The organism is Blastomonas sp. CCH9-A1, assembly GCF_001557175.1.
GTDB lineage: Bacteria > Pseudomonadota > Alphaproteobacteria > Sphingomonadales > Sphingomonadaceae > Blastomonas > Blastomonas delafieldii_A.
This window is the reverse complement of the sequence record NZ_LSHM01000012.1, coordinates 55,079-279,217: the sequence shown is the minus strand read 5'-3', so window position 1 is coordinate 279,217 and position 224,139 is coordinate 55,079. Positions and strand designations below refer to the sequence as shown.

Genomic DNA, 224,139 nt, shown 5'->3' with positions numbered 1-224,139 from the left:
TGAGGTCGACCTGATCGGAAAGCTGCGCCATGGCCGGGGTGGCCAGCGCAAGGCTGAACAGGGCCATCAGTTCTTTTGCCATAGCGCCGGTTCCGCATAGTCGTTGTGCCAGGTGCGCAGCAGGCTGCCGCGTGCCGGCTTTTCGGCGCCGACCAGAATGGCGAGCTCAGCGTTGCGCTCAGCCTGTGGCAAGGCCTTCCACGCCCGGCCTTCCTCGCGCGTCATCGCATAGAGGTTCCAGCCGCGGATCAGCATGCAGTTTTCCGTGTTGATCCGCTTCTGGTCGCCATCGGCAAGCGCACCGCCAAAGACTGCGGCAAGGCCCCCGGCCAGGACATCGATGGTGTTGATCTGTGATTCGGCGCCGCTCGCAAGCTTCCGACAGCTTTCGGTCTCGCGCGTCGCAAGTTCGGCAGTTGCTCCGGGCTTGTTGAAGAAAAAGCCGTTGCCGCGATCGACTTTGGGCGATGCCCAACCCGATGTCGGCACACACACGACCAAAAGGGATGCAAATATAAAGAGCTTGTTGGCCATCCTCATCATTCCAGCATGATCGCATTGCACCGATCATCGGACCGGCTCGCGATTCCTTGTTGTTCCGAGGCCGCAGCGCGCTCTTTTAATCTTTCGCTTCAGCACCTTCAAGCGCCAGGCCATGCTTCATCAGCATCGGGATCTGGCTCATCGCGAACAGGAAGGACAAGGCGGTGACGCCCCAGACCTTGACCGTTAGCCAGGTCTCGAAGGTCAGGAACTGGCGCAGGCCCTCGTTGATCAGCGCCATGACGACGAAGAACAGCCCCCAGTTGCGCGAGAGCTTGAGCCAGCCGGTCTCGTCCAGCCCGTCATAGGCGGCTTGCAGCAGGTAGCGCAGCAGCGGCTTGCCCATCATCCAGCCGCCGAGCAGCAGCGCGGCAAAGCCCGAATAGATGATCGTCGGCTTGATCTGGATGAAGCGTTCGTCGTTGAAATAGACCGTCAGCGCGCCGAAGCCGACGACCAGCACCGCGCTCAGCCACAGCATCGGCGACACGCGGCCCAGCCGCCATTTCGACACCGCCACCGCGACCAGGATCGCGAGCATGAACGCGAGCGTCCCATTGATCGCCGCACGGGTGCTGGCGAGCGCCGCGCCGTCGCTCTGGGTCAGCTTGAACACCGCGAAGAACACCAGCAGCGGGCCGAAATCGAGCAGCAGCGGCAGCAGGCTGCCCTCGGACTTTTTCTTCGGCACGGCCACGGCTTCGGCGGCGGCAGTCTGCGGCATTTCCTCGCTCACTTGGTGCCTCCGGCGATGACATGCGCGAGATATTCGGGATCGAAGGGCCTGAGGTCGTCGATCGTCTCGCCCACGCCGATCGCGTGGATGGGCAGGCCGAATTTCTCGGCCGCTGCCACCAATATGCCGCCGCGCGCGGTGCCATCGAGTTTCGTCATCACGAGCCCTGTAACGCCCGCCACCTCCTTGAACGTTTCGATCTGCGACAGGGCGTTCTGCCCGTTGGTCGCATCGAGCACCAGCACCACGTCATGCGGGGCTTCGGGGTTGAGACGGCCGAGCACGCGGCGGATCTTGGCGAGCTCGTCCATCAACTCGCGCTTGTTCTGCAACCGGCCTGCGGTGTCGACGATCAGCACGTCGATGCCGGTGGCGGTCGCCTGCTTGACCGCATCGAACACGATGCCCGCCGCGTCGCCGCCTTCCTTGCCGCTGACGATGGGGATGCCCAGCCGCTCGGCCCACACTTTGAGCTGGCCGATCGCGGCGGCGCGGAAAGTATCGCCCGCCGCCAGCATCACGCCATAATCCTGTTCCTGGAACAGATGCGCCAGCTTGGCGATGGTCGTGGTCTTGCCCGATCCGTTGACGCCGATCACCAATATCACCTGCGGGCGCGGAAAGGCGATGATGTCGAGCGGCTCGGCCACCGTGCGCAGCGACTTGGCGATTTCCTCGCCGACAATCTCGCGCAAGCCATCCTCGTCGAGCCCGCGCTCGAACCGGCCTTCGGAAAGCCGCGCGCGCACCTTGCCCGCCATCTGTGGCCCCAGATCGCTGACGATCAGCGCTTCCTCGATCTCGTCGAGCTGGTCCTCGTCGAGCCGCGACTTGGTGACCAGCCCCGTCAGGTTCTGGGTCAGCTTGTCGGACGTCTTGCGAAAGCCGCCCAGCAGGCGCTCGCTCCAGCTGCCCTCGCTCATGTTTCAATCTCCGCTGTCAGCATGTCGCCGCTCTGTCCCGTGATCGCCACTGGCACGATCCGCCCGATATGGGAAGGATCGGGTGCGGGCAAAGCGATGCGCACGAAATTCTCGCCATGGCCGGTGCGCCCGTCGCGCTCGACCAGCAGGTTCTGCCGGGTGCCGACCAGCGAGGCGCGCCAGCGCGCGGCCCGCGCTTGGGCAGCAGCGCGCATCTTTGCGGCGCGCGCCTTGACCAGCGCACGATCGAGCTGCGGCATCCGTGCGGCAGGCGTTCCCGCGCGCGGCGAAAAGGGGAAGATATGGCCGTGTACGACATCGCAGGCGTCGAGGATCGAGAGGTTGTTGGCGTGCATCGCCGCATCTTCGGTGGGGAAGCCCGCGATCAGGTCCGCGCCGATGGCGATCTCGGGGCGCTTCGCCTTCATCCGCTCGACCAATGCGATCGCCTGCGCGCGGCTATGGCGGCGCTTCATGCGCTTGAGGATCATGTCGTCGCCCGATTGCAGCGAGAGGTGGACGTGCGGCATGATACGCGGCTCGCCGGTGATCAGGTCGAACAGCCGGTCGTCCACCTCCACCCCGTCGAGCGACGAGAGGCGCAGGCGCTTCAGGTTGGGCACGAGCTTGAGCACGCGTTCGATCAGGAGCCCAAGGCTCGGCGATCCGGGCAGGTCGGGGCCATAGCTGGTTACGTCTACCCCGGTCAGCACCACTTCCGCATAGCCGGTATCGACCAGCGCGCGCACCGCATCGACAACGGCCCCTGCGGGCACCGAGCGGCTGTTCCCCCGGCCATAGGGGATTATGCAGAAGGTGCAGCGATGGTCGCACCCGTTCTGCACCTCGACGAACGCGCGGGCATGTTCGGCAAAGCTGGTGACCATGTGCGGCGCGGTCTGGCGCACGGCCATGATGTCGGAGACACGGGCCTTGGCATTGGCGCGCGGATCGAAGCTCGTAGCATCGAGCTTGTCGATATTCCCAAGCACCCGGTCCACCTCGGGCATCGCGGCGAACATCGCGGGGTCGGTCTGCGCCGCGCACCCCGTCACCACGAGCTGCGCATCGGGCCGTGCCTTGCGCGCCTTGCGGATCGCCTGGCGGGTCTGGCGCACCGCCTCGTTGGTGACGGCACAGCTGTTGATCACGACCACGTCGTCGCGCCCCGCCAGCAGCGCGCGCATCGCCTCGCCCTCGGCAATGTTGAGGCGGCAGCCCATCGAGATGATCTCGGGACCGGCACGGGCAGGGGCGGCGGTATCGGCCATGATCGTCAGAGGTCGATCTCGCCGGTAAAGACATGGGTGGTGGGGCCGGTCATCTGCACACGGCCGCCAGGCTGCCAGTCGATGATCAGCGTGCCGCCGGGCAGGTGGACGGGCACCGGTCCGGTCACCAGCTTGCGGCGAATCGCGGCGACGGCGGTAGCGCACGCGCCCGTTCCGCAGGCCTGGGTCAGCCCTGCGCCGCGCTCCCAGACCCGCAGGTGCAGGCCATCGTCTGCGAGATGCGCGACGTTGACGTTGACGCGTGCGGGAAAGAGCGGGTCATGCTCGATGATCGGGCCCAGCCGGTCGAGCTCGACGGCATGGGCATCGGGCACGAAGAAGATGACGTGCGGATTGCCCATGCTGACCGCGACAGGATCGGCCAGCTCTTCCCAGCCCACCGGCATGGTCAGCGTGTCCATGGCATAGGCCAGCGGAATGGCGTTCCAGTCGAGGCCCGGCGGACCCATGTCGATGGTCACGGCACCATCGGCCATCGTCCCGCCGAGCAGACCCGCAGCGGTCTCGATCGTGACATCGCGCCCCGCCAGCGCGACGACGCAGCGCGTGGCATTGCCGCAGGCTGCGGCCTCGCTGCCGTCCTGGTTGAAGATCTGCATGAAGAAATCGGCGCGCTGCGAGGGTCGCATCACGATCAGCTGGTCGCAGCCGATGCCGCGATGCCGGTCGGACAGCGCGCGCGCCTGCTCGCCGCTCAGCGCGAGATCGTGGCTCCGCGCATCGAAAATGACGAAGTCATTGCCGAGCCCGTGCATCTTGTGGAAGCGGTGTTTCGCCATGGCGGCGCTTTAACGCGGGTGCGCCCGCGAGGGAAGCGCGATCACTCGCCGCGCGCGGCGCGCAGCTGCGGTTCGGTGAACTGTTCGGGCTCCGCGCTGACCGTCGGCTGGGGTGTCCAGCCCAGGCCGAGCAGGTTGCGCTCGGCCAGCAGGCGACGTGCCTGTTCGACCGACAGCGGCTGGCCGAAATGGAAACCCTGGCCCTTGGCGCAGCCGATCTCGGCAAGATGCGCGATCAAGTCGCCATCCTCGATGCCTTCGGCGGTGATCGGCAGGCCCATGGACTCGCCGAGCAGCGCGATGGTCTGGACGATCGCGCGGCTTTCCTTGCTCTCGTTCATCGAGGTGACGAAGCTGCGGTCGATCTTGATCCGGTCGAACGGCAGCGCGCGCAGATGCGCCAGCGAGCTGTAGCCGGTGCCGAAATCGTCGAGCGCGACGCGCACGCCCTGGTTCTTGAGGCTGCCGATGATCGACTGCGCCAGGCCCATATTCTCGAACAGGCAGCTTTCGGTGATTTCGATCTCGAGCCTGCTGGCCGGAAAGCCGGTCTCGACCAGCAGCTTGACGATCTTCTGCGCCAGCCACGGATCGCGCAGCTGCACGGGCGAGATATTGACCGAGATCGACAGGCTCTGGTCCCAGCCGCGTGCATCTTCCATCGCCTGGCGGATGACGCAGGCGGAAAGGTCGCCGATCATGCCGGTATCCTCGGCGATCGGGATGAAGATGTCGGGCGAGACCTGGCCGAGCTCGGGCGAATTCCAGCGTGCCAGCACCTCGAACCCGATCAACGTGCCGGTGTTGAGATCGATCTGCTGCTCGTAATAGGGCACGAACTCGCCGCGGCCGATGCCGACGCGCATGCCCGATTCGATCTTGTTGCGGAACTGGACCTCGTTCTCCATGCGCGGATCGAACCAGCAATAGCGGTTCCGTCCGTGCTTCTTGCTGGCGTACATCGCGATGTCGGCGCGGCGCATCAGAACGTCGAGGCTGTTGTCGCACTGGTCGGCGCGGGCGATGCCGATCGAGGCGGTAACGGTGAGTTCGGCGGTGCCGCTGCTGGCAGGGCCCGTGATCGGCTTGCTGACCTGTTCGATCAGGTCTTCGGCCACACGTTGCACGGTCTCGGGGAAGTCCGCGTCGAAGATGAAGGTGCAGGCGAACTCGTCGCCGCCCAGTCGTGCGACATGGCTGTTGGGGGGCATCGTCGCCTTGAGCCGCCGTGCCACCTCGACCAGGACCTTGTCGCCCGCATCATGGCCTTGGATGTCGTTGATATTCTTGAAATTGTCGAGATCGAGCATCAGGTAGGCGACGGTCATGTCGCGCCGCGTCGCCTGTGCGATCAGGCTGGCCGTGGCCTCGCCGATCGCGCGACGGTTGAGGCAGCCGGTCAGCGGATCGGTGACGGCGAGCGTCTTGGCCTGTTCCTCGGCATTCTTGTGGTGGGCGATCTCGCGGTGCAGTTCGCTATAGCGTCGCCAGCCGAAGATGATCAGCGCGATGTTGAGCAGCAAGGCGCTGACTGCAATGCTGTTGGGCGAGACTGCGGCGCCGTTATAGTGCCGGATCGCATCGGGCATGATGCTGCCGGCCGTGCCGATGAACATGACGATGGCCGCCGTCATGATGCCGCCGGCGACGAAATCGCGGCTGCGCGTGACGCGCCCGCTCAGGTCGTCGGTGCGGCTGCTGCCGGGATTGGCGATGGTCTCATGCGGCACAATCATTCCCCTCAACCGAGACGTGGAGTCCGGTCGAATGGTGGCAGCCTAAGCAAGGATCGTTAAAAGAGTGTTTATGCGAATACCGCCAATATGGGGGTGAGGCGCGGAAATCTGCGGGATGTGGTGGTAAACCGCCGGTTAACGTTGGCTTCGGCGCGGCAGGGTTGCTCGGCGCTCGGCAGTCGGGGCTTGCCAAATGCGGCAAGCTGCTCTAGGGGCGCGTCAGCCTTGCGCGCAGGTTCTGCGTTCATGGCACCCAGTTCAGCCGCTTATACCGCATTGTCGGTTCATGCGCGCGCCGGTCGGCGAGGTTTCGCCCACCGGCGATTTTTGCGTTTGGCGTGCGGCGGTTCGGGGTGTCCTTGATCGGGCCGGTGCGGGCAGCCATCTGGGCGGACAGAAGGAGACGCGGATATGTTCGATAATCTGACTGATCGCCTTGGCGGCGTGTTCGACCGGCTGCGCGGGCGCGGCGCGCTGAAGGAAGAGGATGTCCGCGCCGCGATGCGCGAGGTGCGCATCGCGCTGCTCGAGGCCGATGTCGCGCTCCCGGTCGTCCGCGATTTCATCAACACCGTCACCGAACAGGCCGTCGGCCAGACGGTGCTCAAGTCGGTCGCGCCCGGCCAGCAGGTCGTCAAGATCGTCAACGATGCGCTGACCGAGATGCTGGGCTCCGAAGCCAGCGATCTCGACCTCGCTGTCGCGCCGCCCGCCGTGATCATGATGGTCGGCCTGCAGGGTTCGGGCAAGACCACCAGCACCGCCAAGATCGCCAAGCTGCTGAAGGAAAAGCACGGCAAGAAGGTGATGATGGCCTCGCTCGACGTGCAGCGTCCGGCGGCGCAGGAGCAGCTCAAGGTGCTGGGCGAGCAGGTCAATGTCGCTACGCTGCCGATCGTCGCGGGCCAGATGCCGGTCGATATCGCGCGGCGTGCGCTGCAATCGGCCAAGCTTCAGTCGTTCGACGTGGTGATGCTCGATACCGCAGGCCGTCTGCATGTCGATCAGCAGCTGATGGACGAGATGAAGGCGGTGGCCGCCGAGGCGACCCCCAAGGAAATCCTGCTCGTTGTCGACTCGCTGACCGGTCAGGACGCGGTCAACGTTGCGCAGAACTTCTCTGATCAGGTGCCGCTGACCGGCGTCGTGCTGACCCGCATGGACGGCGATGCACGCGGCGGTGCGGCGCTATCGATGCGCGCTGTCACCGGCCGCCCGATCAAGTTCGTCGGCATGGGCGAGAAGATGGACGCGATCGAGCCGTTCCATCCGGGCCGGGTCGCAGGCCGCATCCTGGGCATGGGCGATGTCGTCAGCCTGGTCGAGAAGGCGGCGGCGACGGTCGAGAAGGAAGACGCGGACAAGCTTGCGGCCAAGATGGCCAAGGGTCAGTTCGACATGAACGACCTGCGCACCCAGCTGCGGCAGATGACCAAGATGGGCGGGCTGGGCGCGCTGGCTGGCATGATGCCGGGCATGAAGAAGGCCAAGGCAGCGATGCAGGCGAGCGGCATCGAGGACAAGGTGCTGGTGCACATGGATGCGATCATCGGATCGATGACGCCCAAGGAGCGCGAGAAGCCCGGCCTTCTGAATGCCAAGCGCAAGATCCGCATCGCCAAGGGATCGGGCACCACCGTGCAGGACGTCAACCGGGTGATCAAGATGCACCAGGAGATGGAAGGCGCGATGAAGAAGATCCGCAAGATGGGCGGATTGAAGGGCCTTGCTGCCATGTTCGGCGGCGGCGGCGGTGGAGACGGCGGCATGGGCGGCCTTGGCGGCGGCAAGATGCCGACCGAGGACGACATTGCCGGGCTGCTCGGCGGCGGTGGCGGCAAGGGCATTGCCGGCGGGCTTCCGGGTCTTCCGGGCGGACTTCCCCCCGGTTTTCAGAATTTCAACAAGAAGAAGTGATTTCGTTTTTCAAATTCATCAGAAAGGTAAGGTCTACAATGTCGATTTCCATGCGTCTGTCGCGCGGCGGTTCCAAGAAGCGCCCCTATTACAAGATCGTCGTCGCCAACAGCCGCGCGCCCCGCGACGGCAAGTATCTTGAGCAGATCGGCACCTACAACCCGCTGCTCGCCAAGGATTCGGGCGAGCGCGTGAAGATCAACGAAGAGCGCGCCAAGCACTGGCTGTCGGTCGGCGCGCAGCCCACCGATCGCGTGGCCCGTTTCCTCGATGCCGCCGGCCTCAAGGAGCGCAAGGCTACCGTGAACCCCAAGAAGGGCGAGCCGGGCGAAAAGGCCAAGGAACGCGCCGAGGAAAAGGCCGCCAAGCTGGCTGAGGCCGAAGAAGCCGCCAAGGCCGCTGCCGAAGCTCCGGCTGCTGAAGAAGCTCCGGCTGAAGAAGCCGCTGCCGAACAGGCCGAAGGCTGATCGACTGAGCCGGAGTGGTCCTGTCCGGCCACTCCGGTTCCGGTTCTGCAATGTCTGATCGCCCCATCACCCTGGCCGTGATCGTCGGCGCGCATGGCGTGACCGGCGAGGTGCGCGTGAAGCTCTTCGGCTCGGGGATCGATGCGCTGAAGGCGCACAAGAGCTTCAACAACGGCGCGCTGACGCTCAAGTCGCTGCGCCCGCAAAAGGATCTCGGCATCGCGCGCTTTGCCGAGATCGCCGACCGCAATGCGGCAGAGGCCGCACGCGGCACCGAACTCACCGTTCCCCGTTCCGCGCTCCCGCCGCTGGGCGAGGGCGAATATTATCATGCCGACCTGATCGGATTGCCCGTGGTGTCTGAAATCGGCGCCGCGCTCGGCACCGTGCGCGCGGTCGAGAATTTCGGCGCGGGCGATGTGCTCGACATCGTGGGCGAAGACGGCAAGAGTTTCATGGTGCCGGTGACCGCGGGGGAAATCGACGAAACCCGCGTCGTCATTGACCCGGTCTGGGCCGAATAGTATATACAGCACGTATATACAGGAGGCTCTGATGGGCAAGGAATATCGCGCAAAGAGCTTCAAGTCGGGCAACTCCGTCGCCATCCGCATGCCCGCCGCGCTGGGCATCGAGCCGGATCGTGAGTGGACCATCGTCGAAAAGGATGGTGCGCTTGTGATCGGGCCAGCCCCCGAGCAGGCCAAGAAAATCGATGTCAGCGGTTTCTGGGGCAAGGCACCGGGCCTGCATGTTCCTGTTCGCGAGGATTTCGAAGAGCGGCCAAGCTCCATCGATGCTAGGTCGAAATTGGGCCGGTGAGCGTTCATTATCTGATCGATTCGGACTGTGCCGTCTATGCCATGACAGCAACGTTCGAGCCGTTGCGGCATCGTCTTGAGCAATGCGAACCCGGCGAGGTCGCGCTTTCGGCCGTTACCTTTGCGGAGATTTTTCTGGGGTCAAAGCAGGGTAAACCGCCGCCTGTCGAGGTGGTCGAGGCGTTTCTGCTGCAGATACCTCTGCTGCCATTTGATGAGGCCGCGGCAAGAGCCTATGCTGAATTGCCCTTCAAGCGAGCCCGTTTCGACCGACTGCTGGCTGCGCATGCGCTGAGCATCGGGGCGACCATCGTAACGAACAACGAAGGCGATTTTGCCGATATCCCTGGCCTGAAGGTCGAGAACTGGACGCTATGACCTTCGCTGCCCAAGTTCTCACGCTCTACCCGGAAATGTTCCCCGGGCCGCTGGGTCATAGCCTCGCCGGGCGGGCGCTTGCCGAGAGGCGGTGGTCGCTCGATGCCATCCAGATCCGCGATTTTGCGACCGACAAGCACCGGAGCGTCGATGATACGCCGGCGGGCGGCGGGGCAGGGATGGTGCTGCGCGCCGATGTGCTTGCGAGCGCGGTCGATCATGCGCTGGAACGCTCTCCCCATGCCCCAGTCATCGCGATGACGCCGCGCGGCGCGCCGCTGACGCAAGCCCGCGTGCGACAGCTGGCGGCGGGGCCGGGGGTCACCATCTTGTGCGGGCGATTCGAGGGATTCGACCAGCGTCTGTTCGACGCGCGGCCGATCGAGGAGATTTCGATCGGCGATTACGTGCTTTCGGGCGGAGAAACCGGGGCTTTGGTGCTGCTTGACGCTTGCGTTCGGCTATTGCCCGATGTAATGGGCGCGTCTTCCAGCGGAGACGAAGAATCGTTCGAGAACGGTTTGCTCGAATATCCGCACTACACCCGACCTCAAATCTGGGAAGGGCGTGCGATCCCCGAAGTGCTGCGATCGGGGGATCACGCGAAAATCCGGGCCTGGCGCGAAGCGCAGGCTGCGGAGATCACACGGCTAAGGCGGCCGGATCTTTGGGAGCGCCATGGGGGCACTCCGGATCGGTCGCCCTCTGGTGCGCGGCGAAAGACATGAGGACAGGTCGATGAACCTTATCCAGACGCTCGAAGCGGAAGCTATCGAGGAATTCAAGTCGAAGAAGTCCATCCCCGATTTCCGGGCTGGCGATACCGTTCGCGTCGGCGTGCGCGTGGTCGAAGGCGACCGCACCCGCGTCCAGAATTACGAAGGCGTGTGCATTGCACGTTCGAACCGGGGCCTGGGCTCCAACTTCACCGTGCGCAAGATCTCGTTCGGTGAGGGCGTCGAGCGCGTGTTCCCGCTCTATTCGCCGAACATCGATTCGATCACCGTCGTCCGTCGCGGTGTCGTGCGTCGTGCGAAGCTCTATTATCTGCGTGGCCTGACCGGCAAGCGCGCTCGTATCGCCGAGCGCCGCGACAACCGTCCGGCAAAGGAAAATGCCGAGGGCTGAACCCTTTTCGGCATAGCCTGAGACAAGCAAGAGGGCGGTCCGCAAGGGCCGCCCTTTTTCGTTGCGCTCGGGCGCAGCTTTGCGCAGGGATGCGCGATGGCATTACCTCCCGGACCCGCACAGCAGATCATTCCTCGCGCGATGGCGCAGCTCAAGGCGGGTGATGCCGCCGCTGCCCGGCTGACCTTTTACGGCCTGCCGCCCGCTGACCAGGCGCATCCCGACTGCCTGTTCGTGCGGGCGCTGATCGATCGCGCGCTCGGAAGGCTCGACGATGCCCGCCAGGCGCTGGCGAGCGCGATCGAGGCAGACGCGATGATCCCGCAGCTGTGGAAGCTCTATGCCGAAGTGCTGGACGCTCTGGGCAACCCTGCCGAGGCGCTGCGCGCGGTTGACCGCGCCGCAGCCATTGCCCCGGGTTATGTCGACGCGTGGCATGACATGGCGGCGCTGGCGATGCGGATGAGCGAACTCGATCTCGCCGAGCAGGCGCTGGTCAACCTTGGCAGGGTCAAGCCGGACGATGCCCGGCTGCCTGCACTCCGCGCCGCTCTGGCCCAGGCGCGCGGCGACCATGATGCGGCGATCGAAGGATTTCGCGCGGTGCTCGGCGCCAAGTCGAACGACCGGCGCGCGTTGCACAATCTGGCGGTGTCCTTGCGCGAGACCGATCGGCACGAGGAGGCGCTGGCGGCGGTGGATGAGGCCCTGCGGCACCGGATCGACCTGCCGGAAACCCATACGTTGCGCGCGCATCTGCTGGCCGAGCTGGGTCGTTACGACGCGGCGATCGACCAGTATCGCGATGTCATCGCCCGCTTTCCCGAGTTTCTCGATGCGCACGAGACCTTCGCCCGGCTTCTGCCGCAGCTGACAGGGGGCAGTGCGCTGGCGTTGAACGGCTATCGGGCGTCGCTGGGTGACCGGCCCGGGTCCAGGCCGCTATGGCTGTCGGCGATCGCGACGGCCAAGGCGCTGGGCGAAATCGATCAGATGCGCGCCTGGGCCGACGAGGCGCTGGCGCGGTTTGGGGATACGCCCGACATGCTGTTCCTGCGCGCCACCGCCGATATTGCCGCGCGCGACTGGCACGCGGCACGGCCCCGGCTGGAAGCGCTGGTTGCCGCGCATCCGGACAGCCATAGCGCGCAGCTCAACCTGGCGCATGTGCTGCTTGCGCAGGGCGATGCGAAGGGCGCCGAGACGCATGCCCTGGAAGCGTCGCGGCTGAATCGCGACGACCAGTCCGCCTGGTCGCTGCTGACGATCATCTGGCGGCTGCTGGACGATCCGCGCGAGGCCTGGCTGGCCGATTACGATCGGTTCGTGATGCCGGTCGATCTTGCTGCTCCCGAGGGCTGGAGCGACATGCCGAGCTTCCTCGCCGAACTGAAACCCGTGCTCGAGGCGCTGCACACGACGCAGTTGCACCCGGCCGAACAGACGCTGCGCGGCGGCACCCAGACGCGTGGCCTGCTGTTCCAGAAGCGCCATCCCGCGATCCAGGGGCTCAAGGCTTCCATCCATCATGCGATCGCCAGCCAGCTCGCCGGGCTGACTTTCGACATGGATCATCCGTTCCTTGGACGGATGGGCGACGATATCCGATTTGCCGGCTCCTGGTCGGTGCGGCTGGCGAGCGAGGGTTTTCATGTCAGCCATATCCATCCGGCGGGCTGGCTGAGCTCGGCCTGCTATATCAGCCTGCCGCCCGAAGTCGCGCATGGCGATGACAATGCGGGGGCGCTGCAGTTCGGCGTGCCCGACAGCGTGTTCGGGCTGGACCTTGCACCCCGCAGGATAGTTGCCCCTGCCGAAGGACGGCTGGTGATCTTCCCCAGCTATATGTGGCACGGAACGCTGCCGTTCGAGAGCGCCGCCCATCGCATGACCGTAGCATTTGATGCGATGCCCCAAGCGGTGCTTTCGATGAACAATATTCTGGTGTGAATTCGCGTTTTGTGGGTCATTTAGTTGCACCGGTAACCGGCGGTTTGAAATAGTCAGCCACAGACTGTCGCATTGGGGTTACTCGCGGCTTGTATTGCCGGGGGTAAAGGGCTAGGCGCGCCGGTGCATTTGCACTGGAGGTTAGATCAAGTGGGTTATCGTGTTGCCGTTGTCGGCGCGACCGGAAATGTCGGTCGCGAAATGCTCGCCATCCTGGCGGAGCGCGAGTTTCCGATTGCCGAGATTGCGGCGGTCGCCTCGCCGCGCTCGACGGGATCGATGATCGAGTTCGGCGAAACCGGCAAAATGCTCAAAGTCCAGAATATCGAGCATTTCGATTTCACCGGCTGGGACATCGCGCTGTTCGCCGCAGGCTCGGCCGCAACCAAGATCTATGCGCCCAAGGCTGCCTCGCAAGGCTGTGTGGTGATCGACAACTCGTCGCTCTATCGCATGGAGCCGGACGTGCCGCTGATCGTGCCGGAAGTGAACCCCGATGCGATCGACGGCTATACGCAGCGCAACATCATCGCCAACCCCAATTGCTCGACTGCGCAGCTGGTCGTCGCGCTGAAGCCGCTGCACGATGCCGCGACGATCAAGCGCGTCGTCGTCGCCACCTATCAGTCGGTGTCGGGCGCGGGCAAGGAAGGCATGGACGAGCTGTTCGAGCAGTCGCGCAACATCTTTGTCGGTGACAGCGCCGAGCCGAAGAAGTTCACCAAGCAGATCGCGTTCAACATCATTCCGCATATCGACGTGTTCCTGGACGATGGATCGACCAAGGAAGAGTGGAAGATGGTGGTCGAGACCAAGAAGATCCTCGACCCCAAGATCAAGCTGACCGCGACCTGCGTGCGTGTGCCCGTGTTCGTCGGCCATTCGGAAGCGGTGAACATCGAGTTCGAGAACGAGCTGAGCGCCGAAGACGCACAGAAGATCCTCCGCGAAGCCCCCGGCATCATGCTGGTCGACAAGCGCGAAGACGGCGGATACGTGACCCCGGTCGAATGCGTCGGCGATGGCGCGACCTATATCAGCCGCGTGCGCGACGACAGCACGGTCGAAAACGGCATTTCGCTGTGGTGCGTGTCGGACAACCTGCGCAAGGGCGCCGCACTCAACGCGGTGCAGATCGCCGAACTGCTCGGTCGCCGCCACCTCAAAAAGGGCTGATCTTGCCGCGATGATAGCGTTTTGCTATCATCGCGCGCATGGGACAGGCCTTGATCCGCAAGATCAGCGATGAAACGCTGGAAAGCTATCGTGCCCTCGCGCGTGAGCGGGGCACATCGCTTGAGGCGGAACTGCGCGATCTGATCGAGGCGCACCGTCCGCTGGTGAAAAAGCCTGCTGCGCAGTTGCGGCAACTTTCGGACAAAGCGCTGGCTTTGACAGCGCCGGATGCGCCGCTGGGTAGCGACAGTACGATGATGGTCCGTGAAGATCGCGACACCCAGCACGGCAAATGGACCGATGACGCTGGTCGTTGACGCCAGCGTAGCTGTCAAATGGCTGGTCCGCGAGCACGATACTGATGCGGCGCGTCAGCTCTTCGCTTTGCCCGACCCACTGATTGCGCCTGACTGGTTGATCGTCGAGGCCGCCAACACCTTTTGGCGCAAGGTCAAGGCGGCGGAGCTGGCAGAAGGCAATGCCAAGCAGAATCTCAATGATCTGCCTGAGTTCTTCAGCCGTCTATATCCGTCGCCCGGACTGGTCAGCGGTGCTCTTGCCATCGCCTTTCACGTTCGACACCCGGTTTATGACTGCCTCTATATCGAGCTGGCCCGGCAAATGGGATGCAGGATGGTCACGGCGGACAAGGAATTGCTGAAACGGGTGGCCGGTTCGGAATATGCCGATCTGGTTGTCGATCTTGGCATCTATGCGATGCCCGAAAGTCCCACCTGACCCGCTCATTCCCCGATATGCACCGGCGCTCCGCCCATGTTTGCGGGTCGCTTGAGCAGCAGCAGCAGCGGGATGGCGCACAGGTTGACGATCATCATCGCGTGGAAATCGTCGATATAGGCGACCATCGCTGCCTGGCGGTTCACCTCGCCGTTGATCGCCATCATCGCCGCATCGCCCAGCGCGCCGAACCTTTCTATCGTGCCGGAATCGATCGCGGAGAGCGAGCTGTCGGTGATATGCGAGGCAAGGTCGCCATGGCTGACCTGGATGTTGCGGCCGAGCAGCGCGGTCATGGCCGAGATGCCGACCGATGCGCCGATGCTACGCGACAGGTTGAGCAGGCTGGCCCCATCGGTGCGATGGCGCGGCTGCAGGGTGGCGAACGCGGTCATGTTGAGCGGGATGAACACCAGCCCCATGCCCAGGCCCTGGACCAGGCCGGCCACGACCATCGGCTGCCAGCTCATTTCGAGTGACCAGCCGGTCATCATGTACAGCGAATAGGTCGAGATCGAGGCACCGGTGACCATCAGATAGCGCGGGTCGATTTTCGTCACCAGGCGGCCGGCTATCGCCATCGATACGAGAATGCCGAAACCGCGCGGGGCGAGCAGCAGGCCGGTGTCGAGCACGGTATAGCCGAACAGCTGCTGCAGCATCGGTGGCAGCAGCGCCATGCTGGCGAACATGACCATGCCGACGACGAGCATGAACAGCAGGGCGGCGGACATGTTGGGATTGCCCAGCAGCGAACGGTCGAACAGCGGTTGCCTGCCCCAGGTCATATGGACCGCGAACATCCACAGACAGCCGATGGCAATGGCGCCTTCGATCAGGATTTCGGTGCTGTCCAGCCAGTCGAGCTGGGTGCCGCGGTCGAGCATCACCTGCATGCTGGCGAGCCCGAGCGCGAGCATCGAAAAGCCGAACAGGTCGAATCGCCGGTCGGTCTTCGGACGGCTGGGCAGCAGCCACAGCATCAGGATGACCGTGACGATGCCGAGCGGCACGTTGATCAGGAACACCCAGCGCCAGTTGTAATTTTCGGTGAGCCATCCACCGATCACCGGTCCCATGATCGGCCCTACCATGATGCCCATGCCCCAAAGCGCCATGGCCTTGGCCTGCTTGCTCGGCGGGTTGATGTCCATCAGCACGGTCTGCGACAACGGGCCGATGAACGCGGCGCTGATCCCCTGAAAGGCGCGGAACAGCACCATCTCGCCCAGCCCCGTCGCCGCGCCGCAAAGCAGCGAGGACGCGGTGAAGGCGATTACCGCCCAGATGAACAGGTTGCGTGATCCGATCCGCTCGGCCAGCCAGCCGGTGATCGGGATCGCGATCGCCGAGGCGACGAGATAGCTGGTCAGCGCCCAGGTCACCGTTTCCGACGTCGCGCCCAGGCTCGATTCCATGTGCGGCAGCGCGACATTGGCGATGGTGGTGTCGAGAATCTGCATGATCGACGCCATCATCACCGCCAGTGTCAGCAAACCGTGGTGTTTGACCGGCAGCGTCGCAAAATCGCCCTGCGCAGCGGACGGCGGTGCGGCATGGCGTGCGGGGGCAGGGGCGGCGCGGCTGGCCATTGCCGGTTACTTGCGCTCGCCGGTGTCGATCGTGACCTCGGCAGAGAGCCCCGCGATCAGGCGGCGGTCAGTTGGCTTGTCGAGCCGGATCCGCACCGGCACGCGCTGCGTCACCTTCACCCAGTTGCCAGTCGCATTCTGCGCGGGCAGCACCGAGAATTCCGCGCCGGTGCCTGCGCCGATGCTCTCGACCCGTCCGGACAGCTTGAGATCGGGATAGGCGTCGAGCGTCACCTCGGCGGGCTGGCCCACGCGCATATGGTCGAGATCGGTTTCCTTGAAATTGGCCTCGATCCAGCTGCGGTCATCGACCACCAGCGTCAGCGCGGGGAGGCCGACGACCATGGCTTGCCCCTTTTGCAGCCGGTCCGCCTGCACGACGCGGCCGCTGACCGGCGCGCGGATGACGGTGCGGGCGAGGTTGAGCGCAGCGGTCTCGCGGCGCACGCGCGCCTGGGCGATCGCGGGATTGACCCCGGGCACCGCGCTGCCGGTGGCGAGCTTGGCGCGCGCATCGGCGGCATCGGCCTGCGCGGCCCGAAGCTGTTCGCGCGCCATCTGCACGCGACGTTCGGCCTCGTCGAGCCGCGCCTTGGTGGTGAAACCGCGCGCCATCAGCGCCTGCTGCCGCTCGAGATCGATCCTGGCATAATCGATCGCGTCCTGTGCGGCAGCGATGCCCACGCCGGTCGAGCGCGCCTCGCTGGCGAGCGTTGCGACCGAGACTTCGGCCCCGGCAATATCCGCATCCGCCTGGCGCACCGCGAGTTCATAGGGCTGCGGATCGATGCGGAACAGCACGTCGCCCGCCTTGACCGCCATGTTCTCGCGCACCCGCACGTCGATGATCGGGCCGCCGACCTCGGATGTCACCGCAACCTTGTCCTGCTGCACATAGGCATTGTCGGTCGAGACATAGCGGCCGCCTGACATCCAGTAATAGCCGCCCGCAACCGCCAGCGCGAGCGGGACCGAGACCATCACCACCCGCTTCAGCCACTTGCGCGGGGCCTTTTCCGCTGGCTGCGGCGGCACGGGAGAAGGGGAGGGTGCGCCCTGAGGCGATTCGACTTCCATCATGTCCTCGCCCACCGATATGCGCTCGTCGCGGTCAAGCATCGACGGCCTCCTTGCGCGAGAGATTGGCGCGAACGCGCTCGACCAGCCCGGCGAGCACCTGGCGCTCGTCTTCGCTGAGCCCGGCAAAGGCATGATCCTCGACCCGCCTGGCTTCGACTTCCAGCTGGCGGATCAGCCCGTCCGCCTTGTCGGTGAGATACAGGTTCCAGGCGCGCCGGTCATTGGGGTCGGGCTTGCGACAGACCATGCCGCTATCGGCCAGCCGGTCGATCATCCGCGACAGTGTGATCGGCTCGACCTCGAGCAGATCGGCCAGCTCGCTCTGCCGCATGCCCGGTTCGCGCTTCAACCGGGCAACGGTGCGCCATTGCAGGCTGGTCATGCCCAGATCGCGCAACATGCCATCAAGGGTGCGGCGATAGAGCCGCGCGGTGTCGTTGAGAAGAAAACCTACCGAGTCTGTCATGGCATGCGATATAATAGCATATGACATTATATGGAAGTGCAGTCAGCACAATTCCGTTTGCGCTAAACGCAATCTTTTGGCAGTCTGTGTGACATGACACTCACAGCCGATATCTTCTGGTCGTTCCGCTCGCCCTACAGCTATCTCGCGATGCGCCGCTATCGTGCAATGGAACAGCAATATGACCTCACGCTCAACCTTCGTCCGGTCTATCCGCTGGCGGTGCGCGAGCCGACCTTCTTCGAGCGCAACCATCCCGGTTGGCTGCGCTACACGCTGACCGACGTGTTCCGCCTGTCGCAATATCTCGGCATTCCGTTCTTCCCGCCCAATCCCGATCCGATCGTGCAGAACATGGCCACGCGGACGATCGCGGCGGATCAGCCCTATATCTATCGCATTACCCGCATGGGCCAGGCCGCAGCACGCATGGGCATGAGCCTTGCCTTCTGCGATGAGGTATCGCAGCTCATCTGGGGCGGGACCGCAAACTGGCACGAGGGCGATCACCTCAAGCATGCCGCCGAACGCGCGGGGCTCGACCTCGCCGAACTCGACGCTATCGCGGTTGCCGACGCCGAAGCGCTCGATGCCGAGCTCGCTGCGAACCAGGAAGCGCTCGAAATGGCCGGCCATTGGGGCGTTCCGACCCTGGTCTTCCAGGGCGAACCCTTTTTCGGCCAGGACCGCATCGGACTTGCCATCTGGCGCATGGAGCAGGCAGGCCTTAAAGAGCGGGGATGACCGCTTCAGCCAACAGCATCACCACCACCCGCATTCGCTCCTTCGACGGCACTGAACTTGCCTTGCACGAGACGGGGGAGGGCAGGCCGCTGCTGTTGCTGCATGGGCTGTTTTCCAGCGCGGAGACCAACTGGATCAAGTTCGGGCACGCGGCGAAGCTCGCGGCGGCGGGTTTTCGCGTCATCATGCCCGATCTGCGCGCGCATGGGCAGAGCGGCGCGCCGCATGATCCGGCGGCCTATCCGCGCGACGTACTGGTCGATGATGCGCTGTCGCTGATCGACACGCTCGGGCTCGACGATTTCGATCTCGGCGGATTTTCACTCGGCGCGCGAACGACGGCCAAGCTGCTGGCGGCGGGCGTGACGCCGGGCAAGGCGATCCTCGCGGGCATGGGCTGGGAAGGGCTGACCGGCTGGACGCGTCGGCGCGATTTCTTTGTCACCGCGATCGATCGGCGCGACGAGGTGAAGCGCGGAGACCCGCATTTCATGGCGGTCGCCTTCATGAAGACGCAGGGGATCGATCCGGTAGCGGCGCGGCTGCTGCTCGACAGTTTCGGTGTGGTCGATACCGATGCACTGGTGGCGCGCGACGTCCCGGTGCTGGTGGTCTGCGGGGCGGATGACCAGGACAACGGTTCCGCACCCGAGCTGGCGCGCCAGCTGAAACATGCGACCTATCGCGAGATCAAGGGTACGCACATGTCGAGCGTGCTCGAACCGGCGCTGGCCGAAGAAATGGTTTCATTTCTGACCACTTGACGCTGCATCGCTGCGGTTCCATCGTCCCGCGCGAATTGCCGTTCGCACAAGGACCAGCCGCATGAAATCGCTCAAATCGCTTGCTTCCGTGATCGCGCTGTCGGTCGCGACTGTCGCCGCCCCGGCCTTTGCCGAAGAGGCCGCCCCGCAAACCGCTGCCGCCAAGCCGACCGCCGACGATGCCGAGGCCTTTATCGCGGCGGCGGAGAAGGAGGGCTTCGATTACACGGTCTCGGCCAGCCGGGTGTTCTGGATCAATTCGACCTATCTGACCGACGATACCAACGCGCTCGCCGCCGAGGTCGGGGCCAAGGGCACCGAGATGCAGGTGCGCTTCGCGCTCGAAGCGGCGAAGTATAACGACGTCCCGGGCCTGAGCGCGGAAACGCGGCGCAAGCTCGACAAGCTGCGCGGCGGCATCGTCCTGCCCGCGCCGACCACCGAAGGCGCTGCGGCCGAGCTCAACACCATCGCCACCGAGCTTCAGTCGATCTACGGCAAGGGCAAGGGCACGCTCGATGGCAAGTCGGTCAGCGGTTCGGACATCGAAGCCGCGATGGGCGATGTCCGCGATCCGGCGAAGCTCAAGGAAATGTGGGTCAGCTGGCACGACAATGTCGGCGCGCCGATGAAGGACGATTACGCCCGCATGGTCGAGATCGCCAACCAGGGCGCGCGCGAGCTTGGCTTCAAGAATGTCGGCGCGATGTGGCGCGGCCAGTATGACATGAGCGCGGACGAGTTCGCGGCGCTCACCGAGAAGCTGTGGCAGCAGGTCAAGCCGCTCTATGACGATCTGCACTGCTACACCCGCACCAAGCTCAACGAGAAATATGGCGATGCGGTGCAGCCCAAGACCGGCCCGATCCGCGCCGATCTGCTCGGCAACATGTGGGCGCAGGAATGGGGCAACATCTACGACGTTGTGGCCCCCGCAGGCGCGGGCGATATCGGCTATGACGTGACCGAATTGCTCAAGGCGAAGAATTACGATCCGCTCAAGATGGTGAAGGGTGGCGAGGGCTTCTTCTCGTCATTGGGCTTCGCGCCGCTGCCCGAGACCTTCTGGCAGCGCTCGCAATTCGTGAAGCCGCAGGACCGCGAGGTGGTGTGCCATGCCTCGGCCTGGGACATCGACAACAAGGACGATATCCGCATCAAGATGTGCATCAAGGTGAATGCCGACGACTTCACCACGATCCATCACGAGCTGGGGCACAATTATTATCAACGGGCCTATAACAAGCAGGATCCGCTGCATCTCGACGGCGCGAATGACGGCTTTCACGAGGCGATCGGCGACATGGTGGCGCTTTCCATCACGCCCGATTATCTCGTCGAGATCGGCCTGCTCGACAAAGCCAAGGTGCCCGGTGCGGACAAGGATCTGGGCCTGTTGCTGCGCCAGGGCATGGACAAGCTGGCGTTCCTGCCCTTCGGCCTGCTGGTCGATCGTTGGCGCTGGGGCGTGTTCGACGGCTCGATCAAGCCCGCCGATTACAACGATGCGTGGACTGCGCTGCGCCTGCAATATCAGGGCATCGTGCCTCCGGCGGAGCGTCCGGACAATGCGTTCGATCCGGGCGCGAAATACCATATCCCCGGCAACACGCCCTATACGCGCTATTTCCTTGCGCGCATCCTGCAGTTCCAGTTCTACAAGGCGGCCTGCGACATCGCCGGCTGGAAGGGACCGCTCCATCGTTGCAGCTTCTATGGCAACAAGGAAGTGGGCAACCGGCTGAACGCGATGCTGGAAATGGGGGCATCCAAGCCCTGGCCCGATGCGCTCGAAGCCTTTACCGGTTCGCGCGAGATGGATGGCAGCGCGCTGGTCGAATATTTTGCGCCGCTGCAGACCTGGCTCAAGGACCAGAACAAGGGCAAGCAGTGCGGCTGGTGAGCCGCGCCTTTCAGAACCCCATCATCTAGCAACAAGGGCAAGCGACGCGGCTGGAAGGCCGTTTCGCTTGCCCTTGCTGGTTGATGGAGTGGAAAATTTGGGGCCTGTCTTCCTGAAGCGGGGGGCGCCTCTATCTGGAAAACAGGCCCCGAGACACCGCGCGTGAGGGAATCGCGCGCTGCGCCTGACGGTCCGTCAATCAATGAACGTTATAGGGCGCCCCTGCGGCGCTCGTGGTCGAGGGAACAACGTTCTGATCGACATAATCGCTATTTTCATCTGCAGCGGTGGCAGCTGCCTGCTTGCCGCGGCGCGACAGGGCGATCGCCGCTGCAATCAGCGCGATACCACCTGCTGCCAGACCGAGCGTCAGCGCCGGATGCGCCCTGGCCTGCTGGGCGGCATAGCGGCTGTTTTCGCTGACCTTTTCGGACAGCTCGCGGGCCACGACGGAGAGCCGTTCGCTGGCGTTCTGTGCCAGTTCGTCGGCCTTGTCGCGCAAGGGTCCCATTTCGGTGGTCAACGACTTGGCATTGTCGCTGATGATGGCAGCGGCTGCCGAGGCATTGCGCTTGGCGAGATCGGAAGCGATGCGCGCATTTTCCGCGATCACTTCACCCGCCAGCCGGGCGGTTTCGGTCGCCTTGGCGCGAAGCTCGTCACGGTTCTGATTGACCGAGGCAAAGGCGCTGGCAGCTTCGGAGCGCGCACGCTCGGCCAGGTTCAATGCGTCGGTCTTGATCCGCTCGGCGGCGGTCTTGATGGCATCACTCATGGTGATCTCCTTGTACAATAAGGTAATTGGGTCCCCTGCACCGGATTGATTACGCCGATACAGGCAGAATGTTCCCTCGCGATCCGACCCGGGTGCGATTTCTTTCGACGACTGGATATGCATACGACCACCGGATTGCTCCGGCGGCCGCTGCATCTGTTCCTGCTGGGGTAAGACCCGGTATCAGGCCGCCGGCTCAAGCACCGGCCTGGCTTTTTTTGGCCCGTCTCCCGGGCCGGTACCGGGGCTGTCCGCGGCATCCTGCATCTTCTGATAGGGCGAGGCATAGCGGTCGTGCAGATCCTGCCACTCCATCACCATGCTGCCGCCGGTTGCCTTGTGCTGCTTCTCCCACGCACCCAGCATGTCGAGACAGGCATGGTCGATATGGTCGAGATGCTCGACATGGACATGCACCTCGCGGCCGGGCTTCACGGTCTCCAGCACGCTGGCGAGGCGCGGGATCGAGAAGAAGGTCGCCGATCCGTGCAGGAACACGTCGGTGCGGCCCGCCATCTCGTCATCCTCCAGATCGACCCGGACATGCGTGAAGGTATAGACCACCTTGGCCGTCGCCAGCACGAAGCCGATGATCACGCCGGTGAGCAGATCGAACACCACGATGCCGCCCAGCGTGGCGAAATAGATCGCCAGTTCGACACGGCCATAGGAAGCGATCTTCTTGATCTGCGCGATGTTGACCAGCTTGTAGCCGGTATAGACGAGGATCGCGGCGAGCGCTGCGGTCGGGATCAGCGCCAGCAGCCAGGGCAGGGCGACGACGGTCGCCAGAATCCACCCGCCATGCATGATCGCCGAGATGCGCGACTTTGCGCCCGCCTGCACATTGGCCGAGGAGCGGACGATCACGCCCGTCATCGGCAGCGCGCCGACCGCGCCGCAGAGCATGTTGCCGATGCCCTGCGCGCGCAGTTCCTTGTCGTACTTGGTCCGTGGGCCGGTGTGCATCTGATCGACCGCCGTGGCGCACAGCAGCGTTTCGGCACTGGCGACAAAGGCGAAGACCACGCCGAGCAGCAGGATTTCCATGGTCAGGCCGCGCTGCAGCGCTTCCATGGTCGGGATGTTGAGCGAGGCGATGATATTGTCGGGTACGGTGACGCGCTTGATGTCGAACCCGGCAAAGGCCGCGACCATCGTGCCGACGATCACCGCGATCAGCGGCGCGGGGACCACGGCCAGCTGCTTGGGCTTGAACTGGTTCCACAGCAGGATCGCGGCGATGGTCGCTACGCCCGTGATCGCAGCCAGATGATGGCTGTCCATCGCCATCGGGAAGATGGCCTTGTAGATCGCCTCGGGGATCGAGATCAGGTTCTGGATGCCGCTGCCGCGCGGGCTGTCATCGATCATCACGTGGAACTGCGAGCCCAGGATGAGCACGCCGATCCCGGCGAGCATGCCGTGGATGACCGATGGCGAGATAGCGCGGAACCACTGGCCGAGCCGGGCGATGCCCGCGATCAGCTGGAGCGCGCCGGCGATCAGGCCGACGACACCCATCATGATCAGGCCCTGTTCCTGGACCAGTTGATAGCAGAGCACTGCCAGGCCTGCGGCAGGGCCGCTGACCTGCAGCGGCGAGCCCGCCAGAGTGCCGACGACCAGGCCGCCGATAATGCCGGTGATCAGACCGAGCGCGGGGGGCGCGCCCGATGCGATGGCGACGCCAAGGCAGAGCGGAAGCGCCACCAGAAAGACGACGACCGAGGCGAGCAGGTCCTGTGGCCAGCTCCGCTTCATCGTCTCGAATTCACCCATCTGGGCGGTTGCTGCAGTCATGACCAGTGTCCTTGCATGAGGCGATTCTCAGGTTCCGATCAGGCGGCGCACTGATGCTTTTCGAGCGCCAGCGCGGCCATTTCGCTCGCATAATGCTCGTGCACCGGATTGAACTTGCCCGTGGCCTCGTCATAGGCGGTCACGTCACCGGTGCGGATGTCGTAAACCCAACCGTGCAGCTGCAGCTCGCCTGCGGCCAGCCGCACCGCGACGGAAGGGTGCGTCTTCAGATGGTTGAGCTGCAGAATGACGTTCTGTTCGAGCAGCATCTTCATCTTCGCATCATCGTCCAGATCGGCGCCCAGATGCTTGACCACCTCGACTGCCGCACGCGAATAGCCCAACCATTCGCGGACGTGCGGCAGGCTGTCGAGACCTTCGGGGTTCATCGCGCCCTTCATCGCGCCGCATTCGGTATGGCCGCAGACCACGATATGAGGGACCTTGAGTGCGGCGACCGCGAACTCGATCGACGCGGTCATGCCGCCGGTCTGCTGGGTGTGCGGGGGGACGATATTGCCCGCGTTGCGGCAGATGAACAGTTCACCCGGATCGGTCTGGGTGATCATCGCGGTTTCGATGCGCGAGTCCGAGCAGGTGATGAACAGCGCTTCGGGCGACTGGCCCTTGGCCAGGCTTTCGAACAGCTCCTGCTTCTCGGGAAAGACTTCGGTCTGGAAGCGGACGACGCCGGCGGCGAAATGGGGCATGGGGAGGCTCCTTGTTGAGGCTTAAGGGGTGGTTTGATCAGGACCAGAGTTCACGCACCTCGCGCTAATCTCCGGCCAAGGCCGCAGGGGCACGGGCTTCGACAAAGGCGAGCCCGTCGGTGATCCAGCCGGCAATCTGCGGCTGGGCCAGGCGATAGAGATGCTGACGGCCATTGCGCCGTTCCTCGACCATGCGTGCGGTGCGCAGCAGGCTGAGATGCTGGGAAAGGCGCGTCGGCGGCAGGTTCAGCTTTTCCGCAAGCGTGGTGACATCGCATTCGCCGGTGCGAAGCTCCTCGATCAGGCGAATCCGGTCCGGATGCGCGATCAGCTTGAAGACCTCGGCGAGTTCGCGGGCGACTGGAACACGGTGCGGCATGCCATCGAGTATGGCTATCCGCTAAACTAGGTCAATACATACCTGCAAATATATGCAGATGTTACGGTAACGGCGGTTCAGAAAAAGCAAGGGCCGCAATGGTTTGAGCGGCGCTCACCCCAATGCGGCCCTAGTGGTACAGAAACTCTGTTCAGTGCAGGTGGTCAGCGGAACGGCGGCTCATTGAACGCGCGCAGCTTGCGGCTGTGCAGCGAATTGCTCTCGTTGCGCAGCATCTCGCAGGTGCGGATACCGATCTGCATGTGCGCCGCGATCGCCTCCTCGTAGAAGCGATTCGCCTGGCCGGGGAGCTTGAGCTCACCATGCAGCGGCTTGTCCGACACGCAGAGCAGCGTTCCGTACGGTACGCGGAAGCGATAGCCCTGCGCGGCGATCGTGGCGCTTTCCATGTCGATCGCGACCGCGCGCGACTGCGAGAAGCGCAGCGCGCTGGTCGAATAGCGCAACTCCCAGTTGCGGTCGTCGGTGGTGACGACGGTGCCGGTGCGCATCCGCCGCTTGAGGTCCGCGCCGCTGGTCCCGGAAATTTCCTCCGCCGCTTCTGCCAGGGCCTGCTGGATCTCCGCGATCGGCGGGATCGGGATTTCGGGGGGCAGCACCTCGTCCATGATGTGGTCGTCGCGCAGATAGGCATGCGCGAGCACATAATCGCCGATCCGCTGGGTGGGGCGAAGGCCGCCGCAATGGCCGATCATCAGCCATACCTCGGGGCGCAGCACCGCGAGGTGATCGGTGATCGTCTTGGCGTTCGACGGACCGACGCCGATATTGACCAGGGTGATGCCGCCGAAATCGGGCGCGATCAGGTGATAGGCGGGCATCTGGTGCCGGCGCCAGGCGCTGTCGGCGACCAGCTGGCTGGGGTCGGCGCCCGGCTGATCGGTGTAGAGCCCGCCCGCGCCCGATAGCGCGGTATAATGGCCCTTGCCGATCTGGCTGCACGCCCAGCCCACGAATTCATCGACATAGCGGTGATAGTTGGTGAACAGGATGAAGCGCTGGACATGCTCGGGTGGGGTGCCGGTATAGTGCCGCAGCCGCGCCAGCGAGAAATCGGTGCGCAGCCCGTCGAACAACGACAAGGGCCGCTCGCCGCCATAGCCGGACGACAGGAAGCCGTCGGCAATCTCGTCACCGATATCGGCGAGCTCGGTGGTCGGGAAATAGCGTGCCAGCTCGAGCGGGGTGATGCCGCCCAGTTCCGGCCCGGAAATGCCGTCGAGCACGTAAGGGAAGGGGATTTCCTGGTCGCTCGGCCCCACCGACATGACGACATCGTAATTGTCGCTGAGCAGGGTCAGCTGCTCGGTCAGATAGTCGGCGAACATGCGCGGGCGGGTGACCGTGGTGGTGTACACGCCCTGCGCGTTGAGGCGGCCGAAGGACAGGCCTGGCGCCGCCCCGCGTTCGTTGCCGCCATATTCGATGCGCAGGCAGGGATAGCTGAACGCGCCGTTCGTGCGCAGCGCCGGATCGGGCGGCGTGCCGTTCTCGACAAAGGCGCGGATCGCGGTCTGGAGAGTGTGGACCGACTGTTCGTAATGGTCGGCAAGCTGGGTGATGATCGTTTCGATAGTGCTCATGTTAAGCTCTTAACGACTCCAGATGGCACTGTCATTACTGTTGTCTGCGCCCCGGCGAGCGCAAGATTTCAGGCGGTTGCAAGCGCCGCCTCGCGCCGCTTATGATGGCTTAGGGTCGGTTGGCGCGGGATGGAGTGACGGATGACAGGCACGGGCAGGACGATTCGCAGGGGCGGCCCCTTATTGGCAGCAGCGCTGGCGCTGGCGGTCTCGGCGCCGGGAACGGCGCAGCAGCAGCAAGGCAATGCCGACGACCGGATAGAGGTGAACGCCTTCACCCCGACCAGCGTGCGCGAAATCCTGGCCCCATTCGGCAATGGCGTGACCATCGCCGACCGCCAGACGCCCGAGGGCCGCCCGTATGTCGAGGCAAGTTTTGGCCAATTGCGCATCAACATGTTCTTCACCGCCTGTCCGCCGAACCAGCCGACCCAGTGCCAGGGCCTGTACATGCTCGCCTTCTGGCCCAAGCCGGCAGAGCGCAATCCGCAGAATCTTGCGCAGGCTGCAGGCGACTTCAACCGGCTGTACGAGTTCAGCAAGGCGGGCGTATCGGTGGCCGGCGAACCCTTTGTCGCGCGCTATCTGATTAGCGATTTCGGCGTGAAGCGCGGCACGTTGCGGCGCGAGGTGACCAATTTCGTCGTGCTGGCGCAGCGCTTCAACCAGGAAGTGGTGAGCCCGCCAGCGCAGTGAGGCGTATAGCGGCGGACGGCGCTGGACGCGTTCCCCTCCCTGGCCAGGGATGGGTAAGGGGTGGGTCGTTTGCGCCCAGCTATGCGCAATCTCGCTCACCCACCCCCAACCCCTCCCTTGAGAGGGAGGGGAGTCTGGATGAGCATTGCCCATGACCAAAAAAAGGCCGGGCTCCAACGCTGGAACCCGGCCTTCTTGATGAACCGTGACCTTTCGATCAGGCGGCGGCGTCTTCGCCTTCGCCTTCTTCGGGCTCGTCAACCGGGATGGTGCCCGGCTCGGCATTGGGGTCGAACTTTTCGACGAAGCCGGCGGGTGCCTGGTCTTCCTCGAACATCTGCGCCATCACGTCGACGCCGGCCTTCTGCAGCTCGGCTTCGTCGTCGCTGCGCGCGACGTTGACGGTAACGCTGACCGACACTTCCGGGTGCAGCGCGATCTTGACCGGGAACACGCCCAGCGTCTTGATCGGGCGCTCCAGGATGATCATCGCCTTGGTGACATTGGCACCATCGGCGTTGAGCGCGTCGGCGATGTCGCGGACCGACACCGAACCATAGAGCTGACCGCTGTTCGACGAGGCGCGGATCAGGACGACCTGCATGCCGTCGACCGACTCGGCGCGCTTGGCCGCTTCGTCGCGCTTGGCGAGGTTTTCGGCCTCGATGCGCTCGCGATTGGCCTCGAACACCTTGCGGTTGGCTTCATTGGCGCGCAGCGCCTTCTTGTTGGGCAACAGGAAGTTGCGGGCATAGCCGTCCTTCACGGTGACGACGTCACCGATCGAACCCAGCTTCTCGATCCGTTCGAGCAAAATGATCTGCATGTCCCTTGCTCCTTACTTCACGATGTACGGCAGCAGGCCGATATGGCGAGCGCGCTTGATGGCCTTGGACAGCTCGCGCTGCTTCTTGCCGGAAACCGCGGTGATGCGGCTGGGGACGATCTTGCCACGTTCGGACATGAAGCCCTGAAGCAGGCGCACATCCTTGTAATCGATGGCGGGAGCGTTCTTGCCCGAAAACGGGCAGGACTTGCGGCGGCGGAAAAATGGGCGTGCCATGTGTCGTTATCCCTTTCTGTCTCAGGCTTCGCGGTCGCGGCGCGGGCGCCGTTCGCGGTCCTGCTTGCGCATCATCACCGACGGGCCGCTTTCCAGCTCGTCGACGCGCACGGTCAGGTAACGGATGATGTCTTCGTTGATCGAAGTCTGACGCTCCAGCTCGGCGACGACGCCGGCGGGGGCTTCGATGTTCAGCAGAACGAAGTGCGCCTTGCGGTTCTTCTGAATCTTGTAGGCGAGGTTGCGCAGACCCCAGGTTTCGGTCTTGGTGACCTTGCCTTCGTTCTGTTCGACAATCTCGGTTGCGGTCTGGGCCAGCGCGTCCACCTGGGCCTGGGACAGGTCCTGGCGCGCCAGAAACACATGCTCGTACATCGGCATGTTGGCTTCCTTTACTCATCTGCCGATCGCTGATGCGCGCCCCATGCGACACACCCCTCCGGCTTTCTTCATGCCAGGGTCGAGGGTCACTCGTCCGAGGGCAAGCGCGGGCTAATACCCAAAAGCCGGAAGAAAGCAAGCGCCGAGACGAGAAAAAGCGGCATGGTGGCGGTGAGCTCCAAGTCCAGTTTATACTCTTTTCCGTCACCCCCGCGAAGGCGGGGGTCCCGCTTCTGGACGGACGTCAGTGCAGATAGCGGGATTCCCGCTTTCGCGGGAATGACGAAGGAAGGGTGCAAATGCCCCAGGCATTGGCCAGCCCGCAGGCTCAGCCCCCGTGATAGATCAGCACCTGGTTGCGCCCGGTATTCTTGGCTTCGTACAGCGCGGCATCGGCGTTGCGCAGCACCTGGCGGTTGGCCTCGCCCGGAATGAACGGCGCAACCCCGGCAGAAAAGGTGATGCGGCCGATGGGCTCGCCATTCTCCTTGTTGACCAGCGAGCGTTCGGCCAGGTCCTCGCGCACCGCATCAATCTGCTTCTTTGCTTCGGCGGTGGTGGTGTTTTCCAGCACGATGACGAATTCCTCGCCGCCATGGCGTGCCAGATGGCAGTTGCCGCGGGTGAAGCCATCGAGCGTCTTGGCGACCAGCTGCAGCACGCGGTCGCCCGCCTCATGGCCATGCGTGTCGTTGACCTGCTTGAAATGGTCGATATCGATGAACGCGACCGAGAGCGGCTCGAACCGTTCCTTGGCGCGGATGGTCGCAGCCGAAAATTGCTGTTCGAACGCCCAGCGGTTGGGCAGGCCGGTCAGCTGGTCGCGCTGTGCCTTTTCATTGGCTTCGTCGAGGCGGCTGCGCATCTGGCTCAGCTTCTTGGTGCTCTCGTCCAGGCTTTCGCTTGCCTTCTTGGTCGATTGCATCATCTGCGTGGTGATCTTGAGCAGCGCCTTGAACTGCGCCTCGATCGGCATGTCGGCCTGTTCGGCGGGATCGAGCTCGCGCATCCAGTCGAGCCGGGTCTGCAGCGCCTCGGCATAGGCCATGCTTTCCTTGCCGCTCTTGCTCAGCGTCTTGAAGCCTCCGGCGAGCAGCGCCTCGCTCTCGGCGACCAGGGCGTTGAGGTCCTGCACCTTCATCTGGCCCTCGCACTCGTCGAGAATTTCCGCAACGGTTTCCGAAGACAATCGCCCTTGGGTATCGAGCTTGCGGTCCACGGCAGCGCGCAGCGTGTTGTTGCCGCCGTTCAGATATTCCCAGGCCAGCTTGTAGTTGTCCGGTACCGGATCGAGCTGCACCTGCTCAAGGAACGAGAAGATCTTGAGATAGTGCTGCTTCTTGATGTTCTCGAAGACGGTCTCCTTCTTCGGAGCCTCCTCTTCGGCCTTGGCCTGGCCTGCCAGGATCGACGCGGCGAGTTTCATCCGGTCCCTGAGATTGCCGCGTGCTGCCTGGAGTTCTGCCATCGGTTGACCCAATCGTCCTTAATTGATCGTTCACTGGACTTAACGACCGGGGACGCGGCGGATTAAGCGACTAAATTGCGCCAGATTATAAATTTTCTCCAGATGTCCGAGGGGTCTGGCTCCATGCGGTGCGGGCTACAGCAAGGCCTGCATAGCGCGGCTGATCGATCAGGCAATTCTCTGCTGCCAGCCGGCGGAGATGGTGGTGCACCGCCGGAGTGACATGCGCCGGATCCTGGCGCAGCGCGGCGACCAGAGCGGGGGCATCATAGCCCAGAATTTCGAGGCGCCTCATCTGACTGGCGCGGAACCCGGGGCCAAGCGCAGCATCGCGCGCTGCCATGCCCAGCGCGTTCACCGCGACCTTCGCTTCGAACTTCGCATGGCCCTGTGCCGTGGCGGCGACCTTCCCATCGAGCCAGAGGCTGACGGCCTTTGTGAGCGCCGAACCGGTCGGCACACCGCTTTCAGCGGCGATGTCCGCCATGGGCCAATCCATCGGCGCGGGGACATCAACCAGTTCGTCCGACAGCATCAGCAGCAGATCGATCTCCACCTCCGACACACGGCGACCGATGACCAGCCGTTCGGGATTGGCCTTGTCGCCGCGCCGCCAGATATCGGCCATGATCAGGCAGCATATGCCCCACCACAGGCACGAATAGACCAGCCAGAACCGGAAGCGCGCCCGGTCGACCGGCGCCCCGGTGATCGCCTCGTAATGCGCCAGCATGTCCTCGGGCTGCGCAAACCCGCCGAGCACCCTGTCGTAGCGCCCGAAGCGCCAGCTGGGGATGCAGCCAAAGGCCAGGTCCTGCACCGGGTCGCCCAGATGCGCCAGCTCCCAGTCAAGCACAGCGGACAGACCCTGAGGCGTGATCAGCAGGTTGCCCATGCGGAAATCGCCATGGCACAGCCGCGGCTCTACCGGCTCCGGCAATGCACGCTCCAGCCAGCCGAACGCGAGCGCGTAGATGGGCGATATTCCGCCCAGATCGCGCCAGCGTTGCTCGAGATCGGCCAGCATCTGGGTCGGGGTGCGATAGGTCAGTGACGAGGGAAGGCTGGCAGGCGCAATCGCGTGGATCGCCGCGAGCTGCTCGGCCCATTGTTGCGGCAGGCTTTCGAGTGCACCTGCATAGGCCGGATCGCGCAGCAGCACATGCGGCAGCGCTTCGCCGGGCGCGCACGCCATGACAAAGCCTTCGCCCAGGCCATCTTCCGGGGCCAAACGTGCGCGCACTGCCGGCGCCATCACGCCATGTGCCCCCGCGCTTTCGATCACATCGGCCTGGCCGTCGAGATCGAGCGCGCCGGAATCGATCGCGGCGTCATCCGCCCGCAATCCTTCGGGCATGCGCCGAAGGATAAGCGCCTCACCGCCCCAGGCGAAGCGCCAGCTCTGCATGCTCGCGCCGCCGGAAAGCCGTTTGAGCTCGGCGAGCGGCCCGGTGCCGCCCAGCTTCGAGCGGCAAAGCGTTTCCAGCCTCTCGGCAAATGCGGTATCATCCATGCCCTGGTGTTAATCGATCGATTAAATCGTCGCAAGCCGCTTGGCAGCAAGTGCCTTGCAACTATGGGGCAACAGGATTAACGGGCGGCGCTTGACGCAGGGGCTGGAGGGCGCCGGCGCGATCTTGTGGGGCGAGGGACGACGACAGTCATGACACGCGCATTCATTTTTCCGGGACAGGGCAGTCAGAAGGTCGGCATGGGCAAGGCCTTGGCCGAAGCGAGCGCCGAGGCGCGCGCCGTGTTTCAGGAGGTCGACGAGGCGCTCGGCCAGAACCTGTTCAAGCTGATGACCGAAGGTCCGGCCGACGAACTGCAGCTGACCGAGAACGCACAGCCCGCGATCATGGCGAACGCGATCGCCGTGTTCCGTGCGCTTCAGGGGCAGGCGGGCGATGTGCCGGTCAGCTTTGCCTATGTCGCCGGGCACAGCCTGGGCGAATATAGCGCGCTGTGCGCCGCAGGGTCGATCGACCTTGCCACCACCGCCCGGCTGCTCAAGCTGCGCGGCCAGGCGATGCAGGCGGCGGTGCCGGTGGGCGAGGGCGCGATGGCCGCGCTGCTCGGCATCGAGTTCGAAGAAGCGGTCAAGGCTGCCGAGCAGGCGGCGGGGGACCAGGTCTGCGCCGTCGCCAACGACAATGCCTTCGGCCAGGCGGTGATCTCTGGCCATGTTGCCGCAGTCGAGCGCTGCCTGCCGATCGCCAAGGAAATGGGGGCGCGCAAGGCGATGATGCTGCCCGTGTCCGCGCCTTTCCATTGCGCGCTGATGCAGCCCGCCGCCGAACGCATGGCCGAGGCGCTGGCCGCGACCGAGATCAGGGATCCCATCGTTCCGCTGTTCGCCAATGTCACCGCCGCACCGGTCGGCGATGCGGGCACGATCCGCACGCTGCTGGTCGATCAGGTGACCGGCATGGTGCGCTGGCGGGAATCGGTGATCGCGATGCGCGATGCGGGCGTCGATCATTTCATCGAACTGGGCGGCAAGGTGCTCGTTCCCATGATCAAGCGCATCGTCGAGGATGTCGACAGCGAGAGCATCGTCGAGATGGGCGATATCGACAGCCTGCTCGAAGCGGTTTGAGGCTTGGAGCAAACTCGCCCATAACGTCCGCTCAACCTGAGCTTGTCGAAGGTCCCGCGCCCACGCTGGCCATTTTGCGTGGCCTTCGACAGGCTCAGGCTGAGCGGGGCAGGGTAGGGGAGAGGCGCATGACAGGAGATACCGAATGTTCGATCTTACAGGCATGACCGCTCTGGTCACCGGCGCGAGCGGGGGCATCGGGTCGGCCATCGCGCGCGGCCTTGCGGCGCATGGGGCGCGGCTGGCGCTTTCGGGCAGCAACGAGGCCAAGCTCAAGGATTTTGCAGCCTCGCTCGGTGGCGATCATGTCGCGCTGACCTGCGACCTGTCGGATGCTGCCGCCGTCGATGCGCTCGTCCCGCAGGCGGTCGAGGCGCTGGGATCGCTCGACATCCTGGTCAACAATGCCGGCATCACCCGCGACAATCTCGCGATGCGGATGAAGGACGAGGAATGGGCGGACGTGATCCGCGTCAATCTGGAAGCTGCGTTCCGCCTGTGCCGCGCCGCCGCCAAGCCGATGATGAAGGCGCGCTTCGGCCGCATGATCTCGATCACCAGCGTGGTCGGCGCGACCGGCAATCCCGGCCAGGCCAATTATGCCGCGTCCAAGGCGGGGCTGGTCGGCATGTCCAAGGCGCTGGCAGCGGAACTCGCCAGCCGCAACATCACCGTCAATTGCGTCGCGCCGGGTTTCATCGCATCGGCCATGACCGAGGTTCTGCCCGAAGCGCAGAAATCCGCCTTGCTGGGACGCATTCCGGCGGGCAAGCTGGGCGAGGGGGACGATGTCGCAGCGGCGGTGGTCTATCTGGCCAGCCGCGAGGCGGGCTATGTCACCGGCCAAACGCTGCACGTCAATGGCGGCATGGCAATGCTGTAACGCAGCCCTCTTGCCAGCCGATAAAAGCGGCATTAGGGCGAGGCAGTGATTTCAGTTCGCATTTTTCGTTACACACAAATCGAAGGAACTCTGAATGAGTGAGACTGGCGACCGCGTCAAAAAAATCGTGATCGAGCATCTCGGCGTGGAAGCCGAGAAGGTCACCGAAGACGCAAGCTTCATCGACGATCTGGGCGCTGACAGCCTTGATATCGTCGAGCTGGTGATGGCGTTCGAGGAAGAGTTCGGCGTCGAGATCCCCGACGATGCTGCCGAGAAGATCAGCACCGTCAACGATGCCATCGAATATATCGACAGCCACAAGGGCTGATTTGCTGCTGGCACAGGGGCCCATCGCACCGGCAAGGCACCGCGTCGAAACCGATCGGCGGGCCGGGTCCGGTGGGCAGCGTCGCTGCTATCTGGCTGCGACCATGTGAAGATAGGATGGCTTCCCTGATCGTCGTCTCGGCGACGCGGGGAAGCCATTTTTCATTTTCGACGAACGTCGTTCGCGGGCGCTTGGGCCCGCAGACGTCGCAACAGGTTTTTCAGGAGTGGGGCGAATGCGCCGTGTAGTCATTACGGGTCTGGGTCTGGTCACGCCGTTGGGCGGCGATGTCGAGACGTCATGGAGCAATCTGCTCGCCGGCAAGTCCGGCGCGGGCACCATCACCCGTTTCGATGCGAGCGAATACAAGTGCCAGATCGCCTGCGAGGTCAAGCCAGCGGATCACGAATATGGCTTCGACCCCAACAAGCGCGTCGATCACAAGGTGCAGCGTCAGGTCGATCCCTTCATCATCTACGGAATCGATGCCGCCGGCCAGGCACTGGAAGATGCCGGCCTTGCCGAGATGGACGAAGCGACCAAGCTGCGTACGGGCTGCTCGATCGGATCGGGCATCGGCGGATTGCCGGGGATCGAGAGCGAGTCGCTGCTGCTGGCGGAAAAGGGGCCGGGCCGCGTTTCTCCGCATTTCGTGCATGGTCGGCTGATCAACCTGATCTCGGGTCAGGTCAGCATCAAATATGGTCTGAAGGGGCCGAACCATGCGGTCGTCACCGCCTGCTCCACCGGGGCGCACAGCATCGGCGATGCGGCACGGATGATCCGCGACGATGACGCCGATATCATGCTGGCGGGCGGCGCGGAGAGCACCGTCAATCCGCTGGGCATAGCCGGGTTCGCGCAGGCCCGCGCGCTCAACATGAGCTATAACGACCGGCCCGAACAGGCCAGCCGCCCCTATGACAAGGACCGCGACGGCTTTGTCATGGGCGAAGGTGCGGGCATTGTCGTGCTGGAGGAATATGAGCACGCCAAGGCGCGCGGTGCCAAGATTTATGCCGAGGTCGTGGGCTATGGCCTGTCGGGCGATGCCTATCACGTGACGGCACCGCATCCCGAAGGCGATGGTGCCTATCGCTCGATGCAAATGGCACTCAAAAAGGCGGGAATGACACCGGCCGATATCGATTACATCAACGCACACGGCACCTCGACCATGGCCGACACGATCGAGCTCGGCGCGGTCAAGCGGCTGTTCGGCGACGCCATCGGCGGGGTTTCGATGAGCTCGACCAAATCGGCCATCGGGCATCTGCTCGGCGGCGCAGGCGCGGTGGAGAGCATTTTCTGCATCCTCGCCATCCGCGACCAGATCGTCCCGCCGACGCTCAACCTGGACAATCCCGACGAAGGCACCGAAGGCGTGGATCTCGTGCCGCATGTCGCGAAGAAGCGGCAGGTGAAGGCCGTGCTCAACAACAGCTTCGGCTTTGGCGGCACCAATGCCAGCCTGATCATGAAGGCGGTCTGAGCTTATCATGCTGCGCCGTCTGGGATGCATTGTTCTGGCAGGCGCTGCGGCGCTGGTGCTGCTGATCGGCGGCAATTTCTACTGGGGCTGGACCGCGTCCGGCCCCGCGCCCGAAGAGCTGTCCGTGGTCATCCCGGCGGGCAGTTCGCTCGCCAGCGCGGCGAAAGTGCTCGAGGAAAAGGGCGCGATCAGCTCGGCCGGCGCATTCCTCAACCGCGCTAAGGTGTTCGGCGGCAGCGATCCGATCAAGGCGGGCGAATTCGTCATTCCCGCAGGCGCGAGCAACGCGCAGATCCTCGATATCCTGCAGGGCGGGGCGGTCATCCGCCGGATGGTCACCGTACCCGAAGGCATGCCGAGCATCCTGGTGCACGAAAAGCTGATGGCGGAAAAGCTGCTCACCGGCGACGTGCCCGTCCCGGAAGAGGGCACCATTCTTCCCGAAAGCTACAGCTTCGAACGTGGCGAAAAGCGCATCGCGGTGATGTTGCGGATGCAGAAGGCGATGCAGGACACGATCGCCGAACTCTGGCCCAACCGTTCGCCCGATACGGTCGCCAAGACGCCGCAGGAAGCGGTCACCCTGGCGGCGATCGTCGAGAAAGAGACCGGCAAGGCGTCCGAGCGGCGGATGATCGCGGGCGTGTACAGCAACCGAATCCGCAAGGGCATGATGCTGCAGGCGGACCCGACGATCATCTACCCGATCACGCGCGGCAAGCCGCTGGGGCGTCGCATCCGCCAATCCGAAATCTCGGCGGTGAACGATTATAATACCTATGCGATGACCGGCCTGCCCAAGGGGCCGATCACCAATCCCGGCCGCGCCTCGATCGAGGCGGTGCTCAACCCGGCGCGCACCGATGCGTTGTACTTCGTGGCCGATGGCACCGGCGGGCACGTGTTTGCCAGCACGCTGGCCGACCATAACCGCAATGTCGAAAAATGGTTCGCCATCCGCCGCGCCCGGGGCGAGATGTAATCAACGGCTCCAGCGGCGCTTTTTTGCGGTGAGCGTCAGCCAGATTTCCAGCACGATCGATCCGGCGACCAGCGCCTGGAAGCCGAGCACGCCGGCATCCAGGCGCGAAGGGTCAGCGAACAGCCAGGCGTTCTGCAGCACCAGCCCGACCGCCGACGCGATGAACAGCCAGAGAGCAAAGTTACGCCGCAGCAGCAGAGCGATCGCACCTGCCGTCCCTGCCACCGTCGCCAGTACGAAGCCGTAAAAGGCGATGGCGGGGCGCGCTGCGTACAGAGCCTGCTGTTCCGGGGCGAGCTTCGAAACATCGCCCAGGCCCAACACGGGGTCGAACAGCAGGGCGACGAGGCCGATGACGTTCCACGCCAGCAGAACGATGGCCAGCAGCCAGAACCAGCCCAAGGGCCGTGACAGGATCATTGAGGCTCCCTCCAGATGCATTCAAGGTGAAGATATTCTGTGACTATTGCAACCATGTCACGCCGTTCTGCGCGCGGTCCAATCGAGTGTCATGGCCAATGCGACCAAATCATCGAAAAAAGCGATCACGGCACACGAATGTTTTCATTTCACTTGGCGGCTGCGCTTGCCTAGATGCTGCACTGCAAAACATAGTCCCCCATCGTTCAAGGAGTTTCCCATGATCGGACGTCAGGTTCCCAATGTCTGCCTCAAGACGCGCGTGCGCGACGACAGCATCGAAGGCCCCAACCCCTTCCGTTGGGAAGACAAGCTCACCGGCGATCTGGTCGCTGGCAAGCGCGTGGTCATCTTCTCGCTGCCCGGCGCGTTCACCCCGACCTGCTCGAACTCGCAGGTTCCGGGCTTCGAAGCCATGTATGACGATTTTCGCGCCGAAGGCATCGACGAAATCTACTGCGTGTCGGTCAACGACGCGTTCGTGATGTACCAGTGGGGCAAGTCGCTGGGCGTCGAGAAGGTCAAGCTGCTTCCCGATGGTTCGGCCGACTTCACCCGCCGCATGGGCATGCTGATCCGCAAGGACCATGTCGGTTTCGGTGAACGCAGCTGGCGCTATGCGATGGTCGTCGACAATGGCGTGATCACCGACTGGTTCGAAGAGCCGGGCATCAACGACCACGGTCTGGACAACGATCCCTATGGCGAAACCGCCCCGGAAAACGTTCTGGCCAAGATCAAGGCGAAGCAGCCCGAACTGGCCTGAGCCGACTGACAGACGAGATCCCTAGACGGGTCGCAAGCGGGGGCGCGGTGCAGCAATGCACCGCGCCCCTTTGTGTGTCCGCCGATCCCCGCTAGGAAGCTGAGATGCGGCGCGAACCGATCATCATGACAGCGACAATGGGCGCAGCCGATCAGGCCTGGGCCGATGCGCTGCGCCGCGCGCATTATCCTGCCGACCGGAATGTGGTCGAGGCGCATGTCACGCTCTTTCACCATCTGCCTGGCCATTGCGAGGGTGAGATCGTCGAGCGGACGCGGGCGCTGGCGCGAGAATTCGCCTGCCCCGATGCCAGGCTGAGCGAGGTCATGCGCATGGGCAATGGCGTCGCCTTGCGCATTCATTCACCCGGCTTGCTGGCGATCCGCGCGATGATGGCGGAAGGCCTGCACGGCCTGCTCACCGCGCAGGACCAAGGCGTGCCCCGGCTGCACATAACCGTGCAGAACAAGGTAGAAGCCGCCGCCGCGCGCGCCTTGCACGCTGCGCTGTCTACCACCTTCATACCCCGCCCGCTGGCGATCACGGGCCTTGCGCTGCATCGCTATCGCGGCGGGCCGTGGGAGCAGATCGGTAGCTGGCCTTTTCGTGGCAAGGCGGTCGCGCGCTAGCGCCGCACTCTGGCCCATGTCGCCCTGATCGCCAGCACCAGCGTCGCCAGCACTGCGGTGCCGGTCAGCGCGAACTTGATCGGCGTCAGCACCGCCTTGGCATCGAGCCAATCCGCCCGCCCGCTGAGCGCGAGCAGCTGCACGATGTTCTCGGCATAATCGGCGACCATGCCGCCCAGCATCACCAGCGCGATCCAGCGCGCCTTCGCACCGCCCAGACGAACCGCGAGCCCGGCGAAGAATGCGCCATAAGCGAGCGGATAGAGGCCGTCATACAGCAGGGTCGCGTGCGCATGCAGATCCCGCTGCCAAGGCGTGAGCCTATCCAGCAGCGCACGCGCCTCCGCCCCGGTCAGGGTCAGATCGAGCATCCCACCCAGCGCTTCGCCGGTCTGACGGAGCAGCCCCCCGAGCAGGATCATCGCGGCAAAACTGATCGCGATGACGCTGGTGCGGGATAGCGCAGGCAGATGATGAGGCATGGATGGGAGTCCGCTCGGCAAATCCCCAAATCAGGGGTAAATTAACATAAAAGCATATAAGTTATTGAACAGGCGCCGATTTGTGACCGTTTGCGACAATTTGCCACACGCGCACGACGCCCCGAAAGTGCATGTTTGGTCACGTGGGTAGGGGCTACTGCGACGATAGTGAAGCGCTCTGACCTGTCCGTCAAACCAAGTTTCAGGGGGTTCATTCGTGTCCAGATATTCACCTGCCCGGTGGCTTGCCGCGCGCGGGGCAGGGGATCGCTGTCGATTGCGGAACTCTACACCGCGCGTTGAGGGTGCTGCGCAAACACGAAGGGGCCAGAAACAAACAAGGGGACGGCTCCTCCCGAAGACGCCCCCTTGCCCAGTCCGCTATGTCAGACTGAAGTGTCGGTCGATCAGACCTTTTTCTTGCGACCGCCGCCGCGGCCCTGCTTGCCGAGGCCAATCTGCAGCGCCAGCTCGCGGCGGCGCTCGGCATAATTGGGGGCGACCATCGGGTAATCCTTGGGCAGGCCCCATTTCGCGCGATAGTCATCGGGTGTCATGTTGTAGTGCACCATCAGATGGCGCTTGAGCATGCGAAGCTTCTTGCCGTCTTCCAGGCAGACGAGATGATCGGGCTTGATCGACGAGCGGATCGGAACCGCAGGCTCCTTGGGAGCTTCAGGCTCGGGAACTGCAGGCTGGTTGATGCTGTGGAGCGCGGCATGGACCGAGGAAATCAGCTGCGGAATGTCCGAATTGGCCACTTTGTTGTTGCTCAAATGCGCAACGACAATATCAGCCGTCAAAGAAATCAAGGTTTCCACATCTTCCATAGTCGCACCTGCTTAGCCGATTGATCCAAACTGGCGGGACTATTAGTCCGTTATGGATGAAATGCAAATCATAACTATGCGGTGCCGGCCACAGGCGGTGCGGTGCGTCAACGGGCTTGCCGGCGGGGATCTGCGCTAGTTGGAGGCGCACTGCAAAGCGCCGGCTTCATTGTCCCAAAGCGGCACAGGGACTGTCGTCCGTCGGGATATAGCGGGCGAGCGCACTGAGGATGTCCCGCACGCCTTGCAGATCGGAAGTGGCGGAAATCTGCCGGATTGCGGGCCTGACCGGTAGTCGGAAGCTGATAATGCCAGCCTCGCTCTCGCGCCGCTGGGCACCGATGGAAAGAATGAACCGAATGGCGGGCATGTTCTCCGCGAGCGTCTGGACTTCCAGCTCGCACATTGCCTCGACCTCGCAATGAATCAGAAGCACCGTGGTCAGCATGCGGGCGAGGCCGAGCCCGTGATAATCATCGAGCACCGCGACCGAGAATTCGCCGGCATGCGGGTGATCTTCGCTGCGAATCGCATGGACGGCACCGACGGCAGGATTGTCCATGCCGTCGAGATGGATCGCTCCCCAGGCGATATGATCGTGCCCGTCGGCATCGAGCAGCCTGTCGATCACCGGATCGGAGGGCATCGGCTGGACCGAGAAGAAGCGCATGTAGCGCGACTGTTCGGACAGCCGCTTTATGCCTTCGCGCATGCGGTCCTCATCCGACTGGCGGATCGAGCGCAGGCAGATGCGCTTGCCGTCGGCGGCGACCGTTTCGATCACCTCGTCATGCAGTTCCCGCAGAAGCGGTCTGGTCACCATGCGCTGCTCCATCGGTTCGGGCAGCGCATGATGACACAGTTTCAGCCCATTGCGCAGGGCAAAGGCGAAGCTCTCACGCGGTGATCAGCTCGTCGCGCAGTGCATCGATCCATTTCGCCACCGCGCGGAATGCCTTTTCGGTCATCCGCAGATAGACCTTGCGATTGTCGTTGCAGTCTTTCTCGCGGCGGATCAGCCCCTGTTTCGCCATGCGCTCGATATAGCGCAGCGACGTGGTGGCCGGGCGGCGCGAGGCGAGACAGGCGCTGGTCACCGAAACATCGCGCCCGGTGATATGGCCGACGAAGAGATCGAGCAGCATGTCCCAGGCGGGATCGGACAACAGGCTGGGGCCAGCAATGGCGTCGCGCTGGCTGCGCAGCTTGAGATAGCGGCTGGCCGCTTCGGCGCGCGCCTTCCAGGGTTCGTTGGCGTCGAGCAGCGGCTGGGGTGGTGTCGCCTCGCCGGTTTCGGGGACGAGGATGAGGCAATAGAATTGGGTCATTGGGGGGGCACCAAGCGTTTGAGTGCGCGGTGATCGAGATACACCCCGGCAACCATGCTGAGCAGCAGGGGAACTACCCAGAAGGTGGCAATCGCCGAGTATATCTTCGGCAGATAATCCGGAGCGATGATCGTCGCGAAATGGGTGGCTACGGTGAGAAGCTGAAAGGCGGCGATCCAGAGCGGCCAGTAACGGTCGCTGCGCAACGCGAAGACATAGGCGGCGACCAGATAGGCGGTATCGACCGCCATCAGCGGCCAATGCGTCTGCTGCCACCGGGTGTGCAGCACCTGAACGGCCGCGGTCAGCAGCGTTGCGGCCAGAAACAGCAGGATTGCGCGTCTGCCTTCAGACTTTCCGTGCAGCCAGACGAAGCCGCCGCTCAGCAATGCGAAGAGCCAGAAGATGATCGTGATCATGGTCGTGGCTCAACGCATTGCCGACCGGCGGTCATCCGAACGCGGGTTCGGCTTCCGACGCCTCGTCCTGGAGCGACCCGAGAGGCGTGGGACCAGGGCAGCCGACGTTCATCGGGGCCTGATCGCTGCGGCGCTTGACCGAGTTCAGATGGCCGACCAGCTTCACCATGCTGCCGCGTGCAGAAATAAGATGGCCGGTGCTTTCATGGATGGCGCGCAGGGCGATCTGCGAGTCGCGAGCAGGCACTTCGGAAAGCGCGTTCGCTTCCAGCATGGTCATCGAAAGCCGGGCCGCGTCGAGAATGGCGCGATCATAGCTGGCAAAGGACGAGCGGGTATCCTGGGCGACAATGCGGACGGCGTTACCATCGATGTGCATGGGTCTTCTCCTTCTCGCACCGGTCACGGTGCACGGGTTGGCGATCCAGGCACCAGATCAGCTGAACGCCCTGAGCGCCCCGCCAAGCACCAGCGCAAATGCCGTCGTATAGATGAGCGACAGGCCTGCGATCCGCAGGATAGTCGTCGTCTTCTGGCTTGCGTCCAGCGATGTTCTGATGCCGCCGACAGGAGGATATCCGAACCGCATCTGCCACTGGCCGGTGGCTTCAGCGTTCGGCATATCCGCTGCCGACGCCACAGGAGGTGTCACATCATTGGCCGGCTCGACAACCGGCGGCGGTTTGAGTTCAAAAGACTTGAATGGCGGAATTTGCTGGCTTTCGGCGAGCCAGCGCGCGGCCGTGCGTCGATCGGGCGCGCCCATCGCCGTCTTGGCGCGCTGAAGATATTGGTCGACCGTCATTGGGGTCAGCCCCAATTTCTTGGCGATCTGCTTGGAAGTATAGCCATCTGCCACAAGGCGCAGACAACTGACCTGCACGTCGGTCAATTCTATGCGACTTGGCTCCAAGATATCCCCCCGATTTGACGGTATATCCACTTTGGATACATTAACCTTCACTTCGGATATATCTCAACTCGAGCCGGAATGGAATGATTCCCGGTCAGGACGCGCTAGTTGCGTCCGTTCCGGTGCAGTCGGAAGGTTTGCAGGACGGATTGTGCCAGTATTGGATGAAAAGGTCATGCAGCTGCCCGGCGGATCGGATCGATTCGCCGGGAATGGCGCAGGCGCTCATGTGGCGGGTTGCGCGAGCCTTATTCGGGCAGGAAATCGGGTACCGACAGATAGCGCTCGCCGGTATCATAATTGAAGCCCAGCACGCGCGATCCTGCAGGCAGATCGGAGAGCTTCTGCGCGATCGCGGCCAGCGTAGCGCCGGACGAGATACCGACCAGCATGCCCTCTTCGCTGGCGGAGCGGCGCGCCATCTGCTTGGCATCGGCGGGATCGACCTGGATTACGCCATCGAGCAGCCGCGTGTGCAGGTTGCCGGGGATGAAGCCCGCGCCGATGCCCTGGATCGGGTGCGGTCCGGGCTGACCGCCCGAAATCACGGGGGAAAGAGTCGGCTCGACCGCATAGACCTTGAGCGCGGGCCAGTGCTTTTTCAACTCCTCGGCGCATCCGGTGATGTGACCGCCCGTGCCGACACCCGTGATCATCACGTCGATCGGCGAATCGGCAAAATCGTTGAGAATCTCCTGCGCGGTGGTCCGCACATGCACCGAGATGTTCGCGGCATTCTCGAACTGCTGCGGCATCCATGCGCCGGGGGTCTGCTCGATCAGCTCCTGCGCGCGCTCGATCGCGCCCTTCATGCCCTTTTCGCGCGGCGTCAGGTCGAAGGTCGCGCCATAAGCCAGCATCAGCCGCCGCCGTTCGATCGACATGCTTTCGGGCATCACGAGAACGAGCTTATAGCCCTTGACCGCCGCGACCATCGCCAGGCCCACGCCGGTATTGCCCGATGTCGGCTCGATGATCGTGCCGCCGGGCTTGAGCGAGCCATCGGCCTCCGCCGCCTCGATCATCGCTAGCGCGATTCGGTCCTTGATCGATCCGCCCGGGTTCGAGCGTTCGGACTTGATCCATACCTGCGCGTCGCCGAACAGCCGGTTGATGCGGACATGCGGGGTCTTGCCGATGGTTTCGAGAATATTGGCAGCGATCATGTCGAAGTGTCTCCTGCTTCAGCGCGCCTGTATGTCTGGCGCTGTCAAATGGGGATCAGGCTTCTTCCTCGGCAGGATCGAAGCTGCGCGCGGCCCCGATCTGCGGGAACAGCCGGGACCAGAGCGCCGTGATCAATATAGCGCCGCCGCCGCCCGCCACAACCGCTGCCACCGGGCCGATCAGCCAGGCGAGCATGCCCGAAAAGGCATCGCCGAGTTCGTTCGAGGCGGAGACCGTCAGCAGCGAGACCGCCGAAACCCGCCCGCGCTTGTCGTCGGGCGTGTTGAGCTGGATCAGCGACTGGCGGACATAGACGCTGAACATGTCCGCTGCGCCTGCGACGAACAGGCAGGCCATCGAGACGACGAGAATACGGCTGAAGCCGAAGATCACCGTCACAAGACCGAACAGCAGCACGCTGACCAGCATCTTGTTGCCGACATTGGTCCGGATCGGGCGGAACGAGAAGACGAACGCCACCAGGGCTGCGCCGGCAGCCGGGGAGGAGGCGAGCAGCGACAGGCCCTGTTCGCCGACCTTCAATATGTCGCGCGCGAACACCGGCAGCAAAGCGGTGGAGCCGGCCAGGAACACCGCGAAGAGATCGAGCGTGATCACGCCCAGCACCAGCTTGTTCTGGCCGACATAGGCCATGCCGTCGATGATCTGCGCGATCGGTCCCTTGCCCCTGTCCATGATCGTGCGCGGCACGGGGCCGACGGTCAGCATGGCGAGGCCCGCCAGCGCATAGAGACAGGCGCTGACGATATAGGGCAGGTCGGGCCGGATGGCATAAAGCGGTCCGGCCATGGCAGGGCCGATCAGCATGCCCGATTGCCAGGCGATCGAGGACAGCGCGATCGCGGTCGGCAGCGAGGCCTTGGGTACCAGATTGGGCGCGAGCGCGCTCAGCGACGGGCCCAGGAACGCGCGCGCGGTCCCCAGCATCGCAGCGATGATGTACAGGATCGGCAGGCTGATCAGGCCTTGCGCCGTCGTCCAGGCCAGCGTCGCCGCGATACCGGCCTGGCAGAACAGTACAATCCGGGCCACGAGGCGGCGGTCCATCCGGTCCGCTATCCAGCCGACCAGCGGAGTGAGCACGAACAGCGGCGCGAACTGCAACAGCCCGATCATCCCGAGCCGCGCCGAACTGGCGGCGATGTCCATCGTCTCGCGCGCGATATTATAGGCCTGCCAGCCGACGATCAGCATCATGCAGTAGAGCGCCAGCATCGACGCCAGGCGCGTCAGCCAATAGGCGCGGTAATTGGCAATGGTGAACGGATGCGGAGCGGCTACGGATTCCATGGCCGCGTCGGTAGGCCAGGCGGTGCCGTGCGGCAAGCAAGATGAACTTGGCCGAACCATGCACAGGCTGTTGTGCGCCTGCAAAAAAATGCCTCTTTCCAACCGCGTGCAAGGGTGCCAGCAAGGGCGGAAACCGGAAATCCAAGAGGTCGCCCATATGCATCTTGCCAAACGCATTCTAGCCGCCGTCTCGCTGGCGACACTCGCTGTCTCGTGCAGCGGCGGTGCTCCCTCGGAGCCGGCGGAAAAGGGCACCGGCATCGATACCGGCAGCGAATGGGGCAAGTTCCTCGACGGTTTCCTGACCGGCTATTTCCCGCGCAATCCCGATTTCGCGGTCTATCAGGGGCGGCACGAATTCGACGGGAAGCTGCCCGACTGGTCGGAAGAGGGGCTGGCGGACCAGATCGCGTTTCTCGACAAGACGCTCGCCGATGCGCAGGCGATGGACCCCGCCAAGTTGGACGAGGACCAGAAGTTTGAGCGCGACTATCTGATCGCTGTGGTCAAGGGGGAGCTGTTCTGGCTCAAGGCCGCCGACTGGCCGCACCGCAACCCGGCCTTCTATACCGGCACGCTCGATCCGTCGGTCTATGTGACGCGGCCCTATGCCGATGTGACCACGCGCGCCAAGGCGTTCATCGCCTATGCGCGCGCCGTGCCCAAGGCGGCGGAGCAGATCAGGGCCAATCTCAAATCGCCGCTCGATCCCTATGCGATCGATTATGGCGTCAACGCCTTCGGCGGCTATGCCAGCTTCTTTACCGGCGACGCGCGCGCGGCCTTTGCCGAGGTGACCGACGAAGCGGTCAAGAAGGATCTCGAAGCCGCCACGGCCGAAGCGAGCAAGGCGATGCAGGGCCTTGCCGACTGGCTCAAGGCCGAGAAGGCCACGGCAAGGGTCGGCTATGCCATCGGACCCCAGCTGTTCTCGCAGATGCTGGTGGATACCGAGATGGTCGATCTGCCGTTGGCCGAATTGGAGGCAATCGGCGAGACGGATCTGAAACGCAACCAGCAGGCGCTCGCCACCGCCTGCGCGCAATTCGCGCCGGGCGCGACCATGCCCGATTGCATGGCCAAGCTTGCCAAGGACAAGCCCGAAGATGGCCCGGTCGCCGAGGCGCGGCGGCAGCTGCCCGAGCTGCGCGCCTTTCTGGTCGACAAGGATCTGGTCTCGATCCCCGGCACCGAAGAGGCCAAGGTCGAGGAATCGCCGCCCTATAACCGGCAGAATTCGGCCTATATCGATATTCCGGGGCCGTACGAGAAAGGCCTGCCGTCGGTCTATTACATCTCGCCGCCCGACCCGTCATGGGCACCGGAAGTTCAGGCCGAATATATTCCGCCCAGGAAAGACCTGCTGTTCACCAGCGTGCACGAGGTCTGGCCCGGCCATTTCCTCAACTTCCTCCACGCCAACCGCGCCAAGTCGTTCTTCGGCCGGCTGTTCGTCGGCTATGCCTATGCCGAAGGCTGGGCGCATTATACCGAGGAGATGATGTGGGAGGCCGGGCTCGGCAAGGGCGATCCGGAAGTGCATATCGGCCAGCTTGCCAACGCGCTGCTGCGCAACTGCCGCTATCTGTCGGCCATCGGCCTGCATACCGGCGGCATGAGCGTCGACCAGTCGATCGCGCTGTTCCGCGACCAATGCTATGTCGACGAGGGCAATGCCCGGCAGCAGGCGCTGCGCGGCACATATGATCCGGGCTATCTCAACTATACGCTCGGCAAGCTGATGATCCGCAAGCTGCGCGCCGACTGGACCGCAGGCAAGGGCGGGCGCGAGGCGTGGAAGGCGTTCCACGATGCCTTCCTATCCTATGGCGGACCGCCGGTGCCGATGGTGCGCGCGGCGATGATGGAGGAGAAAACCCCGAAAGCGGTGTTCTGATCGCCTAGAGTGATTTCGAGTGAAATGGAACATTTCACGGCTCGGAAATCACGGCAAAACAGAAAGCTAGACCCAGCTTTTGATTCCATCAAAAGCGAACAGGGTCTAGCCCTTGGGCGGAACCGGCGGATCGTTGTCGGCCACTTCGGTCAGCGATCCGCCCAGTTTCTCGCACTCGCCCGCCTCGGTGAACTTCCAGGCATTGCCCTGATAGTCGACATTCGACGTGCCCGCACAGCTGGTGCCGGGCCCGGCGGCGCAGTCATTCTGCTTGGCGAGCGCGATACCATAGCATTTTTCCTGCGCGGCCAATTCGGTCGCCGCCTTTTCGATCGCCTTGCTGCTGGTCTGCTCGGCCTCGGCCGGCTTGTCCTGCGAACAGGCCGCGAGCGAGGCCGCAGCGATCAGCGCCGAGGCAAGAGCGGTGAGGCTTGGGCTGTGCGACATTCTGCGGCTTTCCTGTGGGGTTGGATCCGGCCCTATCGCTGACACAGGCCCGCCGAGTCGTCAAACCCCTCGCGCCTTTCAAACCTTTGCTCCGCGCGGCCAAAGCCGCTAGAGCGCGCCGCCATGACCGAGACCCCGCCCAGATTCGCCTTTTCGATCACCGCGCGCGATGGCAAGGCCCGGCTGGGCGAGCTCGCCATGAAGCGCGGCACCATCCGCACGCCCGCGTTCATGCCGGTGGGTACCGCTGCCACGGTCAAGGGTATGAAGCCTGCCGAGGTGCGCGAGCTCGGTGCGGACATCATCCTGGGCAATACCTATCACCTGATGCTGCGCCCCGGTGCGGAGCGGGTGGCGCGGCTCGGCGGGCTGCACAAGTTCATGGACTGGCCGCGCCCGATCCTGACCGACAGCGGCGGCTATCAGGTGATGAGCCTTTCGGCGCTGACCAAAGTGACCGAGGAGGGCGTCGCGTTCCGCAGCCATCTGGATGGGTCGAAGCATATGCTGAGCCCCGAACGCTCGATGGAGATCCAGCGGCTGCTGGGGTCGGATATCGTCATGGCGTTCGACGAACTGGTGCCCGCCACCGCGACGCGCGATGTTCAGGCCGCCGCGATGGAGCGATCGATGCGCTGGGCGCGCCGCTCGCGCGAGGGCTTCGACAGCGGCGGCGATCATGCCGAGCGTGCTGCCCTGTTCGGCATCCAGCAGGGCTCGCTCGATGAGCAACTGCGCCAGCAATCCGCCGATGCGCTGCGCGACATAGGCTTTGATGGTTATGCGATCGGCGGCCTCGCGGTGGGCGAGGGGCAGGAGGCGATGTTCGCCGTGCTCGATTATGCGCCCGGCCAGCTGCCCGAGGATCGCCCGCGCTATCTGATGGGCGTGGGCAAGCCTGACGATCTGGTCGGCGCGGTCGAGCGCGGTGTCGACATGTTCGACTGCGTGCTGCCGACACGATCGGGGCGCAACGGCCAGGCGTTCACCTGGGACGGGCCGATCAACATCCGCAATGCGCGGCATGCCGAGGACCAGGGACCATTGGACGAGGCTTGCGGTTGCACCGCCTGCACCCGGTTCAGCCGCGCCTATCTGCATCACCTTGTCAAATCGGGCGAGATGCTCGGCGCGATGCTGATGACCGAGCACAATCTGCGCTTCTATCAGGACCTGATGGCGGGCATGCGCGCGGCGATCGGCGATGGCCGGATGGCGCAGTTCGGCGACGACTTCCGCGCACGCTATTACGCAAAGGGTGGCTAGATCGTCATTCGCGCCTGCGTGAGCGTGACGGGCCAGTCAATATCGCGTCAGACCTTCGCCGGAACGAAGACCGGCACGGCAATCGCGATGCACTCGAACGCAGTGTCGCGCTCCAGCGGCGCGCGCAGCTGGCGGGCAAGTCCGGTCATCACCCGGTCGATGCCATCGCCCAGCATTTCCTCCAGCGCCGGATTGGGGCCAAGCGCCGGGGACGCGACGCGCAGCACGATCTTGGCCGGATCGTCGCTCTTGCGAACGGCGGAGATGCGGATCGGCGCGTCGGGCCGGGTCAGGTGGATCAGCTCGAGGATCTCGGTCAGCAGAAAGGCGATCGGCACGCCGACATCCTGGCTGACATGGACATTGTCGATATCGATCATGATATCGGGCCCGTCGCCGCCGTGCACATTGTCGGCATGTTCGAAGCTGCCCGCCAGCTCGCCCACCAGCGCGCGCAGATTGATGCCCTCGTTGCGCTCGTTGCCGGCAAAATGGTTGCGATGGACGACCGCCAGCGCGTCGACGCGCCGCTGGATCTTGCCATAAGCGAGCTTGGCCGGATCGGAATCGGCCGTGCGAGCGTGCAGGTTGATCAGGCTGGCGATGATCTGCAGGTTGTTCTTCACGCGGTGATGCACTTCCCGCGTCAGCAGCACCTGCTGCTTCAGACCCTCGTCCAGCGCCTCGCGGTCCACCGACACCTTGTGCGCCAGCGCGACAAAGCCCTGGTCGAGCTCCTCGATCTCGCTGGCGTTGAACGCGGTCCTGTCCATCGGTGCCATCTGCTCGCCGATCTCGTACTGGCGCACCTTGCGCTGCAGCAGCGTCAGCGGACGGATGAGCATGATGTTGACCACCAGCCAGCCGATGATCGCGGCTGCCAGCAGGGTGATGAATGGAATGATCTGGGCCAGGAATTCGGGCGGCGACTGTTTCGGCCGGACATATCGCAGGTCCAGATTGATGCCCGCCACCATGCGCCGCGCGGTCATCAGCGCATTCAGGCTGCGCTGCCAGTTGGGGGGAATTTCCGTCAGCGGCAGCACATCGTCGCGCGAGCGCAGCTCGAATTGCGAGAGCGGAACATCATCCACTGGATCAGCCAGCGCAAACAGGCTGTCGGACGAGTAATAGGCGGCGGCGCGCGCAACCGAGACCCGGCCCCGGGTGACAAAGATCGCGCCCTTGGCGGGGATAGCCAGGGTGACGCGCGGCGGAGCGGGATCTGCGCCCACCTCGCGCAATATGCGCGGCACTGCCCCGATCTGGCATGCGGGAGGTCCCGCATTATTGGCATAGAGCAGGGCGGCAAAGCGCGTCTGCTTGGCCCCCAGCTGCTCGCGCAGGTTGAGGCAGATCTTGGCCGGATCTTCGCCGAGCGCGATTTGCGATGCGGCGGCGCTGAGGATGGCAAGATCGTTGTCGATCGCCGAGTTGAGCCGCAGGGCCGCATCGTCGACATTCTTCTGGAGCAGGCGGCTGCGCTCCTCGTTCGCCGTATCGGCCAGACTGCGGTTGGCAACAACTGCGCCGAGCGCGAGCGGCAGCAGGGCGATGGCAAGAATGAGGAAAAGGCGGGTGCCGATCGACAGGCGCGTGATCGGCGCCAGAAACGGGAACTTCGCCCGGTCTGCCTTGCGCATTATTTCAACTGCTTGAGCAAATCCAGAAAGTCGTCCGGGATCTCCTCCTCAAGCGTGCGCTGATAGACCGACTTCAGCGCATCCCCGATAAGGTGGGTCTTGCCGTCGTCACCACCGGGTTGATCGGCCGCAGCCGGATCACCCGGCGCCGGATTTTCGCTTACCAGATGCGGCTTGGTACCGGCGCGGCCCTTCACAGGCTTGTTGCCGCCGGACTGATCGTCATTGTCACGATGCACGAGCATCCCATCCCGCCTGTTGAAATTCCGTCCCGAAATGGGCTTAGCAAGCCGTCCCAACCCTGCCAAGCCCGCAAAATCGTGCGGGATTGTGCATAAACGTCTCGCTTAAGGAAACAAACTGCGGCGCGGATTGTTCCTTAGCCGAGGTTCGGTTTGTCTGCTTTCACATCCGGCATCCCTTTGCGCCCCCGGTTTTGACACGGGGGGCGGAAGGCCATAGACACGGCGCCAGCCGATAAAGGAGTTTCATTGCATGTCCCTGGGCCAGACGCTCGCTCCCCATCTACCCCTGTTGCGGCGCTACAGCCGGGCGCTCGCCGGCGATCAGCATCATGGCGATGCCTATGTGAAGGCGACGCTTCAGGCCATCATCGCCGCGCCCGACCAGTTCCCGAGCGATGTCGATGCCCGTCTGGGTCTGTACCGCGTGTTCCAGGTGATCTGGGGTTCGACGCATGACGACCGCGAGGAAGCCGACAGCTTCGATGCCTATCCCGATGCCGATGACGATTCGCGCCGTCTGCTCGCCGAGCAGCGTCTGCGGCGCATTCCGCCGCTGTCGCGCCAGGCGCTGCTGCTGACCGCGATGGAGGGTTTCTCGAACGCCGATACCGCCTATCTGATGGGCCTGGACGATCGTACCGTCTCCAGTCTGGTCAGCGAGGCGCTGAGCGAGATCGACAGCCAGATCAAGGCCAAGGTTCTGATCATCGAGGACGAGCCGATCATCGCGATGGATATCGAGACGATCGTGCGCGACCTCGGCCATGACGTGACCGGCATCGCCGTAACCCGTGACGAGGCGGTCGAGCAGGCCCGCCGCGACAAGCCGGGCCTGGTCCTTGCCGACATCCAGCTTGCCGATGACAGTTCGGGTATCGATGCGGTTGCCGACATCCTGCGCGAGATCGACGTGCCCGTGATCTTCATCACCGCCTTCCCCGAACGCCTGCTCACCGGCGAGCGTCCGGAGCCGGCCTTCCTGATCACCAAGCCTTTCCACCGCAACACGGTGCGCGCGGCGATCAGCCAGGCCCTGTTCTTCTTCGATCCCGAAACGGTGTAATCGCGAATTTGAATCCATTTTGGATGTATTTTGATGCGATGTTAAAGGCGGGCCTGTGGTCCGCCTTTTTCTTTGCGATCAACAGATCACACTTGCCTCCTGCTTGTATTCACGGCAATTTTTGTCTCGATCGAGTTTGGGGAGTGGATCTGCGATGCGTTTTTCTATCCGGGTGGCTGGCATCCTTGCCAGTCTGATGATGGCATCGACGTCAGCTATCTTGTCAGCGCAAACTGGGGATGCCGCCCCATCGATCGACATGGCGGAACAATTCGGCGCCCGCGAAATGGTGACCAACGCAAGCCTTTCGCCCGACGGCACCAAACTGGTCTATCTTTCGCCGACCCGTGGACAGGGTGTCGCTGTCATGGTGGCCGACCTGGTGCCAACCCCGCAGACGCCGCGGGGGGTCTTCCGGGTCGATGGTGAGCCGGAGCGTATCGAATCCTGCCATTGGTCGGGCAACGATCGGCTCGTCTGCATGCTCATCGCATCGGTAATGCTGGAGGGCAGGCCGCTTTATGCCTCGCGCCTGATCGCGGTCGATGCGGCCGGAGGTGAGGTCAAGGTCATCAATGTCCGCAAGGGCGGTACGGGCATGCGCCTCGGCGTGGCGCTGAGCGGCGGCAATGTCATCGACTGGAACCCATCCGAAGATGGCAACATTCTGATGGTGCGCGAATATATTCCGCAGGAGGCGGTCAGTTCGTCCGGCTCCGGCACGCTGATCGCGCAGAAGAAATCCGGCACCGGAGTCGATCTGGTCGATACGCGCACCCTGCGTAGCAAGATTGTCGAGCAGCCCGATCTCGAAGCCATGGAGTTCATCTCCGACGGTTATGGAAGAGTGCGGATCAAGGGCACGATGTCCTCGCGCGAGAATGCCGAGCTGGGCCTGCGCCGCTATTATTATCGCAAGCCCGACAGCAAGGACTGGCTGCCATTGAGCACCGTGGACAAGAGCCGACAGGGATTCGACCCCTATGCCGTCGACCCCAAGCTGAATGTCGTCTACGGCCTGAACCGCGTGGACGGGCGGCTGGCAGCCTTTCGGCGCTCGCTCGATGGCAGCAATGCCGAAACACTGGTGTTCGCGCACCCTGAGGTCGACGTCAGCGGTTTTGCTCGGATCGGTCGGCGCGGGCGCGTGATCGGCGTGCGTTACACGACCGACGCCGGCGAAATTCACTATATCGATGCCGATGTGCAGAAGATGGTCGATCAACTCGCCAAGGCGATCCCGCATCTGCCGATCGTCGAGGTGGTCGAATCGAGCGAGGATGAGCGCAAGATGCTGATCTGGGCGGGCAGCGATACCAATGCTGGTCGCTTCTTCCTGTTCGACCGGGATGCCAAGACGCTGGCCAATCTCCTCGCGATGCGGCCGGGCCTGGAACAGGTAGCGCTCGGCAAGATGCAGTCGATAACCTATCCGGCCCGCGACGGAACCCAGATACCGGCCTATCTGACGCTTCCACCAGGCAAGACCAGTGCGTCAGGGCTGCCTGTGGTGGTGATGCCGCATGGCGGGCCGGAGGCGCGCGACAGTTGGGGATTCGACTGGCTGCCCCAGTTCTTTGCGCAGCGCGGCTATGCGGTGCTGCAGCCCAACTTCCGGGGATCGGCTGGCTATGGCCAGAGCTGGCTCAAGCGCAATGCATTCCAGGACTGGCAACTTGCGATCGGTGATGTCAACGATGGCGCCCACTGGCTGGCCAGGCAGGGCGCGGACGCAAAACGCATGGCCATTTTTGGCTGGTCCTATGGCGGCTACGCGGCGCTGCAATCCAATGTGCTGGAGCCGGACCTGTTCAAGGCGGTCGTCGCGGTCGCGCCGGTGACCGACCTCGCCCTGCTGCGCAGCGACAGCTATGGCTGGGGCGACTATGCCTATGTCCGCGATTTTCTTGGCGAGGGAAAGCATATCAAGGAAGGCTCACCCGCGCAGAATGCCGCCGCGTTCAAGGCGCCGGTGCTGATGTTCCATGGCGATATCGACCGCAATGTCGACGTGGGGCATGCCAAGCTCATGGACGCCAAGCTGAAGGATGCCGGGCGCAGTTCAGAGCTGCACATCTACAAGAACCGCGACCATTATCTGGAAGATGGCGAGATCCGCGCCGAACTTTTGCGCACCAGCGCCGCGTTCATGGAAAAGGCGTTTGCGGGCCAATGATGCAACAAAAAAGGCGGGCTTTGCGGCCCGCCTTTTTCGTATCTGTTTCGGTGATGAAACCGATCAGCGCGAATAGAATTCGACGACCAGATTGGGTTCCATCTTCACCGGATAGGGCACTTCGTCCAGCGTCGGAATGCGCGTGAAGGTGACCTTGTCGGTGCCGTCGGGAGCGACATAATCGGGGATGTCGCGCTCGGCCAGGCCCTGGGCTTCGATGACCAGCGCCATTTCCTGCGCCTTCTTGCCCAGCGACACGACGTCACCCGGCTTCACCTTGCGCGAGGCGATGTTGCACTTCACGCCGTTGACGCGGATGTGGCCGTGGCTGACGATCTGGCGCGCAGCGAAGATGGTCGGCGCGAACTTGGCGCGATAGACGACCATGTCGAGGCGCTGTTCCAGCAGACCGATCAGGTTCTGGCTGGTGTCGCCCTTCATGCGGCTGGCTTCGGTATAGTTCTTCTTGAACTGCTTCTCGGTGATTTCGCCGTAATAGCCCTTGAGCTTCTGCTTGGCGCGGAGCTGCAGGCCGAAGTCGGACATCTTGCCCTTGCGGCGCTGGCCGTGCTGGCCGGGGCCGTATTCGCGCTTGTTGACGGGCGACTTGGGGCGACCCCAGATGTTCTCGCCCATGCGGCGATCGAGCTTGTACTTTGCACTGTTGCGTTTGGACACGCGTCATTCTCCAATTTGCTGTCTGAGTGTCAGACGAACCACAGCCTGAATGCTGCGGCTTCCAGTCCCGGAATCGCGCCATGGTGCCGATAATGCGCCATGCGGCCGCTGCTTCACCGGGGTGCAGGGCCAATTGCGAAGCGCGGCCTATGGCGAAGGTGGCTGCGAGAGTCAAGTCGCGCCGCGCGCTCGACAGGCGCTGCGGGCGCGGCTATCCGGAGGCCATGTCAGACACTGTCAAAGCACCGGAAGACTGCGCGACCATGGCCGAGGTGCGCGCGGGCGTCGATGCGCTCGATCGCGAGCTCATCGAACTGTTCGCGCGGCGTTTCGGCTATATGCGCGCCGCCGCCCGGATCAAGCCCGACCGCTCGATGGTCCGCGACGAGGCGCGCAAGGCGCAGGTGATCGCCCAGGCCAAGGCTGCAGCGTTCGAGCTCGGCGTTCCCGTCGGCCTGATCGGCGATTTCTGGGACCGGCTGGTCGAAGCCTCGATCGCCTATGAAGGCGAGCACTGGGAATTGCTGCGGCGCTGAACGCCAGGCGGTCAGCCCATCGCCTCGACCATTTCCGCGAGTTCCAGCCAGCGCATTTCCGCCGCGTCCTTCTCGTCGCGCGCCTTCTCGATCGCCTTGGTCAGCGCGGCGAATTTCGCCGGATCGCGGGTGTAGAGATCGGGGTCCGACAAAGCCGCCTCGTCGCGCGCGATCGCCGCTTCGATCGCCTCGATCCGCTCGGGCAACGTGTCGTAATCGCGCTGGTCCTTGTAGCTGAGCTTGGCGCGCTGGGGCCTGGGCGGCGGCGGAGGCGCCGCAGCGGCAGCCGCAGTGGCTGCGGCTTTCGACGCGCCCGACTTGACCCAGTTCGCCATGCGCTGCTTGCGCTGCTTCTCCCAGTCGGCATAGCCGCCCGCGACGACATCGACCGTGCCCGATCCGTCGAGCCCCAGCGTCACCGTCACCGTGCGATCGAGAAAGTCGCGGTCATGGCTGACGATCAGCACGGTGCCGTCATAATCCGAAATTACCTCCTGCAGCAGGTCGAGCGTTTCCAGATCGAGATCGTTGGTCGGCTCGTCGAGCACCAGCAGGTTCGAGGCGCGGGCAAATTCGCGCGCCAGCAGCAGGCGCGAGCGCTCTCCGCCCGAAAGCGTCCCGATCCGCGCTTCGACCAGGCCGGGATCGAACAGGAATTCCTTGAGATAGCCCTGGATGTGCTTTCGCACCCCGCGCACATCGATCCAGTCGCCGCCCTCGGCCAGCACGTCGCGCACGCGCTTTTCGGGCTGCATCAGCTTGCGTTGCTGGTCGATGATGACGCCGTCGAGCGTCTTGGCGAGGGTGATCGTGCCGCTATCGGGCTCGAGCTCGCCGGTGAGCAGGCGGATCAGCGTCGTCTTGCCCGCGCCGTTGGAGCCCACGATGCCGATCCGGTCGCCGCGCTGCACGCGCAGCGAGAAGTCCTTGATGATCGTGCGCTTCGCTTCGCCCTCGCCGAAGCTCTTGAACACGCGGTCGGCGACGATCACCGACTTGGTCTTGCTGTTGTCGCTCACCGCCTCCAGCTTGGCTGTGCCTTGCGGACCGAGCATAGAGGCGCGTTGCGCGCGCATCTCCCACAGCTTGGCGAGGCGCCCCTGGTTGCGCTTGCGCCGTGCGGTGACGCCGCGCTCCAGCCAGTGCGCCTCGATCTTCAGCTTGGCATCGAGCTTGTCGGCGGCGCGCGCCTCTTCGGCATAGACCTGCTCCATCCAGGCCTCATAGCCGCCAAAGCCGATTTCCTGACGGCGCAGATTGCCGCGGTCGAGCCAAAGCGTCTGGCGGGTCAGCCGCTCGAGGAACGTGCGGTCATGGCTGATGACGACGAACGCGCCGTTGAAGCGACCGAGCCAGCTTTCGAGCCAGTCGATCGCGGCGAGGTCGAGATGGTTGGTGGGCTCGTCGAGCAGCAGCACATCGGGTTCGCTGGCCAGCGCGCGGCAGATCGCGGCGCGGCGGCGTTCGCCCCCGCTGGCGGTGGCCGCATCGCGCGAAAGGTCGATGCCGATCTGGTCGGCGATCGCGGCGACCTCGTGCGCGGGCGGGGCGTCATCGCCCGCCAGTGCCCAGTCGCTCAGCGTCGCAAAGCCCTTGAAATCCGGGTCCTGCGCCAGCATCACCACGCGGACGCCCGGCTGCACGGTGCGACGTCCGCGGTCGGCCTCGATCTCGCCCGCGATCAGCCGCAGCATCGTCGTCTTGCCCGCCCCGTTGCGCCCGATCAGCGCCAGCCGGTCGCGCGGGCCGATATGGAGGTTGATATCGCGGAACAACCAGCCGGTGCCCTGGACCAGGCCAAGGTCTTCGTACGAAAGGACGGGGGGAGTGGACATGCCCGCCACTTAGGCGGGGGCGGGGCAGGGCGCAATCCCCGCCCTCAGCAGCATATCCGGCTTGACCGCAGGCGCAGCGCGGGCGCAAGACGCAGGGAAAATCGCCGAGAAAGGGTCGCGCATGCGTACGGTTTACATCAACGGCCAGTTCGTCGCGGAAGATGCGGCACATGTCTCGATCTTCGATCGCGGGCTGCTGTTCGCCGATGCGGTGTACGAGGTCTTCTCGGTGCTCGACGGGCGGGTCATCGATTATGCCGCACATATGATGCGGCTCGAGCGCTCGCTCGCCGAGATGACGATCGACTATGATTGCAGCGCGGCAGACTGGCCCGGCATCATCGCGACCCTGATCGAGCGCAACGCGCTGACCGAGGGGACGATCTACCTGCAGGTCAGCCGCGGCGCGGCGGATCGCGATTTCCTGTTTCCGAAGGCGGACACGCCGGCGACCGTGTTCGCCTTCACGCAGAGCCGGTCGCTGGTCGCCAATCCGATGGCCGAGCGGGGCATGCGCATCATCACCCGGCCCGATCGGCGCTGGGGGCGGCGCGACATCAAGACGGTGCAGTTGCTCTATGCCAGCATGATGAAGATGGAGGCCAAGGCGGCGGGCGTCGACGATGTCTGGCTGGTCGAGGGGGATGTCGTCACCGAAGGGACCTCGCAGAACGCCTGCATCATCACCCCGAACGGGCATCTGGTGACGCGTGATCTGGGGCATCACATCCTGCCGGGCGTGACACGGCTCAGCCTCATCGACATCGCACGGGAAAGCGGCATCACGGTGGAAGAACGGCCGTTCACGATCGCCGAGGCGCAGGGCGCGGCCGAGGCCTTCGTCACCTCGGCCTCGCTGTTCGTGACGCCGGTGGTCGAGATCGACGGGCTCAGCGTCGGCGATGGGCGTCCGGGCATCGAGACGATGGCGCTGCGCAAGGCCTATGTCGACCATGCCCGCGCGCAGGGTTAAAGGTTTACATTCCTGTCGGGGGGCTGATCCGATCGTTCAGCCTGCGGCAAAGCGTTTTGTTTCATAGCCAGGCCGTTCTCCGGCGCAAGCCGGAGTCCAGGGGCAACCCTAGACTGCAACCGCCTCTGGGTTCCGGCGTTCGCCGGAACACGTTGAACACATCTGGAGAATTACCCCATGACCACCCCGCTCGTCCGCGCGCTTCCCCTAGCGATCCTTGCCGCCGCCGCGACGCCCGCTGTCGCCGCTGTCGAGATCACCCCCAGCGCCGGTGCGCCGGTCGTCGAGCTCAGCGTCACCGAAACCGTGCTCGGCGCGCCCGATACCGCGACCTTCAGCACCGGTGTGACCAGCAAGGCGCCGACCGCGTCTGCGGCGCTGCGCCAGAACTCGGCGGACATGGACAAGGTGATCAAGCAGATCGTGGCATTGGGCATCAAGCGCGAGGACATCCAGACCTCGGGCATCAACCTGAACATGGACTATGAATATGGCACCGATGGCCGTGCGCCGCGCTTCATCGGTTACCAGGTGACCAACACGGTGACGGTGAAGGTGCGCCAGGTCGACCGTCTGGGTGCGATCCTCGATTCGGTCGTGTCGCAGGGTGCGAACAATATTTCCGGCCCCTTCTTCAGCATTGACGATGACAGCGCCGCGCAGGCCGAGGCGCGCGACAAGGCGATGAAGCGCGCGCAGATGCAGGCGCTGGATTATGCCAAGCGCGTCGGCTTTACCGGCGTGCAGGTGCTTGCGGTGTCGGAAGCGACGTACAACGCCTCGCCCTTTGGCGGTGCGGATATGAAGATGGCACCGCGTGGCGTGGTGATGGCAGAAGCCGCGGCGCCTGTCGAAGGGGGGCAGGTCGGCACCAGCGTCACGGTCAACGTCACCTATCAGATGACGCGCTGAGCGGTAGCATCTAGCCAATCCAATCTCGTCACCCCCGCGCACGCGGGGGTCCCGCTTCGTCGCTGACTCCGGCGCAGAAGCGGGATTCCCGCTCTCGCGGGAATGACGGGGAGGGGGGCGGGAAAGGCGCTCGAACCACTGGCCAAAGGCTGCACAAGGCGTTAGCGGGGTATTCAGCGGTTATTCAATGAAACCGGGCTAGATACGCATCATGAACCTGCTCTCTTCCACTCTTTCTGCACTGGCGCTGGCTTCGGTCGCTCTGGCCTCCAGCGCGCCCCAGGCCGATGCGCTAGACGGCAAGCGCCGGGGCGAGCAGAGCGAGGCGCGCGAGCAGTTCATGGCCGGACAGGTCAAGTCGCTGCGCGAGATCGAGGGCCGCATCCTCCCCCGAATGCGCGGGATGCAGTATCTGGGTCCGGAATATGACGCCGATACACAGGTCTACCGGCTGAAGTTCCTCGACAATGGCAGGGTGATCTTTGTCGATGTCGATGCCCGCACCGGAGCGATCCTGCGTCAGGCGGGTTGATCGGCCCCCGGTTTCTTCTCGCCTTGTAACCCCTGTTCATTTCCCCGATATGGGGGGCTTTCCATAAGGGCAGCGTCCGCCGCCCGGCATTGCACCCGTATTCCAGGAGTTGCCCATGCGCATTCTGATCGTCGAGGATGAACCGACCCTTGGCAAACAGCTCAAGTCCACGCTCGAGGCGACCGGCTATGCCGTCGATCTGTCCACCGATGGCGAGGACGGGCATTTCATGGGCTCAACCGAGGATTATGACGCGGTGATCCTGGACCTCGGCCTGCCCGAGATCGACGGCCTGACCGTGCTGGGCATGTGGCGCAAGGAAGGGCGGACCTTCCCGGTGCTGGTGTTGACCGCGCGCGACAGCTGGTCGGACAAGGTCGCTGGGCTCGATGCCGGCGCGGACGACTATCTCGCCAAACCCTTCCAGACCGAAGAGCTGATCGCCCGGCTGCGCGCGCTGATCCGCCGCGCCTCAGGCAATGCCTCGAGCGAGCTGATCGCGGGCGATGTCCGGCTCGACACGCGCTCGGGCAAGGTGTCATTGAACGGCGAGCCGGTGAAGCTCACCGCGCAGGAATACAAGCTGCTGTCGTATCTGCTCCACCACAAGGGCAAGGTCATCAGCCGTACCGAGCTGATCGAGCATATCTACGATCAGGATTTCGATCGCGATTCCAACACGATCGAGGTGTTTGTTACGCGCATCCGCAAGAAGCTGGGCCCTGATGTGATCACGACGATCCGGGGCCTGGGTTACAGCCTTGAAGACCCTGCCGAGCGTGTCAGCAGCTGAAGCCCTGCAGCCGGGCGCGGCAGACCAGGTCGCCGCGCCCGCGCCGCTGCCCAATACGGGTTCGCTCAGCCGCCGCATGATCGGCATTGCGGCGGCATGGATTTTCGTGCTGCTGCTGAGCGGTGGCCTCGCGCTCGACCGCATCCTCACCAACACCATCACCACCAGCTTCGACGACCAGCTCGAATATGTGCTGACCGCGATGATCTCCTCGGCGGAGATCGGCCCCGATGGCGAGGTATTCTTCAACCGCCCGCTCGGCGACCAACGCTTTCTGGAGCCCAATAGCGGGCTCTACTGGCAGATCAGCGGCCAGGGCCATGCCGATTTCACCTCGCGATCGCTGTGGGACCGCGCGCTGAAGATTGAGACCGCGCACAGCGATGCGCAGCCGCATATCTACGACAGCGACCAGTTCCCCGATCACGAACTGCGCATCATCGAGCAGTCGATCTATCTGCCCGGCTCCAAGGTGCGCTGGCGCTTCATGGTGGCGCAGTCGCGCGCCGAGATGGACCTGCAGTTGCGCCAGTTGCGCGAGACGCTGGGCTATAGTTTCGCGTTGCTCGCCTTAGGTCTGATCATGATGGCAGGGCTTCAGACGCTCTATGGCCTGTGGCCGCTGCGCAAGGTCAAGGAGGCGATTCAGGCGATGCGCACGGGCCGCATGGACCGGGTGCGCGATCCCATGCCGATCGAGGTGATGCCGATGGTCGAGGAGCTGAACGCGTTGCTCGAGCATAACGAGAAACAGGCCGAAGAGGCGCGGCGGCATGCGGGCAATCTGGCGCATGCGCTCAAGACGCCGCTCACCGTGGTGATGAACAGCGCCACCGCACGCGCCGATGACCTTGCCGATACCGTGATCCGCGAGGCGGCGGTCATGCGGCGGCAAGTGGACCATCATCTCGCCCGTGCGCGCGCTGTCGGACGGCGCGGCCAGGCGCTGGCCCGCGCGAACGTGTGGGAAAGCGCGCAGGCGGTGGAACGCGCTGTCGTCCGTCTTTATCCGCATGTCCGCTGCGACCTCGATGGCAGCAAGATCGCCGAGGTCGCGATCGAGCGGCAGGATCTGGAAGAAATGCTCGGCAATCTCGTCGAAAATGCCGGCAAATATGGCGGCGGCAGCGTGTTCGTCACCATCGATCCCAAGGGTGCGGCGGACCCGAAGCTGGTCGATATCTGGATCGAGGACGATGGCACCGGCATCCCGGAAAAGGAGCGCGAGCGCATCTTCGATCGCGGCGCGCGGCTCGATACCGGCAAGCCGGGCACGGGCCTGGGGCTCGCGATCGTCCGCGATGTCGCGGAGATTTACGGTGGCAAGGTCGAGCTCGACGAGAGCGAGGACTTGGGCGGACTGCTGGTGCGCCTGCGCCTGCCGCGTGCAGCTTAAGCGTAGGTCGCGCCTGCGAAATAGAGCCCATCGGGCGGCGCGTTGAAGCCCAGAGCCGCGCGGTCGCGCGCGTCGAGCGCAGCCTTCAGATCCTCGCCCGACCATTTTCCGCGCCCGACCAGCACCAGACAGCCGACCATCGAGCGCACCTGATGGTGCAGGAACGAGCGCGCGGCGGCGTGAATGTCGATCTCGTCGCCATCGCGGACAACGTCGAGCCGATCGAGCGTCTTGACCGGGCTCGCCGCCTGGCAGTGCACCGAGCGGAAGGTGGTGAAATCGTGATGCCCGACCAGATGCTGCGCGGCGGCATGCATCGCGGGCACGTCGAGCGGCGCGGACACCTGCCACGCCTTGCCGCGTTCCAGCGTCAGCGGCGCGCGGCGGTTGGTAATGCGGTAGATATAGGACCGACCGGTGCAGCTGAACCGCGCGTGCCAGTCATCTGGCACGATCTCGCAGGCGAGCACTGCGATGGGCTCAGGCCTGAGTTTCGCGTTCAGCGCCTCCATCAGCCGAAACGGCTCGATGCGCTTGGCAATATCGACATGCGCGCGCATCGCGAGAGCATGGACCCCAGCGTCGGTGCGTCCGGCGGCGTGCATGATCGCCTCTTCGCCGGTGATCGCCTGGACTGCGTCCTCGACATGCTGCTGCACGCTGGGGCCATGCGCCTGGCGTTGCAGCCCCATGAACGGGCCGCCGTCAAACTCCAGCGTCAGGGCAAAGCGCGTCATGCGATGGACGTTCCGGGTGCGATGGCAAAGCCACGGAGAAAGTCTTCGAGCGGCATGGCGGGCCGGCCCGCGCGCTGGATGATAGTGGGCCGGATCGCGCCAACGGCGCAGGCGATGGTGAGATGGTCGTCGAGAATGGTCCCGGATGGCGCGCCACTGCCGGCGACGATCTCTGCGGCATGCACCCGGAAGCGCTCGCCACCCAGCTCGAAAAACGCGCCGGGCATCGGGTTGAAGGCGCGCACCTGGCGTTCGACCTGTTCGGCGCCTTGCGAGACATCCAGCCGCGCCTCGGCCTTGTCGATCTTGGCGGCATAGGTCACGCCCTCGTCCGGCTGCACCACCGGCGGATAGCTGGCAAGGTCGCCCAGCACCTGCACCATCAGCCGCGCGCCCAGTTCGGCGATCTCGGTCGTCAGCTCGCCCGCCGTTTTGCCCGCAACCGGGGTCTCGCCCTTGAGCAGCATCGGCCCGGTATCGAGCCCGGCCTCCATCTGCATGATCGTGACGCCCGTGAACTCATCTCCGGCGAGGATTGCACGCTGCACCGGCGCGGCCCCGCGCCAGCGCGGCAGCAACGATCCGTGCACGTTGAGGCAGCCATGACGCGGCGCATCGAGCACCGCGCGCGGCAGGATCAGGCCATAGGCGGCGACGATACAGGCATCGAGGTCGAGCGCAGCGAACGCGGCCTTTTCGTCGTCGCCCTTGAGCGAGACTGGTGTGCGCACCTCCAGCCCCAATTCCTCGGCCAGCTGGTGTATGGGCGAGGGGGTCAGCTTCTTGCCGCGATGCGCCGGGCGCGGCGGCTGGCTGTAGACCACTGCAATCTCGTGCCCGGCCTCCACCAGCGCGCGCAGGGTCGGCACGGCAAAATCGGGGGTTCCCATGAAGGCGAGGCGCATGACGGACTTTTCTTTTGCTTGGGGCGATGCGGCTCCGTAAAGCTCAGGCCATGGCATCGCAAGAGATTGAGGACCTGGCCGCCGCGCTGGCCCGTTTGCCGGGGCTGGGGCCGCGCTCGGCGCGCCGGGCCGTCCTGTACCTGCTCAAGAAGCGCGAGAGCGCGTTCACGCCGCTGGTCGAGGCGATGGAACGCGTCCGCGCGAACCTCTCGACCTGCGACATCTGCGGCAATGTCGATACGCAGAACCCGTGCGGCATCTGCACCGATCCGCGCCGCGATCCGCGCAGCCTGTGTGTGGTCGAAGAGGTGTCGGACCTCTGGGCGCTCGACCGGTCGCGGCTGTTCGTCGGGCGCTATCACGTGCTGGGGGGACGGTTGTCCGCGCTCGACGGCATCGGGCCGGAGGATCTGGGCGTCGCCTCGCTGATCGCGCGCGTTGCCGAAGGCGGTATCGACGAGGTGGTGCTGGCAATGAACGCGACGCTCGAGGGGCAGACCACGGCGCATTATCTGGCCGAACGGCTCGAGGGCTATCCCGTGCGCCTCACCCAGCTCGCCCAGGGCCTGCCGATGGGCGGCGAGCTGGATTATCTCGACGAAGGGACGCTGGCACAGGCGCTCAGAGCGAGGAAGCCGGTGGTCTAGGGGCGCTTCCCCCGTGTGTTCCCGTCCTTCGCGCGAAAGCGGGAATCCCGCTCTACTGCAGACCATTGCCCAAGAAGCGGGACCCCCGCCTGCGCGGGGGGGGGGGCGCCTTGCAGAGGAGAGCGGTGCCCTTACTCCGCCGGAACCAGCGCGGGCTCTGCTTTCGCCATCACCGCATCCTGATAGTCGCTCTCGGCGAGCTGGATCAGGTGGCGGTCGTCATGCTTCCACGGGTGGAAGCCGGGCAGGAAATAGGTCATCCAGGGCAGGATGATCTTGCGCGCCATGCCGGGGTTGCCAAACGCGTACCAGAAGAGTTGCGCCCAGACCTTGGGGCCGGTCAGGCCATCCTGGCGCAGCAGTTCGAGCATGCCGACCGCGCGATGGTGCAGGAAGTTCTTGGTGACGACCAGCATCACCAGCGACTTGACCTTCCAGCGCTGCCAGCGGCTCCAGTCCTTCGTCGCGTGCATCCAGGTGTCGAACGCGACGCCCTTGTGCTCGATCTCTTCCATCGCGTGCCAGCGCCACAGATCACGCGAATCGGCGTCGGCGGTCTCGAGATGCTTCGGATTGGCGAGCAGCTGCTGCGCCAGGATCGCAGTGAAATGTTCGAGTGCCATGGTCGATGCCAGGTTGGCGATCTTCGGACGGCCCTTGGTCAGCGCCAGCGCCTTGTCGACATCTTCCTCGAGCCGCTTGACGTCGTAACCTGCATCCACCACGCGACGATTGAACGCAACATGCTCGCGCGTGTGATTGATCTCCTGCTTCACAAAGGCCCGGATTTCGCTCGCCAGCCGCTCGGAGGTGCCTTCGCGGAATTCCTTCACGCTTTCGATAAAAAAGGCTTCGCCCTTGGGGAAGGTGACCGACAGCGCGTTGTAGAAGGCGGTGCCGATCGGATCGCCGCCCATCCACCAGCGGCGCATCTTGCTGTCGCGGATGATCAGTTCCAGATCGGCAGGCGTGTGCTTGCGATCAATGGAATCGGCGTTCGAAAAGGATTGCGGAGCGTTCATGGCGGGGTCCATAATGCAGGGGTGTTGTTTACACTGATGACAATAAGGTTACTTACATAGATGTCAATAGCGAAAAGACGGCTGAGCCCCGAACAGAGCCGCACCGCGGCCCTGGCCGCCGCGCGCGAGCTGCTGATCGAAACCGGACCCCAGGCGGTGACGCTGAAGGCGGTGAGCGGCCGGATCGGGCGGACGCATGCCAATCTGCTCCACCATTTCGGATCGGCCTCGGGCCTGCAAAAGGCACTGGCGGAATATCTCGCGCAATCGATCTGCCAGATGATCGGCGCGGCGGTGATCCGCCTGCGCAACGGTGAGGGCACGCCGCGCGATATTGTCGACATGGCGTTCGATGCGTTTGACCGCGAGGGGGCAGGGGCGCTCGCCTGCTGGATGCTGCTGTCGGGCAACGAGGATGCGCTCGATCCGATCGTCGAGGCGATCCATCAGCTGGTCGACGAGCTCGCCGAACATGCGCCCGAGGGCCGCACGCTGCACGAGGATACACTGTCGCTGTGCACGATGGCGCTGGGCGACGCGCTGATGGGTGCGCAACTGGCAGGCGCGCTGGGGCTCGATCGCGACACGGGACGCGCGATCGCGGAAAAGCAGCTGATCGCGTCGCTGCTCAGCTGGCAGGAGGGGCAGCCGGTGTGAACCGGGCTGCCGCTGCGGATCAGCCCACGCGCTTGGCGCGCGCGCCGAACCGGCCGTGCTTGCGGAAGCGCACCAGATAATCGCCGATCACCGCCGCCATCGGGGTCGGCGTGATGCCGAACGCCTCGAGCCCGTCTGCGCCATCGGCCACGACATTGTCGCTCTGCAGCATCGCCCATTGGTCGCGCGTGATCGGCGCGCCGGGCAGCCAGCCGGTCAGGCCCGCTATCAGGCCCGACAGCGAATCGGGCATGTCGACAAAGCTCGGATCCTCGCCGATTTCCTTGGCGATGCGCTTGTTGAGCTCGGCCATGCTGATCGTTTCGGGGCCGCCGAGCTCGAAGGTGCGCCCACCAAATCGCGCAGGGTCGGAAAGGCTCTGCTTCACCGCCTCGGCCACGTCATCGACATAGACCGGCTGGAAGCGTGCCTTGCCGCCGATGATCGGCACGATGGGCAGCGATGCGATCAACCCGGCGAAACGGTTGACGAACTGGTCCTCGCGGCCGAACACGATCGAGGGGCGCAGGATCGTTGCCTGCGGGAAGGCGGCGCGCACGGCGGCTTCGCCTTCGGCCTTGCTGCGGCCATAGGCGCTTTTCGATCCCGCATCGGCACCAATGGCCGATACATGCACCAGCGCCTGCGCGCCTGCGGCCGCTGCCGCACGCGCGACATTGGCCGCGCCCTCATGGTGGAACGCGTTGAAATCGCCCTTGAGGATGCCGACCAGATTGATCACCGCATCGGCGCCATGCACCGCGCGTGCGACGGTCTCGGGCTTGCGGATGTCGGCGGCGATCAGCTGGGTCTGGCCCAGATTGCCGAGCGGCTTGACGTCCTGCGCGATGCGGATGTTGCGCTGCGCGATGCGCACGCGCGCGCCCGCTGCGGTCAGATGCTGGGTGATATGCCGCCCCAGAAAGCCGCCGCCGCCGAAAATCGTGATCAGTGTGTCGCGCATGTGTTACGTCCCGTGATTCTCTTCAGCCGGGTGCCGCGCTGCCAATAAGGCGCGCAGGACCGATGGCCGATGCGTCTCCGCTCCCGCCTTTGCAACACCCGAACGCAGCGCGCAACGCCCCAGTTGCGCTTTTGCGGGTTGGTTTGAAGGCGAGGGCAATTTTCTTTGAAGAATGTGGCCAGAGGCGGTTGACGCCTGCAACCACTCCGGCTAGAGGCGCGCTCCTACCCCGTGCCCAGATGGCGGAATTGGTAGACGCACCAGCTTCAGGTGCTGGCGCTCGCAAGGGCGTGGAGGTTCGAGTCCTCTTCTGGGCACCATTTGTTCTTCTCACGTTCTCCCAAATAATCTATAAAACCCGCAGAAATCCTAGGGATTTGGCCCTTGGATCGTTCCGGATCGTCCCGCTTGTTCTCGGGGGTTCCAGACACTTTTGTGGGCCTTTTGAGGCCGTTTCGCAAAGGCCCAGATGAAAAGGCCCCCACATGCCGCTGACAGATACTCGCCTCCGCGCTCTCAAGCCCAAGGACAAGCCGTACAAGGTAACCGATGAGCGCGGCCTATATGTTGAGGTCACGCCCACCGGCGGCAAACTTTGGCGATTCCGATACCGGATCGGCGGTGCGCAAAAGAAGCTCTGCATCGGCAGCTATCCCGAAATCAGCCTCAAGCAAGCTCGAGACGTGGCCTACGAGGCACGACGAGCAGTTGCTTCAGGGGGCGACCCGGCCTTTGAGAAGCGGAAGCAGAAAATCCGCGCAGAGTTCCTTTCTGCACAGACGTTCGAGGCAGTCGCACGTGAGTATATTGAACAGATGATGGTCCAGAATGGCCGCGCCGATGGCACGATCGTCAAGGCCAATTATTTCCTCGACAAGCTTGCGCCTGCCATCGGGAACCGACCCATAAGCGAGATCGAGCCGTTCGAAGTCCTGGCTCCTCTCAAACGGCTGGAAGCCACTGGTAAGCACGAGACTGCGAAGAAATGCCGTTCATTCGCAGGCCGCGTGTTTCGCTACGGTGTCGCCACGACCCGCTGCAAATCCGATCCGACCAGTATGCTGAAGGGTGCTCTCGTAACGCCGAGAGCCACGCATTATGCTGCAATCCTCGAGCCCACCGAGCTTGGCGGGCTGCTGCGCGCCATCGACGACTTCACTGGCTACATGGTGACGAAGTTAGCTTTGCAGATCGCGCCGCATGTGTTCGTACGCCCCGGCGAACTCCGGCACGCCGAATGGCATGAGATCGACCTCGTCGATGGGGTCTGGAAGATCCCTGCCGGTAAAATGAAAGCGCGCCGAGCGCATGCCGTCCCGCTTTCCAAACAGGTTAGAGGCTATCTCACTGATCTGGCCGAGATGCTCGGCCGCGAAGGATATGTTTTCCCATCTGCGCGCAGCTCCAAGCGTCCCATGAGTGAAAACACGCTCAATGCCGCATTCCGTCGCATGGGATACTCGAAAGAAGAAGTCACCGCGCACGGACTCCGTGCGACAGCATCGACATTCCTGAACGAATCGGGCCTTTGGAACCCGGATGCAATCGAGCGTGCCCTGTTGCCCCGCGCATGATGACCGCACGCCGTCACTCGGTGTGTCGCTCGGCCGACAGGCCATCCTTTTCCATTGCTTTGCGGGATGCGATCAGCAGAGCGTATTGTCTGCATTGGCGCGTGAAGGTTTCGAGGCACCGGCGCTTTTTTCAGGTTCTGCGACCACCAACGAACCCGAATCGACCAGCACCCGCAAACCCTCGGCGGTAGCGCTGAGGATCTGGCGCGATGCACAGCCACTGCGTGCCAGTCCGGTAAAGGCATATCTTGAAAGCCGCGGCATCCTCGCCGCATCTCCGGCGCTCCGCTTCCATCCACGAACGCCGCTTGGCCCGAAAGGACGGGCCCGCTTTCTGCCCGCCATGATCGCGGCAGTCAGCCTCGACGAGGGCCCGATCGCCATCCACCGCACGTTCCTGTCTACCGAGGCTTCAGGCAAGGCCGCTTTCGAAAAGCCGAAACGCGCGCTCGGCGCGCTCGGTGAAGCTGCCGTTCGTCTCTTCGCTCCAGTTTCCGGCAAGCTTGGCCTTGCCGAGGGGGTCGAGAGCGCGATGTCGGCCTATGCTCTCACCGGCATTCCCGTCTGGGCAACCCTGGGCAATGAGCGCTTCGGTCTCGTCAGCGTGCCTGAGAGCGTGACCGAGCTTCACCTCTTCGTCGATCACGATGCTGGCGGCGAGCTGGCCGCGTCGCGTGCCCTGGCCGCCTATGCCCGCGATGGGCGGACGATCCACGTTCGCAAGCCATCGTCACGCGACACAGACTGGAACGATGAGCTGACAGCATGGCTGCGCCGCAAAGCGGCGCGGTAGAGGAGAGGGGGCTGTTCGAATTCCTGATCCGGCAGAGGGCGTGTCCCGATGCCCTCATCAGGAGGACGAATTGCCATGTTCCAATCAGACCTGTTTCCCGCCGGCGAGCAGTTGCCGTCCATGCCCTTGGCCTATGCCATTGGCACCCGAGTTGCCGCGCTTCTTGCTTCGGGACGTCATCTTACCCGTACCGACATTTCCGGGCTGTTCGCCGAAGAGACCGGTGTTCTGGACTGGGGAGGTGCCTGGACGATCGACGACTACAACAGCGCGGTCGAGATCGGCGCACTACTCTGGCTTCGAGAGTCCTCACGGATCGATCTGGCGACGAATGTACACGAAGCCGAAGCGCGGTTCGACTGGCTCGAAGCAGCCTTGCCGCCACGGCACGTTCGCAGCGAAGCACAGGTCGAGCTCCAGCAGTTCTCGACCCCGCCAATGCTGGCCTGTCTGATGGCGAAGGCCGCAGCTGTCTGCGCGGAAGACACGCTCCTCGAACCGTCCGCAGGCAATGGTGCCCTTGCTCTCTGGGGTTGCCTCCAGAACGCTTCGCTGCTCCTCAACGAGATCGATCCGGCAAGACGAGACGGTCTCGCAAGCCACGATGCCTTGACCGTCAAGCGATCGCTGGTCGGCGGCGAACAGCGCCTCGAACTGACCGGGTTCTCGCCCGATCGGCTCGACTGGTACAAGGGCAAAGGCTGCTTCACCGAGATCATCCGCTACCGCACGCGCCTGTTCGTCCCGGTGTCGAATGCCTCGTCGGTTCTCCCCGCGCTTGCCGCCTGATCCCTCGGGCAGACCCCAATCCCAAAATGAGAGTGGAGGGAGCCCTTTGGGCTTGTGGGCCTCGTGATCCTCACCTGCGCCTTCATTCCATCAGGAGAACACCCATGATCCAGTCGATTCCTTTGAAGAAGCTCGTCCCGAGCCCGCGCAACGTTCGCAAGTCGAGTGACGTGCTGGCCGACCTCCAGTTGCGGGCAGACATCGCCGCGCGCGGCCTGCTGCAAAACCTCGTCGTGCGCAAAGGAAAGCGCGGCAAGTTCGAGGTCGAGGCCGGCGGTCGCCGTCTCAGCCAGCTTCAGGTTCTTCTGTTCGAGCATGAGAAAGGGTTCGACAGCATAATCTCGACATCTTCGATCATCGAGGGCGTGAACACATCCGCCCAGAACGTCGTGATCTGGAAAAGCAAGCTTGGGCAGACCAACCTGAAGGACTTCACATAGTCGCGCGCCAGCACCTGGGCAGGGCAGAGCAGGACTGCAAGTAGCGCTGCAGGGAGGATGAGCTTGCTCACAGGATCGCCCTCCCGCTGCCGAGGATCTGGCCGCGGCAGACGAAGCCGATCTCGGCGTAGCGGCTGTCGAGGCCGCGGGGATGGCTGGTCCCGGTGTAGAAGCAGCCGTCGGGGATCGGTCCTTCGGGGCCCTTGTGAAGCGCAATGCCGAGACGGGTCTCATCGAGCCGCGCGGCGATCTTGCGACCGTTGATGAAGACCTCGTGGCCACGGTGGCTCACGACATCGCCCGGCACGCCCAGCACCCGCTTGCCGAAGAGCTGCGCGCCTTTCCCGAAATGCACTTCGACGAGTCTGCTTGCCGGCGGCTCGAAGAAGATCAGGCTGCCGCGCTCGATCCGCGCGTGCTTGTCGAGCCAGAACGCCCAGTTGGGCAGGCTCGGGCTGGCATTGATGAGGAAGGCATGGTCTTTCGCGAAGGCGTCGACCGCGCCCCATCCGAGGGGTAGCAGCACCAGTCCGGTCAGGACGAGCGGCCGTTTGATCGTGCGGACAAGACGAGAGGCAAAGTGCGTCACTGACCGCCTCCCTGCTCAAGCTGGCGGGCGATCCGTGCGCGCAGTTCGTCAGTGGCATCGGGGGCATCGCCCGCGAGCACCGCTTCGCCGACCAGCACCACGCGGCCACCGGTCCCCATTTCTGCAACGGCGCGCTCGGACGCCTGGAGGAAGGCAAGCACGCGCGCCTGGCTTGCTTCGGGATCCTGTGCCCCGCGCGCTTCGGCATCGACGAAACCCGCGATGGTCTCGGCAAGCCGGACAGTGACGATCTGCTGGCGCGGTTCGGACAGTTCGCGGCTGACCCAGGCTGCCCAGAGCAGCATGGCCACGAGCGAGAGCACGCCAAGAATTCTCAGCAACAGCGGGCGATTAAAAGATTGTAATCTGCGCGTCTCAATCACGGTTTGCCTCCCGGGCCGGATGGTTGTCGAGATCGGCCGCGAGCCGCTTCAGGAAGCGCGGCATGCGAAACAGCGTCACCGCGCCAGCGAGGATGAGGAAGCAGCCCTTGAGGTCCTGGCTGAACAGGCTGCGACGCAGCCCGTCGGCTTCGAGGTAGCGGTCCGACAGATTGGCGAGCTGGGTGAAGAGGCCGCCGAGGTCCCAGCCCGCAACGAACAGGAACAGCGCAAGCGGCAATCCCAGCACGATCAGCAGCGAAGTCGCCGCAAAGCGTGCGGTCTCGATGAGGACGAAGCAGCTCCCTTGCAGGAACGGCATCAGGCTGCGGAGGTTGGCCGGAGGGGTCCGGTCGGCGAGATGCGAGACCATCATTGTCCGCCTCCCGCCACGATGCGAATGGCATCGGCGAGGCTGTGCCCACGCCGCTCGCAGTCCTGGATCGCGGCATAGGTGTCGGGATCGGAGGAGTAGATCGTCGCCGAGAAGGGATCGAGCACGAGCCGGCCGACCGCTTCGGTCTCGGGGCCCTTGATGAAGACCTCGCTGTACTCGGTACCCGAACGCTTGAGGCTGCGGATCAGCGTCTCGGTGCGGTCGTCCATGTCGAGCCGCGCGTTCGCCCTGAAATCGGCGATCGTCTCGGCCTTCTGCTGAAGTACCAGCATCCAGTCGCTATTCTCGAGCGCGGCGCGCGCGCCGTCGGACTTGTAATAATCATTGAGGGACTGGGTCGCGGTGGCGAGCGCGCCGCCGTACTTGCGGGCAGTGCGGGCATAGGTTTCGACGAACTCGCCCATCGACCCGCCCTTGAGCATGGCCCAGGGCGCATCGATCCCACCGCTCGAGACGGTGATCCGCTCGGCGGTAATCGGCACCAGCACCACCTGCTCGTCGCGGGTGACCGCGGCGCCGAGGCTGACCAGCGTGGTCAGGCCGAGGACACCTGCCAGCACGGCAAAGCGGTTGCGTTGCCGCAGGTAGGTCTGCGCCTGTTCGTGCGCGAATTCTGCTCGCATGGGTCGCCTCCCTCAGCCCGCCAACAGGCGGCAATGGGAGGGCGGCGTGGCCTTCAGCCCGAGGAAGCTCCCGGGCAGGTACCAGTACGCAGCATGCACCAGTGCCGAACCGGCGCCGCGTGCCTTTGCCTTCCGCAAGGCAAGCCAGGCCCCGGCGGCCAGGCCGATACCGATGAAGATATGCTGCGAGAGAATGCCCCAGGCGAAGGGAATGAGAATCCCTGCAAACTCGTCGATGGTCCAGAAGCCGATGAGCTCCGGGTCGTCGAGCCGCCGTGGAACGAGGTACCTGTCGGCCATGCCGCCCTCCTGTCGTGACCGGATCCGCTGATCAGATGACTGCGGTCACGACCGAGGTGACGATCGGCACGCCGGTGCCGACACCGATCCCGACGCCGACCGGCACCGCGACCTGGCCGAGCGAGAAGCGCCCGGAGGCGAGACCGATCAGACCGCCCGCAAGGCTGAGCACGGTGATGATCTTGCCGCCCGAGCCTTCGAGGAAGTCGGTGAACTTGGTCAGCGCGGGATCGAAGGTGGTGTCGGCGCCGGCGAAGGCGGCCCCGGCGCAGGCCAGCGCCACGCAGGCGGGAAGAATGTAGTCGCGGCCACGAGCACGGTTGAGCGTGCGCTGCAGGGCCGGAAGGGCAGTCTTGGTGGTCATGGATGGAACCTTTCGAGGAATTGAACATCAGCCAGCGATGCGTTCGCTGTATGTTCTTTCCTCTCTCCGGAGCCGGGCTGTAGGAAATCGGGAACTGGATTTTGGGGCTGGCGGCCAAGCAAAAAGCGACATCTGAAGGTGCGCAGGCCGGGATTCGCGCAGGTTGATCGCGAACCAGCGCCGACTGCGCCGGCTTCTGAGCGAAGCGAGCCGCGCTATGCGCGCCGGCGGCCGAAATTCGCGCGAGTCGTCGGAGGAAGCTGATTCGCGACTTCCTTTATGTTCTCTAATTGTTCTTTTCGTTTTCCTACAGGTTTCCTTTCGAGCTAGCCAGTGAATCGATCACCACTAGAGAAAGGGATTCGTCGATGACTGACATGGCGCTCTTTGCCGAACAACAGGTTCGCGCCGACCTCGCCAAGCTTTTACTGGCTGCCGTTGAAGCCAGCGGAAGGGCCCGCTGCGACATCGCGCGCGACGCGCAGATCCATAAGGATGCCCTGCGCCGCGTCCTTGCCGGCGAACGCTCGGCCAGCCTCGGTGAAGCCTTGCGCATTCTTGCCGCAAGCGGCGTCGCGCCGCACGCACATCTGCTTCTGTTCCTCGTCAGCAGCGGCGATCACGCGATTGCGTGGCTGCAATCGGACCTCGCGCAGTTCTTCGAGGACTTTTCCGGCGAACTGCCTTCTGCGCTCGAGCGTGTCCTGGGCAATCAAGTGCATGACGTGAAGCCGCGCTGGGCAAAGGGCACGGCGCATCGCGTCGCCCGCCTGCTCTCCGACCACATCGACGAACTCGAACGCAAGGATGCGATGCTCGGCGACGTCTTTGCCGGTGTCGAAGGAGGCCATCGTGGGTGAAGAGATCGACAAGGGAGCGACCGAAGCCCGCCGAGTCACCCGGCTCATTCGCCTGCCCGAGGTTCAACATCGTGTCGGGCTTGGCCGTTCGACGATCTATCGCTGGATGGCCGAGGGTAAGTTTCCGAAGCCGGTTCAACTTGGTGGCTATACAGTTGCTTGGGCCGATGCCGACATTGATGAGTGGATCAGAATGAGGATGTCTGACGAAGCGATTTGAACTTGCTCCGCGTTGCGTTCTTAACCGGAGTGACCAGGTTCTCTCCATGCTCACGCCTACGCTACTCCGCAAAATCGCGGCTTCGCTCGAAGCCAATCCACTCGGGGAGATCGAGATCAGACGACTTGAGGGTTTAGGCGGTCACTTCCTTGGTCGTGTGAGTGTCGCGCTGCCCGACGAGGACCCAGTCCGGTCTACATGGTGATCGAGGCTGCCAACGAGTTCCAGCACAAGACCACCTAACCCAACGAGATATGGCAGACCGAAAGTGCAGCTGAACGGAGGCGAAGCCGGAGGACACTTCACCTACTTCAAGATCATCGGGTGGGGCTGGATGTATCTGTCCACCGTACTCAACGATTACTCCCGCTACATCATCGCCTGGAAGCTATGCACGACGGCGAAAGCTGAAGACGTCACCGACACGCTCGACATGGCACTCGACGCTTCGGGCTGCGATCACGCCAATATGCTGTAAAGACTGCCTCTGCTCAGCGGAGTCGAAGACGACGCGGAGCGCCACCATGGCCCGAGTTACATCGCGAGCGATCTTGCCGACTATCTCGATGGGAAGAACATGAGCCACGTGCGTGGTGCGCCGTTCCAACCGCAGACCCAGGGCAAGATCGAACGCTGGCATCAGACGCTCAAGAACCGCGTGCTGCTGGAAAACTACTTCCTACCCGGTGATCTTGAACAACAGGTCGAGGCCTTCGTCGAGCCTTCCAATCATCAGCGTTTCAACAACGTGACGCCTGCCGATGTCTACTTCGGCAGCGCACCATCCATCATCAAACGAAGAGAAAGGATCAAGCGAAAGACACTCGAATATCGGCGCTTGCAACAGCGCAGGCTCGCCGCCTAAACATCAAACCAGACGAGGCGAGTACCCCGCAATCCTACGCCGCGATCTGTGCCAAATGTTCTGACGGGGGACAGGTTCAACAACAGGCGGTTGCTCAAGCCGATCGGCAATATGCCGCCCGCCAAAGCCGAGAACGATACCACGCCATACTGGACGACACACCTATCGCAGCCTACTCAAGCCAAATGGCCTCCGGCAATTTCGGGGCGGCTCATTGCACCGTCGAGGTGCAGATCAGGGAGTGACTAAAAATACTAAGGTCAATATTGTTGCTCTGGAAGGTGAAGCACAATCCCGTCAAGCTGGGCATCAAGCGTGATCTGGCAGGCCAGCCGGCTTTCCGCCGTGGTCCCTTCGGCGAACTGGAGCAGATCGGCTTCCATGCTGCCATCCGCAAGCCGCCCGACCCGGTCGATCCAGGCGGGATCGACGTGAACATGGCATGTGGCACAGGCGCATTGGCCCCCACAATCGCCGTCGATGCCCGGAACTTCGTTGAACAGCGCCGCTTCGCGCGCCGTCATGCCAATTCCGATTTCAACCGGAAACCGGCGACCATCGTGGGCAACAAAGGTGACCTTCACCATAAGACTGTGACCTTCCCCTGGCGCATTGATCAATGCGCGTGAAGCTTGACCGGCAGGCGGGTGATGCCGCGAACGAGGTTGGAGAGCAGGCGTTCAGGCTCTCCCACCACCTCGACGAAGCGGAAGCGCTCGTGGATTTCTTCCCAGATGATCCGCAGTTGCAGTTCGGCCAGGCGGTTGCCCATGCAGCGATGGATGCCATAGCCAAATGAAAGGTGCTGGCGCGGGTTCTTGCGGTCGATGATGAACTCTTCCGGCCGGTCGATCGCCGTTTCGTCACGGTTGCCCGAGAGATACCACATTACCACCTTGTCTCCCTTGGCAATGCGTTTTCCGCCGATCTCGCAATCCTCAAGCGCGGTCCGGCGCATGTGGGTCAGCGGGGTCTGCCAGCGGATGATTTCGGGAACCATGCTGCCGATCAGTGAGTGATCCTGGCGCAGCTTCTCATATTGATCGGGGTTCTGATTGAGCGCAATGACCCCCCCGCTGATCGAGTTGCGGGTGGTGTCGTTGCCGCCGACAATCAGCAACAGCAGGTTGCCCAGAAATTCGAGGAAGGGCATTTCGCGCGTGGCCGGCGAATTCGCCATCATCGTAATCAGATCGTTACCCTCGGGGCGGTCGATGCGTTGATCCCACAGCCCCTTGAAGTACATGGCGCACTCGATCAGTTCCTGGCGGCGCTGCTCGTTGCTATCGACGATGCCGGATCCTGGTATTGCGGTGGTTACGTCCGACCAGCGCGTCAGCTTGGCCCGTTCGTCCCAAGGGAAATCGAACAGGGTCGCAAGCGTCATCGTGGTCAGTTCGACTGAGACACTCTTCACCCAGTCGATTTCTTCGCCCACCGGCAGCGCATCGAGAATCGCCCCCGCCCTTTCGCGAATCACCGGCTCAAGCAACAACAGATTGGATGGTGCCACTGCCGGCGTGACAGCCTTGCGCTGCGCGTCATGCTTGGGCTGGTCCATCGCGATGAACATCTCAAGCTCAAGATTGGTCTCGTCGTTGTGCATGTCCTGGATGGCGATGCCACCCAATTTGGCTTCGGACGAAAACACCTTATGGTTGGTGTCGACCGCCATGATATCATTGTACTTGGTGATCGACCAGTAGGGCCCGTACGAGCTTTCGGCGCAGTAGTGCACCGGATCCTCGCGCCGCAACCGCTCGAAGAAGGCTCCGATCTTGTCGCTCTGGAACAGGCTTGGGCGGGACACGTCGATTTCCGCAAGCGGGATTCCGGCAACTGTGCGGACGAGTTCTTCACGATCCAGACCGGACTGCATTGCTAGCGTAGCCATGACCGCGTCGCTCCATTTTCTGTGCGTGTTGCGTCGTATGAGGCATTCACATCGATTCGTCAATAATAGTATAAGCATTTATGCCATTGAAGTTTACCAATCGACGATAATCATGGTGCGAATTGACTCCTGTCGCGCTAAACCTTATCAGAGTAAAATGCAGTCTAACCGCATCTGCCCTGTCGCACTCGAAAATGGCCAGATTCAGGCCAAGACCAAGCGCGCGTTGGTACTCGCCCGCGAAATTGTCGAAGATATCGAAAGCAATGCGCAAGGACCCGGCGACCGGCTCCCTCCCGAAGACGCCATGCTGGCGCGCTACGATGTGGCGCGGGCCACGCTTCGCGAGGCATTGCGCTTTCTCGAATTGCAGGGCGTCATCCATCTCGCCCAGGGTCGGGGAGGCGGGCCGGTGATCACGCGACCCCGGACCGCTGATTTCGCCAGTTCGATGGCGTTGGTTCTTCAATTCATGGACACCGATCTTCGGGCGCTGCTCGAACTGCGCGAGGCAGTTGCCCCGACGGTTGCGGCGCGGGCGGCAGAAATGGCTACCGTTGCCGATTTGGCTGCGCTCGAGGATTGCCTGGGGCGGCTTGAGGGAGAACGTGACGGTGCGGAATTCGAGGAAACCAATCGCCGATTTCACGACTTGCTGGGCTGGGCCAGCGGCAACCCCACATTCGGTCTGCTTGTCTCGGCGCTGCACCTTTTGACTCGCAACATGTCGATCGGTCTGGGCTATTCGGCCCAGGAACGCGACACTCAGCTGCGGTGCCTGGGCCGCGTGCTGCACGCCGTTCGGATGCGCGATGCCGCGGGCGCGCGGCGCCAGATGGAGCGGTTGATCGCCGGTTCGACCCAATACCTGGCAGAGCGAAGTCCCGATCTGCTCGCGCAAAAGGTACGCTGGGGAAACGCAAGTAGACTAGCTTGAAGGGAGAGAGGCAATGGCCTTGAACAGCCGCATCTGCGACATGCTGAAGATCGAATACCCGATCATCCTCGCCGGGATGGGCGGGGCAAGCGTTCCGGCGCTGGCGGCTGCGGTCTCGAATGCCGGCGGGCTTGGCGTGCTGGGTGCCGCTGCCTGCGCGCCCGAGCGTCTGCGAGACTGGATTCGCCAGACCCGAGAACTGACCGACAAGCCGTTCGGGGTCGATACCCTGCTGCCAGCCTCGGTCCGTCGGGGCAAGCCGCCGCAAAGCGGTGCAGCGCCGGTCGATCCGATGGCGCTTGCGGCCGAATACCGCCAGTTTGCCGAGGAGTTCATGGCCAGCGAAGGGTTGGTCAAGGCCGATGGCGAGGCCGTGAAACGCACGATTGGCGGACGGGACGCCGAAGGCGGCCCGCCACTGTTCTCGAAGGAGTTTTTCGAGGCGCAGATGGAAGTTGTGATCGAGGAAAAGGTGCCGGTCTACGCCGCCGGGCTGGGCAATCCTGGCCCGTGGATGGACCGGCTTCACGCGAACGGGACTGTCGTAATGGCGGTGGTTGGCAAGGTCCAGCACGCGCGGCAGGTGGTCGAGAGTGGAATCGATGTGATCGTCGCCCAGGGCCACGACGGCGGTGGGCACAATTCGCCGATCGGGACCATTTCGCTGATCCCGCAGGTGGTCGACGCGGTGGGCGACCGGGTGCCGGTGCTGGGCGCGGGCGGCATTTCCGATGGGCGCGGTGTGGCTGCCGCCTTCATGCTCGGCGCCGAAGGTGCCTGGGTTGGCACGGCTTTCCTTGCTACACGGGAGGCGGGAATCGAGGACTTCCAGAAGGAAGCGATCGTCGAAGGGGGCGATGCCGATACCGTGGTCAGCCGCTCGATCACCGGCAAGCCGGCGCGGATGATCCGCAACAAGTGGGCCGACGCGTGGGTCGCGGCCGGCAAGGAGCCCTTGCCAATGCCGTACCAGTCGATGATTTCCGGTCCTGTCATGGCGGCCGGCATCGCCGCCAGGCGCAAGGACATTCTGCCGGGCTTCGCCGGACAGGGCATCGGCTTGATCCATGCCGTACGCCCCGCCGCCGCAGTCATGGCAGAGCTCGTTTCCGATGCCGAAAGCGCGCTCGAACTGGCCAGCCGTTTCCGCTGATCGAGGGCGAGGCGCGTGACCGGATTTTCCGACAAGGCCGCAATCACGGGGATTGGCGAGACCGATTTCGTCAAGGGCACCGAACGCAGCGCGGTCGACATGATGCTTCAGGCCTCGCGACGCGCGATTGCCGACGCGGGGCTCAGGCCGGGCGACATCGACGGCATGGTTCCGCCGCCGATTTACACGACTTCCGAGGAACTGGCCGCCAACCTGGGGATCGACGTGCTGCGCTTTGCCGCCACGGTCCACATGGGCGGCGCGAGTCCGACGACAGCGCTGCAGAACGCCGCAATGGCGATCGCAGCGGGCCTGTGCGATCATGTTCTTGTGACGCTTGGCTGGAACGGGTTTTCCGCGCTGCGCCCCAAACCCGGCGCGCCGCCGACCCGGTCCATGAACATGACCACGCTGACCAATACGATCCAGGGCTATTACATTCCCTATGGAGTGTTTCTGCCGGTGCAGATGTATGCTTGGCTGGCGACCCGCCATTCACGTCTTTTCGGGGTTGGCGAAGAGGCGATGGGCGCGGTGGCGCTGGCCTGTCGCAAGCATGCGCAGATGAACCCCAAGGCCTTCACCAATGGCCGTCCGCTCGACTGGGAGACTTACGCGTCATCGCGCTGGATATCGGAACCGTTCAGGCTTTACGACTGCTGCCTTGAGACCGACGGAGCCTGCGCGGTGGTGGTTTCCCGGATCGACCGCGCGCGCGACATGCCCCATGTGCCGGTGACGATTGCCGGGGCGGCGGAAGGGCACCCCTATCCGGCCGACGATATTCCCTCGCGTCCCGATCCGTTCAAGATCGGGCTGTCCTACGCTGCTCCCAAAGCCTTCGAGATGGCCGGCGTGACCCGCGAGGATATGGACTTTCTCCAGATCTACGATTGCTTCACTTACGTCGTCCTGCTGCAGCTGGAAGCGCTGGGATACTGCGAGCCGGGCGGACAGCTCGATTTCGTCCGCGACGGCCAGATCGAACTTGGCGGGCGCTACCCGCTCAATACCCACGGCGGACTGCTCAGCGAGGCGCATGTCTGGGGCCTTAACCATGTCGTCGAGGCGGTCCGGCAGCTGCGCCACGATTGCGGCGACCGGCAGGTCGCAAACGCCCGGACCGGCTTGGTCACCGGCTGGGGCGATCTGGGCGACGGCAGTGTCGCCATCCTGCGGAGATTCTCATGAGCGACAACGCCGACCTTCCGCCCAGGCAGCGGGCCGAAGCACAGGCCAGGCCAGCCAAGCCGCGCCCGCGCCCGCAGGACCCGATCGAGCAGGAATTCTGGCAGCGCTGCCAGGATGGCCGGCTGCATTTCCAGCGCTGCTCATCCTGCGGCACCTGGCGCCACCTGCCGCGTTACATGTGCGCGCGTTGCGGCTCGCCCGAATTTGCCTGGCAGCCCAGCTCGGGCAAAGGCACGCTGTTTTCGTGGACGATCACGCACCAGGCGCTGCACCCGGCGTTTGCCCATGAAATCCCGTTCGTCGCGGCAGTGGTCGAGTTGGCGGAAGGGGTCCGCATGGCGACCCGGCTGATCGACTGCGCCCCGGAAGGGCTCGCACTCGACATGCCGGTCGAACTCGCCTTCGAGCCTCTGGGCGACGATTTCCAGCTGCCGGTATTCCGGCCTTTCGCGCATGGGGAGTCCACGTCATGAACCTTGATTATGGCCCCGAATACGAACGCTTCCGCGCCGAAGTGCGGGATTTCCTTGACCGCAACCGGCAGCTTGCGCCGGAATCGGCGAACCGCGCGGCGCGACCTTCGGCTGAAGCGGTCGCCTGGCAAAACCTGCTGCTGGAAAATGGCTACACCGCGCGAACCATTCCGCGCGAATATGGCGGCTACGGCGCCGAGCCCGACATCCTCAAGGCGCGGATCATCGCCGAGGAATTCGCGCGTGCGGGCGTGCCGGGCGGACTGTCCAACCAAGGCATCTCGATGCTGGTTCCAACCCTGCTCGAACTCGGCACCGAAGAGCAGAAGCGCCGCTGGATCGAACCCACGCTGCGCGGCGAAGTGGTCTGGTGCCAGGGCTATTCCGAGCCTGGCGCCGGGTCGGACTTGGCCAGTCTGCGCACCAGCGCCCGCGAGGAAAGCGGCCATTTCGTGATCAACGGCCAAAAGATCTGGACCAGCACCGCGCGCCAGGCCGACATGATCTTCTGCCTGGTGCGGACCGAGCCGGACGCGCCCAAGCACGCCGGCATTTCCTATCTGATCTTTCCGATGGACCTGCCGGGGATCGAGGTCCGCCCGCTCAAGACGATGACCGGACACGCCGAATTCAACGAGACCTTCTTCACCGACGTGCGGGTGCCGGTCGATCAGATTGTCGGGCAGCGCGGCCAGGGCTGGTTCGTCGCCAATGCGACGCTTGGCCATGAGCGCGGCATGCTGGGAGATCCCGATGCCCTGGAAAACCGGTTGCTGGCGCTGATCCGCCTGATGCGGGAAGAACAGGTCGGGCCGGCCCGCGCGATCGACAACCCGGTGCTGCGCGACCGCCTCGTCGCCCTCCAGGCGGAAGTCGCGGCGATGAAATACAATGGCATGCGGGTGCTCTCCAACCAGATCAAGGGCGAGGCCGGGGGCATGGCCAAACTTATTGTCAAGCTCCAGAGCTGCGAACTGGCGCACCAGATCTCGGCCCTGGCGATCGACGCGATGGGCGAAATGGGCATCCTCTATGCGGAAAGTCCGCGCCAGCGCGAAGGCGGTTCGTGGCAATGGAACTACATGTTCCAGCTGGGCCTGATCATCGGCGGCGGCACCGCGCAGATCCAGAAGAACATCATCGCCGAACGCGGCCTCAACATGCCGCGCGAGCCGCGCCCGGCGCCCGAACCTTCGTCCAGCCGGAAGGAAGCCGCCTGATGGATTTCGGTCTTTCCCCCGAACAGGAAATGCTCCGCGACACGGTCGGTCGCTGCCTCGCGGAAACCTGCCCGCTCGATCAAGTGCGCTCCTGCGTGGATGCGGGCAGCGCGGTCAGCGACCAGGTCATGGCCGCACTTGCTGACATCGGCCTGACCGGGCTGATGGTGCCCGAGGCGCATGGCGGGCTGGGGATGAGCCTGCTCGATGCGGCGGTGGTTGCCGAGCAGCTCGGCCGGACGGTGGCCCCGGCCCCGTTCCTGGCCCGCAGCGTACTCGCCCCGCTGGCGCTGACGTTGGCCGGATCGCCCGCGCAGCAGGCCCATTGGCTGCCCCGGATCGCGACCGGCGCAGTGCGGTTCGGCGTCGCAATCGCCGGTATCGTCGAGGAGCGCGACGGCGCGAAAGTCCGGGCCGAAGCCGGCGGACTGACCGGCACCGCACTGTTCGCGCTCGACTTTGCCGATGCGGACCATTTCATTGTGGCCGACGAATCGGGGCGGCTGCATCTGCTGAACGCCGCCGCGAACGGGGTCGAGCGAATTGCCTTGCACACCATCGATGCCACCCGCAGCGTCGGCGAATTGCAGTTGACCGGCGCAGTGGCCGAACCGCTTGCCGACGATGGTGGACTTGCGGCGCGGCGGCTGCTCGACGCCGGCCGGATACTGCTGGCCGCAGACAGCCTGGGCGCGGGAGAGGTTATGATCGAAAAGGCGGTCGCCTATGCCGGGGAACGCGAGCAATTCGGGCGGGTCATCGGCAGCTTCCAGGCGGTCAAGCACATGTGCGCGGAAATGGCCGCCCGGCACGAACCGTGCCGGGCGCTGGTGTGGTATGCCGCGCATGCTTTCGATGCCGCCCTTGGCGAGGCGGCGCTGATGGCCTGCCACGCCAAGTCGCACACCGGCGAGGTTCACCGTTTCGTGGCGCGAACCGCAACCGAGGTGCACGGCGGCATGGGCTTTACCGATCTGCTGGGCCTGCATTTCTGGTTTAAGCGGATGGGGTTCAACCGCCAGGTTTTGGGCGGGCCGGAGCGGGTCAGGGAAGAAGCGGCGCAGCTGCAGGGATTGACGACGGCGCAGTAGGACCGTCCGGGAGAGAAAACCATGACCGAGTGGAATTTCGGCGACATTCTGGATGCCATCGAACCGGTGCTTCCGCCAGCTGCCCCTGTCCTGATCCACGGTGACCGGAGTATCACCTGGCCGGAAATGGGCGGGAGGTCCAACAATCTGGCCCGCGCGCTGCGCGACCGGGGGATCGAGCCCGGGGCCAAGGTGGCCTTCTACATGCGCAACCGGCCCGAATATGGCGAGGCCATGGCCGCCTGCTTCAAGGCCCGGCTGACCCACGTCAATATCAACTACCGCTACAAGCCGGACGAGGTCCATTACATCTTCGACGATTCCGATGCCGAGGTGATCGTTTACAGCAGCGAATTCCGCGATTGCATCGACGAACTGAAAGAACGGCTCGGCAAGGTGCGGATCTTTGTCGAAATTGGCGATCCGGCGGCAATCGCGCCGTTTGCCGAACCCTATGAGGCGCTGGCGGCGCAAGGCGATGGTTTGCCGCTGGGCATCGCCCGTTCGCCCGACGACTTACTATTCATCTACACCGGCGGAACCACCGGCATGCCCAAGGGTGTGATGTGGCGCCACCATGACCTGCGCCAGGCGCAACTCGATTCCGCCAGCCTGCTTGGTCCGGCGCCGCAAGACATGGCCGAAGCCGTAGCGATGCTGGCCGCCGAAGGCCCGGGCCGGGTGTTCCTTCCGGCCTGCCCGATGATGCATGGCACCGGTCTTCTCTCTGCCCTGGGCACCATGATGACCGGCGGCTGCATCGTCACGCTCGAAAGCCCTTCGTTCGATGCAGAGGAGCTATGGCGTGCGGTCGAAAAGCACCGGGTGCAATCGATCGCGATTGTCGGCGATGCCTTTGCCAAGCCGATGCTCGCCGCGCTCGACAAGGATCCCGGGCGCTACGATACGACAAGCCTGATCTCGATCATCTCCTCTGGCGTCATGTGGAGCCGCGAGGTCAAGGACGGCCTGATCCGGCACATTCCCCAGGTCGCGCTGATGGACGCCTTTGGCGCCTCAGAGGGGCTGGGCTATGGGCTGTCGGTGACCACCGCGCTCGGTTCGGTCCAGACGGCCAAATTCGCGATCGGCGAGCATTGCGACGTATTCGACGAAAATGATGCCAAGGTCGAAGCAGGCAGCGGTGTTCCCGGTTTCATCGCCCGCAGGGGTGCCATACCCATGGGATATTACAAGGATCCGGAAAAATCCGCGAAGACGTTCCGGACCATCGGCGGCGTACGCTACTCGATCCCCGGCGACTGGTGCCAGGTGGAGGCAGATGGCAGCTTGACCCTGCTCGGGCGGGGCAGCGTCTGCATCAACACCGCCGGGGAAAAGGTCTATCCCGAAGAGGTCGAGGAGGCGCTCAAGACCCATCCCTCGGTGGCCGATGCCCTGGTGGTCGGCGTGCCCGACGAGAAATGGGGCCAGGCAGTGACCGGCGTCGTGGTCCTGGAAGGCAGCGCCGAGTTCGACGAGGCCGCCCTCAAGGCCCATGTCCGCCAGCAACTGGCCGGTTACAAGACTCCGAAGGCGGTCTTCCTGGCCGGGGTTGCGCTGCGCGCATCGAATGGCAAGGCCGACTATGCCGCCGTTCGGGCCTTCGCGATGAGCCAGGGCGCCGCGACGTGACCGGTACGCCTGGCGGCGATTGGGAGGCGCTGATCGTCGGCGCCGGGTTCAGCGGAATCTATCTGCTCCACCGTCTTCGCGAGGCCGGCATCGACGCCAGGCTTATCGATGCGGCCGAAGCGCCGGGCGGCATCTGGTACTGGAATTGCTATCCCGGCGCGCGCGTCGATTCACAGGTGCCGCTGTACGAACTGTCGCTGCCCGAACTGTGGCGCGACTGGACCTGGAGCGAACGCTATCCCGGATGGCGCGAGTTGCGCGCCTATTTCCGTCATGTCTGTGACCGTCTTGCGCTCTGGCCCCACATGGCCATGGGAACCCGCATGACCGGCGCGGCGTGGGACGAAGACCGGCGCAAGTGGCGGGTCGCGACCGGCTCGGGCGAAACGATCACCGCGCGCTATCTGCTGCCCTGCCTCGGCTTTGCGGCCAAGGCCCATGTGCCCGACATCGCCGGACTGGAAAGCTTTGCGGGCGAATGGCACCATACGGGCCATTGGCCGCAGCACGGGTTGTCCATGGCCGGGCGCAAGGTGGCGATCGTCGGCACCGGCGCGAGCGGGGTCCAGGTTGCGCAGGAAGCGGCAGCCGAGGCGGCACGGCTCACCTTGCTGCAGCGCACCCCGATCCTTGCGCTGCCGATGCGGCAGGAGGTGCTAACGGCGGAGCAGCAGGAACGGGAGAAAGGCGATTACCCGGCACTCTTTGCGGCCCGCCTTCGTACAAGCGGCGGATTCGATATGAACGGTGTCGAGACCTCCGCGCTCGACGTTGACGAAGCAGAACGCCGCTCCCTGTTCGAAAGGCAATGGCAGGCCGGTGGCTTGCGGTTCTGGTATGCCAATTTCGCCGACCTGCTGACCGACGAACGGGCCAACCGTCACGCCTACGATTTCTGGCGCGACAAGACCCGGGCGCGGATCGCTGATCCCGCCTTGCACGAGTCCCTGGCGCCGAGCGAACCGCCCCACCCCTTCGGCACCAAGCGTCCTTCGCTGGAGCAGAACTATTACGAGATCTTCTCGCAGCAGAATGTTTCGCTCGTCGATCTCAAGCAGACTCCCATCCAACGCATCGTGCCCGAGGGCATCCTCACCTCGCAGGGCCTGATCGAGTGCGACCTGATCGTGTTCGCCACCGGCTTCGACGCCGGCAGTGGCGGGTTGACCCAGATCGAGATCAGGGGCCGCGATGATCGCTGTCTTGCCGATGCCTGGCACCAAGGGGTCACCGCCTATCTCGGCTCGGCCGTCCACGGCTTTCCCAATCTGGCCTACCTGTACGGACCGCTCAGTCCCTCGGGCTTTTCCAACGGTCCGACGGCCGCGGAAATTCAGGGCGACTGGATGCGGGACTTCCTGGTGAAGCTGCGCGACGACGGTCTGACCCGATTTGAAGCGGAAGCCGAAGCGGAGCGCGAATGGACCACAAGCGTTGCCGCAATCGGGGCGATCACGCTCTTTCCCCGGGCAAAGTCCTGGTACATGGGCGACAACATTCCGGGCAAGCCGCGGCAGCTGATAAACTACCCGAGCGTGGTGGGTTACTTGAACATCATAAACGAGGTGGCGGCGAACGGATATCGCGGCTTCACGCTGGCGTGACGGGGGAACTGCAATTTATGAAATCGGCTGCATCCGATATTGTGCCGGAATGGGCGCCTGACCCGTCGGTTCTGCCAGACTGGTTCACCGAGGCCCTGGCTGTTCCGCGCGAGGAAGGTTTCGTCACGGTTGACGGCGTGCGCATGCATTACTTCCGCTGGGGAAATCCGGCCGCGCCGCCGGTGCTGATGACCCACGGTTTTCTCTCGCACGCGCGCTGCTTCGCCTTCATAGCCCCGTTTCTTGCGGCCGATTACCACCTTGTCGCCTATGACCTGTCCGGGATGGGCGACAGCGAGGTGCGCCCGGACTGCGACATGACCGCGCGTGGCCGCGAAATGATCGGGATTGCTAAAGCCTTGGGCCTGTTCGGCCAAGCCAGCAAGCCGATCGTCGTCGCTCACAGTTTCGGTTCCGCCGTTGCGTTGCGGGCGCTTGAACTCGCGCCGGACGCCTTCGGCGGGGCAGCGATCTGCGACATGATGATCCTGCGCCCCTCGGCGCTGGAGGAATACTGGAGCATGGGTCGGACCAGCCCCGGCTCGGGCGATCCCAACCGCCCGCATCGCCGCTATCCCGATTTCCCGAGCGCCCGCAAAAGGTATGTGTTGTCCCCGCCCCAGCCGGTGGGTGAACCGTTTCTCATGGATTACATGGCTTACCATGCCCTTTGCCGCGAAGGGATCGATTGGACCTGGAAGTTCTCTCCAGCCGTGTTCAAGCGCGACAATTCGCACCGCCTGTGGCTCGAGATCGGTCCGCGTGTGGTTGCCGCACCCGGCAGAAGGGCAATTATCCACGGCGCTGAGAGCCAGCTCTTCACATCGGATTCGCGCCGCTATCTCGATGAACTGGGAGGAGGCGACATCCCGGTCATCGCGGTTCCGGAAGCGCGGCATCACCTGATGCTCGACCAGCCATTGGCCTTCGCGGCGGCCTTGCGCGCTGTCCTTGAACAATGGTCAAAAAGTGACTGATCGTGGTGCGCGCCAATTCTATCGGATCCGGCGCGATCGACAGATGGCTGCCGGATTTGCCCGGCCGGGCGCACATCGAGAAACGCAGCTTCAGCGACAGCCAGGGAGGCCAGCATGAGTGATTCTGACCAAGCTCCAGAACCCAAACCAGCCGCAACGGTGCTGCTAGTCCGCGACCACCCCGAGTTCCAGGTCCTGATGGTGAAGCGTCATCACCAGATCGATTTTGCGTCGGGGGCTCTGGTTTTCCCGGGTGGCAAGACGCACAGCGGCGACGCCGACGAGCGCTGGAGGAGTCATGCGATCGGCTGGGACGATCTCGACCCGGTTCAACGGACCTTGCGGGTCGGGGCGATCCGCGAGGCGTTCGAGGAAACCGGGATCCTGCTGGCGCAAACCGCTCAGGGCGTACCGTTCGAGGATCCGTGTGACGCGGCGGTGCGAAGCGCGGTCGATGCTGGCGAAATCGCGTTCTTCGATGTCGTTTGCGAACTGGATGTTCGCCTCAGGCTGGACAAACTGGCCATCTTTGCCCGGTGGATTACCCCGACCATCATGCCCAAGCGGTTCGACACCTGGTTCTACGCCCTTAGCGCGCCGCCGGGACAGGTCGCGGCTTGCGATGGACGGGAAACCGTGGATGCGGAATGGATTTCGCCATCAGAGGCCATCCGGTTGGCGGCGTCGGGCGAGCGGACAATTATCTTTCCCACCCTGATGAACCTGAAGCTGCTCGCCGAGGCAGAGGGCGCCCAGGATTGCCTTGCGCGCGCACGGCAACGCAGGCTGGTGACGGTGCTGCCAGAGGTTGCGGTCGAGAACGGGGAACGGGTTCTGGTGTTACCGCCTGACGCTGGATATGGCGCAGTTTCGCAACCGCTGAAAGCGCTCGGAGCCTGAGTCAGGGCGAGCTTCTCGATCGACCGCTGCTCTGCCACCCGAATTTTGGACTATTCGCGGTTAGAGTTACGGCATGAAGGCATCGAATTTCACGGACGCGCAGAAGGCGTTCGTTATCAAGCAGGGTGAGGAAGGCACGTCACCGCCAGCCACACGCCGGTAGGACCAGCCTTCGTTCATTAGTACGCGAAGTGTCCGGAACAGGGGCGCCGCGCAACGCGGCGCGGGATCGAGCGTGTTTACATCTCCGCTCGGCCTGTCGCTCCAGCATTGACCCTGAGGGTGCAGGAAAAGGGCAGGAACTGTCGCCGACTTCTGTTTCGTCGAGCGCGAAATAGTCGAGCCTGTCGTTCGCGACGGTGTGCCGATCAAACCGCAAGTACCAGGCAGGCCCTGGCAAAGTTACTTGTCTTCTCTCGCTCTCTCTCTCTCTCTCTCTCTCTCTCTCTCTATATATATATATATGGCTAAGAGTCGGTTTCGAAACTCACGCTGACCGAGCCAATCGGCGGATCATGAGCATGGCGGCGGCAGCGTAGAGGAAGGCTGCGACGGATTTGAGGGTGGCTTTGACGTCCTTGGCGAGGCGCCGGTTTCGGTTGATCCAAGCGAAGAAGCGTTCGACCACCCAGCGCCGTGGCAGAACCACGAAGCCGGATTGGCCGGCGATCTTGCTGACGATTTCGACGGTGATGCTGGTCGCCTCGGTGACACGGTGATGATTATATCCGCCATCGGCCCAGACCTTCTCGATGAACGGGAAGAGGCCGCGCGAGATTTGCAGCAACGCGCCGCCGCCATCACGATCCTGGACATCGGCGGTGTGCCGCTCGACAAGCAGCGGCCTGCCGTCAGTATCGACCAGAGCATGGCGCTTGCGACCCTTGATCTTCTTGCCTGCATCATAGCCGCGCGGCCCGCCGCTCTCAGTGGTCTTGACGCTCTGACTGGCGATGATGGCTGCGCTTGGCGAGGCGTCCCTTCCGGCTCGCTGGCGGTCGAGCGCGACCAGCGCATGGTTCATCCGCTCGAACACGCAGTCGTCCCGGAACCGGGCAAACCAGCGGTAGACCGTCTGCCACGGAGGGAAGTCCTTGGGCAGCAGCCGCCATGCAATCCCGCCACGCAACACATAGAAGATTGCATTCAACACCTCGCGCATCAGCCATTGTCGCCGGCGTCCCGTCGCGCGCGCCTCGGGCAGAAAGACCTCAACCAGCGCCCACTCGGCATCGCTCAAATCCGTCTGGTAACGCTTCGAAACTCGCGTATGCTGCGCGCGGGTGGCTGGGGTCCTCATCAAGATCTCCGGGTTGTCTGCAAAACCCCGGAATCACAGGAACCTCAGCCGCTCAACCCCTTTCGAAACGGCCTCTAAATCTTAGTAATTTCGGCTTGCGGAGAACCCTGGACGGTTCAGTGTACATCGGAAGTCTAATCGAGAAACCCTATGCCTTCGGCTTTCAAAACTGCCTGGACTCGGTTTCGAACTTGTAACTTGCCGAATATCTTGTGTAGGTGCCATTTCACCGTATTCTCGCTGATGCGATGCCGGATGGCAATTTCACGATTGGAGAGGCCCTCCTTGACGCGGTGCAGGATGGCGAGTTCTTTCCTGGTCAGCGTCGGCACATCCACCTGTTTGGGCAAGCGTGACGTACGGACAACTTCTGTACGGTGGCCTGCGCCTAATGCCTGCTCGTCCGGGATCAGATTTATCAGCGCGGCGGTCGCCGATCCCAGCCTTTCCAGCGTCCTCCGCTCATCCAGCAGCGTGCGGAAGCACCGCTTCCGCAACGCGATGTCTACGGCATCCGCCACGATCTGTTCGGCAGGGGCCGTTCTCCCCGCCGCTGCGGTGGCAGCAGCAAGGCAAAGCATGGCAGAAATTTCTAGTCGACCCGAATGATTGCGGCGCGCATGCTCAAGCGCCACGATTGCTGATCGCCTGCACAAATGGAACTTTCCCTGCCGCAAGGCAATACGTGCCTCGCTGAGCGATGCGCGCGCGCGGAGAGCGGGGCCATGCGCCGTCAGGAAGGCGGGGTGATCGTGGGCGGGAAGCATGGCGACGGCGTCGTCCACGTCGGTCATCACCGCCATGTCGGCGAGAGCGATGCGCGCCAATGCATCAAGTCGCGGGAATGCGTGTTCGCTTGCAATTACGCGTGCCTCTTGCAGCAATTCTATTGCGCCCTGCCGATCGCCGCCGAGATCGATGAAAGCTGCCGCAGTGCGAAAGGCCAAGAATGTCAGATCGACCACCCCGTGGTGACGTACGAATTCCAGAACGTTCCCGATGCGGGAGCCTAGGGTGCCGAGCCGGTTCGCCTCGTAATCGATTTCAAGTTCCAGCAGGTCGAGCAGCTTGGCAGAGAAAGGCGTGGCGCGAAACTGCGCCTGCTCATCGTCGCGCGCATTGCGTAGCAGGTCCGCAGCCGAGCCCATGTGGCCCTGCGCAATTTCGCCGAAAATTATCGTGGCATGAAGCCAGCCAAGCGCGTAGCGATGTTCGGCGACCGTGTTGACTGATGCGGCCTGCCCCCTCAATTTCACGAGGTCATCAAACCTGTGTTCACTGGCGGCAATAAAGCTGAGGCAAGTTAATATCGCGCCCTGGCCCACAAGATCGGTGCCGTCATGCTGCTTGATCCAGAGTTCGCATCGACGCCTGGCCTCCGTCAGGTCGTCTGCGGTCGCCGCACCGACGGCAGCCACGAGATCGCGCCAACGTTGCAGTTGCAGCTTGGTCGAATCATCGGCCTGGACGCTGCTGGCAGCGTCTATGTCGGCAATCAGGGCTGCTGCCTGCGCTTGCCCGAGACTGAAAATCTGCGCCCACGCCAAGCCGAGGGCGATTGTGGGGGCATTATCCATTTCGGAGAAACTGGCCTTCCATAGCTGTATCTGCTCTACCTCTCCCTGCCGCAGCGCGATGTCCATTATGCTGCTGGACGCCATCTCGGTGGCTGTGTCCTTTTCACCTGCACGAAGATACAGGCTGATGCTCTCACGGCTGTTGCCGCTTTGTCGCTGCCATTCCGCGGCGTGGGCAAGACGCTCCGGATCCAGACTCCGATACTCGACCGCGTATCGGTGCTCGAGGAACTCACGAAGAAGTGGATGAAATTCGCAAGCGGACCGGTTCCTGTCCATTGGCCTAAGCAGCATCCGCTCCACGCACAGCTTCTCGATAAGCCTGGCGCCGTCGTTTCCACCGAATAATTGATCGAAATACTCGGCCGATACGGAGTCCAGGACCGAAGCCCGAATGCAGAATTCCCGCAATTCATCGGAAAGAGATGCAAGGATGGCGCTCCTGAAGTATCGATCGAGATCGCAGTCGCGCCCGGTGACTTTTCTAGAAACGAGGCGCTGATTCTGGGTTCCGGTCGAGGTGGCCGCCCGCAGCAGCAGGATCAGCGGCGCCGCCCAACCCCGGGTCCGCTCCCAAAGCGTAAGGAGATCGGCGTCGGAAACCGTACCGGCGCGCATCCCGCAGGCAACGGCCCGCGCTTCGTCGAGGCTGAAATTCAGCTTGTCGACCGTCACATCTTCGACCTGGCCCTGCGCGGCGACACGAGCAAAACCAATATCCGCCGTCATAGCCGCAGCGATCGCAACATTCGGCGGCGCGGCGAGCATCAGGTCTTCGATCCGGTCCGCCATCTCCGAATCACAGCCGATGTCGTCGATGCAGATTAGCAATCGGTACCCTTGACGATCAGCGGCATGGTCGAGCCGATCAGCCAAGGTCATCAGATTGCGCGGCCTTCGCTCGTCCATCGCCGAGAAAATGCTCTGCGTATTTTCAGCTGTCAGCAATTGGCCGTAGATGCGTTGCGCGAGCAAGTCAGGGTCGTAATCGGCGTGCTTGGCCGACACAAAGGCCGTCATCTCGCCGCGCTCACGGTGGGCGGCCCACAGCTGGGCCATTGCAACGCTTTTTCCGTGTCCCGGCGGCGCACGAAAGACATGGAAGCGCTTTGCCCAGTCGCTCGAGAGCAAGCGCGGGCGCGGGAGACTTTCCGCATGTAGCAACGTTATTCGATCAGCGACTGCGCCCATGGTCTTCACCCAACTCTCTGCTTGTGTTTACAACATGCAGCGTGGAAGGACAGACTGGAATGCCAATTTGCGATAGCGGGACATATCCGTGCGTGCGGGCTTGCACACATGCTGAGCGCCCGCAAGCCGACGTACCCGAAGGCCCTTATGGCCGGGCCGGAAAAAAGGTCAGGCGATAGCGTCGTTCAGCGGGACGGCGGGGTTCCCCAATCGTTCGACGTCGATGCGCGCGCCTGCGGCGATGAATTGCTTGCCCGACGCAAATTCCTGCGGCGAGTTGATCGCTTCCACGCAATGCAGGCGGTCTTCCTTCAAATGGAATATGCAAAAGCGCTGTGACGACGGCGCACCGCGCAGGACGGTTCGATCGCACTCGTTCTTTATGCCCGCCATTTGAAGCTTCAGGTCATATTGATCGGACCATTGCCAGGGTATTTCCTGCTTAGGCGCCGGCCGGCCGGTTATAGCAGCGGCCGCTTGCCGCGCCTGCTCCAGAGCGTTGGGCACACTTTCGAGGCGAACCTTTTGAAGCAGGTTCGGGACAGGGCGACGTGCGACGTCTCCGATCGCGAAGATCGCAGGATCGCTGCTCCGCGACTCGTGATCGACGATGATCCCGGTTTCGGTTTCAAGCCCGCCCTCGCGCGCGATTTCGTCGTTGGGGACCGCGCCGACACCGACCAGCGCCGCGTCACAGTCCAGCGTGCGACCGTCGCCAAGGCATATCCCCGTCAACCTGCCATCGCGCCCTTCGAAGCCGGTCACGGCGGTGCAGAGTTCGAACCGAACGCCATGTCGAACGTGGCAATCGTGGAAGAAGCTGGAAATTTCGCGGGATGCCACCCGCGCGAGCAGCCGAGACTCGCGCTCGATCACGGTGACCTCCGCGCCGAGCGCCCGGGCGGAGGCGGCTACTTCGAGCCCGATATAGCCGCCGCCGACGATGGCCAGGTGCTTCCCGCGCGCGAGGGCGACACGCAGCTGCTCGGCATCGACCGCCGTTCGCAGGCCGACGATCCCCGCGAGATCAGCGCCCGGCACGCTCAGCTGGACGGGGCGGGATCCCAAAGCGATGATCAGCTGGTCGTAGGAGATGCTCTCGCCGGACGTGAGCAGCACCTTTGTCGCTTGACGATCGAGTCTCTCCGCGCGCCGGGCCAACCGCAGGTCGATCGCAGCCTTCGCATAGAATTCGACGGGTTTCAGCGGCGTCGGGACGACACTCAAGTCGTCGCGCAGGGCCGCCTTCGACAAGGGCGGCCGCTGGTAGGGACCGATCGGCTCGTCGCCGACAAGGATGATCGAGCCCTCGAACCCATTCTGGCGAAGCAGCGCCGCGGCGGTGCCGCCGGCATGGCCTGCCCCGATGATAAGCACATCTGCGCTCGCGTCGGTCATGTTGATTTAGCCCCTATTCGGCTGCCCGCTGATGCGGAACTGCCACCTGCGTACGATGGGGGCTGTCTAAGATTCCCGAAGAATTGATAAACCATACTTAAGTTGGGTTGTTCGCTCCGTCACGAGTAATAGACGGGTCCGATGCACCGACCATAGGCCGGTTCGAGACACAGAAAAATGTGCCAATGGGAAAGGATCAGGCGATGAATGAGATCACAAGCAGAAGCCCGGGCGCCAGCGCCCCGGACCAATATGTCGATAAGAAGCGCTATCTTTGGGCGTTGTCCGTGGTCTGGCCAGCCGCACCACTGATCGGCCTCTATCTTGTCGATCGGACCGGGTGGAGCCTTTTCTACGGCTTTACGCTGGTCGTCTGGTACGGCGTCATCCCGCTGCTCGACGCCCTGTTCGGCAATGATCCGAACAATCCGCCGGAGGCAGCAGTCGCTCGTCTGGAAGCCGATCGATACTATCGTATCCTGACCTGGCTGACCGTGCCGGTACACTATGCGTCGCTGATCGGATCGGTCTGGTGGATCGCAACCCGGCCAATGGCCTGGTGGGAAGTTGTGACGCTGGCGTTGTCGCTGGGCATCGTCAATGGCCTCGCACTCAACACCGGGCACGAACTGGGCCACAAGAAGCAGACGCTCGATCGCTGGCTGGCCAAGATCGTGCTGGCGGTAGTCGGCTACGGGCATTTTTTCATCGAGCATAACAAGGGTCACCACCGGGACGTGGCGACGCCCGAGGATCCGGCAACGTCGCGGATGGGCGAGAATATTTACAAGTTCTCACTTCGCGAAGTTCCGGGCGCCTTCCTGCGCGCGTGGAAGCTCGAGAAGGTTCGGCTCGAGCGTGGTGGAAAGAGTGTCTGGAATCTGGGGAACGAGATCATCCAGCCGTTAATCCTTACAATTGCTGTCTACGGCTCGCTGCTGATCGCCTTTGGACCCGATCCCAAGTTGCTGGTGTTCCTGCCCATCCAGATGGCGTTCGGATGGTGGCAGCTGACGAGCGCGAACTATATCGAACATTACGGATTGTTGCGGGCAAAAATGGAGGACGGCCGCTACGAACGCGCCCAGCCGCGGCACTCCTGGAACAGCAATCACATCGCGTCCAACCTGATCTTGTTCCATCTTCAGCGCCATTCCGATCACCATGCGCACCCGACGCGCAGCTACCAGTCGCTTCGCGACTTCAGGGGCCTCCCGGAACTGCCTACCGGCTATCCCGGCATGTTCTTCATAGCGCTGATCCCGCCCCTCTTCAGAAAGGTAATGGACCCGCGTGTGATCGAATGGGCGAATGGCGATATCGACAAGATCCAGATCGATGCCGCCCACAAAAACGCGATCGTCCGCAAATACGGCACGCCGGCGCTGAGCGGCTAATTTTCCCGCGATTGGATTCGAACCAAGGGCGGCGCCAGAAGGCCGACTTCGCGGTTCCGATGTCGAGTGTGCAAATCGGTCGGAACGGGTCGCCGAAGAGGAGGCGCGCATTAGCGCCGCAACTTCGCTCGCTATCACACCAGTTATCGAACAGATTGGAAATAAGCTATTATGTCCCGGTATATTTGTCCCGACTGCAGTTATATCTACGATGAAATCAAGGGTGAGCCTCATGAAGGGCTAGCCCCGCACACCAATTGGGCCGAAGTTCCCGACGATTGGGCGTGCCCCGACTGCGCGGTTCGCGACAAGCCGGATTTCATTCGTCTCGCAGACGACGCGTCCAACTCGCCGCTGGCCGAACCAGCTGTCGGGGCAGAGCCTTTCGCCAAGTGGCACTGCGTGACCTGCGGACATGTCTATGACGAGGCTCTGGGCGATCCGGCGACCGGCGTCGCTCCTGGCACGCGTTGGGTCGACGTCCCCGCAGACTGGTATTGCCCCGACTGCGGAGCGACCAAGGAAGATTATGAGCGCCTTGATTTCTAATCGGTCTCACGGAGGCCGTTCCCGCGACCTTGAGTCCGTTCGCCGGACAGAGAAACTTTCGATGAACGCAATAGCCCACCGATCGGGGGAAAGTATGTTCGATTATATCATCGTGGGGGGCGGGTCAGCCGGATGTTTGCTGGCCGATCGCCTGTCGGCCAACCCTGAGACGAAGGTCTGCTTGCTCGAGGCAGGACCGCCCGATCGCAGCCCGCTGATCCACATGCCTATCGGAATAGCGCTTCTTTCCAAGAGCAAAACGCTCAACTGGGGCTATGAGACGGCGCCGCAGCCGCATCTCGGCAATCGCAAGCTGTTCTGGCCGCGCGGCAAGACGCTCGGTGGATCGAGCTCCATCAACGCAATGGTCTACATACGCGGGCACAGGCAGGATTATGATGCCTGGGGCGAGGCGGCCGATCCTATCTGGTCCTATGACAATGTCCTTCCCCTGTTCCGGGCGATGGAGGCGAACGAGCGGTTCGGCGCGAATCCCTATCATGGCAAAGACGGTGAATTGCACGTTTGCGATCTGCGGACGTCCAACCCTTTGAGCAAGGCCTTCGTCGACGCCGGACAGCAGATCCAGCTCGCGCAAAACGCCGATTTCAACGGCGAAACGCAAGACGGAGTCGGCTTCTACCAAGTCACGCAGCGCGGGGGACGTCGGTGGAGTTCCGCCAGGGCTTTCCTCTCAGAAGCCAAGAGCCGACCTAATCTGCGAATCATCACGAATGCACGGGCCACCCGCATCCTCTTCGAAGGCACTAAGGCCGTGGGCGTCACCTATGCCTCTGGAGTTCGTTTCGCCGACATTCGTACGCGCGGCGAGGTTATCCTTTCGGGCGGCGCGATAAACTCGCCGCAATTGCTCATGCTGTCGGGCGTTGGCGATGCGCAGGAGCTTCGCAATTTCGGAATTCCCGTGGTCGCCGATCGGCCAGAGGTGGGGAAGAATCTTCAGGACCATCTAGACATCACGATCATGCACAATGCCAATGATCGGACGCCGATTGGCATCGCGCCTTCGTTCCTGCCCCGAGCGATGGCGGGCGTCTTTTCCTATCTTTTCCGGGGACGTGGCTTCCTGACCAGCAACGTGGCGGAATCCGGCGGCTTCGCCCGGAGCTCGCCCGCGCAGGAGCGGCCCAACCTGCAATTCCATTTCCTCCCGACATTGCTCAAGGACCATGGGCGGCAGGTTGCGTTCGGTTATGGCTACACGCTGCACGTCTGCGACCTCTTGCCGAAGAGCCGCGGCCGCATCGGACTCAAGAGCTCGGACCCCCTTTCAGCCCCGTTGATCGATCCCGCCTATCTCAGCGATCCGCGGGACCTCGAAACCATGATAGAGGCCGTCCGGATCGGGAGAAAGATACTGGCGGCGCCGGCGTTGGCGGCGTATTCCAGGCGGGAGATCGTTCCCGGTCCGTCGGTGCAAAGCGAGGCGGACATCGTCGCCGACATTCGCGAGCGCGCGGAGACGATCTATCATCCGGTCGGAACGTGCCGGATGGGGCGCGACCCCCAGTCCGTGGTCGATCCCGCCCTGCGGGTGCGCGGGGTCGAGAGGCTTCGCATCGTCGATGCCTCGATCATGCCGAGACTCGTGGCCGGCAACACCAATGCACCCACGATGATGATTGCGGAAAGGGCCGCCGGAATCATCCTCGGCAGGACGAAGTTGGAGAACGGCGACGACCGCTAAGAACTTGCAACAGGATCGCCACGCGCGCCAGGCTGCACGCAAAGGAATGGCACTCTCTGAAAACGAGGGCGTCCTCGACACCCCCCGAATTAGGTTTCGTATTTTCCATCGAGAAGGAAAAACAAAAATGATTATCGTTGCTCGTAAAATTGCCAGGGCGAGGGCTGCACGCCTGTTGGGACTGGCGCTTGGGTCGAGCTTCTGCCTTGCCCAGCCGGCCCAAGGCGAAGAGGTATCTGATTCCGATCAGTGGACCGTCACCCTTAACGTCACGCAGGCTATCCTAGGGGAAGAAGCGTCTGACGTCACCGTCGCCGGCAATCCCTTGCCGGATGCCGGGGTGCGTATTGGCGATGCGACTACCGTAACAGCGGATATCGGATATTCTATCACGCGGGATATTGCGGCGAACTTGTTTTTCGGTGTTCCGGCTTCGGCGAAAATCGTCGGAGCCTGTTCGGTCGAGTCGCTCGGGACATTGGGCGAGACCCGCTACGGACCGGTTATTCTGTCCGCTCAATATCATTTCAACAGCCAGGGAGTTGTAAGGCCTTACGTAGGCCTCGGTGTCGGCAGGATCGTTTTTTTGGTAAGGACGACGGGGCATTGTCCGACTTCGATATAGAGGATCGCTGGGCGCCGGCGGGTCAGGCCGGGGTCCGCGTGAGGGTGGCCGACGGTTTGATGCTCAATGCGGACGCCAGATATGTTCCGTTTTCAACAGTTGCAGAGGGAGCGCTCGGTGGCGCGCCCGTGAGTGCCCGACTGAGGATAAGGCCCATTCTAGCCAACGTAGGGATCGCCTATCGATTCTAAACGTGGCTGCGCCTCGCTTCGATGATCGTAGAAGCGATCCGCGATCAATTAAAGGCTATCGCCCTTGTCGGGATCTTTCCAGATATTCAGAAAGGCCTGGCGCAGTGCTCTCGGGCGCTCCCGCTTTGGAAGCGAAGCGATCTCCAACTGCAAGCACTAGGCTGACGCACGTGTTGCGTCACTTGCTACAGGGCGCAAAATCCCAGCAATTATTACTGAAGATTCCGAGACATAGCTGTCAGCAACTACTTGATAGCGGCAGACCCCCGCTCTGAAATTCCCGAAAGTAGGCGGGCATAAATCGCATCGGCCTCAATTCGGAGCGACGGGAGGATTTCGATTGCGCGGGGCAACAGATGCAGCGTCGAAACCCGGCGTTTGCCTTCGATTGAACGCCGCACCATATATTCGGCTTTCTCAAGTTGATCGATCCCATGACCGACGCTGGCGCGCACCAGATCAAGGCACTTGGCAAGTTCGGTTTGGGTTGGTCCCGGCGAACGAAAAATATAGGCAACGGCGCGCCATTTCCTGCGCGAAAGACCGAATTTCGCCGTCGAGGCATCGAACAGTTTGCGCAGCTAGCGTGGCACCTCTTCGACCAGAAAGACGATTTCGTCGGACCCGGTCAAATAGCTATCGTTGCCGATCTTTTTTCAATAGGAGTGTGCCTTACCCGTCGAGCGGTCGATCGAAAGGATTTTACTGTAAGATGTCTTATCGTAAGAAGACTTCATGGAAAATGATGCAGTCGGGTTGACTGGCCACTGCGGCCACGCGATCGCCGCCACTGTCGAAGGCGCGCTCGATGGGATGCCGGTCATTCTCGCGCACGGCGGCGGGCAGACACGGCGGGCCTGGAAGAAGATTTCGACCCTGCTCGCCGGCCATGGCTTTCGTGCCATCGCCATCGATCTGCGCGGTCATGGCGACAGCGATTGGGCCAGCGACGGGGCCTATGAATTTGCCGACTTCGCGAGTGACCTGGTGGCCATTTCAGCAAAGCTGGATCGCAAGCCAGCGCTAATCGGTGCGTCGCTCGGCGGGCTCGCCGGGATTGTCGCTGAAGGGCAGCTTTCCCCCGGCAGCTTCGCGTCACTGACGCTGGTCGATATTACCCCGCAAATGGAAGCAACCGGGGTGGCGCGGGTTGTCGGCTTCATGGCTGCCCACGCGCGCGAGGGCTTTGCCTCCCCGGACGAAGCCGCGCGCGTCATTTCCGAATATCTGCCGCATCGCCCCAGCCGCAAAGCTTCGTCGGGTCTCGCCCATTACCTGCGCAAAAAGGCCGACGGGCGCTATTACTGGCACTGGGATCCAGCCTTCATCGATGGGGTCATGCGCCGTCGCGCACAGAACGGCGAAATGGGCGATCACGGACAGAGCGAACTCAGCAGTGCGGCGATGAAGCTGACCCTGCCGGTGCATCTGGTCAGGGGCGGTTCGAGCGATCTCGTCTCGCCGGAAGCGGTGGCGCATTTCCGCAAGCTGGTCCCGCATGCCGCCTATAGCGACATCGCCGATGCCACACACATGGTGGTCGGCGATCAGAACGATGTCTTTGGCGCGGCGATTGCCGACTTCCTGATCCAAACTCATGCTGCGAGCGATGCGAGATGACCAGCCGCACTGAAAGGCCCGAACTCACCGAACTGCGCAAGATGCTCCACGTCGCGCCGTTTCACCGCTGGCTCGGCCTCAATGTTGTCGATCTGACCGAGCGCGAGCTAATTCTCGAAATGCCATGGCGGGATGAGATCGTGTCCAATCCTATGATCGGGTCGGCGCACGGCGGCATATTGTCGGCGTTGATCGACCTGACCGGTCTCTACACCATCAACGCGCTGGGTGGCACCGCGCGGGCGACTGCCGACCTTCGCGTCGATTTTCACCGTCCTGCCACCTCAGGTCCGCTGCGCGCGATTGGCAGTGTCGTCAAACTGGGCAAGCAGTTGAGTGTCGCGGAAACCAGAATCGAGGATACAGCGCAGCGACTGCTCGCAAGCGGTCGGGGTGCCTACGTCGGCTGATTCTGCAAATCTAATCGGACATCCACGCGTCTTCATTTCCGACGAAACCATTCGACTGCGATGATTATAGCCGACGCAAATGCGCATGTTCCGGCGAGCGTTGGCTGTCCCTCGAATAGAATGGCTGCCGCGATAATAAGAGCAGCAGAAATGACATGATGACCAGCGAGGGGTCGCTGGCGACTGCCGCTGGCCAGGAGCTGTAGATCCCGGCGGTCGAGGCTGATCGGCAATCGGCCCGACCGCACGATCTTCTCCAGCTCTAACACGAGTTCGGGGGCATTCAGCGCTGCCCGCCCCAAAAGCGCGGTCGTGCGACGCGCCTTGTCACGCAGTTCTCCAAATCCGACGCGTTCGCGAAGCAATTGCCGGGCGATCGGGGCCAGTTCCGCGCCGATGTCGAACCGGGGCTCGATGCGCCGCACGAATCCTTCCGCCGTAAGCAGCGTGCGCAACATCAACGCGAGGTCTGGAGGTAGCGACAGCTCGAACTCCCGCAACAGCCGGAACACGTCGGAGAACACCTCGCCGAGATCGATCTGGTCAAGCACCGACACCTTGAACCGATCAATCAGTCCCGCAAGTGCACGGGCGAGTGCTTCACGATCGACGGGAGGATCGCCGGCCCACCGCAGGAGAATACCTGCCAGCGTGGCCGTGTCCTCACCCGCGATCGCGAGCGAAAGGTCCACGAGTTCGTCGCGGCGATGGGGCAGCAGTGTCCCGATGGCGCCGAAGTCAATGAAGACGACGGTGCCGTCCGTTTTGATCAGTATGTTGCCGGGATGGGGATCCGCATGAAAGCGACCGTTGATCACGATCATTTGCAAGACGGCCTGGGCGTAGGTTCGCGCCACTTGCGCCATGTCGATGCCCGCGGCGCGCAGCTGCTCCAGGTCGGTCGCAGGCAGGCCATCGACCCGCTCCTGAATATTGATGCTCCTTCCGCTGGCCTCCCAATCAAAGCGGGCCGTCTCCACGCCGAATCCGGCCAGGAATGCGCCAATCTCGTCGCTGGCGTTCCCTTCCGCTGAAAGATCCATCTCGCGGTCCAGGCTCTCGGCAAAAAACCGCAGGAGTTCATCGGGGCGCTGGCGGGCGATCGCGGGATTGACCCGCTGCGCCAGACGGGCAAGCCGCCGGAGCAGACGCAGATCGGCATCCACGATCTCCTCGATACCAGGACGCCTGATCTTGACGATTACAGGAACTCCATCCTTGCGCACTGCGGCGTGGACCTGCGCGATAGACCCTGCAGCAAGCGGCGTCTCGTCGAAGGATTCGAAACAGTCGGAGACCGGCGCGCCCAACGCCGTCTCGAGCGAATGCCGAACTTCGGCAAATGGCACGGCGGGCACGCGATCCTGCAAGGTCGCGAGCGCAGTAGTCCATTGGGGTGAGAGCATGTCGCTCCGCATTGCCAGAACCTGGCCGAACTTGACGGCGACAGGGCCGATCTCGCGGAGTGCAGAAACGACCGCTTCGGGTCGCGGAGGTGGCGCATCCCCGCGGGTCCGCCCGATACCGAGACTTGCCGAAAGGCCGTTCAGACCGTGTCTTCCAAGAATGCCGATCACCTGCGCCAGACGGCGACTGTCGCTTACTGTCGAGACTGGCGCATCAGGCATCGGAAAGCAGTCCACGGGCGTTTGCGCTCATGATCGCCAACACGTCGGCCAGAGCCTCTTTCTGTGCGGGCGACACACCTGCCCATAACTTCTCATGTGTCGCGTCAGCGGCGTTCCTGAGTTCGGGCAGGATGTTCTCGACCTTCCTCGTCAGGTCGAGCTGCCAGGCCCGCCCATCGCTCACATCGCGGCGGCGGATCATGTATCCCTGATCACATAATGCCGTGACAGCGAGACCAACCGTCGCCGACTCAAGTTCGAGCTGTCTGGCGATGTCCGATTGATTCAGCGATGGATCCTTGATGAGCTGGGCCAGCACCCTCCACTGAGTGCGGTTAAGCCCAACGGGCTGGGTGCGTTCGTCGAATGCTCTTCGTGCCGCCCGGCTGATTTCGTCCATCAGAAAAATGGCGCGATCATCGTCGTTTACGACGTTATCGAAACTGGGGCTCTTCGTCTGAGCAGTCATGAAAGGGAGATTACCTCAGGGCTAAAATTAGTAAAGGGCTTTCATATATTCGTGGAGAGCCTATGTGGCGTGAAAGCGTCAGGGGCGCAGCTACGGAGTGCAAGGGCAAATGGCCGAAGACATGGGACAGGCAATCGACGCCGAAGTCGACAAGGAAAAGGACAAGCCCAAGGCGCTCTCCAATCCAAAGGTTCGGCGCAGTCTGGTGCTCGTCGGCCTCATCGTACTGATCGCCGCCGGTATCTGGTACTACCGCAACGAGACATACGGACAGTATCAGCAATCGACCGACAACGCCTATGTTGCGGCCGACAGCGTGGTGGTCGCGCCGAAGGTGGCCGGCTATGTTGATCGCGTACTGGTGACGGAAAACCAGGCGGTGAGGGAAGGCGAGCCGCTCGTTCAGCTCGACATTCGCGACTATCGCGCGCAGTCGAACCAGGTCACTGCGCAGATTGCCGCGACATTGGCCGGCGCAGACACGGTTCGCGCCCAGCAGCGCGAACAGGATGCCGCCATCGATCAGGCCCGCGCGCAGCTCGCCGCGGCGATGGCGCAGGCGACGCTCGCAGGTGAACAGGTCGCCCGCTATCGCCCGCTTGCTGCGACCGGAGCCGAACCGCGAGAAAGGCTGGACCAGCTGCAGGCGCAGGCCCGCCAAGCGCAGGCTCAAGTCGCGGCGGCCAGGGCCGGGCTACTGGCGGCGCAGAGGCGACAAGATACTCTGCGCGCGCAGATCCAGCAGGCTGATTCACAGGCGAACGCTGCACGCGCGCAGCTCGAAGCCGCCCGTCTCAACTTGTCGGCAACGACGCTGCGCGCGAGCATCACTGGGCGGGTCGGCGATTTGACGGTTCGCGCCGGCCAATACGTCCAGCCGGGGCAACGGCTCATGAGCGTGGTCCCGACTGATCGGATTTTTGTGACCGCGAATTTTAAGGAAACCCAGCTTGGCCTGATCCGTCCAGGCCAGCCGGTCTCTCTGGAGATCGACGCACTTCCCGATCTCGAACTCGAAGGGCGGGTTGAAAGCATCGCACCCGGGACCGGTGCCGAATTCTCCATCTTGCCCCCGCAGAACGCCACCGGCAATTTCACGAAGATCGTCCAGCGAATCCCTGTTCGCATCTCGATACAGGCGACACCGGAGGTCCGGCGCTTGCTAATTCCGGGTATGTCGGTGGTGGCAACGGTCGACACCCGCGGCGCGAGGGACGAGCTCACCACGCTTGGCGCCCGGGCGCGTTGACGCACAATGGAAACGGCATTGCCCTCACGGATCGCCGGCTCCCCCGAGCGCGCCGACGCAACCGCCTGGATCGCGGTGGCAGCCGGTGCGCTTGGCGCGATGCTGGCCACGCTGGATATCTCGATCGTCAATTCTGCCCTGCCCACGATCCAGGGCGAGATCGGCGCGACCGGAACCGAAGGGACGTGGATTGCCACGGCCTTCCTCGTTGCCGAAATCATCATCATTCCGCTGAGCGCGTGGCTGGAACGGCTTTTCGGGCTTCGCACCCTGCTGATTATCGCGGTAAGCTCGTTCACCGCGTTTTCCGTTCTCTGCGGTATAGCGACGGACTTGACCACGATGATCATCGGGCGCGTCGGCCAAGGTTTTACTGGCGGAGCACTTATCCCGACGGCAATGACCATCGTTGCCAAGCGATTGCCGCCGTCGCAGCAGCCGATCGGCATGGCATTGTTCGGCATGACTGTGATCCTCGGACCCGTTATGGGTCCGTTGGTCGGCGGGTGGCTGACAGAGAATTTGAGCTGGCACTATGCCTTCTTCGTCAATGTGCCGATCTGCGCTTTGCTTCTTCTGTTGCTGTTCGTCGGGCTGCCGCATGAAAGGCCGAACTGGATCTATTTGCGCGAGGCCGACTGGGCCGGCATTCTGGGAATGATCCTTGGATTGGGCGGCCTGACCGTCGTACTGGAAGAGGGGCATCGCGAAGAGTGGTTTGAATCGGCGCTGATCCTACAGCTGACAATTATCACACTGATCGGTTTCGCGCTGCTGACGTATGGCCAGCTCTACGCGAGGAAGCCGGTTCTGAAGCTTCGCCTGATGTTGAGCCGACAATTCGCCAGCGTGGTGGTCATGGCCCTGGCGCTCGGCATGGTGATGTACGGCTCGACTTATGTGATCCCCCAGTTCCTGGCTATTATCTCCGACTACAATGCGCTGCAAACGGGGCTGGTTATCTTCTGGATGGGCGTACCTGCCTTCCTTCTGATGCCCGTTCTGCCGTTCATGATCCGAAGGATTCACATCCGCATCGCCGTAGGGGCCGGGATGCTGATCATGGCGCTCAGCTGTTTCATCTCGATCAACCTGACCGCCGAATCAGGCGGCGGCGTCTTTACAGAAAGCCAGTTCCTGCGCGGCATCGGCATGATCCTGACCATGATGTTCCTCAATCAGGCTACCGTAGCCTCTGTGGCCAAGGAAGATGCCGGTGACGCGTCCGGCATCTTCAACGCCGCACGCAACCTCGGCGGCTCGTTCGCCCTCGCGGGGCTCGCATCGTTTCAGGACCAGCGGCTGTGGCATCACAGCAGGCGGATGGAAGAAACGCTCAATGCGAACAGCGGGCGGTTACAGGACTATCTCGATGGCCTCGCTGCATCGCTGGGCAGCCCGCAAGCGGCCCTGCAAACGCTCTCGACCACCATCCAGCGGGAAGCGTTTGTGATGACCTACAACGACGTGTTCTTCGCCATGGGGGCGATCACGCTCGCAACCGTTCCACTGGTGATGTTTCTTCGGGCGCTGCCCAAGAACGTCTCGCTTTCGATGCATTGAGAATGTTATGCGCAAGCTGATTCCGCTCCTTTCCACTTTTGCTCTTCTCGGAGCATGCACCGCCGGTCCCGATTATGCCGGACCGCCTATGGTCAAGACGGTCGGGGCCGATGGCTTTGTGCGGGCCGGTTCCGATGTGGACTCGCAAGCGCCGGTCGCCAGCGACTGGTGGTTGCTGCTGGGCGATCCGGTGCTCAATGATCTGGAAGCCCGCGCGCTTGCCGGAAACCCCGGTGTTGCCGCCGCGCGCGCCAGGATCGATCAGGCGCGCGCCTCATTGTGGCAGGAGCGCGCCAACCGGCTTCCGTCGGCGGCTGCGCAAGCGACCACGATACAAGCCCGGGTGCCTGGTCTGGACCTCCAGAGCGGCCCGCCGGCGGGAAGCCCGGACGCGCCCAGCCAAGACGGTGATCAGGACACGTTGAGCGTCTACAACGTGGGACTGAATGCGAACTGGGAGATAGACTTTGCCGGAGGGCAGATAAGGCGCATCGAAGCCGCCAATGCGCAGGCTGCCGCGAGCGTCGCCAACGCGGAGGATGCGCAGGTCCAGCTCGCAGCAGAAGTCGCGAGGGCTTACGTCGGTCTCCGGGAGGCCCAGGCGCGACTCAACCTTGTCGAGCAGCAACGTGAATTGCAGCAGCAGACCCTTGAGCTCACGTATCAGAGGTACACGCAAGGCGCTCTTGCCTTGTTTCCCGTCGGCAACGCAAATGCCGAACTCGAACTTTTGAAGTCGCAGATCGCAGAAGCGACCGCGGATATCGCGGTCCTGAAAGACACCTTGGCGGTTCTCACCGGGGAAGCACCCGGCAGTCTCGACCAGCTATTGTCGAAAGCCTCGGCCATCCCTCTCCCGCCGGCGCGCGTGGCCGTGGGCGACCCTGCCGCGCTGATCGCCCGAAGGCCCGACATTCGCGCCGCCGAGCGGACGCTTGCGGCAGCCAATGCCCGGATCGGAGTGGCCGAAGCGGCTCGATTCCCGAAGCTTTCCTTCATGGGCATTCTTGGCCTCGGAGGCACGCAGCCCGATGACATCTTCGATCTTGGCAATCTCTCGGCAATAGCCTTGCCCCAGTTGCAGTGGAACCTGCTTGATTTCGGGCGTACCGCAGCTTCGGTCGACCAGGCCGAAGCCGGGCGCGAGGAGGCGCTCCAACGCTACCGCGAGATCGTTCTGCGCGCACTCCAGGATGCCGAGCAATCGCTCGCCCGATTTGGTCAGCAACGCGCCAACGTTGCTGCGCTGGCGCAGATCAAGCGGCAGGCCGACACGGCCGCCGAACTCGACCAACAACGGTACAACGCGGGGGCGATATCGTTGGTCGATCTCAACACCTCGCTGCGGCAGCGACAGCAGGCGACGGCGGACTTGAATCGCTCAATGGCTGCGATGACCAACAGTTGGATCGCGATCCAAAAGTCGCTCGGATTGGGTTGGAGCGAAAGCAATGATGCGATGCCCCACCCATAGGTGACCATCCGAAGGTCATCTCGGGTCGCGGCCGCTCTTGGTGGGGTTTCCGATTCTATGGACCGGCTATGCCACGGCGAAGGTCGATTGGCTGGTCCGCCTGGGTAAAAGAGTCGCGCGGCACTGGTACCGATACGTTTATCGGCGAAAGATTGTGCGCCTACTGAGTGTCTTTATCGGACGGCAGAACAACGGTATTTATGGGCTTGCTTCTCGGCCAGTCCGGGATCTTACGCCCCAGCCGTCCCGCACCACCTTGAGATAGACCGGCGGAAGGACCAGCATATTTAGTGCTGTTGAGCTGGCCAGGCCGAGCAGGATCACGACCGCCATCGGAGCCTGTATCTCACTGCCCGGCTGACCCATGTTGAGCGCCAACGGAATCAGAGCCAGGCCTGCCGAAATTGCGGTCATCAGGATCGGCACTAGCCGCTCCTCCGCCCCGCGCCGCACTGCTTCGGCAAGATCGGTGATGCCTTCGACTTCCTGCAAATGCTTGATGTGGCTGACCAGCATCACGCCGTTGCGCGTGGCGATGCCGAACAGGGTGATGAAGCCGATGATCGTCGCCACCGACAGCACGCCGCCGGTCAGCCAAAGCCCGACCACGCCGCCGACCAGCGCCAGCGGCAGGTTGATCATGACCAGCAGCGCATCGCGGCCCGAGCGGAACGCCTGACGCAGCAACAGGAACATGCCGACCAGCACGATCAGCCCGAGCGCTAACAGCGTGCGAGTGGCGCTCGCGGCGCTTTCGAACTGGCCGCCCAGCTCGATATGCGCGCCTTGGGGCAGCTCGACCGTGTCTACTGCCTCTCGCACATCGGCCACCACTGCGCCGAGATCGCGGCCCTGCACATTGGCGAGTACCAGCTGCATCCGCTCGACACTCTCGCGGGTGATTGCGTTCGGCCCCTGGTCGCGGACGATATCTGCCACTGCCGCGAGCGGCACCAGCGTGCCGTTCGGCGCGGCGAGCACCATGCTTTCGATCTGGCCTGCATCGGCAAATTGCGCAGGATCGTAGCGTACCACGACATCGGTGATAACCGGGCGCTCGATCAGCTGACCGACCTCGGCCCCGCCGATGGCCGCTTCGATCGCGCCGGTCACGTCCTCGACCGCGAGACCATAGTTGGCGAGGTCCGCGCGGCGCAGTCGCACGCGCAGGTACGGCACCATGCTTTGCGTATCCTTTTGCACGTCGACCGCACCGGGAATGCCCTGCACCGCGCTTTCGACCTGCGTCGATATGCGCTGGAGCGTATCAGTGTCAGGCGCGAAGACCTTGATCGCGATGTTCGCCCGCGCGCCCGAAAGGATGTGGTCGACCCGGTGGCCGATTGGCTGGCCAAAGATCGCCTGCACCCCGGGCACAGTACCGACCGCGCCGCGCAAGGCGGTGAGCAGTTCTTCGCGGTCGCGCCCGCCTTCGTTGAGCGTCGCCTCGATCTCGGAAGCGAAGACCTCCTGTGCATGGGGATCGCCTGGCGCGCGGCCCGTGCGTCGTGCGGTGGTGCGCACCTCGGGCTGCGAGAGCAGCGCCGCCTCGACTTCGCTTGCGGCGCGGTCGCTGTCTTCGAGGCTCGTGCCGGGCAGCGTCGTGACGTTTACTGTTAGCGAGCCTTCGTTGAACTCGGGCAGGAAGGCCCGGCCCGCTAGCACCATGCCAATCCCTGCGACTACGAACAGCGCCAAAGATCCGATCACCATGGCGCGCCAGCGGGTCATCAGCGTGTCGAGCAAGCTGACGTAACGTGTCTTGAGCTTCGCAACCCAGTTCGGCTCGTGACCGACCGCCTCGTCCTTGCGGGTGAGCAGGTTATAAGACAGTGCCGGGGTCAGCGTCAGCGCGATGGCGAGGCTGGCGAGCAGCGACACGCCATAGGCGAGCGCGAGCGGTTGCAGCAGCCGCCCCTCGATGCCGGTCAGGCCAAACATCGGCAGGAAGACGAGCAGGATGAGCAGCGTCGCGAACAGGATCGATCCCTGCACTTCGGCAGTGGCCGAACCGACCACGGCGATATCGCTTTGTTGCTCGCTTTCCGGCTTCTCGCGTTCGAGCCGCAAGCGGCGCACCACGTTTTCGACCACGATGATCGCATCATCGACCAGCATGCCGAGCGCAATGGCAAGGCCGCCGAGCGTCATGGTGTTGATCGTGCCCCCGCCCGAATTGATGACGATGATCGCGGAGACCACCGAGACCGGGATCGCCGCCAGCGCCACGGCAGTAGCGCGCCAGCTCATCAGGAAGATGAAGACGATCACCGCGACCAGCACCAGCCCTTCGATCAGCGCGCTGCGGACGTTGTCGATCGAACGTTCGATGAAATCGGCCTGGCGGAACACCTGCGTCTCCAGCACCATGCCTTCGGGCAGCGTGCGCTGGAGATCGGCGAAGACGGTGTCGAGTTGCTCGGTCAGTTCGAGAGTGTTGGCGCCCGGCTGCTTCTGAATCGCGAAGATCACGGCAGGCTTGCCGTTGAACGCTCCGGTCCCGCGCTTCAGCCCTTCGCCGATGCGGATCGTGCCGACATGGCGGGCGAGCACGGGAAAGCCGTTCTGCTCGCCGACCACGACATTACCGAAACCTTCCGCGTCCTCGGCGCGGCCTACGCCTTCGATCAGCCATTCCTGTCCGTTGGCAACCCCGACCCCGGCGGAGCGATTACCGCTCGCCTTTTCCATCGCCTCGACCACCTCGTTCATGCCGATGCCGCGCGCGGATAGGCGCGCCGGATCGACCAGAAGCTGCACCTGGCGCTCGTCGCCGCCGATGGTCATCACCTCGGCAATGCCGGGCACGGACATCAGGCGGCGGCGCACGATCCAGTCGGCGGTGCTCTTGAGGTCCATCGGGCTGGCGGTGTCGGAGCGCAGCGCGACGAACATGATCTCGCCCATCACAGAACTGGCGGGGGTCATGTGGGGTGCGGGCAGATCGTCGGGCAGTTCATCGCCAACCGTTGCGAGCCGTTCGGACACGATCCTGCGCGCATCCTCGGGCGCGGTCGACCATGCGAATTCGAGCGTCACGACCGATAGGCCGGTGGCGCTGTTCGAGCGGATACGGCGCAAGCCCGGCGAACCGTTGAGCGAAGTTTCGAGCGGGATCGTCACCCGTTGCTCGACCTCGGTCGGCGTGTAGCCCCCGGCATCGACGACAACGGTCACGGTCGGTGCGGTCAGATTGGGCAGCACATCGACCGGCGTGCGCGCGGCGGTCCATGCCCCGAACAGGGTCAGCAGCACCGCGATCGCATAGACGACCGGGCGATTTTCAAGGCTCCAGCGGACGAGTTTCTCGATCATCGGTTCAGCCTCAGTGCGCGTGGCCGTGACCGAAGGCACCCGGCGTTGCCGCCGCTGCACGAACGGCTGCCGCGCCGCGTGTCACCACGCGCTCGCCAGTCTTGAGCTGCCCTTCGACAGCAACGCGATTGCCGCTGCGACGAATGACGGTCACGGGCCTGCGCTGGAAGGTCTCGCCCGCGATCTGGACATAGACCACGTCCTGTCCGCCTTCGTTGAGGATGGCGCTCGCCGGAATGGTCAGCGCTTCCTCGCTGCCTCCCACCATCAACTGGCCCTGCACACGCTGGCCGGGGCGGACCTGGCGGCTGTTCCAGGCAAAGATCACCGGCAAGGTTCGGGTGGCGGGATCGATCGCTCCGCCGCCTTGGACCAGTGCTACGCCGCTGCCGCGAGGCAGCGAGATAGTCTCGTTCGGCAGGACCAGTTCGATTCCCTGCGGCTGCACGACCTGGCTCGCCATGCTCTCGGGTACACGCGCAACCAGCCACAGCGCGGAAGGATTGCCGATGCGCAGCAATTGCTGCCCCCTGGTCACGCCCTGGCCCTGAACCATCCAGGTTTCGAGCACCTGTCCGGTGATCGGTGCGACCACCGGCACGCCTGCACCGCCCCCGGAGAGCGCATTGCGGCGTGCCTGTGAGGCGGAAATCTGCGCTTCGGCGAGCCGCAACTGGGTGCGCGCCTCGTCGAGACGCCGCTGGGGTACGGCCTCGCCTTCGACCAGTGCGTTCATCCTCTCGACTTCGCGCGCGGCTGCATCGCGGGCGATGCGGGCCTCGCGGATGGCGAGATCGAGTGTCGCCACGTCCTCGCCGCCGCCCAAGGTTGAGGAAATGCTGGCCAGTGTCTGGCCGCGCCGCACGCCCATGCCCGGCGAGGGCACGCGGGCCGCGCGCACGATGCCGTCGACCGGCGCAGAAACCATGGCTTCGGCTTGGGGCTGCATCTGCACGTCGACCGTCACCGGAATGGTGAGCGCCACGTCTTCACGCCGCACCGCTTCGGCGAGGAACGGGATGCGCCACTGGACTTCCTTGGTGAAGGCAATCGCGCCGTCGATCTCTTCTTCCGCCGGAGCAGCTTCGGCCCCCTCCTCACTCGTGGCCCAGACAGTCACTTCACCCAGATCGTGCGAAGAAACCCCGCGCGGGGAATCGAGCACCAGTCGAAGGCGTGCCTTGCCCGACTTGGACGCCTTCAGCAGCGGACGGAAAATGCCTTCGACATCGCTCGGTCCTGCCTCGGCGCGATCGACCGTGCCATCGGGCCAGGTCAGTTCGGCGGTGAGTGTGCCTTCGGTGACCGCGCGGTAATCATCGAGCCAGGAAAGGTGCGCGTCGAAGCGGCGGTCCTTGCCCATCACCAGAGGCCGGTACTCGACGAACAGCTCTGTCAGATCGGCATAATCGGTGACCTTGATCCCGCCTCCGCCGTGCCCGTGCGCCTCTTCGGCAGGCACATCGGCACCGCTGCAAGCAGCGAGCGAGAGGGGCAGGAGGGTGGCGGCGAGCACCACAAGCAGGCGGGATCGGGTCATGTGTTCAGGTCTTCTTGTTGGGTTTCAGATGAAAGCCGCAGATCAATGATCGTGCGGCACGGATTCGTCGTGCGGCTCGGTATCGTCATGGGCTTCTTCGGCGACCGGCTCAGGCGCATCGTTGTCGTCATCGACCACGGCGGCCTCGGCGGGTGCTGCCTCTTCCGTGGCGGTTTCACCGCAAGCGGCCAGCGCCAAAGTGGCGGGGATGACGGCGAGGATAAGGGTCTTCTTCATGGGTAGGTCCTTCCTGTTGCTAGGTCGAAAGTGATGGCGGCGTCTGCGGCGCGCCGTGCGTGCGCGATGACGGTCAGTTCGCCATCGCGCTGGGCTTCGTAGGCATCGACAAGTTCGACGACGCCGATTTCTCCGGCCTCGTAGGCAGTGCTAGCGATGGTCCCAAGCCGCGCAGCATCATCGCGAGACCGGGCAGCCGCAACGGCGGCTTCCTGCGCTGCAACGGCGCGGGTGGCGGCGGCTTGCTGCTCGGCTTCGGCGGTGCGCTGGGCAATCGCAAGTTCGGCTTCGAGCGCGCGTTGCCGGGCTTCTGCCTCCGAGACTGCCGCGCCGCCACCGTTCCAGATCGGCAGGGTCACGCCGATGGAAACCGTGGGGCCATAGGCCGTGTCGATCCCGTCGTCGCGGCGAAGGACGCCTGCGCCGACCGAGAACTGCGGGAGTCTTGCCCGCCGTGCCGCCGTGACACGCTGGCTCGCGGCCTGGAGCCGCTGTTCCTGCGCGGCAAGGTCCGCGCGGGTGCCGGTGGCAGCGCCGCTGCGCAGAGAGGTCATGGCAGAGGGCGGGATTTGCGGGTCTTCGATCCCAGTCAGTGCGGCCAGCGCGACGCAGCCTGCTTCGCGTTCACCTGTTGCCAGTCGCAGTTCCGCTTCCGCGCTGCTCAGCGCGACGCGCGTACGGCGCACGTCATAGACCGCTGTGTCGCCTTCGCGGGCGCGCGCTTCTGCGATGCGCGTGGCTTCGGCTAGGTCGGCTGCGTGAGCTTGCCAGACCTGCAATTCTGCGCCCGCTGCCGCGCATCCAACATAGGCACGGCGAGTATCGGCAACGAGCAGCTGACGCCGCCATGCAATGTCGTTCTCAATTGCTTCGGCCTCGCTGCGCGCGGCATCGCGCAAGGCTCCGCGCCTGCCGGACAGGTCGATGGGCTGGATGATGCCAAGCTGCCACTCGCTTTCCCCGCCCGCGCTCTCGCGCGACAGTTCAAGCTCGGGATTGTCGAGCGGGCCGATGATCGACACTCCCGCTGCAGCCTCGGCCCGGTTGGCATCGTCGCGCGCAGCAATACCTTCGCGCGCCAGTGCGCGGGCGATCGCGAGATCTTCGGTCAGAACTTCCTGCGCGGCAAGCGGCAGGGGCGCTGAGCACAGGCCTATAATGAGGGCGATGGATGCGACCTGCATCCGCAATTTGGGCATGAATTCCTCCACATGAGCTGACACGCCGGGCGCTCGCCCGGCACATGCGTCAGGCCGTGCGGGGAGGTCTCAGGAGGGATTCCGGGCGTGAAAGCGCCGCTTCCGCAAAGCTGCGATCGAAACGCAGGTCTGTAGGCGCAAACCAGGATGACAGTTGCGGATCGTCAGGCGTCAGCATCGCCGTTGCCAACGAAAGCGAAGGGCTATGGTCGTGGGTCAGGCCTTCATCGGGGGCGTTATCGCCAGAACCATGTTCATCGGCCGCAACGCCATCATCGGCGTGTTCATGCGCATGATCGGCGTGGTGCGTGTGCACCGCAGAAGCCGAGGCCATCTGCTCATGTCCCGCGAGATGCGCACCCCACGCCGCCTTGGGCACGACAAGCGCGCAAACTATTAGGAGGAGAGCGAAACGGGCGAACATACCTGCCTGATTAGGTTGCAATGACGCAATTGGCAATTCGATTGGTTGCGAAACCCAATTTCGCCCTGCAAGTATTTTATGGTTATACGTCGGCCATCAGCGACTTCGCAATGAGCCCTGAATGGCAGGGGTTGGGGCGCAAAGCTGATATTGATCTAGCCCAACTTTCAAAAGGAAAAATTCAATTTCGAGTCCCGAAAAAGGCATCGAACCAATGCATTAGACGGTCTTTGCGGGCCTTTTGTGGGCTCTTTGCATAAACCGAATTCCATAAATATTTGAAAATACGCGGAAAAATAGGCCGAATGTGATGCCTCTTCTGGCACCACTACTAATCTAAGCATTTGAAATGCTTAGATTTTTAGGCGAGTTAGAAAGCGCCAGGCCACCTTCTGGTCCACCTTTTCAGCTAAGGTGATTTTCGCGGCACAGGCGTCTTATTGAGGACGTCGCGAAGGCGCAATTCGCCTTTTTTGTTCAAGACCCTGACGATAATGTGACGAGTTCGCTCCACTTCAGAATGGAGCGTTAGCACTGTCAGGGCCTCTACGAACGAAAGCGGGCCTTTTGGTCTCCCCTTCTCAGCCTTCATGATTTCTCGCAGAAACTTCGGGATGGCATTCACGACGTTCCGGACATCCGTCTCACTTATCTCGAAGTTGAGGTCGTGCGCGATGCTATTACGCAAGCCGTTTACAACGCGGATGGCGCTGATGACATCATCCCTCAGCAGACCCATGCCTTCAACGAGTTGGAGCTTCTGCACAAATCCCATACGCCCGGTGTTGATGGCGCTGGGTTTATAAAGTGCATCCGCAATCATTAAGCTGATTGTATGGTCTAGGTACAAGTGGGTTTGGATGAGTTGCTGCCACGGTTCACCAATCGTTATACGTTCCTTGAACCGTTTAGTATCAAAACTGAGAGGTTTGTACTTCTCATGTATCTCCTCGTCTGGAGTTTCTAGTAGTACACGCTCTTCATCAGTGAGTGGTTGTGCCATAACATATCCAAATGTTACAATTAAACAGTATGAAGAATAATTATCTACGAGAAACGCGCATCATCAGAGGCTACACACAGCAGCAAATTGCCACAGAGCTTGGGTACTCGACCATGGCGATATCTCACTTTGAGCGAGGTACAAGGTCAATCCCCCCGCACATCCTATCCAAGTGGTTGAAAATTCTTGGGGGGCTTGAGGAAAAGATGGCACCGAACCGCAAGGTGTATAAGCCATGTGAGATTACGACGGAGGGAGCGAAAGCGGCCTAATCCAGCCCACCTTCCAGCCCACCTTTTAGCGTGCGTTATAGTGCGTTTGCATGAGGTGGCATGAGGAGGTCCGGCACGTAAAATCAATCACTTAGCAGTCAGCATGAGGCGCTATGGTTCGAGTCCCTGTGCTTCTTCTGGGCACCATTACTCATTCGCTGAGCACCTCGCGAATGGGCCAAAGCCTCCGAAACCTTGCGTTTTGCCAGCCCCAGTTCGGACTGGTGCCGTCTGAGCTGCGTATTCGCGGATGCTGGTTTGGCAATCCCAACAGGCCCTTCGCAGCGGGCTGCTGACCGCCTCGATATGGGTGGCAATGGACTTTCCCGGCGTCCGAAGCTTCGAGGAATTTGTCCGCTACAGTTCGTCGCTGATCCAGATGCTGTGGCTGTCGATCAGGATGCGGGTGATGGCGCGCAGCGCCTCGGTGCGCGCCTGTATCTCTGCGCGGAACATGTCCTGCGTCTGGCGCTCGGCGAGCAGCAGGTCGGCCAGATCGATCGCCCCCAGATCATAGCCCTTGCGCATCTTCAGCACGGCGGCGACTTGCGCCCTGGCGCCATCGCGGCTGCGTTGCCAGGCGGACCAGGCAGCATCGGCCTGGACGACATCGGTATCGGCCATTTCCTTGACGTCGAACGCGACCGCCATTGCCATCGCCTCGGCCGCCGCCGCCTCGCTGCCCGCCCGGTCGGCAAGCGCGCTGCGATGCCGCCCGCCGATCGGGATCGTGGCGATCAGGCCGATCCCGGTTTCCTGGCCGCAGCGCTCGCTGAAGGCGCGAACGCCGACGCTGGGATCGGCGATGCGGTCGCGCCGCGCGCGATCGGCCAGCGCCTGCATCCGCTCGGCCTCGGCCCTCGCCGCGCCGATCTCGTGGCTGCGCGCGATGACCAGGGCGCGCAGTTCGGCAAGGCTTGCCTGCGGCATCTCGGGCAGTGGGAGGTCGTCCGGCGCGGCAGGCAGTGCCAATCCCGGGAACTGCGCCGCGATCCGCGCCCTGGCCAGCTCAGCGCGGCCCGCCGATTGCTGCATCTGCAACCGTGCCGCACCCAGCGCCGCCTCGGCCTGATCGACCTCCATCGGTGCGGCATCGCGCAGTTCTGCCCGGCGGCGGATGCTGGCCAGCGAGCGTTCCAGATTCTGCACCGCCTGCGCGTCGATCTGCTGCTCGGCCGCCGCGCCCAGCCAGTCCCACCAATAGTCGGCGAGCAGCAGCGCTGCCTGGTGGCGCGCGTCCTCCATCCGGTTTTCCGCCGCCGCGACGCCCGAGGCTCCCGCCTGCCGGTCGAGCCGCGCCTTGCCCGGCAGCCGGATCGGACGGCTGAGCGAGGCATCGAACTCGGCATAGCGGCCTTCGCGCTCAACGCTGCGCTGGATCGCGCTGGTGGTCAGCTGGAACTCGTGCGGGCCCGCGCGCAGCGCCTCCCCATCGGCGCGTGCGGCCGCGACTCGCGCCATCGCGGCGAGCACGGAAGGATGCTGATCGAGCGCCTCGCGGACCTGCGGCTCGGGCGGCAGGCCAGGCTGCGCCAGCGCAGGCATGGTGCTGGCGAGCAGCGCGGCGATCAGGACGAACCGGCGCTTCATGCAGCCTCTCCTGCGGCTGTATCGAGTGCGCCGGCGTCGCGCTCCGCCCGGCTCTCGCCGAAGCGCTGATAGAGAATGGGGAGCAGGATCAGTGTCAGCATCGTCGCGCTGACCAGCCCGCCGATCACCACGATGGCGAGCGGGCGCTGGATTTCCGATCCGGGCCCGGTCGCGAACAGCAGCGGAACCAGCCCGAACGCGGCGATCGTCGCGGTCATCATCACGGGGCGCAGCCGCCGTGCCGCGCCCTGGCGCACCGCCTGTTGAAGGCTCAGACCGTCCTCGCGCAGCTGCCGGAAGCAGGTGACCATGACGAGCCCGTTGAGCACCGCGATGCCGAGCAGCGCGATGAACCCGACCGAGGCGGGGACCGAAAGATACTCACCCGACAATGCCAGCGATATGATGCCGCCGACCATCGCGAAGGGGATGTTGACCAGGATCAGCAGCGAGGCGCGCACCGATCCCAGCGTCGCGTAGAGCACCAGGTAGATCAGCACGAGCGAGATCGGCAGCACCACCATCAGCCGCGCCGAGGCACGCTGCTGGTTCTCGAACTGCCCGCCCCAGACCAGCCGATAGCCCTGGGGAAGCTTCACATTGGCCTCTATGTCGCGCTTCGCATCGTCGACATAGCCGACCAGATCGCGCCCGCCGACAAAGGCCTGGACCATCGCGTAGCGCGATCCGTTTTCATGCTCCAGCTTCACTGGGCCCGCGACCTGGCGAACATGCGCCACATCGCTTGCCCGCACCAGCTGGCCCGAAGGCGCGCGATAGAGCTGATCGGCAAATTGCGCCGGGTCCATGCCCGCGCCGCCGGTGCCCTTGATCATTACGGGCACGCGGCGTCCCGCTTCGGTCACGGTACCTGCGCGCACGCCCTCGACATTGGCGCGCATCATGTCCTGCAGCAGATCAACGGGCATCCCGGCGCGTCCGGCGGCCACGCGGTCCATGTCGAGCTGCAGATAGTCGACGGTGTCGTTGGCGACGGTCATCGCCTCGGTCGTGCCCTCGATCTTCTCCAGCCGCCCCTGGATCTCGCCGGCCAGGCGCGAGAGCTCCTTGAGGTCGGGCCCGAACAGCTTGATCACCAGATCGCCGCGCGCGCCGGTCAGCATCTCGGAAATGCGCATCTCGATTGGCTGTGTGAAGGTCGGCTCGATACCGGGAAAATCGTGCATCACATTGCGGATCTGGTCGGTCAGCCAGGCCTTGTCGGCCCGGCGCCACTCGTCGCGCGGCTTCAATTGCAGGAAGCTGTCGGTCTCGTTGGGGCTCATCGGGTCGAGCCCCAGCTCGTCGCTCCCGACGCGCGCGATCACCGCCTCGATCTCGGGCACATCGGCGAGCAGCGCCTTCTGCACTTTCATGTCGCCTGCGGTGCTGTGATCAAGGCCGATGCTCGGCAGCTTGCTCAGCTGCACGATGATGGAACCTTCGTCCATGGTCGGCAGGAAGGTCTTGCCGGTGACCGCATAGGCGGCGCCCGCGAGCACCAGCGCCGCGCCCGCGCCTGCGAACACGCGGCGCGGATGCGCGAAGCTGGCATCGAGCAGCCGAGCATAACGCGGCGTCATCCAGCGCATCAGCGCGGGCTCATGATGCCCCTCGACGCGCTTGAGGCCATAGAAGGCGAGCACCGGCACTAGCGTCAGCGACAGGATCAGCGCGGAGAGAAGCGCGAGCACGATGGTCATCGCCACCGGCGCGAACAGCTTGCCCTCCAGCCCTTCGAGCGTCAGCAGCGGCAGGAAGACGAGCGCGATGATCGCCATGCCCGAGGCGACCGGGGTTGCGACTTCGGCCGTGGCGACGAATACCGCGTTGAGCTTGGTCGCGCCGCGATGCTTCGGATCGGACAGCCTCTCGACGACATTCTCGACCACCACCACCGCGCCGTCGACGAGCATTCCCACCGCAATGGCAAGCCCGCCCAGGCTCATCAGGTTCGCGGTCAGGCCGATCGAACGCATCCAGATGAAGGTCATCAGCGCCGCCATGGGGAGCGCGAGCGCGACGATCACCGAGGCGCGCACATCGCCCAGGAACAGCAACAGCAGGATGACGACCAGCACCGTCGCTTCGAGCAGTGCCTTTTCGACCGTGCCGACCGCGCGGCCGATCAGGTCCGACCGGTCGTAAAAGGGCGCGATGGTCACGCCTGGCGGCAGCGTCGGCTGCAGCTCTTCCAGACGCTGCTTGATCCCGGCGACGATCTTGCTCGCGTCCGCGCCGCGCAGGCCGATCACGAGACCCTGCACCGCCTCGCCCTTGCCGTTCTTGGTCACCGCGCCATAGCGGGTGAGGCTGCCCATGCGCACCGTCGCGACATCGCCGACGCGCACCACCGCACCGCCCGCGCTGCGCACGACGACCGACGCGAGATCGTCGAGCGAGGCAATCGCGCCGACCGAGCGCACGATCAGCGATTCCTCGGCGACGCTCAGCCGCCCTGCGCCATCATTGCGGTTGCTCGCCTCGATCGCGGCCTTGAGGTCCTCGATGGTCAGGCCTGCAGCGGCGAGCGCGGCCCCATCGGGCTGCACCTCATAGGTCTCGACCATACCGCCCAGCGCGTTGACATCGGCGACGCCAGGCACCGTGCGCAAGGCGGGCCGCACCGTCCAGTCGAGCAGCCGCCGCTTCTCGGTCAGCGACAGCGGCCCTTCGATGGTGAACATGAACATGTCCGACAGCGGGGTCGAGATCGGGGCCATCCCGCCCTCGACCGTGGCGGGAAGGTCCGCCGTCGCATTGGCCAGCCGCTCGGCGACCTGGCTGCGCGCCCAGTAGATGTCGGTACCGTCGGCAAAATCGATGGTGATATCGGCAATCGCATATTTGGCGACCGATCGCAGCACCGTCTGATTGGGGATGCCCAGCATCTCCATCTCGATCGGAGTGATGACGCGGCTTTCGACCTCTTCGGGGGTCATGCCCGGGGCTTTCAGGATGATCTTGACCTGAGTCGAGCTGATGTCCGGAAACGCATCGATCGGCAGGTTGACGAACGACCATGCTCCGAGCGCCGCAATCGCAAGCGCAAGCCCGGCGACAACAAGGCGAAAATGGAGCGAGGCTTCGACCAGCTTGCGCAGCATCGGATCAGTTCCCTGCCAGCAGCATCTTGAGCTCGCTGATGCCCGATACCGCGACCTTTTCACCCGGCTTCAGCCCATCGGACAGGATCGTCCGGTCGCCAGATTGGCCTGCAACTGTCACGGCGCGCGGCGCGAAGCCCTTGCCGGTCTGCAACAGCACATGCGGTTTGCCGTCGATGGTGGTCATCGCACGCGAAGGCACGCTGACGCCGGGTTGTGCGCCGTCATGATGGATCACCACCATCACCGACTTGCCCGCGACCAGCGGCGGCGTGCCGTCGATCCGCGCCTTGGCGATGATCGACCGCGTCGCCGGATCGAGCGAACTGCCCACCGACAGGATCGATCCGGTCAGTTCCGACATCGCACCCGTTGCCGGGACCGCGATGCGCATGCCGGGGCGCACCTGGCCCGCCAGCCGCTCGGGCAGCTGCAGATCGAGCGCGAAGGCGCTGCTGTTCTCGATCACGAAGGGCGCCGAGGTCGCCATCACCGGCCCGCCGACCTGCGCGGTCATGGCCGCGACGCGACCGCCGATCGGCGCGCGCAGCGTGACCTCGCCCGATGCGCTGGCGCCTGCCTGACGCAGGATGCGCGCATTTTCCGCGACATCGGTTCGCGCGACGCGGATCGCGGCGTTCATCTCGTCGGCGCGCGCGCCTGCGACAATGCCTTCATCGACCAGCTGGCGGGTGCGCGCGGCGCTCGCCTCGGCCAGGCCCAGCCGCGCCTGGGCGCGCGCAAGCTCCGCGCCATATTGCAGCGGCTCGCGGCTCTTGACGGTCGCCAGTGCTTGCCCGGCCGAAACCTGCTGACCCTGGATGACATGCAGCCGGACGATCGCGCCGTCGAACGGGGCGGTGACCGCCACCTGTGCTTCGGGAGGCAGGGTTATGGCGGCGGGGACGGTGCCCAGCGGTACGTCCATCGCGGCCTCAGCCGCTACAGTCTGGACGCCCAAGCGCCGCAATTGCTGTGCGTTCAGCATGCCGGGGGCTACCTGCATGTCGGCCGTTTCCTGACCGGCACCATCGGGCTGACCCGATCCCCCGAGCAGCCGATAGCCAGCGAAAGCGGCAACAATCGCCAGTGCCGCGAGAGTTGCGTAGAGAATCTTTGCCCTGTCCATCCCGACCTCGTGACGGGCAAAGCTGACGGTTGCCTGACAGCGGCTGCTATTGCCGGAAATCGAGGATCAGGCTGCTCGAGGCTGGATCGGTGCGGATCGATCCGCGATGCACCTGCATGATGCGGTGGACGATGGCCAGGCCCAGGCCGGCGCCATCTGGACTGGCGTGATCGGCGCGCGCCGTGCGCCGAACCATCCGTTCGAGCTGCTCTTCCGAAAGCCCCGGACCCCCGTCCGACACGCGGATGACGGCGCTGCCATCCAGGATCACCCGCACCGTGCCGGCAGGAGGCGTCACGCGCACGGCGTTGTCGATCAGATTGCGCAGGGCGGCCCCGATCGCCTCGCGGCGTCCACGCAGGCTCGGCGGCTGGCCGTCGCTGACCAGCTCGATCATCCGGCCCGAGGCGATCACCGTCGGCGCGGTGCGGGCGATCACGTCGCTGGCAAGTTGGGCCAGATCGACATGGTCGGTCGCGGTCGCCGCAGCCTCCTGCGCGTCCATCTGCGCCAGCAGCATCAGCTGGTCGATCAGCCGCCGCATCGCCGCGACATCGCCCTTCAACCGCGCCGCCGGCTCCCCCTCCATCCCGTCGAGTTCGAGCATCATCGCCGCGAGCGGCGTGCGCAGTTCGTGCGCGACATCGGCGGCAAAGGCCTCCTGCTGCGCCGCCGATTGCTCCAGCCGCCCCAGCAGCGTGTTGACCGCCGTCGTGAACGGCAGGATTTCTGCGGGCAGATGTGCGTCATCGACACGGATATTGCGGTCCTGGCCCGATACCGCGTTCAGCCTGTCGGTCGCCTCGGCGAGCGGCTGGAGCGCGCGTCGCATGACGAAATGCATCGCCAGCATCATCGGGATCGCCAGCGCCAGCACCGGTAGCACGACATGTTCGGCCATCTCGCGCAGCGCGGACCGCAGCGCGTCGGGCGCCGACATCGCGGCGAAACTGCTCCAATATTCGAGCAGCACCGCGCCCAGCAGCAGGAACGTTCCGCCGGTGACGACGACCGCCAGGCCGCGCGCGAGCGAACGGAAGATCGACGGTGTCGGCCGCTCCATCACCCGCTCCGCAGCATATAGCCGACGCCGCGCACGGTATGCAGCTGCCCGGCGAGCCCCGCGTCTTCGAGATTGCGGCGCAGGCGCGAGACGATCGCCTCGACCGCATTGGGGGTCACCGGCTCGTTGAAGCTGTACAGCGCATTCTCGATCGCATCGCGCACGACCACACTGCCCAGCCGCCGCATCAGCAGCTCGAGCAGATCGGCCTCGCGCCGCGACAGGTCGATCACCCGATCGTCGAGCCGCGCCTCGCGCGTCACCGGGTCGAAGCGCAGCGGACCGCTCTCCAGCACGCTGACCGCGCGCGGTCCGGGCCGTCGCAGCAGCGCCCGGATGCGCGCCGCCAGTTCCTCGATGTCCACCGGCTTGACGAGATAATCATCCGCACCAGCGTCGAGCCCGGCAATCCGGTCCTCCAGCCCACCGCGCGCGGTGAGCATCAGCGCGGGCACCAGCTGGCGCAGGGCACGCTGATGCTGCAACCAGACGAGCCCGTCGCCATCGGGCAGTCCCAGATCAAGGATGATCGCATCGAACTCGGCGCCCGCCAGGCTGTCTTCCGCCGTGGCGAGGTCAGGCGCAATGTCGCAAATGAACCCGCGTCGTCCCAGTCCTTCGGCGATCAGCCCCGCGAGCCGCTCATTGTCCTCGACGATCAGAAGGCGCAAGGGGCGGCTCCCGGATCAGTCTTCGTCATGATCATCCTGACCGACGATGCGCAGGGCGCTGGCGGATGCATGATGTTTGGCATGTTCGGCTTCCTCGCGCGATCCAGGCATGAAGGCGTCGCGATCATAACGGGTGATGCCGAACACGGACAGGCCGACGATCATCAGCGCTGCGAGATTCGCCATCACGCGGCGCACGCATGGTTCGTGCGCGAAGCGCATCCCGGGTCCGGGCTTGCGGCCGGTGACCATCGCCCTGGCCAGATTGTCGCGCGTCAGAACCGACATCACCACCACGCCGATCACATGGACCACGATCAGCCCGAGCAGCGAGAAGGCGAGGATTTCATGCAGATCCTCGTTTCCGCCTCCCGTCGTCATCTGGATGCCTGTGCCGACGACCGTTGCCGTGCCGACAAGCAGCGCCAGCACCGCCAGACCGCCGAGCGGATTATGTCCCAGCGTGCGCCGCGGTCTTCCGGCCAGCAACTCCCGGACATGAGGCAGAACCGCGGCGGGCTTGACGAAATTTGCGAACCGGGCCTGGGCATTGCCGATAAAGCCCCAGCACAGGCGAAACACGATCAGCACCGCCGCAACATATCCGGCGGCCATGTGCCATGGGGCCAGGGGACTCGCTTCTTCCGACGATGCAAAAGCGATCGCAATCGCTGCCACCAGCGACCAGTGAAACAGCCGGATCGGGAGATCCCAGACGGGTACCGTAGAATGCGGGGGATGAAAGGTCTTTGTCATGCCAGCCTCCTGTCCATGCCGTTCTGCCCAGGCTGGCTGACGGCAGCCTGACGACATGGTGCCAGGAACCAGACTGTTCGGGGGAACGCCGCGCGTCGGAACCTACCCCCCTAAAATTTGGGGGGAGGGGCTGAACCTAAACCACTGGTTAGGCATTTGCGCTTAGTCCCATAGGTTCTCCACACTGCGACCAGGAGAACATAAATGATTCAGCATTTTACCGCCCATGCTCCCATCAGGCGGAAGTTTGACACTCTGATCATGCTGCTGGGCGTGCTCGCCGCTATCCCGCTGGCGGTGACCCTATCAGGGGTCGGAGGCCTGCTGGCCATCGAATTGGCCGAGGTTGTCGCGCTGGTTGCGGCAGTCGGTGTCATGCTGGCCGCAAAGAAGCTCATCTGCGATCCCTATGTGACCACTGTTGTCCGCATGGAGGGGCTTGCTTCGGGCGATCTCACTTCGCCGATCCCCTATGCGCATTTCGAGGATTGCGTCGGCCGGATGAGCCGCGCGATGCTGATCTTCCGCGACAATGCCAAGGCTCGTGAGGAATCGGATGCGGCACTGCAGGACGTGATCGGCGAGGTTACCTCGGCGCTTGGCCATCTGCGCGATGGCGATCTGGGCTATGCGATCAAGATCAACGCTGCGCTGGGCGAAAAGGCCAATGCCATCAGCCATGCGTTCAACGATGCGACCGCCGCGCTTTCGGCGATCCTGTCGAAGGTCGCTGAGACCGCCAGCAACGTCCTGAACGGAGCGACCGAAATCCGCTCCGCGTCGGACGATCTGGCCCAGCGGACCGAGCAGCAGGCGGCGAACCTTCGCGACAGCGCGCTCGCCATGGCAGAAGTCACGCAGATGGTGCAGCAGACCGCGAAGAATGCGGGCGAAGTCGGCACCCAGGTCGCCGAGGCGCATGTCGCCGCAACCGACGGGGGCGCCGTTGTGCATCGCGCGGTCGATGCGATGCACGCCATCCAGAAATCGGCGAGCGAGATCACCAACATCATCGATGTCATCGACGGCATCGCCTTCCAGACCAACCTGCTGGCGCTCAACGCCGGGGTCGAGGCCGCGCGTGCTGGCGATGCTGGCAAGGGATTTGCGGTGGTCGCCAACGAGGTGCGCGCGCTCGCCCAGCGCTCGGCCGATGCCGCCAAAGACATCAAGGAATTGATCCAGGCTTCGACCGCCAGCGTCTCCGATGGCGTTGCGCTGGTTGACGAGACCGGATCGGTGCTGCTGCAGATCGGCGACCGGGTGGCAGCCGTGAACAGCCGCATCGCGGAAATCTCGGCCTCGGTGCAGGTCCAGGCGAGCCGTCTGCAGCAGGTGAACCTTGCCGTCGGCGAAATGGACAAGATGACCCAGCAGAATGCGGCGATGGTCGAGCAATCGACTGCCGCTTCGCGCAGCCTGGCAGACGAGGCCAATGATCTGGCGATGGTGGTGCAGCGGTTCAGCGGCACTGCTGTTGCTGCGACCGCCAAAGCCAGGCCCAGCGCTCCGACGCAGCGTACAAGGCCGCGTGCGGTGCCGCAAATGGCGGGCAATCTCGCCTTGCAGACGGTGCAGGACGAGGACGACTGGTCGGAATTCTGACCTCGACTGGTCGGGCGCTCATCAGGGGCTGCGCGCCGGTCCTGGCTGTGGCCTTGCGCGTTGTGCGACTGGCTGATTGACCGGACAGAGCCGCGTTCGCTCTCTCAGACGGTTTTGCCCGATCAGCTGTCGCCTGGCATGGGCGATGCCAGTCCGAGCCACGCGACGACGGCGATCACCGCCACCGCGAGCAGCAGCTCGACGAGCAGCGTTCGACGCATGGTCTGGAGCGCTTGCTGATCCGGGGCCGGGCCAGCGTTCCAAGCCTCCGGGATGCTTCGCGCTGTCGACCGATTGGACCTGGCGCATAGCAGCATGAGCGCGACCAGTCCGAGTTTCACAACGAGCAGCTGACCATAGCGTGTCGAAAGAACGGGCAGGGCCTGGCCGAGGCCGAAGATCATCTGGCTGTTGACGACGCCCGTCAGCGCCACCACCAGCACAAGCGCCGCGCCGACTGGTGCAAAGCCCTTGAGCGCCGCCGCAAGCGCCATGGTGCGCTCCGGATCGGATCCGGCATGGGCGCGCAGCACGAGCAGCGCGAACCAGCCGATCGCACCCAGCCAGAGCCCTGCGGCGAGCAGATGGGCTGCGTCATTCAGTCGGTGCAGCCAACCGGCAAAACCCTCGCCAACCGCGGCATGGCCACTCCAGGCCAGGGTGCCGAGCGCGGCGCCATAAAGGCTCGCGGCGATGCTGGAGCTGGCGCGCGATGGCCGGAAAAGCAACGCCGGCACCCATGCGAGGACAACCGTCAGGACACGTACAATCCCGGCCCGTCCGAAATCGGTGGCGCCGACGAGCGATGCTACCGCTGCCCCGTCAAGATCGAGGGGCGACTGCCCCATCATGGCCGCGATATCAGTGGCCAGGCTGAACGCTACGGCCACGGGGGCCGCCATGGCTGCGAAGATCACCCAGTTGCGGCGATCCTTGGTGCGCGCAAAGGCATGCGCGGTCATGGCATGGAAGGCGAAGCCGCCGAACAGGCCGAGCAACAGGGCATATTGCACGAAGCGCATGCCCGGCTGGACCAGCTCCATCGCCATGGATCATTTCACCGTGAAGCTTGTCTTGCCCCGCATGCGATGACCGTCGGCTCCGGCGGCCTGCCAGCGAACCTCATAGCTGCCCGGACGAAGCGGCTGGCGCAGGTTGAGCGTCATGGTCTTGTTTCCGTTCGACCAGGCGGTGGTGAAATTGCGGATGGTCATCTCGCCATGATCCTTGACCCCCGGCATGGCGGTCATGACGATGCTGGTGGCGGCCGTCGGCGGCAACAGCGCCTCGTTGAACGTCAAGGTGACCGTTTTGGGCTTGGCCACGACGGCATTGTCGGCTGGCGTCGAAGCGACGACCTTGGCATGGGCGAGCACGGCCGGAGCGGCGGCAATCATGGTGCAGGCGAGGGCGAGGTCGGTAAAAAGGGTTCCAAGACGCATAACAAGCTTCCTTATCGTCAAAACCAGAAACGAATGCCCAGGACGAAGTTGGTGACGCTGGGGTCTTCTCCAGCGGCGCGCGCGAAATCGGCGCTGCGCCCGGTCTTCCAGACCTGTTCGACACCGATATAGGGCGCGATCTCGCGGATGATCTCGTAGCGCAGGCGGACACCAAGCTCGAAACTGTCGATGCCTGCGCCGATCCCGAGCTCGGGCACGTCCTGCGCCGCAAGGTTCAGTTCGGCGCGCGGCTGGATAAGGATGCTCTGCGCGATGCGCTGGTCGAGCTCGGCCTCGATCCGCGCGGTCAGATCGCCCCGGTGCGAGAGGAATAATGCGCTGTCGAGCTCGAACATATAGGGCGCGAGCCCCTGGATGCCGATGACCGCATAGCTGGTGTCCGGCCCGGCGAGATCCTGTCGGAATCCGGCCTGCAGATCGAAGAACGGCGCGATCGCGCGCGAATAGAGCGCCTGGATCTCGAGCGCCTCGATCGGTTCGCCGAAAGTGCCTTCACCCTCGCTCTTGAAAAAGAACTTGTCGGTGGTGTTGCCGTAAAAGCCCTGCAGATCCCAGAGATAGCCGTTGCGGCCGTCGCGTGCCTGAAATTCGGCGCGGTCAGCCTGGAACCAGAACAGGTTGAAATCGCCATGGGTTTTCTGCAGGTCCTCGCGCGAGGCGCGCATGGCATCTGCGCCCCAGACGGCGTCGGCCGCGCGCGGCGCGCCGCTTCCGGCTTCGGGCGGGGGCGGGGTTTCCATGTCGGGGCCGGGTGAGGCTGCCGCAGCCTCCGGCGCGCCATGGCCCATGGCCGAATGATCCATGGTGCTGTGGTCCACCGCCTCGTGATCCTGTGACCCGTGATCCATCGAGCCGTGATCCATCTCGCCATGGTCCATCGTGCCATGGTCCATGCCCTGATGCGGGTCGGCGGACCCGGCGCTGTCCTTTGCCTGCGCGTCCTTGTGCCCAGCATGCGGGTCTGCAGCCTGAAGGTCGCCAGGCCCCTGATGCTGCTCGGCCAGCGCCGGGCTGGCGAGGGGGATCATCGCAGCCGAGACAAGCAGCCCCAGCTTCACGCCGCGCGCTCCGGCCCGGCGACCGTCACGGTCTGCATCATCCCGCCATGCATGTGATAGAGCAGGTGGCAGTGAAAGGCCCAGTCGCCCGGCTCGTTGGCGGTGAGATCGAACTGCGCGCTCGCGCCCGGCTGCACGATCATGGTGTTCTTGCGCGGTTGCCGGTCGGGCGCTTCGCCATTGACCATCTCGAAGAACATGCCGTGGAGATGGATGGGGTGCGCCATCATCGTGTTGTTGACCAGCTTCACCCGCACGCGCTCGTTCCAGGCAAAGCGGATCGGCACGTCGCTGACCGCCGAATACATGCGCCCGTCGAACGACCACATATAGCGTTCCATGTTTCCGGTGAGGTGCAGCTCGAGCAGCCGGGTCGGCTCGCGCGCATCGGGGTTCGGTTCGGCCGCAGCCAGCATGCGATAGTTGAGCACGCGGTGCGGCACATCGCGCAGGCCCAGGCCCGGATCGCCCATCTTGTCGACCGGCGCCATCGAGACCATATCGATGCCGGGCCCGACCTTGACGTCGGGCGGCAGCAGCGTGGTGTCGCGCATCTTCATGCCCTGCATGCTCATGCCGCCCGAGCCATGGCCCATGGAACCATGGTCCATTCCAGCGTGATCCATCGCGCCATCGCCATGGTTCATGCCCATGTCGCCCATGGTCAGCAGCGGCGGGTCGCGCAGTGCCGGCACCTCGGCGCGCAGCCCCGGCGCGCTCGCCAGCGTCGCCAGCGCCATGCCCGACCGATCCATCGATTCGGCTACGATGCTATAGGCAGGCGCGGAGCCGGGCTCGAGGATCACGTCATAGGTTTCCGCTGTGCCGATCTGCAATTCGTCCACCTCGACCGGGCGCACCCGCTGGCCATCGGTCGCGATCACGGTCATCGGCAGGCCGGGGATGCGGATGTTGAAGAAGGTCATCGCCGCGCCGTTGATGATGCGCAGGCGAATGCGTTCACCGGCCTTGAACAGATATTCCATGCCCTCTTTCGGGCCGCGCCCATTGGCCAAGAAGGTATAGGTCTTGCCGCCGATATCGGCGATATCGGTGGGCATCATCCGCATCTCGCCCCACATCCGGCGCTCGTCGCCCGACATCGGATAATCGTCGGTCCATGTATTCTGCTGCCGGTTGAAAAATCCTTCGCCAGTGCGCAGCCGCTTCATGATGAAATGCGGGTCGAGCGTGGTAAAATCGCTGACCAGCAGGATATAGTCGCGGTCGACTCGAACCGTCTCGCCGCCCTTCGGCTCGATGATCATCGGTCCATAATGGCCCGACTGTTCCTGCAGCCCCGAATGGCTGTGATACCAGTAGGTGCCCGACTGGCGCACGGGAAATTCGTAGGTGAAGGTCTCGCCCGGCCTGATCCCCGGAAAGCTGATGCCCGGCACGCCGTCATACTGGAACGGCACCAGCAGCCCGTGCCAGTGCACCGAACTGTCGACATCGAGCGTGTTGGTGACGTTGAGGCGCACCGTGTCGCCTTCGGTCAGCCGGATCAGCGGGCCCGGCACGCTGCCATTGACCGCGATGCCCGGCCCGCGCCGCCCCTGGACGATGCGATGGCCGCTGCCGATCGAGAGATTGACCTCAGGCCCGCGCACCTCGTCGAACCCCGCAGGAATACGCGGTCCGCCGCGCCCGTGGCTGCCGCCGTGCATGCTGTGGCCCTGCGCCCAGGCTGGCACGGCGGCCAGACCAAGGGTGCCGCCGATGCCGGTCAGGATGGAGCGTCTGGAAAAATCTCTGCGCATGGTTCTTGCTTATCCTCTGTGGCGCACATACTATACCCCCCTATGGTATGCAACGCCATTTTGGAGGGATCAGCATGGCCAAGGACAGAACCGCAATCCTCAACCGCTTGAAACGCATCGAAGGTCAGATGCGCGGCATCGCGCAGATGGTCGAGCAGGACCGATATTGCATCGACATTCTCAACCAGATGCAGGCGGTCAAGGCGGCACTCTCCAAGGCCGAGAGCGAGATCCTCAAGGATCACGCCGCGTGCTGCGTGTCGGAAGCGATCGCATCGGGCGATGCGGCCGAGCAGCGGATCAAGTTCAACGAGCTGATCGAGCTGTTCGAGAAGATCAAGAAATGACCGCGCGCAAGACCGCCGTGCTCCATCGCATGGTGATGGACAAGCATGTCTGCCCCTATGGCCTCAAGAGCAAGTATCTGCTCGAGAGCCAGGGCTATGCAGTCGAGGACCACTGGCTGACGACGCGCGAGGAGACCGATGCGTTCAAGGCGAAGCATGGGGTCAAGACCACGCCGCAGACCTTTATCGACGGGGTGCGGATCGGCGGGAATGACGATTTGCGCCGATATTTCGGCAAGAAAGTGAAGGACGCGGACGCGGTTTCCTATGTGCCGGTGATCGCGTTGTTCGCGATGGCCGCCCTGATGGCGGGCGCGACCAGCTGGCTGACCATGGGCACGCTCGTGTCGATGATGACGATCGAGACGTTTGTCGCGGTGGCGATGTGCCTGCTTGCGGTGCCCAAGCTGCAGGATGTCGATGCGTTCGCGACGATGTTCCTGGGCTATGATCTGCTGGCCCGGCGCTGGCTGCCTTATGCCTATATCTACCCGTTTGCCGAAGGGCTTGCCGGGGTGCTAATGCTCGCGCGGGCGCTCGACTGGGTATCGATCCCGGTAGCGCTGTTCATCGGTTCGGTGGGCGCGGTGTCGGTCTTCTACGCGGTCTATGTGCAGAAGCGCGACATCAAGTGCGCCTGTGTCGGCGGCAGCTCGCGCGTGCCGCTGGGCTTCGTCTCGCTCACCGAGAACGTCATGATGGTCGCCATGGCGCTATGGATGGCCAGCGGCGGCGCCATGTGATCCGGCCTCAGGCCTCCGGCGCGTGGCTGGTGCTGACGGGTCGGTAGGCGCTGGCGATCCATTCGAGCCGGCAATTGGCGAGCGACTGCGACAGGTCCTCCGATTCCAGGATCTCGGCGATCGCGACCTGACGCTGCGCCAGCAGGTCGATGTCCTGCAGCAGCGTCAGGTTGCGGATTGCCGTTTCCTCGTCCTGGCAGAGCGACGAGCCGACCTGTTCGGTCAGATGGCCGGTAGAGCGCAGCAGATCGGCAATGACGCGCAGGGCCGTGCGGTCATGCAGCATTCTGCGTCGCCTCGTCGGGCGGGCACAGACGTGCACCGAATTCCGCCGGGGGCACGAAGTTCATGATGCCCTTGGCGATGGCGGCGCCGATCATTTCGGGGATCAGCGCGGTGTCGGGCGACTGCAACAGGCAGGTGCCTTCCGCGGCGCGCAGCGCGCCCATGCCGGCGGCGCCATCTTCACCACCGCCCGAAAGCAGCAGGCCGACGCCCTTGGCACCGACGGTCTTGGCGAGCGAGGCCATCAGCAGGTCGGCCGAGGGACGCGCACCGTTGACGGGATCGCGCTCGACCAGACGGATGCGTCCATTGGGCCAGCTATCGATCACCACATGGTAGCGCGGATCGACTGCGACATGGATGATGCCCGGCTCGAGCAGTGCGCCGTCTTCGGCGATCTTGATCTGCGCGCGGCAATCCTTGTTGAGATTGGCGGTCAGCGAGGCCGAGAGCGCCTCGTCGATCGCCAGCGACACGATGGTCGGCGGGCAGTTGGTCGGCAGGCTGGTGACCGCGACGGTGGCCGGGTCGATCGATCCCATTCCGCCTGCGATCGCGATAACCTGGCCGTTCCAGCGATAGTTGAACGAGGCGCTGAGATCGACCGCGTCCTTGGCCTTGGCGCGCGCTTCCAGATTGGTGCGCGCAGCGGTCAGCACGGTCTTGCACAGCTTGCCCGAGATCTTGGCGAATTCTTCCGCCGTCGCCTTTTGCGGCTTGGGGAAGCAGTCGACCGCGCCCAGCTCGATCGCGCGCAGCGAGATGTCCGCGCCCTTCTGGGTCAGCGTGGAGAGCATCACCACCGGAATGGGGCGCTCGGCCATCAGTTCGGCCAGGAAGTCGATGCCGTTCATGCCGGGCATTTCGACGTCGAGCGTCAGCACGTTGGGGCGCAGTTCGGCGATCATCTCGCGCGCCTCGATGACGTCGCGGGCGGCGCCCAGCACCTCGATATTCTTGTCCTTTTCCAGCGCGCTGGTGAACAGCGCACGCATGGTGATGGAGTCATCGACGATCAGAACACGGGCGGCGGCAGTCATTGGTTTGACCCTTCAGTTACGGGAAATGAGGCTGCGATCAGGCAGCGTCGGCATATTCGATTTCATGGGTGAGAGCGACAAGGTCGAGCACCATCACCATGCGGTCGTCGAGCGAGGCAAGCCCTTCGAGGAAGGGCAGCACCGAATCGCCCGTGGTCGGCGGCGGCTGCAGCGCGCTCTGGTCGAAGGTGACGATATCGCGCACCGCATCGACGATCATGCCCTTGAGCTGGCCGTTGACCTCGGTGACGATGATGACGTGCCGCTCCCCGGGCTTGGACTTGTTCCAACCCAGGCGCGCCGCCAGATCGATCACCGGCAGCACAATGCCGCGCAGGTTGACGACGCCGGCTACGTAATCGGGCACGCGCGGCAGGCGGGTGGTGGGCGACCAGGCGCGGATTTCGCGGATGCCCATGATGTCGATACCGAAGGTCTGGCCTTCGACTTCAAACGTGATCAGCTGACGGTTCATCATTCTTCCCCCAACAACAGGCTAGCAGGATCAGTGCGTGACGCGGCGGACGGCAGCCGCGAGCTTCACAGCGTCGAACGGCTTCACGATCCATCCCGTCGCACCGGCCCGGCGCGCCTGTGCCTTCTTCTCCTCGGACGCCTCGGTCGTCAGCACCAGGATCGGGCGATTCTCGTGAATCGCGCCCTTTCGCAGGTGCTCGATCAGGCCGAAGCCGTCCATGCGTGGCATGTTGATGTCCGTAATAACGACATCGCACTCGTTCTCCTTAAGCCAATCGAGCGCGGAAACGCCGTCATCGGCCTGGTCGACATGGAATCCCTCCGCTGTCAGCGCATGCTTGAGCAGTGCGCGCATGCTGGGACTGTCGTCCACAGTCAGAATGCGGGTCTTTTCTTGAGCACAGGTCATTTTCGGGGTCCTTCTCTCAGAACAGCTCAATATCGCCGTGATCTTCACGAGGCTTGGGTGTGGGCAGGTCTTTGGGAGCCTGCGAGTTGTCGACGATGCGGCAACGCGCCTGGCCATGATAGGGGCGGAAATCGACGCGCCGGGCGGACGGACCGCCGACCGACTGGCTGACCAACGGAATCCCCTCCGCCTTGAGGAACGAGGTCGCGAATTCAGCATTGGCCGTGCCGATCCAGCTCATTCCGCTGGACATGTTGGCACCGCCATAGAGATGCGCGCGCAGCATCCGGCGGTCCGCGCCATAAGCCAGCATCTCGTTGATCAGCACTTCCATCAGGTACACGCCATAATGTTCGTCCAGCCCGGCATCATTGCTGGGGCTGGCGAGCAGGAAATGGTTCATGCCCCCGATATTGTTCGAGGCGTCATACAGGCAGCATGCGATGCAGCTGCCCAGCACGGTGGTCAGCTCGAGCCTGGGATCGCCGCTCACCCGCGCCTGGCCCTGCATGACCATCAGACGCACCCGCTTGTGCTTGGAAAAGTCGATGGTTTCCATCAGCATAGCGCAACACCTCCGAAGGCGACCTGCGCGATGCGGTGGATCGGCGCGACGACGCTGGCAGCGCCCAGCGCGATCGCCGCGCCCGGCATGCCGAACACGACCGAAGTCGCCTCGTCCTGCGCAATGGTCATCGCGCCGCTCTCGGCCATGGCGAGCAGGCCATGCGCGCCGTCATTGCCCATGCCGGTCAGCTGGATGCCGATGGCGTCCGCGCCCAGATTTTCCGCGACCGAATGGAACAGCACATCGACGCTTGGGCGATGGCCGCTGACCTTCGGACCGGGCCGCGCGCGGACATACATGCCCGAACTGCTGCTGCCGCGCACTTCCAGATGCCTTTCGGTGCCCGGCGCGATATAAACATGGCCTGCACGCACCGGCAGGTCGGGCTCGGCGATCATCACCTTGGGCGCGCAGACCGAATCGAGACGGCGCGCGACGGCTTCGGCAAAGGCACCGTTGATATGCTGCACCACCATGGTGGGCGGGCAATCGGCCGGGAACTGGCTCAGCAGCACGTGCAGCGCTTCCACGCCGCCGGTCGATGCGCCGATCGCGATCAGCCGGGTCTGCGCCGATCCCAGCGTCTGGCGCGGGGCCGGGGCAGGGCGGGCACGGTCATGCGCCTGCACCTTGGCCTGGGCAGCGTTGCGGATCATCTCGGCAAGGCGACCCTGGTCGGACACGAGGATATTGCCGGCCGCGCCGCTGGGCTTGGCATAACATTCGACCGCGCCGATCTCGAGCGCGCGCACCGTCATCGCCGAGCCGCTTTCCGCGAGACCCGAAACGATCACGACCGGCGTCGGGCGCAGCGTCATCAGCTTTTCGAGGAATTCCAGGCCGCTCATTCCCGGCATTTCGATGTCGAGCGTAACGACATCCGGGTTGAGCGCCTTGATCATGCTGCGCGCCTCGCGCGCATCGACCGCCGTGCCCACGACCTGGATGTCCGCGGCCGGGCGCAAAGCCTCGACCAGCAGCGCACGCATGGTGGGAGAATCATCGACGATCAGGACACGAATGCTCATGCGCCCTCCTTAAGGTAAATAGTCTTACCGATTTGCGTAAGACGGGCAGCGGCAGGGCCAATAACGCGTTCGCTATGGCCAATGTACAGATGCCCGCCGGGCAGCAGCTGATCTGCAAACCGGGCCACCAGCCGTTCCTTGGTCGGCTGGTCGAAATAGATCATGACGTTGCGGCAGAAGATCACGTCGAACTGACGCTTCATCGGCCAGTCATGCAGCAGGTTGAGCCGGTTGAAGCTCACGAGATTGCGCACCTGCGGGTTGATCGTGGTGGTGGCACCGCTCGACTGGGTCCACAACCGGCGCAGTTCGGCGGGCATTGCGGAGATATTCTCGGTCGAATAGCTCGCTGCGCGCGCGGTATTGAGCACGTTGTCGTCGAGATCGGTCGCCAGGATGCGCAGATCGGTGCCCGCCAGCGTCGCCGCCATGCGCGCGTCCTCGCCCAGGATCGTGGTGACGATCGACCAGGTTTCCTCGCCGCTCGAACAGCCCGCCGACCAGATGCGCACCGGCTGGCCCTTGCGCGCCTTGGCGATCAGCACCGGGGCCACTTCCTCGCCCAGATGCTCGAAATGATGGTCCTCGCGGAAGAAATAGGTGTGGTTGGTGGTCAGCGCGCAGATCACCCGGCGCAGCTCCTCCTCATTGCCCTTCAGCGAGGCGAGATAATCGGAAAAGGTGGTGAAGCGCGATTCGCGCACCAGCGGGGCCAGGCGCGAATAGACCAGCATCGACTTGGCAGGGACCAGCACGATACCCGCAGTTTCATGCGCCAGCCGCTGAACGGTGGCGAAATCCTCCGGCGAGTAGACGGCCCGGCTGATCCCCGGCAGCGTCTCGAAAGAGAGGGCTTGCGCGTTCACGCAACCTCCCGGTAGCTCTGCGTGCCCGCTTCGGCAGCGACAAGGCCATCGACATCGACGATCAATGCGACGCGGCCATCACCCAGAATGGTCGCGCCTGCGACGCATTCGACCGAGCGGTAATTGGCGTTGAGGCTCTTGATCACGATCTGGCGCTGGTCGACGATCGAATCCACCAGCAGCGCAGCCTGGCCTGCCAGCTCGGTATCGACGATGATCAGCACGGCCTCGGTCGGATCGTTGATCTCGCCGTCGAGATCGAGCGCGCGGGCGATGTTCACCACCGGGATGAACCGGTCGCGTGCCTTGAGCATCAGGCGGCCGTTGCCCAGGCGGTGGATCTCGCCTTCGCCCGGACGCAGGTTCTCGACAATGTGCGACAGCGGCAGCACCAGCGTTTGCGAACCCACCGTGACGGTCATGCCGTCGGCGATGGCGAGCGTCAGCGGCAGCGTCAGGATGAAGCTGGTGCCGGCGCCCGGCTCGGTCTTCACCGTGATGCGGCCGCCCAGATCCTTCACGTTCTGACGGACGACGTCCATGCCGACGCCGCGTCCCGAGATGCTCGAGACGGTTTCGGCGGTCGAGAAGCCCGGGGCGAAGATCAGGTTGTTGATCTCGTCCGCCGACAGGTTGGCGTCGGGTGCGACCAGACCCTTTTCGACGGCCTTCTTGAGCACCTTGGCCTGGTCGATGCCGCGACCGTCATCCTCGATGCGGATGAGGATGCGGCCCGAACGCTGCTCGGCCGAGAGCTTGAGCGTGCCATCGGGGCTCTTGCCGTTCGCGGTGCGGGTGGCGGCGTCCTCGATGCCATGGTCGGCTGCGTTGCGGATGAGATGGGTGAGCGGATCGCCAAGGCGTTCGATGATCGTCTTGTCGATTTCGGTCGTCTCGCCCGAGACTTCCAGGTTGATGTTCTTGCCGGTGCTCGCCTGCAGGTCGCGCAGCAGACGCGGCACGCGGCTGAACACGGTGCTGATCGGCTGGGCGCGGATCGCCATCGCGCGTTCCTGCACGTCGCGGGTCAGCGATTCGAGCATGGCGAGTTCGCTGCTGTTGCGCATGCCATAGGTCGACATCTGCTGGCCCAGCATCGCCTGCGCGATCATCATCTCGCCGACGGTGTCGATCAGCTGATCGAGCTTGCGCAGATCGATTCGCACCGATTGCGAAACCGGGGCGGCAGGCGCTGCCGGAGCGGGCTGCGACGACACCAGCGCAGGCTTGGGCGTTTCTGTCTTTTCGGCCGGAGCAGCAGCGGTTTCCACAGGCGCCGGAGCCGGAGCCGGGGCTGCTACGGGTGCGGCCGGCGCGGCAGCGACCGTCGCGGCAGGCGCGGGAGTGGGGGCCGGAGCCTGTGCGGGTTCGGCGGCTGCCGCAGGGGCCTGGGGCGCAACGTCGGGGGTCACACCGCCCGAATCGATCGCGACGTCCAGGTCATCGCCGGAAAAGCCGAACACGTCCTCGATCGCATCGCGCTCGACATCGCCGGGCAGCGTCACGTCCCAGGCCAGATAGGCGCCGGCGGGATCGAAACCGTCGAGATCGGGCAGCGCGCTGGTGTCGAGCCGCACCGTGCCTTCGCCCAGCGAGCGCAGTTCGCGCAGCAGCAGCAGCGGTTCGCCGCCGTTCAGCATGGCGCTGGCCTGCGGCTTCATGCTGACGCGCCAGGCGGGCTTGGAAGGCGCGACTTCGGTGGCGATGTCGTTGAGCATCGCGTCGAGATCGAACGAGAGCAGATCGTCGACGTCGGAAGACGATTCGGTGGCGGTGGGCGCTTCGGGCGCCGCTGCGACTACCGGCTCGGGTGCGGCATCGACCGGAGCGGGAGCAGCAGCAGCTTCTGCGGGAGCCGCAGGCGCAGCACCGCCACCCTGCTGCGCTGCCGCCAGCTGGGCGATCATCGCGCTGTCATCGGGTGCTTCGCTGCCCTCGAGCGCCCGCGCGACATGGTCGCCAAGCAGGTCGAGCGCGCGCAGCAGCAGCGACAGCAGATCCTCGGTCATCGGCAGGATGCCGTCGCGCACGTCCGAGAGCAGCGTTTCGAACCCGTGGGTATAGACCTGCAGCGCGGTATAGCCGAACGCGCCCGCTCCACCCTTGATCGAGTGGACCGAGCGGAACACGTCGTTGACCGCGTCCATATTGTCGGGCTGGCTCTTGCAGATGGTCAGCGCCCGTTCGGCGGAGGCCAGCGCTTCCTCGCACTCGGCGAAGAAGATGGTACGGATTTCCTCGTTGGTCATGACGGCATTCCATTTCCGCACAGCATGTCCGGATCGGCTCCGGCATTGGTCAGCGTCGCGCGCATTTTTTCAGAAGGAGTGATGGTCAGCGCCTGCCCGGTGCGGTTGGCGGTCTGGCGTGCGCTCAGCAGCAGCTGCAGCATGGCCTGGCCCAGCGCAGTGACATCCGACCCGTCGATCGCCACCGGTCCTGCCTTAAGCTTGTCGCGCAATTCGGCATGCAGCGAGATCGCGCTTGCGCGATCGCACCGGCTGGGCAGAGTCAGTTGATGCATCACTCTGTTCTCCTGTTCCTCAGAATTCCGACCAGTCTTCTTCGGAAATGGTTAATGCTAGGTTTCCTGAAACCATCGGCGTGCGCGCGGCAGGGGCACGGCGGGGCGCCTTCGCGGCCGCGGGCTGCTTGATCGGCGCGGCGTTTCCTGTCTGGAAGCGCTGGACAACCTGAGCCAAATCAGTGGCTTCCTCTGCCAGGCTGCGGGCTGCGGCGTTCGATTCCTCGACCATCGCGGCATTTTGCTGGGTCATCTTGTCCATCTCGTTCACCGCGAGATTTACCTGCTGCAGGCGCAGCGCCTGCGCCTGGGCCGAAGACGAGATCTCGGAGATTCGCGTGTTGATCGCCGCGACGCGGTCGCTGATCTGCAAGAGAACGGTGCCGGTTTCATCGACCAGCGCAACGCCATCGGCCACGCCTGCGGTCGAAGCGGTGATCAGTTCCTTGATGTCCTTGGCGGCATCGGCGGAGCGCTGGGCGAGCGCGCGCACCTCGTTGGCGACGACCGCAAAGCCCTTGCCAGCATCGCCCGCGCGGGCCGCCTCGACCCCGGCGTTCAGCGCCAGCAGGTTGGTCTGGAACGCGATGCCGTCGATGACATCGATGATGTTGGTGATCTCGCTCGAGGATTTCTGGATCGCATCCATCGCGGTGACCGCACGGCGGACAACGGCCCCGCCATCGGTTGCGGCGTGATGCGCCTCGCTGACCTGCTTGCCGACTTCGGATGCGTTCTGCGCGGTCTGCTGCACCATGCCGGTGACTTCGCGCATCGCTGCGGCGCTTTCTTCCAGGCTGGCGGCCTGCTGTTCGGTGCGGCTGGCCAGATCGTCCGAGGCAGAGCGGATTTCCGAGGCGCCGTTGAGCACGTTCGACGCGGCGCTCGATGTCTGGGTCAGCAGCTGACAGAGCTGTCCCATGGTGTCGTTGAAATCCCGGCGCAGGCTGTCGAATTCAGGGTCGAAGGCCGAGTCGATCGAATAGCTGAGATTGCCGTTCTTCATGTGCTGCAGGCCCGACGTTATCTCGGACACCACGGTACGCAGCACGGCATCCGCGCGGACACGTTCGGCGGCATTGTCCTTGAACACCAGCATCGCCTTGTTCATCCGGCCGACGCAGTCGCGGTGATCGGTAAAGGCGATGGCACTGTTCAGATCGCCAGCCGCAAGCCCCTCCATACGGACGACCGTACTCACATAGGGGTCACAGACCGCCTTTTTTGCATATAGCACGAACGCCCCCACCGCCATCAGCACCGCCAGCTCGCCGATCATTTCCCACAGGGCGTCGCCGTTGCCGCCGACGAGTTCGACAGCGCTGTGCGCGGCGGGAATAATCGCAATGGCCAGCAGCACGCCGAGGATTATGTCGAATTTCTTGCGAATTGGATAATGGGCGTAAAAGTCTTTAAGCATGTTGGTCTCCTCTGGCGTCCCGCTGTCCAGTCTGGATGACACCGCTTAATCCGGCACTGCATAAGCAATGGTTAATGGAAATCGCCTGAAGAATTACCGAGATTTTCTACCTTGAAGCGCGTTCTGATCGATAACCAGACCCGTTCAACTTCGATGGGCTATCGATCGATTGGTTAATGTTGGCAGCAGGATTGGCCATGGCCGCGCGTGCATTAACCGGAGAAAACTGTTTGAAATCAAAATGAAGTCATTTCGACGCTGCCCCTGTCCAGCCGGTCTGACAGAGTGCACCGATGGATCGGCCAAAAGTCCGTCCGACAGGCTGGCGAGCCGTCGGGTCGCGCAGTGCCGCAGCTTGTTTAGGGATGTAAAATTTCTGTTCCAATCTGATGGTGCGTGCTGACCCGCGAGCGGTGTGCGAGTCGCCATGCACCGGTCAGAGGGTGACGACCGGTCGAGCCCTGGCGCACGCCTTGGGAAATCGACTTGTAACTTGCCATTGGCTAGTCATAACCTTCTGCGTCCGCCAATAGACAGCGGAGCCTCACCCCCGGACAAGGGCTTGATGATGGCAGCTATGGTTCCTTCTCGGCGCGGCTTCGTCATCAGCGTCCTGACTGCCATCGGCAAGCTGGGTGCTGCCGGATTCATCATGGATGCACCCCCCGCCCTTGCCGCCAGTCCGGCGCAACTGTGCCAATCGTTCGACCGTGGCCGCGTGGCCGCACCGATCGATGGCGCGGCCTTGCGCAGATCGACCGAGATGATCGAACAACGGCTGGCGCGCCGCAGCGGATCGACCGAAAGCGCCAACGGCGCGATGGAACTGCTGAACCTCGAGGAGGCAGCATCGGGTGCCGCAGAATTGAGCGAGCTTGCCGCCTATTGCGCTGCAGCCGGCGAACTGATGCGCACCGGCAGTGGCGGGACCCAGTCTGCGGCGCAATCCTTTCTGCTGACCGCGTTCCGCATGGCGGAGGCCGCCGGAGAAGAGCAGGTTGCGTCGCGCGCAGCCTACAGGCTTGGGCTGGTGTCGCTCAATGCCGCGACCATACCGGCAACCCGCGGGGCGAGACGTTCGCGATCGGGTACGCGCGGTGCGGTCCAGACCGTGGTGCAGGCCGATGCGATCGGAGACGGCGTCTGCGGCGCCCTGTCCGGCGTCCAGCTGGGCACGACATCTCCGCAATATGTCGCGTCCGTCGCCTTGCGCTGCGCATCGGTGCGCAGCCTGACCACGCAGGATTATCAGACAGCGGCGCTGGCTCAGTTGCGGCTGGCGAGGATATCCCTCGCGCTATTGGCCAAAGCCGATGACCGTCAGGACTATCTCAGATCGACCATCGCGAGCGCTCTTGAGCAGGGCTTTGCCGCCGCCGCATCCATTCCGGGCGCGGCCATGCGCAGCGAGATCACCGGGCGGCTTGCAGAGGTGGCGCTCGAGAGCGGGGCGGCCGACACGGCGACGCTCGGCACCCGGATCGCTGCCATGCGCTCTGCGGCAGGTAACGACGCGGCCTGCGCCGCCTATGCGGCTGCGCTCGAGGCGAGGCTGGCATTGGCGCAAGGAGATGCCGGCACCGCGCGCGAACGCATCAATCAGGCGATATTTCTCGAGGCGCAGCGTCCCGTACCTGTGCGCTTGCCCGAATGGTACGTGCTGCTGGCGGAGATCGACCCGGAGCACCGCACTGCTCATGCGCTTGCCGGCTACCGGGCACTCGAGGCAATCAGGCCGCTCTTGCCCGCGGTCGATCCGCTGACCGAAGAATCCACCTTTGCCCTGCGAATGCACAAGGTGTTCGAAAAGGCGGTCGATGTGACGCTATCGTCGATCCCGCCGGGCGACAGCCGCGAGGGAGAGGTGATCCTCGCCGCCCAGACGATGATCGAGACCTTCCGCGAGGCGGAAATTCAGAGCCTATTCGGCAGCGAATGCGTCCCGCCGCGCATCCCCTTCACGCCATCGGACCTCGCGGCGGGCGAGGTGCTGCTCTATCCGGTTCTGCTCGCTGACCGGCTCGAGATCATCCTGGCTGAGCGTCCGGCATCGGGCGGACCGGCCATCTACAGGCGGTTGCCGCCTGACCAGGCTGCCGATCGCCAGCGCGTCGCGGCGCTGGTCGAGAAGGTCAATCTGGGGCTGAGCGAAGGCTTTGACGACGCATGGCGCCCGCCCGCGCGCGAGCTGGATGCGCTGCTCATCGAGCCTGTGGCAGCCCTGCTCTCGCCCGAGACCACCCTGGTGATCATTCCCGATGGCCCGTTGCGCGCGCTGCCCTTTGCGGCGCTGCCCGATGCGGCAGGCCGTTTTCTCGTCGAGCGCACCCGGCTGGGTGGCAGCCCTGCGCTCGGCTATTCGCAGCCCGGTTCCGGCAGGCGCGACGATCAGCTGCGCGTCGTTGCGGCCTCGTTGCAGCAAAGCGTCGAGATTTTCGGCGGCACCTTTCCGGCGCTCGAAGGCACGACCGAGGAGGCGCGAATCGCCGCTGCCGTCGGCAAGCGCTCGGGCAGCCGGTTCATCGAGGATTTCCGCCGCGCCGATCTGGCCGAGGCGCTGCGGGGCGGTGCGATCGATGTGCTGCACCTGGCCACCCACGCCTCGTTCAACGGCGGCTCCAACCGCAGCTTCATCGTCGCCAATGGCGAAGCCATCCCGCTTTCCGAACTGCGCCGGATGATTGCCGGCAACTCGGTGCGCGGCGGAGCGCTCGACCTCATCGTGCTCAGCGCTTGCGAGACCGCCGTGGGCGACGACGAGGCCAATATGGGGCTTGCCGGAGCCGCGATCCAAGCAGGTGCAGCCAGCGCGATCGCCTCGCTCTGGCAGGTCAACGATGCAGGCACGGCAGAGCTGATGCGGCAGTTCTACGCGCGCTATGATGCGGGTCAAAGCAAGGCCGAGGCGTTGCGCCAGGCGCAGCTCGCGCTGCTCGCCGATGGTGCGTTTTCCGATCCCAATATCTGGGCGGCGTTCACGCTGCTGGGGGCCTGGCGATGACGCGGCGCAGCACCCTGCTGGGTAGCGCGCTGATGGCCGCGCTGCCTGCATGGCTGCCGGTCGCCGCCCAGGCGCAGACGGTCATTGTCGCCGATACGGCCCCAGACCGAAACCTGGGGACTATCGTGAACCGCGACGGCACCCGCACGACGATTGACGGCGGCAGACTGGCGGGCAGAAACCTGTTCCACTCGCTTGCTACCTTCCGCCTGAATGCAGGCGACACCGCAGCCTGGACATTTTCCTTCGCGAATCCCGCGTTGATCCAGAACGTCATCACGCGGGTCACCGGAGGCGAGGCATCGACGATCGACGGAACGATCGACAGCGTCGCGCTTCCCAATGCGGATTTCTGGTTCATCAACCCGGCTGGCATCGTGTTCGGCGAGAATGCGCAGCTCAATGTCGCTGCAGGTGCGCATTTTGCCGCCGCTTCGCATCTCGATTTCTTCAGGGGTGGTCGCTTCTCGGCGGTCACGCCCGGCGGATCGACATTCTCGATGACCGTCCCTGAGAGTTTCGGGTTTCAGGGAACCGAGGGCGCGCTGGCGGTTTTCGGCAGCCAGGCCAGTCGGCCGATCGCAGCGCCAGGGGCCATCACCCTGGCCGGGCGCGACCTTTCCATTTCCGATCGTGCGCTTGTGGTCGGGGAGCGGTTTTCGCGGGGATCCGGCTTCCGGCTGATTGCAGCGGGCAACAGCCCCGTCGTGCTGCCCATCAACCCGAACAGCAGCGACCCGATTATCGCCACGGGCCGCCTCACGATCAGCAATGCCGCGATCACGTCCGCCCGCGAGGATGTGGAAATCGATGCCGGATCGATAGTGATGTCCCGGACGGCGATAAGCGTCGATGCACTGTTCGAGCCAACGCTGGTGATGTTCGCCAACGATTCGATCACGCTCACGGACAGCCTGATCAACACGAGCGCGTCTGGCGACAGGGGAGCAGGAGCGATCATCTTTATTGCGCGAAATGCGCTTTCCCTGGATCGAACCACGATTTCCAGCAACCAGGGCGGAACCGGGCTGCAGGGGTTCATCGCGATGGAGGGCAGCGATGTCAGTATCCGGGACTCCCAGATTGCTGCGCGCTCCACCGGGCTTGGCGATGCCGGAAACATCTTTGTCGACGGTCGAAACATTCTCGTCGATGGCAACAGCGCGATCGAGACCAACGGTCTTTCGCGCGGCATCGCCGGGTCGGTGCAATTCAGGGCAAGCGAGTCGATCCGGCTCGCGGATAATGCCGCCATCGCAAGCAACAACAGCATCGGGCGCAGCCCGTTTTCGGGCTTGATTCGCTTTGAGGCCCCCGACATCCGTCTGAGCGGAAATGCCAGCATCACCGCCAATTCGCTGGGATCGGGCAGTCCGGGCGACATCGGGATCGCCGCCCGCCATTTCCAAATGGATGGCGGCCGCATCGAGCTGACCGCAGCCGGCACCGGCGATGCTGGCACGCTTCAGATCACCGCCGATACCATCAGCCTGGCCAATGGTGCCCTGATCAGTTCGGATACCACCAGCCTGGGGCAGGCGGGGTCGATCACCATCCGCGCAACGCAAGGCCTTGCCATGGAGCGGGGCGTGACGGTCACCAGCAGCACGTCGGGCGCTGGGAATGCCGGATCGATCTCGATTTCGGCGAGCGAACTCCGGCTCGATAATTCGGCGATTGCCACCGCGGTGGCACCAGGTGCCCGGGGCGGCGCCGGCAGCATTACCGTCGCCACGCCCGGAGATATCGTGCTGGCCAATGGTTCGCGGATCGCCTCGAGCAACGATGGGCTCGCGACCACGGCGACGAGCGCCGGGACGATCACCGTGGGTGCGCGCAATATCACGCTCGCCAATGGGTCGCAGATCACCACCAATTCGGCTTTCGGTCCCGCCGGGGCCATCCGCCTGGACCTTCCCTCCCGGGGCCTGTTGCGGCTCAGCGATGGGGCTTTCGGGCCCAGCATCGTGACGACATCGTCGGGGCCAGGCACCGGCGGCGTCATCACCATCGGCAATCCGCTTGCGATCATCAGCCAGGGCGGCAACATCTTCGCGCTGGGCGAGCAGGCGGGGGCCAATGTGGTGATCCGCTCGCAATTCTATATCGATGCCGCCGACCGGCTCGATCAGATCCGGGTTAACGGCAATTTCGTCTTCCAGGGCCAGCTCGATTATGTCGCCTCGGGCGAGGAGCCGAGGGATATCGACCTGCTCGATGCAAGTGCGGTGCTGGCAGGACGGTGCCGGGCGGCGCGTGCCGGCGGGGCGAGCCAGTTGAGCATCGCCGCGATCGGACCCTATGGCCTCGCAGAGCCCGATGCCGCACCCGATGAACGTCCATCCAGGCCTGTCGCACTGCTGGACCGCGCCGCTCCGGGGCAGCCGTGCGGCTGAGTCCGGCTCTTGCTACCGCAGGCCTGATCGCGCTCATGTCGGGCTTTTGGGCACCGGCGGCGGCGCAGGTGGTCCCCGATGGAGTGCTGAGACCGGATGCGGGCGCAGCACGGCTGCCGCCCCCCGTTTATGCCGATCCGGTGCCGCGCCCGGCACCCGGACGGTCCGAAACGCCGATGGCGCCATCGGTTCCGCGCGTGCCCGGCGATGTCCCCGGCGTCCCGGACCAGGGGGCGGTCACGCTGACCCAACTCATCGTCGAGGGTGACCGCGCCATGAAGCCGGTTGAGGCATGGGCACCGGCCCGCGATGCGGCAAGCGGGCTTGTCGTCTCACTGGAGCCGGACGAACTCATCGACCCCGCCTGGGTGCAGCGCCAGTTTGCCGCCAACGATCTGGTCGGCCAGCCTGTTCCCTATGCCCGGATCGTCGCGCTGATCCAGCTGATCAATGCGCAGTTCGCCGTGAACGGCTATGTCAATTCGGGTCTGCTAGTCCCCAGCCAGCCGCCGATCCGGGAAAGCGGTCCCTTGCGGCTCAGGCTGGTGCTTGGCCATGTGGCGCCTGATGCGCTGAGCATAGCCGAGCCCGGGGGCGGGCTGGACCGCCGGTTCGTCCTCGACCGGCTGCCCTCCGCCACAGCCTATCCGTTCAACGCCGCCGATTTCGAGCGCGAATTCCGACTGCTGGCAGAGGATGCCGCCATCACCACCGTCAATGCCGATCTGCGCCCGCATGGCCGTCCGGGCGAGGCCGCGCTGGCGGTCGCGGTCGTGCCTGCCGAGCGGCTCGACGCCTATGCCAGTCTTGCCAACAGCCGTACGCCGTCCATCGGTGCGCAGCGCCTGGCGATCGGCGGCAGCATCAGGAATCTGCTGACCCCCGGTGACCGGCTGGCGATCGAATTCGGGCGGACGCGCGGCGTGATCGATCTGGCGGCGACGTTCGAGGAGCCCATTTTCTCGCCGAGCTGGCAGTTCTTCGCCGGATTGGGCTTCAACGATGCGGCCGTGGTCGATTCGGTCCTCGCGCCGCTGGACATTCGCACGGAAGGCATCCAGCTCTACACGGGTCTGGCGCATCAGCTGATCAAGACCCCACTCATGCCCAAGGGCGACGGCACGTTTGCGCCCTCGACCTCGCTGGCGGCGCGCGCGCAGTTCGATTTTCGCGACACGAAAACTTTTCTGCTGGGCGAGCGCTTCAGCTTCGCGCCAGGATCGGTCGATGGCGTGTCGCGCTATTACGCTGCGCGCCTTGCACTCGATTTCGTGTCGCGCTCGATTCGCCAGGTGCTGGCGCTCAGCGTCACCCTTTCGGTCGGCATCGATGGCACCCGAAGCGACATTGCCGGCGTTCCGGCCCCTGACCGCAATTTCATCGGCGTGCTCGGCCAGGCGAATTACGCCCGCAGGCTCAATGCGGCGGGAACCGAATTGCGCGGGCGGATGACGGCCCAGTACAGCAGCAGCGTCACCTATGCCGGAGAGCGCCTGCCTATCGGCGGCCTCAATTCGGTTCGTGGCTATCGCGAGACGCTATACCTCGTCGACAATGCGGTCATCGGTTCGATCGAGCTTTCGCAGCCCTTGAACCTTGGGGGCGGAGCAGATGGCAGCGCTTCCGGGCCGGGCCGGTTCGTCATCGGCGCCTTTGTCGATGCCGCCTGGTTCGAGAACCGCGAGCCCCCCGATCCTCCGCGCGATTTCATCTCAGGGGCGGGCGTCTCGCTGGCCTGGACGCCGCATCCCGCCTTGAGCGCCCGCATCACCTGGGCGCATGACTTCCAGAAGACGCGTGTAGCGGGCAATCGCAACCTGCAGGATGACGGGATCTATTTCTCGATCCTGTTCAACCCGTCGAGACTGCAGTGATAGAGCGAGGGGGGCACGTCGCGGGCGTTGCATTGCCTGCATGGCCCCTAGTCGAAACGCAACCCGATGCGCCACACCCTGCCGGGCGAGGGCAATCCGGCCTGCGGGAAAATCTGTGCATCGGTGAGGTTGTCGACCGCTAGCGTGAGCATCAGGTCGTGTGCGCCCATGCGTGCAATCGGAACGGCTGCGCGCAACGCGATTTCCGCAGCCGCAGGCAGATCGACCCACTGGCCTGCTGCATCGAGATCGATCGCCTTGCCGATCGCGCGCAGTTCGGCGCGAAGGTCGAACCTGCCGGAAACGTTCCAATCGAGCACGGCCAGCGCCTCGTACGAGGGCCGTTGCGGCAACCGGCGGATGGGCGCGCTGCCCGCATCGGCGCGTGCGCTGAGCGCGGTGCCGGACAGCTCGAGCCGCAGCGTCTCGGTCAGATCATGCGCCAGCCGTGCGTCGATGCCGAAGCTGGTCGCACCGGACAGGTTGAACCGCTGGCGTCGGCCATCCGCGAGCACCCGCTGCGACAGGGTGTTCTCCGATCGGATCAGGAACGGGTTGAGCGTCAGCGCAAAACCGGTGCGCGTCAGGCGCAGTTCGGCATCGGCGAGCCAGGCCTGTTCGGGCCTGAGATCGGGATTGATCGCGAAGCGGCCGAGCGCCTCGCCGAACAGCTCGCGTGCGGTGGGGAAGCGCGTCCGCCTGCCGCCGCTGAACGTCAGCGCCGCGCCGCTGCCAAGATCGAACTGCAAGGCTGTCGAGAAGGCACCCGCGCCGAGCGAGGGCTGGCGCGGCTTGTCGCCGGTCAGCGGATTGTCGACCGCATCATAGGCCGCGCCCAGCGTCGCGCGGATGCCCTGGGCGAGTTGTGCGTCTGCCTCCACGCCGGCGCTGTAGAGGTTCTGCCGATATCTGAGCCGGGGTCCGGCAATTGCAGAAGGAAAGTCGGTCTCGACCTGTCGGTGCGTGCTCGACTGCGCCGAGGCCGCCCAGCGCAGGTCGAGCGGCCCCAGCCGGTGCGCCAGAGTGATGCGCCCGCCGGTGGTGCTGTCGTCATCGTCCTGCGTGCGGCGCAGCGCGGCATAGCTGACGCTGCGATACTGGGCGATGCGCTGGCTGAAATCCTGGTGCCAGCCGGTCGCGCGCAACTCGGCATGGTCGCTCAGCGTCAGGCCCAGGTTCAGCGTCGCCTGGGTCAGCGCGATATCGGGATAGCGCCAGAAGCGCGTCCCCGCCTCGGCTGGGCGATCCGATTCGGGCGCGATGCCCCGTTTGGCGGTCAGATGCAGCAGTGAGGCACGCAGGCGTAGATCGCCCTGTTCCGTCCCCAAGCCTGCGAAAAAGCTGGCGGCGTCGAGATCGCTGTTCGTGCGGCGGCTGCGCGAGGCCTGGCTGAAGGGCAGGGGGCCAGCCAGCGGGTCGGCGTCGCGGGTGATGCCGCCAGCGGCCAGGGTCGCTTCGATGGCACCAATCCGTTCGGCCAGCACCACCGATGCGCTGCCCGATCCCAGGCTGCCGGCCTCGGCATGCGCGAAGCTGCCCTGCGCGCTCTGCCGGGTCTGGAAATCGACCACGCCGGCCACGGTATTGGTGCCAAATTCGATCGGCGCGGCACCCTTGGTGATCCGTACATCGCCGATCAGCCCAGCGGGCAGCAGTCCCAGATCGACCCGCCCGTCCCATGGCACCGCAAGCGGGGCGCCGTCGAGAAACACCTGTGTCTGGCGTTCTTCTGCCCCGCGAATGCGCGCCACGGTCTCGCCGCGCGAATTGGCGCGCACGGTGACCCCGGCAACGCCGCGCAGCACATCGGCGAGGCTGCGTGGCTGGCGATCGACAAGCTCGTCCTGCGTGACCACCGTCTGCGGCGGCAGCACGCGGCCCGCTTGCGCAGGGGCAGTGACGGTGATCGGCGGCAGCCTGGTTTCGGCCGCCGCCGTTCCGGTCGTCAACATGGCGGGAGCCGCAAGCGCCGCCGCCAGACAGCGTGCTCTCATTCGGCTGCCGGATCGGCCACCGGTACGGCCAGCGGCCTGCGCTCGACTTCGGCGATTCCCGCTGCGCTCAATTGCGCGTTGAGCTTGGGCATCTCGCTGCCGATCGCCGCTTCGAGCGCCGCCAGCTGCCGGTCGAGCTCGGCCGAAAGCGTCGCGAACACTGCTTCGCTCTGATCTGTCGGGCGCGCCTCGGCGCTCTCCGCAACGCCGATCAGACCGGCGAGCTTGTCGTTGAGCTTGATCGGATAGTTGAGCGGGTCCTGACGCGAGCGGTTACGCACCTGATAGAGCTCGCCCTCGATCGCGCTCAGCTTTGCATCGAATGCGCCCAGGGAGGTGCGCAGCGCGGCATTGGCCGAGGCATTGGCCGCCGCTGCCGCGGTCTGCTCCTTGATCCCGCGGATCAGCAGGACCGCCTCGTTGGCCTGGCTCACGCGGCTGCTGACGCGGTTGGCAAAGTCGAACCGCGCGACCAGGTCCGCCTGGGTGACATTTGTCAGGCGCGGGTCGGTGCGGATCTCGAACGGCTGGGTGAAGCTCTTGCCGTCGACGGTCAGCCGCGCCTGATAGCGCCCCGGTGCCGCCGTGATGCCGCCATTGCGGCTGGTCCACAGGATCATGCCAGGAAAGTCGGTAAAGCCGGGATAGCGCATCTTCCACACGAAGCGGTTGAGGCCGGGCTTCATCGTCGTGGTTGGCTTGGGCTTGGGCTTGAACGGGTCGTTGTCCTCGTCGTCCTTCTTTTCGTCCTTCTTGGGCTCGACCGGATTGCCCGCGAAGCTCTGGATCAGCTGGCCGTCGGGGCCAAGAATGTCGAGCGCCAGCGTCTTGGGGCGGGTAGGCAGGAAATAGTCGATCGCCACGCCCTCATCGACCTCGCGCACGGCAGGGGCAGGGGCGAACAGCCGCTCGGTGCGCGGCGCGCCGCTTTCGAGCTGACGCAGCACACCGATATTGTCGAGCACCCAGAACGAGCGGCCATGCGTCGCGATCACCAGATCGTTGGCGGTGACGGCGAGGTCGGACACCTGCACCGCAGGCAGGTTGCGCTGCAGCTTGCGCCAGTCCTTGCCGCCGTTGAACGAGACCCACACGCCGCGCTCGGTGCCCAGATAGAGAAGGCCGGGGCGAACCGTGTCCTCGCGGATGCTGCGCGCCATCTCGTCGGCGGGCAGGCCGGACACGATCGAAGTCCAGGTCCTGCCGTAGTCGGTGGTCTTCAGCACATAGGGCTTGAAGTCATTGAGCAGGAAACGATGGCCGGTCATATAGGCCGTGCCATCGGCATGCGGCGAATCCTCGACCGTGGTGATCTTGGTGTGGCGCGGCAGGCCCTTGGGCGTGACATTCGCCCATTTGGCGCCGCCATCGCGCGTCACGTGCACCAGGCCGTCGTCCGACCCGGCCCAGATCAGCCCGCGCTCGCGCCGCGACGGGGCGAGGGCGAACACCGTGGCATAGGTCTCGACGCCAGTCTGGTCGCGCGTGATCGGCCCGCCCGAGGGGCCGAGCGTCTTGGGATCGGCAAGCGTCAGGTCGGGGCTGATCTTCTCCCAGCTCTGGCCCTCGTTGCGGCTGCGCCAGACATGCTGCGAGGTAACGTACAGGCTCCTGGGATCGTGCGGATCGAACACGATCGGGAAGGTCCACTGGAAGCGCTCGGCAATCTCGCCCGCCGAATAGCCCATCGGATTGTCGGGCAGCACATTGATCGCGCGCGCCTGGCCGGTTGCGCGATCGTAGCGGTCGAGCGTGCCGCCATAGCTGCCCGCATAAAAGATTTCCGGATTGAGCGGATCGTTGGTGACATAGCCGCTCTCGCCGCCGCCTGCAGCAAAGCCGTACTGGCCGCCGCCGAGCACGTTGACATGCTTCCAGTCGCGCGAGGGCACGCAGATCGTCGAATTGTCCTGCTGCCCGCCGCAGACGAAATAGGGGAAATGGTTGCTCACCGAGACGCGGTACATCTGCGCGGTCGGGTAATTCTGCCGCGTCCAGCTTTCGCCGCCATTGACGCTGACATTCGCGCCGCCGTCATTGGCCTGGATCATCCGCTGGTTGTTGGCGGGATCGATCCACAGATCGTGGTTGTCGCCATGCGGCACCTTGATCTTCTTGAGCGTCGCGCCCGCGTCGTCCGAACGGAAGAAATCGACATTGAGGATATAGACCCGGTCCTTCTCGACCGGATCGGCGAGCAGACGCGAATAATAGAAGGCGCGCTGGCGCATGTCGCGGCTGTCGTTGCTGCGCCGCCAGCTCGCGCCGGCATCGTCGGAGACGAAAAGACCGCCTTCTTCAGCATGCTCGACAATGGCGTAGACACGGTTTGCATCGACCGGCGAGACGCTGACCCCGATCTTGCCGATCAGCCCCGTTTGCGGAAGCCCCGGTGCGCGGGTCAGCTCCTTCCAGGTCTCGCCGCCATCGGTGCTGTGGAACAGCCCGCTGCCCGGGCCGCCCGAGCTCATGCCCCAGGGCTTGCGCCAGGCCTCCCACAGCGCCGCATAGATGTTGCGCGGGTTCTTCGGATCGATCGAGATGTCGACCGCGCCGGTCTTGGCGTCGCGGAACAGCACCTTGCGCCAGCTCTTGCCGCCATCGGTGGTCTTGAACACGCCGCGTTCGGCATTGGCCTCGCCATAATGGCCGAAGCCCGCGACAAAGGCGGTGTCGCAATCGGCCGGATCGATGCGAACGCGCGCGAAATTCTGGACATCGGCAAGACCGGTCTTCGCCCAGGTCTTGCCCGCATCGACCGATTTCCACACGCCATTGCCGGGCAGGATGTTGCCGCGCAGCTGCGTCTCGCCGGTGGTCAGGTAGAGGATATCGGGATTGGCCTCGCACACCGCGACCCCGCCGACCGCGGCGGTATCGAGCTGGCCATCGGTGACCGGCTTCCAGCTCTGACCGCTATCGGTGGTCTTCCACAGGCCGCCGCCCACGGCGGTGAAATAATATTCGTGCGGGCGCGCCGCGCTGCCAGTGGCAGAGATCGAACGCCCGCCACGATCGGGGCCGATATTGCGCCAGGTGAGCGAGGTGAAATAGGCCTGCTCATCCTCGGGCAGCGGGGCATCGGCAGCCTCCTTGGCCTTTTCGAGCTCGTTCGCGTCCTGCGCCAGCACGGCGCTGGCCGGCAACCAGCACATCGCCAGCCCGATCCATTTGTGTCTGAGCTTCATTTACGCCCCCTCTTCCTGTCTGATAGGATCCGCGACCCGGCGGCAGCCGATTCCAGATTGTTTCCGTTGGAACCACCATCGGGTGGCGCACAGGGAAAATCAAGCAAACTCACAGGCTTGGGGGGGCTGATCGCAAACGACCGTGCGGCACCGACCGAGCATGTCGCGCAATCGCTTGGTGCAACGTTATGAAATGACGTGAGCGTGACAGTAACGGGTCAGGTGGGCCAGGCGGAACGGGTTCCAAGGCCGACACGCGATCGCTCGGCACGAACCCGAAACCAAGATTGCCGGAAGCGATATCTTGCCAGTCCAGCTGACATGACCATGTCGGGACAACCCGCAGAAGAGCGCAACATTCGGCACCATTTGGGATGCCATGAAAAAGCATCCGTGGTGACCCCTACGGGAATCGAACCCGTGTTTCAGCCGTGAAAGGGCCGCGTCCTAACCGCTAGACGAAGGGGCCATCTGTGCGGGAAGCGCCCCTCTAAGCAGTTGATGGGGTGCCGTCAAGCGCCCGTTTCCGGTTTTTTTCGCTTTTTCAGAATTCGACCGGAGCCAGGTCGTCGACATGCATTTCGGTGGCGTGATTGCCGTTCCAATTGTCGATCTTGACGCGGCCTGCGAGCCAGAAACGCCGGTCGCGCGGGGCGCCGAGCAGCGCCTGGCCGAGCGAGGTATCGACGCTGCGGAACGCCATCGCCTTGAACGATGCGCCATCATCGCCCGCTGCAATTGCACGGACATGGGTGGTACCGACGACATCACAGCGGACGATTCGCACCGGGCCGGTGGCGAGCCGCGGGGCGGGCCAGCCCATGCCATAGGGCCCCGCCGCCTCCATGCGCTCGACCAGATCGGGGGTGAGGCCGCGCGGGGCGACCAGCGCATCGACCAGCAGCCGCGCCGCGCCCGAAGCGGCGGCGACAGGAGCGGCGAGCCGGTCCTCCAGAAACTCGGCGAATCGGTCGAGCAGATCGGCGTTGATCGTCAGCCCCGCTGCCATGGCATGGCCGCCGCCCGCGACGAGCAGCCCGGCATCCTTGGCCGCGATGATGGCGGCGCCGAGGTCAACGCCGGGGATCGAGCGACCCGATCCCTTGCCGATCCCCGCCTCGTCGAGCGCAATGACCAGCGAGGGGCGGTTCGTCTTTTCCTTGATTCGTCCTGCGACGATGCCGATCACGCCGGGATGCCAGGCGTGGCCCGCGAGCACCGCGACCGCACGGTTGTGCTGCGCGGCGAGCAGGCCTTCGGCTTCCTCCTGCACCATCGCCTCGATCGCGCGGCGCTCATCGTTGAGCCGCGATAGCTCGGCAGCGATCGCGCGCGCTTCGCTCTCGTCTTCGGTGGTCAGCAGCCGGACGCCCAGATCCGCCGATCCGACGCGTCCGCCGGCATTGATGCGCGGACCCAATGCGAAGCCGAGATCCGAGCAGACCGGCGCGCGGGTGAGGCGGCTGGCCTCGATCAATGCGGCCATGCCGATATTGCGCCTGCGGCCCATGATTTTCAGGCCCTGGGCGACGAAGGCGCGGTTGAGGCCCTTGAGTTGCGCGACATCGGCGACGGTGCCCAAGGCCACCAGATCGAGCAGTTCCATCAGCGCGGGCTCAGGACGGCTGGCGAAATAGCCTTGCGCGCGGAGGGTGCGCACCACCGCAGCGGCGAGCAGGAAGGCGACGCCGACGGCGGCGAGATGGCCGTGCGATGCCGCCTCGTCCTCTTCGTCGAGCCGGTTGGGATTGACCAGCGCAAAGGCGCGCGGCAGCACGGCGGCGCATTTGTGGTGATCGACGACGATGACATCAACGCCAGCCTCGTGCGCCATCTGCAGCGCCTCGTAGGCCATCGCACCGCAATCGACGGTGACGATCAATGTCGACCCGTCCTGCGCCAGCTTCGTCAGCGCCGCGCCCGAAGGGCCATAGCCTTCCATCAGCCGGTCAGGGATATAGGCCCCGGCGTCCAGGCCCAGATCGCGCAGCAGCCGGATCAGCAGCGCCGCGCTGGTCGCGCCGTCGACGTCATAATCGCCATAGATGGTGACCTTCTCGCGCGCGATCACCGCTTGCGCGAGGCGGTCGGCGGCATTGTCCATGTCGCGGAAGATCGACGGATTGGGCATGAAGCCGCGGATCGTGGGCGCGCGGTGCCGTTCCAGATCGTCGCGCGGCACGCCGCGGCTGAGCAGCAGCAGCGACACGAGGTCGTCGGGCTGCAGATCGGCCTCGCGGCGGTCGCCCTCGGCACCGCGCCAGTGCCAGGGCTGACCGGTGAGCGATCGGGTGATGCCGAGAACGGGATCGGTGTGGAGCGTGGCCATGGCCTGTCTCTAGCGGGCGCGATTCCGCTTGGCGAGGGTGTGCTGCATTGAAAGGGCTGGATTGCCGGTGGCTGGGCACTATCAAGGCGAGATGACCGAGCGGCCGACCCTGCTGATCCTCTGGCACAGCCGCACCGGCGCGTCGCAGGCGATGGCGGAGGCGGCGGCGGCAACAGCACGCGACGAATGCGCGGTGCGGCTGATCGCAGCGGAGCGGGCCGGGCCCGAGGACATGCTCGCCGCGTCGGGCTATATCTTCGTCTGTCCGGAGAATCTCGCCAGCATGACCGGGGCGATGAAGGAGTTTTTCGACCGCTGCTATTACCCGTTGCTGGGGCGGATCGAGGGGCGTCCCTATGCAGCGATGGTAGCGGCGGGATCGGACGGAGCAGGGGCGGTGCGGCAGATCGAGCGGATCGCGACCGGCTGGCGACTGAAGCGCATCGCCGAAAGCCTGATCGTCTGCACCCATGCGCAAACGCCCGAGGCGATTGCCGCGCACAAGCATCTCGATGACACTGCGCTCGCGCCTTGCAGCGAATTGGGCGCGATGTTCGGGGCGGGGCTGGCCATGGGCATTTTCTGAGCTTAAGTGTTTGCATCTGAAACGAGATTTGGGTCCATTCCTGGGGAGTATCGCATGCTGTTCCGTTCGTCGTTGCTGGCTGTTGCCGCACTCATCGCTGTCCCTGCCGCAGCGCAGCAGGCTTCGGTTGAAACCCGCCAGGTCGGCAACGCGCGGCTCGAGAATGTGCCCGAGATTCCGCAGGACATCCGCGATGCGGTGCAGCGCTACCAGAACTACCGCGAAGCGCGGTTTCAGGACTGGCTGCCAGACGGATCGATGCTGATCACCACGCGCTTCGGGTCGACCTTTCAGGTGCACCATGTGCCCGCTCCCGGCGCGGCGCGGCGGCAGCTGACCTATTTTGGCGAACCCGTTGGCGGCGCGAAGACCGTGCCCGGCAAGAACCGCTTTGTGCTGACTCGCGATACCGGCGGTGACGAGTGGTTCCAGCTTTTCGTCCGCGATCTTGATGGCATCGCCCAGCCGCTCACCGAGCCGGTGACGCGCAACCAGTCACCGGTTTTTGCCAAGGACGGCAGCCTGCTGGTCTGGTCGCGCGCTACCAAGGGGTCGGCCGACTATGCGATCATGGCCGCCGATCCTGCCGATCCCAAGAGCCGCCGGCTGGTCTGGCAGGGCATCGGCGCGGTCGGCCCGCAGGACATCAGCGCGGACAAGGCGACCGTGCTGCTCGCCAAGGGCATTTCCAACCGCGAGAACCATCTGATGCTGCTCGATCTGGCCAGCGGCAAGGTCAGCCCGCTCGACTGGTCGATCAAGGCCAGAGCGCGGTTCGAGGATCCGCGCTTCATCGATGGCGGCAAGGCAATCGTCGCGATCACCAACGCAGGCACTGATACCCGGCGGCTGGTGCGGATCGATACCGCCACCGGCAAGATGACTGCGCTGTCGCGCGAGCCGGGCTGGGATGTCGAGGCCTATGACCTGTCGCCCGACGGCAAGACGCTGGCCTATACGCTTAACGAGGACGGCTATTCGCGCGTGGTTCTGATGCCGCTCGTAGGCGGTGCGGGCATGTCGCCTGCGCTGCCGCGCGGAGTAGTGACGGCCCTGTCATTCTCGCCCGATGGCGGCAAGCTTGCGGTGGGGCTGACCAATGCCACCACCGCGGGCGATGTCTGGACGGTGGAACTGGGCAACCAGGCGATCACCCGCTGGACCCAGTCCGAGCCGGGCGAGCTCGATCCCGCCAGGCTGGTCGAGCCGCAGCTGGTGCGCTTTACCAGCTTTGACGGGCTCACCGTCCCCGCCTTTGTCTATCGGCCCAAGAATGCCGCGCCCGATGCGAAGCTTCCGGTGATCATCGACATTCATGGCGGGCCCGAGGCGCAGACGCGGCCCAGCTGGAACCCCGGCGCGCAATATTTCGCCGATGTGCTCGGTGCGGTCGTCATCCTGCCCAATGTGCGCGGGTCGGACGGCTATGGCACCAAGTACCTGAACCTCGACAACGGTCCGCTGCGCGAGGACAGCGTCAAGGATATCGGCGCGCTGATTGACTGGGCGGGCAAGCAGCCGGGCATGGATGCCAAGCGTATCGCGGTCTATGGCCAGTCCTATGGCGGTTACATGTCGCTCGCTTCGATGACCTTCTATTCGGACAGACTGGTCGGCGGGGTCGAGCGCTATGGCATCAGCGATTTCATCAGCTTCATGGCCAATACCGAAGCCTATCGTCGCGACAACCGCCGCGCCGAATATGGCGACGAGCGCGACCCCAAGATGCGCGCGGTGTTCGAACGGATCGCGCCGCTTAAGAATGTCGGCAAGATCACCAAGCCGATGCTGGTGATGCAGGGCGCCAACGACCCGCGTGTGCCGCAGTCGGAGTCCGATCAGGTGGTTGCCGCGCTTCGCAACAACGGGGTGGAAACCTGGTACGTGCTCTATGCCGATGAGGGCCATGGCTTCCTGAAAAAGGCGAACAACGACCTGCGCCGCGAGGTCGAGACGGTGTTCTTGCGCAAGCTGTTCGCGCAATGAGGACGTTCTTCGATCCGCGCCAGCACGACCATGCACCCGCGATGGAGCTGCATAACGGTGCCTATGTGCCCTATGCCGAACATCGCGGGCGGATGGAGAATGTGCTCGAAGCGCTGAGCGATGTCGAAGCCCCGCGCGATTACGGGCTCGAGCCTATCCGCCGGGTACATCGCGACAACTATCTGGAATTCCTGCAGAGTGCGCACACGCGCTGGGTCGAGGCGGGGCGCCATGGCGATGCGCATGGCTATGCCTGGCCGGTGGTGGGACGGCGTCCGCTGAAGCTCAACCGGATCGATGCGGATCTGGGCCAGTTCAGCTTCGATGCCTCCAGCCCGATTGCTGCGGGCACCTGGTCGAGCGCCTATTGGGCGGCGCAATCGGCGCTCGCGGCGACCGAGGCGGTGCTGGGCGGCGAGCGCGCGGCCTTCGCGCTGTGCCGTCCGCCGGGGCATCATTGCGGTGCGGATTATCTGGGGGGCTATTGTTTCATCAACAATGTCGCAGTCGCGGCTGAGGCGGCGATCGCGGCGGGCCGGACGCGCATTGCGATCCTCGATGTCGATTACCATCACGGCAACGGCACGCAGGACATTTTCTACGATCGCGGCGACGTGATGTTCATCTCGGTGCACGCCGATCCTGCGACCGACTATCCGTTCTTCTGGGGTCATGCCGACGAACGCGGCGAGGGGGAAGGCGAGGGGGCGACGCTCAACCTGCCGCTGCCGCGCGGTACGGACCTGGCCAGCTATACGGCGGCGCTGGAAACGGGACTTGCCGCGATCCGCGATTTCGGTGCGGACATGCTTTGCGTCTCGTTCGGCGCGGATACTTTTGCCGGGGACCCGATCTCGCAATTCGCGCTGCAGACCGCGGACTACACGCCGATCGCGCGCTCGATCGCGGCGCTCGATCTGCCGACGGTGATCGTGATGGAAGGCGGCTATGCGGTCGATGCCCTCGGCGCGAACGTCGCGGCGTTTCTGGCGGGGTTCGGCTAGGGGCGTCGGCTCGGGGCCTTCGACAGGCTCAGGCTGAGCGGGGTTGGGTAATATCCCGCCTTGAAGATAATGCCGCACCATCTCGGCCCAGCCTGCTCTTGTCGAAGGTTCCGCAAAGAGGGTTTCCCCCATCCCCGCACCACCTCCGCTCAGCCTGAGCTTGTCGAAGGCCCCGCGAAAGCGGCTGCCCCCTATTCCCCCTTTTTTACCTTGCGATAGGGCACGAACTCGCTCAGCGCGCAGCTGCCCAGCGGTACGCCGATGCGCAGGTCCTGGACCAGCACGATGTCGCCCGAGCACAGGCGGCCGACCGGGGTCTGCGAGATCATCGTGTTGTCGCGGGCGCGGGGGCAGCCCAGATACGGCGTGTTGACGTACACCACCGAGCCGTCGTCATAGAGCAGCACATCGTCGCTGGCGGCGGTCGAGCGGCGCAGGCGTATGCGCGGAATGCAGTCGACCGGATCGCCCGCCACCCGGTCCCTGAGATAGATTTTCGCGAGCTTCTGGCCGCGTTCGTCGAGATTGGCGATGGCATCGGCGGTGCGCGCGCGGATTTCCGCATCGCGGCTGTCCGACGCGACCAGCGGGGTGGCACAGGCGAGCGCGGCGAGGCTGAGCATGATGGGCATGTTGCGCATGGTCGTCATCCTTGTTCTGGGCCCCCGAAGAGCCTTAATATACCCCAGCCCGCCGCGCGTCGCCAGCGGCTTACCAGCTGCCGGTATTGGGCATCGAGACCCAGGGCTCGGCAGGCTCCAGATGGCCTTCCTGCAGCAGCTCGACCGAGATGCCGTCGGGGCTGCGCACGAAGGCCATATGGCCGTCGCGCGGCGGGCGGTTGATCGTCACGCCTGCATCCATCAGCCGCTGGCAGGTCTCGTAGACATTCTCCACCCGATAGGCGAGATGCCCGAAATTGCGCCCGCCGGTATATTCTTCCGGGTCCCAGTTGTGCGTGAGTTCGACCTCGGCGACGCCCTCCTGGCCGGGGGCCGCGAGGAAGATCAGCGTGAACCGGCCCTGCTCGCTGGAGAAGCGGCGGACCTCCTTGAGGCCGATCAGTTCGAAAAATTTGATCGTGGCATCGGGATCGGTGACGCGGATCATCGTGTGGAGATATTTGGTCATTATACTGGCCTCAGTTCATCGCAGTTAAGACACGGTTCATCGCAGATCTGCTAATCGATCAGGCGTGTCGTCGGGGGGATGTGCCCCGCAGATATAGGCGGCGCGCAAGGCATTGGAAGGACTTTCGGACATGGTTGAGGTTGGGGGATCGGACGGATCGAGCAAGCGCGGCTGGGTGCGCGACAATGTGTTTCTCGCAGGGGCCGGGATATTGGCGATCGGCATGGTGGCGGGCGGCTATCTGCTCGGCGACGGGCTGCTGCGCGCCAAGCAGGCGGACCGATCGGTGACGGTGCGCGGGCTTGCCGAGAAAGACGTGACCGCGGATCTCGCCACCTGGACCATCGCCTATTCGGCCCAGGCCGATGACCTGGCGAGCGCGCAGGCGGATATCGATGCCGATACCAAGGCGCTGCGCGGATTCTTCACCGAGCTCGGCTTTGACGGCGACGCGCTGCAGCCGACGGGTGCCAACGTGTCGCAGTTCAACAACAATTACGGCTCTACCACCTATACCATCCGCCAGCGCATGTCGCTGCGCACCAACGATATCAAGAAGGCGCAATCGGCGGTGAAGCGCCAGTTCGACCTGATCCGACGCGGCGTCGTGCTCGAGGAAGGATCGGGAATGGCGTACAGCTTCACCAAGCTCAATGACATCAAGCCCAAGATGGTGGCCGAGGCGACCAAGGACGCGCGCGCGTCCGCCGAACAGTTTGCAAAGGACAGCGGCACCGATGTCGGCGGCATCAAGAGCGCGACCCAGGGCTATTTCTCGGTCGAATCGCGCGATGGCGACAGCGGCGGCAGCTGGGGTGTCAGCGACACGCCGTACAAGAAGGTCCGCGTGGTCACGACGGTGGATTTCTACCTGGATTGATGGGCGTTGCTCGTCTTATCCGCTTGCATCACGCCTCTCCCTTGATGGGAGAGGCAGCGAGACTTGGTGGCTTGCCACCTAGTCGCAGCGGTGAGGGTGAGGGTGCCTTGGGGTGCTGTCCGAACAGGGCGTAAACCATTCTTTATCCGGAAAGATCACCCCCACCCAGCCCTCCTCCATCGAGGGGAGGGCTTTATGGGTTGCTCTGCTAGAGAGGGTCAGGGCTTTGCGGGCGCTGCCGTCTCCGCCTCTGCCCGGTCCAGCTCGCTCAGATGGCCGCGCGCGGTGCGCGCTATCGGCCCCTCGGGGCGAATCTCGATCGCCTGAGTCCAGTTGCGCCGAGCCACGTCGTACTTTCCGGCGCTCGCCGCGATATTGCCCGCCTCCAGCGCGACTTCGGGATCGCGCGGGGCAAGGCGCGCGGCGATGTCGATATCGGCCTGGGCGCGCTCCAGCTTGCCCAGCCTGCGCGCCAGCGTCGCGGAGAGCAGCCAGGCGAGCGGGTCCTCGGGCGCAAGCTTGTGCGCCTCGGCCAGCGCAATCTCTGCGGCATCGGTCTGCCCTGCGACCACCAGCGCGCGCGCACGGTCGAGATGCAGTTCGCCCAGCAATAGCCCCTGGGCAACGCCCTGTGCCAGTGCTGCGTCGAAATAGGTCAGCGCCTTGTCGGCATCTCCGGTTGCGAGCATGGCATTGCCCGCCTGGGTCCACAGGTTTGCGGCGCGCTTGTCGCGGGCAAGCTCGGCATCGCGCGCGGCGTCGACAAACGCATCGGCGGCGGCGGACCAGCGTCCTTCCTTGGAATAGGCAAAGCCCAGGCAATGCCGCGCGAAATAGCCGCCGCCCGCGATGAGCCACTCATTGGCCGCGACGATGCCCGTCTTGGGATCGTCAGTCGCGGTGTCCATGCAGGCATCGAAGCGTGCCTCGTCGGCCAAGGGCGCCGTGAAGCCGGACGCGCGGGGGCCGGGTTTCGGTGCGTCGGCCTCGGCGGGTGCCGGTGCGGGCAGGGGCGGCAAGGCATTGGCGTCGGCGGGGCCGACCTGGGTGGCCGCGAGCAGCAAGACAGCAGGGAATATCGTCATGGTGGCTCCTGTGACGCGCTCGACCTTAACCGGCGCTGGCTGGCTGGCGTGCCGCCGCTGCAATCGCGGCCGCGAAGGCCTTGCCGCCATCGGCCGTGCGGTCGAGCGACAGCCAGGGTTCGATCAGCTCGATTTCCATCAGCGCATAGCCTCCCCGGCCATCGCCGACCATGTCGATCCGCGCATAGAGCAAGTCGGCATCGATCGCCTTGAGCGTCGCCAGAGCGAGATCGCGCGCGGCCGCTGGCGGCTCGATCGCCTGCGACTGGCCCCCGAACTGGCCCTGTACGCGGAAATCCCCGCTTTTCGGGCGTTTGAGGATCGCGTGCGCGAATTCGCCCGCCAGCCAGAACAGCGAATATTCGCCCTCGCTGGCAATCATCGGCATCATCGGCTGCACCAGCATTGCCCGCCCCAGCGCTTCGGGCGGGCAGGGGGCGCCATCGCGCAGCAGCCAGGTTTGGTCGGATCCTGCCGAAACCGGGGGCTTCACCACCAGATCGGTGGTGCCGAAGGCGGCGCGCGCTTCGTCCACCGCCGCCGCGTCCAGCCGTTCGTGAAACCGCGTCGGCACGATCGCCACGCCGCGCTGTGCGAGTTCGAGCAGATAGCGTTTGTCGGTATTCCAGCGCAGAACCTCGAGCGGGTTGAGGAAGCGCACGCCCTGCCAGCGATCGAGCTGTTCGTGCCATCGCGGCAGCGCGCGGTGATAGCCCCAGGCCATCAGCGGCAGCACGAGATCGGCCTTGATCGGTGCGCTGTCGGTCCAGGCGCGCCATTCGACCGTCAGGCCATGCATGGCGAGCAGCGGCTCGATCACGACCGCCTGGTCCTGCCAGTCGTCATAGCGGGTGAGGTCGGCAGCGTCGGGGATGAGGATGCAGATGCGCATGAAACTGGCCTGGCTGGGATGGGGACGGGGTTCGGATCGGACTTGATCGTTTGTCCCTTTCGGGTCAACAGTTGCGGCCATGACCGATCCCGCGCCCGTAATCCAGAGCCTGTTTGCCGGGCTGCCGATCTTCATGCTGCACCTGGGCACCGCGACGGTCGCGTGGGCGTTGGCTCTGGCGCTCTATATGTGGATCACCCCGCACAAGGAATTCGCGCTGATCCGTGCAGGGAACGTATCGGCAGCGGTGTCGCTCGGGGGAGCCGCGCTCGGCCTTGCGCTGCCGCTCGCCTTCTGTCTCGCCGCTTCGGTCAATGTCTGGGACGTGCTGATCTGGGGCAGCGTGACGCTCATCCTGCAATTGATCGCGTTCCGCGCGGTCGACCTGATGATCGGCAACCTGTCGAAGCGGATCGAGGAGGATCAACTCGCTGCTGCGATCTTCCTGGCCATGACCAAGGTCGCATTGGCCGCGCTCAATGCGGCTGCCGTCGCCGGATAGAAAAATGGCGGGGCCGCTTGCGCAGCCCCGCCATTTTCAACGATCGGCTATCGATCAGAAGCGGAACGCGGTGGTCACGCGGATCGAGTGGAACTCGAAATTCGGATCGCTGCGGCGCATGTCGGTCTGGCCGGCACGCAGCAGGAACGGGTTGGTCGCAGGCGCGGTGCCCGGACCGACATTCACGGCGAAATCGTCATTGGTATAGGTGTTGTAGAGATATTCGAGGCCGATGCTCATGTTGGGAGCGATCTTGGCTTCGACACCGCCACCAGCCTGCCAGCCCCACGACCAATCCTTGGTGTTGCGCGGCGTGAACGAGTTGGCAGCGTTCGAGGTGCGGAAGCCGTTCTCGATGCGACCATAGCTGACGCCGCCGGTGCCGTAGAACAGGATGCCGCCGCCCGGAGTATAGCCAGCGCGGGCTCGGGCCGAGATGGCGTAATCGAGTTCACGCGTGAACGTATAGTTGGCCGGGGTCGTGCTGAACGCGGTGACGAAATCCTTGGCTTCCGACTTGCTGCCCTCGACCAGTGCGCCGATGACGATATTGCCATAGCGCTTGTCGGCGCCGATGCGGACACCGTATTCGATGCCGTTTTGGTCCTGACGGCAGCCGGCATCAGCATTGTTGCCCCGGGCCGAACCACGGCAGAAGCCGGGGCTGAAGGCATTGAGGCCTGCGGTATTCAGCACGCTGTCGTTGAAATCGCCATCGACATTGGTGTCGAAGACAACGCCTTCACCGCGCGGGCTCGACTGAGCCGAATAGCCGAAATGGCCGCCGACATAGACGCCGTCGAAATCGGTATCTTCCTTCACCGTCTGGGCGAATGCGGGCGTCGCCAGCATGGCGACAGCAATGGCCGAAGCGGCGGAGAATTTGATGAGGGTCTTCATGGTTTCGCGTCCTTGCTTTTTGGTATTCAGACGGTTGCCAAACCTACAGACCCATGGCTCGGTTCCAGCATCCTCAACATTGATGGCAGGGCGTTGCGATTTTATCACACATTCAACATGCCGAATGGTTTGCATGAACGCAGCATTAATTGCGTTGAAGTGCGATATTCAGAATTTGGCGTTGCATTGCATTGCATTTCCAGAGCGACCAGCAACACTTGCGCAGCCGAACTTCGCCTAGCCGCTTGATTCTGTCGCCAGTGCCGGTAGCGTCGCAATTATGCACAAGATGACGGAAGGTTCCGAAAGCGCTCGGGGCGCATGAGCAAGGCGCGGACTTCCAACCGCCGGGGCTGCCTGCCCTGGGTTCTGGGGGCGGTGCTGCTGATCGTCTGGTTTGGCGGCAGCGAAGAGGAATGGGGCGATGCGCCGCTCAGCGTCGAACAGTTCGACCCGCGCAGCCCGCGCCGCCCGATGCCCGATATCGGGGAGAGCTTTGTCATCGCCGATCCGGGGCCGCAGCAGGACAGCCAGGGCACGGCTTTCGCCGTTGATCGTGACGGCACCTGGCTGACCGCGCAGCATGTCACGCATGGCTGCGACCGGATCGGGCTGGTTGCCGAGGACGGCGTCGATGCGATCAGCGACGTCCTCGAAAGCGGCGAGGCCGATGCGTCGGTCATCCGTCAGGGGCCGCTTCCCGAATTCGCGCTCACGCTGACCGAAGAACTGCCGGAGGAGGGCGCGTTTGGCTATCATATGGGTTTCCCCGCAGGCAATCCGGCGGTGGTGGTCTCGCGCTTTCTGGGCGCCGCCTATGCCTCGCGCGGTGGCCCTGCCGGGCAGAGCGAGCCGATCCTGGCCTGGGCCGAAGCCGAACGTGTCCCCAGTTTCGATGGGCCGCTCGGCGGCATCAGCGGCGGGCCGACCTTTGACGAGCAGGGCAGGGTGGTCGGCGTGAACGCCGCGTCCACCCCGCGCCGGGGCCGGGTGCTGACCACCGACCCGCTGGCGGTGTTGCGGCTGGTCGTGGCGAGCGCGGCGGTCGACGAGTCCGGCGAGGTTACCGATCTGTCCAGCCCGGATCGCGCCGCGCGGCTGTTTCAGCTGTTGCTCGACCGGGGGATCATCCGGCAGGTCTATTGCGATGTCCGCTAGGGCTGGCTAAAGGCGCGGCACGATTTTGCCAGAACGGACCCCATGATGACCGAGACCCCGGAAACCCCCGAACAGACCCCCGCCGCTTCGACCGGCGCTGCGGACGTGCCGCCGGACCGGCTTGCGATCAATCCGCGCAGCCCCCATTTCGACGCCGATCTGCTCGGCCGCGGCATCGGCATCCGGTTCAAGGGTGTCGAGAAGAACAATGTCGAGGAATATTGTATTTCCGAGGGCTGGATCCGGGTGCAGGCGGGCAAGACGATGGACCGCAAGGGCCAGCCGCTGACGCTGAAGCTGAGCGGCCCGGTCGAGGCATGGTACAAGGATCTGGGCGAGGACGCGCCGGTCGCCAAGGCCTGAACGCCCGGCTCAGCTGCCGGTTGAAGCGATCAGGTCACCGATTGGATCGACCGGCAGGCGGGGCACCGGGGCCGGCGACGCCTGGGCCGTCGCCTTGCGCACCTTCTCTTGGCGTTTCAGATATTTCGCATATTCGCGGCGCTGCTTCTCGATCTGCTTCAGGCGGCGCTTCGCCTCCTTCTCGGCCTGACGCTGCGCCTGGCGTTCCTCGCGGCTCAGGCGCCCATCGCTGCGATCGGCTGAGGCGATCTGCACCGGCGGGACCTGCAGCTGGCTCGGCGCGCGGCCCTGCGGGTATATGAAGCCGTGCACCGGATAGCGCGTCGTGCCCAGCGCGCCGATCGGCGTGTACCAGACGCGTACCTCGCTCCAGTCATTGGCAGCCGAGACATCCTCGGCCAGCACATTGCGTTCGATCTGTCCCTTGCGGCCGTCGATCGGCGACCAGTTGGCGTGATCGAGCAGGACGCGGCGTTTGTCGATCACCTTGGCGACCGTCGCGACATGGCCAAGCTGCATCGAGCGATAAGGCTTGAACGCCATTACCGCGCCGACTGCAGGCCGCTGGCCGCGCTGGTATTTGCCCTCCGCCTGCTGCCACCAGCTGTGCGCATCGCCAAAGATCTGGATGCCGCTGACCTGCCGGGCATAGGGCACGCATTGCAGCATCGGCTCCTGCGCCGAGGCCAGGGGCGCGGCGAACAGCAACGCGGCGGCCATCGCCAGAACGGGCAAGGGGGCAAAGCGGGGAGACATCGCGGCAAAATTGCGGCAAAATGGTTGACGAAAAGTTTACCGTGCGACGGGTTGACTCTTACCTTCATTTCCATAATATTGGAAATATGGAATCAACATTCGTCTCATGTTCGCCAGTTGCCGCTTCGTCTGCAGAGGGTCACGTTTTGGGCAGCGCGGAGGTCATCGCCGCGCTTGCCGCGCTGGCGCAGGAGCATCGGCTCGCCGCCTTTCGTCTTCTCGTCCAGGCTGGCCCCGATGGCGTGAGCGCGGGCGATCTGGCCGACCGGCTCGGCATTCCGCGCTCGTCGCTGTCCTTCCACCTCAACCAGATGATGCAGGCGGGGCTGATCGTGCAGCGCCGCGAGAGCCGGTCGCTGATCTATTCCGCCGATTTCGCTGCGATGGCCGCGCTGGTCGGCTTCCTTACCGAAAATTGCTGCCGGGGCTCTGGCTGCTGAACCCGCTCACCCAAGGAGAAGACCGATGAAGCGCATGCATGTCCACGCCAAGACCCGCGATCTTGATGGCTCGATCGCCTTCTATTCCGCGATGTTTGGCGCGGAGCCGACCGTGGTGAAGCCCGATTACGCCAAGTGGCAGCTCGACGATCCGCGCGTCAATTTCGCCATCTCGGTCGCAGGCTGCGGCGCGAGCGAGGGCATCGAGCATCTCGGCATCCAGGCGGAAAACACCGAGGAGCTGGCCGAGGTTTATGCCGGGCTCGCCAAGGCCGACCAGCCGGTGCTGGAAGAGGGCAAGACTACCTGCTGCTACGCCCGCTCGGAAAAGAGCTGGGTCAAGGACCCCAATGGTATCGTTTGGGAGGCCTTTTACACCGATGGCGAGGCGACGGTGTACGGCGACCCCGGCCCGCTCGCCAAGGGGGCGTTGAGCGCGCCCGAAACCACCTGCTGCCCGACGATGTGATCGGATCGCGCGCCGTGACCAGCATCCTGTTCCTCTGCACCGGCAATTCGGCGCGCTCGATCCTGGCCGAAGCGCTTGCCAACCATATGGGCGGCGGGCTGATCGAGGCGCACTCGGCGGGCAGCTTCCCCAAGGCCGCGCCGCACCCTATGGCATTGCAGGTGCTGGCCGAGCGCGGAATCACGGGCGACTTCCGGTCCAAGAGCTGGGACGAGTTCGCTGCGCCCGGCGCGCCGCCGATCGATATCGTGATCACCGTGTGCGACAATGCCGCAGGCGAGCTCTGCCCGATTTTCCCCGGCCGCGCGATCAAGGCGCACTGGGGCATTACCGATCCGGCTGCGGTCGAAGGCGAAGGCCAGCGCGCCGCCTTCGAAGCCGCATACGATCAGATGCAGGCGCGGATCGCAGCGCTGCTCGCATGCGATCTTTCCGCGATCGCCTCGCCCGATTTCCCTCCGGTTCTGGCCCGTATCGGCCAGATGAGCGGTGCCACCCCAGGAAAAGAACCGATTTCATGACCCAGAGCCTGACCGCCGAGACCGCTGCGCCGCCAGCGGGGATCGGCTTTTTCGAGAAATATCTGAGCCTCTGGGTTGCCCTGTGCATCGTCGCGGGAATTGGTCTGGGCGCGCTGATGCCCGGCTTTTTCGCGCTGGTCGCCGCTGCGGAAGTGGCCAAGGTCAACCTGCCCGTGGCGGTGCTGATCTGGCTGATGATCATCCCCATGCTGATCCGCATCGATTTCGGCGCGCTGGGCGAGGTCGGGTCGCAATGGCGCGGCATCGGCGTGACGTTGTTCGTCAACTGGGCGGTCAAGCCGTTCACCATGGCGGTGTTGGGCATCATCTTCCTGGAATGGCTGTTCGCGCCGCTGCTACCGGCAGGCGAAATCCCGTCCTATATCGCGGGGCTGATCCTGCTGGGAGCGGCACCCTGCACCGCGATGGTCTTCGTCTGGTCCAACCTGTGCAACGGCGACGCGAATTTCACGCTCAGCCAGGTCGCGCTCAACGACACGGTGATGCTCGTCGCCTTTGCCCCGATCGTCGGGCTGCTGCTTGGCGTCGCTTCGATCACCATCCCGTGGGATACGCTGTTGCTGTCGGTGGGGCTGTACATCGTCATCCCGCTGATCATCGCGCAGGTTCTCAGGCGCGCGCTGCTGGCCCAGGGTGGCGAAGCGACGCTCGAACGGTTCCTGGGGCGCATCCAGCCGCTGTCGCTGCTCGCGCTGCTGAGCACGCTGGTGCTGCTCTTCGCGTTTCAGGGCGAGACGATTCTCGCTAGCCCGCTGGTCATCCTGCTGCTCGCGGTGCCGATTCTCATCCAGGTCTATTTCATCGCCTTTCTGGCGTATTGGATGAACCGCCAGCTGGGTGTGGCCTGGAATATCGGCGCGCCCTCCTGCCTGATCGGGGCATCGAACTTCTTCGAGCTGGCGGTGGCGGCCGCGATCGCGCTGTTCGGCCTCAACTCGGGTGCGGCGCTCGCGACCGTGGTCGGCGTCCTCGTCGAAGTTCCGGTGATGCTAACCATCGTGGCTATGGTGAAGCGCTCGCGCGGCTGGTACGAGGCGGGCGCGCGGCGGAGCTGAGCTGGCCCGCCTCCCGTCCGCTCGGCGCCATCGCACTTCACCGATGACAAACCGCTGCAAAACGCCTATGCGCCCGGCCATCATGTCCACCCCCATCACGATCCCCGCCCCGCCGAAAGTCGGCATGGTCTCGCTCGGCTGTCCCAAGGCCCTGGTCGATTCCGAACGCATCCTCACCAAGCTGCGCGCCGAGGGCTATCAGATGTCCGGCGATTATGCCGGTGCCGATGTCGTGCTGGTCAACACCTGCGGCTTCCTCGACAGCGCCAAGGAAGAGAGCCTCGAGGCGATCGGCGAGGCGATGGCGGAGAACGGCCGCGTCATCGTCACCGGCTGCATGGGCAACGAGGCCGATGCCATCCGCGCGCGCTTCCCCGATGTGCTCGCGGTCACCGGCGCGCATCAGTATGAGGACGTGGTGCAGGCGGTGCACGATGCCGCCCCGCCGGCGCGCGGCGCGTTCATCGATCTGGTGCCGGAGGGCGGCATCAAGCTGACCCCGCGCCACTACAGCTATCTGAAGATTTCCGAAGGCTGCAACCATCGCTGCTCGTTCTGCATCATCCCTTCCTTGCGCGGCGATCTTGCCAGCCGCCGGATCGATGCGGTGCTGCGCGAGGCGGAAAAGCTGGTCGCGGCGGGCACGCGCGAGCTGCTCGTCATCAGCCAGGACACCTCGGCTTATGGCGTCGATACCCGGCACGAACCGCGCGAGTGGAAGGGCCGTCAGGTCCGCGCGCACATGACCGATCTGGCGCGCGAGCTGGGCGGCCTGCGCACGGCAGAAGGCAAGGCCCCCTGGGTGCGGCTGCATTATGTCTATCCCTATCCGCATGTCGACCAGGTCATACCGCTGATGGCCGAAGGACTGCTCACCCCCTATCTCGACATCCCGTTCCAGCACGCCGCGCCGTCGGTATTGAAGCGCATGAAGCGCCCGGCGAACGAGGCCAAGGTGCTCGACCGGATCAAGGCGTGGCGTCAGATCGCGCCCGACATCACCATCCGCTCGTCCTTCGTGGTCGGTTTTCCCGGCGAGACCGAGACGGACTTCCAGTATCTGCTCGACTGGCTCGACGAGGCGCAGCTCGACCGCGTCGGTGGCTTCCGCTTCGAGCCGGTCGAGGGCGCGGCGGCCAACAGCCTGTCCGATCCGGTGCCGGAAGAGGTCAAGGAAGAGCGCTACCAGCGGCTGATGCAAAAGACCGCCGCGATCAGCGCCGCGAAGCTCGCCGCCAAGGTCGGCCGCACATTGCCCGTCATCATCGACGAAGTGGGCGAGCCCGACGAGGAAGACGGCTCGATCGGCGCGACGGGGCGTTCGCAGGCCGACGCGCCCGAGATCGACGGGCATGTGTATCTGCGCGACGTGCCGCAAGGGCTGGAGCCGGGATCGTTCGTCGATGTTCTGGTCGAGGATGCCGATGAGCATGATCTCTACGGGGTGATTGCGGGGCAGGCTTAGGGCTGCTCACGACTGCACGGTCGGTCATACCGCACCCACCCCCGCTAAGGCTGAGCCTGTCGAAGCCCCCGCGCAGACGGTAACTCCAGGCCCGTTCTCCGGCGAAAGCCGGAGCCCAGGAGCCATGACACGGGCCCGTAACCCAACGCGCAACTCCCTTCGCGTCTTCGCGTGAAACTGCTGCCGCAAGGGTTCACGCGAAGCCGCGAGGCGGTTGCCAAAGGCCTCAGGGCTCTACCCACCCCAAGCGTATGCCGCCCTGGATTCCGGCTTTCGCCGGAAAGCGGGTCAATCCGTTAGCTGATGGAGCATGATTGCCAACCCGTCATGCTGAACTCGTTTCAGCATCCATCAGGCCCCAGCAACCGAAGCCGCATGGGGGAGGAATGGGCCCTGAAACAAGTTCAGGGTGACGGTGTATGCTCGGGTCATCCATAATGCTGGACCGTTCGAAAGGCTTTGGCTGAGGGGACGGCTGTGTATAAGCTATTGTGAAAAAATCCGCGGTGCTCCAATCAACCGCTTGGCCAACGTCCGAAACGCCGATAAAGCTGGGCGAATGACAATGGAGAAAAACAAATCTGAAAATGGAAAATGCCCCAGCTGTGGAGCGCATATTTCTTTTTTCTACGCTTGCTTCAAGAAAGGTCAGCCTTTTGCCTGCAAAGCGTGTGGGACAGAGCTGATTGTCGCCAAAAAGACGAGTTTAGGCTTGGTGCTCGCCGGTATCGCTTTAGGGTCATTTCTGGGTAAGGAGTTCGGCCTCTTCGCAGTGATTCTTGTAGTCATAATGCTCGGAATTTATGAATGGCTTACAGCACGCGTGACAACAGCGGTGCGTGAACAGATGGCCATCAACGCATAATAGAATGTCTGAATTCTACCATGAGCAACCCGCCACGATCGCAACAGTCAAATATTAAAGACCCTAAACCGGCAATCCGCCCTGCGCCTTCGCCTCTTTCAGCACGAAGCTCGTGCTGATCGCCTTGATGCCTGCGATCGGGCGCAGTTTCGTGTTCGCAAAGTCCGCATAGCTGTCGAGGTCGCGGCTGACCACGGTGAGGATATAGTCCGCGCCGCCGGTGACCTGGTGGCAGGCGATGACCTCGTCGAGATCGGCGACCGCCGCCTCGAAATCGCGCGTCACCGCTTCGCCATGGTCGGCGATTTCGACGCTGACATAGGCGAGTACGCCGAGGCCCAGCGCGCGCCTGCTGAGCCGCGCGGCATAGCCCCGGATCACGCCATCCGCTTCCAGCCGCCGCACGCGGCGCCAGCAGGGCGAGGCGGACATGCCGACGGTTTCGGCGAGCTCGGCATTGGTCATGCGGCCGTTGTCCTGCAGCGCGCGCAGGATGCGGATGTCTTCTGCGTCCAGATCGATCATGGCAAGGATTTGCCAGTTTGGGCCTAGAAATGGAAGAACCGTCTTTGAGACGCTCGCTGTAAGCAAGAATGAGGCAGGATTTTTCGCTTTTCCGGTGCTATATCTCCCTCTCAGCCATCAACAGGGAAAAGCTATGGAAAGCCTGCTCATCAAGCCCGGTGCCGTGGATTTCTCGGTCATTCCCGATGTGCCTGCGGACACCTTTGTCGCGCCGCTGGTGCGCCCCGGCCATCTCGGTGAGGACTGGCTCGAGCCGCAACAGCGCCGATACACGTCCGAAGAGCATGCCATCTGGGACGATCTGTTCGCGCAGCAGATGGACGTTCTGCCGGGCCGCGCGGCGAGCAGCTTCATGGCGGGGCTCGACCGGCTCGATCTGGGGCGCGGCGGCGTGCCCGATTTCGGCAGCTTGAGCGAGGAACTGCAGGCGATCACCGGCTGGTCGGTCGTCCCGGTGCCGATGCTGATTCCCGATCACGTTTTCTTCTTTCACCTCGCCAACCGGCGTTTCCCGGCGGGCAATTTCATCCGCTCGCGCGAAGAATTCCACTATATCTCCGAGCCCGACGTGTTCCACGACGTGTTCGGCCATGTGCCGATGCTGACCGACCCGGTCTATGCCGATTACATGCAGGAATATGGCCGCGCCGGGTGGAAGGCGCTGGCGTATAACCGCTTGAAGGCGCTGTCCGCGCTCTACTGGTACACGGTCGAATTCGGGCTGATCCGTGAGGCCGACGGTATCAAGGCCTATGGCGCGGGCATCCTCTCCGGGCCGCTCGAGGCGGTGTTTTCTGTCGAGGCGCAGTCGCCCAACCGCGTGCATCTGGAGGTCGACCGGGTGATGCGCACCGATTATGTCATCTCGGACATGCAGCCGACCTATTTCGTCATCGACAGCTTCGAGGAGCTGTTCCGCAAGACGGTCGAGCGCAATTTCGACGACCTGTATCGCGCCCTGACACCGGGCTTTACCTATTCGAACCAGGCGGTGCTGGGCGGTGACAAGGTCTATCACCTCGGTACCCAGGAATATGCCAATCGCGGCGGCAAGGGATCGGGCGCGCGCCCGGTCTGAGCGCTGACACGATTGTCAGTTGCGCAGAAGGAGCGCGCCGGTCTAGCCTCAGGCCATGACCGAGATACGCCCCTTCACCATCGACGTGCCGCAAGCCGCGATCGACGACCTCCACGCCCGGATCCGCGCCGCCCGCTGGCCCGACAAGGAACAGGTGGACGATTGGGACCAGGGCATTCCGCTTGCGGTGGTGCAGGATTTCGCGACCTATTGGGCCAAGCAGTACGACTGGCGCGCGTGCGAGGCGGCGCTCAACGCGTATCCCAATTTCCTGATCGAACTCGACGGGGTGGACATCCATTTCCTCCACATCCGCTCTCGCCACGAAAACGCGCGCCCGCTGATCATGACGCATGGCTGGCCGGGATCGGTGCTCGAATTCATGGAGGTGATCGAGCCGCTGACCAATCCGGCGGACCCGGCGGACGCCTTCCACCTCGTCATCCCCTCGCTCCCCGGTTTCGGCTTTTCGGGCAAGCCGACCGAAACAGGCTGGTCGATTACCAAGATCGCCACGGCGTGGAACGACCTGATGCTCGCGCTCGGCTATGATCGCTATTTCGCGCAGGGCGGCGACTGGGGTTCCGGGGTGACGCTGGAGATCGCGCGGCAGAACCTCGGCGCGTGCGCGGCGGTGCATTCGAACATGGTGCTGGCTCTGCCCGATCCGGCGACCCTGGGCGACATGAGCGACCTGGAAAAGCGCGCGGCGGCGCGGATGCAATATTATCAGGAAAAGGAAAGCGGCTATTCGGCGATCCAGAAGACACGGCCGCAGACCATCGGCTATGCGCTCGCCGATTCGGCCGTGGGGCAGATGGCCTGGATCCTCGAGAAATTCCGCAACTGGTCCGATTGCGACGACCAGTTTTCGGGCTTCAGCCGCGATGCGCTGCTCGATACGATCACGCTCTACTGGTTGACCAACTCGGCGGCCTCGTCGGCGCGACTCTACTGGCACAGCTTCAACGCCATGGGTTTCGATCCGATCAGCCTGCCCACTGGCGGCACGATCTTCCCCAAGGAGCTGTTCCAGACGTCGCGTCGCTGGGCGGAAAAGCGGTTCAGTAACCTGATCTACTGGAACGAGGTGGACCGGGGCGGGCATTTCGCCGCGCTCGAGGTGCCCGATATCTTCGTGCGGGAAGTCCGCGCCTGTTTCCGCAACGCCAGTCTCTGAGCGGCAAACCCCGCCAGCGCAGCTGCGCTGACGGGGCCTGCCAGGTCACGATCTGGGGAGATCAGTTGCTGGTGACCTGAACGCTCTGAATACCTTCCTTCGCCAGCTGCGCCTGCACGCTGTCCTTGCCGACCAGATGCGCTGCGCCCACGGCCATGAAGACGGTGCCGGGCTTGTCCATCCGTGCCTTGATCCACTTGACCCAGTTGGCGTTGCGGTTCGTCAGCAGCGCATCGTAGAGGCCGGGATAGCTCTCCATGCCCTCGTTCATCAGCTTGTCGAGCGTTGCCTGGTCGCCCTTGCCCCAGGCGTCGACCAGCGCATCGATCTGCGTCGTCACCTCGGGCACTGCGTCGAGCGTCACGTCGAGGAACGCGACCTGCTCTTCGGTGCTCAGGCTGTCGAAAATGCCGAGCTGCTGCTCGACCGTCTCGAGCTGGCCGACTGGCTTGTCTTGGGCCTTGGCCGCGCTCATCAGCACCTTTTCGGCGCCGCTGTTCAGGTCATAACCCTGCATCATCAAGGGCAGCGTGGTCAGCGTGACGCTGGCGAACCAGGGCTCATACTGGTCGAGCGCCACCGGCGGAATGTTGAGCGTGCCCAGCGCCTTTTCGTATTTGGTCAGCACCGGCGGGGTCAGCAGGCTGCGCAGGGTCACGCCCTGCGGGTTGCTCGCCAGCTGGTTCACGGTCGCCTGCATCGCTGCGGGATCCGCCGGTTCCTGCACCTCGATCACCAGCTCGTCCGAAGCGTCGAACGCGGTCTTGATGTCGCCCTTCAGCCAGTTGAGCCCGGGGCGCAGCACATGGACGGTGCCGAACAGATAGATGGTCGTGTCCTTGTCACGCACGATCCACATCGCGGGATTGATGTCCTTTGCGGCGGGGGCAGGGGCGGGGCCGAGCGCTTCGGCGACCGAGGTCGGCTGTTGGGCGAGCAGCGACTCGCTGGCGAAACCGATGGTGGCGACAGCAGCGACGGCAAGGGTGGCAGCGCCATTGCGCAGGGTCTTGAACAGCTTGGTCATGGAGGTGGTCCTTTTGTTGGGGATATTGGGGGTGGGGCGTTAACGGAACTTGTACCAGGCAAAGGCGAGCGCGCTGCTCAAGATGCCGGCAAGGAACAGCCACAGGGCATCCGGCTCGGGCACCAGCCCGCCCTTCCACAGGACGAACCAGGCAGGATAGCCAATCAGCATCACATTGCCCGCGACCACGGTGGTCTTGGTGTGGATGACGCGTTCGTGCTCGTCGGACACCTGCATCAGCTTCCACGATCCATAGCTGACCGCGATCACGAACACGATCGCGCTGATGATCGCCAGCCAGGGCGGGATGCTGTTCGCCGCGACCAGCCCGGCATTCTCATCCTCGAAAAAGCCGACCAGAAAGCCGGAGACAAGGCCCATCGCGAACATCGTCCCGATCACGGCATTGATGCGTTTCTGGCGCTGCTTAGCGCGGGTCTGCCAGTCGGTTTCAACCATGCTCGCCTCCATCATCGAAAATCTCCTCGATCGTCATGCCGAACAGCCTGGCAATCCTGAATGCCAGTGGCAGCGACGGATCGTATTTGCCCGTCTCGATCGCATTGACCGCCTGGCGCGAGACATCGAGCCGCGCACCCAGTTCTGCCTGGCTCCAGTCGCGCTCGGCGCGCAGCACTTTCAGCCGGTTTTTCATCTCAACCACTTTCCGCCAGGTGTCGCAGGACGCTGACCTTTTGTCATGTGACCCTGACTATATGTCGTGATTCGCTGACCATGTCAAGTGACCCTGACCATCTGCTACCGTCACCTGACATCCGTTACGGAAATGCGGGGGTTTGCATGGCTGGTCAGCTGGGTACGTGGCTGATACCCTTTGCCGCAAAAGCAACGGGAGAGACCGCCATGGCGAGCGAATCGGCCACCAGCATCCACGCGCGCACCTGCCATCTGTGCGAGGCCAATTGCGGCGTGCTGGTCGAGGTGCAGGGGCGCAAGGTCATCTCGATCAGGGGCAATCCCGATCATGTGCTGAGTCGCGGCCATATCTGTCCCAAGGCGACCGCGCTGGCAGACCTTCAGGACGATCCCGATCGGCTGCGTCGTCCGGTCAAGCGGGTCGGCGACCAGTGGCAGGAGATCGACTGGGAAACCGCCTTTGCCGAGATCGGTGCGCGGATGGCGGGGATCATCGCAGGGGGTGGGCAGCCCGCGCTCTATATGGGCAACCCCAATGCGCACAATTACGCGACCGGCACGCAGACCGGGCTGCTGCGCAAGGCTCTGGGGGTGCGCACGCTCTATTCGGCCTCGACGCTCGACCAGATCCCGCATCAGCTCGTCCAGATGTGGATGTACGGGCACAATGCGCTGTTCCCAATCCCCGATGTCGACCGCACGCGCTTCATGCTGATCATCGGGGGCAATCCGCTCGCCAGCAATGGCAGCGTGTGGACCGTGCCCGATGTGAAGAAGCGGCTGAAGGCGGTGCAGGCGCGCGGCGGGCAGGTGGTCGTCATCGATCCGCGCCGCACCGAGACCGCGAAGATCGCTGACGCGCACCATTTCATCCGCCCCGGCACCGATACCGCGCTGCTGCTCGGCCTGCTCAAGGCGCTCGACGAGGCGGGGCTGGTCTCGCCGGGCCGGCTCGCGCCGATGCTGGACGAGGGCTGGGATGGGGCGTGGCAGGCGATTCGCGGCTTCGAAGTTGCGCCGCTCGCCGCGCATTGCGGCATCGACGAAGCCGTGATCCGCGCGCTCGCCGCCAGGCTGGGCAGCGGCGAACCGGCTGTTGTCTATGGCCGGATGGGCGTCTCGGTGACCGAGGCGGGCACGCTCAACCTCTGGCTGATCCAGCTCCTGAACATCGCCACCGGCAATCTCGATCGCGAGGGTGGAGTGATGTTCTCCTCGCCGGTCATTGATCTGGTCGCGAGCGCCGGACCGGGCACGTACGATCGCTTCCGCTCGCGCATTGGCAACCGGCCCGAGGTGATCAGCGAGTTTCCGAGCGCGCTGCTGCCCGAGGAGATCGGGACGCCGGGCGAGGGGCAGATCAAGGCGCTGGTGGTGATATCGGGCAATCCCGCCTTGTCGTCGCCCGGCGCCTGGGGCGAGGCGTTGCCGCAGCTCGAGTTGATGGTGTCGATCGACATGTACGTCACCGCGACCAGCGCGCACGCGCATTACATCCTGCCGCCGTGCGGGCCGCTCGAAAAAGACCATTATCCGCTGCTGCTCGGCCCCATCGCGATCCGCAATTATGCCGATTATTCCGCGCCGACGCTGCCGATGGAAGAAGGCGCCAAGGCCGATTGGGAAATCGTGGCGGAACTGGCGCGTGCGATCCTGGCGGCGAAGGGCGAGGCGGTACCCAATATCGTGCCGCCGCGTGTGGCGCTCGCCGCGATGCTGGCAAGATCGGATTACAAGGTGACGCTGGAGGAGCTGGAAGCGAACCCCAATGGCGTGGATTTCGGCGCGCATGTTCCGCGCCTGCCCGAACGGTTGCAGACGCCCGACAAGCGGATTGCCTGCGCCCCACCGCTGTGCCTCGAGGCGCTGGAGCAATGGCGCGCCCAGCTCGAAGCCACGCCGCCGGATCAGTTGCTGCTGATCGGGCGACGGCATGTGCGCAACAACAACAGCTGGCTGCACAACAGCCCGCGCCTCGCCAAGGGGCCGGATCGCTGCACCGCGATGATCCATCCCGACGATGCGGCAGCGCGCGGCATCGCCACCGGCGATCAGGTGCGGGTGAGCAGCCGGGTTGGAGCGGTGCAGCTTGCCGCCGAGGTCAGCGAGGATGTGATGCCGGGCGTGATCTCGATCCCGCACGGCTTTGGCCAGGACAAGCCGGGGACGCGGCTCTCGGTCGCGGCGAAAAGGCCTGGCGTTTCGCTCAACGACCTCACCGACCCGGCGGCGATGGACCCGATTTCGGGCAATGCTGTGCTCAACGGCACCCCGGTGACGCTAGAGCGGGTGGAGCAGGCGGTGGCGGCGGAATAGGCGCCGATTATTGCCCTTATCGTCACCCCCGCGAAAGCGGGGGTCCCGCTTCCTTTCAACCTTTGCGCAATAGCGGGATTGCCGCTTTCGCGGGAATGACGAATGTGGGCTGGCAAAGCTCAGCTAAACCCGCTGACACCAACCCTGAATCACCTCTCCCTTGACCCGCGCCCCGCCATCCGCCAAAGCGCGGCGCATCTTTTTGCAACTGCGAAGGCCGGACGTTTGAGCGAGCACAGCCTTTCCTTTCAGGACATGATCCTGACCCTGCACAATTTCTGGAGCCAGCACGGCTGCCTGATCCTGCAGCCTTATGACATGCCTATGGGTGCGGGCACGTTCCACACCGCGACGACGCTGCGCGCGCTGGGCCCCGATCCGTGGAACGCCGCGTTCGTCCAGCCGTGCCGCCGCCCGACCGACGGGCGCTATGGCGAAAACCCCAACCGGCTGCAGCATTATTACCAGTATCAGGTGATCCTGAAGCCCTCGCCGGGCGACATCCAGCAGCTCTATCTCGACAGCCTCACCGCGATCGGCGTCGATCCGCTGCTGCACGACATCCGCTTCGTCGAGGACGACTGGGAGAGCCCGACTCTGGGCGCCTGGGGCCTGGGCTGGGAGGTCTGGTGCGACGGCATGGAGGTGACGCAGTTCACCTATTTCCAGCAGATGGGCGGCTTCGACTGCAAGCCGGTGGCTGGCGAGCTGACCTATGGGCTCGAGCGGCTCGCCATGTACATTCAGGGCAAGGACAGCGTATACAATCTAGATTTCAACGGCCGGGGCGTGACCTATGGCGATGTGTTCCTCGAGAACGAGCGCCAGATGAGCGCATGGAATTTCGAGCATGCGAACACGGAAAGCCTGTTCGATGCGTTCCGCAAGGCCGTCGCCGAATGCGAGAATTGCCTCGATGCGAAGCTGCCGATTCCGGCTTATGAGCAGGCGATTGCAGCGAGCCATGTGTTCAACCTGCTCCAGGCGCGCGGGGTGATCTCGGTCGCCGAGCGCCAGGCCTATATGGGCCGCGTGCGTGACCTTGCGAAGGGCAGCTGCCAGGCGTGGATGGAGAAGAACGGGTGGGCTGCGTGATGGTGACGTTGCACAACCGTCATGCTGAACTTGTTTCAGCATCCATCGACCGTCCGGGAGCCGATAGGGCGAAGGCGCTTGGTGCCCGATGGACCCTGAAACAAGTTCAGGGTGACGGCATTGGTTGCGGTTCGGACCGGGAGCGCGCGGCATGACCGATTTCCTGCTCGAACTTCTCTCCGAGGAAATCCCCGCGCGGATGCAGGCGAAAGCCCGTGCCGACCTCGAAAAGCTGTTCGCCGATCAGCTCGCCGCCGCCGGGCTGAAGGCGCAGAGCCTCCAGACCTTCTCGACCCCGCGCCGCCTTGCGCTGATCGCGCGCGGGTTGCCCGAAACGACCGAAGCGGTATCCGAAGAGCTCAAGGGCCCTCCCGCCGATGCGCCCGATGCGGCGGTCGAGGGCTTTTTGCGCAAGGCGGGGCTGACTCGCGACGCGCTCGAGACCCGCGAGGTCAAGGGCCGCGCGACGCTGTTCGCGGTCATTAACAAGCCGGGCCGCGCCACCGCCGATGTGCTCTCTGACGCCATCCCCGCGATCGTCCGCGCCTTTCCCTGGCCCAAGTCGATGCGCTGGGGTGCGGCGAGCCAGACCACGGAATCGCTGCGCTGGGTGCGTCCGCTGCAGGGCATCATCGCGCTGCTCGGCGGTTATGTCGTGCCGTGCGAGGTCGATGGGCTGGTCGCCGGCAATACCACCGTCGGTCACCGCTTCCACCACCAGGGCGCGGTCACCGTGTCGGGTGTCGAGGATTATGCCGATGCGCTGCGCGCCGCGCATGTGATCGTCGATCATGAGGAACGCGCGCGCATCATCCGCGACGGCGCGGCGAAGGCGGCGGCGGACGCGGGCTTTGCGCTGATCGAGGACGAGGGGCTGGTGGTCGAGAATGCCGGGCTGACCGAATGGCCGGTGCCGTTGCTAGGCCGTTTCGACCCGGCGTTTCTTGAGGTTCCGCCTGAGGTCATCCAGCTAACTGCCCGCGTTAACCAGAAATATTTCGTCGTGCAGGATGCAGGCGGCGCGCTCGCCCCGGCGTTCGTCTGCACCGCCAACATCGCCGCGCATGACGGCGGCCGGGCGATCGTCGCGGGCAACGAGAAGGTGCTGGCGGCGCGGCTTTCCGACGCGCGCTTCTTCTGGGAGCTCGACCAGAAGAAGACGCTCGAGCAGCATGCCGAGAAGCTGAAGAATATCGTCTTCCACGAGAAGCTTGGGACGGTGGCCGACAAGGTCGACCGCGTCGCCAAGCTCGCGCGGTGGCTGTGCGAAGAGGGTATCATTCAGCCCTCTCCCCTTGAGGGGAGAGGGAGGAGCCGCGAAGCGGCGGAGGGAGAGGGGCAGTCGCCGACCTCTGCGCAGGCCCCCCTCCCAACCCTCCCCCCTGAAGGGGAGAGGGCTAAATTGGCCGATCTCGCCGAACAGGCCGCCCGCCTGTGCAAGGCCGATCTCGTCACCGAGATGGTCGGCGAATTCCCCGAACTTCAGGGGCTTATGGGCGGTTATTACGCGGCGAAACAAGGTCTCGACCCGCAAGTCGCCGCCGCCATCCGCGACCATTACAAGCCGGTCGGGCAGGGCGATGACGTGCCGACCGATCCGGTGACGGTGGCGGTGAGCCTCGCGGACAAGCTTGATACGCTGCTCGCTTTCTTCTTAGTTGGCGACACGCCAACAGGCAGCAAAGACCCATTCGCGCTCCGACGAGCCGCGCTGGCCATAATTTCCTTGCTACAAAAGAATGGCATTCGCCTGACTATCGTTCCGCTACTCGAAGCCTATTACCGAGGCTGGATTGTATGGTGGCGAAATGAAGATAAGTATGCCGCTGTCGTCAATGGTTGGTTCAATGACGATACTGATGTTTCCGGGAGTCAGCGCTATCTTGTTCATTCACCCTTTTATAACGAGAGCCCTCTAGACTATCTTTCGGAATATCAGGTTGGCTTATGGTTGATTGAAATTTTCGATTATGACGATGATCGTGAATTCTACGAACAAGACTTAGATAGTGTTCGTATATTAAAGTTTCTGCGATTTAATCAATTTCGAGATTCCGTCCTCGACTTCTTTGCCGACCGCCTCAAGGTCCAGCAACGCGAGGCCGGGGTTCGGCATGACCTGATCGACGCGGTGTTTGCGCTCGGTGGCGAGGACGATCTCGTCCGGTTGCTTGCGCGGGTGAAGGCGTTGCAGGCCTTTGTCGAGACGGGCGAGGGGACGAACCTGCTCGCCGGGTACAAGCGTGCGGCGAATATCCTCAAGAAAGAGGGACGGGGCGATGCGAGCGCGCCGGTCCACACGCCGGAAACCGGTGGCGGCATTGCGCAGACCGGCGAGGAAGATCCGCTGTCCTTGGTCGAGGACCCCGCTGTCGCGCAGGCTGTCGCGGAAATGGCGCAGCCCGGCTCCGGGCTGGGATATGAACCGGAACCTGCGGAAATCGCGCTGATCGAGGCGCTCGACAAGGCCGAGCCGCTCGCCGAGCTCGCGATCCAGGCCGAGGATTTCGAAGGCGCGATGGCCGCGCTCGCCGCGTTGCGTGCGCCGATCGATGCGTTTTTCGAGAGCGTCACCGTCAACGATGCGGACCAGGCCAAGCGCGAGGCGCGGTTGAACCTGCTCGCGCGGTTCCGCGCTGCGGTTCACCGCGTCGCCGATTTTTCGAAGATCGAGGGTTAACTTCGACCGATAACCCATTCAAACACGGACAGGCTGAAGCAGATGACCAAATATGTGTACCGTTTCGGAGGCGGCGCCAATGATGGCGGTGCGGGCAACAAGAATCTGCTCGGCGGCAAGGGCGCCAATCTCGACGGCATGGCCTCGATCGGCCTGCCGGTGCCGCCGGGCTTCACCATCAGCACCGAGATGTGCACCCGCTATTATCAGGATGGCGAGGTTTTCCCCGACAGCCTGAAGGACGAAGTCGCCGAAGGCCTTGCGCATATCGAGGGCGTCACCGGCAAGAAGTTCGGCGATGCCGCCGATCCGTTGCTCGTGTCGGTCCGCTCGGGCGCGCGCGTTTCGATGCCCGGCATGATGGACACGGTGCTCAATCTCGGCCTCAACGATGAGACCGTGCAGGGCCTCGCCCAGGTGTCGGGCGACGAGCGCTTCGCGTGGGACAGTTATCGCCGTTTCGTCCAGATGTATTCGGACGTGGTGCTCGGTCTCGACCATGATGCGTTCGAGGAAGCGCTCGAAATCATGAAGGAAGACAATGGCTTCTTCAGCGATACCGAGATGGAGGCGAAGCACTGGAAGGCGCTGGTCGGCGAATACAAGGCGCTGGTTCAGGAGCAATGGGGCAAGCCCTTCCCGCAGGATGTGCATGACCAGCTCTGGGGTGCGATCAGCGCCGTGTTCGGATCGTGGCAGTCGGAGCGCGCCAAGGTCTATCGCCGGCTGAACGACATTCCCGCCGAATGGGGCACTGCGGTCAACGTCCAGGCGATGGTGTTCGGCAATATGGGCGACACCTCGGCCACCGGCGTTGCGTTCACCCGCAACCCCGCGACCGGCGAAAATGTCTATTACGGCGAGTTCCTGATCAACGCGCAGGGCGAGGACGTGGTCGCGGGCATCCGCACGCCGCAGTACCTGACCAAGGCTGCGCGCGAGGAAGCGAACGCCAAGCCGCTGAGCATGGAAGAGGCGATGCCGGAGACCTATGCCGAGCTGGCGCGGGTGTTCGACATTCTCGAAACGCATTATCGCGACATGCAGGACATCGAGTTCACCGTCGAGCGCGGCAAGCTGTGGATGCTGCAGACCCGCTCGGGCAAGCGCACCGCCAAGGCGGCCTTGCGGATCGCGGTGGAAATGGCGAACGAGGGCCTGATCACCGAGGAAGAGGCGATCGCACGCGTCGATCCGATGGCGCTCGACCAGCTGCTCCACCCCTCGCTCGATCCCGATGCGGCGCGCGACGTGCTGACCAAGGGGCTTCCTGCCTCGCCGGGCGCGGCGAGCGGCATCATCGTGTTCGACGCCGATACCGCCGAGCGCCGCAACGAGATGGGCGATGCGGTCATCCTGGTGCGCATCGAGACCAGCCCCGAGGACATTCACGGCATGCACGCCGCCAAGGGCATCCTGACGGCGCGCGGTGGCATGACCAGCCACGCGGCGGTGGTGGCGCGCGGCATGGGCCGCCCTTGCGTCTCGGGCGCGGGCAGCCTGTCGATCGACAACAAGGAGCGCGTGCTGCGCATCGGCAAGCGCGAACTGCGCGAGGGTGACACGATCACCATCGACGGCACCTCGGGCGAGGTGATGCTGGGCGAGGTGCCCACCGTGCAGCCCGAGCTGGTCGGCGATTTCGGCGTGCTGATGGGCTGGGCCGACAAGGTCCGCCGCCTCAAGGTGCGCACCAATGCCGAGACGCCCGAGGATTGCCGCGTCGCGCGCGATTTCGGCGCGGAAGGCATCGGTCTGTGCCGCACCGAGCACATGTTCTTCGAAGCGAGCCGCATCACCTCGGTGCGCCAGATGATCCTGGCCGAGGACGAGGCGGGAAGGCGGGCCGCGCTGGAAAAGCTGCTGCCCGAACAGCGCGGCGACTTCCACAGCATCTTCGAGGTAATGGCGGGTCTGCCGGTCACCATCCGCCTGCTCGATCCGCCGCTGCACGAGTTCCTGCCGCACAGCGAGAGCGAGTTTGCGGAAGTCGCCGAAGCCGCCGGCGTCGGCGTCGAGGTTTTGAAGCGCCGCGCCAACGAACTGCACGAGTTCAACCCGATGCTCGGCCATCGCGGCTGCCGCCTGGGCGTGACCTATCCCGAAATCTACGAGATGCAGGCGCGCGCGATCTTCGAGGCGGCGTGCGATGTCGCCGAGAAGAGCGGTGCAGCGCCGATCCCCGAGGTGATGATCCCGCTGGTTGCGACCCGCCGCGAGCTCGAGCTGATGAAGAAGGTGGTCGATACCGCTGCCGAACTGGTGTTTGCCGAAAAGGGGCGCCGGATCGAATATCTGGTCGGCACGATGATCGAACTGCCGCGCGCCGCCCTGATGGCCGATGAAATCGCCGAAGTAGGCGAGTTCTTCAGCTTCGGCACCAACGACTTGACGCAGACGACGCTGGGCGTCAGCCGCGACGACGCGGGGCGGTTCCTCACGCAATATGTCGACAAGGGCATTTTCGCGCGCGATCCGTTCGTCAGCCTCGATGTCGAGGGCGTCGGTCAGCTGATCGAGATCGCGGTCGAAAAGGGCCGCAAGACTCGGCCAGGCATCAAGCTCGGCATTTGCGGCGAGCATGGCGGCGATCCGGCGAGCATCGCGTTCTGCGAGAAAGCCGGGCTCGATTATGTCAGCGCCTCGCCCTATCGCGTGCCGATCGCGCGACTGGCTGCGGCGCAGGCGGCGCTCAAGAAGGGCTGAGCAGGCGCTCTCGCCTTGACTTAAAGCCCTCCCCCTTGATGGGGGAGGGTTTGGGTGGGGGGGTGCTTGCCGGATTTAGCAGCATTGCGTGCAACGCGCCCTTACACCCAGCCGCACCATCACCCCTACCGCTGCGACTTGGCAGCAAGCTGCCAAGTCTCGCTGCCTCCCCCATCAAGGGGGAGGGGAGACAGTGGGCACATACTGCCGGTCCCCTGCGAGGGCAGGGGGCCATCTCCCAAAGGTTGCCGGATCGCGCGACCGAGGGGACAGTCGTGAGCGCAGGTGATGGGCCCCTGCCTTCGCAGGGGACCGGCTAGCGCCCGCTGCAGATACCAGCCCACAAGCGCATCCCCCTTGCCACCACCACCGATATTCCGGCATAGCCTCTGTCAAAACAAGGGGAGAGGGACGCCATGTCGCCAGGGTTGCGCTATGGGTTGATGCTGGTCGCAGGACTGGCGATCGGCACGGGGACGGCGGTCGCGCAGTTGCGGCAGAGCTTTGCTGCGATGGGGATCGAGAACGGTCCCTGGCGCACCGGCGAGAAGGTCGGCACCGCCGATGCCAGCGTCGCCACCCGCGCCACCGTCGCGCTGCGCGGCTTGCTGGCCCTGCCCGAGCGCGAGGCGATCTATTTCAACGCATCGACCGACAGCGCGGGGCGCAAACTGACCGGCAAATGCGCCTATCGCGTCACCGGCGGCGCGATCGATGCACGCTGGTGGAGCCTGACGCTGTACGACAGCCAGGGCTATCTGATCCCCAATCCGGCGAGCGTTTATTCGGTCGGTAGCGCGGCGATCGGTCCGCAAGAGGCGGCGAACTGGACCGTCGATATCGCCCGCCAGCGGACCGGCGCGCACTGGATCGCGATGCCCGACGATCAGCCATTCGAGCTGACGCTGCGCGCGTATCACCCGTCGCGCGACTTGCTGGCCAGGCGCGGGAGCGTGCCGTTGCCGCGCATCGAACGCGGAGAGTGCCAGTCATGAGCCGCTGGATCGGACCCGTCGTCCTTGCGGTGATCGCCGCAGTCGCCGCCTGGTACGGCACGCTCGCTGCCGCCCCCAGCGTCATCATGGACCGCGCCTGGCATCGGCTGGCGGATCAGGCCGGGTATAACAAGATGACGCACACCCCGCCGGTGGTCGCCGAGCGCCAGACGATCGTGCGGCCGAGCCCGGATCTTGCCTATTCGATCTGCGCCTTCGACCTGACCCAGGCTCCGCTGGAGGTGATGATCGCACCTGTTCCCGATCATTACTGGTCATTGACCGTGTTCGACAGCGTGACCGATGTCGCCTTTGTCGAGAGCGACCGCGACACCGGCGGCAAGCCCATCCGCCTTGTACTGGCAACGGTGGATCAGCAGGCGCCCAAAGGCGCGCGCAAGGTCGTGATGCCCGATGCCAGGGGCGTCGCGCTGATCCGCGTGCTGCTGAAGAGCCGGGGCGAGATCGGCGCGGTGGATGCGTTTCGGAAGAAGTCGTTCTGCAGGCCTGTCAAAGGCTGACCCGTCATTCCCGCGAACGCGGGGATCCCGCTTTTGCGCTTCCGTGCGTCAAGAAAGCGGGACCCCGCCTGCACGGGGGTGACGACATGCTTCAAGTCACTGACACGGATGTCAGGAAAATCGCTGCACGCCCTAGACAAGCGCTTCCGACCCCTGCATATCTTCATTTAACCGAACGATTAAACGAGGCCGCGAATCCCCGAAGCGGTCCTGATCGAGCGCGCTAGAGGAGAGAGACATGGCAACCCGTCCTACCGCTGCCGAGCTGGCGGATTACGAGGCCCAGGCCGATGCCTGGTTCCGCGAGAACACGCCCAAGGACCCCGGCTTCATGCTGCCGCTGACCTTCATGGAGGTCAGCACCGACCAGCAGTTCGAATTCCTCTGCGCCTGGCAGCGCAAGGTGTACGAGGCAGGCTATCTCGGCGCGAGCTGGCCGACCGAATATGGCGGCGGCGGGATGCACCCCGATTTCCAGCGCATCGCCACCAAGGTGATGAAGAAATATGACGGCCCGATCATGCTCAACGCGATCGGCATCGGCTGGGCCGGTCCGCTGATCCTCGACATCGGCAGCGAGGAAGAGAAGAAGAAATATATCAAGGGGATGCTGAGCGCAGAGGATATCTGGTGCCAGGGTTTCTCCGAGCCCGAAAACGGCTCCGACCTCGGCAATGCGCAGCTGAAGGCGGTGCGGGACGGCGATGAGTACGTGCTCAACGGCTCCAAGATCTGGACCTCGCTGGGCGACCGCGCGAAATACATGATCCTGCTGGCGCGCACCTCGAACGAAGGGCCGAACAAATATGCGGGCCTCAGCTTCTTCCTCGCACCGATGCACGCGCCGGGCATCGAGACGCGGCGCATCAAGAAGCTCACCGGCGAATATGGCTTCGTCCAGTGCTTCTTCACCGATGCGCGCATCCCCGCCGAATGCCTGATGGGCAACGAAGGCGATGGCTGGCAGATCGCGATGAAGACGCTCGAATACGAGCGCGGAGCCAAGGTGAACCTGGCCGGCGGCTATTTCCTCAAGGAACTCGACGCCATGGGCGTGGTCGAACTGGCGCGCCAGTCGCAGCGCGGCGGCAAGGCGCTGCTCGACGATCCGGTGATGAAGGACCGGATGGTCGATTTCATGATCGACATCCAGGCTTTGAACCTCAACAACCAGCGGCGCCGCATGGGGCCGCTGGTGCAGGATCGCCCGATGGGCCTGGCGCTGATGAACAAGCTGGCGCGCACCGAGATGATCCGCGAACTGACCGAGTTCTCGCTGGCCTTCCAGGGAACGCGCGGCGGCTATTATGTCGATGATCCGTGCGCGGTCGACAATGGCTATTGGCACCGCAGCTACTTGAACAGCTTCTCCGCCACGATTGGCGGCGGAACCTCCGAAATCCAGCGCAACATCGTCGCCGAGCATGTGCTCGGCCTGCCGAAAGGACGCTAAACCATGGCCTTCAGCGAAGAAAATCTCGCCAATCATCTCGGCGGCCTCGGATACAGCGAAGAGCAGATCGAGCTGATGGACGTCGCCACCAGCTTCTGCCGCGACAAGTCGCCGATCGACAAGGTGCGCAAGCTGATGGCGGACGAGCGCGGCTATGACCCTGCCGTGTGGCAGGAAATTGCCGAACTGGGCTGGCTGGGCATCGCGATCCCCGAGGCGCATGGCGGCGTCGGCCTGTCGATGGCCGAGGTCGCGCCGATCGCCGAGCAGATGGGGCGGCGGCTGCTGACCACGCCCTTTGCGACCTGCACCGTCGCGGCGCAGGCGCTGCTCGCGGCGGGTGACGAGGCACAGTGCGGCGAATGGCTGCCGCGCATCGTCGCGGGCGAGATCGCGACGCTGGCGCTCTCCGAACCGCACGGCGACTGGACGCTCTCCCATGTCGAGGCAACTGCCAAGGCGAGCGGCGAGGGCTATGCGCTGTCCGGCACCAAGCAGTTCGTTGCCTATGCCCAGGATGCGGCGCTGGTGATCGCGACGGTCAATGTCGATGGCGCGGTGCGGCTGGCGCTGATCGAGCGCTCGGCCATCCCCGATGGTGCGCTGCGCCGCGAGATCATCGTCGACGAGACCCGGCGGACCTACGAACTGACGCTCGACGGCATTACCGTCCCGGCCTCGGCGCTGCTCGATGCGGGCCGCTCGGCCAGCGCGCTGAACCAGATCGAGCTGGCGAGTGCGCTGCTCCAGGCGGCTGAAATGTGCGGCGGCACGCAGAGCGCGATCGATTACACGATCGAATATCTCAAGACCCGCAAGCAGTTCGGCAAGCTGATCGGCGAATATCAGGCGCTCAAGCACCCGATCACCAATGCCTATGTCGCGTATGAAAAGGCGCGTTCGCACATGCTGAGCGCCGCGCACAATTTCGGCCAGCAGGGCGTCGGCGAGATCGCGGTGCGCATGGCCAAGGCGAGCGCCGACAAGGCGTACAGCTTTGCCGCCGACCGCGCGGTGCAATTCCATGGCGGCTTCGGCTTCACGCACGATTGCGACGCCGGGCTCTACCGCCGCAGCGCGATCTGGCACGCCAGCCAGTTCGGTGACGCCGCCTGGCACCGCGCGAAGCTCGCCGATCTGCTGTTCTGATAACCCCACCCCAACCCCTCCCCTGAAGGAGAGGGGCTTTTCAGGGAGAGTTCGATATGTCCGAAGTTTTGACCCTCGCCGATGATGGCGTCCTCATCATCACCATCAACCGGCCCGAGGCCAAGAATGCGGTCAACCGCGCGGTGGCCGAAGGTGTCGCTGCGGCAATGGAAGAGCTCGATGCCAATGACGCGCTGCGCGTCGGCATCATCAAGGGGGCCGGCGGCACCTTTTGCTCGGGCATGGACTTGAAGGCGTTCCTGACCGGCGAACTGCCGATGGTCAAGGGCAAGGGCTTCGCAGGTTTCGTCGAATCCCCGCCCAAGAAGCCGCTGATCGCCGCGGTCGATGGCTATGCGCTCGCGGGCGGGATGGAGGTCGCGATCACCTGCGACCTGCTCGTCGCGAACAGCTCAGCGCAGTTCGGCATCCCCGAGACCAAGCGGGGCCTCGCGGCAGCTGCGGGGGGCCTCATGCGCCTGCCGCGCCAGATTCCGCCGCGCATCGCGATGGAGCTGGCGCTGACCGGCGATTTCATCTCCGCCCAGCGCGGCTACGAGATCGGCTTCGTCAACCGCGTGGTCGAAGGCCCGGCGATCGACGGCGCGCTCGAACTGGCGCACAAGATCAGCGCCAACGGCCCGCTCGCGGTGCGCGTCTCCAAGCAGGTCATCGTCGAATCGCGCGGCTGGACCGACGCGGAAATGTGGGCGAAGCAGCAGGAAATCGTCGGCCCGGTGATGACCTCGCAGGACGCGCGCGAGGGCGCTGCCGCCTTCGCTCAGAAGCGCGCCCCCAACTGGACCGGCAAGTAAGCACAAGCCGCCGAAACGCATTGATTTCGGCGGCTATTTGCTGAAAACAGGGCCTGCAGGGTCGCGCCTGACTGGAGTTTCCCGTGATCCTGCTGCCCGCCCTGTTGCTCGCGGCCACACCCGCCGCGCCGTGCCCCGACCGCACCGTGAACGCGAAAGCGCTGTGCGCCAATCGCGAGATCGCCAGAGGCTGGGCGGATGTCGAGACCGCGTTCCAGGCCTGGGCCAAGGTCGATCCGCGCAAGGCGGTGATTGCCGAGCGCCACGACGAGGCGCTGGCCGATCTGCGCCGGGGCTTCGAATATAGCGAGGATGACAGCCCGCAGACTGCCAATCCCGACGCCATTATCGAGAGCCTGGGCTATGTGAAGAGCGAGATCGAGGGGCTGGCGAAGCTTGCCGCGTCGATCCGCGCACCGTCCGGTTTCGGGCGCGAACTGGCGAGGGAATGCACCGTCGCAGCGGTCGAAAGCTGCGTGGTCGAAGGCGCCGGTTTCCTCACCGCAGGCGAGGAGGGCAGGGTGCGCTCGGTCGCATGGCAGAAGCTGAGCGGGCTGGAGCCGGGCGGCGGCATCCCGCTGCGCATGGCGATCGCCTGGGACGTGACCGGCGATGCGCCGCAGCTCATCGGCTTTGCCAGCACCGAGGGCGACACATCCACGCCGCTGCTGATCGACGATGGCGAAAAGCTGATGCTGCACATGCCCGCGCGCACCGCCGGGACGGGCGAGGGCAATGCCGACACGCTGTTCCTGTATCGCGATACCGGCTGGGCCAATATCGGCATGAACGGCTGGAAGGAGGAGCTGCGCACCCGACTGCCCAAGGGGCTGGGGCTGTGGAAGGGCGTCGAATACAGCCTGTACGGCATCAGCAGCAGTTTCTCGCTTTGGCGCGACAGCGATGCCAATTGCTGCCCGACCGCGGGCGATGCCTATGCCAGCTTCAAGATCGTCAACGACCGGCTCGCCATCGACACGCTGGAGATCAACCCCGCCGCCGCCGTGCAGGTCAAGCCTCTCGCCTGCCCGATCCTGAAAGCCACCTATCGCTCGCCCTGGTCGACGCGCTTCACGCTGCATTTCGAAAAGCCCGCGCTGCCGCCGAGTGCGCAATCGGACATGGTCGCGGTGCTCGAGCAGAAGGACGAGGACGACGCGCTGATCTTCCGCAACTACTATACCTTCGCAGGCTCGAACGGCTTCGGCTCGACCACGCTGATCCCGGTCAACGGCCTGGGCGACGCGGAAAACCCGCCCGAAATGCTGCCCGAGCGGGAGGGCGAGGAGCCGCTCTATTTCCACGCCTTTACAGGCGAGCCCAATGGCCTGAAATATGTCGCCGAACCGCCGATGCTGGGCAGCCCAGCGCCGCTCGGCGTGTTCATGCCCGACCTCGCGCGCTCGCTCTGGTATGACGGCATCCCCGATCCGAAGGGTGGACCGCCGATGCGCGTCGAGATGCCGCGCGACATGTGGATGGGGGATTGCGCGGAATAGGCGCGCGCGGTCTCGCTACTGGGTGAGGAGCGCGCCGGCGCTGACGGCGGAGGCTGGGTGGTTTTCTGCCTTCAACGCAATGTCTCGAGCAGAGCGCGGGTTTCGTCGTTTGTAGGTGGTCGACTGTCATCGGCCACCCACTCGATTGCCTCTACGACTTCCTTGGTTTCAGGTTGAAAATCGTCGCTCATCATTAGGCAATCGCCGATGTAATTTACCGACATCCACGGGATGGTTCCATCGAGCAATGACTGGAGAAGCCGAACTATGTGCGTCCGGGTGACGGTAAACTGCGGACCGTCTGTGACGATTATATAGCCGATATTCGTGGGCGACCGAACTCCAGCTTCGCAAGCATCAACCTCCTGCTCGATGGCTTGAGCGAAGGTCGTAGCCGACGTCGTGCCGTCAAGAAATGACGCGAGTAGAGCGTGTTCCATTCGCTCAATTTAGCGGAGGGCCGAATGTCGGCAATGGGGTCGGTTGCTGAATGGCAGGTTTTTTCAAAACGATTGAAAAGCTGCCCTACCTCGGCTGAGCCTGAGCCTGTCGAAGGCCCCGCTATACGGCCAGCTTCGGCGCGGGTCCTTCGACGACGCGGGCTGTGCCCGCTGCTCAGGATGAGCGGAGGTGGTTAAGGATTCCCATTGCGATGAGGTTGAGTGATGGCTTGTAGAGCCCTCTCCCCTTCAGGGGGGAGGGTTGGGAGGGGGGAACGCACCAACGCTGGCCCCTCTCAACTTCGGCTAGCCAGCAAGCTGGCGAGCCTGCGTATCTCTCCCCTGAAGGGGAGAGAGCAAGGACGCGCATTGTTCCACGCACCACATCCCGCCGCAATCTGTTGCGCTGCAGCAGACCTTCGGCTATGGGCGCGCCAGCAACAGGCGTGCCGGGCAGCGGCGTGTCCGCGACCATCCCCCTGATACAGGCTTTATCCATGTCCCTTCGCAATATCGCCATCATCGCGCACGTCGATCATGGCAAGACCACCCTTGTCGACCAGCTGTTCCGCCAGTCCGGCACTTTCCGTGACAACCAGCGCGTCGAAGAGCGCGCGATGGATTCGAACGACCTGGAAAAGGAACGCGGCATCACGATCCTGGCCAAGTGCACCTCGATCGAATGGGACAATGCCGGCGAGAAGACGCGGATCAACATCGTCGACACCCCGGGCCACGCCGATTTCGGCGGCGAGGTTGAGCGCATCCTCTCGATGGTCGATGGCGTTATCCTGCTGGTCGATGCTGCCGAAGGCGCGATGCCGCAGACCAAGTTCGTCACCGGCAAGGCGCTCGCGCTGGGCCTCAAGCCGATCGTCGTCGTCAACAAGATCGACCGTCCCGATGGCCGCCCGCAGGAAGTGCTGGACGAGGTGTTCGACTTGTTCGTCTCGCTCGACGCCAATGACGAGCAGCTCGACTTCCCCGTGCTCTTCGCCTCGGGCCGCAACGGCTATTGCGGCGACAGCCCGGAAGTGCGTGAAGGCACGCTGCAGCCGCTGTTCGAGAAGATCGTCGGCCATGTGCCCGCGCCGAGCGCCGATCCCGACGGCCCGTTCAAGTTCCTCGTCACGCTGCTCGACCGCGACAATTTCCTCGGCCGCATCCTCACCGGCCTGGTCGCCAGCGGCACGGTGAAGACCAACCAGCAGATCCACGCGCTCGACCCCGACGGCAATGTGGTCGAAGCGGGCCGCGCCTCGAAGATCATGGCGTTCCGCGGGCTGGAGCGCGTTCCGGTCGATCAGGCGAGCGCGGGCGACATCATCTCGATCGCCGGCCTCACCACCGCGACCGTTGCCAACACCATCTGCGACACCAGCGTCACCGAGCCGCTGCACGCGCAGCCGATCGATCCGCCGACGCTGTCGATGCGCTTTGCGGTGAACGACAGCCCGTTTGCGGGCCGCGAGGGCACCAAGGTGACCAGCCGCATGATCCGCGATCGCCTGATGCGCGAAGCCGAATCGAATGTCGCGATCAAGGTCACCGAATCGGCCGACAAGGACAGCTTCGAGGTCGCCGGGCGCGGCGAATTGCAGCTGGGCGTGCTGATCGAGACGATGCGCCGTGAGGGCTTCGAGCTGGGCATCTCGCGTCCGCGCGTGCTGTTCGGCGAGGACGAGAACGGCAACCGCACCGAGCCCTATGAAACCGTCGTCATCGACGTGGATGACGAGCATTCGGGCACGGTCGTCGAGAAGATGGCGCTGCGCAAGGCCGAGATGACCGACATGCGCCCCTCGGGCGGTGGCAAGACCCGCATCACCTTCAGCGCGCCCTCGCGCGGGCTGATCGGCTATCACGGCGAATTCCTGTCCGACACGCGCGGCACGGGCATCATGAATCGCCTGTTCGAGAAATACGGACCGTACAAGGGCGCGATCGCGGGCCGTCCGGTCGGCGTGCTGATCTCGAACGGCACCGGCGACACCGTGGGCTATGCGCTGAATGCGCTGGAAGATCGCGGCAGCCTGTTCATCGGATCGGGCGTGCCCGTGTACGAGGGCATGATCATCGGCGAAAATGCCAAGCCCGAAGACCTTGAAGTGAACCCGATGAAGTCGAAGCAGCTGACGAACTTCCGTTCGACCGGCAAGGACGACGCCATCCGCCTGACCCCGCCGCGCCTGATGAGCCTGGAACAGGCGATCGCCTATATCGACGACGACGAAATGGTCGAGGTAACCCCCAAGACCATCCGCCTGCGCAAGCGCTTCCTCGACCCGAACGAGCGCAAGAAGCAGAGCCGGAAGAAGGAAGCGGCGTAAGCCGGGCCTTCAGCATAAAATGAAAAGGGGCTGGTGCAGCGCTGCACCAGCCCCTTTTTCGTGGCTGCGGCGGGACGGGAAGTTACCGCCCCAGCAGTATCCGCGCCTGGCTCGCGATCTGCGCCAGCATCGCGACGCTCGGCGCGGCGTCGAGCCTTGCGCGGTCGACGAGGCCGCGGAACTGCTTGATCCTCGGCAGGTTGGCCTCGGTCCAGTTCGCGACATAATCCTGCGGGTCGCCGCCCTGCGCCTTGGAGAGAAAGTCGAGGCGCATCTGCTGGAAGTCGCGGGCCAGCCCGGAAACCAGCAGCCGCTCCCACGGATCGCTGGGCGACATGCGCGCGGCGGTCATCTGCGTCCAGTCGAGGCCCAATGTCGCGCCTAGGTCGGCGAACGCATGGGTCAGCGGCAGCGGGCCGGTGCCGCTATGGCTGGCAAGGTTGGCGAGGCCCGCCGCGCCGTCGAGCCCGGTCAGCCGCACGATATGCGCGGCATGGGTCGGGGCTGCGCCCTGCGCGGTCAGGTCCTGCGCCTGGCGCGCGGCCTGCAGCCGGGCCTCGGCGTTGAGCAGATCGTCCATGCCTGCGATCAGCGCATCGACGCCGGGCTTCAGTGCAGCGACGATCTCGCCGGGCATCAGGCCGTCGGGGCTGGCGCGCAACACGTCGGCAATGTGCACGCGCACGATATTGGCGGTCGCGTCGAACAGCATAAGGCGGACCTGTTCGTCCATCGCCGCATTGTCGAACTCGGCCCAGATCGCGGGCAGGCCGAACAGCCGCTCGGCCGCGATGAACGCGCAGGCGACATCGCCCAGCGTGCAGCCTTCCTCCTCCGCCAGCTCGAACGGATGGATCAGGCCCAGCCGGTTGATCATCCGGTTGGCGAGCTTGGTCGCGATGATCTCGCCGCGCAGCTGGTGCTGCATCAGCACATCGCCATAGGCTTCGCGCATCTGCGGCGGGAAGGCGGCGAGCAGCTCGGGCCGCATCGTCGGATCGTCGGCGAGCGGGATGCGCTCGATCGCGTCCTGCAGCGCCAGCTTGGCGGTCGAGAGCAGTACCGCGAGCTCGGGCCGGGTCAGGCCATGGCCCTCCTGCGCGCGGCGCTTGAACGTGGCATTGTCGGCCAGCCCCTCGACCTTGCGGTCGAGCCGGCCCTGTTCCTCAAAATGCTCGATCAGCCGCAGATAGCTGGGCAGCGCACGCGTGCCGCCCTTTTCGGCGATCGAAAGCCCGAGCGCTTGCAGACGGTTGTCCTCGAGCACCAGGCTGGACACGTCGTCGGTCATCGAGGCGAGCAGCGCGTTGCGCGACGGCTCGTCGAGCAATCCGGCGCGCATCACGGCGGCAAGGCCGATCTTGATGTTCACCTCGTTGTCCGAGCAGTCGACGCCGGCGGAATTGTCGATGAAATCGGTGTTGATCCGCCCGCCCAGCATCGAGAAGGCGATGCGCGCGGCCTGGGTGACGCCCAGGTTCGCGCCTTCGCCCACCACCTTGCAACGCAGCTGTTCGGCGTTGATGCGCAGCGGGTCATTCGAGGGATCGCCGACGTCGATATTATTCTCCGACGCGGCCTTGATGTACGTGCCGATGCCGCCGAACCAGATCAGGTCGACCTGCGAGCGCAGGATCGCGGAGATCAGCGCCGCCGGTTCGATCTCGTCCTGATCGATGCCCAGCATCGCCTTGACCTCGGCGGTCAGCGGAATGGCCTTCATCGATCGGGGGAAGACGCCGCCGCCCTTCGAGATCAGCGCCTTGTCATAATCGTCCCAGCTCGAGCGCGGCAGCGCGAACATGCGTGCGCGCTCCTCCCAGCTCTTCGCCGGATCGGGGTCGGGATCGAGGAAGATATGCCTGTGGTCGAATGCGGCGACCAGCTTGATCGCCTTGGACAGCAGCATGCCGTTGCCGAACACGTCGCCCGACATGTCACCGCAGCCCGCGACGCGCACCGGATCGGTCTGCACATCGACGCCCATTTCGGCGAAATGTCGCTGCACCGAGACCCAGCCGCCCTTGGCGGTGATGCCCATCGCCTTGTGGTCGTAGCCCTGCGATCCGCCCGAGGCGAAGGCATCGCCCAGCCAGAAGTTGAACTCCGCCGCAATGGCATTGGCAGTATCCGAGAAGGTCGCGGTGCCCTTGTCGGCGGCGACGACGAAATACGGGTCCTCGCCATCATGCACCACGACATCCGCCGGGTGCACCACCTTGCCATCGACGATATTGTCGGTAACCGACAGCAGCGTGCGGATGAAGGTCTTGTACGCCTCCTTGCCGCCGTTCAGCCAGCCGTCGCGGTCGGTCGCGGGATCGGGCAACTGCTTGGGGAAGAAGCCGCCCTTGGCACCGGTCGGCACGATGACGGCGTTCTTCACGCGCTGTGCTTTCATCAGGCCCAGCACCTCGGTGCGGAAATCGTCGCGCCGGTCGGACCAGCGCAGCCCGCCGCGCGCAACGGGGCCAGCGCGCAGGTGGATGCCTTCGACCTGCGGCGAATAGACGAACATCTCGCGCCAGGGCAGCGGGGCCGGGAGGCCGGGCACCTTGGCGCTTTCGATCTTCATCACCATGGCCAGCTTCGCCGCCGGAGCAAAGGCGTTGGTGCGCAGCACCGCCATCACCAGCGCGCGCAGCATGCGCAGCAGCCGGTCATCGTCGATCGCCGACACCTGGGTCAGCCCGGTGTTGATCGCGGCGAGATTCGCCTCGGTCGCTGCCTCGCGGTCGCCGGTAAACGCGGGATCATGCCGCGCGATGAACAGCGCAACCAGCGCGTGCGCGACATCGGGCGCATCGTGCAGCGCATCGACCATCGTGCCGATGCCATAGGGCAGGCCCGCCTGGCGCAGATAGCGATACCAGGCGCGCAGCCAGATGACGGCGCGCTGCTCAAGCCCGGTTGCGGCGATCAGCCGGTTGAACGGATCGTTCTCGGCCTTGCCCTCGAGCGTGCCGGAAATCGCCGCCTCGATTGCAGACGCGCGCTGCAGCAGCGCCTCGACATCGCCCTGACCGCGCAGGCTGAGCAGGAAATCGTGAATATGCCCGCCATCGGCCCCGCCCATCTGGGTCGGGATTTCCTCGAGCACGTCGAAGCCGAAATTCTCGAGCACCGGAACGGTCTCGGACAGCGGGATCGCGCCCGCCTGGCTATAGAGCTTCAGCCGCAGGTTCTGCGCCGCGTCCAGGCTCTTGCGATAGAGCCGCGCGCCGTGCTGCTCGGGCCCTTCGAGATTGCGCAGCCGCAGGATGTCGAGCGCGGCTTCCTGCGGGCCGTAATCGGAACGATAGGCCATCGGGAACTGCGCGGCATAACGGCTGGCCAGCGCGGCGGCGCGGCTGTCTTCGCCCTGCGCGATCAGCGCTTCCTCGACCGAGGGCTCCCAGCCGCGCACCATTGCACGCAGCGCGGCATCGAGCGCGGCATCGTCAATCTGGTCGGCACCATCGCGCACGTCGAGCACGTAGCGCAGCAGAGCGATCTCGCCGTCCTCGAGCGAGATCGACCAGCTCAGCGTCTTGCCGCCCGACGCTTCGATCAGCATCCGCTCGATCGCGACACGCCTGCCGGTCGAAACCTCGTCGCGCGGCAACCAGGCAAAGACGAACAGGTGCCGCTTGAGCGAGGATTGCACCGTGACCAGCTTCGAGCGCGGACGGTCGGCCAGCGACATTGCGGTCAGCGCGACGCGTTCCAGATTTTCCAGGCTGAACGCGATCAGCAGATCGTGCGGCAGCGCGGTCAGTGCATGCGACAAAGCCTTGCCCGCATGGCCGTTGGGCGCAAAGCCGAACTTGTCCATCAGCAGCTTCAGGTGCGCGCGCAGCACCGGCACGCGCTCGGGTGCGGCGGCGAGCGCGGCGCTGGTCCAGATGCCGCCATGGACGGAAAGCGCGGCGACGCGGCCATCCTCCCAGATCGGCAGGATGATGAGATCGAGCGGCGCGCGGCGGTGCACGGTCGAGATGAAGTTCGACTTGATGATCAGCGGCGCAGCCTTGCCGCTTTCGAACCAGGCAAAGGCGCGGTCGAACGAATGCGCGGCAAGCAGATGGCGATCCTCGCCCGCCATGCGCGCCAGGCCCAGCGGCGCTTCGGCAGAGCCATCGCGGCGATAGCGCAGATGCGCAAGCTGGGTCATGTTGCGGTCGAGGAACCAGCGCAGCAGCGCCGCGCCTTCGCCATCGGCCATCGCAGCGGCATCGGCCGCCATCGCCGCCTGCAGCATCGGCCAGTCGGTTACCGCAGCGCGCACATCGGCCATGGCCGAAAGCAAAGCGGCTTCAAGCGCCTTGCGCTGCCGGGCATCGGCGCGCTCGACCTCGAGATAGACGACGGACTCGCGCCGCTCGCCGGGGGCCTCGTCGGTATAGATTTCGCTCAGCAGTCCATCGGCATCGCGGCGCAGCGCCACCACCGGATGGATGACCCGATCGATCGCCAGGCCGAAGCGCGAGATGGTGGCAGCGATGGAATCGACCAGAAACGGCATGTCGTCGTTGATGATCGCGAGGCGCATGTGCCGTTGCCCGGCCTGTCCCGGGATCGATTCGATCGCGAGCACGGTATCGGGCGAGGCACGCCGCGCCATCGCCCTAAGCGCAAAATCGGCAGCCTGCTTGCTCGCCTCTGCGTCAAATCCCTCGTTCTCGCCCGGCAGTGCGCCCTTGAGAAACGCGTCGCTCAAGGTCTGGCGAAGGCTTTCATGCTGTTTCGGATCGGAAAACGGGGTGCTGGACGGCGCGTCTGCATCGGACGCAGCATTCTGGATGTCGGCCATGGGTTCCTCGTGCCCCGCGTGCGCGCTGGTTTGCCGCCTCTTTATGGGGTCTGCTGCCCCGGCTTATGCGCCATCGCTCGCGGCTTCTCAAGCATACAGCCGGGTAACCACGCCAAAATGACGTAATTTTCTTTCAGTCGATCGATTAAATGTTACGAGCTTTGCAGATAGCGTTCCGGGCTCAACCCGCGATCTTGCGCAGGATGCGATCGGCTACCGGGTCGTCCTCGCCGATAATGCCGATCACGCCGAGCGTGCCATTGGCATCGCGCCGCGCGACCAGCACCGCAAATTCGCTGTCGCCCAGGTCCACCGCGCTGACCGGCTGGGCAGGCGCCGCGCGCAGACGCTGGCGCGTCTCGTGCTTGCGGCAGAGCTTTTCGGTATCCTCGTCGCGCGCACGGCGCGCCTTGCGCTCGATCTGCACGATCGCCTTGAGCCCGCCGGGCTGCTGCGCGAGCAGGTCAGCGAGGCCGCCGCGCGGCACGTCGCGGCGCATCGCATGGGCGAGCACGCACGCATATTCGGCAAGCCGCGTCTTGTCATAGCTTGCGCCGAAGACAAGCTTGACCAGCGGGGTCATCGGTGCACGCGCCTGGGCCGCGATGCCGCTATCGGCCAGCAGCGCGGCATAATCGTCAGGCCTGCCGCGCGCCGCCAGCGCGAAATCATAGGCGCGTCCGATTGCGGCATAGAGCGCATGACGCGACCGGTCCTCGGTCGCCAGCGCGGCCTCGACATGGGCGCGGGCGAACTCAAGCAGATCGGCGAGCGCTTCGTCGCCGCCCGGCAGGTCGACCACCGGAAAGGGATTGGCTGCCGGCTCGTCTTCGAGCCCGCCGAAGCCGACCTCGATCAGGCCATCGGACAAATCGTCGAACATCGCATAGCCATCGAGCGACAGCGGCTCGTCGAGTGGCTCCGCGCCGATTTCACCCGGTGCCAGATTCTGCACGGGATCATCTTCCCAGACCGGCAGCGCGGGCTTGCGCGGGGCCTGTCTTACGGCTTCGTCGATCTGCAGGATCAGCTCTTCGGTGAGCTTGCGGTCGGCCAGTTCCTTCCAGTTGATCACGCCATAGACGAAGTCGATCGTGTCGTCGTCGGTCGAGAAAGGCAGCAGGATGCCGCGATACATGATCGTCGATCCGCGATCGTTCACATATTCGGCCTCGAATCCAATCGGCGCCTGGTTGGCCAGGATCTGCATGTAATGATCGGTGATTCGCGATAGCAGCGACCGGCCCGGCACCTCGTCGAGATAGGCGATCGACTCGGGCAGGTTGCTTTCCTCGCGGAGCGCCTTGCCGATGAAAGGGATTGCCGGGTTCTCGATTCCCGAGGTGAAATCGAGCAGCACGCTGTGCGGCCCAAAGTCCTCGATATTTTCCGGATCGAGGTCCTCGATCGACGGAAATACCCTATTTCCCAGCAACTTGGCCCAATGGTTATAGGCACGGACGTGCATCCGCCGCTCGTCGCTGCCAAAGGTCTGGGGCGGGTCCATCAGCGCTTCGTCATCGCTGCTTGCGTCTGCCGATGCCAGCAGCTCTTCGTCTGCGGCATCATGGCCTTGTCCGACATCGCGATATCCGCGCAGAGTATCCATGGAACGGTCCCAATCAGTGTCCTAGGCGGCCACTGTCTCGCAAGGAGGTAAAACTAGGGTTAATTAACCACATCAGTGCGTTAGCCAGACCCCGTGCCAGAGTTGGCGACGCTGCCGACTTCGCGTCCCCGGGCCGCAAGCTGCTCAAGGCGTCTTGCATCCGGCCCGCGAGGCTGATAACGGCACCGCTCGCACCGGCCAACCAAGGCCCCGCGCGCCGCTTTAGCTCAGTTGGTAGAGCACATCATTCGTAATGATGGGGTCACGTGTTCGAGTCACGTAAGCGGCACCATTTCGGTCCAAAAGCCCGAGTCCCTAGCACCGCCGCCTCTACGCCAGAGACGGCGGTGAGGGTGCGCAGCAACTCGGTGCGCGTGCCGCAGATTCGCACATCCGTCTTGCTGTGGACCTCGACCCGCTGGGCCACCGCCCGAATATGGTTTCGCGCATAGGAGCCATCGTCGTGGCGGAGCTTGCGTTTGGCGACCAGCGCGAAGGCGTGAAGGCTCTCGACCGTGATCTCCGGGCTGATCCGCTCAATGTGTGCGACCGCGCGCTCGGCATCGCCTCTGGCCTGGTCGCGGATGGTGGTCAGCTCGGCAATCCGCGCCTTGAGCGACGGATCGCCCATATCGACCAATCCATTCTCGATCGCTTCATAGAGCCGGGAAAGCTTGGTCTCGACCTCAGTCGCGCGCCGTTCCATCTCGGCGACGTGCTGGCGGCGCTCGGTCACCCATTCGTCGCGTCGGGCAATAAGCTGGTCCATCAGCACTTCAAGGCGCGCGGGATCGAGCAGCCGCTTCTCCAGGTGCTCGATCACCGCCTCGTTCAGCCGATCCATCGGAAGCGAGACGCCGGGGCATCCCGTCTTCCCTTTCGTCGCCTTGGTCGCGCAGGTGTAGTAGCGATACTCCTGCCCACTCCGGCTGGTGCCGGTGCGCAGCGTCATCGCGCCACCGCAACAGGCGCAGAAGCAGATGCCCGTCAAGAGCGTCGATCCGCCCACCGCCCGCGGCGGCATCATCTTCGGGCTGCGCGCTTTCAAGGATCGCTGCACGGCCTCGAACTCCGCCACCGTTATGATCGGCGGCACCTCCATGATGGCGTGCTCGGTCTCCGGCTTCGCGCGCCCCTTCTTCACGTCATAGGTGTTGAAGCGGTGCTCGCCGATATAGGTGGTCCGCGTCAGCACCTGATGGACCATGCCCTTGCCCCACCGACCGCCATAGCGCGTGCGGATATTATTCTCATTGAGCCAGCACGCGATCGCCATGACCCCGATCGGCCCGCGCCCATCCGCGCCTTCCAGCGCCAGCCGGAAAATGCGGCGCACCGTTTCGGCGTGGAGCGGATCGATCTCCAGCTTTTTCTTGATCTTCGCGCCGCGCTGCTCGGCCGCGACCGCGCGATAGCCGATCGGAGGACGGGCGCCATTCCAGAAACCCTGCCGGGCGTTTTCGTTCATCGCGCGCAGCGTATGCTTGCCGTTCTCCTTCGACTGATATTCGTCGAACAGCGTCATGATTTTCCGCATCATCTCGCTCATCGGATCATCGCCGAGAATCTGCGTGATGGAGACGAGCTGCACGCCGTTCTTCGCCAGCTTGCGGAGGTAGAACTCGAACTGGAATTGATCGCGGAAAAAGCGCGAGAAGCTATGGACCACGATCACGTCGAAGGGCGACGGCCTTTCCAGCGCCGCGTCGATCATTTCCTGGAAGGCGGGACGGCGATCGTCTGTGCCCGAAACCCCCGGCTCGACAAACTCGGCCGCGACTTCCCAGCCGTTCGAGTGGCAATAGCTCGACGTCTGGCGGCGCTGGTCCGGGATCGACAGATCGCTCTCGGCCGAACGCGGCGACGAGACGCGCAGGTAGAGCGCGGCCCGCAGCGCCGGTTGCACGGCTCCGGTTTCCGAGGGGGCGAGAGCAGCGTTCGTCATCGTTCGACCAATCTTTGAATAGTGTGCATCGGCAGCACGAGGCGTTGGGAATCTGGCAGGCGCACGAAGCCATTGCCTTCGTAGAAGGCTGCCGCGCGATCATTGATGGCGTCCACGACGAGTATCGACGAGCCAGCTGTCGCGGCCGTCGCCCAGACGCGCTCGACGGCATCGGCGATCAGGATCGCCCCAAGGCGTTCGCCCTGCCTCGCTTGCGACACCGCGAGCTGGCCGATCAGCGTCGCGGCGACGAGCGGGTAACGCGGGACATGCTTTCGCGCCGCTGCCGGAATGTCGCCCTGCGCGATGTTGGCCTGACTAAGCGTGTAATAGCCGAGAACCACGCCGGGATTTGCACGCTCGGCGAGAACGAACACACCAGCCGAGCGGCGGCGCATGTCCTGGCCCGCCTGCCTCCGCAAATATCGATCGAGACTGTCGATGCCGCAGGAAAATCCCTCGCGGTCGTGATGCGGCCCCAGCGGCTCGACCTGCAAATCCGCATGCGCCGTCATGATCAGGACGCAACCCGGCGCCGGTGCTCCTGGAGAGCGCGGATCAGCCGCTCGCTGGGCTCGGGCGGATTGATGAGCGCATCGAAGAACGCCGCGCGGTCGCGATCCGACAGCACGAGCGTTTCATGCTCGGCGATCGTTCGCCGCGCCGTGTCGGCTAGCGCTGTCACGCAAAAGTCGCTGACCTTGCGCCGCGTGAGGTGAGCTGCCCGCTCGATCAAATCCTTCGTTTCTTCGTCAATACGGAAGCCGAGCCGCTCGACGCGATTGGCTCTGGCGGACTCCGCTACGGCTTGTTTGCGCGGCATGGGACCGACTCCTGACTTATCCATTTCCGCTACAATGTACGTCACTTTGACGAACATTTCAACCCCTTTCCATTGGCCGTTTTAGGGGAGCGGCCCGAACAGGGCGTCCAGCTCCTCACGAAAAGCGCCTTCGATGACGCGCAACTCGGCATCGCCGATGGGAACCTGCTCGGGCCAGTCGTCGGTAACGACGATCGGCGCGCTGGCGGCATTCTTGCGCGCCGACGCGCGCGTCGGCTGCGGCTGCATGTAATCGTGCAGGTCTTCCAGCCCTTCCGACCAGCCGCGGGGTGCGCGGCGGCGACGTTTGCGAGAGAGTCCCATATTGCTCAAGCTGCCGCGCATCTCTCGGGAATCCAGCAAAATCGCCCTCGGGCGCATACATGCCGGACCCGTAGCAACGGCGGCGGGATTCGGCGCACGGCGGCGCAAGGCGGAAATAGCGAAGTGTAGCGTAGCAAAGATAAGTGCTCACGGCGGGATCGTGGATGCCGTGTGCAGCCCGGTTTGCTATCCTCCCGCGCATGGACTCGCGGACGGACACCGACACCGACACCGACAGAATCGACGAGGCGGTGCTTGCCCTGCTATGGCTCAACCTCAGCACCACCGGCACGGCCTGGAAAGGCTTCGACTGGAGCGCGATGGATCGACTGCACGAACGCGGGCTGATCTCCGATCCTGCGCGCAAGGCAAAGTCGGTGCATCTGACCGACGACGGCATGGCCGAAGCCGAGCGCCTATTCACCGCGCTGTTCGCTCGCCCGTGAATCCTGCCACGCCGACGCGAAAGCCAGAACCCAGCCATCGCTGCTGGGTCCGCTGAAATACCGGGTGCAGCATTGTCTCCCGTCCTGCCTGCCCGACCGACCCTCGCGGCCTCCCTCGTGGCTTGATCTGATCGTGTCCACCTGGCGGCGCAACGGCGCCGGGCAGCTTTTTTCCGCCGCCTTCGGCTTTGCAGCGCGAAGCAAAAAAGCGGCCCTTTGGCCGTCCATAGGCCGCAAGCGGTGCGCAGCCGAACGTCCCCGATCTTCGACACGCCACGAGGCCGCGAAGGGCGCGGTCCCGAGTCAAGAAAGGACTGACGACATGATCTGCGGAAACTTCAAAGCGACCGATCGCGGCTTTCACGGCGAAATCCGCTTTTTCGGTCTCAGCGAGAAGGTGGAAATCCTTCGGATCGGCGACAAGGCAAGCGACAAGTCGCCCGACTATCGCATCGTTGCCGCCGACGATGAACGCGTGGAATTCGGTGTGGGCTGGCTCAAGGCCACCAAGGACCAGAAGCCCTACGCTTCGCTCAAACTCAATCCGGTCCTGGCGCCGGACGTTCATCTCCGGCTTGTCTCGACCGAGACAACGGGCAAGTTCGAGCTGAAGGTCGACTGACCGCGGAAGCGTCCCGCCAGCAATGGCGGGGCGCTTCCAGTTTTCCATAAAGGATCTGCGCCGTGCGAAACCGCACCAGCCATTGCATCGGCCTGCCACCGGACGATGCCATACTCGCTACAGGCGCCCGCCCAGCCAGATAACGGTAAGCCCAGGACTCCGCATCCTGGTCGACGGAGGCATCCATGCGCGCAAAGTGCAGGGGAAGCGTCCCACTTCTGCCCCCATTCCTACCTTGCCCGGCGTGTTTTCCACTATGGCCCTAGCCTTGCCGATCCCGCTTTGCCCGAAAATCCGTTCATCTCCCTCCCGGGCTGGTTGCTGATTAGCGCATCTGGCTTTGCCGGGCGCCTCATGCGGGAAGTGGCATAGCCACCAAGCAGAAAACCGGCGCCAGCGCCTACGGTTTCCGCAAGCGGACCCTCCGTTTTTCAGCTTGCCCGCGTCGCCCGCCAAAGCCTGCCTGATGCATCAGCAACGCCAGCACACAGGAGGCAGACATGAAAAAGGATTGGGCAAAGATTCGCAGGATCAACAAGGCCAGGGCCGACCGGAAGATGGCCGCCGAGCAGGCCAAGCCGGAATGGGAACGGAAGTGGGAAGCGCGCGAACTGGCACGCGCCCACGGATACATCCCCTACCTCAGCGATGAGGTTGCAGCCTACCGCGACCTGTAAGGCGGACAGCACCCGATGGCGCCCCACGCCATCGGGTTTTTTTGTGCCTCGCAGGATAGCGGTCTGGGGGGATCGAGCAGGGATCGGCCTGAAGGCCGCGCCGGTAATCCCGGCTGTCATTTGCTTTTCGCGCCGCCAAGGCGGCGCGATCGTTGCTAAGGACGTAGTCCTCGCGCCGGTCAAGGTAAGTGGAACCGTCCGGGGCGGTATCCCCACCTTCCGCGCTTCGCTTGTGCAGGCGGGTGATTCCCCTCCGCCCCGGCCGCCCTTGCCCCGTTGCTACCCTTGGCTCGCCGCCGGGCAGAAGTTCAGGCGCGGCATTCCGCTTCGCTGAACTTCAGAACCAAAGGATTTGAGATATGACCAGCAAGGCACAGGCTCCCCGCGATGTGATCTTCAACGGTGATTGCATTGAAGTGATGCAGGCTTTCGATAGCGGCACGGTGGATTTCATCCTGACCGATCCGCCCTATGTGACCCGCTACCGGGACCGCCAGGGGCGCAAGGTCGCCAATGACGATAACGGCCGGTGGCTGCGTCCGGCGTTTCGGGAAATGCACCGCGTCTTGAAGGATGGCGGCTTTGCGGTTTCCTTCTATGGCTGGAACAAAGTCGATTTGTTCATGGATGCATGGAAGGCGGCAGGCTTCCGCATCGTCGGCCATCTTGTTTTCCGCAAGCGTTATGCGTCATCGGCCCGCTTCCTTCGCTATGAACATGAGCAAGCCTATTTGTTGGCAAAGGGCAATCCCGTCCGTCCGACACGGCCTATCCCCGATGTGCTCGATTTTCCTTACAGCGGGAACCGCCTGCACCCCACGCAGAAGCCGGTTGAAGCACTGGCGCCATTGATCGAGGCTTTCACGCAGCCGGGCGACCTTGTCCTGGACCCATTCAGCGGTAGCGGTTCGACCCTTGCGGCAGCCCAGCAACTCGGGCGCGACTGGACCGGCATAGAACTGGACAACGGCCACTATCACACCGCCAGCAAGCGGCTTGCCGCGCGGCAGCATCGCCGGGCGGCCGCATAGGTCGCCACCCTTTCCCATCATTCGCGCCCGTCCCTGCGGCGGGCGCCACCCTCACAAGGAATTATATCATGCGCTGGATTATCACATCCGATCATATGGGCACTTCCCTTGCCGGGGTCGGTGAAGATGCCGAAGGAAGCATCGCCTATGCCGGCACGAACGAGGGCGACAGTTTGCCGATGGAGTTTCGACTCTATGACGCGCGCCATAAGCTTTGCTTTGAAGGGCGTTGCGGCGACATTGACGCCGATTGGTGGCACGGCTTTGAGCCGCTGATTTGGACCTGGAACGCATTTCGCTGCCGGCGGCTGACCTACCGCCGTGTTGACCGAAGCTGGAAAGAACAGCCGTTCTTGCCTTTCTCGGGCCGATATTGAGAACCGACAACCGACAACCGACAACCGGCTGCAGGTCCTGCCCGGAGCAGCGGCGGCCGCGCGGCCCATAGGTCCGCGCGGCCGTCATGGCGCGCGCTCGCCGGGCATCGCCCGGCTCGCAAGAGACAGTAGCCAGAACGGCGTCCCCGTCCTAAGAAAGACGTGGGCCGCTACGCGGCGGCCTGGGGCGTGGAAACCCCTGAATATCCGGTTGGGCGTCGGCCGTGACGGCGCCGCTATCCTTGACCACATGGTCGGGGAGCCTGTGACGTATACAACAGGCTTCCGGGCTAAAGGTCACAGGGACCGAGATATTCCGGTTTTCCAACTCCCCGATCAGGGTCAGGAGCGAAGTTTGCGGGGGCGCACCGCAGACGAACCGCTGCTGACCTGGAACCCGACCATTGCGGACGACGCGCGAAGCCATGCCCGCCGTGCGTATAGAATCGTCTCCGTTTCGGTCTAAAAGGTTAACGGGACTGGAGGAACGGGGGCGTTATGACCGGCAAGCATTTCAAGGATCGCGCGCCCGACGCGCCGCGGCTCACCGCCTATGACGAGGATCACCTCGCCGACTATATCCGCCTGCTCGATACCGACGACGAGGGCGCCGACTGGCGCGACGCGGCGGCGCATATCTTCGGGATCGATCCGGCCGCGGAACCCGAACGCGCCCGCGCGATGCATGAGAGCCATCTCGCCCGCGCGCGCTGGATGACCGAAGTGGGCTACGCATATCTGCTCGGCCCGCGCGCCATCGAATAAGTTAACATTCAGACCGAAATGGATTTTTCCGGTCGTGGATTCCGATGCGCGGCCGGCATCGCCTGGCGCGGCCTTCGCGCTGTCGGGATGCAGTGCTTCTCCCGATCCTCGGCGGTCCAGACTCCGCACAATGAGCGGCTGGAGAGGATGATCCCATGCCAATGACGCCCGAAGGGCGCGCGCGGCGTGCCGGCAATGCGCCGGACACGCCGGGCCGGGCCGAATTCGCCGCCGCGTTCCTGCAACGCAACCGCCAGTATCGCGCAGAGCGGGCGCGACTGAACCCGAACGCCCCGGCCAGCGAGCGAACGACGCTCGCCCGCCGCTGGGGGTTGTCCTTTCGCCTATCTGCCTGATGAGCTGTCGGGCACGGTGATCTGGCGGCCGGAACTCACCGCCGTCACCGTGATCCTCGACGCTGCGCCGGAAGGATATACCGGCGCCAAGGCGGTCGATCCGCTGGCGCTGGGCGCGCTGCTCGCCGACCAGGCCGGAATCGACGGCCGGCATGTCGTCGTCGCTGACGCGGCCGGCGAGCATCGGCTGTGGCTGCGCGATCCGACGCCCGGCCGGCCGCTCGCCGCGATCGTCCCGCTCGACAAGGACTTCATCAAGCGCATCCTCAGCCTGCTGCGTTTCCATCGACTCATGTCGGGCAAGCGAACCGGCCCATTGCCGCGCGGATGGCCGCTCACCCCGATCCGCGCGGCCCGGCTCGAGCTGATGCTTCGCGCGCTCGATCTGCGCCTCGCCGGGGCGACATACCGCCAAATCGCGATCGCGCTCGGCAGGGACGAGGCCGCGCATCTCTCGGCATCCGATTTCAAGAATTCGGACGCCCGGTCCTTCGCTTATCGCCTGGTGCGCGACGCCACCGCCATGATGAAGGGCGACTACCGCAAGCTGCTGCGCTTCCGCTGATAGCGCCCGCCGCATGACAGCGGCCGGGGGGTGGTCACATCGGCGCAGCTGCGAATCTTCGTTCCCCACCCTGCCGTGAGCACTTCGCCATGATCGCCTCCTGCCACCCCGCCTCGCAGGAGACGCCCCTTGTCCCGACCGCCCGTGACCCTTCCGCCCCGCTACCTGCGGACCCCCGAGGCGGCGCGCTTCCTTGGCCTTTCCGGCCGCACGCTTGAGAAGCACCGCTATTTCGGGAGCGGCCCGGCCTATCGCCGGATCGGCGGACGGGTGGTCTATTCGGTCGACGACCTGCGCGCCTGGGCCGACCTCGGCACCAAATATTCCACGTCCGACCCCGGCCAGAACGATCTCATGCCGCAGCGGGATGCGGCGATCACGCAGAGCCGCCGATGATGCCGCGCACCGCCTCCCGTTCCGGCGAGCGCGCCCAACTCGCGCTGTTCCCCTCGCTCGGGCGCGATATCGCGCCGCGCGATGCCCAGGACCTCATGGCCTGGCCGTTCTTCAGCCTCGCCAAGCGCAGGCGGGTGACGCCGATCGATTTCCGCATGGGCGCGACCTGGATATCGGTCGAGGCCGTGCCCGAACATGGCATGGCGACCATATGGGACGCCGACGTGCTGATATGGGCGGCGAGCCAGATCGTCGCCGCGCGCGACGCGGGGCTGCCGACCTCGCGCCTGATGGCGACGACGCCGCACGAAATCCTCACATTCACCGGACGAGGCACCGGCAAGGATCATTATGACCGGCTGAAGGCCGCGCTCGACCGGCTGCAATCCACCACGGTCGCCACCTCGATCCGCCAGCAGCACCAGCGGCGACGCCATCGCTTCTCGTGGATCAACGAGTGGCAGGAACGGCTCGACGGCGACGGCCGTCCGCTTGGACTGGAGCTGATCCTGCCGGACTGGTTCTATGCCGGCGTCGTCGACCGCACGTTCGTGCTCACCATCGACCGGGCCTATTTCGACCTAACGGGCGGGCTGGAACGCTGGCTCTACCGGATCGTGCGCAAGCATGGCGGCCAGCAGGAAGGCGGCTGGAGCTTCGACGTCCCGCACCTTCACCTGAAATCCGGCGCGCTCTCGCCCTTGAAGCAGTTCGCGTTCGAGCTGCGCGCCATCGTGCAGCGCCAGTCGCTGCCGGGCTACGCGCTGGCGATCGAGCGGGCGTTCGGCCGCGAGCGGCTGACCTTCGCGCCCGTGCCCGCCGATCCGTTCGAGAAGGCGGCGCGGGTCATGGGGCTGGCTGTGGATAACCGGCCATGAGACTCGGCCTATTGAAAACCGCCGGACTCGGCCGATTAAAAACCGCTGACTCGGCCTATAAAAAACCGGACCTCCGCACAAGCTTCTGGAATCGCTCGCGGAATCGGCTCTCTTCTAACTATGCTAACAGTAAAGAATACTTCGTATTCTTTCTAACGCGCTTTGGTGCTGTGGATAATTCGCGAGACGACGCGAAGTATCGGGCAGTAAATCCGCCGTCTCCCCTACGCTATACTACTACGCCTTTTGCGTGCGGCGATCAATCCCGGCACCGTGTTACGCGGCGCGGGCCGGAACCGCGGCCATGATCGCCGCCCAGCACTTCGGCAGCATCTCGGGCGGCAAGGACAGCCAGGCCGTCCTTTGCCGGATGGTCGAGCGGATCGAGCGCAGGGGGCTTGCCGCGTTCGGCAACCGCGCGCCGCGGTTCCTCTCGGCAGACAACGGCCACGAGAACCCGATCACGCTCGACCACATCGCGTATCTCGACGGCTGGCTGCGACAACGCACCGGCCTGTGTATCGAGACGGTCTCGGCGAACGACGTGCCGGGGCTCACAGACGCGGCGGCCTTCGCCCGCAAGCGCGCGATGCTGCGCGAGGAATGGTCGAAGGAGAAGCGGCGGACCCGCCATAAGGGCGCGTGCAACCAGCGCCGGGCCGCGTGGCAGGCAGGCAGGCTCACGAAAGGCCAATGGCTCGCCGCGTGCGAATGTCCCGTCCTGGTCTCGCCCCCGGTTCCCGATCATCTGATCGACCGCGCGCTCGAGCTGCTGCATCCCACCGGCATCCCGTTCCTCGACATGGCGATGCTGCACGGCCGGTTTCCCGGCACCAAAACGCGCTTCTGCACCGACGAGACCAAACTGATCCCGATGATGCATCGCAAGCGTCCGCTGCTCGATGCGGGGATCTCGGTCATCGACTGGATCGGCGAGCGCGCCGACGAAAGCCCGGCGCGGGCGAAGAAGCCGCCGATCCAGTCGGTGCGGCATCCCTCCGGCGCCCGCAAGGTGCTCTACCGGCCCATCTTTCGCTGGTCGGCGGCCGACGCCTTCGCCATCTCCGAGCGCCACGGACTCCGGCATAACCCGCTCTACACGATGGGGATGAGCCGGGTCGGCTGCTCGACCTGCATCATGGTTAGGAAGCGCGAACTGCGCGCCTGGGCCATGCGGTTTCCCGCGGAAGTCGATCGCGTGCGGGAGTGGGAACGGCTGGTCAGCCTCGTTTCGCGGCGCACCGCGATATCGGGAGCGCCGGCATCCCTGCTGCCCGCGCCGACCGTGCCCGGCGATCCCGCCGATCATGGACGTGCGACGATCGACAGGGCGATCGCGTGGTCGCGCACCAGCCGGGGCGGCCGCAACTACGACCTGTTCCTCGCGCAGGAGCAGCGCGACGCCGATGAGCACGGCCTGCTCTGCGACAGCGAATACGGGCTTTGCGAATGATGCGCGCGCTCGACCTGTTCAGCGCCGCGGCGGGCGGCTGGTCGCTCGGCCTGCACCGCGCCGGATTCGTCACCGTCGCCGCCTGCGAGATCGTCGAATGGCGCCGCATCCTCTACGCGGAGAACAATCCCCATGTCAGACTCTACGCGGATGTCCGGTCCCTCACGGCAGCTCGACTTGTTTCTGAACTTGGATTCCTGCCCGACATCATCGTCGGTTCGCCGCCGTGCCAGGACATCTCCAGCGCCAACACCAAAGGCAGGGGGATCGAAGGCGAACGGTCGGGCCTCTACCTCGAAGCCGTCCGGCTGGTCGGAGAGTGCCGCCCTCGCTGGTTCGCTTTTGAGAACAGCGCTAATCTGCGAACTCGCGGCGCTGACCGGCTGCTCCTTCTCCTGGAAACGCTCGGCTACGCCTGCGAACCGTGCGTGGTGGCTGCTGAAAATGTCGGCGCCAACCATGTCCGCAAGCGGTCCTGGCTTATCGGCTACGACCCAGGCCAGCTTGCCGACGCCGGTATCGCAATCCCAGCAAGGCGGCATCCGGCTGGAGGGTGGATCGGGCGCACGGACGGCCCTCAAGGAATCGGGTCTGTTCGACCTGTTTCGCGAGAACAGGCTGCCGACGCCGATGGCGACGGACGGGATGAGGGACGGCGCGGGCGGCGGCGCAGGATCGACATATCCGCTTCGCATGATCCTCGCGACGCCGCGCAAATCGGATGCGGACAAGGGCGGCCGGGGCGATGTGCTCAGCCAGTTGCAGGGCCATGCGAGCCGGCACGCGGGCATGATGCCGACGCCTGTCAAACCGAACGGCGGACGGAGATTGAGCCGGCAGGAGATCGAAACGGGACGCCGGGCGAACGGCGCGAAGGCGCAGATCGACACGCCGAACCTGTTGCGCCACGCGGCGGAAATCCTCCCCACCCCGACGAAGCGCGACAGCCGGATGGACGGCTGGAGTCCGGCCTACGATCGGCGGAAATCGCCGACGATGGACGCGGTGATGGACGGCGCGATGACGGATCGCGCGCCGGACAAATGGGCGGGCGCCCGCGCGCTGGCGGCGATGCTGCGGAGCCGTGGGCTGACTGGAACGGCGGCCTTGCCCATCACCTACGGCTGGATGATGGGCTTTCCGCCTGGGTGGCTGGCACGCGCGTTGCGATCGGCGCTGGAAAGCGGACGGCTGCGGCCAGCCTGATCGTCGAGGCGTTCGGCGACGCCGTTCTCCCGCAAATCCCCGAAGCCATCGGCCGCGCCATCCTGCGCACCGAAGCCGCGCTCGACGTCGTGCTCGGGCGAACCTCCCCCGACATCACCGGAGACGAACGATGAGCGATCCCGCGCATCCGCAGCGCATAGACTTCAGCGGGTTCGAAGCCGCGCTGCGCCGCCGCGCGGCGGAGCAGGCGCAGGCCGCCCGAACGCCGACAGAACCAACGGCGCTGGCATCGCGATCGCGGCTGACCGAAGTCGAACTGACCTGGATCGAAAAGAAGCTGGAGCACTGGATACGCTTCGGCCGCGTCGCGCAGGAACGCATCGTCACACGCCGGACGCGCGTCATGAGCTTCCGGCCGGGCGCGGTGTTTGCCTTCGTCCGCTGGACCGCCAACGACTATGGCACGATCGCCTCGCGCATCGACGTGGTGCGCGCGGTCACGCCGGGCGAGCCTTATACGACGCTGCCGTTCGTGCGGCCGGGCGGCGAAATCCTCCTGCACATCGAGAGCTGGCCCAAGGTCCAGCAGGTGCTCGCCGCGATCGACGCGGTGGAGACGGCGGGCGTCGATCCCTGCGACGCGGCGCCCGAGCACTGGCGCCACGTCCACAACCGCATCGCCGCGGGACACCAGCCGCGCCCTTACACGCTGGAGCGGCATCGCGCCTGGCTTCGCCGCAAGGAGATCGAAGGGTGACGCGCCGCCGCTACGTCATGGCGACGGCCACCGCCGCGTCCGCCTTCGCCGCGGCGTTCGTCGCGATCGCCGTCGCCGATCCTTTCCCGCGCGTGATCTGGAACGCCAGCGCCAGCGCGCCGATCGGGCTCTACCGCATCCATCCCGACCGCGATCCCGCTATCGGTGTGCTGGTCGCCGTCACGCCGCCCAAGCGGCTTTCCCGCTGGCTTTCGGCGCGCGGCTATCTGCCCGAGGGCGTGCCGCTGCTGAAGCATGTCGCCGCGAAAGCCGGGCAGCGCGTGTGCCGCATCGGCGCCGTGGTGAGCGTCGATAGCCAGTCCGTCGCCAGCGCCCGCGCGCGTGACGGCCGGGGCCGCCCGCTGCCGGTCTGGCGGGGCTGCCGCACACTGCAACCGGGCGAACTGCTGCTGCTCAACCCGTCCGTCCCCGACAGCCTCGACGGCCGCTATTTCGGCCCGCTGCCGGCGTCCGCCGTCATCGGCCGCGCGACGCCGCTGCATCTGCGCGCGCCGTCGCAATCGCCTTCCACCCCCGAAGCCAAGGAGATTGGCCATGCCGACGAATATCTTTGAACCCACCGCCAATGGCTATGCCGGGCGCGCCCGGTATTTCGGTGTCGACGAGCAGATCGTGCTGGTCGCGATCGATCCGGGCGACGCCGAGAACGCGCCCGATTACCGCGTCCACCTCGACGACGAGGACGGCCCGGAAGTCGGCGGCGCATGGAAACGGGTCGGCGAACGCGCGGGCAATTACATCGCGCTGGAGATCGACAGCCCGCTCTTCGGGGCGCCGTTCCGGCCGGTTCTGTTCCGCGCCGACGACGATGGCCGGACGTTCCGGCTGTCATGGAAGCGCCCCCGGCCGCGCGACGACCGGAGCTGATCGGTGGCTGTTTCGATCATCATCCCTTTGTTCGCGGAAAAGCCGCATCCCTCCGTCCCGCTCGGTCGCAGGCTGACCGGCGCGCGCAGCGAAGGTCAAGAGTCTGCCCCGGACTTGATCCGGGGGCGGCCCACGGCCGGCGCATCGCGCGCACCCTTTACCGCAGCGAGCACGCTGGCAGGCTGGCGTAAGAGCGGGGGCGGATTGGCCGTCCTGCTCGCGGCCCTGCTGCTGTCGTCCGGCATCGGGCCGAACGCTGTGCGGGCACAGGACACGCCGGCCGAACGCACGGCAGCCAGCCATCCCTATGCCGTTCACGTCGCCGACGCCGCGCGGCGCTTCGGCATCCCGGAAAGCTGGATATGGGCGGTGATGCGCGTCGAGAGCAACGGCGATGTCCGCGCGGTCTCGACGGCCGGGGCGATGGGCCTCATGCAGATCATGCCCGGCACCTGGGCGAGCTTGCGCGCGCGCCACGGGCTGGGACGCGATCCCTATGATGTGCGCGACAACATCATGGCGGGCGCGGCTTACCTGCGCGCGATGCACGACCGCTACGGCAACGCGATGGCAATGCTGGCGGCCTATAATGCGGGGCCGGGCCGCTACGACGAATATCTATCGCGCGGCCGTCCGCTGCCCGCCGAGACGCGCGCCTATCTCGCAAAGCTCGCGTCGATCATAGGCGGCGCGGACGACAGCCGGCTTGCTGCCGCACCGCCGTCCGATCCTTTTGCATGGCGCAGGGCTGCATTGTTCGCGGCGCGGCCGAACGGCGATCCGGCCGCACCGGAAACGTCGTCCGGCGAACGCGCGGCTGACATGCGCGCTGCGGTCGAACCGCCCGCGAACAGCCTGTTCGTCGCGCTGTCGGGGCGGAGGCAGCCGTGAAGATCGCCTATGCCGATCCGCCCTATATCGGCTGCGCGCATCTCTATCGCGATCATCCCGACTATGCGGGCGAGGTCGATCATCCCGCGCTGATCGAGCGGCTCCAGCGAGACTATGACGGCTGGATTTTGCATGCCGCCGCGACGCCGGAATCGGTCGCCGTGCTCGCGCCGCTCGTGCGCGAGACCGGCGCGCGGTGGATGGCCTGGGTGAAAGGCTTTGCCGCGTTCAAGCGCAACGTGCCGGTCGCTTATGCGTGGGAACCCGTCATCGTGAAGCCCGCGCGCAAGCCGGTCGTAAGCAAGCGGCTGGTCCTGCGTGACTGGATCGAATGCCCGATCACGCTGCGCCGTGGGCTTACCGGCGCGAAACCCGAAGTGGTCGCTCATTGGGCGTTCGAGACGGTCGCCGCGCGTCCCGACGACACGCTCGACGACCTGTTCCCCGGCACCGGCGCCGTCGCCGAAGCGTGGCGAACCTGGCGCCTCAAGTTCGCGCTGCCGGGCGATCCCGTTGCAGCGCCGCCGCGGCCGAATTGCACGGTGGCTGCACGTCGAGAGGCGAGCGGCGCGCCATGACCGCCCCCGTTTTCAGATTGCCCGGTTGGAAGGTGGAAGTGCCTGGAAGGGCAGGAAAAAGCCGAAGGAAGGGACGGCAAGATAGAAAGCGCGCCCCAAATTCGCTGAAAGCCTATGTCTTTCAACGATTTGGCGCGGGTACGTCGGTCGGCGAGCGTGCCGCTCGGAAGAAAAAAGCCAGCAAAATCAAAGCGCCGAATGGCACTATGGGCCATTTTCGGCGGAAAGCGGCCCGGCCGTGAGCGAGGACGAGGATTTCCGCGTCCGGCCGGGCAAGGTCAGGAACAGGGGAGCCGGCCAGGGCCGCAAGGCGCAAGGACTTGTCGTCCAGGTGCTCCGCGTCGCCGCGCGCAGCGGCGGAGGCCGGCGAACGGCCGGCTGGGGCGGATCGCGCCAGCGCGGGCAATCGAACTTCGGCCGTGGCCGCACGTCCTTCGCACGCAGCCGCCTGTTCGGATCGGGCCGGCGCGTGCTGGTCAAGATTGTCCCTGTCACCCGTTTCCACCGGAATGGACGGCCGAGGGCGCCGCTGTCCGCGCACATCGCCTATCTCAAGCGCGAGGGCGTCACCCGCGACGGATCGCCCGCGCGGATGTTCGACGCCAATGGCGATGGCGCCGACGATCGCGCCTTCGCCGATCGGTGCAAGGACGACCGGCATCATTTCAGGATCATCGTCTCGCCCGAGGATGCGGCGGACCTGTCGGACCTTCGCGAATATACCCGCGATCTCGTTCGCCAGATGGAAGCCGATCTCGGCACCAGGCTCGAATGGGTCGCGGTCGATCACTGGAACACCGACAACCCGCATGTCCATCTGCTGGTGCGCGGCGTCGATGACCATGGCGCCGACCTTGTCATCAACCGGGACTATATCAGCCACAATCTGCGCTCGCGCGCCGAAGAACTGGCCTGGGCCGAGCTGGGTCCGAAACCGGAGCATGAAATCCAGCGCGCGCTCGAACGCGAGGTAACGGCCGAACGCTGGACCAGGCTCGACGCCGAGATCGATCGCACGGCGGACGCACTCGGCGTCATCGACTTGCGCCCCCAGCAGCCCGGACTCGACGATCCCCAGGTCCGCCGCCTGATGATCGGCCGCTTGCAGCATCTGGAAACTATGGGGCTCGCAGCCGAGGCCGCGCCCGGTCAGTGGGCACTGGCGTCGGATGCGCAAGCCAGGTTGCGCGAGCTGGGCACGCGCGGCGACATCATCCGCACGATCGGCAAGGCGCTGAACGGTCGCGGCCTGCAGCGCCCGCTCGACACTTACGAGATCGTCAGCGCAGCGCCGCAAAAGCCCATCGTCGGCCGGTTGATCGACAAGGGGTTGCACGACGAGCTGCATGGCTCGGCCTATGCCGTGATCGACGGCATCGACGGGCGCACCCACCATGTCCGGCTTCCGGGCATCGAGGCGCTGGATCGCAGCCCGGATATCGGCGGCATCGTTGAGCTGCGCGCCGTCGGCCGGCCGGGCGATCCGAAGCCGTCCCTGTTCCTGGCGACGCGATCCGATCTCGACCTCGCGGCTCAGGTGAAGGCGAGAGGCGCGACCTGGCTCGATCATCGTCTGATCGAGCGCGGCCGTGGAGTGACGGCCGCCGGCTTCGGATCGGAGGTGCAGCGGGCGCTCGACCAGCGCACCGACCATCTCGTGCGCGAAGGACTGGCCCGCCGCTTCGGCAACCGCGTGGTCCTGCAAGGCAACCTGATCGAGACGCTTCGCCGCCGCGAACTGGACGCGACAGGTGCCGAGATCGCGGGCCGGACGGGGCTCGCCTACCGGCCTACCAATCCCGGCGACAAGGTCGCCGGCACATGCCGCCAGCGCCTCGCGCTCGCCTCCGGTCGCTTCGCGATGATCGACGACGGGTTGGGCTTCCGGCTCGTCCCCTGGTCGAACGACCTTGAACGCCAGCTCGGGCGCCAGATCGCGGGCATCGCCCGCAACGGCGGCGGCATCGGATGGTCATTGGGCCGCAAGCGCGGCCTCGCCCCCTGAAAGAAGGAGACTCTCATGCCCGCTACCAAAATCCTCTGGGGCCAGATCATCGCCGTCTTCCTGATCGTGGTCGCCGCGATCTGGAGCGCCACACAATGGACCGCGGCGGCGCTGGCGTATCAGCCCGAGCTTGGCGAACCCTGGTTCACGGCGCTCGGCTGGCCGGTCTATCCGCCCTACGCCTTCTTCTGGTGGTGGTTCAGCTACGACGCCTATGCGCCCGCCATCTTCCAGACCGGCGCCTGGATCGCCGCGTCGGGCGGCTTCGTGGCGGTCGCTGTCGCCATCGCCATGTCGGTCTGGCGCGCACGCGAGGCGAAGAACGCGGAAACCTATGGCTCGGCGCGCTGGGCGACCGAGGACGAGGTGCGTGCGGCCGGGCTGCTCGGCGACGACGGTGTGGTGCTCGGCAAGCTGGGCCGCGCCTATCTGCGCCACGACGGCCCCGAGCATGTGCTGTGCTATGCGCCGACCCGCAGCGGCAAGGGCGTCGGCCTCGTGATCCCCTCGCTTCTGACCTGGCCGGCATCGGCGATCGTTCATGACATCAAGGGCGAGAACTGGACGCTGACCGCGGGCTTCCGCGCGCAGCATGGCCGCGTGCTGCTGTTCGACCCGACCAACGCGGCGTCGGACGCCTACAACCCGCTGCTGGAGGTGCGGCGCGGCCAGTGGGAAGTCCGCGACGTGCAGAACGTGGCCGACGTGCTGGTCGATCCCGAAGGCAGCCTGGAGAAGCGCAACCACTGGGAGAAAACCAGCCACGCGTTGCTGGTCGGCGCGATCCTGCATGTTCTCTACGCCGAGCCCGACAAGACCCTGGCGGGTGTCGCCGCCTTCCTGTCCGACCCGGCGCGGACGATCGAGCAGACGCTGGCCGCGATGATGGCGACGCCCCATCTCGGCGAAGCCGGCGTGCATCCGGTGGTGGCCTCGGCCGCGCGCGAACTGCTCAACAAGAGCGACAACGAACGCTCGGGCGTGCTCTCGACCGCCATGTCGTTTCTCGGGCTTTACCGCGATCCCGTCGTCGCCCGGGTCACGCGCGCCTGCCACTGGCGCGTCATGGATCTCGTATCGGGCGAGCAGCCGGCGACGCTCTACCTCGTCATTCCCCCCAGCGACATCTCGCGGACCAAGCCGCTCATCCGCCTGATGCTCAACCAGATCGGGCGGCGGCTGACGGAGGAACTGCCGAGCGGCGCCAGGCGTCATCGCCTGCTGCTGATGCTCGACGAGTTTCCCGCGCTCGGGCGCCTGGACTTTTTCGAGAGCGCGCTGGCGTTCATGGCCGGCTATGGCCTGAAATCCTTCCTCATCGCGCAGTCGCTCAATCAGATCGAGAAAGCCTACGGGCAGGACAATGCGATCCTCGATAACTGCCATGTTCGGGTGAGCTTCGCGACCAACAACGAGAAGACGGGCGAGCGCGTGTCGAAGGCGCTCGGCACCAAGACTGAGATGCGCGCGATGAAGAACTACGCCGGGCACAGGCTCTCGCCCTGGCTCGGGCATCTGATGGTCTCGCGCTCCGAAACCGCCCGCCAGCTTCTGACCCAGGGCGAGGTCATGCAGCTGCCGCCCGACGAGGAAATCGTCATGGTGTCGGGCGTCCAGCCCATCCGCGCGAAGAAGGCTGCTTACTACGCCGATCCCCGTCTCGCCGCGCGGATCATGCCGCCGCCCGATCCGGCCGCATCGCCACCTCGGGAAATCCGTCCCGACGACTGGACGGGGCTCGCCGCTTCGGCCGATCCCGCCGAGATCGCGGCAATCATCCGGCGCCAGGAGGATGCCGCCAACAGCGGGCTGCGCCGCGAGCCCGAGCTTCCCGATCATGTCGCCATCGTGAAGGAGACGACGCCCGCACCGCCCGCGCAGGAGTTTTCCATCGTCGAGGACGAACCCGAGGATGCTGCGCGCCAGGCGGCGGCACGGCGGCGGATGCAGGGCGTCGCGCGGCAGGCGTCGCTCGATCCCGACGACGGCATCGAAATGTAGGAGATTCCCATGCGCGTGCGTCTCAACGTCTATTTTCCGCCCGAGCTGGCCCGTCAGGTCAGCGAGCTGGCGATCCGCCGCCGCATCTCGCGCTCGGCGATCGTGGAAGCCGCCGTCACCTCCTGGATGTCGCCGGACGGCGCCGACCGGATGGAGGCGGCCTTCGCCCGAAGGCTCGACCGGCTTTCGCGGCAGGTCCAGCGGCTCGAACGCAACACCGGCCTCACCACCGAGGCACTGGCGCTTTTCGTCCGCTTCTGGCTGGCGGTGACGCCGCCGCTGCCCGACGAGGATCAGGCGGCCGCCCAGGTCAAGGGCCGCAAGCGCTATGAGGGTTTTGTCGAGACGCTGGGCCGCCGCTACGCCAGCGGCAAGAGCCTGCTCGACGAAATACCGGAGGATATTGCAGGTCGTGACGGCGGCTCCACCGACACATGACAGTGCAGCGAACCAGCCGGGGCCGGCCATGCGCGAATCGGCCAGGTATCTTCACGAAATAGCGCGGGCGGAGAGCGGTGCTGAAAGCGTCAGACCGCAACGCGCACTTATCTGCCGCCGTCACTACTACGCCCTGACATAGTTGTTGCCTCGCGCGATTTCCTGTCTCTCTTGATGTGCCCCTGACGCCGGGCGGCGGTTCGCCCGGCCTAATTCAGGGGCCGTTTCTTGTCCGTCCAGCCGATCCGATCCGAAGCGAACACGCGCGGCGCGCGGATGCTGCGCACGGCGCTGGGGCCGTCGATCGCGGCCTGGCTCGACGATGCCGCCGTGATCGAGGTGATGCTGAACCCGGACGGACGGCTGTGGGTCGACCGGCTCGGCGAGGGCATCAGCGACACCGGCATGACGCTGGCCGCCGCTGACGGCGAGCGCATCGTCCGCCTGGTCGCGCATCATGTCGGCGTCGAGGTTCATGCCCGGTCCCCGCGCGTCTCCGCCGAGCTGCCCGAAGGGGGCGAGCGGTTCGAGGGGCTGCTGCCGCCCGTCGTCGCGGCCCCGGCCTTCGCCATCCGCAAGCCCGCCGTCGCGGTGTTCACGCTCGACGACTATGCGGCCGCCGGGATCATGTCGGCGGCCGAGGCGGCGGCATGCCGCGATGGCGTCGCCGCTCGCGCCAACATCCTCGTGGCGGGCGGCACCGGCAGTGGCAAGACCACGCTGGTCAATGCGCTGCTGGTGGAAGTCGCCAAGACCACCGACCGTATCGTCCTGATTGAGGACACGCGGGAGCTGCAATGCGCCGCGCCGAACCTCGTCGCCATGCGCACGAAGGATGGCGTCGTCTCGCTGTCCGATCTCGTCCGGTCCTCGCTGCGCCTGCGCCCTGATCGCATCCCGATCGGCGAGGTGCGCGGCGCCGAGGCGCTCGATCTCCTCAAAGCCTGGGGCACCGGCCATCCGGGCGGCATCGGCACGATCCACGCCGGAACCGCGCTCGGCGCGCTGCGCCGTATGGAGCAGCTCATTCAGGAGGCCGTCGTCACGGTCCCGCGCGCGCTGCTGGCCGAGACCATCGACCTGATCGCCGTGCTCGTCCGCGACGGGCACGGCCGCCGCCTCGCCGAGCTGGCCCGCGTCGAAGGGCTCGACGCCGCGACCGGCGACTACCGCCTCACGCCGCTCACCACCCCCCAGACCGGAGACCTGCCATGACCAACGACGCCACGCCTCTCAGGACCATGAAGGGCCGCCTGCTCGGCGGCACCGTGCTCGACCGCCTCGGCCATATCGGCATCACCGCGGCCGGGCTGCTCTACGCGATGCCCGCCCATGCGGGCGGATCGTCGATGCCGTGGGAGGCGCCGCTCCAGTCTATCCTCGAAAGCATCGAGGGGCCGGTCGCCAAGATCATCGCGGTGATGATTATCATCGTGACCGGGCTGACCCTGGCCTTCGGCGATACGTCGGGCGGGGCACGGCGGATGATCCAGATCGTGTTCGGTCTGTCGATCGCGTTCGCCGCGTCGAGCTTCTTCCTCTCGTTCTTTTCCTTCGGTGGCGGAGCGATGGTCGCATGACCGGCGCGGCCGATCATGGCGAGCCCATCGCGGGCTACTTCGCGCCGGTCCACCGGGCGCTGACCGAGCCGATATTGCTCGGAGGCGCCCCGCGCTCGCTCGCCATCGTCAACGGGACGCTGGCAGGCGCGATCGGGCTGGGCCTGCGCCTCTGGATCGCCGGCCTCGCGATATGGGCGATCGGCCATGCGCTCTCGGTATGGGCCGCGCGGCGCGATCCCCAGTTCGTCGACGTGGCCCGCCGCCACCTCCGCTACCCGACATGGATGCAGCCATGATGAGCTTGCGCGAATACAGGAACGGCGCCGCGCATCTCGCCGACTTCCTGCCCTGGGCCGCGCTGGTCGGGACAAGCGTCGTTCTCAACAAGGACGGCAGCTTTCAGCGCACCGCCCGTTTTCGGGGACCGGACCTTGATTCCGCCACGCCAGCCGAGCTGGTCGCCACCACGGCGCGGCTCAACAATGCGCTGCGCCGTCTCGGCTCGGGCTGGGCAATCTTCGTCGAAGCGCAGCGCACGCCCGCGCTCGACTATCCGGAATCGGACTTTCCCGATCCGGTCTCGGCGCTGGTCGATATGGAGCGGCGCGAACAGTTTCGCGAAGAAGGCGCGCATTTCGAGAGCGACTATTATCTGACGCTCCTCTGGATGCCACCGGCCGAGGACGCCGCCCGCGCCGAAACCTGGCTCTATGAAGGCCGTTCCGGCACGGGCGTCGATCCGTGGGAATTGCTCCAGAGCTTTACCGATCGCAGCGACCGGGTGCTCAATCTGGTCGAGGGCTTCGTGCCCGAGGTTTGCTGGCTCGATGACGGCGAGACGCTGACTTACCTGCACAGCACGATCTCGACCCGGCGCCAGCGCGTGCGCGTGCCGGAAACGCCGATGCATCTCGACGCGCTGCTCGCCGACGAGCCGCTGACCGGCGGGCTGGAGCCGAAACTCGGCGACCATCATCTGCGCACGCTGACGATCACGGGATTCCCGAGCGTCACCTTCCCCGGCCTGCTCGACGAACTGAACCGGCTCGCCTTCGAGTATCGCTGGTCGACCCGCGCGATCATGCTCGACAAGACCGACGCGACGAAGCTGCTGACCCGCATCCGCCGCCAATGGTTCGCCAAGCGCAAAAGCGTTGCTGCGATCCTCAAGGAAGTGATGACCAACGAGGCATCGACGCTGCTCGACAGCGATGCCTCGAACAAGGCGGCCGACGCCGACACTGCCTTGCAGGAGCTGGGCGCCGACTACGCCGGCATGGCCTATGTCACCGCCAGCGTGACGGTGTGGGACCGCGATCCCGCCATTGCGGCTGAAAAGCTGCGGCTGGTCGAAAAGGTCATCCAGGGTCGCGACTTCACCGTGATCCCCGAGGGCATGAACGCGATCGAGGCGTGGCTTGGGAGCCTCCCCGGCCACACCTATGCCAACGTCCGCCAGCCTCCGATTTCCACCATCAATCTCGCCCACCTGATCCCCCTGTCAGCAGTATGGGCGGGGCCGGAACGGGACGAGCATTTCGGTGCGCCCCCCTTGCTTTATGGCAAGACCGAAGGCTCGACCCCGTTCCGGTTTTCCCTTCATGTCGGCGATGTCGGGCACACCCTCATCGTCGGGCCGACCGGCTCCGGCAAGTCGGTGCTGCTTGCACTGATGGCGATGCAATTTCGCCGCTACGAGAACGCGCAGGTCTTCGCCTTCGATTTCGGCGGCAGCATCCGCGCGGCTGCGATCGGTATGGGCGGCGACTGGCAGGATCTCGGCGGGATGCTCGCCGACGAGGCCGGGGACGGCGTGCAGCTCCAACCGCTCGCCCATATTGACGACCCAGCCGAACGCGCCTGGGCCGCCGAATGGCTGGCGGCGATCCTCGCATCCGAGAATGTGACCGTCGACCCGCAGGCCAAGGAGCATATCTGGTCGGCGCTGACCTCGCTCGCCACCGCGCCGATCGCGGAACGGACCCTGACGGGCCTTGCCGTCCTGCTCCAGAGCCAGCAGCTCAAGCAGGCGCTCGCGCCCTGGTGCGTGGGCGGAGCATGGGGCCGGCTGCTCGATGCCGAGACCGAGCGGCTTGGCGAGGCCACCGTTCAGGTGTTCGAGACCGAAGGCTTGATGGAAAGCGGCGCGGCCCCGGCCGTCCTGTCCTACCTGTTTCACCGCATCGCGGGGCGGCTCGACGGCAGCCCGACGCTCATCGTCATCGACGAGGGCTGGCTGGCGCTGGGATCGCCCGCGTTCGCCAAACAGCTTTCGGAATGGCTGGTGACGCTGCGTAAGAAGAACGCCAGCGTCATCTTCGCCACCCAGTCGCTCGCGCAGATCGAGGGCAGCACGATCGCGCCCGCCATCGTCGAGAGCTGTCCGACCCGGATATTCCTGCCGAACGAACGCGCGGTCGAACCGCAGATCGCGGTGATCTACGAGCGGTTCGGGCTCAACGCCCGCCAGATCGAAATCCTGAGCCGGGCGACGCCGAAGCGCGATTATTACTGCCAGTCAAGGCGCGGCAACCGCCTGTTCGAGCTGGGGCTTGGCGAGGTCGCGCTGGCCTTCGCCGCCGCCTCTTCCAAGACCGATCAGCGCCGGATCGCGGAGCTGGTGGAGGCGCATGGCGCGCCTGCCTTCGCGGCCGAATGGCTGCGTCACCGCGGCTGCGCCTGGGCGGTCGAGCTTCTTCCCGAACCTCAACCCGATCCGCTGGCCGGAAACCGGGAAGATACCGGCCAGCTCCCCCTTGCCTTGAAGGACATGATCCCATGAAAGCCACCATCCTGCGCCGCGCCATGCTGGCCGGCGCGATCGCCACGTCCGGCATGATCGGCACCACCGCCGCGACGCCCGCGCACGCCCAGTTCGGCGGGATCGTCTATGACCCGACCAATTACGCCCAAAACGTGCTGACCGCCGCCCGGTCGCTCCAGCAGATCAACAACCAGATTCAGCAAATTCAGCAGCAGGCGACGAGCCTCATCAACGAGGCGCGCAATCTCGCTTCGCTGCCGCTCTCGACGGTCGACGTTCTCCAGCAGCAGGTCCGGCAGACGCAGCAGCTGCTTAGGCAGGCCCAGCGCATCGCCTACGATGTCCGGGACATCCAGAGCGCCTTCACCGACCGTTACAAGGGCACCGCGCTCACCGGCACCAACGCCCAGATGATCGCCAATGCGAACGCGCGCTGGGAGGACAGCGTCGGCGCGTTCCAGGACTCCTTGCAGGTGCAGGCCGGCGTCGTCGGTAATATCGAGGGCGCGCGCACCACGATGAACAGCCTGGTCTCGGCCAGTCAGTCGGCGACCGGCGCGCTCCAGGCCGCGCAGGCGGGCAACCAGCTTCTCGCCCTGCAATCGCAGCAGCTCGCCGACCTCACCGCCGCCGTCGCGGCGCAGGGACGGGCGCAGTCGCTCGACGCCGCGCGGCAGGCCGCGATCGAGGCGGAGGGGCGCGAACGCTTCCGCCGCTTCTTCGGCCGCGACTGACAGGAGAAGCCGCATGTCGCGCAATGCAAAGATCGCCGGTGTCGCCGCGCTCGGCGGCATCATGCTGGCCGTGGCGCTCGCGGGCTCGCGCGAACCGCATGAACCGCAGCTTGAAGCCGTCCTGCCCGTCCTTGAAGAAGGAGAGCAGGAGAAGCGGCTGGCGCGCGAACTGGAACGCTGCGCCACGCTCACCATGCCGGATTCCGGCTGCGAGGCGGCATGGGCGGAAAAGCGCCGCCGCTTCTTCGGCAAGGATGCCGACGCGCCCGCGCCGGGCGAGCATCCTGCGCTTCCCGCCGCATATGACAGCGACGGCAGCCGGGCTGACGAGGCGATCCGGCCGGAGCTTCCCGGCCCCTTTGTCCCCGCCGATCAGGCCGGGAGCACCGCGCCGTGAGTGACACCGGGATCGTCGATACCTTCCTCGACACCTTCACCAGCTACATCGACAGCGGCTTTGGCCTGCTCGGCGGCGAGGTCGGCTTCCTGTCCTCGACCCTTATCGCGATCGACGTGACCATCGCCGGGCTGTTCTGGGCCTGGGGCGCCGATGAGGACGTGATCCAGCGGCTGGTCAAGAAAACCCTCTATATCGGCGCCTTCGCCTTCATCATCGGCAATTTCCAGACACTGGCGACGATCCTGTTCGACAGCTTCGCGGGGCTGGGGCTCAAGGCGAGTGGCGATGCCCTCAGCCTCGCGGAGTTCATGAAGCCCGGCACGATCGCTGCAAAGGGTCTCGATGCGGCGCAGCCACTGATCGACGCGATGGAGGCCTATAACAGCCTCTGGTCGGTGTTCGCCAATCTCGCGATCATCGCCGTGCTGCTGCTCGCCTATCTGATCGTCGTCCTCGCCTTCTTCATTATCGCCATCCAGATATTCATCACCCTGATCGAGTTCAAGCTGGTGACGCTGGCCGGATTCGTCCTGCTGCCCTTCGCCTTCTGGAACCGCACCGCGTTCATGGCCGAAAAAGTGCTCGGCCATATCGTCTCCAGCGGGATCAAGGTGCTGGTGCTCGCGGTCATCACCGGGATCGGCACGACCCTGTTCAGCACGTTCACGGCGACGGTCGGTCCCGAACCCGACGCGCGGCAGGTTCTGGCGATCGCGCTCGGCGCGCTGTCGCTGCTCGGCCTGTCGATCTTCGGCCCCGGCATCGCCAACGGGATCGTCTCGGGCGGGCCGCAGCTCGGCGCGGGCGCGGCGGCCGGCACCGTGCTGGCGGCGGGCGGCGCGCTGGTCGGTGGCGCCGCCGCCGCGAAGCTCGGCGTCGGCGCTGCCGCCTCGACCATAGGCGCGACCGGGCGGATGGGTGCGGCAGCCGCGCAAGGCGGCGCGCGCATGGCGGGCGGCGCGGCGGGCGCCTACAGCGTCGGCTCGCTCGGCAGGAGCGGCGCGGGCGCTGTGGCGGGCGGCATGGCCGCTGTCGGACAGACGGCGGCGACCGGCGCCGTCAATGCCGCGCTCTCGCCGCTGCGCCGGATGGCCGGCAAGGCGAGCGCATCCATGAAGGACAACTTCCGCACAGGCGCCCGCGCCGGGCTGGGCGTCGCTCCCGCATCGGGAAGTCCCGCGCCCGCGGCATCGCCGGCAGCCCCGGCTTCCGCGCCGCCCGCATGGGCCTCGGCCATGAAGCAGCGCCAGTCCGCGACCCACGGCGCGACCGTCCTCGCTCACACGATGAAGGCCGGCGACAGCCACGGCGGCGGCGGCGGTCCCGACGTCAAGGAAAGGGAGTGATCCGAAAATGTTCCGACGACCCACCATCCGCTACGGCCAGACCCCCGAACCCGCGACGCCCTACCAGCGCGCCGCGCAGGTCTGGGACGACCGCATCGGTTCCGCCCGCGTGCAGGCGAAGAACTGGCGCCTTGCCTTCTTCGGCGCGCTCGCCCTGTCCGGTGGGCTCTCGGCCGGACTCGTCTGGCAATCCGCCCGCGGCCATATCGTGCCCTGGGTGGTGCAGGTCGATCGGCTCGGCGAAGCGCAGGCCGTCGCTCCCGCCGAAACCGGCTACCGCCCGACCGATCCGCAGATCGCGTTCCATCTCGCCCGGTTCATCGAGCAGGTCAGGGCGATCCCGGCCGATCCGGTCATCGTCCGGCAGAACTGGCTCAGGGCTTACGATTTCACGACCGACAAGGGCGCACTGGCGCTCAACGACTACGCGCGCGCCAACGATCCGATCGCACAGGTCGGCAAGGTGCAGGTCGCGGTGGACGTCTCCAGCGTGATCCGTGCCTCCGGCGACAGCTTCCGCGTCGCCTGGATCGAGCGGCGCTATCAGGACGGCAGTCTCGCCGAGACGACCCGCTGGTCGGCGATCCTCACTGTCGTTGTCCAGACCCCGCGCACCCCCGACGCGCTGCGCAAGAACCCGCTCGGCGTGTTCGTCAACGCCCTCAACTGGAGCAAGGAGCTGTCGCAATGACACGCATGTCCGCCCGCCATGCCGCCAGCGCGGTTATGTTATTGTCCGCAACCGCGCTGGCCGGCTGCGCCACCTCATCGGCGAAAGCGCCGAGCATCGCTTACGATGATCCACCGCGCGAGA

At 64.5% G+C, this 224,139-nt stretch carries 219 protein-coding genes, 3 tRNA genes and 3 pseudogenes (2 of these 225 only partly in view); 127 read left to right on the top strand and 98 right to left on the bottom strand.

Annotated features, from left to right (window positions below; all coding sequences use genetic code 11):
• From AX725_RS04700 to AX725_RS04670, 7 genes are all read right to left on the bottom strand, one after another.
• Positions 1–82, bottom strand: partial view of a hypothetical protein gene (locus AX725_RS04700; protein ID WP_155645932.1) — the 5' end (the start) only. The gene continues 560 nt to the left of window position 1, outside the view; the window shows 82 of its 642 coding nt (coding positions 1–82); it begins with the start codon at positions 80–82; the stop codon falls past the left edge of the window.
• Positions 67–534 (bottom strand): hypothetical protein, encoded by a 468-nt coding sequence (locus tag AX725_RS04695; RefSeq protein WP_060977141.1) that lies wholly within the window; start codon positions 532–534, stop codon positions 67–69. Before AX725_RS04695 ends, AX725_RS04700 begins: the two co-directional genes overlap by 16 nt.
• An 85-nt stretch (positions 535–619) precedes the next feature.
• Positions 620–1,279 (bottom strand): inner membrane-spanning protein YciB, encoded by a 660-nt coding sequence (locus AX725_RS04690; RefSeq protein ID WP_231729285.1) that lies wholly within the window; start codon positions 1,277–1,279, stop codon positions 620–622.
• Positions 1,276–2,202, bottom strand: a complete 927-nt coding sequence (ftsY, locus tag AX725_RS04685) for a signal recognition particle-docking protein FtsY (protein WP_023836455.1) — start codon at positions 2,200–2,202, stop codon at positions 1,276–1,278. The genes AX725_RS04690 and ftsY overlap by 4 nt, the downstream gene beginning before the upstream one ends.
• Complete coding sequence (gene mtaB / locus AX725_RS04680) at positions 2,199–3,473, bottom strand: tRNA (N(6)-L-threonylcarbamoyladenosine(37)-C(2))-methylthiotransferase MtaB (protein WP_060977140.1); 1,275 nt, start codon at positions 3,471–3,473, stop codon at positions 2,199–2,201. The genes ftsY and mtaB overlap by 4 nt, the downstream gene beginning before the upstream one ends.
• Positions 3,474–3,478: 5 nt before the next feature.
• Positions 3,479–4,273, bottom strand: a complete 795-nt coding sequence (gene dapF, locus AX725_RS04675) for a diaminopimelate epimerase (RefSeq protein WP_060977139.1) — start codon at positions 4,271–4,273, stop codon at positions 3,479–3,481.
• A 41-nt stretch (positions 4,274–4,314) separates the two neighbouring features.
• A complete protein-coding gene (locus AX725_RS04670; RefSeq protein ID WP_155645994.1) occupies positions 4,315–6,003 on the bottom strand; it encodes a putative bifunctional diguanylate cyclase/phosphodiesterase in 1,689 nt (562 codons plus the stop codon).
• Between the two features lie 417 nt (positions 6,004–6,420).
• Between AX725_RS04670 and ffh the strand changes: the two genes are divergently transcribed.
• The 11 genes from ffh to AX725_RS04615 all read left to right on the top strand — a co-directional run bounded on the left by ffh (position 6,421) and on the right by AX725_RS04615 (position 14,584).
• Positions 6,421–7,926, top strand: a complete 1,506-nt coding sequence (ffh, locus tag AX725_RS04665; protein ID WP_060977138.1) for a signal recognition particle protein — start codon at positions 6,421–6,423, stop codon at positions 7,924–7,926.
• A 38-nt stretch (positions 7,927–7,964) separates the two neighbouring features.
• The gene (gene rpsP / locus AX725_RS04660) at positions 7,965–8,393 is read left to right on the top strand and encodes a 30S ribosomal protein S16 (protein ID WP_060977137.1); all 429 of its coding nucleotides are present in this window, start codon (positions 7,965–7,967) and stop codon (positions 8,391–8,393) included.
• A gap of 50 nt (positions 8,394–8,443) precedes the next feature.
• Positions 8,444–8,917 (top strand): ribosome maturation factor RimM, encoded by a 474-nt coding sequence (rimM, locus tag AX725_RS04655; protein WP_060977136.1) that lies wholly within the window; start codon positions 8,444–8,446, stop codon positions 8,915–8,917.
• Positions 8,918–8,948: 31 nt separating this feature from the next.
• On the top strand, positions 8,949–9,215 hold the full coding sequence (locus AX725_RS04650; protein ID WP_060977135.1) for an AbrB/MazE/SpoVT family DNA-binding domain-containing protein: 267 nt from the start codon (positions 8,949–8,951) through the stop codon (positions 9,213–9,215).
• Entirely contained in the window at positions 9,212–9,592 is a 381-nt protein-coding gene (locus AX725_RS04645) for a type II toxin-antitoxin system VapC family toxin (protein ID WP_208597799.1), read from the top strand. The genes AX725_RS04650 and AX725_RS04645 overlap by 4 nt, the downstream gene beginning before the upstream one ends.
• The gene (gene trmD, locus AX725_RS04640) at positions 9,589–10,320 is read left to right on the top strand and encodes a tRNA (guanosine(37)-N1)-methyltransferase TrmD (protein ID WP_060977134.1); all 732 of its coding nucleotides are present in this window, start codon (positions 9,589–9,591) and stop codon (positions 10,318–10,320) included. Before AX725_RS04645 ends, trmD begins: the two co-directional genes overlap by 4 nt.
• A gap of 10 nt (positions 10,321–10,330) precedes the next feature.
• Positions 10,331–10,720, top strand: a complete 390-nt coding sequence (gene rplS / locus AX725_RS04635) for a 50S ribosomal protein L19 (protein ID WP_023836465.1) — start codon at positions 10,331–10,333, stop codon at positions 10,718–10,720.
• Between the two features lie 96 nt (positions 10,721–10,816).
• Entirely contained in the window at positions 10,817–12,670 is a 1,854-nt protein-coding gene (locus AX725_RS04630) for a tetratricopeptide repeat protein (RefSeq protein ID WP_081097148.1), read from the top strand.
• Between the two features lie 150 nt (positions 12,671–12,820).
• Entirely contained in the window at positions 12,821–13,846 is a 1,026-nt protein-coding gene (locus AX725_RS04625) for an aspartate-semialdehyde dehydrogenase (RefSeq protein ID WP_023836467.1), read from the top strand.
• A 50-nt stretch (positions 13,847–13,896) separates the two neighbouring features.
• Positions 13,897–14,163, top strand: coding sequence for a FitA-like ribbon-helix-helix domain-containing protein (locus AX725_RS04620; protein ID WP_155645993.1), 267 nt, complete (start codon positions 13,897–13,899; stop codon positions 14,161–14,163).
• The gene (locus AX725_RS04615; protein ID WP_060977131.1) at positions 14,147–14,584 is read left to right on the top strand and encodes a type II toxin-antitoxin system VapC family toxin; all 438 of its coding nucleotides are present in this window, start codon (positions 14,147–14,149) and stop codon (positions 14,582–14,584) included. The genes AX725_RS04620 and AX725_RS04615 overlap by 17 nt, the downstream gene beginning before the upstream one ends.
• Before the next feature lie 5 nt (positions 14,585–14,589).
• On the opposite strand, the gene AX725_RS04610 is transcribed toward AX725_RS04615, so the two are convergent.
• Genes AX725_RS04610 through AX725_RS04600 form a run of 3 tightly spaced genes read right to left on the bottom strand, consistent with a single transcriptional unit; the run spans position 14,590 to position 17,722 of the window.
• On the bottom strand, positions 14,590–16,176 hold the full coding sequence (locus tag AX725_RS04610; RefSeq protein WP_060977130.1) for a DHA2 family efflux MFS transporter permease subunit: 1,587 nt from the start codon (positions 16,174–16,176) through the stop codon (positions 14,590–14,592).
• Between the two features lie 6 nt (positions 16,177–16,182).
• Entirely contained in the window at positions 16,183–17,295 is a 1,113-nt protein-coding gene (locus AX725_RS04605) for an HlyD family secretion protein (RefSeq protein WP_208597798.1), read from the bottom strand.
• Positions 17,288–17,722, bottom strand: coding sequence for a MarR family winged helix-turn-helix transcriptional regulator (locus AX725_RS04600; RefSeq protein ID WP_060977129.1), 435 nt, complete (start codon positions 17,720–17,722; stop codon positions 17,288–17,290). Before AX725_RS04600 ends, AX725_RS04605 begins: the two co-directional genes overlap by 8 nt.
• 93 nt (positions 17,723–17,815) lie before the next feature.
• Here AX725_RS04600 and AX725_RS04595 point away from each other — a divergent pair, with 93 nt between their 5' ends.
• The 3 genes from AX725_RS04595 (at position 17,816) to AX725_RS04585 (ending at position 21,133) form a co-directional block, all read left to right on the top strand.
• The gene (locus AX725_RS04595; RefSeq protein ID WP_060977128.1) at positions 17,816–18,466 is read left to right on the top strand and encodes a 2-hydroxychromene-2-carboxylate isomerase; all 651 of its coding nucleotides are present in this window, start codon (positions 17,816–17,818) and stop codon (positions 18,464–18,466) included.
• Complete coding sequence (locus AX725_RS04590) at positions 18,463–19,230, top strand: alpha/beta fold hydrolase (RefSeq protein WP_060977127.1); 768 nt, start codon at positions 18,463–18,465, stop codon at positions 19,228–19,230. The genes AX725_RS04595 and AX725_RS04590 overlap by 4 nt, the downstream gene beginning before the upstream one ends.
• Before the next feature lie 61 nt (positions 19,231–19,291).
• The gene (locus AX725_RS04585) at positions 19,292–21,133 is read left to right on the top strand and encodes a M2 family metallopeptidase (protein WP_060977126.1); all 1,842 of its coding nucleotides are present in this window, start codon (positions 19,292–19,294) and stop codon (positions 21,131–21,133) included.
• Between the two features lie 199 nt (positions 21,134–21,332).
• On the opposite strand, the gene AX725_RS04580 is transcribed toward AX725_RS04585, so the two are convergent.
• The 5 genes from AX725_RS04580 to AX725_RS04560 all read right to left on the bottom strand — a co-directional run bounded on the left by AX725_RS04580 (position 21,333) and on the right by AX725_RS04560 (position 26,404).
• On the bottom strand, positions 21,333–21,908 hold the full coding sequence (locus AX725_RS04580) for a hypothetical protein (RefSeq protein ID WP_066117531.1): 576 nt from the start codon (positions 21,906–21,908) through the stop codon (positions 21,333–21,335).
• 183 nt (positions 21,909–22,091) lie between these two features.
• Positions 22,092–23,711, bottom strand: a complete 1,620-nt coding sequence (locus AX725_RS04575; protein WP_208597797.1) for a SulP family inorganic anion transporter — start codon at positions 23,709–23,711, stop codon at positions 22,092–22,094.
• Between the two features lie 38 nt (positions 23,712–23,749).
• Positions 23,750–24,421 (bottom strand): carbonic anhydrase, encoded by a 672-nt coding sequence (locus AX725_RS04570; protein ID WP_060977124.1) that lies wholly within the window; start codon positions 24,419–24,421, stop codon positions 23,750–23,752.
• 64 nt (positions 24,422–24,485) lie between these two features.
• Entirely contained in the window at positions 24,486–24,800 is a 315-nt protein-coding gene (locus tag AX725_RS04565; RefSeq protein ID WP_066114332.1) for an ArsR/SmtB family transcription factor, read from the bottom strand.
• Positions 24,801–24,964: 164 nt separating this feature from the next.
• Complete coding sequence (locus AX725_RS04560) at positions 24,965–26,404, bottom strand: AMP nucleosidase (RefSeq protein ID WP_060977123.1); 1,440 nt, start codon at positions 26,402–26,404, stop codon at positions 24,965–24,967.
• Positions 26,405–26,587: 183 nt separating this feature from the next.
• On the opposite strand from AX725_RS04560, the gene AX725_RS04555 reads away from it, so the two are divergent.
• A complete protein-coding gene (locus AX725_RS04555) occupies positions 26,588–27,100 on the top strand; it encodes a YbjN domain-containing protein (RefSeq protein WP_060977122.1) in 513 nt (170 codons plus the stop codon).
• 217 nt (positions 27,101–27,317) lie between these two features.
• On the opposite strand, the gene rplI is transcribed toward AX725_RS04555, so the two are convergent.
• The 5 genes from rplI to AX725_RS04525 form a co-directional block, all read right to left on the bottom strand.
• Positions 27,318–27,926, bottom strand: coding sequence for a 50S ribosomal protein L9 (gene rplI / locus AX725_RS04550; RefSeq protein ID WP_023836481.1), 609 nt, complete (start codon positions 27,924–27,926; stop codon positions 27,318–27,320).
• 12 nt (positions 27,927–27,938) lie between these two features.
• Entirely contained in the window at positions 27,939–28,163 is a 225-nt protein-coding gene (rpsR, locus tag AX725_RS04545) for a 30S ribosomal protein S18 (RefSeq protein WP_023836482.1), read from the bottom strand.
• Positions 28,164–28,184: 21 nt separating this feature from the next.
• Positions 28,185–28,544, bottom strand: a complete 360-nt coding sequence (gene rpsF, locus AX725_RS04540) for a 30S ribosomal protein S6 (RefSeq protein ID WP_023836483.1) — start codon at positions 28,542–28,544, stop codon at positions 28,185–28,187.
• A 328-nt stretch (positions 28,545–28,872) separates the two neighbouring features.
• Positions 28,873–30,012, bottom strand: coding sequence for a GGDEF domain-containing protein (locus AX725_RS04530; RefSeq protein ID WP_060977120.1), 1,140 nt, complete (start codon positions 30,010–30,012; stop codon positions 28,873–28,875).
• Between the two features lie 85 nt (positions 30,013–30,097).
• A complete protein-coding gene (locus AX725_RS04525; RefSeq protein WP_060977119.1) occupies positions 30,098–31,525 on the bottom strand; it encodes a phosphotransferase family protein in 1,428 nt (475 codons plus the stop codon).
• Between the two features lie 150 nt (positions 31,526–31,675).
• Here AX725_RS04525 and fabD point away from each other — a divergent pair, with 150 nt between their 5' ends.
• The 5 genes from fabD (at position 31,676) to mltG (ending at position 36,299) form a co-directional block, all read left to right on the top strand.
• The gene (fabD, locus tag AX725_RS04520; RefSeq protein WP_060977118.1) at positions 31,676–32,611 is read left to right on the top strand and encodes an ACP S-malonyltransferase; all 936 of its coding nucleotides are present in this window, start codon (positions 31,676–31,678) and stop codon (positions 32,609–32,611) included.
• A gap of 145 nt (positions 32,612–32,756) precedes the next feature.
• Positions 32,757–33,494, top strand: coding sequence for a 3-oxoacyl-[acyl-carrier-protein] reductase (gene fabG / locus AX725_RS04515; protein WP_060977117.1), 738 nt, complete (start codon positions 32,757–32,759; stop codon positions 33,492–33,494).
• Positions 33,495–33,588: 94 nt separating this feature from the next.
• Positions 33,589–33,825: an acyl carrier protein gene (locus AX725_RS04510; RefSeq protein ID WP_023836488.1), complete on the top strand. Its 237-nt coding sequence runs from the start codon at positions 33,589–33,591 to the stop codon at positions 33,823–33,825.
• Positions 33,826–34,060: 235 nt separating this feature from the next.
• The gene (fabF, locus tag AX725_RS04505; RefSeq protein WP_060977116.1) at positions 34,061–35,317 is read left to right on the top strand and encodes a beta-ketoacyl-ACP synthase II; all 1,257 of its coding nucleotides are present in this window, start codon (positions 34,061–34,063) and stop codon (positions 35,315–35,317) included.
• A gap of 10 nt (positions 35,318–35,327) precedes the next feature.
• Entirely contained in the window at positions 35,328–36,299 is a 972-nt protein-coding gene (gene mltG, locus AX725_RS04500; protein WP_060977273.1) for an endolytic transglycosylase MltG, read from the top strand.
• Here the strand turns inward: mltG and AX725_RS04495 are convergent, their stop codons facing one another.
• The gene (locus AX725_RS04495; protein ID WP_066043537.1) at positions 36,300–36,719 is read right to left on the bottom strand and encodes a hypothetical protein; all 420 of its coding nucleotides are present in this window, start codon (positions 36,717–36,719) and stop codon (positions 36,300–36,302) included.
• Between the two features lie 220 nt (positions 36,720–36,939).
• On the opposite strand from AX725_RS04495, the gene AX725_RS04490 reads away from it, so the two are divergent.
• Positions 36,940–37,485: a peroxiredoxin gene (locus AX725_RS04490; RefSeq protein ID WP_066114329.1), complete on the top strand. Its 546-nt coding sequence runs from the start codon at positions 36,940–36,942 to the stop codon at positions 37,483–37,485.
• Between the two features lie 104 nt (positions 37,486–37,589).
• Entirely contained in the window at positions 37,590–38,114 is a 525-nt protein-coding gene (locus tag AX725_RS04485; protein ID WP_060977113.1) for a 2'-5' RNA ligase family protein, read from the top strand.
• Here AX725_RS04485 and AX725_RS04480 read toward each other — a convergent pair.
• From AX725_RS04480 to AX725_RS04440, 9 genes are all read right to left on the bottom strand, one after another.
• A complete protein-coding gene (locus tag AX725_RS04480; protein ID WP_060977112.1) occupies positions 38,111–38,596 on the bottom strand; it encodes a hypothetical protein in 486 nt (161 codons plus the stop codon). The two genes, AX725_RS04485 and AX725_RS04480, sit on opposite strands and share 4 nt — an antisense overlap.
• 407 nt (positions 38,597–39,003) lie before the next feature.
• Positions 39,004–39,426: a Ros/MucR family transcriptional regulator gene (locus AX725_RS04475; protein ID WP_060977111.1), complete on the bottom strand. Its 423-nt coding sequence runs from the start codon at positions 39,424–39,426 to the stop codon at positions 39,004–39,006.
• A gap of 166 nt (positions 39,427–39,592) precedes the next feature.
• Positions 39,593–40,246: a GNAT family N-acetyltransferase gene (locus AX725_RS04470; protein ID WP_156439032.1), complete on the bottom strand. Its 654-nt coding sequence runs from the start codon at positions 40,244–40,246 to the stop codon at positions 39,593–39,595.
• A 76-nt stretch (positions 40,247–40,322) separates the two neighbouring features.
• Positions 40,323–40,754 carry a helix-turn-helix domain-containing protein gene (locus AX725_RS04465; RefSeq protein WP_066043534.1) on the bottom strand — a complete coding sequence of 144 codons (432 nt, stop codon included), beginning with the start codon at positions 40,752–40,754 and terminating at the stop codon, positions 40,323–40,325.
• A complete protein-coding gene (locus AX725_RS04460) occupies positions 40,751–41,173 on the bottom strand; it encodes a hypothetical protein (RefSeq protein ID WP_060977468.1) in 423 nt (140 codons plus the stop codon). The genes AX725_RS04465 and AX725_RS04460 overlap by 4 nt, the downstream gene beginning before the upstream one ends.
• Positions 41,174–41,204: 31 nt before the next feature.
• Positions 41,205–41,552: a hypothetical protein gene (locus AX725_RS04455; protein WP_060977467.1), complete on the bottom strand. Its 348-nt coding sequence runs from the start codon at positions 41,550–41,552 to the stop codon at positions 41,205–41,207.
• Between the two features lie 57 nt (positions 41,553–41,609).
• Positions 41,610–42,056: a helix-turn-helix domain-containing protein gene (locus AX725_RS04450; protein WP_231725755.1), complete on the bottom strand. Its 447-nt coding sequence runs from the start codon at positions 42,054–42,056 to the stop codon at positions 41,610–41,612.
• Between the two features lie 278 nt (positions 42,057–42,334).
• A complete protein-coding gene (cysK, locus tag AX725_RS04445) occupies positions 42,335–43,252 on the bottom strand; it encodes a cysteine synthase A (RefSeq protein ID WP_060977465.1) in 918 nt (305 codons plus the stop codon).
• A gap of 55 nt (positions 43,253–43,307) precedes the next feature.
• On the bottom strand, positions 43,308–44,564 hold the full coding sequence (locus AX725_RS04440; protein WP_060977464.1) for an MFS transporter: 1,257 nt from the start codon (positions 44,562–44,564) through the stop codon (positions 43,308–43,310).
• A gap of 157 nt (positions 44,565–44,721) precedes the next feature.
• Here AX725_RS04440 and AX725_RS04435 point away from each other — a divergent pair, with 157 nt between their 5' ends.
• Positions 44,722–46,461 carry a DUF885 domain-containing protein gene (locus AX725_RS04435; protein WP_060977463.1) on the top strand — a complete coding sequence of 580 codons (1,740 nt, stop codon included), beginning with the start codon at positions 44,722–44,724 and terminating at the stop codon, positions 46,459–46,461.
• 105 nt (positions 46,462–46,566) lie between these two features.
• On the opposite strand, the gene AX725_RS04430 is transcribed toward AX725_RS04435, so the two are convergent.
• Positions 46,567–46,908 (bottom strand): BufA1 family periplasmic bufferin-type metallophore, encoded by a 342-nt coding sequence (locus tag AX725_RS04430; protein WP_060977462.1) that lies wholly within the window; start codon positions 46,906–46,908, stop codon positions 46,567–46,569.
• 123 nt (positions 46,909–47,031) lie between these two features.
• On the opposite strand from AX725_RS04430, the gene tgt reads away from it, so the two are divergent.
• Positions 47,032–48,174: a tRNA guanosine(34) transglycosylase Tgt gene (gene tgt, locus AX725_RS04425; protein ID WP_060977461.1), complete on the top strand. Its 1,143-nt coding sequence runs from the start codon at positions 47,032–47,034 to the stop codon at positions 48,172–48,174.
• Positions 48,175–48,221: 47 nt separating this feature from the next.
• Here tgt and AX725_RS04420 read toward each other — a convergent pair whose 3' ends face one another.
• Complete coding sequence (locus AX725_RS04420; protein ID WP_060977460.1) at positions 48,222–49,817, bottom strand: sensor histidine kinase; 1,596 nt, start codon at positions 49,815–49,817, stop codon at positions 48,222–48,224.
• Positions 49,817–50,062, bottom strand: coding sequence for a NepR family anti-sigma factor (locus tag AX725_RS04415; RefSeq protein WP_060977459.1), 246 nt, complete (start codon positions 50,060–50,062; stop codon positions 49,817–49,819). Before AX725_RS04415 ends, AX725_RS04420 begins: the two co-directional genes overlap by 1 nt.
• A gap of 250 nt (positions 50,063–50,312) precedes the next feature.
• Between AX725_RS04415 and AX725_RS04410 the strand changes: the two genes are divergently transcribed.
• On the top strand, positions 50,313–51,125 hold the full coding sequence (locus AX725_RS04410) for a response regulator (protein WP_060977458.1): 813 nt from the start codon (positions 50,313–50,315) through the stop codon (positions 51,123–51,125).
• Positions 51,126–51,411: 286 nt separating this feature from the next.
• Positions 51,412–53,301, top strand: coding sequence for an alpha/beta hydrolase family protein (locus AX725_RS04405; protein WP_208597829.1), 1,890 nt, complete (start codon positions 51,412–51,414; stop codon positions 53,299–53,301).
• A 63-nt stretch (positions 53,302–53,364) separates the two neighbouring features.
• On the opposite strand, the gene rpsD is transcribed toward AX725_RS04405, so the two are convergent.
• Positions 53,365–53,979: a 30S ribosomal protein S4 gene (rpsD, locus tag AX725_RS04400; protein ID WP_023836510.1), complete on the bottom strand. Its 615-nt coding sequence runs from the start codon at positions 53,977–53,979 to the stop codon at positions 53,365–53,367.
• A gap of 224 nt (positions 53,980–54,203) precedes the next feature.
• Here rpsD and AX725_RS04395 point away from each other — a divergent pair, with 224 nt between their 5' ends.
• Positions 54,204–54,515: a chorismate mutase gene (locus AX725_RS04395; protein WP_060977469.1), complete on the top strand. Its 312-nt coding sequence runs from the start codon at positions 54,204–54,206 to the stop codon at positions 54,513–54,515.
• An 11-nt stretch (positions 54,516–54,526) separates the two neighbouring features.
• Here AX725_RS04395 and AX725_RS04390 read toward each other — a convergent pair whose 3' ends face one another.
• Positions 54,527–56,350, bottom strand: a complete 1,824-nt coding sequence (locus AX725_RS04390) for an ABC-F family ATP-binding cassette domain-containing protein (RefSeq protein ID WP_066043528.1) — start codon at positions 56,348–56,350, stop codon at positions 54,527–54,529.
• A gap of 121 nt (positions 56,351–56,471) precedes the next feature.
• Between AX725_RS04390 and AX725_RS04385 the strand changes: the two genes are divergently transcribed.
• The 5 genes from AX725_RS04385 (at position 56,472) to AX725_RS04365 (ending at position 60,956) form a co-directional block, all read left to right on the top strand.
• The gene (locus AX725_RS04385; protein WP_060977611.1) at positions 56,472–57,323 is read left to right on the top strand and encodes a D-amino-acid transaminase; all 852 of its coding nucleotides are present in this window, start codon (positions 56,472–56,474) and stop codon (positions 57,321–57,323) included.
• Between the two features lie 177 nt (positions 57,324–57,500).
• A complete protein-coding gene (locus tag AX725_RS04380) occupies positions 57,501–58,235 on the top strand; it encodes an SIMPL domain-containing protein (protein WP_060977607.1) in 735 nt (244 codons plus the stop codon).
• A 211-nt stretch (positions 58,236–58,446) separates the two neighbouring features.
• A complete protein-coding gene (locus AX725_RS04375; RefSeq protein ID WP_060977606.1) occupies positions 58,447–58,767 on the top strand; it encodes a PepSY domain-containing protein in 321 nt (106 codons plus the stop codon).
• 115 nt (positions 58,768–58,882) lie between these two features.
• Positions 58,883–59,560 carry a response regulator transcription factor gene (locus AX725_RS04370; protein ID WP_060977605.1) on the top strand — a complete coding sequence of 226 codons (678 nt, stop codon included), beginning with the start codon at positions 58,883–58,885 and terminating at the stop codon, positions 59,558–59,560.
• A 76-nt stretch (positions 59,561–59,636) separates the two neighbouring features.
• Positions 59,637–60,956, top strand: a complete 1,320-nt coding sequence (locus AX725_RS04365; protein ID WP_060977610.1) for a sensor histidine kinase — start codon at positions 59,637–59,639, stop codon at positions 60,954–60,956.
• Here the strand turns inward: AX725_RS04365 and truA are convergent.
• The gene (gene truA / locus AX725_RS04360) at positions 60,953–61,693 is read right to left on the bottom strand and encodes a tRNA pseudouridine(38-40) synthase TruA (RefSeq protein WP_060977604.1); all 741 of its coding nucleotides are present in this window, start codon (positions 61,691–61,693) and stop codon (positions 60,953–60,955) included. The genes AX725_RS04365 and truA overlap by 4 nt on opposite strands.
• Positions 61,690–62,598 (bottom strand): methionyl-tRNA formyltransferase, encoded by a 909-nt coding sequence (gene fmt / locus AX725_RS04355; protein ID WP_060977603.1) that lies wholly within the window; start codon positions 62,596–62,598, stop codon positions 61,690–61,692. The genes truA and fmt overlap by 4 nt, the downstream gene beginning before the upstream one ends.
• A gap of 50 nt (positions 62,599–62,648) precedes the next feature.
• Between fmt and recR the strand changes: the two genes are divergently transcribed.
• Complete coding sequence (recR, locus tag AX725_RS04350) at positions 62,649–63,245, top strand: recombination mediator RecR (RefSeq protein ID WP_023836520.1); 597 nt, start codon at positions 62,649–62,651, stop codon at positions 63,243–63,245.
• 131 nt (positions 63,246–63,376) lie between these two features.
• On the opposite strand, the gene AX725_RS04345 is transcribed toward recR, so the two are convergent.
• Entirely contained in the window at positions 63,377–64,267 is an 891-nt protein-coding gene (locus AX725_RS04345; RefSeq protein ID WP_066114361.1) for a metal-dependent hydrolase, read from the bottom strand.
• Positions 64,268–64,327: 60 nt separating this feature from the next.
• Between AX725_RS04345 and AX725_RS04340 the strand changes: the two genes are divergently transcribed.
• Positions 64,328–64,924 carry a TetR/AcrR family transcriptional regulator gene (locus AX725_RS04340; RefSeq protein ID WP_060977601.1) on the top strand — a complete coding sequence of 199 codons (597 nt, stop codon included), beginning with the start codon at positions 64,328–64,330 and terminating at the stop codon, positions 64,922–64,924.
• A 19-nt stretch (positions 64,925–64,943) separates the two neighbouring features.
• Here AX725_RS04340 and AX725_RS04335 read toward each other — a convergent pair whose 3' ends face one another.
• Positions 64,944–65,888, bottom strand: coding sequence for a complex I NDUFA9 subunit family protein (locus tag AX725_RS04335; RefSeq protein ID WP_060977600.1), 945 nt, complete (start codon positions 65,886–65,888; stop codon positions 64,944–64,946).
• A gap of 233 nt (positions 65,889–66,121) precedes the next feature.
• Here AX725_RS04335 and AX725_RS04330 point away from each other — a divergent pair.
• From AX725_RS04330 to AX725_RS04310, 5 genes and pseudogenes are all read left to right on the top strand, one after another.
• A tRNA-Leu gene (locus tag AX725_RS04330) sits at positions 66,122–66,208 on the top strand.
• Between the two features lie 165 nt (positions 66,209–66,373).
• Complete coding sequence (locus tag AX725_RS04325; protein WP_230962518.1) at positions 66,374–67,462, top strand: tyrosine-type recombinase/integrase; 1,089 nt, start codon at positions 66,374–66,376, stop codon at positions 67,460–67,462.
• Positions 67,428–68,255 (top strand): DUF7146 domain-containing protein, encoded by an 828-nt coding sequence (locus AX725_RS20370; RefSeq protein WP_231733268.1) that lies wholly within the window; start codon positions 67,428–67,430, stop codon positions 68,253–68,255. Before AX725_RS04325 ends, AX725_RS20370 begins: the two co-directional genes overlap by 35 nt.
• A 75-nt stretch (positions 68,256–68,330) precedes the next feature.
• Positions 68,331–69,044 (top strand): hypothetical protein, encoded by a 714-nt coding sequence (locus AX725_RS04315; RefSeq protein ID WP_066114326.1) that lies wholly within the window; start codon positions 68,331–68,333, stop codon positions 69,042–69,044.
• A 104-nt stretch (positions 69,045–69,148) separates the two neighbouring features.
• Positions 69,149–69,430, top strand: a pseudogene (locus AX725_RS04310) (ParB/Srx family N-terminal domain-containing protein); the annotation flags it as partial.
• Between the two features lie 121 nt (positions 69,431–69,551).
• On the opposite strand, the gene AX725_RS04305 reads toward AX725_RS04310, so the two are convergent.
• The 6 genes and pseudogenes from AX725_RS04305 to AX725_RS04280 form a co-directional block, all read right to left on the bottom strand.
• Entirely contained in the window at positions 69,552–70,073 is a 522-nt protein-coding gene (locus tag AX725_RS04305; RefSeq protein WP_066114320.1) for a S26 family signal peptidase, read from the bottom strand.
• Positions 70,070–70,414, bottom strand: coding sequence for a TrbI F-type domain-containing protein (locus AX725_RS04300; protein ID WP_231733267.1), 345 nt, complete (start codon positions 70,412–70,414; stop codon positions 70,070–70,072). The genes AX725_RS04305 and AX725_RS04300 overlap by 4 nt, the downstream gene beginning before the upstream one ends.
• Positions 70,415–70,448: 34 nt before the next feature.
• The gene (locus AX725_RS04295) at positions 70,449–70,826 is read right to left on the bottom strand and encodes a hypothetical protein (protein WP_231733265.1); all 378 of its coding nucleotides are present in this window, start codon (positions 70,824–70,826) and stop codon (positions 70,449–70,451) included.
• Positions 70,826–71,452: pseudogene (locus tag AX725_RS04290) on the bottom strand (TraE/TraK family type IV conjugative transfer system protein); the annotation flags it as partial. The pseudogene AX725_RS04290 and the gene AX725_RS04295, both read right to left, overlap by 1 nt.
• Before the next feature lie 33 nt (positions 71,453–71,485).
• On the bottom strand, positions 71,486–71,773 hold the full coding sequence (gene traL, locus AX725_RS04285) for a type IV conjugative transfer system protein TraL (protein ID WP_006834208.1): 288 nt from the start codon (positions 71,771–71,773) through the stop codon (positions 71,486–71,488).
• Positions 71,774–71,804: 31 nt separating this feature from the next.
• A complete protein-coding gene (locus AX725_RS04280; RefSeq protein WP_066114305.1) occupies positions 71,805–72,137 on the bottom strand; it encodes a hypothetical protein in 333 nt (110 codons plus the stop codon).
• 368 nt (positions 72,138–72,505) lie between these two features.
• Here AX725_RS04280 and AX725_RS04275 point away from each other — a divergent pair, with 368 nt between their 5' ends.
• The 3 genes and pseudogenes from AX725_RS04275 to AX725_RS20365 form a co-directional block, all read left to right on the top strand.
• Positions 72,506–72,997, top strand: coding sequence for a hypothetical protein (locus tag AX725_RS04275; RefSeq protein ID WP_060977596.1), 492 nt, complete (start codon positions 72,506–72,508; stop codon positions 72,995–72,997).
• A complete protein-coding gene (locus tag AX725_RS04270; RefSeq protein ID WP_060977608.1) occupies positions 72,990–73,217 on the top strand; it encodes an AlpA family transcriptional regulator in 228 nt (75 codons plus the stop codon). The genes AX725_RS04275 and AX725_RS04270 overlap by 8 nt, the downstream gene beginning before the upstream one ends.
• 186 nt (positions 73,218–73,403) lie before the next feature.
• A pseudogene (locus AX725_RS20365) lies at positions 73,404–74,082 on the top strand (transposase); the annotation flags it as partial.
• A gap of 260 nt (positions 74,083–74,342) precedes the next feature.
• Here the strand turns inward: AX725_RS20365 and AX725_RS20360 are convergent.
• Both AX725_RS20360 and AX725_RS04250 read right to left on the bottom strand, forming a co-directional pair.
• Positions 74,343–74,669, bottom strand: coding sequence for a 2Fe-2S iron-sulfur cluster-binding protein (locus AX725_RS20360; protein WP_073976872.1), 327 nt, complete (start codon positions 74,667–74,669; stop codon positions 74,343–74,345).
• A gap of 29 nt (positions 74,670–74,698) precedes the next feature.
• A complete protein-coding gene (locus tag AX725_RS04250) occupies positions 74,699–75,976 on the bottom strand; it encodes a cytochrome P450 (protein WP_231725739.1) in 1,278 nt (425 codons plus the stop codon).
• On the opposite strand from AX725_RS04250, the gene AX725_RS04245 reads away from it, so the two are divergent.
• The 10 genes from AX725_RS04245 (at position 75,975) to AX725_RS04200 (ending at position 87,157) form a co-directional block, all read left to right on the top strand.
• The gene (locus AX725_RS04245; protein WP_208598119.1) at positions 75,975–76,913 is read left to right on the top strand and encodes a FadR/GntR family transcriptional regulator; all 939 of its coding nucleotides are present in this window, start codon (positions 75,975–75,977) and stop codon (positions 76,911–76,913) included. The genes AX725_RS04250 and AX725_RS04245 overlap by 2 nt on opposite strands.
• A gap of 13 nt (positions 76,914–76,926) precedes the next feature.
• A complete protein-coding gene (locus tag AX725_RS04240; RefSeq protein ID WP_060980175.1) occupies positions 76,927–78,066 on the top strand; it encodes an NAD(P)H-dependent flavin oxidoreductase in 1,140 nt (379 codons plus the stop codon).
• A 15-nt stretch (positions 78,067–78,081) separates the two neighbouring features.
• A complete protein-coding gene (locus AX725_RS04235) occupies positions 78,082–79,257 on the top strand; it encodes a thiolase C-terminal domain-containing protein (protein WP_060980176.1) in 1,176 nt (391 codons plus the stop codon).
• Positions 79,254–79,730 carry a Zn-ribbon domain-containing OB-fold protein gene (locus AX725_RS04230; protein ID WP_060980177.1) on the top strand — a complete coding sequence of 159 codons (477 nt, stop codon included), beginning with the start codon at positions 79,254–79,256 and terminating at the stop codon, positions 79,728–79,730. Before AX725_RS04235 ends, AX725_RS04230 begins: the two co-directional genes overlap by 4 nt.
• The gene (locus tag AX725_RS04225) at positions 79,727–80,950 is read left to right on the top strand and encodes an acyl-CoA dehydrogenase family protein (protein ID WP_060980178.1); all 1,224 of its coding nucleotides are present in this window, start codon (positions 79,727–79,729) and stop codon (positions 80,948–80,950) included. Before AX725_RS04230 ends, AX725_RS04225 begins: the two co-directional genes overlap by 4 nt.
• Positions 80,950–82,041 carry an acyl-CoA dehydrogenase family protein gene (locus AX725_RS04220; protein ID WP_060980179.1) on the top strand — a complete coding sequence of 364 codons (1,092 nt, stop codon included), beginning with the start codon at positions 80,950–80,952 and terminating at the stop codon, positions 82,039–82,041. Before AX725_RS04225 ends, AX725_RS04220 begins: the two co-directional genes overlap by 1 nt.
• Before the next feature lie 21 nt (positions 82,042–82,062).
• Positions 82,063–83,676, top strand: coding sequence for an acyl-CoA synthetase (locus tag AX725_RS04215; protein ID WP_060980180.1), 1,614 nt, complete (start codon positions 82,063–82,065; stop codon positions 83,674–83,676).
• Positions 83,673–85,280 carry a flavin-containing monooxygenase gene (locus AX725_RS04210; RefSeq protein WP_060980181.1) on the top strand — a complete coding sequence of 536 codons (1,608 nt, stop codon included), beginning with the start codon at positions 83,673–83,675 and terminating at the stop codon, positions 85,278–85,280. Before AX725_RS04215 ends, AX725_RS04210 begins: the two co-directional genes overlap by 4 nt.
• 17 nt (positions 85,281–85,297) lie before the next feature.
• Positions 85,298–86,257 (top strand): alpha/beta fold hydrolase, encoded by a 960-nt coding sequence (locus AX725_RS04205; protein WP_060980182.1) that lies wholly within the window; start codon positions 85,298–85,300, stop codon positions 86,255–86,257.
• 114 nt (positions 86,258–86,371) lie between these two features.
• Positions 86,372–87,157 (top strand): NUDIX hydrolase, encoded by a 786-nt coding sequence (locus tag AX725_RS04200; RefSeq protein ID WP_060980183.1) that lies wholly within the window; start codon positions 86,372–86,374, stop codon positions 87,155–87,157.
• A gap of 487 nt (positions 87,158–87,644) precedes the next feature.
• On the opposite strand, the gene AX725_RS04195 is transcribed toward AX725_RS04200, so the two are convergent.
• From AX725_RS04195 to AX725_RS04185, 3 genes are all read right to left on the bottom strand, one after another.
• Positions 87,645–88,457, bottom strand: coding sequence for an IS5 family transposase (locus AX725_RS04195; protein WP_060980184.1), 813 nt, complete (start codon positions 88,455–88,457; stop codon positions 87,645–87,647).
• A gap of 134 nt (positions 88,458–88,591) precedes the next feature.
• A complete protein-coding gene (locus AX725_RS04190) occupies positions 88,592–91,225 on the bottom strand; it encodes a winged helix-turn-helix domain-containing protein (protein WP_081097064.1) in 2,634 nt (877 codons plus the stop codon).
• Positions 91,226–91,393: 168 nt separating this feature from the next.
• Positions 91,394–92,623, bottom strand: a complete 1,230-nt coding sequence (locus AX725_RS04185) for an NAD(P)/FAD-dependent oxidoreductase (RefSeq protein WP_066114744.1) — start codon at positions 92,621–92,623, stop codon at positions 91,394–91,396.
• Between the two features lie 203 nt (positions 92,624–92,826).
• Here AX725_RS04185 and AX725_RS04180 point away from each other — a divergent pair, with 203 nt between their 5' ends.
• The 5 genes from AX725_RS04180 (at position 92,827) to AX725_RS21690 (ending at position 97,093) form a co-directional block, all read left to right on the top strand.
• Positions 92,827–94,020: an alkane 1-monooxygenase gene (locus tag AX725_RS04180; RefSeq protein WP_066044402.1), complete on the top strand. Its 1,194-nt coding sequence runs from the start codon at positions 92,827–92,829 to the stop codon at positions 94,018–94,020.
• A gap of 171 nt (positions 94,021–94,191) precedes the next feature.
• Positions 94,192–94,569, top strand: a complete 378-nt coding sequence (locus AX725_RS21755; protein ID WP_081097063.1) for a rubredoxin — start codon at positions 94,192–94,194, stop codon at positions 94,567–94,569.
• Positions 94,570–94,663: 94 nt separating this feature from the next.
• Complete coding sequence (locus tag AX725_RS04170; RefSeq protein WP_066044369.1) at positions 94,664–96,277, top strand: GMC family oxidoreductase; 1,614 nt, start codon at positions 94,664–94,666, stop codon at positions 96,275–96,277.
• 46 nt (positions 96,278–96,323) lie between these two features.
• Positions 96,324–96,902 carry an OmpW/AlkL family protein gene (locus AX725_RS21155; RefSeq protein ID WP_196490545.1) on the top strand — a complete coding sequence of 193 codons (579 nt, stop codon included), beginning with the start codon at positions 96,324–96,326 and terminating at the stop codon, positions 96,900–96,902.
• 38 nt (positions 96,903–96,940) lie between these two features.
• Positions 96,941–97,093, top strand: coding sequence for an OmpW family outer membrane protein (locus tag AX725_RS21690; RefSeq protein ID WP_353611415.1), 153 nt, complete (start codon positions 96,941–96,943; stop codon positions 97,091–97,093).
• A 245-nt stretch (positions 97,094–97,338) separates the two neighbouring features.
• Here AX725_RS21690 and AX725_RS21685 read toward each other — a convergent pair whose 3' ends face one another.
• The gene (locus tag AX725_RS21685; protein ID WP_353611412.1) at positions 97,339–97,602 is read right to left on the bottom strand and encodes a hypothetical protein; all 264 of its coding nucleotides are present in this window, start codon (positions 97,600–97,602) and stop codon (positions 97,339–97,341) included.
• Here AX725_RS21685 and AX725_RS21425 point away from each other — a divergent pair.
• Genes AX725_RS21425 through AX725_RS04155 form a run of 3 tightly spaced genes read left to right on the top strand, consistent with a single transcriptional unit; the run spans position 97,528 to position 99,123 of the window.
• Positions 97,528–97,839, top strand: a complete 312-nt coding sequence (locus AX725_RS21425; protein ID WP_231725686.1) for a hypothetical protein — start codon at positions 97,528–97,530, stop codon at positions 97,837–97,839. The genes AX725_RS21685 and AX725_RS21425 overlap by 75 nt on opposite strands.
• Positions 97,829–98,713: an alpha/beta fold hydrolase gene (locus AX725_RS04160; protein ID WP_066044372.1), complete on the top strand. Its 885-nt coding sequence runs from the start codon at positions 97,829–97,831 to the stop codon at positions 98,711–98,713. Before AX725_RS21425 ends, AX725_RS04160 begins: the two co-directional genes overlap by 11 nt.
• Complete coding sequence (locus AX725_RS04155; protein WP_066044374.1) at positions 98,710–99,123, top strand: hotdog fold thioesterase; 414 nt, start codon at positions 98,710–98,712, stop codon at positions 99,121–99,123. Before AX725_RS04160 ends, AX725_RS04155 begins: the two co-directional genes overlap by 4 nt.
• 32 nt (positions 99,124–99,155) lie before the next feature.
• Here AX725_RS04155 and AX725_RS04150 read toward each other — a convergent pair whose 3' ends face one another.
• Together AX725_RS04150 and AX725_RS04145 are read right to left on the bottom strand one after the other, a co-directional pair.
• Positions 99,156–100,751, bottom strand: a complete 1,596-nt coding sequence (locus AX725_RS04150; RefSeq protein ID WP_066044377.1) for an ABC1 kinase family protein — start codon at positions 100,749–100,751, stop codon at positions 99,156–99,158.
• On the bottom strand, positions 100,744–101,220 hold the full coding sequence (locus AX725_RS04145) for a MarR family winged helix-turn-helix transcriptional regulator (protein WP_066044379.1): 477 nt from the start codon (positions 101,218–101,220) through the stop codon (positions 100,744–100,746). Before AX725_RS04145 ends, AX725_RS04150 begins: the two co-directional genes overlap by 8 nt.
• Positions 101,221–101,329: 109 nt before the next feature.
• Between AX725_RS04145 and AX725_RS04140 the strand changes: the two genes are divergently transcribed.
• Genes AX725_RS04140 through AX725_RS04130 form a run of 3 tightly spaced genes read left to right on the top strand, consistent with a single transcriptional unit; the run spans position 101,330 to position 105,506 of the window.
• Positions 101,330–102,469 (top strand): HlyD family secretion protein, encoded by a 1,140-nt coding sequence (locus AX725_RS04140; RefSeq protein WP_081097062.1) that lies wholly within the window; start codon positions 101,330–101,332, stop codon positions 102,467–102,469.
• A gap of 6 nt (positions 102,470–102,475) precedes the next feature.
• Entirely contained in the window at positions 102,476–104,032 is a 1,557-nt protein-coding gene (locus AX725_RS04135) for an MDR family MFS transporter (RefSeq protein WP_066044381.1), read from the top strand.
• Between the two features lie 7 nt (positions 104,033–104,039).
• Positions 104,040–105,506 (top strand): efflux transporter outer membrane subunit, encoded by a 1,467-nt coding sequence (locus tag AX725_RS04130; RefSeq protein ID WP_066044384.1) that lies wholly within the window; start codon positions 104,040–104,042, stop codon positions 105,504–105,506.
• A gap of 198 nt (positions 105,507–105,704) precedes the next feature.
• Here AX725_RS04130 and AX725_RS04125 read toward each other — a convergent pair whose 3' ends face one another.
• Genes AX725_RS04125 through AX725_RS04110 form a run of 4 tightly spaced genes read right to left on the bottom strand, consistent with a single transcriptional unit; the run spans position 105,705 to position 111,797 of the window.
• Positions 105,705–108,821: an efflux RND transporter permease subunit gene (locus AX725_RS04125; protein WP_066044387.1), complete on the bottom strand. Its 3,117-nt coding sequence runs from the start codon at positions 108,819–108,821 to the stop codon at positions 105,705–105,707.
• A 10-nt stretch (positions 108,822–108,831) separates the two neighbouring features.
• The gene (locus AX725_RS04120; protein WP_066044389.1) at positions 108,832–110,361 is read right to left on the bottom strand and encodes an efflux RND transporter periplasmic adaptor subunit; all 1,530 of its coding nucleotides are present in this window, start codon (positions 110,359–110,361) and stop codon (positions 108,832–108,834) included.
• A gap of 42 nt (positions 110,362–110,403) precedes the next feature.
• Positions 110,404–110,598, bottom strand: a complete 195-nt coding sequence (locus AX725_RS04115; RefSeq protein ID WP_066044391.1) for a hypothetical protein — start codon at positions 110,596–110,598, stop codon at positions 110,404–110,406.
• The gene (locus AX725_RS04110; RefSeq protein WP_082730817.1) at positions 110,595–111,797 is read right to left on the bottom strand and encodes a TolC family protein; all 1,203 of its coding nucleotides are present in this window, start codon (positions 111,795–111,797) and stop codon (positions 110,595–110,597) included. Before AX725_RS04110 ends, AX725_RS04115 begins: the two co-directional genes overlap by 4 nt.
• Positions 111,798–112,002: 205 nt before the next feature.
• Between AX725_RS04110 and AX725_RS04105 the strand changes: the two genes are divergently transcribed.
• Positions 112,003–112,197, top strand: a complete 195-nt coding sequence (locus tag AX725_RS04105; protein WP_066044395.1) for a hypothetical protein — start codon at positions 112,003–112,005, stop codon at positions 112,195–112,197.
• A 433-nt stretch (positions 112,198–112,630) separates the two neighbouring features.
• Here the strand turns inward: AX725_RS04105 and AX725_RS04100 are convergent, their stop codons facing one another.
• A complete protein-coding gene (locus AX725_RS04100) occupies positions 112,631–113,224 on the bottom strand; it encodes a hypothetical protein (RefSeq protein ID WP_066044397.1) in 594 nt (197 codons plus the stop codon).
• 11 nt (positions 113,225–113,235) lie between these two features.
• Here AX725_RS04100 and AX725_RS21680 point away from each other — a divergent pair, with 11 nt between their 5' ends.
• Complete coding sequence (locus AX725_RS21680) at positions 113,236–113,496, top strand: helix-turn-helix domain-containing protein (RefSeq protein ID WP_066044399.1); 261 nt, start codon at positions 113,236–113,238, stop codon at positions 113,494–113,496.
• Positions 113,497–113,853: 357 nt separating this feature from the next.
• On the opposite strand, the gene AX725_RS04090 is transcribed toward AX725_RS21680, so the two are convergent.
• From AX725_RS04090 to AX725_RS04065, 6 genes are read right to left on the bottom strand one after another with little or no spacing between them, the layout of a single operon-like run.
• On the bottom strand, positions 113,854–115,086 hold the full coding sequence (locus AX725_RS04090) for a TolC family protein (protein ID WP_060980204.1): 1,233 nt from the start codon (positions 115,084–115,086) through the stop codon (positions 113,854–113,856).
• Entirely contained in the window at positions 115,083–118,193 is a 3,111-nt protein-coding gene (locus AX725_RS04085; RefSeq protein ID WP_060980203.1) for an efflux RND transporter permease subunit, read from the bottom strand. The genes AX725_RS04090 and AX725_RS04085 overlap by 4 nt, the downstream gene beginning before the upstream one ends.
• Before the next feature lie 4 nt (positions 118,194–118,197).
• A complete protein-coding gene (locus AX725_RS04080; RefSeq protein ID WP_060980202.1) occupies positions 118,198–119,322 on the bottom strand; it encodes an efflux RND transporter periplasmic adaptor subunit in 1,125 nt (374 codons plus the stop codon).
• A 46-nt stretch (positions 119,323–119,368) separates the two neighbouring features.
• A complete protein-coding gene (locus tag AX725_RS04075; protein ID WP_066044330.1) occupies positions 119,369–120,385 on the bottom strand; it encodes a sensor histidine kinase in 1,017 nt (338 codons plus the stop codon).
• Positions 120,385–121,056: a response regulator transcription factor gene (locus AX725_RS04070; RefSeq protein WP_066114741.1), complete on the bottom strand. Its 672-nt coding sequence runs from the start codon at positions 121,054–121,056 to the stop codon at positions 120,385–120,387. The genes AX725_RS04075 and AX725_RS04070 overlap by 1 nt, the downstream gene beginning before the upstream one ends.
• Before the next feature lie 15 nt (positions 121,057–121,071).
• Positions 121,072–121,812 carry a cytochrome b/b6 domain-containing protein gene (locus AX725_RS04065; RefSeq protein ID WP_060980199.1) on the bottom strand — a complete coding sequence of 247 codons (741 nt, stop codon included), beginning with the start codon at positions 121,810–121,812 and terminating at the stop codon, positions 121,072–121,074.
• Between the two features lie 204 nt (positions 121,813–122,016).
• Between AX725_RS04065 and AX725_RS04060 the strand changes: the two genes are divergently transcribed.
• Entirely contained in the window at positions 122,017–123,417 is a 1,401-nt protein-coding gene (locus tag AX725_RS04060) for a methyl-accepting chemotaxis protein (protein WP_060980198.1), read from the top strand.
• Between the two features lie 122 nt (positions 123,418–123,539).
• Here the strand turns inward: AX725_RS04060 and copD are convergent, their stop codons facing one another.
• From copD to AX725_RS04040, 4 genes are read right to left on the bottom strand one after another with little or no spacing between them, the layout of a single operon-like run.
• Positions 123,540–124,466, bottom strand: a complete 927-nt coding sequence (copD, locus tag AX725_RS04055) for a copper homeostasis membrane protein CopD (RefSeq protein ID WP_060980197.1) — start codon at positions 124,464–124,466, stop codon at positions 123,540–123,542.
• 3 nt (positions 124,467–124,469) lie between these two features.
• The gene (gene copC / locus AX725_RS04050; protein ID WP_081097028.1) at positions 124,470–124,859 is read right to left on the bottom strand and encodes a copper homeostasis periplasmic binding protein CopC; all 390 of its coding nucleotides are present in this window, start codon (positions 124,857–124,859) and stop codon (positions 124,470–124,472) included.
• A gap of 17 nt (positions 124,860–124,876) precedes the next feature.
• Entirely contained in the window at positions 124,877–125,932 is a 1,056-nt protein-coding gene (locus AX725_RS04045; RefSeq protein ID WP_443026215.1) for a copper resistance protein B, read from the bottom strand.
• A 2-nt stretch (positions 125,933–125,934) separates the two neighbouring features.
• Positions 125,935–127,701, bottom strand: coding sequence for a copper resistance system multicopper oxidase (locus AX725_RS04040; RefSeq protein ID WP_060980196.1), 1,767 nt, complete (start codon positions 127,699–127,701; stop codon positions 125,935–125,937).
• Positions 127,702–127,775: 74 nt separating this feature from the next.
• Between AX725_RS04040 and AX725_RS04035 the strand changes: the two genes are divergently transcribed.
• Both AX725_RS04035 and AX725_RS04030 read left to right on the top strand, forming a co-directional pair.
• On the top strand, positions 127,776–128,048 hold the full coding sequence (locus AX725_RS04035) for a metal-sensitive transcriptional regulator (protein ID WP_060980195.1): 273 nt from the start codon (positions 127,776–127,778) through the stop codon (positions 128,046–128,048).
• Positions 128,045–128,791, top strand: coding sequence for a glutaredoxin family protein (locus AX725_RS04030; protein ID WP_060980194.1), 747 nt, complete (start codon positions 128,045–128,047; stop codon positions 128,789–128,791). The genes AX725_RS04035 and AX725_RS04030 overlap by 4 nt, the downstream gene beginning before the upstream one ends.
• 7 nt (positions 128,792–128,798) lie before the next feature.
• Here the strand turns inward: AX725_RS04030 and AX725_RS04025 are convergent, their stop codons facing one another.
• From AX725_RS04025 to AX725_RS03980, 10 genes are read right to left on the bottom strand one after another with little or no spacing between them, the layout of a single operon-like run.
• Entirely contained in the window at positions 128,799–129,077 is a 279-nt protein-coding gene (locus tag AX725_RS04025; protein WP_060980193.1) for a hypothetical protein, read from the bottom strand.
• On the bottom strand, positions 129,067–130,116 hold the full coding sequence (locus AX725_RS04020) for a chemotaxis protein CheB (RefSeq protein WP_060980192.1): 1,050 nt from the start codon (positions 130,114–130,116) through the stop codon (positions 129,067–129,069). The genes AX725_RS04025 and AX725_RS04020 overlap by 11 nt, the downstream gene beginning before the upstream one ends.
• A 37-nt stretch (positions 130,117–130,153) precedes the next feature.
• Positions 130,154–130,591, bottom strand: coding sequence for a chemotaxis protein CheW (locus tag AX725_RS04015; protein ID WP_023836565.1), 438 nt, complete (start codon positions 130,589–130,591; stop codon positions 130,154–130,156).
• Between the two features lie 30 nt (positions 130,592–130,621).
• Complete coding sequence (locus AX725_RS04010; protein ID WP_081096883.1) at positions 130,622–131,002, bottom strand: response regulator; 381 nt, start codon at positions 131,000–131,002, stop codon at positions 130,622–130,624.
• A 16-nt stretch (positions 131,003–131,018) separates the two neighbouring features.
• Complete coding sequence (locus AX725_RS04005) at positions 131,019–131,561, bottom strand: chemotaxis protein CheD (protein ID WP_060980205.1); 543 nt, start codon at positions 131,559–131,561, stop codon at positions 131,019–131,021.
• Positions 131,561–132,598 carry a protein-glutamate methylesterase/protein-glutamine glutaminase gene (locus AX725_RS04000; RefSeq protein ID WP_060980191.1) on the bottom strand — a complete coding sequence of 346 codons (1,038 nt, stop codon included), beginning with the start codon at positions 132,596–132,598 and terminating at the stop codon, positions 131,561–131,563. Before AX725_RS04000 ends, AX725_RS04005 begins: the two co-directional genes overlap by 1 nt.
• Positions 132,595–133,464, bottom strand: coding sequence for a CheR family methyltransferase (locus AX725_RS03995; RefSeq protein ID WP_060980190.1), 870 nt, complete (start codon positions 133,462–133,464; stop codon positions 132,595–132,597). The genes AX725_RS04000 and AX725_RS03995 overlap by 4 nt, the downstream gene beginning before the upstream one ends.
• Positions 133,461–135,713, bottom strand: coding sequence for a chemotaxis protein CheA (locus AX725_RS03990; protein ID WP_066119058.1), 2,253 nt, complete (start codon positions 135,711–135,713; stop codon positions 133,461–133,463). Before AX725_RS03990 ends, AX725_RS03995 begins: the two co-directional genes overlap by 4 nt.
• Complete coding sequence (locus AX725_RS03985) at positions 135,710–135,988, bottom strand: STAS domain-containing protein (protein WP_060977763.1); 279 nt, start codon at positions 135,986–135,988, stop codon at positions 135,710–135,712. Before AX725_RS03985 ends, AX725_RS03990 begins: the two co-directional genes overlap by 4 nt.
• Before the next feature lie 19 nt (positions 135,989–136,007).
• Entirely contained in the window at positions 136,008–137,408 is a 1,401-nt protein-coding gene (locus tag AX725_RS03980; protein ID WP_060977762.1) for a methyl-accepting chemotaxis protein, read from the bottom strand.
• A 568-nt stretch (positions 137,409–137,976) separates the two neighbouring features.
• Here AX725_RS03980 and AX725_RS03975 point away from each other — a divergent pair.
• From AX725_RS03975 to AX725_RS03965, 3 genes are read left to right on the top strand one after another with little or no spacing between them, the layout of a single operon-like run.
• The gene (locus AX725_RS03975) at positions 137,977–140,409 is read left to right on the top strand and encodes a CHAT domain-containing protein (RefSeq protein ID WP_202184366.1); all 2,433 of its coding nucleotides are present in this window, start codon (positions 137,977–137,979) and stop codon (positions 140,407–140,409) included.
• On the top strand, positions 140,406–142,805 hold the full coding sequence (locus AX725_RS03970) for a two-partner secretion domain-containing protein (protein ID WP_060977760.1): 2,400 nt from the start codon (positions 140,406–140,408) through the stop codon (positions 142,803–142,805). The genes AX725_RS03975 and AX725_RS03970 overlap by 4 nt, the downstream gene beginning before the upstream one ends.
• Complete coding sequence (locus tag AX725_RS03965; protein WP_060977759.1) at positions 142,796–144,679, top strand: ShlB/FhaC/HecB family hemolysin secretion/activation protein; 1,884 nt, start codon at positions 142,796–142,798, stop codon at positions 144,677–144,679. The genes AX725_RS03970 and AX725_RS03965 overlap by 10 nt, the downstream gene beginning before the upstream one ends.
• A 47-nt stretch (positions 144,680–144,726) precedes the next feature.
• Here the strand turns inward: AX725_RS03965 and AX725_RS03960 are convergent, their stop codons facing one another.
• From AX725_RS03960 to recJ, 4 genes are all read right to left on the bottom strand, one after another.
• Complete coding sequence (locus tag AX725_RS03960) at positions 144,727–146,631, bottom strand: TonB-dependent receptor plug domain-containing protein (protein WP_060977758.1); 1,905 nt, start codon at positions 146,629–146,631, stop codon at positions 144,727–144,729.
• 38 nt (positions 146,632–146,669) lie between these two features.
• Positions 146,670–149,861, bottom strand: coding sequence for a WD40/YVTN/BNR-like repeat-containing protein (locus AX725_RS03955; RefSeq protein ID WP_060977757.1), 3,192 nt, complete (start codon positions 149,859–149,861; stop codon positions 146,670–146,672).
• Positions 149,862–150,255: 394 nt separating this feature from the next.
• Positions 150,256–150,330, bottom strand: a tRNA-Glu gene (locus tag AX725_RS03950).
• A gap of 75 nt (positions 150,331–150,405) precedes the next feature.
• Positions 150,406–152,190 (bottom strand): single-stranded-DNA-specific exonuclease RecJ, encoded by a 1,785-nt coding sequence (gene recJ, locus AX725_RS03945; RefSeq protein ID WP_060977756.1) that lies wholly within the window; start codon positions 152,188–152,190, stop codon positions 150,406–150,408.
• Positions 152,191–152,281: 91 nt separating this feature from the next.
• On the opposite strand from recJ, the gene AX725_RS03940 reads away from it, so the two are divergent.
• Genes AX725_RS03940 through AX725_RS03930 form a run of 3 tightly spaced genes read left to right on the top strand, consistent with a single transcriptional unit; the run spans position 152,282 to position 155,766 of the window.
• Entirely contained in the window at positions 152,282–152,776 is a 495-nt protein-coding gene (locus tag AX725_RS03940) for a flavodoxin family protein (protein ID WP_060977755.1), read from the top strand.
• Between the two features lie 54 nt (positions 152,777–152,830).
• Positions 152,831–154,762 (top strand): S9 family peptidase, encoded by a 1,932-nt coding sequence (locus AX725_RS03935; protein ID WP_060977754.1) that lies wholly within the window; start codon positions 152,831–152,833, stop codon positions 154,760–154,762.
• Positions 154,759–155,766, top strand: a complete 1,008-nt coding sequence (locus tag AX725_RS03930; protein WP_060977753.1) for a histone deacetylase family protein — start codon at positions 154,759–154,761, stop codon at positions 155,764–155,766. Before AX725_RS03935 ends, AX725_RS03930 begins: the two co-directional genes overlap by 4 nt.
• 191 nt (positions 155,767–155,957) lie before the next feature.
• Here the strand turns inward: AX725_RS03930 and AX725_RS03925 are convergent, their stop codons facing one another.
• Positions 155,958–156,407 (bottom strand): hypothetical protein, encoded by a 450-nt coding sequence (locus tag AX725_RS03925; RefSeq protein ID WP_066209105.1) that lies wholly within the window; start codon positions 156,405–156,407, stop codon positions 155,958–155,960.
• A 70-nt stretch (positions 156,408–156,477) separates the two neighbouring features.
• The gene (locus tag AX725_RS03920) at positions 156,478–156,897 is read right to left on the bottom strand and encodes a VOC family protein (RefSeq protein ID WP_023838048.1); all 420 of its coding nucleotides are present in this window, start codon (positions 156,895–156,897) and stop codon (positions 156,478–156,480) included.
• Between the two features lie 130 nt (positions 156,898–157,027).
• Here AX725_RS03920 and AX725_RS03915 point away from each other — a divergent pair, with 130 nt between their 5' ends.
• Complete coding sequence (locus AX725_RS03915; protein ID WP_060977751.1) at positions 157,028–157,777, top strand: SIMPL domain-containing protein; 750 nt, start codon at positions 157,028–157,030, stop codon at positions 157,775–157,777.
• A 218-nt stretch (positions 157,778–157,995) separates the two neighbouring features.
• Here AX725_RS03915 and AX725_RS03910 read toward each other — a convergent pair whose 3' ends face one another.
• Positions 157,996–158,862 (bottom strand): tetratricopeptide repeat protein, encoded by an 867-nt coding sequence (locus AX725_RS03910; protein ID WP_081097127.1) that lies wholly within the window; start codon positions 158,860–158,862, stop codon positions 157,996–157,998.
• Between the two features lie 25 nt (positions 158,863–158,887).
• The gene (locus tag AX725_RS03905; protein WP_060977749.1) at positions 158,888–159,754 is read right to left on the bottom strand and encodes an ATP-grasp domain-containing protein; all 867 of its coding nucleotides are present in this window, start codon (positions 159,752–159,754) and stop codon (positions 158,888–158,890) included.
• A gap of 79 nt (positions 159,755–159,833) precedes the next feature.
• On the opposite strand from AX725_RS03905, the gene AX725_RS03900 reads away from it, so the two are divergent.
• Complete coding sequence (locus AX725_RS03900) at positions 159,834–160,256, top strand: DUF350 domain-containing protein (RefSeq protein ID WP_060977748.1); 423 nt, start codon at positions 159,834–159,836, stop codon at positions 160,254–160,256.
• A gap of 54 nt (positions 160,257–160,310) precedes the next feature.
• On the opposite strand, the gene AX725_RS03895 is transcribed toward AX725_RS03900, so the two are convergent.
• A complete protein-coding gene (locus tag AX725_RS03895) occupies positions 160,311–161,156 on the bottom strand; it encodes an outer membrane protein (RefSeq protein WP_060977747.1) in 846 nt (281 codons plus the stop codon).
• A gap of 321 nt (positions 161,157–161,477) precedes the next feature.
• Between AX725_RS03895 and AX725_RS03890 the strand changes: the two genes are divergently transcribed.
• On the top strand, positions 161,478–162,314 hold the full coding sequence (locus AX725_RS03890; RefSeq protein ID WP_060977746.1) for a S1 family peptidase: 837 nt from the start codon (positions 161,478–161,480) through the stop codon (positions 162,312–162,314).
• Between the two features lie 45 nt (positions 162,315–162,359).
• Entirely contained in the window at positions 162,360–162,677 is a 318-nt protein-coding gene (locus AX725_RS03885; RefSeq protein WP_060977765.1) for a DUF3297 family protein, read from the top strand.
• Positions 162,678–162,686: 9 nt separating this feature from the next.
• Here AX725_RS03885 and AX725_RS03880 read toward each other — a convergent pair whose 3' ends face one another.
• Positions 162,687–163,433 (bottom strand): CHAP domain-containing protein, encoded by a 747-nt coding sequence (locus tag AX725_RS03880; protein WP_060977745.1) that lies wholly within the window; start codon positions 163,431–163,433, stop codon positions 162,687–162,689.
• A 146-nt stretch (positions 163,434–163,579) separates the two neighbouring features.
• Here AX725_RS03880 and AX725_RS03875 point away from each other — a divergent pair, with 146 nt between their 5' ends.
• The 6 genes from AX725_RS03875 (at position 163,580) to AX725_RS03850 (ending at position 168,269) form a co-directional block, all read left to right on the top strand.
• Entirely contained in the window at positions 163,580–163,873 is a 294-nt protein-coding gene (locus AX725_RS03875) for an ArsR/SmtB family transcription factor (RefSeq protein WP_060977744.1), read from the top strand.
• Between the two features lie 25 nt (positions 163,874–163,898).
• Positions 163,899–164,342 (top strand): ArsI/CadI family heavy metal resistance metalloenzyme, encoded by a 444-nt coding sequence (locus AX725_RS03870; RefSeq protein WP_060977743.1) that lies wholly within the window; start codon positions 163,899–163,901, stop codon positions 164,340–164,342.
• A gap of 14 nt (positions 164,343–164,356) precedes the next feature.
• The gene (locus AX725_RS03865) at positions 164,357–164,863 is read left to right on the top strand and encodes an arsenate reductase ArsC (protein WP_060977764.1); all 507 of its coding nucleotides are present in this window, start codon (positions 164,357–164,359) and stop codon (positions 164,861–164,863) included.
• Positions 164,860–165,939 (top strand): ACR3 family arsenite efflux transporter, encoded by a 1,080-nt coding sequence (gene arsB / locus AX725_RS03860; RefSeq protein ID WP_060977742.1) that lies wholly within the window; start codon positions 164,860–164,862, stop codon positions 165,937–165,939. Before AX725_RS03865 ends, arsB begins: the two co-directional genes overlap by 4 nt.
• 67 nt (positions 165,940–166,006) lie before the next feature.
• Positions 166,007–167,404 (top strand): 30S ribosomal protein S12 methylthiotransferase RimO, encoded by a 1,398-nt coding sequence (rimO, locus tag AX725_RS03855; protein WP_435653439.1) that lies wholly within the window; start codon positions 166,007–166,009, stop codon positions 167,402–167,404.
• Between the two features lie 565 nt (positions 167,405–167,969).
• Positions 167,970–168,269 carry a hypothetical protein gene (locus AX725_RS03850; protein ID WP_155645630.1) on the top strand — a complete coding sequence of 100 codons (300 nt, stop codon included), beginning with the start codon at positions 167,970–167,972 and terminating at the stop codon, positions 168,267–168,269.
• A gap of 63 nt (positions 168,270–168,332) precedes the next feature.
• Here AX725_RS03850 and AX725_RS03845 read toward each other — a convergent pair whose 3' ends face one another.
• The gene (locus AX725_RS03845; RefSeq protein ID WP_196490324.1) at positions 168,333–168,794 is read right to left on the bottom strand and encodes an Lrp/AsnC family transcriptional regulator; all 462 of its coding nucleotides are present in this window, start codon (positions 168,792–168,794) and stop codon (positions 168,333–168,335) included.
• A gap of 133 nt (positions 168,795–168,927) precedes the next feature.
• Between AX725_RS03845 and phhA the strand changes: the two genes are divergently transcribed.
• Together phhA and AX725_RS03835 are read left to right on the top strand one after the other, a co-directional pair.
• On the top strand, positions 168,928–169,872 hold the full coding sequence (gene phhA / locus AX725_RS03840) for a phenylalanine 4-monooxygenase (protein WP_060977311.1): 945 nt from the start codon (positions 168,928–168,930) through the stop codon (positions 169,870–169,872).
• A 55-nt stretch (positions 169,873–169,927) separates the two neighbouring features.
• Positions 169,928–171,052, top strand: coding sequence for an epoxide hydrolase family protein (locus AX725_RS03835; RefSeq protein ID WP_060977312.1), 1,125 nt, complete (start codon positions 169,928–169,930; stop codon positions 171,050–171,052).
• Positions 171,053–171,113: 61 nt separating this feature from the next.
• On the opposite strand, the gene AX725_RS03830 is transcribed toward AX725_RS03835, so the two are convergent.
• Genes AX725_RS03830 through AX725_RS03820 form a run of 3 tightly spaced genes read right to left on the bottom strand, consistent with a single transcriptional unit; the run spans position 171,114 to position 172,734 of the window.
• The gene (locus AX725_RS03830) at positions 171,114–172,079 is read right to left on the bottom strand and encodes a TraB/GumN family protein (RefSeq protein ID WP_060977313.1); all 966 of its coding nucleotides are present in this window, start codon (positions 172,077–172,079) and stop codon (positions 171,114–171,116) included.
• Between the two features lie 39 nt (positions 172,080–172,118).
• Positions 172,119–172,553, bottom strand: a complete 435-nt coding sequence (locus AX725_RS03825) for a hypothetical protein (RefSeq protein ID WP_155645636.1) — start codon at positions 172,551–172,553, stop codon at positions 172,119–172,121.
• Positions 172,531–172,734 carry a helix-turn-helix transcriptional regulator gene (locus AX725_RS03820; protein ID WP_060977315.1) on the bottom strand — a complete coding sequence of 68 codons (204 nt, stop codon included), beginning with the start codon at positions 172,732–172,734 and terminating at the stop codon, positions 172,531–172,533. Before AX725_RS03820 ends, AX725_RS03825 begins: the two co-directional genes overlap by 23 nt.
• Before the next feature lie 209 nt (positions 172,735–172,943).
• On the opposite strand from AX725_RS03820, the gene AX725_RS03815 reads away from it, so the two are divergent.
• The 11 genes from AX725_RS03815 (at position 172,944) to typA (ending at position 190,735) form a co-directional block, all read left to right on the top strand.
• Positions 172,944–175,052 (top strand): molybdopterin oxidoreductase family protein, encoded by a 2,109-nt coding sequence (locus AX725_RS03815; protein ID WP_060977316.1) that lies wholly within the window; start codon positions 172,944–172,946, stop codon positions 175,050–175,052.
• Positions 175,053–175,307: 255 nt separating this feature from the next.
• Complete coding sequence (locus AX725_RS03810; RefSeq protein ID WP_060977317.1) at positions 175,308–176,147, top strand: glycine--tRNA ligase subunit alpha; 840 nt, start codon at positions 175,308–175,310, stop codon at positions 176,145–176,147.
• A gap of 151 nt (positions 176,148–176,298) precedes the next feature.
• Positions 176,299–178,827, top strand: coding sequence for a glycine--tRNA ligase subunit beta (gene glyS, locus AX725_RS03805; RefSeq protein ID WP_066112714.1), 2,529 nt, complete (start codon positions 176,299–176,301; stop codon positions 178,825–178,827).
• Between the two features lie 42 nt (positions 178,828–178,869).
• Positions 178,870–181,533: a pyruvate, phosphate dikinase gene (ppdK, locus tag AX725_RS03800; RefSeq protein ID WP_060977541.1), complete on the top strand. Its 2,664-nt coding sequence runs from the start codon at positions 178,870–178,872 to the stop codon at positions 181,531–181,533.
• A gap of 416 nt (positions 181,534–181,949) precedes the next feature.
• Positions 181,950–182,528: a DUF1214 domain-containing protein gene (locus AX725_RS03795; RefSeq protein WP_066117581.1), complete on the top strand. Its 579-nt coding sequence runs from the start codon at positions 181,950–181,952 to the stop codon at positions 182,526–182,528.
• The gene (locus AX725_RS03790) at positions 182,525–183,049 is read left to right on the top strand and encodes a DUF1254 domain-containing protein (RefSeq protein ID WP_060977543.1); all 525 of its coding nucleotides are present in this window, start codon (positions 182,525–182,527) and stop codon (positions 183,047–183,049) included. Before AX725_RS03795 ends, AX725_RS03790 begins: the two co-directional genes overlap by 4 nt.
• A gap of 238 nt (positions 183,050–183,287) precedes the next feature.
• Complete coding sequence (locus AX725_RS03785) at positions 183,288–184,502, top strand: acyl-CoA dehydrogenase family protein (RefSeq protein WP_060977544.1); 1,215 nt, start codon at positions 183,288–183,290, stop codon at positions 184,500–184,502.
• Between the two features lie 3 nt (positions 184,503–184,505).
• Positions 184,506–185,651, top strand: a complete 1,146-nt coding sequence (locus AX725_RS03780) for an acyl-CoA dehydrogenase family protein (RefSeq protein ID WP_060977545.1) — start codon at positions 184,506–184,508, stop codon at positions 185,649–185,651.
• 56 nt (positions 185,652–185,707) lie between these two features.
• On the top strand, positions 185,708–186,466 hold the full coding sequence (locus AX725_RS03775) for a crotonase/enoyl-CoA hydratase family protein (RefSeq protein ID WP_060977546.1): 759 nt from the start codon (positions 185,708–185,710) through the stop codon (positions 186,464–186,466).
• Positions 186,467–186,549: 83 nt separating this feature from the next.
• Positions 186,550–187,965, top strand: coding sequence for a hypothetical protein (locus AX725_RS03770; protein WP_060977547.1), 1,416 nt, complete (start codon positions 186,550–186,552; stop codon positions 187,963–187,965).
• A 937-nt stretch (positions 187,966–188,902) separates the two neighbouring features.
• A complete protein-coding gene (typA, locus tag AX725_RS03760) occupies positions 188,903–190,735 on the top strand; it encodes a translational GTPase TypA (RefSeq protein WP_060979737.1) in 1,833 nt (610 codons plus the stop codon).
• A gap of 82 nt (positions 190,736–190,817) precedes the next feature.
• Here the strand turns inward: typA and AX725_RS03755 are convergent, their stop codons facing one another.
• Both AX725_RS03755 and AX725_RS03750 read right to left on the bottom strand, forming a co-directional pair.
• Complete coding sequence (locus AX725_RS03755) at positions 190,818–195,527, bottom strand: NAD-glutamate dehydrogenase (RefSeq protein ID WP_060979736.1); 4,710 nt, start codon at positions 195,525–195,527, stop codon at positions 190,818–190,820.
• 181 nt (positions 195,528–195,708) lie between these two features.
• Complete coding sequence (locus AX725_RS03750; RefSeq protein WP_067512561.1) at positions 195,709–197,136, bottom strand: PAS domain-containing protein; 1,428 nt, start codon at positions 197,134–197,136, stop codon at positions 195,709–195,711.
• 216 nt (positions 197,137–197,352) lie between these two features.
• Here AX725_RS03750 and AX725_RS03745 point away from each other — a divergent pair.
• Positions 197,353–197,428: transfer RNA gene (locus AX725_RS03745), tRNA-Thr, on the top strand.
• Here AX725_RS03745 and AX725_RS03740 read toward each other — a convergent pair.
• The 4 genes from AX725_RS03740 to AX725_RS03725 all read right to left on the bottom strand — a co-directional run bounded on the left by AX725_RS03740 (position 197,399) and on the right by AX725_RS03725 (position 200,237).
• On the bottom strand, positions 197,399–199,081 hold the full coding sequence (locus AX725_RS03740; protein WP_060977323.1) for a recombinase family protein: 1,683 nt from the start codon (positions 199,079–199,081) through the stop codon (positions 197,399–197,401). The genes AX725_RS03745 and AX725_RS03740 overlap by 30 nt on opposite strands.
• Positions 199,078–199,578 carry a GNAT family N-acetyltransferase gene (locus AX725_RS03735; RefSeq protein ID WP_230962457.1) on the bottom strand — a complete coding sequence of 167 codons (501 nt, stop codon included), beginning with the start codon at positions 199,576–199,578 and terminating at the stop codon, positions 199,078–199,080. Before AX725_RS03735 ends, AX725_RS03740 begins: the two co-directional genes overlap by 4 nt.
• Positions 199,579–199,598: 20 nt before the next feature.
• Complete coding sequence (locus AX725_RS03730; protein ID WP_060977325.1) at positions 199,599–199,904, bottom strand: type II toxin-antitoxin system TacA family antitoxin; 306 nt, start codon at positions 199,902–199,904, stop codon at positions 199,599–199,601.
• Between the two features lie 81 nt (positions 199,905–199,985).
• Entirely contained in the window at positions 199,986–200,237 is a 252-nt protein-coding gene (locus tag AX725_RS03725; RefSeq protein WP_155645921.1) for a hypothetical protein, read from the bottom strand.
• 191 nt (positions 200,238–200,428) lie between these two features.
• On the opposite strand from AX725_RS03725, the gene AX725_RS03720 reads away from it, so the two are divergent.
• From AX725_RS03720 to trbG, 29 genes are all read left to right on the top strand, one after another.
• Entirely contained in the window at positions 200,429–200,674 is a 246-nt protein-coding gene (locus AX725_RS03720; protein WP_060977327.1) for a DUF6429 family protein, read from the top strand.
• 133 nt (positions 200,675–200,807) lie between these two features.
• Positions 200,808–201,296, top strand: a complete 489-nt coding sequence (locus tag AX725_RS21420; protein WP_223806432.1) for a DUF736 domain-containing protein — start codon at positions 200,808–200,810, stop codon at positions 201,294–201,296.
• A 500-nt stretch (positions 201,297–201,796) separates the two neighbouring features.
• Positions 201,797–201,973, top strand: a complete 177-nt coding sequence (locus tag AX725_RS20860) for a hypothetical protein (RefSeq protein WP_155645922.1) — start codon at positions 201,797–201,799, stop codon at positions 201,971–201,973.
• Positions 201,974–202,332: 359 nt separating this feature from the next.
• A complete protein-coding gene (locus AX725_RS03710; RefSeq protein WP_060977329.1) occupies positions 202,333–203,004 on the top strand; it encodes a DNA methyltransferase in 672 nt (223 codons plus the stop codon).
• 68 nt (positions 203,005–203,072) lie between these two features.
• Positions 203,073–203,381 carry a hypothetical protein gene (locus AX725_RS03705; RefSeq protein ID WP_060977330.1) on the top strand — a complete coding sequence of 103 codons (309 nt, stop codon included), beginning with the start codon at positions 203,073–203,075 and terminating at the stop codon, positions 203,379–203,381.
• A 498-nt stretch (positions 203,382–203,879) separates the two neighbouring features.
• Positions 203,880–204,146 carry a DNA -binding domain-containing protein gene (locus tag AX725_RS03700; protein ID WP_060977331.1) on the top strand — a complete coding sequence of 89 codons (267 nt, stop codon included), beginning with the start codon at positions 203,880–203,882 and terminating at the stop codon, positions 204,144–204,146.
• A 155-nt stretch (positions 204,147–204,301) separates the two neighbouring features.
• Positions 204,302–204,502, top strand: coding sequence for a transcriptional regulator domain-containing protein (locus tag AX725_RS03695; protein WP_075151006.1), 201 nt, complete (start codon positions 204,302–204,304; stop codon positions 204,500–204,502).
• 16 nt (positions 204,503–204,518) lie between these two features.
• Positions 204,519–205,067 (top strand): DUF2285 domain-containing protein, encoded by a 549-nt coding sequence (locus AX725_RS03690; RefSeq protein WP_208597816.1) that lies wholly within the window; start codon positions 204,519–204,521, stop codon positions 205,065–205,067.
• A 129-nt stretch (positions 205,068–205,196) separates the two neighbouring features.
• On the top strand, positions 205,197–205,463 hold the full coding sequence (locus AX725_RS03685; protein ID WP_060977333.1) for a helix-turn-helix transcriptional regulator: 267 nt from the start codon (positions 205,197–205,199) through the stop codon (positions 205,461–205,463).
• On the top strand, positions 205,463–206,341 hold the full coding sequence (locus AX725_RS03680; RefSeq protein ID WP_060977362.1) for a replication initiator protein A: 879 nt from the start codon (positions 205,463–205,465) through the stop codon (positions 206,339–206,341). Before AX725_RS03685 ends, AX725_RS03680 begins: the two co-directional genes overlap by 1 nt.
• Positions 206,342–206,645: 304 nt before the next feature.
• The gene (locus tag AX725_RS03675) at positions 206,646–207,794 is read left to right on the top strand and encodes a phosphoadenosine phosphosulfate reductase domain-containing protein (RefSeq protein WP_060977334.1); all 1,149 of its coding nucleotides are present in this window, start codon (positions 206,646–206,648) and stop codon (positions 207,792–207,794) included.
• Positions 207,791–209,134, top strand: coding sequence for a DNA cytosine methyltransferase (locus AX725_RS20345; protein WP_062346144.1), 1,344 nt, complete (start codon positions 207,791–207,793; stop codon positions 209,132–209,134). Before AX725_RS03675 ends, AX725_RS20345 begins: the two co-directional genes overlap by 4 nt.
• Positions 209,131–209,718, top strand: coding sequence for a DUF2840 domain-containing protein (locus AX725_RS03660; RefSeq protein ID WP_082730629.1), 588 nt, complete (start codon positions 209,131–209,133; stop codon positions 209,716–209,718). Before AX725_RS20345 ends, AX725_RS03660 begins: the two co-directional genes overlap by 4 nt.
• The gene (locus AX725_RS03655; protein WP_060977336.1) at positions 209,715–210,293 is read left to right on the top strand and encodes a S26 family signal peptidase; all 579 of its coding nucleotides are present in this window, start codon (positions 209,715–209,717) and stop codon (positions 210,291–210,293) included. Before AX725_RS03660 ends, AX725_RS03655 begins: the two co-directional genes overlap by 4 nt.
• On the top strand, positions 210,274–210,606 hold the full coding sequence (locus AX725_RS03650) for a DUF736 domain-containing protein (RefSeq protein ID WP_060977337.1): 333 nt from the start codon (positions 210,274–210,276) through the stop codon (positions 210,604–210,606). Before AX725_RS03655 ends, AX725_RS03650 begins: the two co-directional genes overlap by 20 nt.
• A 204-nt stretch (positions 210,607–210,810) precedes the next feature.
• Positions 210,811–211,497: a lytic transglycosylase domain-containing protein gene (locus tag AX725_RS03645; RefSeq protein WP_196490428.1), complete on the top strand. Its 687-nt coding sequence runs from the start codon at positions 210,811–210,813 to the stop codon at positions 211,495–211,497.
• Positions 211,494–212,075 (top strand): hypothetical protein, encoded by a 582-nt coding sequence (locus tag AX725_RS03640; protein ID WP_060977339.1) that lies wholly within the window; start codon positions 211,494–211,496, stop codon positions 212,073–212,075. Before AX725_RS03645 ends, AX725_RS03640 begins: the two co-directional genes overlap by 4 nt.
• A 238-nt stretch (positions 212,076–212,313) precedes the next feature.
• On the top strand, positions 212,314–214,080 hold the full coding sequence (locus tag AX725_RS03635; RefSeq protein WP_060977340.1) for a relaxase/mobilization nuclease domain-containing protein: 1,767 nt from the start codon (positions 212,314–212,316) through the stop codon (positions 214,078–214,080).
• Between the two features lie 15 nt (positions 214,081–214,095).
• Positions 214,096–216,081 carry a conjugal transfer protein TraG gene (locus AX725_RS03630; protein ID WP_060977341.1) on the top strand — a complete coding sequence of 662 codons (1,986 nt, stop codon included), beginning with the start codon at positions 214,096–214,098 and terminating at the stop codon, positions 216,079–216,081.
• 9 nt (positions 216,082–216,090) lie between these two features.
• Positions 216,091–216,519, top strand: coding sequence for a ribbon-helix-helix domain-containing protein (locus AX725_RS03625; RefSeq protein ID WP_060977342.1), 429 nt, complete (start codon positions 216,091–216,093; stop codon positions 216,517–216,519).
• 228 nt (positions 216,520–216,747) lie between these two features.
• Positions 216,748–217,734 carry a P-type conjugative transfer ATPase TrbB gene (gene trbB / locus AX725_RS03620; protein ID WP_060977343.1) on the top strand — a complete coding sequence of 329 codons (987 nt, stop codon included), beginning with the start codon at positions 216,748–216,750 and terminating at the stop codon, positions 217,732–217,734.
• Positions 217,731–218,099, top strand: a complete 369-nt coding sequence (locus AX725_RS03615) for a TrbC/VirB2 family type IV secretion system protein (RefSeq protein WP_099046471.1) — start codon at positions 217,731–217,733, stop codon at positions 218,097–218,099. Before trbB ends, AX725_RS03615 begins: the two co-directional genes overlap by 4 nt.
• Positions 218,096–218,377 carry a VirB3 family type IV secretion system protein gene (locus AX725_RS03610; RefSeq protein ID WP_021244356.1) on the top strand — a complete coding sequence of 94 codons (282 nt, stop codon included), beginning with the start codon at positions 218,096–218,098 and terminating at the stop codon, positions 218,375–218,377. The genes AX725_RS03615 and AX725_RS03610 overlap by 4 nt, the downstream gene beginning before the upstream one ends.
• Entirely contained in the window at positions 218,374–220,863 is a 2,490-nt protein-coding gene (gene trbE, locus AX725_RS03605; protein WP_060977345.1) for a conjugal transfer protein TrbE, read from the top strand. Before AX725_RS03610 ends, trbE begins: the two co-directional genes overlap by 4 nt.
• Positions 220,860–221,579 carry a P-type conjugative transfer protein TrbJ gene (trbJ, locus tag AX725_RS03600; protein WP_060977346.1) on the top strand — a complete coding sequence of 240 codons (720 nt, stop codon included), beginning with the start codon at positions 220,860–220,862 and terminating at the stop codon, positions 221,577–221,579. Before trbE ends, trbJ begins: the two co-directional genes overlap by 4 nt.
• A gap of 13 nt (positions 221,580–221,592) precedes the next feature.
• Positions 221,593–221,976 (top strand): putative entry exclusion protein TrbK-alt, encoded by a 384-nt coding sequence (gene trbK-alt, locus AX725_RS03595; protein ID WP_075151007.1) that lies wholly within the window; start codon positions 221,593–221,595, stop codon positions 221,974–221,976.
• Positions 221,973–223,325, top strand: a complete 1,353-nt coding sequence (gene trbL / locus AX725_RS03590; RefSeq protein WP_060977347.1) for a P-type conjugative transfer protein TrbL — start codon at positions 221,973–221,975, stop codon at positions 223,323–223,325. Before trbK-alt ends, trbL begins: the two co-directional genes overlap by 4 nt.
• Before the next feature lie 7 nt (positions 223,326–223,332).
• Positions 223,333–224,016 carry a conjugal transfer protein TrbF gene (gene trbF, locus AX725_RS03585; RefSeq protein WP_060977348.1) on the top strand — a complete coding sequence of 228 codons (684 nt, stop codon included), beginning with the start codon at positions 223,333–223,335 and terminating at the stop codon, positions 224,014–224,016.
• On the top strand, positions 224,013–224,139 hold the 5' end (the start) of the coding sequence (gene trbG, locus AX725_RS03580; protein WP_060977349.1) for a P-type conjugative transfer protein TrbG. It continues 896 nt past the right edge of the window; 127 of the gene's 1,023 nt are visible here — the first part of the coding sequence; the start codon lies at positions 224,013–224,015; the stop codon falls past the right edge of the window. The genes trbF and trbG overlap by 4 nt, the downstream gene beginning before the upstream one ends.

What these genes read in the sequence shown, in the direction of transcription:
- trbF (WP_060977348.1), top strand. Translation starts at nt 223,333, where the DNA reads ATGTTCCGACGACCCACCATCCGCTACGGCCAGACCCCCGAACCCGCG.
- copC (WP_081097028.1), bottom strand. Translation starts at nt 124,859, where the DNA reads ATGCGTCTTGGAACCCTTTTTACCGACCTCGCCCTCGCCTGCACCATG.
- AX725_RS04140 (WP_081097062.1), top strand. Translation starts at nt 101,330, where the DNA reads ATGGCCGAAGACATGGGACAGGCAATCGACGCCGAAGTCGACAAGGAA.
- AX725_RS04325 (WP_230962518.1), top strand. Translation starts at nt 66,374, where the DNA reads ATGCCGCTGACAGATACTCGCCTCCGCGCTCTCAAGCCCAAGGACAAG.
- AX725_RS04060 (WP_060980198.1), top strand. Translation starts at nt 122,017, where the DNA reads ATGATTCAGCATTTTACCGCCCATGCTCCCATCAGGCGGAAGTTTGAC.
- AX725_RS04190 (WP_081097064.1), bottom strand. Translation starts at nt 91,225, where the DNA reads ATGGGCGCAGTCGCTGATCGAATAACGTTGCTACATGCGGAAAGTCTC.
- fabG (WP_060977117.1), top strand. Translation starts at nt 32,757, where the DNA reads ATGTTCGATCTTACAGGCATGACCGCTCTGGTCACCGGCGCGAGCGGG.
- AX725_RS03845 (WP_196490324.1), bottom strand. Translation starts at nt 168,794, where the DNA reads ATGATCGATCTGGACGCAGAAGACATCCGCATCCTGCGCGCGCTGCAG.
- AX725_RS04115 (WP_066044391.1), bottom strand. Translation starts at nt 110,598, where the DNA reads ATGAAGAAGACCCTTATCCTCGCCGTCATCCCCGCCACTTTGGCGCTG.
- AX725_RS03660 (WP_082730629.1), top strand. Translation starts at nt 209,131, where the DNA reads ATGAGCGATCCCGCGCATCCGCAGCGCATAGACTTCAGCGGGTTCGAA.
- rimO (WP_435653439.1), top strand. Translation starts at nt 166,007, where the DNA reads ATGCGCCCGGCCATCATGTCCACCCCCATCACGATCCCCGCCCCGCCG.
- AX725_RS03720 (WP_060977327.1), top strand. Translation starts at nt 200,429, where the DNA reads ATGGACTCGCGGACGGACACCGACACCGACACCGACAGAATCGACGAG.
- AX725_RS03830 (WP_060977313.1), bottom strand. Translation starts at nt 172,079, where the DNA reads ATGACCAAGCTGTTCAAGACCCTGCGCAATGGCGCTGCCACCCTTGCC.
- AX725_RS03910 (WP_081097127.1), bottom strand. Translation starts at nt 158,862, where the DNA reads ATGACGATATTCCCTGCTGTCTTGCTGCTCGCGGCCACCCAGGTCGGC.
- AX725_RS04240 (WP_060980175.1), top strand. Translation starts at nt 76,927, where the DNA reads ATGGCCTTGAACAGCCGCATCTGCGACATGCTGAAGATCGAATACCCG.
- AX725_RS04090 (WP_060980204.1), bottom strand. Translation starts at nt 115,086, where the DNA reads ATGAAGCGCCGGTTCGTCCTGATCGCCGCGCTGCTCGCCAGCACCATG.
- AX725_RS04005 (WP_060980205.1), bottom strand. Translation starts at nt 131,561, where the DNA reads ATGGAAACCATCGACTTTTCCAAGCACAAGCGGGTGCGTCTGATGGTC.
- AX725_RS03960 (WP_060977758.1), bottom strand. Translation starts at nt 146,631, where the DNA reads ATGTTGACGACCGGAACGGCGGCGGCCGAAACCAGGCTGCCGCCGATC.
- AX725_RS04130 (WP_066044384.1), top strand. Translation starts at nt 104,040, where the DNA reads ATGCGCAAGCTGATTCCGCTCCTTTCCACTTTTGCTCTTCTCGGAGCA.
- AX725_RS03700 (WP_060977331.1), top strand. Translation starts at nt 203,880, where the DNA reads ATGACCGGCAAGCATTTCAAGGATCGCGCGCCCGACGCGCCGCGGCTC.
- AX725_RS04475 (WP_060977111.1), bottom strand. Translation starts at nt 39,426, where the DNA reads ATGGAAGATGTGGAAACCTTGATTTCTTTGACGGCTGATATTGTCGTT.
- AX725_RS04030 (WP_060980194.1), top strand. Translation starts at nt 128,045, where the DNA reads ATGACCGCGCGCAAGACCGCCGTGCTCCATCGCATGGTGATGGACAAG.
- AX725_RS03675 (WP_060977334.1), top strand. Translation starts at nt 206,646, where the DNA reads ATGATCGCCGCCCAGCACTTCGGCAGCATCTCGGGCGGCAAGGACAGC.
- AX725_RS04585 (WP_060977126.1), top strand. Translation starts at nt 19,292, where the DNA reads ATGAAATCGCTCAAATCGCTTGCTTCCGTGATCGCGCTGTCGGTCGCG.
- AX725_RS21155 (WP_196490545.1), top strand. Translation starts at nt 96,324, where the DNA reads ATGGCACTCTCTGAAAACGAGGGCGTCCTCGACACCCCCCGAATTAGG.
- AX725_RS04000 (WP_060980191.1), bottom strand. Translation starts at nt 132,598, where the DNA reads ATGAGCATTCGTGTCCTGATCGTCGATGATTCTCCCACCATGCGTGCG.
- AX725_RS04125 (WP_066044387.1), bottom strand. Translation starts at nt 108,821, where the DNA reads ATGATCGAGAAACTCGTCCGCTGGAGCCTTGAAAATCGCCCGGTCGTC.
- AX725_RS04385 (WP_060977611.1), top strand. Translation starts at nt 56,472, where the DNA reads ATGCGTACGGTTTACATCAACGGCCAGTTCGTCGCGGAAGATGCGGCA.
- AX725_RS04610 (WP_060977130.1), bottom strand. Translation starts at nt 16,176, where the DNA reads ATGGCCAGCCGCGCCGCCCCTGCCCCCGCACGCCATGCCGCACCGCCG.
- AX725_RS04455 (WP_060977467.1), bottom strand. Translation starts at nt 41,552, where the DNA reads ATGCACATCGATGGTAACGCCGTCCGCATTGTCGCCCAGGATACCCGC.
- AX725_RS04015 (WP_023836565.1), bottom strand. Translation starts at nt 130,591, where the DNA reads ATGAACCGTCAGCTGATCACGTTTGAAGTCGAAGGCCAGACCTTCGGT.
- trbJ (WP_060977346.1), top strand. Translation starts at nt 220,860, where the DNA reads ATGAAAGCCACCATCCTGCGCCGCGCCATGCTGGCCGGCGCGATCGCC.
- AX725_RS04295 (WP_231733265.1), bottom strand. Translation starts at nt 70,826, where the DNA reads ATGGTCTCGCATCTCGCCGACCGGACCCCTCCGGCCAACCTCCGCAGC.
- AX725_RS20860 (WP_155645922.1), top strand. Translation starts at nt 201,797, where the DNA reads ATGAAAAAGGATTGGGCAAAGATTCGCAGGATCAACAAGGCCAGGGCC.
- AX725_RS03975 (WP_202184366.1), top strand. Translation starts at nt 137,977, where the DNA reads ATGGCAGCTATGGTTCCTTCTCGGCGCGGCTTCGTCATCAGCGTCCTG.
- AX725_RS04040 (WP_060980196.1), bottom strand. Translation starts at nt 127,701, where the DNA reads ATGCGCAGAGATTTTTCCAGACGCTCCATCCTGACCGGCATCGGCGGC.
- AX725_RS03835 (WP_060977312.1), top strand. Translation starts at nt 169,928, where the DNA reads ATGACCGAGATACGCCCCTTCACCATCGACGTGCCGCAAGCCGCGATC.
- AX725_RS21755 (WP_081097063.1), top strand. Translation starts at nt 94,192, where the DNA reads ATGTCCCGGTATATTTGTCCCGACTGCAGTTATATCTACGATGAAATC.
- AX725_RS04230 (WP_060980177.1), top strand. Translation starts at nt 79,254, where the DNA reads ATGAGCGACAACGCCGACCTTCCGCCCAGGCAGCGGGCCGAAGCACAG.
- AX725_RS04245 (WP_208598119.1), top strand. Translation starts at nt 75,975, where the DNA reads ATGACCGCGTCGCTCCATTTTCTGTGCGTGTTGCGTCGTATGAGGCAT.
- AX725_RS04375 (WP_060977606.1), top strand. Translation starts at nt 58,447, where the DNA reads ATGAACCTGCTCTCTTCCACTCTTTCTGCACTGGCGCTGGCTTCGGTC.
- trbK-alt (WP_075151007.1), top strand. Translation starts at nt 221,593, where the DNA reads ATGTCGCGCAATGCAAAGATCGCCGGTGTCGCCGCGCTCGGCGGCATC.
- AX725_RS04135 (WP_066044381.1), top strand. Translation starts at nt 102,476, where the DNA reads ATGGAAACGGCATTGCCCTCACGGATCGCCGGCTCCCCCGAGCGCGCC.
- trmD (WP_060977134.1), top strand. Translation starts at nt 9,589, where the DNA reads ATGACCTTCGCTGCCCAAGTTCTCACGCTCTACCCGGAAATGTTCCCC.
- AX725_RS04510 (WP_023836488.1), top strand. Translation starts at nt 33,589, where the DNA reads ATGAGTGAGACTGGCGACCGCGTCAAAAAAATCGTGATCGAGCATCTC.
- cysK (WP_060977465.1), bottom strand. Translation starts at nt 43,252, where the DNA reads ATGATCGCTGCCAATATTCTCGAAACCATCGGCAAGACCCCGCATGTC.
- AX725_RS03755 (WP_060979736.1), bottom strand. Translation starts at nt 195,527, where the DNA reads ATGGCCGACATCCAGAATGCTGCGTCCGATGCAGACGCGCCGTCCAGC.
- rpsP (WP_060977137.1), top strand. Translation starts at nt 7,965, where the DNA reads ATGTCGATTTCCATGCGTCTGTCGCGCGGCGGTTCCAAGAAGCGCCCC.
- trbE (WP_060977345.1), top strand. Translation starts at nt 218,374, where the DNA reads ATGATGAGCTTGCGCGAATACAGGAACGGCGCCGCGCATCTCGCCGAC.
- AX725_RS03625 (WP_060977342.1), top strand. Translation starts at nt 216,091, where the DNA reads ATGCGCGTGCGTCTCAACGTCTATTTTCCGCCCGAGCTGGCCCGTCAG.
- AX725_RS03970 (WP_060977760.1), top strand. Translation starts at nt 140,406, where the DNA reads ATGACGCGGCGCAGCACCCTGCTGGGTAGCGCGCTGATGGCCGCGCTG.
- AX725_RS03940 (WP_060977755.1), top strand. Translation starts at nt 152,282, where the DNA reads ATGACCGAGCGGCCGACCCTGCTGATCCTCTGGCACAGCCGCACCGGC.
- AX725_RS04580 (WP_066117531.1), bottom strand. Translation starts at nt 21,908, where the DNA reads ATGAGTGATGCCATCAAGACCGCCGCCGAGCGGATCAAGACCGACGCA.
- AX725_RS04220 (WP_060980179.1), top strand. Translation starts at nt 80,950, where the DNA reads ATGGATTTCGGTCTTTCCCCCGAACAGGAAATGCTCCGCGACACGGTC.
- AX725_RS04605 (WP_208597798.1), bottom strand. Translation starts at nt 17,295, where the DNA reads ATGCTTGACCGCGACGAGCGCATATCGGTGGGCGAGGACATGATGGAA.
- AX725_RS04565 (WP_066114332.1), bottom strand. Translation starts at nt 24,800, where the DNA reads ATGCCGCACCGTGTTCCAGTCGCCCGCGAACTCGCCGAGGTCTTCAAG.
- AX725_RS04410 (WP_060977458.1), top strand. Translation starts at nt 50,313, where the DNA reads ATGTCCCTGGGCCAGACGCTCGCTCCCCATCTACCCCTGTTGCGGCGC.
- AX725_RS04280 (WP_066114305.1), bottom strand. Translation starts at nt 72,137, where the DNA reads ATGACCACCAAGACTGCCCTTCCGGCCCTGCAGCGCACGCTCAACCGT.
- AX725_RS04080 (WP_060980202.1), bottom strand. Translation starts at nt 119,322, where the DNA reads ATGGACAGGGCAAAGATTCTCTACGCAACTCTCGCGGCACTGGCGATT.
- AX725_RS03870 (WP_060977743.1), top strand. Translation starts at nt 163,899, where the DNA reads ATGAAGCGCATGCATGTCCACGCCAAGACCCGCGATCTTGATGGCTCG.
- AX725_RS04275 (WP_060977596.1), top strand. Translation starts at nt 72,506, where the DNA reads ATGACTGACATGGCGCTCTTTGCCGAACAACAGGTTCGCGCCGACCTC.
- AX725_RS03895 (WP_060977747.1), bottom strand. Translation starts at nt 161,156, where the DNA reads ATGAAGACCCTCATCAAATTCTCCGCCGCTTCGGCCATTGCTGTCGCC.
- AX725_RS03825 (WP_155645636.1), bottom strand. Translation starts at nt 172,553, where the DNA reads ATGATGGAGGCGAGCATGGTTGAAACCGACTGGCAGACCCGCGCTAAG.
- rplS (WP_023836465.1), top strand. Translation starts at nt 10,331, where the DNA reads ATGAACCTTATCCAGACGCTCGAAGCGGAAGCTATCGAGGAATTCAAG.
- AX725_RS04075 (WP_066044330.1), bottom strand. Translation starts at nt 120,385, where the DNA reads ATGGAGCGGCCGACACCGTCGATCTTCCGTTCGCTCGCGCGCGGCCTG.
- glyS (WP_066112714.1), top strand. Translation starts at nt 176,299, where the DNA reads ATGACCGATTTCCTGCTCGAACTTCTCTCCGAGGAAATCCCCGCGCGG.
- AX725_RS04335 (WP_060977600.1), bottom strand. Translation starts at nt 65,888, where the DNA reads ATGCGCGACACACTGATCACGATTTTCGGCGGCGGCGGCTTTCTGGGG.
- rpsF (WP_023836483.1), bottom strand. Translation starts at nt 28,544, where the DNA reads ATGCCGATGTACGAGCATGTGTTTCTGGCGCGCCAGGACCTGTCCCAG.
- AX725_RS04145 (WP_066044379.1), bottom strand. Translation starts at nt 101,220, where the DNA reads ATGACTGCTCAGACGAAGAGCCCCAGTTTCGATAACGTCGTAAACGAC.
- AX725_RS03680 (WP_060977362.1), top strand. Translation starts at nt 205,463, where the DNA reads ATGCCGCGCACCGCCTCCCGTTCCGGCGAGCGCGCCCAACTCGCGCTG.
- rimM (WP_060977136.1), top strand. Translation starts at nt 8,444, where the DNA reads ATGTCTGATCGCCCCATCACCCTGGCCGTGATCGTCGGCGCGCATGGC.
- AX725_RS04415 (WP_060977459.1), bottom strand. Translation starts at nt 50,062, where the DNA reads ATGCTCGTGCATCGTGACAATGACGATCAGTCCGGCGGCAACAAGCCT.
- truA (WP_060977604.1), bottom strand. Translation starts at nt 61,693, where the DNA reads ATGACGCGCTTTGCCCTGACGCTGGAGTTTGACGGCGGCCCGTTCATG.
- AX725_RS04035 (WP_060980195.1), top strand. Translation starts at nt 127,776, where the DNA reads ATGGCCAAGGACAGAACCGCAATCCTCAACCGCTTGAAACGCATCGAA.
- AX725_RS03740 (WP_060977323.1), bottom strand. Translation starts at nt 199,081, where the DNA reads ATGACGAACGCTGCTCTCGCCCCCTCGGAAACCGGAGCCGTGCAACCG.
- AX725_RS04100 (WP_066044397.1), bottom strand. Translation starts at nt 113,224, where the DNA reads ATGGCACAACCACTCACTGATGAAGAGCGTGTACTACTAGAAACTCCA.
- AX725_RS03780 (WP_060977545.1), top strand. Translation starts at nt 184,506, where the DNA reads ATGGCCTTCAGCGAAGAAAATCTCGCCAATCATCTCGGCGGCCTCGGA.
- AX725_RS04065 (WP_060980199.1), bottom strand. Translation starts at nt 121,812, where the DNA reads ATGACAAAGACCTTTCATCCCCCGCATTCTACGGTACCCGTCTGGGAT.
- AX725_RS04630 (WP_081097148.1), top strand. Translation starts at nt 10,817, where the DNA reads ATGGCATTACCTCCCGGACCCGCACAGCAGATCATTCCTCGCGCGATG.
- AX725_RS04250 (WP_231725739.1), bottom strand. Translation starts at nt 75,976, where the DNA reads ATGGCTACGCTAGCAATGCAGTCCGGTCTGGATCGTGAAGAACTCGTC.
- tgt (WP_060977461.1), top strand. Translation starts at nt 47,032, where the DNA reads ATGACCGAGACCCCGCCCAGATTCGCCTTTTCGATCACCGCGCGCGAT.
- AX725_RS03795 (WP_066117581.1), top strand. Translation starts at nt 181,950, where the DNA reads ATGTCGCCAGGGTTGCGCTATGGGTTGATGCTGGTCGCAGGACTGGCG.
- AX725_RS03730 (WP_060977325.1), bottom strand. Translation starts at nt 199,904, where the DNA reads ATGCCGCGCAAACAAGCCGTAGCGGAGTCCGCCAGAGCCAATCGCGTC.
- AX725_RS03915 (WP_060977751.1), top strand. Translation starts at nt 157,028, where the DNA reads ATGGTTGAGGTTGGGGGATCGGACGGATCGAGCAAGCGCGGCTGGGTG.
- AX725_RS03810 (WP_060977317.1), top strand. Translation starts at nt 175,308, where the DNA reads ATGATCCTGACCCTGCACAATTTCTGGAGCCAGCACGGCTGCCTGATC.
- AX725_RS03930 (WP_060977753.1), top strand. Translation starts at nt 154,759, where the DNA reads ATGAGGACGTTCTTCGATCCGCGCCAGCACGACCATGCACCCGCGATG.
- AX725_RS04120 (WP_066044389.1), bottom strand. Translation starts at nt 110,361, where the DNA reads ATGACCCGATCCCGCCTGCTTGTGGTGCTCGCCGCCACCCTCCTGCCC.
- AX725_RS04390 (WP_066043528.1), bottom strand. Translation starts at nt 56,350, where the DNA reads ATGTCCACTCCCCCCGTCCTTTCGTACGAAGACCTTGGCCTGGTCCAG.
- AX725_RS04085 (WP_060980203.1), bottom strand. Translation starts at nt 118,193, where the DNA reads ATGCTGCGCAAGCTGGTCGAAGCCTCGCTCCATTTTCGCCTTGTTGTC.
- AX725_RS03980 (WP_060977762.1), bottom strand. Translation starts at nt 137,408, where the DNA reads ATGCTTAAAGACTTTTACGCCCATTATCCAATTCGCAAGAAATTCGAC.
- AX725_RS04485 (WP_060977113.1), top strand. Translation starts at nt 37,590, where the DNA reads ATGCGGCGCGAACCGATCATCATGACAGCGACAATGGGCGCAGCCGAT.
- AX725_RS04575 (WP_208597797.1), bottom strand. Translation starts at nt 23,711, where the DNA reads ATGACTGCAGCAACCGCCCAGATGGGTGAATTCGAGACGATGAAGCGG.
- AX725_RS04345 (WP_066114361.1), bottom strand. Translation starts at nt 64,267, where the DNA reads ATGAACGCTCCGCAATCCTTTTCGAACGCCGATTCCATTGATCGCAAG.
- AX725_RS04225 (WP_060980178.1), top strand. Translation starts at nt 79,727, where the DNA reads ATGAACCTTGATTATGGCCCCGAATACGAACGCTTCCGCGCCGAAGTG.
- AX725_RS04560 (WP_060977123.1), bottom strand. Translation starts at nt 26,404, where the DNA reads ATGAGCACTATCGAAACGATCATCACCCAGCTTGCCGACCATTACGAA.
- AX725_RS04185 (WP_066114744.1), bottom strand. Translation starts at nt 92,623, where the DNA reads ATGACCGACGCGAGCGCAGATGTGCTTATCATCGGGGCAGGCCATGCC.
- AX725_RS03850 (WP_155645630.1), top strand. Translation starts at nt 167,970, where the DNA reads ATGGAGAAAAACAAATCTGAAAATGGAAAATGCCCCAGCTGTGGAGCG.
- AX725_RS04465 (WP_066043534.1), bottom strand. Translation starts at nt 40,754, where the DNA reads ATGACCCAATTCTATTGCCTCATCCTCGTCCCCGAAACCGGCGAGGCG.
- AX725_RS04160 (WP_066044372.1), top strand. Translation starts at nt 97,829, where the DNA reads ATGGAAAATGATGCAGTCGGGTTGACTGGCCACTGCGGCCACGCGATC.
- phhA (WP_060977311.1), top strand. Translation starts at nt 168,928, where the DNA reads ATGGAAAGCCTGCTCATCAAGCCCGGTGCCGTGGATTTCTCGGTCATT.
- recJ (WP_060977756.1), bottom strand. Translation starts at nt 152,190, where the DNA reads ATGGCCACGCTCCACACCGATCCCGTTCTCGGCATCACCCGATCGCTC.
- AX725_RS03650 (WP_060977337.1), top strand. Translation starts at nt 210,274, where the DNA reads ATGCCGACGAATATCTTTGAACCCACCGCCAATGGCTATGCCGGGCGC.
- traL (WP_006834208.1), bottom strand. Translation starts at nt 71,773, where the DNA reads ATGGCCGACAGGTACCTCGTTCCACGGCGGCTCGACGACCCGGAGCTC.
- AX725_RS04155 (WP_066044374.1), top strand. Translation starts at nt 98,710, where the DNA reads ATGACCAGCCGCACTGAAAGGCCCGAACTCACCGAACTGCGCAAGATG.
- AX725_RS04600 (WP_060977129.1), bottom strand. Translation starts at nt 17,722, where the DNA reads ATGACAGACTCGGTAGGTTTTCTTCTCAACGACACCGCGCGGCTCTAT.
- AX725_RS03955 (WP_060977757.1), bottom strand. Translation starts at nt 149,861, where the DNA reads ATGAAGCTCAGACACAAATGGATCGGGCTGGCGATGTGCTGGTTGCCG.
- AX725_RS03890 (WP_060977746.1), top strand. Translation starts at nt 161,478, where the DNA reads ATGAGCAAGGCGCGGACTTCCAACCGCCGGGGCTGCCTGCCCTGGGTT.
- AX725_RS03615 (WP_099046471.1), top strand. Translation starts at nt 217,731, where the DNA reads ATGACCAACGACGCCACGCCTCTCAGGACCATGAAGGGCCGCCTGCTC.
- fmt (WP_060977603.1), bottom strand. Translation starts at nt 62,598, where the DNA reads ATGCGCCTCGCCTTCATGGGAACCCCCGATTTTGCCGTGCCGACCCTG.
- AX725_RS20360 (WP_073976872.1), bottom strand. Translation starts at nt 74,669, where the DNA reads ATGGTGAAGGTCACCTTTGTTGCCCACGATGGTCGCCGGTTTCCGGTT.
- AX725_RS04420 (WP_060977460.1), bottom strand. Translation starts at nt 49,817, where the DNA reads ATGCGCAAGGCAGACCGGGCGAAGTTCCCGTTTCTGGCGCCGATCACG.
- AX725_RS04200 (WP_060980183.1), top strand. Translation starts at nt 86,372, where the DNA reads ATGAGTGATTCTGACCAAGCTCCAGAACCCAAACCAGCCGCAACGGTG.
- AX725_RS03885 (WP_060977765.1), top strand. Translation starts at nt 162,360, where the DNA reads ATGACCGAGACCCCGGAAACCCCCGAACAGACCCCCGCCGCTTCGACC.
- dapF (WP_060977139.1), bottom strand. Translation starts at nt 4,273, where the DNA reads ATGGCGAAACACCGCTTCCACAAGATGCACGGGCTCGGCAATGACTTC.
- AX725_RS04370 (WP_060977605.1), top strand. Translation starts at nt 58,883, where the DNA reads ATGCGCATTCTGATCGTCGAGGATGAACCGACCCTTGGCAAACAGCTC.
- AX725_RS04615 (WP_060977131.1), top strand. Translation starts at nt 14,147, where the DNA reads ATGACGCTGGTCGTTGACGCCAGCGTAGCTGTCAAATGGCTGGTCCGC.
- AX725_RS04380 (WP_060977607.1), top strand. Translation starts at nt 57,501, where the DNA reads ATGACCACCCCGCTCGTCCGCGCGCTTCCCCTAGCGATCCTTGCCGCC.
- AX725_RS04180 (WP_066044402.1), top strand. Translation starts at nt 92,827, where the DNA reads ATGAATGAGATCACAAGCAGAAGCCCGGGCGCCAGCGCCCCGGACCAA.
- AX725_RS04110 (WP_082730817.1), bottom strand. Translation starts at nt 111,797, where the DNA reads ATGCCCAAATTGCGGATGCAGGTCGCATCCATCGCCCTCATTATAGGC.
- AX725_RS04340 (WP_060977601.1), top strand. Translation starts at nt 64,328, where the DNA reads ATGTCAATAGCGAAAAGACGGCTGAGCCCCGAACAGAGCCGCACCGCG.
- AX725_RS04170 (WP_066044369.1), top strand. Translation starts at nt 94,664, where the DNA reads ATGTTCGATTATATCATCGTGGGGGGCGGGTCAGCCGGATGTTTGCTG.
- AX725_RS04365 (WP_060977610.1), top strand. Translation starts at nt 59,637, where the DNA reads ATGATCGGCATTGCGGCGGCATGGATTTTCGTGCTGCTGCTGAGCGGT.
- AX725_RS04395 (WP_060977469.1), top strand. Translation starts at nt 54,204, where the DNA reads ATGTCAGACACTGTCAAAGCACCGGAAGACTGCGCGACCATGGCCGAG.
- AX725_RS04430 (WP_060977462.1), bottom strand. Translation starts at nt 46,908, where the DNA reads ATGTCGCACAGCCCAAGCCTCACCGCTCTTGCCTCGGCGCTGATCGCT.
- AX725_RS04435 (WP_060977463.1), top strand. Translation starts at nt 44,722, where the DNA reads ATGCATCTTGCCAAACGCATTCTAGCCGCCGTCTCGCTGGCGACACTC.
- AX725_RS04315 (WP_066114326.1), top strand. Translation starts at nt 68,331, where the DNA reads ATGTTCCAATCAGACCTGTTTCCCGCCGGCGAGCAGTTGCCGTCCATG.
- AX725_RS04105 (WP_066044395.1), top strand. Translation starts at nt 112,003, where the DNA reads ATGGTCGTGGGTCAGGCCTTCATCGGGGGCGTTATCGCCAGAACCATG.
- AX725_RS04570 (WP_060977124.1), bottom strand. Translation starts at nt 24,421, where the DNA reads ATGCCCCATTTCGCCGCCGGCGTCGTCCGCTTCCAGACCGAAGTCTTT.
- AX725_RS20370 (WP_231733268.1), top strand. Translation starts at nt 67,428, where the DNA reads ATGCAATCGAGCGTGCCCTGTTGCCCCGCGCATGATGACCGCACGCCG.
- AX725_RS04650 (WP_060977135.1), top strand. Translation starts at nt 8,949, where the DNA reads ATGGGCAAGGAATATCGCGCAAAGAGCTTCAAGTCGGGCAACTCCGTC.
- fabD (WP_060977118.1), top strand. Translation starts at nt 31,676, where the DNA reads ATGACACGCGCATTCATTTTTCCGGGACAGGGCAGTCAGAAGGTCGGC.
- AX725_RS03750 (WP_067512561.1), bottom strand. Translation starts at nt 197,136, where the DNA reads ATGGATACTCTGCGCGGATATCGCGATGTCGGACAAGGCCATGATGCC.
- rplI (WP_023836481.1), bottom strand. Translation starts at nt 27,926, where the DNA reads ATGCAGATCATTTTGCTCGAACGGATCGAGAAGCTGGGTTCGATCGGT.
- arsB (WP_060977742.1), top strand. Translation starts at nt 164,860, where the DNA reads ATGACCCAGAGCCTGACCGCCGAGACCGCTGCGCCGCCAGCGGGGATC.
- AX725_RS03900 (WP_060977748.1), top strand. Translation starts at nt 159,834, where the DNA reads ATGACCGATCCCGCGCCCGTAATCCAGAGCCTGTTTGCCGGGCTGCCG.
- AX725_RS04530 (WP_060977120.1), bottom strand. Translation starts at nt 30,012, where the DNA reads ATGGCAGAACTCCAGGCAGCACGCGGCAATCTCAGGGACCGGATGAAA.
- AX725_RS21680 (WP_066044399.1), top strand. Translation starts at nt 113,236, where the DNA reads ATGTTACAATTAAACAGTATGAAGAATAATTATCTACGAGAAACGCGC.
- AX725_RS03705 (WP_060977330.1), top strand. Translation starts at nt 203,073, where the DNA reads ATGCGCTGGATTATCACATCCGATCATATGGGCACTTCCCTTGCCGGG.
- AX725_RS04490 (WP_066114329.1), top strand. Translation starts at nt 36,940, where the DNA reads ATGATCGGACGTCAGGTTCCCAATGTCTGCCTCAAGACGCGCGTGCGC.
- AX725_RS04010 (WP_081096883.1), bottom strand. Translation starts at nt 131,002, where the DNA reads ATGACCTGTGCTCAAGAAAAGACCCGCATTCTGACTGTGGACGACAGT.
- ftsY (WP_023836455.1), bottom strand. Translation starts at nt 2,202, where the DNA reads ATGAGCGAGGGCAGCTGGAGCGAGCGCCTGCTGGGCGGCTTTCGCAAG.
- AX725_RS04590 (WP_060977127.1), top strand. Translation starts at nt 18,463, where the DNA reads ATGACCGCTTCAGCCAACAGCATCACCACCACCCGCATTCGCTCCTTC.
- AX725_RS03985 (WP_060977763.1), bottom strand. Translation starts at nt 135,988, where the DNA reads ATGCATCAACTGACTCTGCCCAGCCGGTGCGATCGCGCAAGCGCGATC.
- AX725_RS03785 (WP_060977544.1), top strand. Translation starts at nt 183,288, where the DNA reads ATGGCAACCCGTCCTACCGCTGCCGAGCTGGCGGATTACGAGGCCCAG.
- AX725_RS03630 (WP_060977341.1), top strand. Translation starts at nt 214,096, where the DNA reads ATGCCCGCTACCAAAATCCTCTGGGGCCAGATCATCGCCGTCTTCCTG.
- AX725_RS03905 (WP_060977749.1), bottom strand. Translation starts at nt 159,754, where the DNA reads ATGCGCATCTGCATCCTCATCCCCGACGCTGCCGACCTCACCCGCTAT.
- AX725_RS04195 (WP_060980184.1), bottom strand. Translation starts at nt 88,457, where the DNA reads ATGAGGACCCCAGCCACCCGCGCGCAGCATACGCGAGTTTCGAAGCGT.
- AX725_RS04020 (WP_060980192.1), bottom strand. Translation starts at nt 130,116, where the DNA reads ATGACTGCCGCCGCCCGTGTTCTGATCGTCGATGACTCCATCACCATG.
- AX725_RS03775 (WP_060977546.1), top strand. Translation starts at nt 185,708, where the DNA reads ATGTCCGAAGTTTTGACCCTCGCCGATGATGGCGTCCTCATCATCACC.
- typA (WP_060979737.1), top strand. Translation starts at nt 188,903, where the DNA reads ATGTCCCTTCGCAATATCGCCATCATCGCGCACGTCGATCATGGCAAG.
- AX725_RS03695 (WP_075151006.1), top strand. Translation starts at nt 204,302, where the DNA reads ATGCCAATGACGCCCGAAGGGCGCGCGCGGCGTGCCGGCAATGCGCCG.
- recR (WP_023836520.1), top strand. Translation starts at nt 62,649, where the DNA reads ATGGCATCGCAAGAGATTGAGGACCTGGCCGCCGCGCTGGCCCGTTTG.
- AX725_RS04215 (WP_060980180.1), top strand. Translation starts at nt 82,063, where the DNA reads ATGACCGAGTGGAATTTCGGCGACATTCTGGATGCCATCGAACCGGTG.
- AX725_RS04695 (WP_060977141.1), bottom strand. Translation starts at nt 534, where the DNA reads ATGGCCAACAAGCTCTTTATATTTGCATCCCTTTTGGTCGTGTGTGTG.
- AX725_RS20345 (WP_062346144.1), top strand. Translation starts at nt 207,791, where the DNA reads ATGATGCGCGCGCTCGACCTGTTCAGCGCCGCGGCGGGCGGCTGGTCG.
- AX725_RS04150 (WP_066044377.1), bottom strand. Translation starts at nt 100,751, where the DNA reads ATGCCTGATGCGCCAGTCTCGACAGTAAGCGACAGTCGCCGTCTGGCG.
- AX725_RS04205 (WP_060980182.1), top strand. Translation starts at nt 85,298, where the DNA reads ATGAAATCGGCTGCATCCGATATTGTGCCGGAATGGGCGCCTGACCCG.
- AX725_RS04495 (WP_066043537.1), bottom strand. Translation starts at nt 36,719, where the DNA reads ATGATCCTGTCACGGCCCTTGGGCTGGTTCTGGCTGCTGGCCATCGTT.
- ppdK (WP_060977541.1), top strand. Translation starts at nt 178,870, where the DNA reads ATGACCAAATATGTGTACCGTTTCGGAGGCGGCGCCAATGATGGCGGT.
- fabF (WP_060977116.1), top strand. Translation starts at nt 34,061, where the DNA reads ATGCGCCGTGTAGTCATTACGGGTCTGGGTCTGGTCACGCCGTTGGGC.
- AX725_RS03990 (WP_066119058.1), bottom strand. Translation starts at nt 135,713, where the DNA reads ATGACCAACGAGGAAATCCGTACCATCTTCTTCGCCGAGTGCGAGGAA.
- mtaB (WP_060977140.1), bottom strand. Translation starts at nt 3,473, where the DNA reads ATGGCCGATACCGCCGCCCCTGCCCGTGCCGGTCCCGAGATCATCTCG.
- AX725_RS04460 (WP_060977468.1), bottom strand. Translation starts at nt 41,173, where the DNA reads ATGATCACGATCATCTTCTGGCTCTTCGCATTGCTGAGCGGCGGCTTC.
- AX725_RS03920 (WP_023838048.1), bottom strand. Translation starts at nt 156,897, where the DNA reads ATGACCAAATATCTCCACACGATGATCCGCGTCACCGATCCCGATGCC.
- rpsR (WP_023836482.1), bottom strand. Translation starts at nt 28,163, where the DNA reads ATGGCACGCCCATTTTTCCGCCGCCGCAAGTCCTGCCCGTTTTCGGGC.
- ffh (WP_060977138.1), top strand. Translation starts at nt 6,421, where the DNA reads ATGTTCGATAATCTGACTGATCGCCTTGGCGGCGTGTTCGACCGGCTG.
- AX725_RS03790 (WP_060977543.1), top strand. Translation starts at nt 182,525, where the DNA reads ATGAGCCGCTGGATCGGACCCGTCGTCCTTGCGGTGATCGCCGCAGTC.
- AX725_RS03820 (WP_060977315.1), bottom strand. Translation starts at nt 172,734, where the DNA reads ATGAAAAACCGGCTGAAAGTGCTGCGCGCCGAGCGCGACTGGAGCCAG.
- AX725_RS03935 (WP_060977754.1), top strand. Translation starts at nt 152,831, where the DNA reads ATGCTGTTCCGTTCGTCGTTGCTGGCTGTTGCCGCACTCATCGCTGTC.
- AX725_RS04025 (WP_060980193.1), bottom strand. Translation starts at nt 129,077, where the DNA reads ATGCTGCATGACCGCACGGCCCTGCGCGTCATTGCCGATCTGCTGCGC.
- AX725_RS03610 (WP_021244356.1), top strand. Translation starts at nt 218,096, where the DNA reads ATGACCGGCGCGGCCGATCATGGCGAGCCCATCGCGGGCTACTTCGCG.
- AX725_RS03710 (WP_060977329.1), top strand. Translation starts at nt 202,333, where the DNA reads ATGACCAGCAAGGCACAGGCTCCCCGCGATGTGATCTTCAACGGTGAT.
- AX725_RS03880 (WP_060977745.1), bottom strand. Translation starts at nt 163,433, where the DNA reads ATGTCTCCCCGCTTTGCCCCCTTGCCCGTTCTGGCGATGGCCGCCGCG.
- AX725_RS03815 (WP_060977316.1), top strand. Translation starts at nt 172,944, where the DNA reads ATGGCGAGCGAATCGGCCACCAGCATCCACGCGCGCACCTGCCATCTG.
- AX725_RS04595 (WP_060977128.1), top strand. Translation starts at nt 17,816, where the DNA reads ATGACACTCACAGCCGATATCTTCTGGTCGTTCCGCTCGCCCTACAGC.
- AX725_RS03925 (WP_066209105.1), bottom strand. Translation starts at nt 156,407, where the DNA reads ATGCGCAACATGCCCATCATGCTCAGCCTCGCCGCGCTCGCCTGTGCC.
- AX725_RS04480 (WP_060977112.1), bottom strand. Translation starts at nt 38,596, where the DNA reads ATGCCTCATCATCTGCCTGCGCTATCCCGCACCAGCGTCATCGCGATC.
- AX725_RS04440 (WP_060977464.1), bottom strand. Translation starts at nt 44,564, where the DNA reads ATGGAATCCGTAGCCGCTCCGCATCCGTTCACCATTGCCAATTACCGC.
- copD (WP_060980197.1), bottom strand. Translation starts at nt 124,466, where the DNA reads ATGGCGATGGAGCTGGTCCAGCCGGGCATGCGCTTCGTGCAATATGCC.
- AX725_RS21425 (WP_231725686.1), top strand. Translation starts at nt 97,528, where the DNA reads ATGACCGACGCTGGCGCGCACCAGATCAAGGCACTTGGCAAGTTCGGT.
- AX725_RS04525 (WP_060977119.1), bottom strand. Translation starts at nt 31,525, where the DNA reads ATGGATGATACCGCATTTGCCGAGAGGCTGGAAACGCTTTGCCGCTCG.
- AX725_RS04405 (WP_208597829.1), top strand. Translation starts at nt 51,412, where the DNA reads ATGGTGACCAACGCAAGCCTTTCGCCCGACGGCACCAAACTGGTCTAT.